The following is a 224,671-nucleotide window of genomic DNA, read 5'->3' on the forward strand; positions in this document are numbered from 1 at the left end:
CCAGCCATGGGCGGTGATCAGCGCCCGGTGCACCACCAGATCCGCATAGCGGCGGATGGGCGAGGTGAAATGCGCGTAAGCCTTCAGCGCCAGCCCGAAATGGCCAAAATTCTCGGGGTGATAATAAGCCTGCGTCATCGAGCGCAGGGTCGAGATGTTGATCAGCTCGTCGAAATTGCTGCCCTCGGCCTGCTCCAGCAGCCGGTTCAGGTGGCTGGTCTGCAACACCTGCCCCTTGGCCAGCGTGAAGCCCGAGGCCTGCGCCACCTCGCGCAGCGCCTCCATCTTCTCGAGGCTCGGCTCCTCGTGGACGCGGAACAGCAGCGGACGGCCGCGGCGGTTCAGCTCCTCGGCCGCGGCGACGTTGGCCAGGACCATGAACTCCTCGATCAGCTTGTGCGCGTCGAAGCGGTCGCGGAAGCTCACCGACCTCACCCGCCCGTCCGGCGTCAGCTCGATCCGCCGCTCGGGCAGGTCCAGGTCCAGCGGCTGGCGCCGCGCCCGCGCCTCCTTCAGAAGGCCGTAGGCATGCCAGAGCGGCTTGATCACGCTGTCCATCAGCGGCTCGGTCGCCGCGTCCGGCGTCCCGTCCGCCGCCGCCTGCGCCTGCTCGTAGGCCAGCGAGGCGCGGCTCTTCATGATCCCGCGATAGAACTTGTGGCCGGTCTTGTTGCCCTGCGCGTCCAGCCGCATCCGCACCGCGATGACCGGCCGGTCCACATGCTCGTGCAGCGAACACAGGTCCGCCGACAGCGCCTCGGGCAGCATCGGCACCACGCGGTCGGGGAAATAGGTCGAGTTGCCCCGCTTCCACGCCTCGCGGTCCAGCGCGCTGCCGGGGCGGACGTAATGGGCGACATCGGCAATGGCGACCCAGATCGAGGCGCCGCCATCCTCCTCGATCTCGGCGGCCACCGCGTCGTCGTGATCGCGCGCGTCCGAGGGATCGATCGTCACCAGCGGCAGGTCACGCAGGTCCTCGCGCCCCTTCAACGGCGCGGGCGCGGCGGCCTCGGCCTCGCGCAGCACCGCCTCGGGGAACTCGTCGGGAATGCCGTGCTGGTGGATCGCGATCAGGCTGACCGCACGCGGCGCCGAGGGATCGCCGAGCCGCTCGATGATCCGCGCCTGCGGCAGGCCGAGCCGGGCGCGCGGCCCGGTCTGCTCGGCCTGCACCAGCTCGCCATTCTCGGCGCCGAGCGTGTCGCCCGCGCGCACCTTCCATTCCTTGTCCTGCCCCTTGTCGATGGGCAGGATGCGGCCCCCCTCGCTCTCCTTGCGGAAGATGCCGGTGATGCGGTTGGGGCTGGCGGTAATGCGGCGGATCAGCCGCGCCTCGTGGCTGTGATCCTCGGCATGCACCGCGATCAGCTTGCCGAGGAAGCGGTCGCCCCGCCCGAGCGCCGGGTCCGTCTGCCGCGGCAGGTAGAGGATGCGCGGCATCGCCCCCTCGCCCCGCCATTCCAGTGGCCGCGCGAACAGATCGCCCGAGCCGTCCGGCGGCAGCAGTTCCAGCACGGTAACCGGCGGCAGCGCCTCGGCGTCGAGGTAATGGCGCCGGCGCCGTTCCAGCGCACCCTCGGCCTCCATCTCCTTCAGAAGGCGCTTCAGCTCGATCCGGGCGGCGCCCTTGATCCCGAAGGCCTTGGCAATGTCGCGCTTGGAATTGGCCTCGGGGTTGTCCGCCACCCATTCGAGGATCTGCGCCTTGCTGGGGATCTGGTCCATCGTCTCCGCCTTCCGTTGCCGCGGTCAGAGCGCGCGGCGCATGTCACGATGAGGGATGCCCGCATCGTCGTATATCGGCCCTTCCGCAACGAAGCCGAGCTTCTCGTAGAACGCGATCGCGTGGACCTGCGATCCAAGCGTCGCATGGCTGATCCCGGGCCGCGCCCGCAGCGCGTCCAGCGCCGCGCGCATGAGCGCCGCCCCCAGCCCCGTCCCGCGCTGGTCCTTGAGCACGCAGACCCGCCCGATCTTGCCCGTCTCGCCCTTCAGGATCAGCCGCGCGCTGCCCACCGGCCGCCCGTCCAGCCGCGCCAGAAGGTGGATGGCGCCGCCGTCCTGATCGTCCAGCTCCTCGGCCTCGGGAACGCCCTGCTCCTCGATGAACACCGTGCGGCGCAGCGCGTGGCACGCCGCCAGGTCCTGCGTCTCCTCGATCACCAGGCTCATGCGAAAAATCTTTCCAGGACGCGCTGGTAGATGTCCTTGAGCTGGCGCACCTGCGCCGCCGGCACCCGCTCGTTCACCTGGTGCATGTGGTGCCCGACAAGGCCGAACTCCACCACCGGGCAGTGATCCTTGACGAAGCGCGCATCCGAGGTCCCGCCCGAGGTGGACAGCACCGGCACCCGGTTCGTCTCGCGGCTGACCACGTCGCGCACCATGTCCACGAACGGCCCCGGCGCTGTGAGGAAGGCCTCGCCCGAAATTTCGGCCGTCACCGTCAGCGCCACCCCTGTCTCGCCCGCAATCCGCGCCGCATGCGCCTCAAGCCGCTCGGTCAGCGAGGCCCCCGTATGCAGGTCGTTGAAGCGGATGTTGACCACCGCCGTCGCCGCCTCGGGGATCACGTTGGACGCGGGATTGCCGCAGTCGATGCTGGTGATCTGCAGCCCCGAGGGATCGAAATGCTCCGTCCCCTGATCCAGAGGCTCGGCCGTCAGCTCGGCCAGCATCCGCGTCAGCGCGTGCAGCGGGTTCTTCGCCCGATGCGGATAGGCCGCATGCCCCTGCACCCCCTTGGCCCGGATGCGGAAGGTGGCGGACCCGCGCCGCCCGATCTTCATCATCTCGCCCATCACGTCCGGGTTCGAGGGCTCGCCGACGATGCAGACCTCCATCCGCTCGCCGTTCCGCTCCATCCAGTCGAGGATCGCGGTGGTCCCGTCCTTCGACGGCCCCTCCTCATCCCCGGTGATGGTCAGGATCACCGCCCCGTCCGGCGGCGTCTCGGTCACGAAATCCACCGCCGCCGCGACGAAGGCGGCAACCCCGGATTTCATGTCCGTCGCCCCCCGGCCCCAGATCACCCCGTCCTCGACATGGCCCGAAAATGGCCCGTGGGTCCAAGAGGCCGGATCGCCCGGAGGCACCACATCCGTATGCCCGTTGAACCCGAACGCCCGCGCCCCCTTCGCCCCCCACCGCGCGAACAGGTTCGACGTCCCGTTCCGGTCCACCCGATGCACCTCGAACCCCGCGCCCTCCAGCAGCTCGGCCAGCAGCACCAAGGCTCCGCCCTCCTCGGGCGTGACCGAGGGGCAACGGATCAGGCGGGCGGTCAACTCGGCGGCATCGGTCATGCAAGGCTCCAGAGTTCAAGCGAGCGGCGCGCCAGGTTCAGCCCGGTCAGCACCAGAAGGATCAGCGTCCAGCGGCGGAACTGCTGCACGTCCAGCCGGTCCTGCAGCGCAAAGCCCAGCTTCATGCCCAGAACCGCCGGGATACAGAGCAGCGCCGAGAACGGCACCGTCTGCGCGTTCAGCACGCCCGAGGTCAGATGCGCCCCGGTCAGCACCACCGCGCCGATCAGGAAGACGACGCCCTGCACCCGCACCTGCTCGCGCTTGTCGGTGCCGATGGACAGCAGATAGACGATCAGCGGCGGTCCCCAGATCCCCGAGATGCCGCCGTAAAGCCCCCCGATCACGCCCGAGATTCCCTCGGCCCGCCTCCGGTGCCTGAGGTTCAGCGCCAGCGGCCGCCCCGACAGCTGCCACAGCGCGAAGAGCGTGATCGGCACGCCCAAGAGCCCGTACATCACCCATTGCGGGATCGCCTTGGCAAAGCCCGCCGAGACGCAGATGAAGATCACCACCATCGCGATATGCAGCCGGAACTTGCGGACCGAAGCCATCACCGGCCCCCGCCCCTCGCGCGCGGCCTGCTGCACGTTGCTCAGAAGCGTCGGCAGGATCATCGCGCCCAGCGCGACCGTGGCCGGCATGACCGAGCCGAAGGCCGACATCATGATCATCGGCATGGCAAAGCCCAGCGCGCCCTTCACGAAGCCCGCGAAGGCGGTCACGCCGAGGGCCGCAAGGATCTGCCAGGTTTCCAGACCGAACATGGCGCGGACGCTATCGTGCCGCGGCGGCAGAGAAAAGGGCGCTTCGATTCGCGCGCCGGATCACGAACCGCCTCGCGCGGCAATGCCGGAAAGATGATGCCGCAGCCGCGCGCCGCGACCGGATGCGTGGGAAAAACGTCACGCTCGGCCGGCATGTCCGCCACCATCCGCGGCGGGCGCGCCGCCCGGAAGGCCAGCATTTGCCGGTGCCGCCTCGCCTGCCGGGCGAGCCGCGCCTGCCACGCGAGCAAGCGGCCGAGGACGGCCGCGACGCCCGACCCGCTGGATCAGGCTGCGGAATATGGTTATCTGGGCCAATTTTCGCCCATCCTCCCGAAGGAGACGCCACATGCTGTCCCGCAACCTTGCCATCGCCAGCCTCGCCGCCCTGACCCTCGCCGCCTGCAACAACGAGCCGGCGGGCGATCCGATGGGCGGGCTTCCCGCGAATGACTACGTCCTCGTAGGCATCGGCAACGGCACCGTGCCGCTGAGGAACATCACCCTGACGCTCCGCGCCGAGGGCGTCTCGGGCCGCGGCCCCTGCAACGGCTATGCGCTTCGCAACACCGTGCCCCTGCCCGCCGTCGCCTTCGAGCCGATCCAGACCACCGGCATCACCGGCTGCAAGGACGAAGCGGTCGAGCAGCGCTTCTTCAACGCCCTGCAGCAGGCGAACGAGATGGAGTATTTCGGCGGCGTCCTCCGCATCAAGGGCCCGACCTGGCTGATCTTCGAAAGCGGCCGCCCGGCCGATCTTGCCACCGACGCCCTCTCGGCCGCCCGCGGCAACCAGTAAAGGGGCGATCGGGTCCTGCTTTGGTCCTGAAATATCCCGGGGGGAGTCCCGTCAGGGACGGGGGGCAGCGCCCCCCTGCCCCGCCGCGGAAAGACGCCGCACCAGCCGCTCCCGCGCCGCGGGCAGCGGCTTGCCCACCAGCTCGGCCGCAAGGCGCTCGCGCAGGAAATGGCCGGTGATCGTCAGCCCTTCGGCAAGCCCGCGCCCGCGGTTGTCCCCCGCCCCGCCCATCAGCGCCGGCAACGGCAGCAGCCGCTCCGCCCACTCCCCCGCGCCCTCGCGACTGACCGCCCGGCCCGAGCGGGGACTGACATACGCCAGCCCCTCCCGCGCCCCGGTCACCGCGCAGGAGGTGAGGTCCAGCCCGAAGCCCATCTCGTCCAGCAGCCGCATCTCCCAGTCCAGGTAGTCGGCGCCCCAGTCCCCGCCCCGCTCCATCAGGTCCAGCAGCGCCTCGGTGGCAAAGGACAGCGCGGGGTGCGGATCGCGCTCGGGCAGGGCGAAGACCAGAAGCGCGCAGACCGCGTTCAGCCCCGCCAGCGCCAGGCTGTCCGCCATCAGCCCCGCGCGCAGCCGCACCGGCTCGGCCGTGAAGCTGCCCAGCTGCCCCTCCTGCCGCGCGCGCCAGCGTAGCGACAGAAGCGCCCCCGGCTGCAGCATCGCCGCCCGTTTCTGCGAGGCGCCGCCCGGCACCAGCCCCAGGTGACGCCCCTGAAGCGGCGTCAGCACCTCGATGATGACGGCGGTCTCGCCATGGGGGCGGCGGGCGATGACGGTGCCTTCCCCCTGCCACTCCACGCCCGCGCTACCGCCGCGCGGGGATCAGCTGCTGCGCCGCGCCGGCGAGCAGAAGCCAGACCGAGGTGAGGATCAGCCCCCAGTTCACCAGCTCGGGCGCCTCGAAGTCGAGCCAGGCGGCCCAGCCCGCGAAGACCACCCAGGCCGCCGCGATGGGCAGCGACAGGGCGCGCCAGCGCTCGGTCCGGACCGGGTGGATGAACTTGATGTTGAGGAACATGGCGATGGTCAGCACAGTCACGATGGCCAGGATCACCTCCCAGACCGGCTGCACGGCGAAGAGGACCAGGATCACCATGTTCCAGCAGCCGGGAAAGCCCGCGAAGCTGTTGTCCTTGGTTTTCATCCGGTTGTCGGCGAAATAGACGACGCTGCCGAAGACGATCACGATGATCGCAAACCAGCCCGTCCAGCCCGCCAGCAGCCCCGACTTGAACAGCGCGAAGGCCGGGATGAACACATAGGTCAGGTAGTCGATGATCAGGTCCATCAGCACGCCGTCATAGGCGGGCCAGTTCTTCTTGACTTCGTAGCGCCGCGCGAGCGGGCCGTCGATGCCGTCCACCACGAAGGCGACGACCAGCCAGACGAACATGATCGCCCACTCGGCCTCGACCGCGGCCAGCATCGCCAGCATCGCCAGAACGGCGCCCGAGGCGGTCAGAAGATGGACGGACAGGGCTTTGTGACGGATCTGCATCGGCACCTTGTCGCAGCTTCGTGATGACCGCGCAACCGCAGCCCCGCTTGGACCTGCGTCAGCGCAGGATCGGCGGCCCCTTCGGCTTTGGGGCCGGCGACGGAGGCGCGGGCAGGCTCATGTCGAAGCGCAGCGCCCCGGCCGGCGGCGGCGTGTCGGCGAAGCTGACATCGACGCCGCCCGGCTGCGGCGGCAGAAAGGCCAGCGCCTCGGCCAGCGCCTTGGCGATGGCGGGCTGGCGCGCCGGGTCGGTGCCCGCCAGCATCACCAGATGACCGCCGCCCGCCACGCCCACCAGCGCCGCGCCGGAAGCCAGCCCGCGCATGTCCGCCAGCCGCGCGGCCAAGGGCTCGGCCAGCGCCTCCAGCACCTCGGGCGCGGGGGCCACCAGGCGCAGCCGCGCCTCGGCCTCTTCCGGCGTGCCCGCCAGCGCGCCGGTCAGCCAGTCCAGCATCCCCGCATCCAGCAGCATCTCCGAGGGCGCGCCGGGATTGACCAGCAGCCCCGCCCCGGCCGCCTTCAGAAGCCCCGCCAGCACCCGGCCCGGCATCGCCGCATAGGGCGTCGGTGCGCCGAAGAAATCCGCCAGCCGGTCCTCGCTGTCGCAGGCCAGCGCCACCTCGCCGCCTTCCAGCGGGAACATCCGCAGCGCCACCTCGTCGCCTGCCGGCTCGCGCAGCAGCGCCACGGCCAGCTCGGTATCGGCCAGCCGCGACAGCATTCGCGCGCGCGAGGGCGCGTCCGCGTCATGGAACGGAGTGACTGCCAGATCGTCGAGCGCGCTCATGCCTGCCTCATGCAAATCTCCGCCCTCCCTACGGTCCGGAACCCGCCCAAACAAGCACCCACGCAAGCGTGATTCCGCCTATCCGGCCCCAGAGGCCATACAGGCGCCATGAACAGACGCCACATCCTGCTGACCGCCAGCCTCGCCCCGCTTCTGGCCGCCCCGCATCTTGCCCGCGCCAGTGTCTCGCCCCTTCTCGATCAGGCCCGCGGCCTCGATCCCCTGCGCGCCGTCGCCGTCTGGCAGAACGGGCAGGAGATCGCCGCCCGCGGCTATGGCCGTTTCAGCCCCGACAGCCCGACGAACATCAAGTCGGCCTCCAAGTCCGTGGTCTCGGCGCTGGCCGGCATCGCCATCGGCCGCGGCCTCCTGGAGGGGCCGAACCAGCCCATCGCGCCGATCCTGCGCAGCGACCTGCCGCAGAACCCGGACCCGCGCATCCACCGCATCACGCTTGGGAACCTCCTGTCCATGCAGGCAGGGCTCGAGCGGCAGTCGGGCGGGAATTACGGCCGGTGGGTCAGCACGCGCAACTGGGTCCGCTCGGCGCTGGCCGCGCCCTTCACGCAGGACCCCGGCACGCGGATGCAGTATTCCACCGCCTCGACCCACCTGGTCGCCGCCGTGCTGACCCGCGTCACCGGCCGGCCGCTTCTGGACGTGGCGCGGGACTGGCTGGGGCCCATCCCCGGCTTCCGCATCACCGGGTGGGACCGCGACCCGCAGGGCATCTATCTGGGCGGCAACCAGATGGCGATGAGCACCCGCTCGCTTCTGGCCTTCGGCGCGACCTACGCGAATGGCGGCCGCGCCGGCGGCCGGCAGGTAGTGCCCGAGGCCTGGGTGCAGCAGAGCTGGCAGCCGCGCACCTCGTCGATCTTCAGCGGCCAGGGCTACGGCTATGGCTGGTTCATCGGCCGGATTGGAGGGCGCGACGTGCGCTTCGGATGGGGCTATGGCGGGCAGATGATCTATGTCTTCCCCGAGGCGCGGCGCGCGCCCGCGACGGTCATCGCCATGACCTCGGACCCCGACCAGCCCTCGGCCCGCACCGGCTACCGGGCCGATCTGCACCGGCTCGCCGGGGCGCTGGTGCAGGCCGCGTAAGGACGGCCGGCGCCCCCCGGCGCCGTCAGTCGATGAAGTCGCCCGCCTGGAAGTTGCCGACGTTGCGCAGCAGCTGGCCGATGAACGAGATCTCGGTCACGCTGCCTTCCGTCACGCGGCGCGAGAGGGTGACGACGCGGCCCCGCTCCAGCCCGAAACGCTCGACATTGCTGACCGTGCCGTTCGGGGCGAAGGAGATGGCGACGACCTGGCGGTCCACCTCGCGCGGCGGGGCGGCGCCGAAGTCGCGCCAGCGCGAGCCGACATAGTACCAGCCCGATCCCGTCAGCAGCCCTTGCGCCGAAGGACGCCCGATCAGCCCCGGCAGGTCGTCGACCGTGGTTTGCCCGACCTGCACCTGCGTCAGCTCGAACTCGGGCGGCACGTAGCCGTGGTTGCGGTAGACGGGTGCGCAGGCGGCCACTCCCGCGGCAAGGATTGCGATTGTCAGCAGGCGCTTGATGGCCGACATTGATGCAGGCTCCTTACCTATGGGGCGCCCTCTTGCGGGGGCGGTTGACGCGGCTCGCCCTGCCTAGCAAACTCGGTCCCCGCGCTCAAGAATGACAAATCGCGGCGCGTCCCGCCCCGCGAATCGCATCCGAAGGATCAAGGCCGCCATGCCAGACACCCGCGCCCCGGACCCAGAGGCCCATCCGCAGCGCCTGCGCGTCGCTCATCTCAGCGCCCGCCAGCCGACCCCGTTCCACCTGCGCCCCTCGGCCGAGGTCCGCGCCGCGCTGGCCGAGGAGCTGGGCATCGAGGGCCTGCCGAAGCTGGACTTCACCGGCGAGGTCCGCGCCGACCGGGGCGAGGGCTGGCGGCTGGACGGGCGGCTGACCGCGCGGGTGACGCAGGCCTGCGTGGTGACGCTGAAGCCCGTCCGTACCGATCTGTCCGAGGAGGTGACGCTGCGCTTCTCGCCCCATGCCAGCGCGCCGGAGGGCGACGAGGTCGAGATGCCCGACGAGACGCTCGAGCCGCTCGGCACCTTCATCGACCTGACCGCCGCCATGGTCGAGGCGCTGGCTTTGGCCCTGCCGCCCTATCCGCGCGCCGAAGGGGCCGAACTGGCCCCCGCCACTGACGCGGCCGAGGCGGATCAGGACGACCGCAGGCGCCCCTTCGCCGATCTCGACAAGCTGCTGCGCGGGGGCGGCACGCCCGACTGACGCCGCCGGCTCGCCGTCCCTCGCGCCGAATCGCTTGCGCGGCGGCGCCGGGTCCCCTATCCCGCCCCTCGCGCGAACCTGACCCAAGAAAACCTGCGGCCCTCCGCTGCGAGGGCTTGCGGGCAGGACGCTCATCGCGTATCTGCGCGGTTCATTTACGAATTCCAATCCAGCGGTGACGGCGCGCGGCGCCCCACCCGAGAACAACCGAGGTGGTGACATGGCTGTCCCTCAGAATCGCGTAACCCGCTCGAAGCGCAACATGCGTCGCGCGCATGATGCGCTGGTCGCGGGCAACCCGAACGAATGCTCGAACTGCGGCGAACTGAAGCGTCCGCATCACGTGTGCCCGTCCTGCGGCCACTATGCCGACCGCGAAGTGATCGCGCAGGCCAACGAGATCGACCTGGACGACGACGCGGCCTGACCGGGTCCGGCGCCATCCGATGACTGCGTCCTCCGCGTCCCAGGACTTGCCGCGCGCCCCCAAGACCGGGGGCAGCGTGGTGATATCCGTTGACGCGATGGGCGGCGACCGCGGCCCGTCCGCCGTCGTGGCCGGCATGGCCGAGAGCGCCGAGAAGAACCCCGAGATCCGCTTCATCGTCCACGGCCCCGAGGCCGAGCTGACGCGCCTCATCGGCCGTCGCAAGACGCTCGCGGACCGCTGCGAGATCCGCCATGCCGAAGGCGTGGTGACGATGGAGGACAAGCCGAGCCAGGTCGTCCGCAAGGGCGCCGGCAGCTCGATGTGGTCCACCGTCGAATCCGTGCGCCTGGGCGAGGCGCAGGCCGCCGTCTCCTGCGGCAATACCGGCGCGCTGATGGCGCTGTCGATGCTGCGCCTCAGGAAGCTGCCGGGCGTGAACCGGCCGGCCATCGCCTGCCTCTGGCCCTCGCGCAACCCGCAGGGCTTCAACATCATGCTGGACGTGGGCGCCGACATCCGCGCCGACGCGCATGACCTGCTGCAATACGCGCAGATGGGCGCCTCCTATGCCCGCAACGGCCTCGACCTCGCGACGCCTCGCATTGGCCTGCTGAATGTTGGCACCGAGGAGCACAAGGGCCGGACCGAGCTGCGCCAGGCGGACGAGCTGATCCGGGCCGCGGCCGCCGACGGCAACTTCTCCTATGTGGGCTTCGTCGAGGGCGGGGACCTTCCCTCGGCGCGCGTCGATGTGATCGTGACCGACGGCTTCACCGGCAACATCGCCTTGAAGACCGGCGAGGGGACGGCCAAGCTGGTCGGCGACTTCCTCAAGGACGCCTTCTCGAACTCGATCATGTCCAAGTTCGCCGCCCTCCTCGCAATGACCTCGCTGAAGCGCCTGCAAAAGCGGATCGACCCGCGGCGGGTGAACGGCGGCATCTTCCTTGGCCTGAACGGCACCGTCATCAAGTCGCATGGCTCGGCCGACGCGACCGGCGTCTCGGCCGCGATCAAGCTGGCCTTCACCCTGTCGAAGTCCGGCTTCCAGGACCGCCTCGCGGCCCGCGTCGCCCAGATTGCCCCCGCGCCCACGGAAGACAGCGGGGCCGCCCGCTGATGCGCCGCTCGGTCATCATCGGCACCGGGCATTACCTGCCCGAGCGCGTGGTTCCGAACAGCTGGTTCGAGGACCGGCTGGACACGACCGACGAATGGATCCGCTCGCGCAGCGGGATCGAGCGTCGCCATTTCGCCGCCGAGGGCCAGACCACCAGCGATCTCGCCATCCGCGCCGGCCGCGCCGCGATGGAGAAGGCGGGCATCGGTCCCGAGGATCTGGACGGCGTGGTGCTGGCGACCTCGACCCCCGACTTCACCTTCCCGGCCGTCGCGACGATGGTGCAGGCCGGGCTGGGGATCAAGCGCGGCTTCGCCTATGACGTGCAGGCCGTCTGCGCCGGCTTCGTCTTCGCCCTCGCCAATGCCGACGCGATGATCCGCGCCGGGCTGGCGAGCCGCGTCCTCGTGATCGGATCCGAGACCTTCTCGCGCATCATGGACTGGACCGACCGCTCCACATGCGTTCTCTTCGGCGACGGCGCCGGCGCCGTGGTGCTGGAGGCGCAGGAGGCGGCCGGAACCTCGGACGACCGCGGCATCCTCGCCAGCGACCTGAACAGCGACGGCAGCCTGCGCGAGCTGCTCTACGTCGATGGCGGCGTCTCGACCACCGGCACGGCGGGGCATCTGCGGATGCAGGGCAACCTCGTCTTCCGCCACGCGGTCGAGAAGCTGGCCAAGACCGCCCATGTCGCGCTGCAGAAGGCGGGCCTGACCCCGTCCGAGGTGGACTGGATGGTCCCCCACCAGGCCAACATGCGGATCATCACCGCGACCGCCCAGAAGATGGGCCTTCCGATGGAGAAGGTCGTGCTGACCGTTGCCGACCACGGCAATACATCGGCCGCTTCGATCCCGCTGGCCCTGTCGGTCGCCGACAGCGAGAACCGCTTCCAGCCCGGCCAGCTGATCGTGACCGAGGGCATCGGCGGCGGCCTCAGCTGGGGCTCGGTCGTCCTGCGCTGGTAGCGTTAACTGCCCGTCCGCGCGACGTAATTTTTTCTGACTCGCCCGATAGGCACATCCGCCTCGGTCACCTGCCGTTACGTCACGGCCCAAATGACGCAACGCTGGCTCCGGCCGGTTGACACTCCCCCACCGCTTCTGAAGACTGCCGATCGTGCAGGTGCAGAAAATCGCCTGCCGACCTTGGGGAGGGTCCAGACATTGCCGATCATCCGTCTGATCGACGGCATCAATGAGGTCGTCGGCCGCATCGTCTCACTTGTGGCGCTGATCTTCGCGGCCATCATCATCTACGACGTCTTCATGCGCTACGTGCTGGGCCAGCCGACCCGGTGGGCCTTCGACGTGACGAAGCAGCTCTACGGGTTCTACTTCATCATGCTGGGCGGCTACGCGCTGAACCACCAGGCCCATGTCCGCGTCGACCTGCTGACCGCCACCATGCGCCCGGCCATGCGCCGGTGGGTCGAGGTCGCCGGCTACGTCATCTTCTTCTTCCCCTTTGCCTGGATCTTCGCGACCCGCAGCTGGACCTTCGCGATGACCTCGTGGAACCAGGGCGAGGTGACCTACGGCGCCGTGGCCCTGCCCGTCTATCCGCTGAAGATGGCGATGTTCGTCGCCGCCTGCCTGCTGCTGATCCAGGGCGTGTCCGAGGTGCTGAAGCTGATCCTCGACCGCGCCCCGCATATCTACGGCAACGATCCCGTCCAGCAGGAGCCGACGCATGTCCGGTGAAGCCATCGCCCTCATCATGTCGGGCCTTCTGCTGCTGGGGCTCTTCATGGGGCACCCGCTGGCGCTGGTCCTCGGCGGCACCGCCGTTCTGGGCGCCTTCATCGCGGACCGCCCGCAGGTGCTGGGCATCGTCATCAACCGCATCTTCGGCGACGTGCTGGACAACTACGTCCTGATCGCCATTCCGCTGTTCGTCCTCATGGCCCGCTTCCTGTCTGACAGCGGCGTCACCGACCGCATGTTCGAGGCGCTGCGCCACCTCATGTCCCGCGTGAAAGGCGGCCTCGGGCTTGCGGTCGTGTTCATCTCGATCCTGCTGGCCGCGACGACCGGGATCATCGGCGCCTCGATCACTGTGATGGGCGTCATGGCCCTGAAGCCCATGCTGCAATACGGCTATGACAAGCGGCTGGCGACCGGCCTCATCGGCGCCTCGGGCTGCCTCGGCATCCTCATCCCGCCCTCGATCATGCTGATCCTGATGGCCTCCTACGCGCCGGGCCTGTCGGTCGGCCAGCTCTTCGCGGGGGCCATGGTGCCGGGCCTGCTGCTGGGGGTGATGTATGCGATCTACGTCGTCGCCGTCGCCTGGATCAAGCCGGACTGGGCCCCCCGCATCGCCGAGGCCGACCAGATCAGCCGCGGCGCCATGTGGAAGCTGCTGCTGGTCGAGGCCGTGCCGCCGCTGATCCTGATCCTCGGCATCCTCGGCTCGTTGCTGGCCGGGATCGCCACCGCGACCGAGGCCAGCGCCATCGGCGCGCTGCTCGCCCTGCTGATCGTGATCTTCCGTGGCCGCTTCAAATGGTCGACCTTCTACTCGGCACTTCTGGAAACTGGCCGCACCTCGGCGATGATCCTCTTCATCGTCGTGGGCGCCACCGCCTTCACCGGCGTCTTCAACATCACCGGGGGCCTGCGCGCCAGCCAGGACCTGATCCGCGGGCTTGCCGACGATCCCTACACGCTGGTCGCGGTGATGCTGCTGGTCGTCTTCATCCTCGGCATGTTCCTCGACTGGACCGGCATCGTGCTGTTGTCCTTCCCCATCTTCCTGCCCCTGGTGGCCGAGATGGGCATCGACCCGCTGTGGTTCGTCGTCCTGATGGCCGTGGTGCTGCAGACCAGCTTCCTGTCGCCGCCCTTCGGCTACGCGCTCTTCTACATGCGCGCCATCGCCCCGCCCGACGTGCGCACCACCGACATCATCGTCGGCGTGCTGCCCTTCATCGCGCTCATCATCCTGATGTGCGGCGCGATGATCCTGTTCCCTGCCTTGGTGACGTGGCTTCCCGCCACGCTCTATGGCGGCTGACGTTTTCAACGAGGAGGCTCTGAAACATGAAAACCACGCTTTCCACCGCCGTGCTTGCGCTTGCCGTCGCGTCCCCGGCCTTGGCCGAGACCTGGACGATGACCTCCACCTGGCCCTCCAGCCTCGAGCTGATCGAGATCGACCGCAAATGGGTCGAGAATGTCGGCAAGATGGTCGATCCCGAGGTCCTGACGATCGAGTTCTACGACGGCGGCAGCCTGGTTCCGGCGGGCGAGGTCTTCGGCGCGGTGGAATCGGGCACGATCCAGGCCGGCGCCGACTGGCCGGGCTACTGGGCCGGCCGCAACCCGGCCTTCTCGCCGCTGGCGACGACCGCCAGCCTCTTTAACGCGGTGGACTACGTCAACTGGATCCAGGAATGGGGCGGCGCCGACCTCTATAACGAGATCTACGGCCAGTTCGGCATGGTCTACCTGCCCTATGGCGTGACCAACAACGAATCCGGGTTCCGCACCGTCAGCCAGCCGATCCGCACGGTCGACGACCTTCAGGGCCTGCGCCTGCGCCTCTCGGGCCTCGAGCAGGGCCGCCTTCTGGAAAAACTCGGTGGCAGCCAGGTCAGCATGGCCGGCGGCGAGATCTACCAGTCGCTCGAGCGCGGCGTGATCGACGGGGCCGAGTTCTCGACCCCCAACGTGGACTTCTCGGGCGGCTTCCAGCAGGTGACCAGCTACTGGTCGACGCCCGGCTGGCACCAGTCCTCGTCGGTCTTCGGCGTGATGATCAACAAGAACAGCTGGGACGCGCTGGACGAGGCCACGCAAGAGCGCCTGCGCCTCGCCGCCGACGCCACCATGCTCTGGTCGCTCTCCTTCACCGAGCGGCGCGCCAACGAGGCCTATCGCCAGTTCGAGGAGGCCGGGACCGAGATCAACCGCCTCGACGACGCCGCGCTGGAGCGTATCCAGGAGCTGGCCAACGAGACCATCGTCGAGGTCGCCTGCGAGAACCGCGATTCGGCACGCGTCTATGCCAGCATGATCGGCTATCTCGAGGACTACGCGACCTGGCGCACCGCCTCCGCGCCCTTCGACCTCGGCCGGACCCCGAACGGTCCCGACCTCGCCGAGATCGAGGCCTGCGCGCAGTAGGTCGCAACCGCAGCGTGTAAAGCGCGCGCCGCACCACCATGCAAGTCACGGGCGGGGAACGATTTCCCCGCCCGTCTCGTTGACAGCACGGCCGAAGGGCCTCATCCTTGCGTCAGCGAAAAGGAACGATCATGGGCGACAAGACTCTGACCCGCATGGACCTGGCCGAGGCGGTGTTCCGCGATGTCGGCCTTTCGCGCCACGAATCCGCCCAGTTGGTCGAAAGCGTGCTGGGCCATATCTCCGACGCGCTGGTGCGCGGCGAGCAGGTGAAGATCTCGTCCTTCGGCACCTTTTCGGTCCGCGACAAGAACGAGCGCATCGGCCGCAATCCCAAGACCGGCGAGGAAGTCCCCATCACGCCCCGGCGCGTGCTGTCCTTCCGCCCCTCGCACCTGATGAAGGATCGCGTGGCCGCCGGCAACAAGCGCAAGGGCTAGGGGCGGATCGGCAACGGCATGCAGAAGCGGGATGACGCCTTTCGCTCGATCGGGGAAGTTGCTGCCCTCATCGGCGTTCCCCCGCATGTCCTGCGCTACTGGGAGACGCAGTTTCCCCAGCTGAAGCCGATGAAGCGCCCCGACGGGCGCCGCTATTACCGCCCCGAGGATGTGCGCCTCGCCGCCGGCCTCTGCGAGCTGCTGCGTGATGACGGGCTGACCATCCGCGGCGCCCGCAAGCTGATCGCGCTGGACAGGGGCACCGCCGTCCGCGCGCGCGGCCAAGTCCGCCTCGGCGAGATGGCCACGGCCGACGCCGCGCCGGCGCTGCCGGACGCCGACCCGAACGTCACTCCTGACGCCGCCCCGCCCGCCCAGCTCGACACCCCGCCCCCGCCGCCCCCAGAGCCGCCCGTGGCGCCGCCCCTCGAGGCGCTTCCCGAGTGGCAGGACGACGCGTCGCCGCCGCAGCCCGAGACGGCTTTGCCGCCCGTGCCGGAGGACACCGAGGCGCCAGCCGAAACGCCGCCCGAGGACGCCCTGACGGACACGGACCCGCCGGAACCCCCGCATCAGCCGCATGTCCGCCTGCGCCACCGCGGCCGCCGCGAGGTGCCTGAGGGGCAGATGGCGCTCTTCGACGGCCCGCCGCCGCCTGCTTCGACCTGGCTGCCGCGCCTGACGCGCATGGCCGCGCTGCTGCGCGCGCAACAGCCCGGCGCCCCACGCTGGCAGCAAGCCGCAGCGGCCGGAATGCGCCTCGGCAACGCGATCTCGCGGCTCTACTGACCCCGTGTCGCATTGGCTGCAGATTTCCGTCCGCCGGCCCTTGTGCAGCCCGGCAAGATCGCACTATACGGACCCCGTGTCGGGCCGTGGCGCAGCCTGGTTAGCGCGTCCGTCTGGGGGGCGGAAGGCCGCGAGTTCGAATCTCGCCGGCCCGACCATCTGAGAAACGCCCACCCTTCGGGGTGGGTGTTTTCGTATCCGCGTATGAGGTGCTCATGAACGGCGTGCTTCCCGACGACCAGATCCGCGCGCTGATCGACGCCGGCGCCATCCGCAGCGACATCCCGGTCACGCCCGAGCAGATACAGCCGGCCTCGCTGGACCTGCGCCTTGGCGCCACCGCCTATCGCCTGCGCGCCAGCTTCCTGGCTGGCAAGGGCCGCCGCGTGGCGGAGCGTCTGGACGACATGCAGATGCACCAGATGGACCTCAGCGCCGGCGCCGTGCTGGAACGCGGTTGCGTCTACCTGATCCCCCTCCAGGAAAGCATCGCCTTGCCCGCCGGTCTTTCGGCCGTGGCGAACGCCAAGTCCTCGACCGGCCGGCTGGACCTGCTGACGCGCCTCGTCACCGACGACGGCACCGAGTTCGACCGCCTGCCCGAAGGTTACGACGGCCCCCTCTATGCCGAGATCTGCCCGCGCAGCTTCTCGGTCCTCGTCCGCCCCGGCATGCGCCTCAACCAGCTGCGCCTGCGGGCCGGCACGGCGCAGCTGTCGGATGCCGAGCTGACGGCGCTCCACGCCGAGACGCCGCTGGTCGGCGGCGCCCCCGCGCTGATCGACCAGGGCCTCGGCTTCTCGGTGGACCTGCGGCCGGAGCAGGGCGATCTGGTCGGCTACCGCGCCCGCCCGCATAGCGGCGTGATCGATCTGGACCGCATCGGCGCCTATCCTGCGGCCGAGTTCTGGGACGAGCTGCGCACGAGCGACGGCCGCCTGATCCTCGACCCCGGCGCCTTCTACATCCTCGTCAGCCGCGAATCGGTCGCCATTCCCGCCGACTACGCCGCCGAGATGGCCCCCTATCTGGCGATGGTCGGTGAATTCCGAGTCCATTATGCCGGCTTCTTCGATCCCGGCTTCGGCATCGGCCCCTCGGGCACGGGCGCCCGCGGCGTTCTCGAGGTCCGCTGCCACGAGGCGCCCTTCGTCCTCGAGCACGGCCAGGTCGTCGGCCGCCTCGTCTACGAGCGCATGGCCGCCCGGCCCGCCCGCCTCTACGGCCAGGACATCGCCTCGAACTATCAGGGCCAGGGCCTCAAGCTCGCCAAGCAGTTCCGCTGAACCCGCGCGACGGCGTTGCGCCCTAGGGCAACGCCCCGGTCTGCCACAGCCGCACCTTCAGCCCCCCATGCGCCACAATGGGCCCGGGCGCCTGCCACGGCAGCCCCGTCGCCTTCGCCAGGCCCGCCTCGCTGGTGACCATCCCGACGCGCCAACCCGAAAAGCGGCTGCGGAAGACCTCGCCCATCGCGCCATGCAGCCCGAAGAGCGGCCCCTTGTTCCCGATCCGCGCCCCATAGGGCGGGTTCACGATGACGATCCCGGGCGCGCCGTCCGGCCGCTGAAGATCAGCGATTGGGTGGGTTTCGAAGCTGGTGAAGGCCGCCACGCCCGCGCGCTCGGCATTGGCGCGGCTCATCCGGACCGCCCCGGCGTCCCGGTCGCTGCCAAGGAAGATCGGCGTGACCTCCCGCACTGGCGCCGGCGCCCGCAGGGCCTCCCACGCGTCCGGATCGAACGTCGCAAGCTGCTGGAACGCGAAGCTCCGGCTGCGCCCCGGCGCCAGGCCCGCCGCCATCTCGGCAGCCTCGATGACGAAGGTCCCCGAGCCGCACATCGGGTCCAGCACCGGCACCGGCTGCGCCGGATCGAACCCCATCTGCCGCAGGAACATGGCCGCCATCGTTTCGCGCATTGGCGCCTTGGCGACGGCCTCCTTGTGCCCGCGCTTGTGCAGGGATTCCCCTGTCGTGTCGACGCTGAAGGTCACCAGATCATCCTCGATCCGCGCCTTCACCACGACCGCGCCCTCGCCGCCAAGCGGCGCCCCGAGCGTCTCGGCGATGGCCCGCTCGATCCGCTGCGTGGCCGCGCCGGCATGGTAGATCTTCGAGGCGCGGCTGACCGTCTCGACCTTCACCGGCACGTCGGCGCGCAGAACCTCGGCCCAGGGAAACTTCCGCGCCCGCTTGTCCAGCTGCGCCAGGTGCATCGCCCTGAAGCCGCCGAACCGCGCCAGCACCCGCGTCGCCCCGCGCAGCCGCAGGTTCGCCGCCCACACGTCGGGCCAGCCGCCGCGGATCGTCACGCCGCCGGGCTGAAGGGCTGGCTCCCAGCCAAGCGCCCGCACCTCGGCGGCCAGAGGCTCTTCCAGCCCGGGCGTCGCCACCAGGAAGATGTCGAAAATGCTGTCCATCGCGCAGCCCTATCGCGAGCCGCGCCCGAAGACGAGGGGCTAGCGCCGCGTCATCCGGTTCATCGTCTTGACCTTCTGCGCCATCTGCCGCGCCTGCTTGCGGTTCTGCGCGTCCGAGGGCTGCTGCGCCTCGATCAGGTTGCCGTCATTGTCCACCTGCGGCGGAGGCGGCGCCGCCTTCGGTTTGCGCGCCTTCGAGATGGTGTCCATCCCCTGGTTGATCCCCCAGTTCATGATCCGGCGCATCACGAGGCGGGTGAACATCTTGGTGATCTGGTTCATGTTCATTGGCAGCTCCTGTCACTCATCCTCGAACAGATCCTCGGCCGGACCTGCCGTCCCCATGTCGTCATCATCCTCAGCGGGTGCAAGAGGCATAGCGATACCCTCTCTGGGCGAGCGCGACTCGAGCAGCCCCGCCGCCCGCAGCTCCGCCAGCCCCGGCAGGTCCCGCGCGCTTTCCAGGCCGAAATGATCGAGGAACGCCTCGGTCACGACGAAGGTCGCGGGGCGGCCCGGCGTCATGCGGCGGCGGCCGACCCGGACCCAGCCCATCTCAATCAGCTGGTCCAGCGTGCCGCGGCTGACGGCGACGCCGCGGATCTCCTCGATCTCGGTGCGGGTGACGGGCTGGTGATAGGCGATGATCGCCAGCGTCTCGATCCCCGCGCGCGACAGGCGGCGCGTCTCGATGCTGTCCTGCTGCATCAGGAAGGAAAGGTCCGGCGCGGTGCGGAAGGCGTAGCCGTCGCCGATCCGCTCCAGCACCACGCCCCGCCCTTGGTAGAGCCGCCGCAGGCCCGCCAGCGCCTCGGCCGCGTCGCAGCCGGCGGGCAGCCGGGCGGCGATGTCGCGCAGGCTCAGCGGCGCGGGAGCGGCGAAGAGCAGCGCCTCGACCATCCGCTCCTGCTGGTCCATCGGCGGGAAGGCGTCACTCGCCATGGCCGGTGGCGCGGTAGCTAATGGGCGCGAAGGTGTCGGGCTGGCGGATCTGCAGCCGCCCCTGCCGCGCCAGTTCCAGCGCGGCGGCGAAGGTCGCGGCGGTGGCGCTGCGGCGGCGGGCCGGATCGGCGGCCCAGCCCTCGGGCAGGAAGACCGCGAGATCGGTCCACTCGCCCGCGAAGCCGATCATCCGGCGCAGCCGCTCCAACGCCTGCTCCATCGTGAAGACGCCCTGCCGGTCGAAGGCGAACGGCCGGAACTCGTCGCGGGTCTTCAGTCGCGCATAGGCGCGCATCAGGTCGATCAGCCCCGCCTGCCACTCGGTGCGCCTTGTGCGGACCACCGCATCGGGCGCGCCGCGCGCGAAACGGCTGATCCCCAGCCTGTCCCGCGCCATCAACTGCGCCGCCGCCTGCCGCATGGCCGAGAGCCGCTCGAGCTGGAAGGCCAAATGCGCGGCCATGTCCTCGGCCGAAGGGCCCTCGTCCTCGGGATCGGGCGGCAGCAAGAGGCGCGACTTCAGATAGGCGAGCCAGGCCGCCATCACGAGGTAGTCCGCCGCCAGCTCGATCCTGAGGGCGCGCGCCTTCTCGACGAAGGCCAGGTATTGCTCGGAGAGGTGCAGCACGCTGATCTTCATCAGGTCCACCTTCTGCGTGCGCGCCATCGTCAGCAGCAGGTCCAGCGGCCCCTCGTAGCCGTCCACGTCCACGATCAGCGCCTCGTCCGCGCGGCGCTGCGCGACGGAATCCGCGCCTGGCGCGGCCTCGGGGACGGCGTGGAGATGGGTGATCCTGGCCAGCGTCATGTCCTTCGGTCAGAGGCGCGGGGTCCGCCCCGCGCGAGCATTCGTCAAGCGACGGCGGTGACGAGGGCCTGCCATTCGGCCAGCAGCGCCGCCGGATCGGCATCCTCGGGCGCCTGCCGGCGGGCAAGCGCGGCCGCCGCGCGGCCTGCGGCGGCGTCGGTCAGCCGGCCCGCGGCCTCGACCACGGGGCCCATGCTGGCGATGTCGCCGTTGCAGTGCAGCACCAGGTCGCAGCCGGCGGCGATGGCGGCGGCGGCGCGCTCGGCCTCGGTTCCGCTCAGGGCCTGCATGGTGATGTCGTCGGTCATCAGAAGCCCGTCGAAGCCGATCCGCTCGCGGATGAGCGCGATGATCCGGGCCGAGGCCGTGGCCGGCGCCTCGTCCAGCGCGGCGAAGCGGATATGGGCGGTCATCCCCATCGGCAGGTCACTCAGGGCGCGGAAGGGGGCGAAATCGATGGCGTCTAGCTCCGCAAGATCGGCCTCGACCAGCGGCAGGTCCAGATGGCTGTCGGCCTGCGCGCGGCCATGGCCGGGCATGTGCTTGACCACCGGCAGGACGCCCGCCGCCAGCATGCCGTCGGCGGCCGCTCGGCCAAGTTCCGCCACGCGTGCGGGGTCGGTCCCCAGGCAGCGGTTCCGAAGGAAGGGGTGGGTCTGGGGCTGCGCGACATCCAGCGTCGGGGCGCAGTTCGAATCGATGCCGACCGCGCGCAGTTCCCGGCCGATGAGGTGATAGCGCAGCCACATGGCGCGGGGGCCGGAGGTCGCCTGGTCCAGCGGGGCGGGCCAGTCGGCCCAGTGCGGGCCGCGCAGGCGCTGCACGCGCCCGCCCTCCTGATCGACCGTGATGACGCAGTCGCGCCCCACCGCCGCGCGCAGATCGCCCGTCAGGCGGGACAACTGCGCGGGGTTTTCGACGTTGCGGCCGAAGAGGATGAAGCCCCAGGGGTCCGCCTCGCGGAAGAAGGCGGCCTCGTCGGCGGTCAGGGCCGTCCCTTCGATGCCGCCGAGGATGGTGGCGCTGCCGGTCACTGCCCGAGCGCCAGGCAGTCCGTGCCGGCCGATTGCAGGGCCGAGCAGAACTGCCGCGCCTCGCTGACCGAGCCGAAGCCCGCCACGCGCAACCGCCAGAAGCTGCGGCCGTTCGACTGGTGCTGCTGGATCACCGGCGACTTGCCCGAGAAGAGCGAGGCGTGACGCCCCGCCAGCCGCGACCACTCGCCCGAGGCGATGTCGTTGCTGTCGAAGGCGCCGACCTGGACGACCGGACCGCTGGCGGTCGAGGCCGCGGCCGGCGCGGGCGCCGGGGCCGGGGCGGGTTCGGCGGCACGCTCTGGGGCACGCGCGGGCGCCGGGGCCGGCGCGGCGGCGGCGGCAGGCGCGGCGGCTGCCGGCGCCGCGGCCGCGACGCGGGTGACGCGCGGACGCGGCGCCGGGCGGGCCGACGCGACCAGCGCGCCGCTGTTCATCTGCGCCTGCGCCTCGGCCAGTGCCTCGGTGATCGCGGCGGCCTGGGCGGGGATGCCGTTCTCGTCCGTCACCACCTCGGTCACGGGGCCTTCGGCGGCGGGCGCGTCGATGATGGCGGCCTCGTTGACGGCCTGGTCAGCCAGCGCCCGCTCGGCAGCGGCGGCGGCTTCCGATTCGGCCAGCGCGCGGGCCTCGCTGTCCGACAGCGGCACGATCGGATCGCCGGTGAAGGTCAGCGGCGTCTCGGAGGCATTGGCCGGCTCGCGCGCGGTGGCGCCGAGCTGGCCCATCGCCACGTCGTCCGGCGCGAGGTCCACGGGCTGGGGCGCAATGGCCACCTGCTGCGTCGGGCTGGGCGCCTCGCCCCCGGCAACATTGTTGACGGCAAGGCCGGTATGAGGGGTCAGGCGGCCGCCCGGCTCTTCGGGGGCGGTGCGGGCCTCGCCCTCGATCGCGCTGATGATCGGCACGCCCGACACGTCGCGCGAGACGAGCTGCCAGCCCCAGGCCAGAAGCCCGACCATCAGCCCGACCGAGGCGACGGCGCCGACATAATGCGTCACCCGCGCCAGCCGCGCCTGGAGGCCGTCCCCCGCCGGATCGCGCGGGTCGGCCTCGGCCCTCGCGTCGGCGCCGCGGGACCAGCCTGCCTGATCATACGCGAATTCGCGCTTCACCTTGTGTCGCGAGAACACATACCCGCCTTCGCGGAAATCCATCACTGCCATGTCTGCCTGCCCGCCGGTTGTTCCGGATTAACTTTGACTGCTCTCAGACGTCCGGCGGCGGCGCATTGAATCAACGCATTTCTTCCGCCGGAGTGACGCCAAGAATAGCGAGACCGCTTGAAATAACAACGCCAACCGCCCGGACCAGCGCAATTTTTGCCTGGCTGGTTGCAGGCGCGCCCTCCTGCACGAAGCGCAGCGACAGATCGTCGTTGCCGCGATTCCAGAGCGAATGCAGGTCGGAAGCAATGTCATAGAGGAAGAAGGCGATGCGATGCGGCTCATGCGCCGTCGCGGCATGCTCGACCAGGCGCGGCCATTCGGCGACTTTCCGCGCCAGCTCCAGCTCGGCCGGGTGGGCCAGCTGCGACAGATCGGCCGCAGTCAGGGCAGAATCGCTCACGTCGATTCCCGCTTCCGCCGCGCGGCGCAGCACCGAATGGACCCGTGCGCTGGCATACTGGACATACCACACCGGGTTGTCCTTGGACTGCTCCAGCACCTTGGCGAAGTCGAAATCCAGCGCCGCGTCGTTCTTGCGCGTCAGCATGATGAAGCGCGTGACCTCGGCCCCCGCCTCCTCGACCACGTCGCGCAGGGTCACGAAGGTGCCGGCGCGCTTGGACATCTTGAACGGCTCGCCGTTCTTGTAGAGCTTCACCAGCTGGATCAGCTTGACGTCCAGCGGCACGCGCCCGTTCGACAGCGCCTTCACCGCCGCGTTCATCCGCTTGACGTAGCCGCCATGGTCGGCGCCGAAGACGTCGATCAGCTGGTCGAAGCCGCGCTCGATCTTGTCGAAGTGATAGGCGATGTCGGGCGCGAAATAGGTCCAGGCGCCGTCCGACTTCTGGATCGGCCGGTCCACGTCGTCGCCATGTGCGGACGAGCGAAACAGAAGCTGCTCGCGCGCCTCCCAATCCTCGGGCAGCTTGCCCTTGGGCGGCTCGAGCGTGCCGCGATAGATCAGGCCCATGCTCTCCAGCCGGGCGATGGCCGCCTCGATCTTGCCGGTGCCGTAGAGCGCCTTTTCGCTGGAATAGACGTCCATCTGCACGCCGAGCGCAGCCAGGTCGCCGCGGATCTGCTCCATCATCGCCTTGGTGGCGAAGTCCCGGATCTCGGCCAGCCAGTCCTCTTCGGGCCTGTCCAGCAGGCTCTCGCCATACTTGGCCTTCAGCGCCTCGCCCACGGGAATCAGGTAGTCGCCGGGATAGAGCCCCTCGCGGATCTCGGGCTCCAGCCCGTTCGCCTCGCGGTAGCGCTCATAGGCCGAGCGGGCCAGCACGTCGACCTGCGCGCCGCCGTCGTTGATGTAGTATTCGCGCGTCACGTCATGGCCCGAGAAGGCTAGCAGCCGCGCCAGCGCGTCGCCGAAGACCGCGCCGCGCACATGGCCCACATGCATCGGCCCGGTGGGGTTGGCGCTGACGAACTCGATGTTGACCTTGGTCCCCGCGCCCATCTGCGAGCGGCCGAATTCCGGCCCCGACTCGACGGCGGCCTTGACGACGCCCTGCCACACGGACGGCGAAAGACGCAGGTTCAGGAAGCCCGGCCCCGCCACCTCGGCCGAGGCGATGCGCGGGTCGGTCAGGCGCGCGGCCAGCCTGTCGGCGATCTCGCGCGGCTTCATCCCGGCGGGCTTGGCCAGCACCATTGCGGCGTTCGTGGCCATGTCGCCATGCGCCGCATCGCGCGGCGGCTCGACCGCGACATTGGCGAAATAGAGGCCCGCCGGCAGCTCGCCCGCCTCGGTCATCTGGTTCAGCGCCCCTACGACGACGCCGCGGAGATCGGTGAAAAGGTTCATCATCGGCTTCCTGCTTGACCCTCGCCGGTTACCGCCCGGCACGGGGTAAGGTCAACACATAGCCCCTTTTGCACCGCATCCCGTGGTTTTTCGGCGCAGATCTTGGCAAAAGATTGACGGCACACCACCTTTCGTCTAACCGAAGGCGTCCCGCATCCGGCGGGCACAAGGCGGGGCGTCCGAAACTGCGTCCCATCACTGCCGAAAAGCGCCAGATGCGCGCGCGGCATGGAACGCATCGCCCCAAGAATCGCGGGCGGACACGAGAGAAAGCCCCGAATGACCAAATTTTCCGATCTGAAACTGGATGCCAAGGTTCTGCAGGCCGTTGCCGAAGCAGGCTACGAGACGCCGACCCCCATCCAGCTGGGCGCCATCCCGCCCGCGCTGGAGGGTCGCGACGTGCTGGGCATCGCGCAGACCGGGACCGGCAAGACCGCCAGCTTCGTGCTGCCGATGATCACCATGCTGGGTCGCGGCCGCGCCCGCGCGCGGATGCCGCGCAGCCTGGTTCTGTGCCCCACGCGCGAGCTTGCCGCGCAGGTGGCCGAGAATTTCGAGACCTATGCCAAGCACACCCGCCTGACCAAGGCGCTGCTAATCGGCGGCGTGAGCTTTGGCGAGCAGGACAAGCTGATCGACCGCGGCGTCGACGTGCTGATCGCCACCCCCGGCCGGCTGCTGGACCATTTCGAGCGCGGCAAGCTGCTGCTGACCGGCGTGCAGATCATGGTCGTCGACGAGGCCGACCGCATGCTCGACATGGGCTTCATCCCCGACATCGAGCGGATCTTCCAGCTCACCCCCTTCACGCGCCAGACCCTCTTCTTCAGCGCCACCATGGCGCCCGAGATCGAGCGCATCACCAACACCTTCCTCCACTCCCCCGAGCGGATCGAGGTCGCGCGCCAGGCGACGGCCTCCGAGACGATCACGCAGCGCCTGGTCGAACTGACCCCCACCCGCCGCGACATGGCCGCCAAGCAGAAGCGCGACCTGCTGCGCGCGCTGATCGACGCCGAGGGCGAGGGGCTGACCAACGCCATCATCTTCTGCAACCGCAAGACCGATGTCGACATCGTCTCGAAGTCGCTGGCCAAGCACGGCTATGACGCCGCGCCCATCCACGGCGATCTGGACCAGAGCCAGCGCACCCGCACGCTGGAGAGCTTCCGCGACGGCAAGCTGCGGCTGCTGGTCGCCTCGGACGTCGCCGCGCGCGGGCTCGACATCCCGGCCGTGAGCCATGTCTTCAACTACGACCTGCCGAGCCATGCCGAGGACTATGTCCACCGCATCGGCCGCACGGGCCGCGCCGGCCGTCTCGGCACCGCGATCAGCATCGGCGTGCCGGCGGACGAAAAATACCTGACCGCGATCGAGCAGCTCGTCGCCAAGTCCCTGCCCCGCGCCCCCCAGCCCGAGGGCTTCACCACCTCCGACGGCCCGGCCCCGCGTGAGCGTGAGCGCGAGCGTGAGGACCGGGCCGGCGGCTCGCGCCGGCGCCGCGGCAGCCGCCGCGACGGGGAGCGCAGCGAGGAACGCACCGAGAAGCGCGAAGAGGCCCCCCGTCCGCAACCCGTGGAACGCGAGGAGCCGCGCGCCGAGAAGCGCGAGGAAAAACGTGAGGAGAAGCGCGAGGAGAAGCGTGACGAGCGCCGGGATGACCGCCGTGACGAGCGTCGCGACGACCGGCGCGAGCGCGACGGCCGCCGCAACGGCCGCGGCAATGGCGAGCGCGGCGGCGATCATCGCGGCGCGCCGATAATGGGCCTTGGCGATCACGTCCCGCAATTCATGCTGGTCGAGCTGCGGACCGCGCTGAGATCGGCCACCGAGGACCGCCGCCCGGCCCCCGCGGCCGAGGCGCCGGCCGCCGAGGCGCGCCCGGACGCCGCCGAGCAGCCCCGCAGCAAGCGCAGCCGCAACCGCCGCCGCAAGGACGATGCGGCCGAGGCGACCCCGGCCCTGCAGGCGCAGCCCGCGACCGAGGCACCCGCCGAGGCCGCGACGCAAGCCCCGGCCGAGCCGCTGATCGTCGAGGCCGGCGATGCCGCGCCCCATCCGGCCCCCGAGGAGGCCGCGCCGAAGCCCCGCCGCCGCCGCAAGGCCGCTGCCGAGGACTCTGCGCCGGCCGAAGCCGAGGCACCTGCGCCCAAGCGCACGCGCAAGCCCAAGGCCGAAGCCGCGCCGGCCGAGGCGGCGGCGGAAGACGCGCCGAAGCCGAAGACCACGCGCAGCCGCAAGAAGCCGGCGGCCGAGGCGCAGCCGGAAGCCGCGACCGAGCCTCAGCCCGAGGCTGCGGAGAAGCCCAAGCGCAGCCGCCGCAAGGCCGCGCCGAAGGACAGCGGTGACGCCGCGCCCGAAGCCGAGGCCGCCGCGCCGAAGCCCCGGGCGAGCCGCAGCCGCAAGAAGGCCGCCGATACCGAGGCTCAGCCCCAGGACTCGGCCCAATCCGAGGCCTGATGCGCCGCACCCGCACCCTCCACCCGCCCCGGCTTCACCGCCGGGGCCGGCCTCCCCTGCGCCAGGTGCTGCCGGACCTCGCGCTCGGCCTGATCGCGGCGCTTGGCCTCGCGCCCTTCGGGATCTGGGGCGCCACGCCCCTCGCCCTCGCCCTGCTGATCTGGCGCCTCGCCCGCGCCCGGTCCGCCGCGGTCTTCTGGCACGCCCTGGCCGCCGGCTTCGGCTGGTTCGGCCTCGGGCTCCACTGGATCACCCAGCCCTTCCTCGTCCAGCCCGAGATCTACGGCTGGATGGCGCCCTTCGCCCTAGTCCTGATGGCCCTCGGCGGCGCGCTCTTCTGGGCGCTCCCGGCCTGGGCGGCCGCGCGCCTCTCTCCCGGCTGGCGCCGGCAGGCCCTCGCCATCGGCGCGGCCCTCGTCCTCTCGGACTGGCTGCGCGGCTGGATCTTCACCGGCTTTCCTTGGGCACTGACGGGCCATGTCTGGATCGGCACCCCCGTCGCGCAAGCCGCCGCCTGGATCGGCGCCATCGGCCTCTCCACGCTGACCATGACCCTCGCCACGCTGCCGACGCTGCTCTGGCGCCCGCGCCGCCCCCGCGCGGCCGGCATCTGGCCCGGCGCGCTCATCGCCCTAATCCTCCTCGCCGGGACCTGGGCCGCCGGCCTCGCCCGGCTCGCCGCGCCCCTGCCCCCCGACACGGACACGCAGCTGCGGATCGTCCAGCCGAACGCCGCCCAGCACCTGAAATGGGACCCGGAATACGCGCTTCTCTTCTTCCAGCGCCTCCTCGACCTGTCGGCCGAACCGGGACCGCGCGACCTCGTGATCTGGCCCGAGACGGCGGTGAACTTCCTCCTCGACCAGGCGGACGAAGTCCTGCCGGTCATGTCGCAGGCGGCCGGCGCGCCCCTCGTCATGGGCATCCAGCGCCGCGAGGACATGCGCTACTTCAACAGCCTCGCCACCATCGCCCCCGGCGGCGAGGTGACGGCCATCTACGACAAGTTCCACCTCGTCCCGTTCGGCGAATACATCCCCTGGGGCGACGCGATGGCGCGCCTCGGCATCAACGCCTTCGCGGCCCAGGCAGGCAACGGCTACGTCCCCGGCCCCGGCCCGATGCTGATGACGGCCCCCGGCGCGCCCGACTTCCAGCCGCTGATCTGCTACGAGGCGATCTTCCCCCAGCACCTCCGCGCCTTGGGCCAGCGCCCCGGCTGGCTGCTGCAAGCCACGAACGACGCATGGTTCGGCACCTTCTCGGGCCCCTACCAGCATCTCGCGCAGGCGCAGCTGCGCAGCATCGAGACCGGCCTGCCCCTGATCCGCGCCGCCAATACCGGCGTCAGCGCGGTCATCGACGCCCGCGGCCAGATCCGCGCCGACCTGCCGCTGAACGAGGCGGGCAGGATCGACGCCCCCCTGCCCGGCGCGCTGCCCCCGACGCTGTGGATGCGGACCGGCAACCTGCCCATCCTCCTCCTGCTCGCGGTCGTCCTGGCCGCCGCCACCATCCGGCGCCGGCGCTAGCCCCATCTTCTGTGCAGAAATATCCGCGGGGGAGCCGCCGCAGGCGGCGGGGGCGGCAGCCCCCGTCCGGCCTCAGTCGCGGATGTAGCGGCTGTCCTTGATCTGGTCCCAGGCCCAGACCACCTCGGACAGCCGGTCCTCGTCCGAGCGGTCGCCGCCGTTCATGTCGGGATGCAGGTCCTTGACCAGCGACTTGTACTGCTTGCGGATTTCGGCGCGGGTCCAGCTGTCCTTCGCCTCCAGGATATCCAGCGCCCGCCGCTCAGTCGGGGGCAGCTTGCGCGCCGCGACCTGCGCCCGCGCCTCGGGCGAGGTGCCGTTCGCGCCCAGGATCTCCAGCGGGTCGCTGATCCCGTGCCGCGCCCATTTCTGCTCCTGCGCGGCGCGGCCGAAGGGCTTGGTCGGCCGCTCCCACACCGTGGCATTGTCGATGAACTGCTGGAACTCCTCCTCGGACTGGCCTTGGAAGTAGTTCCAGTTCGCGTTGTATTCCCGGACATGCTCCTTGCAGAACCAGAAATAGTCGTCGAGGTTGCGCGGGTTCTTCGGCGCCCGGTACTGGCCGGCCTCCTCGCAGCCCTCGCGCTCGCAGACGCGGGTCGAAGTCTCAAAGGCCCCCGACATCCCCCGCCGGCCCTTGGTCTTGCGCTTCTTGTCCTTGGCGGCGGATATGTCGAAACCGAACGGGTCGTTCTTGCTCATCAGGGGCACCTTTGCGACTCGGAGGCGGCAGTTTAGGCTATCTGCCGGGACATGAAAGACCTTGACGGAAGGATCGGCATGATTGCGGACGAGATGAGGGCGCGGCTGGCCGCGCTGGACCCGCTGCGCCTCGAGGTGATCGACGAGAGCGAGAGCCATCGCGGCCACTCGGGCTTCCGCGAGGGCGGAGAGAGCCATTTCCGCCTGAAGATCGCCAGCCCGGCCTTCGCCGGCCTGTCGCGGATCGAGCAGCACCGGCTGGTCCACCGCACGCTCGGCGACATCGTGCCCCGCGTCCACGCGCTGGCGCTGGAACTGTCGCAAAACTGAAGCACAGGCGCGCGCGGGCTTGCCGCCCCGCGGGTGCGCCCGTAGAAGCAGCCCGAACCTGCTGGAAGGAGGGCCGAGGGATGACGACGCCGAAGGATTTCAACGACCGCATGCTGTCCCTGGGCCTTGCCCGCGTCAGCGAGGCGGCCGCTCATGCCTCGGCCCGGCTGATCGGCCGCGGCGACGAGAAGGCCGCCGACCAGGCCGCCGTGAACGCGATGCGCGACCAGCTGAACATGCTGGACATCAAAGGCGTCGTCGTGATCGGCGAGGGCGAGCGCGACGAGGCGCCCATGCTCTACATTGGCGAAGAGGTCGGCACCGGCGACGGGCCCGAGGTGGACATCGCGCTCGACCCGCTGGAGGGCACCACGCTGACGGCGAAGGACATGCCGAACGCGCTGACCGTGATCGCCATGGCCCCGCGCGGCACGCTGCTGCACGCGCCCGACGTCTACATGGATAAGCTGGCCGTGGGACCCGGCTACCCGGTCGACGTGGTGAGCCTGGAGATGAGCCCGGCCGAGCGGGTGCGCGCCCTCGCGGCCGCGCGCGGCGTGAAGGACAGCGACATCACCGTCTGCATCCTCGAGCGGCCGCGCCACGAGGACATGATCGACGAGGTCCGCAGCACCGGCGCCGCGATCCGCCTGATCACCGATGGCGACGTCGCGGGCGTGATCCACTGCGCCGAGGCAGAGCTGACCGGCATCGACATGTACATGGGCTCGGGCGGGGCGCCCGAGGGGGTGCTGGCCGCCGCGGCGCTGAAATGCATGGGCGGGCAGATGTGGGGCCGACTTCTCTTCCGCAACGACGACGAGCGCGGCCGCGCGCGCAAGGCCGGCATCACCGACCTGGACCGAATCTATGCGCGGGACGAGCTGGTGACGGCCGACGTGATCTTCGCGGCGACGGGCGTGACCAACGGCTCGATCGTGGCGGGCGTGAAGCGCGAGCCGTCGCATCTGACGACCGAGACGATCCTGATGCGCTCGAAGACCGGCTCCGTCCGGCGCATGATCTACCGCAACCCCATCCGCTGAGGGTGGCAGGGGGGCGCTGCCCCCCGTCCCGTTCCGGGACTCCCCCCGGGATATTTGGGCACAGAAGATGAGGCAGGCGTGGGCTATCTTGGGGTTGACGGCTCGCTGACCGGGCGGCGCTGGATCGGCCCGGAGGCGGATCTGGAGCGGCGGGCCGAGGGGCTGGCACAGCAGGCGGGGCTGCCCTTGGCGGTGGCGCGGGTGCTGGCCGAGCGGGGGGTGGCGCCCGAGGGCTCGGCCGGTTTCCTGACGCCGAAGCTGCGCGACCTGCTGCCCGACCCCCTGAGCCTGCGCGACATGGGACTGGCCGCCGAGCGGCTGGTGGCGGCCGCGGTCGCCGGCGAGCGAATCGCCATCTTCGCGGATTACGATGTGGACGGGGGCGCCTCGGCGGCGCTGCTGATCGACTGGCTGCACCGGCAGGGGCGGCAGGCGACGCTGTATATCCCGGACCGGATCGACGAGGGCTACGGGCCGAACGTGCCGGCCATGGCGCAGCTTGCGGCGAGCCATGACCTGATCGTCTGCGTCGATTGCGGCACGCTGTCGCATGAGGCGCTGGCGGCGGCCGTGGGCTGCGACGTCGTGGTGCTGGACCATCACCTCGGCGGCGAGACGCTGCCGCCGGCGCTGGCGGTGGTGAACCCGAACCGGGCGGACGAGGATGGCAGTCTCGGCCTTCTCTGCGCAGCGGGCGTCGTGTTCCTGACCTTGGTGCAGGCGGGGCGGGTGCTGCGGGCGCGCGGGCTGCCCGAGCCGGACCTGATGTCGATGCTGGACCTGGTGGCGCTGGCGACGGTGGCGGATGTGGCGCCTCTGGTGGGCGTGAACCGGGCCTTCGTGCGGCAGGGCCTTGCCGTGATGGCGCGGCGGCAGCGGCCGGGGCTGGTCGCGCTGTCGGACATCGCGCGGCTGGACGGGCCGCCGGCGGCGTTTCACCTGGGCTTCCTGCTGGGGCCGCGGATCAATGCCGGCGGGCGGGTCGGGAAGGCGGATCTGGGGGCGCTCTGCCTCTCGTGCCGGTCGCCCGGCGATGCCGAAGCCTTCGCACGGCAGCTGGATGAGTTGAACCGCGACAGGCGGGCCATCGAGGCGGCCGTGCGGGACGAGGCGCTGGCGCAGGTCGAGGCGCGGGGCGAGGCGCGACTTTCCTGGGCGGCGGGGCCCGGCTGGCATCCGGGCGTGGTCGGCATCGTGGCGGCGCGGGTCAAGGAGGCGACGGACCTGCCCTCGGTCGTGATCGGGGTCGAGAACGGGATCGGCAAGGGCAGCGCGCGGTCCGTGCCGGGCGTGGATCTGGGCCGCGCGATCCAGCGGCTGGCCCGCGAAGGGCTGCTGCTGAAGGGGGGCGGGCACGAGATGGCCGCCGGACTGACCGTGGAGGAGGCAAGGATCGCCCCCGCCATGGAGCGGCTGGCCGAGCTGATCGCCCCCGCGCTGGCCGGGCGGAGCGGGGCGCGCGATCTGCGCATCTCGGGCCTGCTGGAGGGCAGCGGCGCCACGCCGCAGATGTACCGGATGCTGGAGGATGCCGGCCCCTACGGCCAGGCCGCCCCGGCCCCGCGCTTCGCCTTCGCCGACCAGCTGATCGACAGCGCCGCCACGATGGGCGAGCGGCACCTGCGCCTGTCCTTCCGCAGCCCCGGCGCCCCGGCGCTGGAGGCCGTGGCCTGGGGCGCGATGGACGGTCCGCTCGGCCCCTCGCTGATCGGGGCGCGGGGGCGGCGCTTCCACCTTGCCGGCAAGCTTGAACTCTCGACCTGGGGCGGGCGAGAGCGGCTGCGCCTGCGGCTGGACGACGCGGCGCCCGTTATCTGAGAGGGAGTGACCTGAGAGGGGTTCTGGTCAGCCCCGCCCGGCCTCGCTAACCTGCCGCGACAGCTGCAAAGGAGCATGCGATGCAACTGACCTGGCTCGGCCATGCCGGCTTCCGCCTCGAGATCGAGGTCGCCGTCATCCTGATCGACCCCTGGCTGACCGGCAACCCGGTCTTCCCCTCGGACCGGCGCGACGAGGCGATCCGCGGCGCCACCCACATCCTGCTGACCCACGGCCATGGCGATCATACCGGCGACGCGCTGGCCTTGGCGAAGGAGCTGAAGATCCCGCTGGTCGGCATCTTCGACCTGATCGGCCACTGGGAGAAGACCGAGAAGATCGAGGGGATCGGCTTCAACAAGGGCGGCACGGTCGATCTGGGCGGCGCGAAGGTCACGATGGTGAACGCGAGCCATTCCAGCTCGATCTCGGGGCCGGACGGGCCGGTCTATGCGGGCCACGAGTCGGGCTACATGATCGCCGGCGAGGGGCACGTGATCTATGTCTCGGGCGACACCGACATCATGGCCGACATGGAGTGGATGGGCGATCTGCACAAGCCGGACATCGGCATCCTCTGCGCGGGCGGGCATTTCACGATGGACATGGCGGGGGCGGGCTATGCCGCCAAGCGCTATTTCGACTTCAAGACCGTGATCCCCTGCCATTACCGCACCTTCCCCGCGCTCGAGCAGTCGGCGGAGGCGCTGGTCGCCGCCCTGCCCGGCGTCGATGTCATCGAGCCCCAGGTGATGGAGGCGATCCGGCTGTGAGCTTCCAACGCTTCGACGACCCGGCGGGCGGCGGCGATCACGCGGCGCGCCTTGCCGACCTGCGCGGGCAGATGAAGGCGCTCGGCCTCGATGCCTTCATCATCCCCCGCGCCGACGCGCATCAGGGCGAATATGTGGCCGAAGCCGATGCGCGGCTCGCCTGGCTCACCGCCTTCACCGGCAGCGCGGGCTTCGCCGTCGTGACCGAGACCCGGGCGGGCGTCTTCATCGACGGCCGCTACCGCGTGCAGGTGCGCGGGCAGGTGGACCTGACGCAGTTCACGCCGGTGAACTGGCCCGAAACGCGTCCCTCTGACTGGCTGCAGGAGGCGCTGCCGCAGGGCGGGCGCGTGGGGTTCGATCCGTGGCTGCACAGCCGCAAGGAGATCGAGACGATGGAGGCCGCGCTCGGCGGCAGCATCGCAATGATCGCGGTGGAGGCCAATCCCGTCGATGCCATCTGGCAGGACCGGCCCGCGCTGCCCGTGGGCGCAGCGCGCATCCATCCCGAGGATCTGGCGGGCGAAAGCGCCGGGCAGAAGCGCGCACGCCTCGCGGCCGAGCTGAAGGCAGCGGGGCAGGCTGCGGCGCTGCTGACCCTGCCCGACTCGATCTCGTGGCTGCTGAACATCCGGGGCAGCGACCTGCCGCGCAATCCGGTGGTGCAGTCCTTCGCGGTGCTGTCGGACAGCGGGCAGGTCTCGCTCTTCGCCGATCCCGCGAAGTTCAGCCCCGAGGTTCGGGCGCATCTGGGCAACGAGGTCGCGATCCTGCATGCCGAGGCCCTGCCCGCCGCGCTGACCGATCTGGAGGGGCCGGTGCGCCTGGACCCCGCCTCGGCGCCGGAAGCGGCCTTCCGCATCCTCGAGGCCGCCGGCACGGCGATTGCCCGCGGCCCCGATCCGGCCGTCCTGCCCAAGGCGCGCAAGAACGCGGCCGAGCTGGCGGGCATGCGCGCGGCCCATCTGCGCGACGGGGCCGCGATGGTACGGCTGCTCGCGTGGCTCGACGCGCAGGACCCGGCGGCGCTGACCGAGATCGACGTGGTCCGCCAGCTCGAGGCGTTCCGGCGCGAGGCCGGGATCATCGACATCAGCTTCGAGACGATCATGGGCAGCGGCCCCCACGGCGCCATCGTCCATTACCGCGTCAGCGAGGCCAGCAACCGCCGCCTCGCGCCGGGCGAGCTGCTGCTGATCGATTCGGGCGGGCAATATGCCGACGGGACGACCGACATCACCCGGACCGTCGCCCTGGGCGAGGCGCCGCAGGAGGCCGTCGCGCCCTACACGGCCGTGCTGCGGGGGATGATCGCCCTCAGCCGGGCGCGCTTTCCGAAGGGCGTCGCCGGGGCGCATCTGGACGCGCTGGCGCGGCAGTTCCTCTGGTCCGAGGGGCTCGATTTCGATCACGGCACCGGCCACGGCGTCGGGGCGGCGCTTTGCGTGCACGAGGGGCCGGTGCGGATCAGCCGCGCCAGCGACATGGCGCTGGAGGCCGGCATGATCCTATCGAACGAGCCGGGCTATTACCGCGAGGGCAGCTTCGGCATCCGCATCGAGAACCTAGTGGCCGTGACCCAGGCCGAGGCCGAGCCCGGCCGGACCATGCTGGGCTTCGAGACGCTGACCATCTGCCCCATCGACCGCCGGTTGATCGACCTGCGGGCCCTGTCGCGGGACGAGCGCATCTGGCTCGACGCCTACCACGCGCAGGTGCGCGAGGCGCTGTCGCCGCTGCTCGAGGGTGAGGCGCTGGCCTGGCTCGACGAGGCCACCGCGCCGCTTCAGGACTAGCGCGGCGCGGCGGGGGGTGCGGGGGGCGGCCAGCCCCCCGCGGGGCCGCGGGACGCAAGCAGCGCGTCAGACGAGGCCCAGGATCCGCGCCGCCTCGTCCGCGCAAGGCGTCAGCGCCGCGCGGTCCTCGCCCGGATGGAAGCGCGCGCGCACCGCCGTCGGCATGGGCGCGGGGCTGTCGATCAGGATGCGGGGGCCGGTGTTCACCGTCTCGGCCTGCCAGCTGCGGGCCAGCGCGATCTGCGCCGCCTTGCTGGCCCCGTAGGCGCCGAAGAACTTCTGTCCGCCCTGCGGGTCGTCAAAGAAGATCGCCGTGCCGGATTTCGCGCGCAGCAGGGGCTCCAGCAGCACGATCAGCCCGCGCGTCACCTCGACGTTCAGCAGCATCGACTTCGACCAGTCCTTGCCGCTGATATGCGGCGCCGGAGAAAGGGGCGCGGCATGGATCGCCGTATGGGCCCAGAGGTCGATGCCGCCCCACCGTTTCAGCACCGCGTCCGCCAGCTGCTGCATCGCCGCCGGCTCGGTCACGTCCATGGGCGCCAACGTCGCCTCGCCGCCCTTGGCGCGGATGCGGTCGTCCAACTCCTCCAGCCCGCCGACGGTCCGCGCCACCGCGAGGACGTGATAGCCGCGCGCCGCCAGCCCCTCGGCCAGCGCCGCCCCGAGGCCGCGCGAGGCCCCCGTCACCAGCGCCAGCTTCGGCGCGTCATTCGATACCTGTTCCATGATGCGTCCCTTGCCACCCGGCCGCGTCCCGCGCAAGACCCGCGCGCCGCGCATGAAAAAGGGGCCCGCGGCGGGGCCCCTTCACGATCCTCGCGCGGCTCAGCGCGCGGTCAGATCCACATAGTCCCGGCGCTCGGCGCCGACATAGAGCTGGCGCGGGCGGCCGATCTTGTTCTGCGGATCGCCGATCATCTCTTTCCACTGCGCGATCCAGCCGACCGTGCGCGAGAGCGCGAAGATCGGCGTGAACATCGAGGTCGGGAAGCCCATCGCCTCGAGGATGATGCCCGAGTAGAAGTCGACGTTCGGATAGAGCTTCTTCTCGATGAAGTACTCGTCCTCGAGCGCGATCTTCTCCAGCTCCTTGGCGACCTGCAGCGTCGGGTTGTCCTTGATCCCCAGCAGGTCCAGCACCTCGTCGGCCGATTCCTTCATGACCTTCGCGCGCGGATCAAAGTTCTTGTAGACCCGGTGCCCGAAGCCCATCAGCTTGAACGGGTCCGACTTGTCCTTGGCGCGGGCGATGAACTCGGGGATGCGGTCCACCGTCCCGATCTCGCGCAGCATCTCGAGGCAGGCCTGGTTGGCGCCGCCATGGGCCGGGCCCCAGAGGCAGGCGATTCCGGCCGCGATGCAGGCGAAGGGGTTCGCGCCCGACGAGCCGGCAAGACGCACGGTCGACGTCGAGGCGTTCTGCTCGTGATCGGCATGCAGCGTGAAGATGCGGTCCATCGCGCGCGACAGGGCCGGATCGACCGTGTATTTCTCGGCCGGGACCGAGAAGCACATGTTCAGGAAGTTCGCGGCATAATCCAGATCGTTCTGCGGATAGACGAAGGGCTGGCCGATCGAATACTTGTAGGCCATCGCCGCGATCGTCGGCAGCTTGGCGATCAGGCGGATCGCCGCGACCTCGCGCTGCCACTCGTCGTTCACGTCGGTCGAGTCGTGGTAGAAGGCCGACATGGCGCCCACGACGCCGACCATGGTCGCCATCGGATGCGCATCGCGACGGAAGCCGCGGAAGAAGTTGTGCATCTGCTCATGCACCATCGTGTGGCGCGTGACGCGGTTGCGGAAATCCTCCATCTGGGTCGGCGAGGGCAGCTCGCCGTAGAGCAGCAGGTAGCAGACTTCCACATAGCAGGACTTGGCGGCCAGCTGCTCGATCGGGTAGCCGCGATACCACAGCTCGCCCTTGTCGCCATCGATGAAGGTGATGGTCGACTCGCAGCTGGCGGTCGAGGTGAAGCCGGGGTCATAGGTGAAGACATCGGCCTGCCCGTAGAGCTTGCGGATGTCCAGAACGTCCGGCCCCTGGGTCGGGCTGAGGATCGGCAGCTCGTATTCGGCGTCGTTCAGCAGCAGCTTGGCACTCTTTTCGGCCATCATGCGTCCTTTCCGGCTAGGCCCGTCCCTGCGGCACGGAGCCGCGCGGCCGGGCATGATTGCGGCAGGCTCAGCCTGCCAGATCGGTCTGGTCCCGAAGCCGGGCCAGCGATTCCTCGCGGCCAAGCGCCGTCATCATGTCGAAGACACTGGGGGTGGTGCTGGTCCCGGCCAGAGCGGCGCGGAGGGGCCCCGCGATCTTGCCAAGACCCACGCCATTTTCTTCGGCAACCGCTTTGGCCGCCTGCTCCAGCGCGTCTCGCGTCCAGCTAACATTCTGCACTGCGGCAGTCAATGTTCTCAGCATACCACGGGATACCGGATCGAGAGACTTTGCCGCTTTTTCCTCGACGGCGATGGGCCGCTCGACCAGCGCGAAGCGCGCCTGATCCAGCAGCGCCGGCAGGGTCTTCGCCTTCTCCTTCAACGCCCCCATCGCGCCCAGGATGCGCTGCGACTGCGTCTCGGTCAGCGGCGCGTGGCCGGCCTCGGCCATCCAGGCCTCCAACGCCTCCAGCACGGCCGCGTCCTCCATCGTGCCGATGTGGTGGCCGCTCACATGCTCCAGCTTCTTGAAGTCGAGCCGCGCGGGCGCCCGGCCGATGCCGCCCAGGTCGAACCACTCCCGCGCCTGCGCGTCGCCGAAAAGCTCGTCGTCGCCGTGGCTCCAGCCGAGCCGCGCGAGGTAGTTGCGCATCGCCGCCGGAGGATAGCCGAGCGCGGCAAATTCATGCAGCCCCACCGCGCCGTGCCGCTTGGACAGCTTCTTGCCGTCCTCGCCGTGGATCAGCGGGATATGGGCGAAGACCGGCCGCGGCCAGCCCATCGCGTCGTAGATCTGGATCTGCCGCGCGGTGTTCGTCAGGTGGTCGTCGCCGCGGATGACATGCGTCACGCCCATGTCGTGATCGTCCACCACCACGGCCAGCATGTAGGTTGGCGTGCCGTCGCTGCGCAGCAGCACCATGTCGTCCAACTGGTCGTTCGCGACGCGAACCTCGCCCTGCACCTCGTCCGCGATCACCGTCTCGCCGCTGCGGGGCGCCTTGAGGCGAATGGCGTAGAGCGCGTCCGGCAGGTCGGTCGCGTCGCGCCACGGGCTCTGGAAGGGCTGGCGGGGGTTCGCCTCGCGGAAGGCGGCGATCTCCTCGGGGGTCGAGAAGCACTTGTAGGCCGTGCCGCCGGCCAGCATCTGCCGCGCCACCTCGGCATGGCGGTCCTTGCGGGCGAACTGGCTGATCGGCTCGCCGTCCCAATCAAGGCCGAGCCAGCTCAGCCCCTTCAGGATCGCCTCGGTCGCCTCGGGGGTCGAGCGGGCGCGATCCGTGTCCTCGATCCGCAGAAGGAACTTGCCGCCCCGGCCGCGCGCATAGAGCCAGTTGAACAGCGCCGTCCGCGCGCCCCCGATATGCAGATAGCCCGTCGGCGAGGGGGCGAAGCGGGTGACGACGGGTGCGGCGGCGGGTTCGGCGGCGGCGGTCTGGGTCATGGAGGCTTTCGGCTCTGGGCTGTTCTGAGGCGGAGCCAGCGCCGTTAACGCTTTGGTAAGGCCGGCCTGTCAATCTCGCGGCAAGTGATAGTCAAGGCGCCCGGAAAGGACAAGGATGTTGCCCCAAGACGGCACGCTCGCCGCGCCAGCCACGCCGATGCCGGCTGCCCGGCCGCGGGCCCTGCCGCGCGCGACGGCACGGCGCAGCGCGCGTCCGGCGGCCGCGCCGCGGGCGGGCCTGCTGGCCTGGGTGCCGGTCCTTCTGGCGGCGGGGATCGGGCTGTGGTTCCTCAGCCCGGCGCTGCCGACCACGCTGCACTGGACCATCCTCGGGCTTGCCGGCGCGGCGGGTGTCGCGCTGTCCCGCGGCGCGCTGCGCCTGGCCGAGGCGGGCCGCATCGCCTGGCAGCGCGCCGATGCGCTGCGGCTGCTTGGACTGGCCGCGGCGCTTGTTTGCGCGGGTTTCGCGCTGGCGGCGACGCGGGCCTCGCTGGTGGCGGCGCCGGTCCTCGACTGGCGCTATTACGGCCCGGTCGAGGGGCGCGTGGTCCAGATCGACCGGTCGGCCCGCGACCGCCTGCGGCTGACGCTGGATCAGGTCGTCCTGCGCGACCTCGACCCCGACGAGACGCCGCACCGCGTCCGCCTGTCCCTGACCGATCCGGCCGAGGAGGATCTGCCGCCCATCGGCCAGCGCGTGATGCTGACCGGGCATCTCGGCCCGCCGCCCGGCCCCGCCTCGCCCGGCAGCTTCGACTTCCGCCTGAACGCCTGGTTCCAGGGCCTCGGCGCGGTCGGCTACAGCCGCACGCCGATCCTGGCCGTCGCGCCGCCCGAGGGCGGGCAGTGGCGGCTTCACCGCGCGCGCATGGCGCTGAGCGAGGCGGTGCAGGACCGCATCCCCGGACAGGCCGGCGCACTTGCGGCGGCGCTGATGACGGGCGACCGCTCGGGCATCACCGAGGCCACGACCGAGCTGATGCGCGCCTCGAACCTGTCGCATGTGATCGCGATCTCGGGGCTGCACATGGGGCTGCTGACGGGCTTCGTCTACGCGGCGCTGCGGCTGGCGCTGGTGCTGGCGCAGGGTCTGGGCGCCCGGCTGCCGCTGCCAGCGCACAAGCTGGCGGCAATCGGCGCTCTGGCAGCGGCGGCGGGCTATCTGTGGCTGTCCGGAGCCAGCGTGGCCACGCAGCGCGCCTTCGTGACAGTCGCGGTGATGCTGCTCGCGATCCTTGCGGACCGGCGGGCAATCTCGCTGCGGACGGTGGCGCTGGCCGCGACCGCGATCCTGATCCTCAGCCCCGAGGCGCTGACCTCGCCCGGCTTCCAGATGAGCTTTGCCGCCACCATCGCCCTGATCCTGACCTTCGGCCCGTGGAGCCGCGTCGCGCCAGGCCTTCCGCGCTGGCTGCGGCCGGTGCTGATGCTGCTGGTCTCGTCGCTGGTGGCGGGCCTTGCGACCGCGCCAATCGGGGCCGCGCATTTCAGCCGGATGTCGCAATACGGGCTCTTGGCCAACATGCTGGCCGTGCCGGTGATGGGCACGCTGATCATGCCCTCGGGCGTGATCGCGCTGGTGCTGGCGCCCATCGGACTGGAGGCGCCGGCGCTGTGGGTCATGGGGCTGGGCGCAGGCTGGATGCTGCGCGTCGCGGGCTTCGTCGCGGGCCTCGAGGGGGCCGTGACGGCAATTCCCGTGCCGCCCGCCGCGGTGCTGCCGCTCTTGGGCTTCGGCGCGGTCGGGCTGGTCCTGACCTGGCGCCGGCGCAGCCAGCGCAGCCTGCCCGCGCTGGCGGGACAGGCCTGCGGCGCGGCGATGATCCTGGCCGGCGGCCTTCTCTGGGTAACGGCGAGCCGGCCGGCCGTGCTGATCGCGCCCGAGGGCGAGGCGGTGGGGATCATGACCCCGGCCGGCCGCGCCGTCTCGAAGCCCGCCGGCGGGTCCTTCGTCGTCTCGACCTGGCTTCTGGAGGATGGCGATGTCGCCGACCAGGAGGCGTCGGCGGCCCGGCCGCTCTGGCGCGGCGACAGCCGCGACCGCAGCGCGGACCTGCCGCAGGGCTGGCAGATCCTGCACGTCACCGGCAAGGGATCGGGCGCGCGCGGCGCCGCGCTCTGCGCCCCGCGCCGCATCATCGTCGCGACCGAGCCGACAGGCCTGCCACCAACGGCGCCCTGCCTCGTCTTCGACAGCGACCGGCTCCGCCGCACCGGCGCCGTGGCGCTGGAGATGGGCGAGGACGGCCCCGCCTGGCGCGGGGTCGCCGAGACGCATCCGGTGCTGCGGGTGGAGAGGCCGCGGCGCGGTCAGCGCCCGCAGCGCCAAGCGGCGCCGGGCTGAGGCGCCCTCAATCCGGCCGCGTCAGCCGCGCGACCAGCCGGCGCGCCAGCGGCGCCACGACCAGCACGGCCGGAAAGGCCACCGCCCAGCTCGAGAGCCAGTTTCCCAGCCACAGCCCGCCCACGCCGTGCGTCATGCCCACCGCCCGCAGCGTCGCGATGCCCGAGACGAGCGACGACATCAGGCCCGAGAGGAAGAACCCGAAGAGGATCGGCGCATAGCGGGCCGGGATCATGCCGCTCGCCTCACGCGACTTCGGCGAAGACGCGGGTCAAGGCCTGCTCGAGCTTGTCGAACATCTCGTCCATCTGCGCCTCGGTCAGGATGAAGGGCGGGCAGAGCACGATCGACTGGCCGAGCGGGCGGCAGATGAGCCCCAGGTCGGTGCAGGTGTTCGCGATCCGCTCGGAGACCGACAGATGCCCCTCGAACGGGGTCTTGCTGGCCTTGTCGCGCACCGCCTCCAGCGCCCACATGAAGCCGACGCCGCGATACTCGCCGATGTTCGGGTTCTGGGCGAGGCGCTTGAGACCGGCCTCGAAGCGGGGGGCGAGGTCGACGACGTTCTGCGCCAGCCCCTCGTTCATCACCACGTCGATGGCCTTCAGCGCGATGGCGCAGCCCACCGGGTGACCCGAGGCGGTGAAGCCGTGCGGGAACTCCTCGATCTTCTCGACCGCGGCCTGCACGCGGTCGGCCAGTTCCGGCCCCAGGATCACGGCGCCCATCGGGAAGAGCCCGGCGGTCAGGTTCTTCGAGCTGATGATCGCGTCCGGCACGAAGTCGTAGGTCTGGTTGCCCCAGGTGTGGCCGGTGCGGCCGAAGCCGGTGATGACCTCGTCCGCGATCATCGGGATGTCGTATTTCTTCAGGATCGGCAGCACCGCCTGGAAATAGCCGGCCGAGGGCGGGATGACCCCGCCCGCGCCCTGCACCGGCTCGGCGAAGAAGCCGGCGATGGTGTCGGCGCCCTCGCGCTGGATCACCTCTTCCAACTCGCGCGCGAGGCGGGCCGTGAACTGCTCTTCCGTCTCGCCGGCCTCGCCATAGCGCCAGAAATGCGGGCAGGTCAGGTGGATGAAGCCGGGCAGCGGCAGGCCGAAGACCTCGTTATAGGGCTTGCCGGTCATGCTGGCCGAGACGGCGGTGACGCCGTGATAGGCGTTCCAGCGCGTCAGGATCTTGCGGCGCTGCGGCTTGCCTTCGGAGGCGTGCAGGAACCACAGCATCTTGACCATGGTGTCGTTCGCCTCGGAGCCCGAATTGGTGTAGAAGACCTTGCCTCGCGCGAAGGGCGAGACCTCGACCAGCTTCTCGGACAGCATCACGGTCTGGTCGGACATGCGCCCAAAGAAGGCGTGATAGCCGGGAAAGCGGTCGTATTGCGCCTTGGCCGCCTCTGCCAGACCCTTGTGGTCGAAGCCGGCGACCATGTTCCAGAGGCCTGAATTGGCATCCAGGTAGCGGCGGCCGTTCACGTCGACGACATAGGGCCCCTCGCCATGAGTCAGGACGACGGCGCCACGCTTCTGCACGCTCGGCAGGTCCGTGAAGCCGTAAAGCGAATACTCGTCGGCCCGTGCTTCCCAACTTTGCGGCTGCGTCATCGTCATGCTCCCCTGCGGATGTGGCGGCAGGCTAGACGGGCGCCCCGCCGCGTTCAATGGGGGCTGGCGAAGCGCCGGCACGCGGAACGGCGGCGCGGCGTTCTGCCGGTGGCGGCCGTCACTTCGCCCGCACGGGGCGCGGGCGCGGCAGGCCGATCTGGTCCAGCGCCGCCTCGAACGCGGTCATGGCGCCGCCGCCGGTCTCGGCCAGAAGCGCATCGTATTGCGCCCGCAGCGCCCGCTTCTCCTCGCCCTTGCAGTCGTTCCACGGCCGGCCCTGCAGGGCCATGTGCAGCACGTAATAGGGGATGAAATGCGGACGCGCGCCCGCGGCCAGAAGCGCGCGATAGGCCTCGTGCGCGCCAAGCGCGCGCAGGCGGGCGGCGTCGGGGATGCCGGCCTCGGCCAGGGCGCGTGCGGTGGCGGGGCCGATATTGGGGATCGTCGTCAGGTCGCTGGCCATCCGCGCCTCGGTCCCTTCCCAAGCGGCGGCGATTCCTGTATCGCTGCGCGAATTCAAGGACAGCATGACATGACCCAGGACGCCAGCACTTCGGCCGCGAAGAAACTGTTCATCAAGACCTATGGCTGCCAGATGAACGTCTATGACAGCCAGCGCATGGCCGAGGCCATGGGCGCCGAGGGATACGTGCTGACCGAGGACCAGGCCGAGGCGGACATGGTCCTGCTGAACACCTGCCACATCCGCGAGAAGGCGGCCGAGAAGCTGTATTCCGACCTCGGCCGGCTGAAGCCGCTCAAGGCTGCGCGGCCGGACTTGAAGATCGGCGTCGCCGGCTGCGTCGCGCAGGCCGAGGGCGAGGAGATCGTGCGCCGCATGCCGCTGGTCGATCTGGTCGTCGGCCCGCAGACCTATCACCGCCTGCCCGCGATGCTGCGCGGCGAGGCGCCCGCGATCCTCACCGACTTCCCGGCCGAGGACAAGTTCGACCACCTGCCGGAACGCCGCGCCACCCGCCGCGCACCCGCCGCCTTCCTGACGGTGCAGGAGGGCTGCGACAAGTTCTGCGCCTTCTGCGTCGTTCCCTACACGCGCGGGGCCGAGGTCAGCCGCCCGGTGGACCGCATCCTGCGCGAGGCGCGGGATCTGGTGGCCCGCGGCGTGCGCGAGATCACGCTTCTGGGCCAGAACGTCAACGGCTGGCACGGGTCGGGCGAGGACGGGCGCGAATGGGGCTTCGGCCGGCTGATCCGGGCCATCGCCGAGACCCCTGGACTGGACCGCATCCGATACACCACGAGCCATCCGAACGACATGGCGGCTGACCTGATCGAGGCGCATCGCGACATCCCCGCGCTGATGCCCTACCTGCACCTGCCCGTGCAGTCGGGAAGCGACCGCATCCTGAAGGCGATGAACCGCAAGCACACGGCCGACCAGTATCTGCGCCTCATCGACCGCATCCGCGACGCGCGGCCCGACATCATGCTGACCAGCGACTTCATCGTGGGCTTTCCCGGCGAGACCGACGAGGATCACGCCGCCACCTTGCGGCTGGTCGAGACCGTCGGCTTCGGCACCGCCTTCAGCTTCAAGTACTCCCCCCGCCCCGGCACCCCGGCCTTCGAGCGGCCCGAGGTGGAGGGCGCCGTCGCGGACCGGCGCCTGCAAGAGCTTCAGGCGCTGCTAAATCGCCAGCAGAAGGCCGCGCAAGAGGGGATGGTCGGGCGGACGGTGGGCGTTCTCTTCGAGAAGGCGGGGCGGCTGCCAGGACAGATGGTCGGCAAGTCGGACTATCTGCACTCGGTCTTCGTGGATGCGCCTGAGGCCGTGCCGGGCGATCTGGCGCAGGTCCGCATTGTCGAAAGCGCAGCCAATTCGCTGCGCGGCGAGCTTCTCGTCTGACGTGCCGGCTAAGCCGGCCCCCGGCCCACTGACGGCCACAGGCAAACGCGAACCCGGCCGGGGGGCCGGCCCTCCCGCAACCCGCGCGTGGCGGGCTGCGGAACGGGGTGCAGCACGGGCCGAAAGCCCTGCTGCGGGTGGAATGCCGGCCCCTCCGAGGAACGCGCGAACAGGACGGAGGGGCCGGGCTACCGCGTCCGTGGGGGACGCGGGTCTGCGGAGCGGGGCGATTACTCGCCGCCGCCAAGTCCGTGGACATAGACGGTCAGGGCGCGGATCTCGGCCTCGGAGAGGCGCTCGGACCAGGCGGGCATGACGCCGAACGGACCTTGCGAGATGATGCGCGCAAGCGTCTCGGGCTCGTTGCCGTAGAGCGTGATCTGGTCGTTCAGCGCGGGGGCGCCCTGCCCCCGGTCGCCGCTGCCGTCGTCCATGTGGCAGGCCGAGCAGTTATCGGCATAGACCTCGGCCCCCGCCGCCGCGCGGGCGGCATCGAACGGCTGGCCCGACAGCGACAGGACGTGATGGACGACCTGGTCGATTTGCTGGCGGTCAAGAAGCCCATCCACCCCGAAGCGCGGCATCTCGGACCAGCGGGTGTCCGGGTCCTTGGGGTCGCGGATGCCGTGGGTCAGGGTCAGGTGAATGTCCTCGAGGCTGCCGCCCCAGAGCCAGCTGTCGTCCAGCAGGTTCGGATAGCCCCGTGCCCCGCCCGCGCCGGCTCCGTGGCACTGGGCGCACCAGGTCCGGTAGAGCGCGCCGCCCGCATTGGTCGCGTAGCTGGTCAGGTCCGGGTCGCGGGTGATCTCGCCCAGTTCCGCCTGCACCACCGCCGCCTGGATGGGCGCGTTGGCGGCGGCGAAGCGGTCGATCTCGGCCGCGACCTCCTTGCGGCTGTTGGTCGCCAGCAGCCCCTGCGTCGCCTGCGTCACCATCGGGATGGCGGGATAGGCGAACATGTAGCCGACCGCCCAGATGATCGTGGCGTAGAAGGTCCAGAGCCACCAGCGCGGCATCGGGTTGTCGTATTCGGTGATCCCGTCCCATTCGTGGCCGGTCGAGGGCGTCTCCTTCAGTCCGACGCCGTGGCGGCCCTTGCGGCGGTGGCTGGGCGCGACGGGCGTGTCCGGCTCGGGCCGCGGGGGAATGTCGCCCGCGATCTTGGCGGCGTGCTCGGCATCCGCGCTCTGCCGGCGCAGGTCGATCTGGTTGTCCGGGTTGGCGGGCGAGGCGTGGTCGTCCTGCGGGGTCTTCTTGTCGTCAGACATCAGCGGTCCTCCTCGTCCTTGCGGGTGGCGGCAGGACGGTTCTCGTTGCGAAAGATGCTCTCGGCGGCATCTCTCTGGACGCGGCGGGATCCGGGGCGGAACACGAAGAGAATCACGCCCACGAAGATCAGGGTCAGCAGCAGCAGCGCCCAGCTGTCGGCGAGGGTGCGCAGGAAGCTGTAGGTTTCCATGGCGCCCTCAGCGGTTCGGGTCGGGCTCGAAGGTCGAGAAATCGACCAGCGTGCCGAGCATCTGGAGGTAAGCGACCAAGGCGTCCATCTCGGTCACCTGCGGCTGGCGGTCGAAGTTCCGCATCTGCGCGCCGGGATAGCGCTCTAGCAGGGCGGGGTCGCCGAAGGGGTCGGTCTGGGCGCGGAAGTCGGCGGCGGCGTGCTGGATCATCTCGTCCGTGTAGGGCACGCCCACCGCGCGGTCGGTCCGCAGCCGCTGCTGGATCTGCGCGGGGGAGATCACGCGGTCCAGCAGGAAGCCGTATTTCGGCATGATCGATTCGGGCACGACCGATTGCGGATCGCGCAGGTGATCGACATGCCACTCGTCCGAGTAGCGCCCCCCGACCCGCGCCAAGTCCGGTCCGGTGCGCTTGGAGCCCCACTGGAACGGGTGGTCGTACATCGATTCGGCGGCGAGGCTGTAATGGCCGTAGCGCTCGACCTCGTCGCGCATCGGGCGGATCATCTGGCTGTGGCAGACATAGCAGCCCTCGCGGACGTAGATGTCGCGGCCGGCCAGCTCCAGCGGGCTGTAGGGGCGCACGCCCTCGACCTTCTCGATGGTGTTCTCGAGATAGAAGAGCGGCGTGATCTGGACGATGCCGCCGATGGTGACGACCAGGAAGGAAAAGATCAGCAAGAGCGTCGCGTTCTTTTCCAGGATCTTGTGCTTTTCAAGGATGGCCATGATCCATGCCCCTCATTCTGCCGGCACGGCGGCGGCCGTGCTTTGCGCTTGCGGTTGGCGGGCGACGGTCGCCCAGAGGTTCCAGGCCATGATGATCGCGCCGGCGAGGTAGAGGACCCCTCCGAGGCCGCGCACCACGTACATCGGGAACTTGGCGGCGACGGTGTCGGCGAAGGCGTTGACCAGGAAGCCGTGCTGGTCGACCTCGCGCCACATCAGGCCCTCCATGATGCCGGTGACCCACATCGCGCTGGCGTAGAGAACGATCCCGATCGTCGCGAGCCAGAAGTGCCAGCTGACGAGCCGCAGGCTGTAGAGGCTTGTCCGGCCCCAGAGGCGCGGCGTCAGGTAGTAGAGCGCGCCGAAGGTGATCATGCCGTTCCAGCCGAGCGCGCCGGAATGGACATGGCCGATGGTCCAGTCGGTGTAGTGCGACAGGCTGTTGACGGTCTTGATCGACATCATCGGCCCCTCGAAGGTCGCCATGCCGTAGAACCCCACCGCGACGACCATCATGCGGATGATCGGGTCGGTCCGCAGCTTGTCCCAGGCCCCCGACAGGGTCATAAGCCCGTTGATCATCCCGCCCCAGCTGGGCATCCACAGCATGATCGAGAAGACCATCCCAAGCGTCGCGGCCCATTCGGGCAGCGCGGTATAATGCAGGTGGTGCGGACCGGCCCAGATGTAGAGGAAGATGATCGCCCAGAAGTGGATGATCGACAGCTTGTAGCTGTAGACCGGGCGCTCGGCCTGCTTTGGGATGAAGTAGTACATCATCCCCAGGAAGCCCGCCGTCAGGAAGAAGCCGACCGCGTTGTGGCCGTACCACCACTGCACCATCGCGTCCTGCACGCCGGCGAAGACCTGCACCGACTTGCTGCCCCAGATGCTGACCGGGATCGCCAGGTTGTTGACCACATGCAGCATCGCGATGGTCACGATGAAGGCCAGGTAGAACCAGTTGGCGACGTAGATATGCGGCTCGCGGCGCTTGATGATCGTGCCGAGGAAGACGGCGAGGTAGGTGACCCACACGATGGTCAGCCACAGGTCGACATACCATTCCGGCTCGGCATATTCCTTGGACTGCGTCGCGCCGAGGATGTAGCCGGTCGCCGCCAGAACGATGAAGAGGTTGTAGCCCCAGAAGACGAACCAGGCCGCGTTCCCGCCCCAGAGCCGTGCCGCCGAGGTGCGCTGCACGACGTAGAAGCTGGTCGCGATCAGGGCGTTGCCGCCGAAGGCGAAGATGACCGCGCTGGTGTGCAGCGGGCGCAGCTTGCCGAAGTTCAGGTAGCCATGGGTCAGCTCGCTGAAGTTCAGCGAGGGCCAGGCCAGCTGGAAGGCGATGACGACGCCGACGAGGAAGCCGACGACGCCCCACAGGACCGTCGCGACGACCCCGGCCCGCACCGGCCCGTCCATGTAGGCGCGCGGGTCGTGGACCGGCACCGGCTCGTCCACCTGGCGCAGCGTCCACAGGAAGACGCCGCCGGCGACCAGCATCACGGTCAGCGCGTTCACCATGTAGGCGGCGTCATGCGCCATGTTCGCGCCGATCGCCGCGATCAGGGTGACCCCGCCGAGGAGAATCAATTTCAGAATGTTCCACATGGCCGCACCTGTCACCTCGTTCGTGCTGTCTGCCCGGCCGCGACTCGGCCCCGGACGGAGGAATTCGATGCTGCCGGAATAGGCGCGCCGCCCGGTGCGAACCTTGATCTGCGTCAAGTCGGCGGGTTGATACTGATCAAGGCAGGGGGCGGCGCGTCATGCGATCCCTGCCTCGAACAGCGCAGAAGGAGGCACGCGATGTCCTACAAGACCATCCTGACGATCCTGACCCATCCGTCGCAGATGCCGCAGCTCGACGCCGCCGCGGCGCTGGCCGTGCGCGAGGACGCCCATCTCGACATCCTCTGCCTCGGCCTCGACATGGGCCAGCCCGGCTATTTCTTCCCCGGCGGCACAGCCTATGTGCTGCAGGACGCCATCGACACCGCGATGGACGAGGCCGAAGCCCTGCAATCGCAGGTGCACGCGCATCTGGCCGCGGCGCGCGATCTTCGCTGGTCGGTGGACAGCGCGGTGGCGCAATCGGGCGGGATCCCCGGCCTCGTCGGGATGAAGGCGCGCTTCTCGGACCTGACCGTGCTGGCCAGCCCCTATGCCGCCGCGACGCCCGCCGACGCCGAGATCGTCACCGAGGCCGCCCTCTTCGAGGGGTGCTGCCCGGTGCTGATCGTGCCCCCCTCGGGCCTTCCGGCCGAGCCGCCGCGCCGGATCCTCGTGGCCTGGAACCAGTCGACCGAGGCGCTGGCCGCGATCCGCCGCGCGCTGCCGCTGCTGCGCGCCGCTCAGGCGGTCGAGATCACCTGCATCGATCCCCGCCGCAGCGGGATCGACCGCTCGGATCTCGGCGCCGCGCTGACGCAGATGCTGACACGCCACGGGGTGCGGGCCGAGATTGCTGTCCTCGCGCGCACCGCGCCCACGATCAGCGACGAGCTGAACCGCCGGGCCATCGAGACCGGCGCGGACATGATCGTGATGGGCGCCTACGGCCATTCCCGCTTCCGACAGGCAATCCTGGGCGGGGCGACGCGGAACATGCTCGAGAAATCGGCGGTGCCGGTCTTCATGGCGCGCTGAGCCCGCCGGTCCTGCGCGGCGCCCGGGGGGTGCGGGGGGACGGGTCCCCCCGCGCCGTCGCGGGACGCAACCGGTGCGGCGCCATCAGCCTTGCGGAACGCCGGGGCCTGAAAGCCGCGGCCGAGGCGTTAGTCCACCATGCCCCCGTCCGCATCGTCGCCCGATTCGTCGACGATGCGCGAGAAGTCCGGCAGGATGACGCCGCGCTTGCCCTTCAGCTCGATCACGCCGTCGCGCTTGAGGGCGCTGACCTGGCGGCTCACCGTCTCCAGCGTCAGCCCCAGGTAGTCCGCCATCGCCTCGCGCGTCAGCGGCAGCTCCAGCTCCATCCGCCCGGCCGGGCGGCGCTTCTGCAGCGCGGCCTCGCGGCGGGCGACGATGGCGATGAACGAGGCGATCTTCTCGCGCGCCGTCTTGCGCCCCAGAAGCAGCATCCACTCGCGCGCCGCGTCCAGCTCGTCCAGCGTCATCTCCAGCAGGCGGTGCGCGATATGCGGGGTCTCGCGCATCAGATCGTCGAAGGGCTTGCGCCTGAAGCAGCAGAGCACGACTTTCGTCGCCGCCGTCGCGTTATAGGCCGCGCGCTCGCGCCCGGGCCGGCCCAGGAAGTCGCTCGGCAGCAACAGGCCCACGACCTGCGTGCGCCCGTCCTCCAGCGTCTGCGTCAGCGAGGCGACGCCGGTCACGACCGAGCCGACGAAGTCCATCCGGTCGCCCTCCCAGATGATGGGCTGGCCCGGTTCGTAGCTGCGGTAGAACTTGATCTGCTCCAGGACCTTCAGCTCGTCCGTCTCGCATTGCGCGCAGACCGCGCGGTAGCGGATCGGGCATTCCCCACAGCGCGGCGCGCCCTGCGCGGTCGTCGCGGGCACCTGGCTGTTGATCTGGGTCAAGGACGTCTTGGGCATCGTCAGATTACGCTATATGAATGAGCACATATTCGCAACTTGCACGCGTCGGCCTCTTCGAGGCTCGCGCCCCTCGATATACAAGCTACCCGCCGGCGACGCAGTTCCGCAGCGCGGTCGACGGGCTGCGCGCCGCCGACTGGATCGCGGCCATCCCGGCCGGCTCGCGGATCTCGCTGTATCTGCACGTCCCCTTCTGCCGCCGCCTCTGCTGGTTCTGCGCCTGCCGCACCCAGGGCACGCAGTCCGAGGGGCCGCTGCACGCCTATGTGGCCACGCTGCTGACCGAGATCGCGGCGCTCAGGGCGCGGACCGCGCCGGGGATCACCCTCTCGCGGCTGCATTGGGGCGGGGGCACACCGACCCTGCTGCCGCCGGCGCTGATCACGCGGCTGGCGCGGGCCGTCACCGCGGCCTTCCCCCTCGCCCCGGACGCCGAGTTCTCGGTCGAGATCGACCCGTCCGAGATCGACGCCCCGCGGATGCAGGCGCTGGCGGAGGCAGGGATGAACCGCGCCTCGATCGGGGTGCAGGATTTCGACCCGCTGATCCAAGAGGCGATCGGCCGCCTGCAGAGCTTCGAGCTGACCGCCGAGGCCGTCCGCCTGATTCGCGGGCACGGCATCCGCAGCCTGAACGCCGACGTGCTTTACGGCCTGCCCCACCAGACGCCCGCGCGCATGTCCGAGACGGTGCAGAAGGTCCTCGCCCTCTCGCCCGACCGGGTGGCGCTTTACGGCTATGCTCATGTGCCGTGGATGTCGAAGCGGCAGGTGATGATCCCGGACGAGGTGCTGCCGGGCGGCGAGGCGCGGCTGGACCTCTTCGAGACGGCGCGCGCCCTGTTCGCCGCCGAGGGGCTGGAGGAGATCGGGATCGACCATTTCGCCCGGCCCGACGACGGGCTGGCGCGGGCCGCGGCGCAAGGCCGGCTGCGGCGGAACTTCCAGGGCTACACCGACGATCCCTCGGACGTGCTGCTGGGGCTGGGCGCCTCGTCGATCTCGCGCTTTCCGCAGGGCTACGCGCAGAACGCGCCGGCCACGGGGGCCTACACGGCGCTGGTGCGCGCCGGCCAGCTGCCGGTCACGCGCGGCCACGGCTTCACGTCCGAGGACCTCTGGCGCGGCCGGATGATCGAGATGCTGATGTGCGGCTTCGCCATCGACATGGCCGAGATCGAGGCCCGCTTCGGCATCACGGCCGAGCGTCAGGCCACCCTCTTCGCGCCGCTTCAGGCCCGTTTCGGCGAGGCCGTGCGGCTGGACGGGGACGGGCTCAGGATCACGCCGTTCGGGCGTCCGCTGACGCGGATGATCGCGCAGGCGCTGGACGGCTACGCGGTGGCGGCGGGAAGCCATTCCTCCGCCGTGTAGAGGGCGGCGGAGGCCGGGTCCCGAACCAGTGGCGCGGCATGCTTGATCACCGAGGGCGGGATCAGTGCGCCTCGGCCCAGTTGGCGCCTTGGCCCGCATCGACGACCAGCGGGACCGAGAGCTTCACGGCCGGCTCGGCGGCGGCCTCCATCACCTCGCGGGCGCGCGCGATGAGCGGCTCGACCGCGTTTTCCTCGACCTCGAAGACCAGCTCGTCATGGACCTGGAGGAGCATTCGGGCGGGCATCCCCTCGATCGCGGCGGGCATGCGGATCATCGCGCGGCGGATGATGTCGGCAGCCGCGCCTTGGATCGGGGCGTTGATCGCCGCGCGCCGGGCGCCCCCGGCGGCGGGGCCGGACTGGTTGATGCCGGGTGTGTTGATGCGCCGCCCGAAGAGGGTGCGGACCGAGCCGTCGGCTTTCGCGTCGGCCACGGTGCGGTCCATGTAGGCGCGGATCTCGGGGAAGCGCTCAAAATAGGTGTCGATGAAGCTCTGCGCCTCGGCCCGCGGGATGCGCAGGTTGCGCGAGAGGCCGAAGCCCGAGATGCCGTAGATGACGCCGAAGTTGATGGCCTTGGCGCGGCGGCGGATCATCGGGTCCATGCCCTCCACCGGCACGCCGAACATCTGGCTGGCGGTCATGGCGTGGATGTCGATGCCTTCGCGGAAGGCCTGCTTCAGCGCCGGGATGTCGGCCACATGGGCGAGGATGCGCAGCTCGATCTGGCTGTAGTCGAGGCTGACGAGGCGGTGCCCCTCGGGCGCGATGAAGGCCTGGCGGATGCGGCGCCCCTCGTCCGTGCGGATGGGGATGTTCTGCAGGTTCGGCTCGGTCGAGGCGAGACGGCCGGTCTGGGCGCCGGCAATCGAGTAGCAGGTGTGCACGCGGCCGGTGTCCGGGTTCACATAGGTCGGCAGCGCGTCGGTATAGGTGGATTTCAGCTTGCTGATCTGGCGCCAGTCGAGAACGCGGGCCGGCAGGTCGTGGCCCTCGGCGGCCAGGTCCTCCAGCACGTCCGCGCTGGTCGAAAAGGCCCCGGTCTTGCCCTGCTTGCCGCCCGCAAGGCCCATGCGGTCGAACAGGATCTCGCCCAACTGCTTGGGACTGCCGATGTTGAAGCTGCCGCCGGCGAGGCCGTAGATCTCGTCCTCGAGCTGCGCCATCTTCTGCGCGAAGGCCCCCGACATGCGCGACAGGACCTGCGTGTCCACCTTGACCCCCGTCATCTCCATCTGCCCGAGGACCGGGATCATCGGCGCCTCCAGCGTGTGATAGACGGTCACCACCCGCTCGGCCGGCAGCATCGGCGCGAAGTGGCGGTAAAGGCGCAGCGTGACCTCGGCATCCTCGGCGGCATAGGGCGCGGCCTTGTCGATGGCGACCTGCCCGAAATGGATCTGGCTCTTGCCCGAGCCGATCAGATCCTTGATCGGGATGCACTTGTGGCCGAGGTAGCGCTCGGCCAGCTCATCCATGCCGTGGTTGTGGGTGCCGGCATTCAGCGCGTAGGACATCAGCATCGTGTCCGCGACCGGTGCCATGCGGATGCCATTGCGGGCCAGCAGCTTCCAGTCGTACTTCACGTTCTGGCCGATCTTCAGGATCGAGGCGTCCTCCAGCACCGGCCTCAGCGCGGCGAGCACCTCGGCCATCGGCAGCTGGCCCGCGACCGGCTGCGCGCTGCCGAACAGATCGTCGCTTCCCGACACATGGCCGAAGGGGATGTAGCAGGCCCGGCCCGGCGCAAGCGCTAGCGAAATGCCCACCAGCACCGCCCGCATGTCGTCGAGGCTGGTGGTCTCGGTGTCGAAGGCCACCTCGCCCGCCTCTCGGATGGCATCCACCCAGGTCTGAAGCGCCGCCATGTCAGTAACCGTCTCGTAGCCGGTGATGTCGATGGCGGGCAGCTCGGGCGCGGCGGGAGCCTCGGACTGCGGGGCCGCCTTCACGGCCGGAGCCTCGGCGCCAAGCTTTTCGGCCACACGGTTGGTCAGGGTGCGGAACTCCATGTCCGTCAGGAAGGACAGAAGCCGCGCGGGGTCGGGGGCCTGCACGCCCAGCTCTTCCAACGGCACGTCCAGCGGCGTGTTGCAGTCCAGCTGCACGAGGCGCTTGCTGACGCGGATCTGCTCGGCGTGGTCGATCAGGGTCTGGCGGCGCTTGGGCTGCTTGATCTCGCCCGCCCGCTCCAAGAGCGCCTCCAGATCGCCGAATTCCTGGATCAGCAGGGCGGCGGTCTTGATGCCGATGCCGGGCGCGCCGGGCACGTTGTCGACCGCGTCCCCGGCCAGCGCCTGCACGTCCACCACGCGGTCGGGACCGACGCCGAACTTCTCGAAGACCTCGTCCGGGCCGATGGCCTTGTTCTTGATCGGGTCCAGCATCTCGACCCCGTCGCCGACCAGCTGCATCAGGTCCTTGTCGCTGCTGACGATGGTGACGCGGCCGCCCGCCTCGCGCGCGCGGCAGGCATAGGCGGCGATGATGTCGTCTGCCTCGAAGCCCTCGGTCTCGATGCAGGCGATGTTGAAGGCGCGGGTCGCGTCGCGGGTCAGCGGGAATTGCGGGCGCAGGTCCTCGGGCGGCTCGGGGCGGTTTGCCTTGTAGGCGTTGTAAATCTCGTTGCGGAAGGTCTTGGAGGAATGATCGAAGATCACGGCCGCATGGGTGGGCGCGTTGCTGCCCGCGTCCTCCTGCACGTATTTCCACAGCATGTTGCAGAAGCCGGCGACGGCGCCGACGGGCAGGCCGTCGGACTTGCGCGTCAGGGGGGGCAGCGCGTGATAGGCGCGGAAGATGAAGGCCGACCCGTCGATCAGATGCAGGTGGCAGCCCTTGCCGAATGCCTCGCCCATGCTCATGTCCCTCGCGCTGCTGACGGCCCGCTTGTGCCATGCGGGGCCGCGATCTTCCACCCGCCAGAGGTAGTGATGCCGAAGATGCGCCGAAAGGCCGACCTGCCGCAGAAGACCTGCGCCGCCTGCGGGCGGCCGTTCCGCTGGCGCAAGAAGTGGGAGAAGGTCTGGGACGAGGTGCGCTACTGCTCGGACCGCTGCCGCGGCGAGGCGCGAAAGGCTGGCAAGGCCAGCCCGCCGTGACGGCCCCCTCGATGGGGGCCGTCACGGCGTCCCCCTCGGGTCAGGCGGCCGGGACGGAAGATCAGTGGTCGTCGCCCGCCGCGTGCACCGGGTCCAGCACGAAGCGCTTGTCGCAGTAGCCGCAATCGACATACCCCGTCTCGGAGATCGCCAGCCACACGCGCGGATGGCCCATGCCCGCGCCGTCGTCGCCGTCGCAGCTGACGCGGCGGGTCGTCACCGTCACCGTCACCGGCGGCGGCAGGACCAGCGCCTCGGGGCCTGTCTCGGTGGACAGCGGGTTCTCGGGCGTCACGTGCTGCGTCATGGCGGGCCTTCTTGTGGCGACTGCGTTCCTCTGGTCTAACCCAATACCGCAGCCGCCGCGCCCTTCGCAAGCACCGCAAGGACCCATCATGAGCCATGCCATCGAGATCGAGGGCCTTCGCAAGACCTATGCCGCGCAGGGCAACGCGCCCGCCAAGGAGGCGCTGAAGGGGATCGACCTCGCCATCCCCGCCGGCAGCATCTTCGGGCTTCTGGGGCCGAACGGCGCCGGCAAGTCAACGATGATCAACATCCTTGCGGGGCTGGTGAACAAGACCTCCGGCCGCGTCTCGATCTGGGGCTTCGACCAGGACCGGAACCCCCGCCAGTCCCGCGCCGCCATCGGCGTCATGCCGCAAGAGCTGAACATGGACCCGTTCTTCTCGCCCCGCGCCAGCCTCGAGGTGCAGGCGGGCCTTTACGGCGTGCCCAAGGCCGAGCGCTGGACGGACGAGCTGCTGGCGCTGGTCGGGCTGACTGATCAGGCCAATGCCTATGCGCGCAACCTCTCGGGCGGGATGAAGCGGCGGCTGCTGCTGGCGAAGGCATTGGTCCACCGCCCGCAGATCCTGGTCCTCGACGAGCCGACGGCGGGCGTCGACATCACCCTGCGCGAGATGCTGTGGCAGAATGTCCGCCGCCTGAACGAGGCCGGGATGACCATCATCCTGACCACGCACTACCTTCAGGAGGCCGAGCAGATGTGCGACGAGATCGCCATCATCAACCATGGCGAGCTGGTGATCCGCCAGCCGACGCAGCAGCTTCTGGCCCGGACCGACCGTAAGACGCTGGTGCTCGACACTGGCGGCACCGCCGCGCTGCCGCCCCTGCCCGAGGGCGCCAAGGCCGAGCGCCGCGCCGACGGCCGCTTCGCGATCAGCTACCCGCCCTCGCGCCTGCGCGCCGACCAGCTGATCGACGCGCTGCGCGGGGCCTCGGTGCCGATCCTCGACGTGGCGACCGAGGAGGCGGACCTCGAGGATGTCTTCGTCGAGTTGACGCGCAACTGAGCCCTCAGCGCGAGACCATCGGCCCCATCACCTGCCCGCCAAGGATGTGCAGGTGGAAATGCGGCACCTCCTGCACCCCGTGGGTGCCCGCGTTGGTTATGGCGCGGAAGCCCTCGCCCCCGGCCTCCAGCCCGACGCCCTCGACCGCGCAGACCTTGGCGCAGAGGCGCATGAAGGCGACGATCTCGGCCTCGGCCGCGTTCGCGGCGAAGTCGTCGAAGCTGACATAGCGGCCCTTGGGGATCACCAGCACGTGGCTTGCCGCCTGCGGGCGGATGTCGCGGAAGGCCAGCGCGTGGTCGTTCTCGGCCACGGTCTGGTTCGGGATCTCGCCGCGCAGGATGCGGGCGAAGATGTTGTCGTCGTCATAGGTCAAAGCCATGGCATGTCCTCTGGATCAGTCGGCAAACAGATGCGGCGTCTCGGCGATCTGCCAAGCCACGTCCTGCGGCAGGTCGAGGAAAGCTGCAAGCGCCGCCGCATTCGCGGCCGTGTCGCGATGGGCGGCGATGGTGCCGAGGCGGTCGTATTCTCCCTCGCACAGGCGCTCGGCCTCGTGCTCGAGATCGCTGCGCACGACCGGCAGCAGCCGCTCGACCACGTCGCCGGGCGCGTCGGCGCTGATCAGCCCGATCCGGTGCATGTGGCCGCGCAGGTAGCCGTCATCGAAGCTGCAATCGACATGGAGGACGCGCAGCTCGGCCCGGTCCCGCGCGAGATCGGCCAGCAGCCCCTCGGCCGCCGGATCGACGCACATGACGAGGTTCCGGCTTTCGAACTGGTCGAAGAGCAGCTTGATCAGCGCCCGCCGGTGCCGCTCGCGCTTGGGCAGGGTCGAGGCGACGCCGCCCATGTCGGGCAGGTTCGCCTCCAGCTCGTTGAAGAGGTAGTCCACCGCCGGGATCGCGGTCAGCTCGCGGATGCGCGCGGTCAGCCGCTTGGCGACATGCCATTTCTTCGCCGCGATCACGTGCAGCACGCGGTTCGCGCCAAGCGAGCCGTCGGTCTCCCAGAAGCGCGGGGCGAAGCGGCGCCCGATCCGTCCCCGCCCGGTCAGGAAGGCGAAGAGCCGCCGCCCCTCGCCGGTGACCGCGAATTCCTGCCCCGTCGCCTGCCACAGCGAACCGAGCCGGGCGCGCAGCTCAAGCGCCTCGGGGCTGATCTTGCGCGCGAAAAGGTAGTCCTGGCGCAGCAGCAGGTCGTAGTGGTCGTTGTAAAAGGTGACGGGCATCCCGTAGTCGGTGAAGATCAGGAAGGTCAGCGTGCGCGAGCGGATCTCGCTGCGCGGCACCAGATGGGCCACCAGCGTCTGGAAGAACGTCTCGTCCGGGATCCAGGTCGTGCTGAAGAAGCGGCGGATCTCGGGGCGGCTGCGGATCAGCTCGAGGATGGCCTCGACGGTGTGGCGGCGCAGGCACCACCATTGCGAGCCGATCATCACCTGCAGGTCCGCCGGCACCTCGCGCCTCAGCCCGAGCCGCTTCTGCAATTCGAGGCTGGCATAGAACAGCTGCTTCTGCGTGCGCTCGTTGAACCAGTGCCGGTAGGTCAGCCGCTCTTCCTTGATGCCGGTCTTGATCCACTCGCTCTCGAAGAAGTCGAAGCTTTCGATGTAGTCGCAATCCGCCGCGTCCAGGAAGGCGCGGGCGTATTCGGCCGACTTCACCGGCATGCAGTCGCCCGAGAGCATGTAGAAATGCGTCGCCTGCGGGAAGGCCGCCTCGGCCGCGCGCAGCGCCTCGAGCGTGGCGGCGACCAGCGACCACTCGCCCCACCCGCAGCGCACGCGCCTGGCGGCGAAGGTGACGCCCGGATGATCGCCAAGCGCCTCGCTGATCTGCTGGAACATCGCGGCCGGCGCCGAGCGGTCGAAATGGATCGACACGTAGTCGCCCGTCGCCGTCAGGCGCCGCGCCTGGTCGATCACCCCCTGCGGGTCCTTGTGGGTCAGCAGGATAAAGGCGATGCGAGCCATGGCACGGGATCACTCTGAGACATGTTTTTGTTGCACGCGGGGGGAGAAGCCGTTGAAAATCTCGCCCGGTTCTGTTTTCACAGTGTGTAAACGAAAACAACGATGGGGCAAGCCGGTGGGCACCGTGTTTCGCGCCATGGTAGAACCCTGCGGCAGAGGCGACAGAATGGGATTTCCAGGCGTCTGGATGACGGAAAGCGAAAGCATGGTGTATCGGGTGGTGCCGAAATGCGCCTGTTCGACCATCGGCCAGATCATGTTCTACTCGGATCACGGACGCTTCTTCGACGGGGACATCCACGATTCCAAGAACGGGCTGCACAAGTGGTCGCAGGATCACAGCCACGACCCGATCGAGCAGGCCGTCCGCGCCGGCCGCGGCGTCAGCTTCACCTGCGTGCGCAACCCCTACGCCCGCATCCTGTCCTCGTTCTTTGACAAGATCGCCGGCATCCAGCGCAACGGCCGCCGCTACCGCGGCAACCTGGTGCCGCAGCTGATCCAGCGCTACGGCATCGATGTCGGCAGCCCCGAGAACGATTTCGACTTCGACCAGATCGCCAGCTTCCGCCGCTTCCTGCTCTTCGCACGCGACACCATCCGCTTCCGCAAGCCGATGGAGCCGGACATCCACTGGTCCGCGATGTCCGGCCACATCTCGACCTTCATCGTGAACGGCGGCCATTACGACCAGATCTTCTACACCGAGACCTTCAACGAGGGGATGGCGGCCGTGCTGGACGCGGCCGAGACGCCGGTGAAGGTCGACCTGGCCGAGGTGCCGCGCTTCAACGAATCCGAAGGGCACGGCCCCAAGCGCGCCCACAAAGTCAGCGAGTATTTCGACGATCTCTCGCGCCACCTGATCTGGGAAATCTACCGCGACGACTTCAAGCTGTTCCGCTACGACTTCGAGAACCCGGACAACAAGCTGCCGATCGGCGAGATCGACCTCGACGAGGTCCACGCCAAGCTGGGCCGCTGAGCCCCGTCAGGACGACATGAAAAAGGCGGCGCTTCCCCGCAGGAAGCGCCGCCTCTTGCCTGCCGCGGCAGGCGGGTGGCCTGATCAGACCGCGCCCTTGATGAAGGTCACCGCGTCGCCGACGGTCTGGATGGTCTCGGCGGCGTCGTCGGGGATCTCGATCCCGAACTCTTCCTCGAAAGCCATCACCAGCTCGACGGTGTCGAGGCTGTCGGCGCCCAGATCGTCGATGAACGAAGCGGATTCGACCACCTTGTCCTCGTCGACACCCAGGTGCTCGACCACGATCTTCTTCACGCGATCAGCGATATCGCTCATGTCATAACCTCATTGTCGCGGGCATCCGCCCAAGTTTCACGCAGGCCCCGAGGGGCCCGGTTCAGCACAGGGCGGTTCCCCTGCCGCTAAAGCGGGGGATATAGCACCCCTTGGACCTCTTGCAACCGCTTTCGCAGCGGCACGAGGCCGTCAGATCATCGCCATGCCGCCATTCACATGCAGCGTGGCGCCGGTCACGTAGCCCGCCTCGGGGCTGGCCAGATAGAGCACCGCGGCCGCGATCTCTTCAGGGCTGCCCATGCGGCCTGCGGGGATCTGCGTCAGGATCTTGCCCTTCTGCTCCTCGTTCAGCTTGTCAGTCATCGCGGTGGCGATGAAGCCGGGCGCCACGCAGTTCACCGTGATCCCGCGGCTGGCCACCTCATAGGCCAGCGACTTCGACATGCCGACCAGCCCCGCCTTGGCGGCGGCATAGTTCCCCTGCCCCGGATTTCCCGTCGCCCCCACGACCGAGGTGATGTTGACGATCCGCCCCCACCGCGCCTTCATCATGCCCCGCAAGGCCGCGCGCGACAGGCGGAAGACGCCGGTCAGGTTGACCTCCAGCACCTGCGCCCATTCCTCGTCGGACATGCGCATGAAGAGGTTGTCGCGCGTGATCCCGGCATTGTTCACCAGGATGTCCACGCTGCCCATCGCCCCGGCCGCGTCCTTCAGCAGCCTCGCCGGGGCCTCCGCCTCCGACAGGTTCGCCGGCACCACATGCGCCCGCTCGCCCAAGGCGTCCGCCAGCTCGCGCAGCGGCCCCTCGCGCGTCCCGGACAGAGCCACGGTCGCCCCCGTCCCATGCAGCGCCGTCGCGATCGCGCCGCCGATCCCGCCCGAGGCGCCCGTCACCAGCGCCGTCTTTCCCGTCAGGTCGAACATGCCCGGTCCTTTCATCTTCTGTGCAAAAATATCCTCGGGGGGGTCCGGGGGGCGAAGCGCCCCCGGCTTCCCGGCTCAGCCCTTCAGCGCCGCGATATCGGCAGGCGCGCCCAGGTTCCTCACGACCGCGTCCTTCGCGATCCGCTTGATCATGCCGGACAAAGCCTTGCCCGCCCCGATCTCCCAGAACTCGGTCACGCCCGTCTCGGCCATGTTCGCGATGCTCTCGCGCCAGCGCACGGTCCCCGTGACCTGCTCGACCAGCAGGCGGCGGATCGCGCCCGGCTCGGTCACCGGCTCGGCGCGGACATTGGCGAAGACCGGCACGGCCGGCACGTTGATCTCGACCGCGGCCAAGGCGTCGGCCATGGCCGCCGCCGCCGGCTGCATCAGGACCGAGTGGAACGGCGCCGAGACCGGCAGCATCAGCGCGCGTTTCGCGCCCGCCGCCTTCATCGCCTCGGCCGCCCGCTCGACCGCCGCCTTGTGGCCCGAGATGACGACCTGCGCCGGATCGTTGTCGTTGGCCGCCTCGACGACCTCGTCGCCGGCCACCTCGCGCGCGATCCGGTCCACGGTTTCGAAATCCAGCCCGAGGATCGCCGCCATCGCGCCCTGCCCCACCGGCACCGCCTCCTGCATGGCCTGCCCGCGCAGGCGCAGAAGCCGCGCCGTGTCCGTCAGGCTCAGCGCCCCCGCCGCGCACAGCGCCGAGTATTCGCCAAGCGAATGACCCGCCACGAAGTCGGCGTCCGTGATCGCGAAGCCCTCGGCCTCCAGCGCGCGAAAGGCCGCCATCGAGGTGGCCATCAGCGCGGGCTGGGCGTTCTGCGTCAGGGTCAGCGTCTCGGCATCGCCCTCCCAGATGAGCTGCGACAGGCTCTCGCCAAGCGCCTCGTCCACCTCGTCGAAGACCGCCTTGGCGGCCGGATAGGCGCCGGCCAGCTCGCGGCCCATGCCGATGGTCTGCGCGCCCTGCCCCGGAAAGACGAATGCCCGCATGAGGCTCTCCCTGAATTCATTGCGTTGCAGACGGGCATAACCGCTCGGCCCCGCTGCCGCAACTCGCAGCAGCGCAAGAAAAAGGGGCGCCGAAGCGCCCCGTTCCCCAATTCCGGATCTGGAAACCGATCAGCCGACCAGCTCGAGCCCCGAGAAGAAGAAGGCGATCTCTTCCTTGGCCGTTTCCGGCGCGTCCGAGCCGTGGACCGAGTTCTCGCCAACCGACAGCGCAAATTCCTTGCGGATGGTGCCCGCATCGGCCTGCGCCGGGTTGGTCGCGCCCATCACTTCGCGGTTCTTGGCTATGGCGTTCTCGCCTTCCAGCACCTGCACGACGACCGGCTCGGAAGCCATGAACTCGACCAGCTCGCCGTAGAAGGGGCGCTCCTTGTGGACCTCGTAGAACTTGCCCGCCTGCTCGGCCGACAGCTTGATGCGCTTCTGGGCGACGATGCGCAGGCCGGCATCCTCGAACATGGCGTTGATCTTGCCGGTCAGGTTGCGGCGGGTCGCGTCGGGCTTGATGATGGAGAGCGTGCGTTCGATGGCCATGTGTTCACCTTGTCTGATCGGCGGGCCGCGCCCGCGTGACGAAATCCGCGCCCGGTTAACAGGTCGGGCGCGGCCCGGCAAGCGCGCCACAGGACAGCGCCCGCGTGCCGCACCGGCGGGAACCTTCCCGCTCACGAGTGCTTGAGGCCGCAGAGGCCCCAACCGACAGGACCGAGATGCACCAGCCGCCGCCCGCGACGCCCGACCCCGCGCGCCCCCCGTCCGTCGCGCCGGAGCGGAGCCTGACGACGGGCACGCTGGTCTCCGCCGCGTTCCTGGTGATCCTGGCGGCGGCGGCGTTCTACTGGTCGAACATCCTCCTGCTGTTCTTCGCCTCCATCCTCATCGCCATCGCGCTGCGCGCCGGGGCGCAAGGCATCCGTCGCCTCGTGGGGCTGAACGTGAAGATTGGCGTGGTGGTTGTCCTGCTGCTGGTCGTCCTGGCGCTGGTGGGCGCGGGCTTTCTGGCCGGCCCTGCCATCTCGGACCAGTTCAACGAGTTGATCGACAGCCTGCCCGAGGCATGGGAGGGGCTGAACGACTGGCTTGCCGGCACGGTGCCGGGCGACGCGATCCAGTCCCAGCTGGAAAACGCGCCCGATCTCGAGGAAGGCGCCGGCCAGATGGCCGAGCGGCTGCCCGACATCTTCGGCACCATCGCCGGCATCGTGAACATGATCGTCGGCAGCCTCTTCTCGATCTTCCTGATGCTGATCGTCGCGCTCTACGTCGCGGTCGAGGCCGAGACCTATCGCGACGGCACCCTGGCGCTGGTCCCGCCGCGCCATCGCGGGCGGGCGGCCGAGGTCATGGACGAGGTGACGGTCAAGCTGGGCAAGTGGATGGGCGGGCAGGCGCTGGACATGCTGGCCGTGGCCGTCATGGCCGGCATCGGGCTCTGGGCGCTCGGCGTGCCGCTGGCCTTCCTGCTGGCGGTGATCGCGGGCCTGACGAACATCGTGCCCATCGTCGGTCCCTTCATCTCGGGCGCCATCGCCGTCCTCTTCGCCTTCTCGCAGGGCTTCGAGCTGGCCTGGCAGGTCGCGCTGCTCTTCGTGGTGATCCAGCTGATCGACGGCGAGATCATCCTGCCCCTGATCCAGCGCTATGCCGTGCGCCTGCCGCCGGCCCTCACGGTGCTGGCGATCATGGCCCTCAGCAGCCTCTTCGGCTTCATCGGCGTGCTGCTGGCGACACCCCTGCTGGTGGTGCTGATCGTGCTGATCCGGCGCATCTATGTCGAGGATGTGCTGGGCGACCGGGCAGATGCCGGGGACAATCCGTAACCTGCGGTTGAAGTTTTCGTGAATCCGACACATGTCCGTCCTAATGTCGGGGCGAATCCAGTCGGGTGGCAGCATGATGACGCCGATCTGCAAGGGCCGATACCGCGCGAGGCTCGCCGAGACGCCAGAGGACCTGCGCGCCGCGCAGCGCCTGCGCTGGCTGTGCTTCCACGGTCGCAACGGCGCCCCCGACGACGGGGCGCAGCTGGACGCCGACGCGCTGGACCCCGAATGCAGCCACATGCTGGTCGAGGAGCTTGAGACCGGCCGGCTGGTCTGCACCTTCCGCTTCCTGCCCCTGACCGACGGCAGCCAGATCGCGCGCAGCTACTCGGCGCAGTTCTACGACCTGGACGCGCTCAGCCGCTTCGACGGGCCGATGGTCGAGATGGGGCGCTTCTGCATGGACCCCGCGACGCATGACCCCGACATCGTCCGCATTGCCTGGGCCGCGATGACCCGCTTTGTCGAGGAAGGCGGGATCGAGATGCTCTTCGGCTGCTCGTCCTTCACCGGCTGCGAGCCGGGCGTGCATGCCGAGGCCTTTGCGATGCTCAAGGACCGGCACCTCGCCCCGCGCCGCTGGTGGCCGCGCGTCAAGGCCCCCCGCGTCTTCCGCTTCGCCCGCGCCCTGCGCCGGCACACCGCCGATCCCAAGCAGGCCATGGCGGCCATGCCGCCGCTGCTGCGCAGCTACCTTGCGATGGGCGGGTGGGTCAGCGATCACGCGGTGGTCGATCCGGTGCTGCGGACGATGCATGTCTTCACTGGCGTCGAGATCCGCGCCATCCCGCCCGCCCGCAAGCGGATGCTGGCGGCGCTGCTGGACGGAGCGCGCTAGCCGTTCCGCGCCTGCCTGCCGGATGGGCACGTCGCTGAAGCCGCAGGCAGAGCCGCGGCGCCTGCCCGAACCGCAAGCAGGCGAACGGCAGGCCGCCGTTGACCTTTGCCCGCACCGGCCGCCCTCTGCCCATATGTTGGACAGCACCGCCCCCCTCGAGACCATGCAGCGCAGCCGGGGCGAGGCGCATGTGGTTCTGGGGCCGCGGGGGCTGATCGATCTGGCGCAGGCGGGCTCGGCAAAGGCGATGCTGCCGCGGATGACGGCCGGCCTGCCCGAGATCGTGTTCCTGAACACCTCGGGCGGCCTCGCCTCGGGGGACCGCCTCGGCTTCGGGGTCGAGCTGCGTCCCGACGCCCGCGCCCTGGCGACGACGCAGACGGCCGAGCGCGCCTACCGCGCCACCGGCGCGCCCGCCACGGCCGAGGTCGACCTGACCGTCGGCGCCGGCGCCTGGCTCGACTGGCTGCCGCAGGAGACGATCCTCTATGACGGCGCGCGCCTGCACCGCGAGACGACGGTGGATCTGGCCGAGGATGCCGGCTGCCTGCTGCTGGAGATGCTGGTCCTCGGCCGCCTGGCGATGGGCGAACGGCCGGCGCGGCTGGACCTGCGCGACCGCCGCGTGGTGCGTCGCGGGGGCCGCGTGATCCACCACGACGCGCTTGCGCTGGACCACGACGCGCTGGCGCGGCTGCCCGGCGCGGCCATGACCGGCGGCGCCCCTGCGCTGGCGACGCTGGCGCTGATCGCGCCCCATGCGCCCGACCTTCTGCCCGCCGCCCGCGCCGTTCTGGACGAGCCGGGCGTCGAGGCCGCCGCCAGCGCTCCGCCCGGCCGGCTGGTGATCCGCCTTCTGGCGGCTGACGGCTGGCCGCTGCGCCGGCAGATCAACCGGCTGCTGCGCGTCCTGCGCCCCCACCCCCTTCCCCGCATCTGGCAGGTCTGACATGAACCTCACCCCCCGCGAACGCGAGAAGCTGCTGGTCTCGGTCGCCGCGATGGTCGCGCGCGGGCGCCTTGAGCGCGGCGTCAAGCTGAACCACCCCGAGGCCATCGCCCTCATCACCGATTTCGTCGTCGAGGGCGCCCGCGACGGCCGCAGCGTCGCCGACCTCATGCAGGCCGGCGCCCATGTAATCCGCGCCGAGCAGTGCATGCCCGGCATCCCCCAGATGATCGAGTCGGTGCAGGTCGAGGCGACCTTCCCCGACGGCACCAAGCTGGTCACCGTCCACCACCCCATCCGCGAGGCTTCCGAATGAAACGCCTGGTTCTTGCCGTCCTGCTGCTGCCTTCGGCGGCCCTGGCCCATCCCGGCCATCATGACGAGGGCCAGTTCCTCCACGGCCTCATGCACCCGGTGGGGGGCGCCGACCACCTGCTGGCGATGGTCGCGCTCGGCCTGCTGGCAGCGCAGCTGGGGGGCCGTGCAGTCTGGGCGCTCCCCTTGAGCTTCGTCGGCGCGATGCTGATTGGCGGCGCGCTTGGCGCGATGGGCGTCGCCCTGCCGGCGGTCGAGCCGATGATCCTCGCCTCGGTCGTCATTCTCGGCGTGCTGGTGGCGATGGCCGTGCGCCTGCCGCTTTCGGCGCTTCTGCCGATGGCGGCGCTGTTCGGCGCCGCGCATGGCTGGGCGCATGGGGCCGAGGGGCCGGGCAGCAGCCTCGCGCTCTACGCCGCGGGCTTCACCTTCGCCACGCTGGCGCTGCACCTGGCGGGCATCGGCTTCGGCCGGCTGCTGGCGAAGGGGCTGGAGCTGCGCGTTCTGGGCGGCGGCACCGCGCTGGCGGGCCTTGCCTTGGCGGTGGCGTGACATGATCCCCGGCGAGATCCTCCCCGCCTCCGGCGAGATCGTCCTGAACGAGGGGCGCGAGACCGTCACGCTGATGATCGCCAATACCGGCGACCGACCAATTCAGGTCGGCAGCCACTACCACTTCGCCGAGACCAACGCGGCGCTGGACTTCGACCGGGCGCAGGCCCGCGGCATGCGCCTCGCCATCCCCGCCGGCACCGCCGTCCGGTTCGAGCCGGGCCAGTCGCGCGAGGTGACGCTGGTGGGTTACGCCGGCGCCCGCACCGTCCACGGCTTTCGCGGCCAGATCGGAGGCGCGCTGTGACCACCCTCTCGCGCGCAGATTACGCCGCCCTCTACGGCCCCACCACCGGCGACCGCATCCGCCTGGCCGATACCGAGATCATCATCGAGGTCGAGCGCGACCTGACCCTTCCCGGCGAAGAGGTGAAGTTCGGCGGCGGCAAGGTCGTCCGCGACGGCATGGGGCAGTCTCAGGTCACCCGCGAGGGCGGCGCGATGGACACGGTCATCACCGGCGTCGTCGTCTTCGACCACCAAGGCATCGTGAAGGCGGATGTCGGCCTCAGGGACGGCCGCATCGCCGGGATTGGCAAGGCGGGCAATCCCGACACGCAGCCGGGCGTCACCCTGATCATCGGGCCGGGGACCGAGATCATCGCCGGCGAAGGGCGCATCCTGACGCCGGGCGGCTTCGACTGCCACATCCACTACATCTGCCCGCAGCAGGTGGACCACGCGCTGCATTCTGGCGTCACCACGCTGCTCGGCGGCGGCACCGGCCCCGCGCATGGCACGCTGGCCACGACCTGCACCCCCGGCCCGTGGCACATCGCCCGGATGCTGGAGGCCTGCGCCGAGCTGCCAGTCAACATCGGCATCGCTGGCAAGGGCAACGCCTCGCTGCCGGCGCCGCTGGAAGAGCAGATCCGCGCCGGCGCCTGCGCGCTGAAGCTGCACGAGGATTGGGGCACCACGCCCAAGGCCATCGACACCTGCCTGTCTGTCGCCGACGCGATGGACGTGCAGGTGATGATCCACACGGACACGCTGAACGAATCGGGCTTCGTCGAGGACACGATGGCCGCCATCGCCGGCCGCACCATCCACGCCTACCACACCGAGGGCGCGGGCGGCGGCCACGCCCCCGACATCATCCGCATGGTCGGGATGGCGAACGTGCTGCCCTCCTCGACCAACCCCACGCGCCCCTACACGGCGAACACGGTCGAAGAGCATCTGGACATGCTGATGGTCTGCCACCACCTCGACCGCCGCGTGCCCGAGGATGTCGCCTTCGCCGAATCCCGCATCCGCAAGGAGACCATCGCGGCCGAGGACATCCTGCACGATCTGGGCGCGTTCAGCGTCATCTCCTCGGACAGCCAGGCGATGGGCCGGATCGGCGAGGTCATCACGCGGACCTGGCAGACGGCGTCGAAGATGCGCCAGCAGCGGGGGCTGCTGCCCGAGGAGCAGGGCCAGAACGACAACCTCCGCGCCCGCCGCTACATCGCGAAGTACACGATCAACCCGGCCATCGCGCATGGGGTCAGCGGGCATATCGGCTCGATCACCCCCGGCAAGCGCGCCGATCTGGTCCTGTGGTCCCCCGCCTTCTTCGGCGCCAAGCCCGAAATGGTGCTGGTCGGCGGCATGATCAGCGTGGCGCAGATGGGCGATCCGAACGGCTCGATCCCTGTGCAGCCGATCTTCTCGCGCCCGATGTGGGGGCATACCGGACGCGCCTCGGCGCTGTTCCTGTCAAAAGCCGGGCTGGAGGCGGGGGCGGCAGGCAGCCTCGGAAAGACGCTGATCGCGGTCGAGAACACGCGCGGGATCGGCAAGGCCGACATGGCGATGAACAGCGCGATGCCGCGGATCGAGGTCGACCCCGAGAGCTACGAGGTCCGCGCCGACGGGCAGTTGCTGACCTGCGAGCCCGCGACGGAACTGCCGCTGGCCCAACGCTATTTCCTGTTCTGAGGGAGATTTTTCATGATCGCGACTGCACAATCCATTACCCGCAACGCCCCTGGCCCCTTCGACGCCGAGATTTCGCTGGACTACGAGGCACGCCTGCTGCGCCGCAAGCGCATGGCCTGCACGGGCGGCGACTTCCTCGTGGACCTGCCCGAGGTCACCAGCCTCGAGGATGGCGACGCCTTCGAACTGTCCGACGGCCGCCTCATCGCCGTCCGCGCCGCGCCCGAGCCGGTGCTGGTCATCCGCGGCCACCTGGCGCGGCTGGCCTGGCATATCGGCAACCGCCACACCCCCTGCCGGATCGAGGCCGACCGGCTGATCATCCGTCAGGACCACGTGCTGGAGGCGATGCTGCGCCGCCTCGGCGCCCAGATCGTCGCCATGGAGATGCCGTTCCGCCCCGAGGGCGGCGCCTACGGGCACGGCCGCACCTTCGGTCACGACCATGGCCATTCCCACGCGCCAGGCACCGGGCATCATCACCATGACGATCACCATGCACCAGCCCACCGCCACGACGCCGTCCTGCTGCACCAGCACGCCCCGGCCGCCAGTGCAGCCGGCCCCGGCGTCGCCTGAGGCCGCCCGGCTGCTGCTGCACCAGGTCCTGTCGCCCGCCTTCCCGGTGGGCGGCTTCGCTTGGTCGCAGGGGCTGGAATGGGCCATGGACCGCGGCCGCGTCTCGCGCACAAGCCTGCCGGCATGGCTGGCCGACTGGCTGGATCACGGCGCCGGCTGGACGGATGCCGTGCTGGCCGCGCTGGCCCTGCGGCCGGGCGCGGATCACGCGGCGCTGGACGATCTGGCCCGCGCCAGCTGCATGAGCGCCGAGCGCCTGACCGAGACCGTCCAGCAGGGCGCGGCCTTCGCCGCCAGCCTCACGGCCGTCACCGGGCAGGACCACCCGCCCGCCGCGCTGCCGGTCGCCTTCGGCCGCGCGTTCGCCCCGATGCCCCTGCCCGCGCCCGAGATCATCGCCGCCTTCCTGCAAGCCCAAGCCGCCGCGCTGATCAGTGCCGCCGTCCGCTTCCTGCCGCTTGGGCCCGTCGAGGGGCAGCGCATGCTCGCCTCGCTGCACCCCGCCATCCTCCGCCGCGCCGCGCTGGCCGCCGGGGCGACCAAGGCGGACCTCGCCTCCGCCAGCTGGGGCGCCGACATCGCCGCCATGCGGCACGAAACCATGACCACGAGGATCTTCCGCTCATGAGCAACCACGGCCCCCTCCGCGTCGGCATCGGCGGTCCCGTCGGCGCCGGCAAGACGACGCTGACCGAGCAGCTGGCCCGCGCCCTCGCCCCGCGCCTGTCGATGGCCGTGGTCACCAACGACATCTACACCCGCGAGGATGCCGAGGCGCTGATGCGCGCCCAGGTCCTGCCGCAGGACCGCATCCGCGGGGTCGAGACCGGTGGCTGCCCCCATACCGCGATCCGCGAGGATGCCAGCATCAACCTTGCCGCCATCGCCGAGCTGACCGAGGCGCTGCCGGATCTGGAGCTGGTGCTGATCGAATCGGGCGGCGACAACCTGGCCGCGACCTTCAGCCCCGAGTTGGCCGACCTGACCATCTACGTCATCGACACGGCCGCCGGGCAGGACATCCCCCGCAAGCGCGGGCCGGGTCTTGCTCGCTCGGACCTTCTGGTGGTGAACAAGACAGACCTTGCGCCGCATGTCGGCGTCGATCCCGTGCAGCTTGAAAAAGATGCACATGATGCGCGCGGAACGCGTCCCGTCGTCATGGCCCAGCTGCGCCACGGAAAAGGCGTCGCCGAGATCGTCGATTTCATCGTCGAGCAGGGCGGTCTGACCCCGCGCACGCACTAGGGTTGCCCTTGCGGCAGGCAGTTGCCTGCCGCGATGCCGAAGCTTGCGCCAGTCACGGTCTGCCCCGCCTCCAGCCTGCCCGAATCCTCGCCAACTGCCTGTTTTCGCCCTCTTGCTGCAGATGCGAGGGCGGCAAGCCCTCCCGAAAAAGAACAACAGGGATGTCCGGCAGATGCCGGCGGAGAAGGGATGATGACCAAGCTGACCAAGCTGCTGATGATGACCAGCGCGCTGACGCTGGCGGGCATGGCCCATGCGCAGGAGGGCGAGCCGATCAAGATCGGCGTCCTCCACTCGCTGTCGGGCACGATGGCGATTTCGGAAACGACGCTGAAGGACACCGTCCTGATGCTGGTCGAGCAGCAGAACGCCAAGGGCGGCGTGCTTGGCCGTCCGCTGGAAGCGGTGGTGGTGGACCCCGCCTCGGACTGGCCGCTCTTCGCCGAGAAGGCGCGCGAGCTGCTGACTGTGTCCGAGGTGGACGCGATCTTCGGCTGCTGGACCTCGGTCAGCCGCAAGTCGGTCCTGCCGGTGATCGAGGAGCTGAACGGGCTTCTGTTCTACCCGGTGCAGTACGAGGGCGAGGAATCCTCGAAGAACGTGATCTACACCGGCGCCGCGCCGAACCAGCAGGCGATCCCGGCAGTCGACTACATGATGGAGGAGCTGGGCGTCGAGAGCTGGGCGCTTCTGGGCACCGACTACGTCTATCCGCGCACGACGAACAACATCCTCGACGCCTACCTGAAGTCGAAGGGCGTCGCCGAGGAGGACATCTTCGTCAACTACACCCCATTCGGCCATTCGGACTGGTCGCGGATCGTGTCCGACGTGGTGGCGCTTGGCGCGGGCGGCAAGAAGGTCGGCGTCGTCTCGACCATCAACGGCGACGCGAACGTGGGCTTCTACAAGGAGCTGGCGGCGGCGGGCGTCTCGGCCGACGACATCCCCGTGATGGCCTTCTCGGTCGGCGAGGAAGAGCTGTCGGGCCTCGACACCACCAACCTCGTCGGGCACCTGGCCGCCTGGAACTACTTCCAGACCGCGGAATCCCCCGAGAACGAGGAGTTCATCACCGCCTGGCACGAATTCACCGGCGACACGAACCGCGTGACGAACGACCCGATGGAAGCGACGATGATCGGTTTCAACGCATGGGTCGCCGCCGTCGAGGCCGCAGGCACGACCGAGGTGGACGCGGTGCTGGACGCTATCGTGGGCGTCGAGGTGCCGAACCTGACCGGCAGCATGGCGACCGTCCTGCCGAACCACCACATCACCAAGCCCGTCCTGATCGGCGAGATTCGCGAGGACGGACAGTTCGACATCGTCAGCCAGACCGACCCGGTGCCGGGCGACGCCTGGACCGATCACCTGCCGGAATCGGCCGTGCTCGAGGCCGACTGGCCGGGCCAGTCCTGCGGGATGTTCAACACCGAGACGAACACCTGCGTGCAGGTCCAGTCGAACTACTGACCCTCGGCGGCGGGCGGTTTTTCCCGCCCGCCACTTCTGCTGAAGGAATGTCCGCATGATCCGCCTTCTCGCGCCGCTTTTCGCGCTGTTTCTTCCGCTTGCGGCGCTCGCAAATCCCGCGCTTGAGGCCGTGATCGCGGAGAACATCGACCAGATCGAGCAGCCCTCGCGCCGGACGGTCGAGCCGCTGGTGGCCCAGATCGCCGCCACCGGCCCCGAGGGGATCGCGCTCTTGCAGGCCTGGGCCGACCGCAGGCTTGGCCTTGTCGACGGCCGCGCGGTGATCCTGAACGCAGACAGCATGACCGATGCCGTGACCGGCGCCCCCGTGACGGGCGAGGCGCGGTCCCTTAGGCCCAATTCCGGCGTGCGCGGCGTGATCGAGGCGGCGCTGGCGGGCAGCGCCCTGTCCGATCCCGACCCCCGCCGCCGGGCGGCCGCGCTGGACAGCCTCTCGCGCGGGGCCGATGCCGAGGGGCTGGCGGCCCTTCGCGCCGCGCTGGACGATCCCGACCCGGTGCTCGCCGCGCGCAAGGCCCGGCTCGAGCGGCTGCTGACCATCCAGTTCGACACCGACAGCGCCGCCCGCGTCGCCGCCATCGAGGGGCTGGCGGGCGATGTCGGCCTCGATTTCCGCGCCGCGCTGAACCCGCTGCTGGCGACCCGCCGCCTCGCCGCCACCGAGGAGCCGCAGGCCAACATCGCCCGCGAGCTGAGCGTCGGCAGCGACGCACTACCGCGTGAGGCTGCCGTTGCTCTGCTGGCGCAGCAGGGCGTCCTGCAGCCCCCGCTGACCCGCGCCGAGCAGCGGAGCCGGCTGGCGGCGAACATCGTCGATGGTCGCGTCGCCGGCATCCCGGTGACGCAACTCGACGATCAGGCGATGCGCGACCGCGCCTATGACACGCTGGAGACGCAGGGCGCCGTCCCCCCCGCCGCCACCGAGGCCGAGGCCGAGGCGACGCTGGCGACCTACCGCTTCTTCGAGACCTACGCCGAGCCCGACCCCGCCGTCACCGACGCCGCCAAGGCCGCGCAGATCCGTGCGCAGGTGCGGCTTGGCGCGATGCAGGGGATCGACCTCGGGCTGGACGCGCTTTCCCTGGCCTCGATCTACTTCCTCGCGGCTATTGGCCTCGCCATCACCTTCGGCGTGATGCGCGTCATCAACATGGCGCATGGCGAGTTCATCATGATGGGCGCCTATACCGGCTACACGGTGCAGACCGTCATCGCCGACCGCACCTTGTCGCTGGTCATCGCGCTGCCGCTGGCCTTCGTGGTCACCTTCCTCGCCGGCGTGGTGCTGTATCGGCTGGTGATCCGCCACCTCGCGCACCGGCCGCTGGAAACGCTGCTGGCGACCTTCGGCGTGTCCATCGCGCTGCAGCAGCTGGCCAAGAACATCTTCGGCACGCAGGCTCGGCCGCTGACCGCGCCCGCCTGGCTGGAAGGGTCCATCACCATCAACGACGTGATCGGCATCAGCTCCATCCGGGTGGCGATCTTCGTGCTGGCGCTGCTGTTCCTGGCCCTGTTCCTCTTCATCATGAAGCGCACCCGGCTTGGATTGGAAGTCCGCGCCGTCACGCAGAACCCCGGCATGGCGGCCAGCATGGGGATAAATCCCGACCGGATCGCGATGATGACCTTCGGCCTCGGCTCGGGGATCGCCGGGATCGCCGGCATCGCCATCGGGCTTTTCGCGCAGGTGACCTCCGAGCTGGGGCAGAACTACATCGTGCAGAGCTTCATGACGGTCGTCGTGGGCGGGGTCGGCAACATCTGGGGCACGCTGGCAGGGGCCACGCTGATCGGCGGGCTGTCCAAGGTGATCGAGTCGCTCAATCCCAGCAACACGCTGGCCGCGCAGACCTTCATGATCCTGTTCATCATCACCTTCATCCAGTTCCGGCCGCGCGGGATCATCCCGCAGCGCGGCCGGGCAGCCGAGGCGTGACATGACCCGCAAGCCCTTCATCCTGCAGAACCCCTCGGTCCTGATCGTCCTTGCCGTGCTCGCCGTCTTCACCGCCGCCGTCACCGCCGGCAGTGCCGCCTATGGCAGCGGGGTCATCCCGACCTCGATGGTCAAGGTGCTGGGCAAGACGCTGTGCCTGGCCCTCGCCGCCGTCGCGATGGACCTGGTCTGGGGCTATCTGGGCATCCTGAGCCTTGGGCAGATGGCGTTCTTCGCGCTTGGCGGCTACATGATCGGGCAATGGCTGATGTATGCGCGGACGGAAACCATCGTCGCTGCCTCGCTGGCGCAGAACCCCATCCCGGCAACCCCGCAGGAGCTTCAGGACGCGGTGACGAACCAGATCTTCGGCGTCGTCGGCAGCGCCGACCTGCCGCTGGTCTGGAGCTTCGCCCATTCGCTGACGCTGCAGATGATCCTCATCCTGCTGGTCCCCGGCCTTCTGGCGCTGGTTTTCGGCTGGCTGGCCTTTCGCAGCCGCGTCAACGGCGTCTACCTGTCGATCCTGACGCAGGCGATGACGCTGGCCCTGGCGCTGTGGCTCTTCCAGAACGACAGCGGTTTCCGGGGCAACAACGGGCTTTCGGGGCTGCAGAACATCCCCGGCCTCGACCATGTCAGCCAGGCGACGCTGTCCGTGTGGTTCCTCTGGGCCTCGGCCGCCGCGCTGGCGCTGTTCTACGTGCTGGCCGCGTGGCTGGTCAGCGGCAAGTTCGGCAGCGTGGTCCGTGCGATCCGGGACGACGAGACGCGGGTGCGCTTTCTCGGCTACCCGGTCGAGGGGTTCAAGCTGGTCGTCTTCACCCTCGCCGCGATGATCACCGCCATCGCCGGCGCGCTCTACTACCCGCAGGCCGGCATCATCAACCCGGCCGAGCTGATGCCCATTGCCTCGATCTACCTCGCGGTCTGGGTCGCCATCGGCGGGCGCGGGCGGCTTTACGGTGCGGCCATCGGGGCGGTTGTCGTCTCGCTGCTGTCCAGCTGGTTTACCGGCGGGCGGGCGCCCTCGATCAACCTGCCGGGCTATGTCGTCAACTGGGTGGACTGGTGGCAGGTGGCGCTTGGCCTGACCTTCGTTCTGGTCACGCTGTTCGCGCCCAAGGGCATCGCCGGAATCTTCGACTGGCTGGGCGGTGTCCTGCCCCCGCGCCGGCAGGGGCGCGATCTGGGGCCGAATGACGGCGCCTTCCAGGAAGCGGAGGCCAAGGCATGAGCGCGCTTCTGGAAGTCAGCGGCATCACGAAAAGCTTCGACGGGTTCAAGGCGATCAACAACCTGTCCTTTTCCATCGACGCGGTCGAGCTGCGGGCGGTGATCGGCCCGAACGGCGCGGGCAAGACGACCTTCATGGACATCGTGACCGGCAAGACCCGCCCGGACGCGGGCGAGGTGCTGTGGGGCGAGGGCTCGCGCTCGCTGCTGAAGATGAACGAGGCGCAGATCGCCCGCGCCGGCATCGGCCGCAAGTTCCAGCGCCCCACGGTCTTCGAGGACCAGACGGTCGCCGAGAACCTGACCATGGCGCTCAGGGCCGACCGCAGCCCCTTCGCGGTGCTGCGCTGGCGGCCGTCACGCGGGTCGCAGGCGCGGGTCGAGGACCTGGCCTCCGAGGTGGGGCTGGCCGCGCAGCTGGCGCGTAAGGCGGGCGAGCTGAGCCACGGGCAGAAGCAATGGCTCGAGATCGGGATGCTGCTGGCGCAGGAGCCGCGGCTGCTGCTGGTCGACGAGCCGGCGGCAGGCATGACCCTGGCCGAGCGCGAGCAGACGACGACGCTGCTCTGCCGGCTGGCCGAGACACGGGCCGTGGTGGTGGTCGAGCACGACATGGACTTCGTGCGGCGGCTGAACTGCAAGGTGACGGTGCTGCACCAGGGCGCGGTCCTGGCCGAGGGATCGTTGGACCATGTGACGCGCAATCCCGACGTCATCGACGTCTATCTGGGGCGATAGGATGCTGGAAGCCACGAACCTGACCCTGCACTACGGCGGCAGCCAGATCCTGCACGGGATCGACATTGCCGCCCGGCCCGGCGCGGTGACCTGCGTGATGGGGAACAACGGGGTCGGGAAGACCTCGCTGATGAACCTGCTGGCGGGGCGGCATCCCCGCTCGGGCGGGGAGATGGCCTGGGACGGCCGGCCACTTGGCCGGATGACGGCGCAGGGCATGGCGCGGATGGGGGTCGGCTACGTGCCGCAGGGCCGGGCGATCTTCCCGATGCTAACCGTGCGCGAGAACCTCGAGACGGGCTTCGCCTGCCTGCCGCGGGCCGAGCGGCGGGTGCCCGAGGAGTTATTCGAGAGCTTCCCGGTCCTGACCGAGATGGCGCATCGGCGGGGCGGGGACCTGTCCGGCGGGCAGCAGCAGCAGCTGGCCATCGCCCGGGCGCTGATCACGAAGCCGAAGCTGCTGCTGCTGGACGAGCCGACCGAGGGCATCCAGCCGAACATCATCGCGCAGATCGGCCGGGTGATCGCGGGGCTGCGGGACCGGGGGGACATGGCCATCGTGCTGGTCGAGCAGTTCTTCGATTTCGCGTGGGATCTGGGGGACGCGTTCCTGGTGATGGAGCGCGGGCGGGCGGTGATGCAGGGGCCGAAGGCGCATCTGAGGCGCGAGGATCTGCATGCCCGGCTGGCGGGACACGCAGCGGCCTGACGGACGTTGCCGCGGGCGAAGGAAGGGGGGCCGACTGCCCCCCTCTTGGCCTGCGGCCAATTCACCCCCCGTGGATATTTCGGCACAGAAGATGGGCTAGCGCTTGCGCTCCCAACGGCCGCTGTCTTCGGACCAGTATTCGGCCTCGATGCCTTCTGCGGTGAGCTGGCGCCACTGCTCGCGCGCGGCCGAGAGGGATGCCGCGTCGCCGCCGTCGAAGAGGATGCAGCTGCTGTCAAGCTGTTGAAGTTGCTTCGGATCGAGCGGGGGCGTGTCCACGGTCATCAGGCAGGACGGTTGGTTCGTCGCGGGCTGGTCCGGCAGCGTCAGGAGGATCGGCTGGCGCGCGTCATGCGGGCCTCCGGCGCGGCCGTGGGGCAGGAAGCCGTCGCCGTTCCAGAGCGTGAGGTCGAGCCGCTCGAGGCGCTGCGGGCTGGCGGCGCGCAGCTCGACCCGCCAGCCGGCGGCGAGGGCCTTGGCGAGGAGGGTCGGCAGCAGCTGCTCGGCCGGCGAGCGGGTGAGGTGGTAGAAGAGCGCCTTGCCCATCAGGCATTCCCGTGTTGCGCGTGTGGGGCGCGCGTTGCGCGGTGCACCGGGACGGCGTAGAGGGCGGCGGGGGGCAGGAAATGCTGGCGTATCCGGGTCACCGGGCGTGCACCGCGCGCGCACCGGGCGTGCACAGCTTGTGCACCGCTTGCGGGCGTTGCGCGGCGAAGCGAGGGGGCGCGTTGCGGCATCGGGGGCTCCGTGGCTTTCCGGCAGAGCTAGGCGAAGGCGCCGGCGGCGTCCAGTCCGCGGGGCTAGAGCTGGCGGCCGGGGAGGCCGAGGGCCTGAGCGATCCAATGCGCCAGCTGCTCGGTGTCGAGCGCCTCGCCCTCGCGCAAGTCGAGATAGCGCGTGCCGAGGTCCTTGGAGGGCTTGGGCGGAAGCGGGTCGAGCGAGCTGCCGGTCAGGAAGCTGATCTGCAGGTAGCTTTTGTAGCAGTAGATGGCGAGGAACCAGCCGTCCTCCTTTCCCCAGAAGGGCGTGTTCCATCGGACCTGCTTGCGGACGGCCGGGTGGATGCTCGTGACGATGGCGTCGATCTGGCGGCCGAGCGGCTGCTTCCAGCCGGGCATGGCGGCGAGATAGGCCTCGACCGGGGCGGGGCCGTCTCCCTTGGGGATGTAAGGGTTGGTGCTGGCGGAGTGGGTGGGTTGGGGCATGGAGAGCAGGGTAGCACGGGCGGGTGCTGTGGTGGGGGTGGAGGTGCGTGCGCGCACGCCCTCTACGCGATGCCTTCCGCGATAGTCGCGACCATGGCGTCAAGCCCCGCGCCGGGGCGCGGGGCTTGACGCCATCACTTTTCCTCGAACCGGTCGCGGACGAGGCGGTCCAGGGTCATGACGCCCCAGCCGGTCGCGCCCTTCGGGGCAAGGTCGGTAGCCGAGGGCGGCAGCGCCACGCCGGCGATGTCGATATGCGCCCAGGGCTGGTCCTTCTTGATGAAGCGCTGGAGGAACTGGGCCGCGGTGATCGAGCCTGCCGCGCGGCCGCCGGTGTTCTTGATGTCGGCGAGGCGCGACTTGATCAGACTGTCATAGCCGGGGCCGAGGGGCAGGCGCCAAGCGCCCTCGCCCTCGGATTTCGCGGCGGCGAGGATCTGGTCGGCCAGCGCGTCGTCGTTCGAGAAGACGCCGGCATTGTCATGGCCCAGCGCGATGATGACGGCGCCGGTCAGCGTCGCGAGGTCGATCACCGCCTTCGGCTTGTAGGTCTCCTGCGCGTACCAGAGCACGTCGGCCAGCACGAGGCGGCCCTCGGCGTCGGTGTTGATCACCTCGATCGTGTCGCCCTTCATCGACTTCACGATGTCGCCGGGGCGCTGGGCCTTGCCGTCGGGCATGTTCTCGACCAGCCCCACGAGGCCGACCACGTTGGCCTTCGCACGGCGCAGGGCGAGGGCGCGCATCACGCCCGCGACGACGCCGGCGCCGCCCATGTCCATCGTCATCTCCTCCATCCCGGCGGCGGGCTTAATCGAGATGCCGCCGGTGTCGAAGACGACGCCCTTGCCGACAAGCGCCAGCGGCGCCTCGTCGCCGCCGCCCATCCAGCGCATCACGACGACCTTGGAGGGGGATTCGCTGCCCTGCCCCACGGCCAGAAGCGCGCGCATGCCGAGGCGGGCCAACTCGTCCTCGTCCAGCACCTCGACCTCGAGCCCGATCTCCTGCATGGCCAGCAGCCGGTCGGCGAAGTCCGAGGTGGTCAGGACGTTGGCAGGCTCGTTCACCAGGTCGCGGGTGAAGAAGACGCCCTCGGCCACGGCGGCGGCGTGGCTGGCATGGCGGGCCAGCGCCTCGGGGTCCTTGACCATCACGGTGACGCTCGCCTTGGCGCCGATCGGCGCGGAGGCGCTGTCGGGCAGGTCGTCGGCCTGCGCGTCCGCGGTGACGGCGGTCTGCGGGTCGGCATTCGCCTCGGGGATCGGGGCGCCGCCCTGGGCGGGCGCGTCGGCGGCTTCCTCGGGATGGGTCTTGTAGGCGTCGAAGTCGTAGGCGCGCAGCGCGAGGCCGAAGGCCAGCTCGCCCGCCTGCTTGTGGTTTCCGGCGTAAACCAGCGTGTGGGTCTTGCCGAGCTTGGCGCCGAGGGCGGCGCCGGCCTTGCGGGCCTCGGCCTGGCTGGCGCCCTGCGGCAGGTGGACGAGGACCAGCGCCTCGGCCTTCATGCCGGCGGGGAAGGCCAGTTCCATGACGGCGCCGGCCTTCAGCGCCTGCCCCGCCTTGGAGGCTAAAGCACGGGTGGCGGCATCGCGGGCGGTGCGCGGCAGGCCGGTGGGCAGGCGGCCCGGATCGGTCAGGACAAGGGCGACACGGCCCTCGTGCTCGGCCAGTCTGTCGGTTTGGATTTCGGTGAAGCTGATTTCGACGGGCTGCGTCATGGACCATTCCTCGCATCTTTCCCGGCGAGCCTAGCCCCGCCTTCCGGCCTTTTCCAGAGCCGCCCTTGGCGATAAGCAGGGCACGACGCAGCCCTCAAGGCCCTTCATGCCCCGGATCGACCGCTACATCCTGACCCAGCTGCTGACGCTGTTCGGCTTTTTCGCGCTGGTGCTGGTGTCGGTCTACTGGATCAACCGCGCCGTCAGCCTGTTCGACAACCTCTTGAACGACGGCCAGACGGCGCTGGTGGTGCTGGAGTTCACGGCGCTGACCCTGCCTATCGTCATCGCGACGGTCCTGCCGGTCGCGGCCTTCACGGCATCCGCCTACGGCACCAACCGGCTGTCGGGGGAATCCGAGCTGGTGGCGATGCAGGCGGCGGGGCTGTCGCCGTTTCGGCTGGCGCGGCCGGTCCTGGTCTTCGGGATCACGGTGGGGCTGATGGTCGCGGTGCTGGTCCACGGGCTTGTCCCGATGGCGCGGGCGCGGCTGGCCGACCGGCAGGCCGAGATCGCCGAGAACGTGACCGCGCAGTTCCTGCGGCCGGGCTCGTTCCAGTACCCGGCCTCGGGCGTCACGCTGTTCATCCGCGACATCGCGCAGGACGGGCGGCTCCTGGACCTGTTCATCGAGGATGCGCGAAATCCGCTGAGCCGCACGATCTATTCCGCGGAAGAGGCGCTGGTGGTGCGGGCGGACACGGGGCCGGTGCTGGTCCTGCTGGAGGGGGCGGCGCAGAACCTGCGGCTGGAGGGGACCGAGCCGCGCCTGTCGGTCACGCGCTTCGCCGAGTTCTCCTATGACATCGGGGCGATGATCGGCGGGCGGTCCGAGCGGGGGCGCGATTTGCGCGACTACGGCACGCTGGACCTGCTGGACCCGGACGAGGCGCTGCTGGCCGCCACCGGGGCCAGTCCGGGCGCCGCCCGGGCCGAGGCGCATGAGCGGATCGCGCAGCCGCTTCTGTCGCCCGTGGCCGCGATGATCGGCTTTGCCATGCTGATGCTGGGCGGCTTTTCCCGCTTCGGGGTCTGGCGGCAGGTGGGCTGGGCGATCCTGGGGCTGATCCTGGTGCAGTTCCTCAGCAACGCCGCGGCGAACCAGGTGGGGCGCAATCCGGGCCTCTGGCCGCTGCTCTACGTGCCGGCGCTGGCGGGGGCGGCGCTGTCTATTCTGGTCCTGTGGCTGGCGGGCCGGCCGCGCGGGCCGCGCCGCGCGCGGGAGGCGGCGCGATGATCCTGGCCCGCTACGTCGCCCGGCGCTTCCTTCGCAGCTTCCTGCTGATCGCGGGCGTCTTCCTGATGATCCTGTTCCTCATCGACATGATCGAGATGATCCGCCGCTTCGCCGCCCGCGACATCGGCCTTTCGGGCGCGGCGACGCTGGCCGGGCTGAACGTCGCCGGCAGCTTCTACGCCATCCTGCCGCTGATCACGGTCCTGTCGGGCATCGCGCTGTTTCTCGGGCTTGCCCGCAGCTCGGAGATGGTGGCGATCCGCGCCTCGGGCCGCTCGGCCATCAAGGTCATCGCGGCGCCGGCCGTGACGGCGGCGCTGGTCGGCGTGCTGGCCGTCGCGCTGCTCAACCCCTTGGTGGCCGCGACCGGGCAGATCTTCGACGACCGCGTCTCCGAGATCGACCGCGCCGGGCGGCAGACCGTCAGCGTCGGCGACAGCGTCGTCTGGCTGCGCCAGGCGGTGCTGGAGGACGGGCGTGAATCCGGGCAGATTGTCATCCGCGCCCGCCGCACCTCGCCCGATGCCACCACGCTCTACGACGCCAGCTTCCTGATCTTCGAGGGCGCCGGCCCGGTCCGCCGCATCGAGGCCCGCGAGGCGCGGCTGGAGCCGGGGCGCTGGCAGCTGAGCGAGGTGCGCGACTACCCGCTGGACGCGCCGAACCCGCAGGCCGAGATGATGCGGCACGAGACGCTGCGCCTCGCCTCGGACCTGACGGCGCAGCGCATCCGCGAGGGCTTCGGCCGCCCCGAGGCGGTGCCGGTCTGGCAGCTGCCCGAGTTCATCGCCGGGCTGGAGCGGGCGGGCTTCTCGGCCGCGCGCCACCGGGTCTGGCTGCAGACCGAACTGGCGCGGCCCTTCCTGATGGCGGCGATGATCGTCATCGCGGCGGCCTTCACCATGCAGCACGTGCGCGGCCGCAACACCGGCGGCGCGGTGCTTCTGGCCTTCGGCGCGGGGATCGCGCTGTTCTTCCTGCGCAACCTGGCGCAGGTTCTGGGGGACAACGGTCAGATCACGCCCCTGATGGCCGGCTGGACGCCGCCCCTGGTGGGGGCGCTTCTGGCCTTCGCGCTGATCCTGAAACGGGAGGACGGATGAGCATGGCCCCAAGACCCGCAGCGCCGCCGAGGCGGGCGAAGGCGGCGGCGAGGGAGGCGGCGGCGGTCTCGGCGCTGCTGGCCGCGCTCAGCGCGACCGGCCCCGCGGCCGCGCAGGACCTGTTCGGCACCGGCAGCGCGCGGCCCGTCACCGACCTGACCGGCGCCCCCCTCAGCGGCGCGCCGCTGCCCGGCACTTCGGTGACGCAGGGCAGCGGCGCGGCCCTCGCGCCGACGGCGCCGCAGCTCGGCTCGGCCCCGCTCGGGGACGGCACGCCGGCCCAAGCCGATCCCGCCACGGCCGCGCCGGATGCGCGCGTGACCCTGCCCACCGCCGGCACGCCGGATCGGGGCGGGGCGGCCACGGTGCTGGCCGACAACGTCTCGCTGCAAGAAGACCGCACCCTGATCGCCGCCGGCGGCGTCGTCGTCTGGTACCAGGGCACGCGGCTTGTCGCCTCGCGCATCCTGGTGGACGGCGCGAGCGGCGCGCTGACCATCGAGGGGCCGATCCACCTGTCGCGCCCAGGCGCGGCGGCGGGTGCCGGGGCTGGCGCAGATGCCGGCGCCGGCCCGGACCCCGAGGCGATCCTGATCGCCGAGGCGGCGCAGCTCGACCGCGAGCTTCAGGACGGCATCATCCGCGGCGCCCGCATGGTCATCGCGCGCGAGTTGCAGCTGGCCGCGACCGAGGCCACGCGCAGCGGCGGCGGGCGCATCACGCAGCTGCGCAACGTCGTCGCCTCGTCCTGCCAGATCTGCGCCAGCGATCCCTCGCCCCTGTGGGAGATCCGCGCCCGCTCGATCACCCATGACGCCGAGACGCGGCTGATCGCCTTCGAACGCCCGCAATTGCGCGCCTTCGGCATCCCCGTCGCCGCCGCACCCTTCACGATCACCGCGCCGGACCCGACCGTCTCGCGCGCCAGCGGCTTCCTGCGGCCCAGTATCCGCACGACCTCGGGCCTCGGCTTCGGGATCAAGGTGCCGTATTTCCAGACGCTCGGCGATCATGCCGACCTGACCATCACGCCCTACCTGTCGCTGGACCGGACCCGCACGCTGGAGCTGCGCTACCGCCACGCCTTCACGAACGGCGCGACCGAGTGGCACGGCGCGATCAGCCGCGACGACCTGCGCCCCGGCGAGACGCGCGGCTACGTCTTCGGCACCGCGCGCGTCGATCTGCCGCGCGACTACCGGCTCGGGGTGCAGGTGCAGGCGGCCTCGGACCGGGCCTATCTGCTGGATTACGGCATCAGCGACGCCGACCGCCTGTGGAGCGGCGTGACGCTGGAGCGCGTGCGGCCCGACAAGCTGTTCTGGGGCCGGGCGGGCAACTACCATTCGCTGCGCGAGGACGAGGACAACGCGACCTCGCCCGCACAGGTGGCCGACGTCCTCTGGCAGCGGCGGATGCGCCCGGCGCTGATCGGCGGCGAGGCGCTGCTGGAATGGTCGGTCCATGCCCATCGCCGCCCCTCGAACCTGCGGGCCGGCGCGGACGTGCTGATCGGGCCGCTGGACGACTATCCGGCCGGGCGCGACGTCGCGCGCGCCTCGGTCGGCCTCGACTGGCGGCGCAGCGAGATCCTGCCGGGCGGCGTGGTCGCCGCGGGGCTGGCCGGGCTCGACGCCGACATCTATCGCATCCTGCAGGACGACCGCTTCGACAGCGTGGTCGGCCGCCTCGACCCGATGATCGGCGCCGAACTGCGCTGGCCGCTGGCCACGGTACAGGCCGGCGCGACGCACATGGTCGAGCCGGTGCTGCAGGTCCTCTACTCGCCGCCGGGCCGGGACGACGAGATCCCGAACGAGGACAGCCGCCTGATCGAGTTCGACGAAGGGAACCTCTTTTCCGACAACCGCTTTCCGGGCTGGGACGCGCGCGAGACGGGGCTCAGGGCCAATCTGGGCGTGACCTGGACGCGGCTCGACCCGACCGGCTGGTCGCTTGGGCTGACCGGTGGGCGGGTGCTGCGGGCCCGCGACCCCGACGGGTTCTCGGCCGCGGCGCCGCTGGCGGGAAGTGCCTCGGACTGGCTGCTCGCGGCGCATTACGACAGCGGCACCGGGCTCGCCGTCGCCAACCGCGCGCTGTTCGGCGACGACCTTGCCGTCTCGCGCAACGAGCTGCGGCTCGGCTGGCTCAGGCCGGACCTGCAGATCTCGGCCGGGCATCTGTGGATCGACAGCGACGAGTTCGAGGGCCGCGAGGCCGACACGAGCGAGCTGGCCGCCACCGTCGGCTGGCAGATCGCGGACGGCTGGTGGGGCACGGCCGAGACGCGCTACGACTTCACCGCGGACCGCGCGCAGCGGGCGCGGCTGCAGGTGGCCTATCGCAACGAATGCGTGACCCTCGAGACGGGCATCTCGCGCCGCTTCACCAGTTCCGATACGGTGCGGCCGGAAACCAGCCTCGACCTGTCGGTCCGCCTCGGCGGCTTCGGCCGGCAGGAGGCGGGACCGGGCACGGTGGCGCGGCGAAGCTGCATGCGCTAGGGTCTGGGCAACAAGGTCAAGAGGGCAGCAGATGCGGCACATCCTATCGGGTCTGGTTCTGGCGACGGCGCTCGGGCTCTCGGTCCCCGCCCCGGCCGCGGCGCAGAACCTGTTCGCGCCGGTGGTCTACGTCAACGACAGCGTGGTCACCCGCTACGAGGTCGACCAGCGGATGCGCTTCATGCAGCTGATCGGCGCACCCGGGACCGACGCCCGCGCCGCCGAGGACGCGCTGATCGACGATCGCCTGCGCGTGCAGGCCGCCCGCCAGATCGGCGTCGAGATCACCCCCGAGGGGCTGCAGGCCGGGATGGAGGAATTCGCCGGCCGCGCGGGCCTCGACGCCGCCAGCTTCATCGCCCGGCTCGAGGCGCAGGGGATCGAGCGCGGCGTCTTCCGCGACTTCATCGAGGCCGGCACCGTCTGGCGCGAGGTGGTGCGCGCGCGCGTGCTGCCGCAGGTGAACGTCCCCGATGCCGAGGTCGAGCAGGAGCTGCGCCGCGTCATCGAGACCCCGATCATCGACCGCGTCGCCCTGTCCGAGATCATCATCCCCGCCCCTCCGGGCCAGGAGGCGCAGGCCCTGGCCCTGGCCGAGCAGATCGTGGCCGGCGCCACCTCCGAGGCGGCCTTCGCCGCTGCCGCGCGGCAGTATTCGGCCGTCCCCTCGGCGCAGGCGGGCGGGCGGCTGGAAACGGTCGCGCTGGACAACCTGCCGCCCTCGCTGCGCCCGATCATCACCGCGCTGCAGCCGGGCCAGGCGACGCAGCCCCTGACGGTCGAGGGGGCGGTGGTGATCTTCTTCCTGCGCGACGCCCAAGGCACGCTGCGCCCCGGCGCGCGCGAGCAGCAACTCGAATGGCTGAGCCTGCGCCTCGCCTCGGCCGCCGAGGCCGCCCGGCTCGTCCAGGTGGTGCGCAACTGCGACGACCTCTACGTGCAGGCCGGCGAGGCCGCCCCGCAGGTCCGCCGCCAAAGCGCGACCCAGGGCGTCATCCCGACGCTGGTGGGCGCGCGCCTCGCCTCGCTCGACCCGGACGAGGCCGGGGTGATCCCCGCGCCGGACGGCACGGCCGAGCTGGTGATGCTCTGCTCGCGCCAGCCGGCGCTGGCGGCGCAGCCGTCCGAGGATGCGCTGGTGCTGGACGAGGGCGAGCTGGAAGGCACGGCCGAGGAGGCGCCGGTCGCCGGCGATCTGCCGGGCCGCGGGCAGGTCCGCGACCAGCTCTTCAACCGCAAGATCAACACGGCGGCGGACAACCTGCTGGCCGACCTGCGCGCCAATGCCGTCATCCGCCGGCCCTGATCCGGTGGCGCGCATCCTCCTGACCTGCGGCGAGCCCGCCGGCATCGGCCCGGAACTCGCCCCCCTCGCGCTGGCCGCGGGTGTGGACTTCGCCTTCCTCGGCGATCCCCGCCACCTGCCCGGCAGCTGCGCCGTCACCGAGATCGCCGTCCCTGGCGATCCCGTCCCGCCCGGCCACCTGCCGGTGATCCGCCACGACTTCCCCGCCCCGCGCGTGCCGGGCCGTCCCGACCCGGCCAACGCGCAGGCCGTGATCGACGTGATCGCCCGCGCCGTCCGGCTGGTCATGGCCGGCGAGGCGGCGGCGCTGACCACCCTGCCGATCAGCAAGCAGGCCCTGCAGGAGGGCGCGGGCTTTCCCTTTCCCGGCCATACCGAATACCTCGCCCATCTCGCCGGCGACGTGCCCGTGGCGATGATGCTCGCCTCGACCACGGTGACGCCCCCCTGCCGCACCGTGCCCGCGACGATCCACATCCCGCTTCAGGACGTCCCCGCCGCCCTGACCGAGGGCGCGCTGGAACAGGCCATTCGCCTTACCCATGCCGCCCTCATCCGCGACTTCGGCATCCCCGCCCCCCGCATCGCGGTCGCCGGCCTCAACCCCCATGCCGGCGAAGGCGGCCGCATGGGCGATCAGGAAACCGCGATGATCGCCCCCCTCCTAGACCGCCTGCGCGCCGAGGGCCTCCACGTCGCCGGTCCCCTTCCCGCCGACACCATGTTCCACGCCCCCGCCCGCGCCGGCTACGACGCCGCCGTCTGCGCCTATCACGACCAGGCGCTGATCCCGATCAAGACGCTGGACTTCGCGGGCGGGGTGAACGTCACGCTCGGCCTGCCGTTCATCCGCACGTCGCCCGACCACGGCACCGCCTTCGACATCGCCGGCAAGAACCTCGCCGACCCCTCCTCGACCATCGCCGCCCTCAAGATGGCCGCCGAGATGGCGCGCCACCGCCCCCTTCTTCGTTGCGAACATATCCCGGGGGGGCGGCCGCTGGTGCGCCACTGGTCCGAGGACCAGCGGACGCCGGGGGGCAGCGCCCCCCGGCCATCGCGGGACGCAACATGAGCATCGACGGCCTTCCCCCCCTGCGCGAGGTCATCGCGAACCATGACCTGCGCGCCAAAAAGCAGCTGGGCCAGAACTTCCTGCTGGACCTGAACCTGACGGCGAAGATCGCGCGGCAGGCCGGCGACCTCACCGGCTGCGACGTGCTGGAGATCGGGCCCGGCCCCGGCGGCCTTACCCGCGGGCTTCTGGCCGAGGGCGCGCGCCATGTGCTGGCGATCGAAAAAGACGCCCGCGCCCTGCCCGCCCTGGCCGAGATCGCCGCGCGCTACCCTGGTCGGCTGACGGTCATCAATGGCGACGCCCTTCAGATCGACCCGCTGGCGCACTTGACCCCGCCGATCCGCATCGCGGCGAACCTGCCCTACAATGTCGGCACCGAGCTGCTGATCCGCTGGCTGACGCCCGCAGCCTGGCCGCCCTTCTGGCAGTCGCTGACGCTGATGTTCCAGAAGGAGGTGGCCGAGCGGATCGTGGCGAAGCCCGGCTCCAAGGCCTATGGCCGTCTGGCGCTGCTGGCGCAGTGGCGGGCCGAGGCGCGGATCGTCATGTCCCTGCCGCCCGAGGCCTTCGTGCCCGCGCCCAAGGTCCACAGCGCCGTGGTCCACCTGACCGCCCTGCCCGAGCCGCGCTATCCGGCCGATCCGGCCGTCCTGTCGCAGGTCACAGGCGCGGCTTTCAACCAGCGCCGCAAGATGCTGCGGGCGGCGCTGAAGGGCCTGCATCCGCAGATCGAGGCGCTGCTCGAGGCCGCCGCCATCCCCCCCACCGCCCGCGCGGAAGAGATCGACCTCGAACGCTTCTGCGCCCTCGCCCGCAAACTTGCCACGGCGCGGACCGGCTGAGGCGCCCACTTGCCAAGAAAAAGGCCGCGGGGATGCCGCGGCCTTTTCGATTCATCTGGTCGAAGACGTCAGCCCTCGTTGCCGTTCTCGGCGGGCGCCTTGGCCTCGCCGCCCTCGGCATCGCCGGCGGCATCCGCGGCTGGCTTGCGGCGGTTGCGCGTGGCCGGGGCGCGGGGCGTCGCCGGAGCGCTGCGCGGGCGGCGGGTGCGCGGCGCCTTGGCCGGAGCCTCGGCCTCGGGCTGCGCCGTCTCGGCGCTTTCCGGCGTCATGACCGGGCCCTCGGCCTCGGACGCGTGCTCGACGGCCGGGGGCAGAGCCTCGATGGGCGCGCCCAGATCCATCTCGGGCTGGGCCGGAGCCTCGTGACGCGTCTCCTCGTGGCGAGACTCGCCGTGGCGGGACTCGTCGTGGCGGGGCGCCCGGCGCGGGGCGCGCGGCTCGGCGGATTGGTCAGGCTGCGGCTCGGAATGCTCGCGCTGCGGGCGCTGCTCGCGGAACTCGTGGCGCTGGCCACCCTCGCGCTGGCCGCCCTCGCGCTGGCCCTGCTCGCCTTGGCGCTGGTTGTCGCGGTGACCGCCCTGGCCGGCGTCACGCTGGTTGTCGCGCTGGTTGTCGCGCTGGCCATCACGCTGGCCATCGCGTTGGCCGTCCCGGCCTTGGTCGCGGCCATACGGCTCGCGTTGGCCGTTTTCGCGGTGGCCGCCATGGCCGTTGCCATTCCCGTTGCCGCCTTGGAAGCCGCCCTCATCCTCGCGCTGGCCGCCCTGATGGCCCTGGCGCTCGGCCATCTCGCGCGTCGCCTCGCCCAGCATGCGGGTGTAGTGCTCGGCATGCTGGAAGAAGCTCTGCTCGGCCACGCGGTCGCCCGAGAGCTGCGCGTCGCGGGCCAGAGTGAGGTATTTCTCGATGATCTGCTGCGGCGTGCCGCGGACCTTGCCCTCGGGGCCGGAGCTGTCGAAGACGCGGTTGACGACGTTGCCGAGCGAGCGCTGGCGGTTCGACTTGTTGCGCGAACGGGATTTGGATGATCTCATGTCTGTCTGTCGGGTTGCAGGTCGTCTGGAGGTCCAGCTGATCTGGTCGCGTTGTCGGACGGCCGGGGCGGCGATCGGTGCCTGCCCGCTCAGCCCCGCCTTGCCGATCCACGAGGCGCGATGCGCTCGGTTGGCTTTGACGTTGTCAGGCTGACCCATGCCGGGGATCATCCCCTCTGCACGCCGTCGAATAAACATGCCCTTGGGGACGTGACAAGCGAAATCGTCGCAGATCCGGGGAAATCCGCCCGAAACCGGGCGCTAGAGCGGAAATTCGGCCAGCACGACCCGGTCGCGGCCGTCCAGGTCGGGCAGCAGGCTGACCCGCGCCCCCGCCCCAGCGAAGATCGCCGCGACATCCGCGCCCTGCGTTGCGCCGATCTCGGCCAGCACCGCCCCGCCCGGCGTCAGGTGCCGCGTCGCCCCCGCCGCGATGGCGCGATAAGCCGACAGCCCGTCGCCGCCATCGGTCAGCGCCCCCTTCGGCTCCCAGTCCCGGACATCGGGCGACAGGCCCGCCATCTCGGAGGCCGCGATATAGGGCGGGTTCGAGACGATCAGGTCGAACTCGCCCGAGACGCCGTCGAACCAGTCGGCGCGGCGGAAGCGCGCATCCACCCCGATCTGGCGGGCGTTGTAGCGCGCCACCTCCAGCGCCGCCTCCGAGATGTCGGTGCCCGTCCCCTTGCTGCCCTTCCGCGCCGCCAGCAGCGAGATCAGGATCGCGCCGGTCCCGGTGCCGAGGTCCAGCGCCGTGCGCCAGGACCGTTCCAGCGCGGCCTCGACCAGCGCCTCGGTCTCGGGGCGGGGGTCCAGCGTGTCGCGGGTGACGCGGAAGCGGTGCGCCCAGAAGTCGCGATAGCCGACGATCTGCGCGACCGGCTGGTGCAGCGCACGCGCGGCGAGGCCGCGGTGGAAGCGCGCCGCCTCGTCCGCGGTCAGGTCGCGGTCGTCGGTGATCCGCAGCTGCCCCGGCTCGATCCCCAGGACCCAGGCCAGGATGCGGTCGGCGTCGCGCGCCGCGCCGGGCGTGCCGGCGGCGCGCAAGAGGGCCGCACCCTCTGCCTGGGCTTCCGTCAGGTTCATTCGGCCTCCGCCAGCCGGGCCGCCTGGTCATGGGCGGTCAGCGCATCGATGATCTCGGCGAGATCGCCCGCCATGATCCGGTCCAACGCGTAAAGCGTCAGGTTGATCCGGTGATCCGTCATTCGGCCCTGAGGAAAGTTGTAGGTGCGGATGCGCTCGCTGCGATCCCCGCTGCCCACCTGGCTCTTGCGGTCGGCGGCGCGCTCGGCATCGGCCTTGGCGCGCTCCATGTCATAGAGCCGCGCGCGCAGCACCGCCATCGCGTTGGCCCGGTTCTGGTGCTGCGACTTCTCGGAGCTGGTGACCACGATCCCGGTCGGCAGGTGGGTGATCCTGACCGCCGAATCGGTGGTGTTGACGTGCTGGCCGCCGGCGCCGCTGGCGCGCATCGTGTCGATGCGGATGTCGCCGGCGGGAATGTCGATGTCCACCTCCTCGGCCTCGGGCAGGACCGCCACGGTCGCGGCCGAGGTGTGGATGCGCCCGCCCGATTCCGTCTCGGGGACGCGCTGGACGCGGTGGACGCCGGATTCGTATTTGAGCCGGGCAAAGACGCCCTCGCCCTCGATGCGCGCCATGGCTTCCTTGACGCCGCCCAGCTCGGTCTCGGTCAGCTCCAGCATCTGGAAGCTCCAGCCCTGCGCTTCGGCATGGCGGCGATACATCGACAGCAGATCGCCGGCGAACAGCGCCGCCTCCTCGCCGCCCGTGCCGGGACGGATTTCCAGGATCGCCGGCCGCGCATCGGCGGCGTCCTTCGGCAGCAGCGCGACGCGCAGTTCCTGCTCCAGGGCGGGCAGTTCATCATTGAGCCGCGCCAGCTCGTCCTCGGCCAGGGCGCGCATCTCGGGGTCCGAGAGCATGGCGCGGGCCTCGTCCATGCCGGCACGGCCGGCGCGCCATGCCGCGATCTTCTCGGTCACGGGCTTCAGCTCGGCATATTCGCGGCTGATGCGGGCGATCTGGTCAGGAGCGGCGCCCGCGTTCAGCTGCGCCTCGAGAAACTCGAAACGCTGGACGATCTGGGACAGGCGGTCTTCGGGAAGCATGTCCAGCATCTACCGCCCGCGATAGGCGCCCACAAGCGGGCTCAGCGCCCCTCTGTGCGGCGCGTCCAGCCCCAGAGGGCGATCAGCTCCACCGCCACATGCGCCCCGGCGATCGCGGTGGCGCCGGTCGTGTCATAGGGCGGCGAGACCTCGACCACGTCGCCGCCGATCATGTCGATGCCCCTCAGCCCCCGCAGCAGCGCGGCGGCTTGCCAGCTGGCCAGCCCGCCCCAGACCGGTGTGCCCGTGCCCGGCGCGAAGGCCGGGTCCAGCGCGTCGATGTCGAAGGTGACATAGCAGGGGCGGCCGCCCACCACGTTCCGCACCCGCGCCAGCGTCGCCTCGATCCCATCCTGATGCACCGAGGGCGCGTCGAGGATCGTCACCCCGAGCATGTCCGGGTTGTCGGTCCGGATGCCGATGGACACGGAGGCTGCCGGGTCCACCAGCCCCTCGCGGATCGCCTTGTAGAGGAAGGTCCCGTGATCGATCCGCGCCGGATCGTCATCGGCCCAGGTGTCGGAATGGGCGTCGAACTGGATCAGCGCCACCGGCCCGTGCCGCGCGGCCACCGCCCGCAGGATCGGCAGCGTGATGAAGTGATCCCCGCCAAGCGTGATCGGCGCCGCCCCCGCATCGAGGATCGCCCCCAGATGCGCCTCGATCCGTCCCGGCACCTCGGCCACGGCGGCATAGTCGAAAGCCATGTCGCCGTAGTCCAGGATGCTGAACCGGCTGAACGGGTCATAGCCCCAACCATAAGGCGCATCGAAGGCCTGCAAGGTCGAGGCTTCGCGGATCGCCCGCGGCCCGAAGCGCGCCCCCGGACGGTGCGTCACCGCCTGATCGAACGGCACTCCCGTCACCGCGACATCCACCCCGCTCAGGTCCTTGCCGTAGCGCCGCCTGAGGAAGCTGACCGCCCCGCCGAAGGCGTTCTCGAAGCTCAGCCCCCGCATCTCGGCGCGGGTGAAGGCCTGGTCCACCTGCGTCTTCGCATCCTCCAGCGCCATCGCCGCCCGCTCCCTGTTGACCCGGCCCAACCTGCCGCCCCGCCCCGCCGCCGGCAAGCCCATCTTCTGTGCCCAAATATCCCGGGGGGAGTCGCGCCAGCGACGGAGGGCAGCGCCCCCCGGCCCCCGGCCCCGACCGCGCACGGCGAATCGCCTTGCATCCGCGGCCTTCGCCGCTATAACGCCTCATCCTTCCGCCGAGACCTCGCAACCGGTGCAGCCTCTCGTGACGGGTGCGGAAGGGATGGCCCGTCGATGAAATGCGCCACATGATGAAAGGATCGCCATGCCTCTTTACGAGCATGTGCTGATCGCCCGCCAGGACCTGTCGAACACGCAGGCCGAAGGGCTGATCGAACATTTCTCCACCGTGATGGCCGACAACGGCGGCAAGGTCGTGGAGCACGAGTACTGGGGTGTGCGCACCCTGGCCTACAAGATCAACAAGAACCGCAAGGGCCACTACGCCTTCCTGCGCTCGGACGCCCCCTCGGCGGCCGTGCAGGAGATGGAGCGCCTGGCCCGTCTGCACGAGGATGTCATGCGCGTCATGACCATTCGCGTCGACGAGCACCAGGAAGGCCCCTCGGTCCAGATGCAGAAGCGCGAAGAGCGCGGCGAGCGTGGCGACCGGGGCGACCGCCCGCGGGGCGACCGTGATCGCGGCGACCGTGGTGATCGCGGCGACCGCGGCGATCGTGGCGGTGACCGCGCTGATCGTGGCGGCGAACGCCGCGAGCGGAACTGAGGAGGCTGAGACATGGCGAACAAACCCTTCTTCCGCCGCCGCAAGGTCTGCCCGTTCTCGGGCGACAACGCGCCCGCGATCGACTACAAGGACACGCGCCTGCTGCAGCGCTACATCAGCGAGCGCGGCAAGATCGTGCCCTCGCGCATCACCGCCGTCTCGGCCAAGAAGCAGCGTGAGCTGGCCCGCGCCATCAAGCGCGCCCGCTTCCTCGCCCTGCTGCCCTATGTCGTGAAGTAAGGAGAGCGAAGCTATGCAAGTCATCCTGCTCGAACGCGTGGCCAAGCTTGGCCAGATGGGCGAAGTCGTGAAGGTCAAGGAGGGCTTTGCCCGCAACTACCTTCTGCCCCAAGGCAAGGCCCTGCGCGCCTCGGATGCCAACATCAAGGCGTTCGAAGGCCAGAAGGCCCAGCTCGAGACCCGCAACGCGGAATCGAAGGCCGAGGCCCAGAAGATCGCCGACAAGCTGAACGGCGAGACCTTCGTGGTCATCCGCTCGGCCTCGGATTCGGGCGCGCTCTACGGCTCGGTCACCACCCGCGACGCGGCCGATGCCGCGACCGAGGCCGGCTTCACGGTCGACCGCAAGCAGGTCGTCCTGCGCGCGCCGATCAAGGACCTGGGGATGCACGACGTCAGCGTCGTGCTGCATCCGGAAGTCGAGGCGGTCATCACGCTGAACGTCGCCCGTTCGGCCGAGGAAGCCGAGCTTCAGGCCCAGGGCAAGTCGATCCGCGACCTTCAGGCCGAGGCCGATGCCGAAGCCGAGTTCGAGATTTCGGAGCTGTTCGACGACATCGGCGGCGCCGATGACGGCGAAGGCGACCGCGACCGGTAACACCGCCGCGACATCGTGACCAAATCAGCCGCGCCGGGAAACCGGCGCGGTTTTTCGTTCGTTCATGATCAAAATTGTATTGCAGGCGCAGCACGGCTTATCATGGACCTGATGATTGGAACGCCGAGGACGGATCTAACCGTCCCGCAGGTGAAGGATGTGGCGATGACGGACGCCCTGAGTGAGCTGCTCGCCACCCGCCCCTGGGTGCTGGCGGATGGCGCGACCGGCACGTCGCTGATGAACATGGGCCTCGCCCCCGGCACCCCGGCCGAGCTGTGGAACGTCACGCAGCCGGACCGCATCCGCGCGCTGCACCAGGGCGCGGTCGAGGCCGGCTCGGACCTCTTTCTGACCAACAGCTTTGGCGCCAATGCCAGCCGCCTGCGCCTGCACGGCCTGACCGCGCGCGTGGGTGAGCTGAACCGCGCCGCCGCCGAGATCGGCCGCGAGGTCGCGGACGCGTCGGGCCGGCGCGTGATCGTCGCCGGCAGCATGGGTCCGATCGGCGAGATCATGGCCCCGATGGGCAGCCTGACCCATGCCCGCGCCGTGGAGATGTTCCTCGAGCAGGCCGAGGCGTTGCGCGACGGCGGCGCCGACATCCTGTGGGTCGAAACCCTCAGCTCGCTGGAAGAGCTGAAGGCCGCCGCCGAGGCCGCGCAGCGCGCGGGCATGCCCTGGTGCGGCTCGCTCAGCTTCGACACGATGGGGCGCACGATGATGGGCGTGACCCCGGCGCAACTGGCCTCGGCCGTCGAGCGCCTGCCGAACCCGCCCGTCGCCTATGGCGCCAATTGCGGCGTCGGCGCCTCGGACCTCTTGCGGACGATGGCGGCGCTGGTCGCCTCGGGCAACGAGCGGCCGCTGATCGCCAAGGGCAATGCGGGCGTGCCGCGGCTGGAGGACGGGCACATCCATTACGACGGCACGCCCGAACTGATGGCCGACTATGCCTGCCTCGCCCGCGACATGGGCGTGCGCGTGATCGGCGGCTGCTGCGGCACGATGCCGGCCCATCTTCGCGCCATGCGCGACGCGCTCGAGAGCCGCCCCGCCGGCCCCCGCCCGACGCTGGAGAAGATCACCCAGCTTCTGGGCGCCTTCTCCAGCACCGGCGAGGACAGCCTGACCATCGGCCGCCGCCGCCACTAGAAGAGCGACAGCTGGTCCCCGGCCGTGGGCGGGGCCCCGAAGCGCGTGCAGTCGAGCGCGGGGCTGCCTTCGGCATAGCCCAGCCGCCTGCGGACCAGCCGGAAGCGCTGAAGGGCCAGCTGCGCCTCGACGCCCTCGCCCTTGAAGCGGTGCCCGAAGCGCGGGTCGTTGTCCCGCCCGCCGCGCATGGCCTGGACCCGGTTCATGATGTGCGCCGCCATGCCCGGCCGGTGCCGCTCCAGCCAGTCGCGGAAGAAGGGGGCGACCTCGAAGGGCAGGCGCAGGGGGATCATGCTCGCGGTCGTCGCGCCCGCGTCCCGCGCGGCCGTCATGATCGCCTCGATCTCGGGCTCGGTCAGGACCGGGATGATGGGCGCCACCATGACCCGCACGGGCACGCCCGCCCGCGCCAACTCGCGGATCATCTTCAGCCGCGTCGCGGGCGCCGGTGCCCGCGGCTCCATCGCCCGCGACAGGTCCGCGTCCAGCGTCGTCACGCTGATGCCGACCATGGCCTGGTCCTTGGCCGCCATCTCGGCCCAGAGGTCCAGGTCGCGCAGCACCGTCTGCCCCCGCGTCACCAGCGTCACCGGATGGTTCCAGTCGCGCAGGACGCGCAGGATGCCGGGCATGATCGCCAGCTTCGCCTCGATCGGCTGGTAGGGGTCGGTGTTGGTGCCGAGCGCGATGGGCGCGGGCTTGTAGGACGGCCGGGCCAGTTCCCGCGCCAGCAGCTCGGGCGCATCGGGCTTGGCGGTGATCTTCGTCTCGAAGTCGAGGCCGGGCGACAGGCCCAGATAGGAATGGCTCGGCCGGGCATAGCAATAGACGCAGCCATGCTCGCAGCCGCGATATGGGTTGATCGAGCGGTCGAAGCTGATGTCGGGCGAGGTGTTGCGGGTGATGATGCTGCGCGGCCGCTCGGTCACGACCTCGGTCCGCAACAGCGTGCTCTCCTCGGGGATGTCCCAGCCATCATGGACGCGCTCGCGCCGCTGCGCCTCGAACCGCCCCTCGGGGCGGCTGTCGGTTCCGCGCGCCTTCAGGCGCTGGTCAGGGTCACGGGGCGGCAGCATGGGGCCATTCTAGAACATTACAGGAACATCTGCCAAGCTTGATGTTCGCCCGCGCCGCCATATCTTGCAGAGCAGGCAATCAGAGGAAGACGCGATGAGCGACTACGTCCCGCCCAAGGTCTGGACCCCGAACAAGGAAAACGGCGGCCAGTTCGCCAGCATCAACCGCCCCACCGCCGGCGCCCGCTTCGAGCGCGAGCTGCCGGTCGGCACGCATCCGCTGCAGCTCTATTCGCTGGCGACGCCCAACGGGCAGAAGGTCACGATCCTGCTGGAAGAGCTGCTGGCGGCCGGTCACGACGCCGAATACGACGCTTGGCTGGTCAAGATCGGCGACGGCGACCAGTTCGGCAGCGGCTTCGTGGCGGCGAACCCCAATAGCAAGATCCCGGCGCTGATGGACCACTCGGCCTCGCCCCCGCGCCGCGTCTTCGAATCGGGCGCGATCCTGCTGTATCTGGCCGAGAAGTTCGGGGCCTTCCTGCCGACCGATCCCGCGGGCCGGACCGAGACGCTGAACTGGCTCTTCTGGCAGATGGGCTCGGGCCCCTTCATCGGCGGCGGCTTCGGCCATTTCTACGCCTATGCGCCGGAAAAGATCGAATACGCCATCGACCGCTTCGCGATGGAGGCCAAGCGCCAGCTGGACGTGCTGGACAAGCGCCTTGCCGAGACGCGCTACATCGCGGGGGACGAGTACACCATCGCCGACATGGCGATCTGGCCGTGGTACGGGCGGCTGATCCTCGGCCAAGGCTACAAGGATGCCGAGGTTTTCCTCGACGGCGCCAGCTACACGAACCTGATGCGCTGGACGCAGGAGCTCGCCGCACGGCCGGCCGTCAGGCGCGGCATCATGGTCAACAAAATGAACGGCGAGCCCTCCGAGCAGCTGCACGAGCGGCACGATGCGTCGGACTTCGAGCTGCGGACGCAGGACAAGCTGGAAAGCTGAAAAAGAAGGGGGGCGCTGCCCCCCGTCCTTCGGACTCCCCCCCGGGGATATTTGACGACCGAAGCTGGCCTGCTTTGGTCTTCAAGTATCCCACGGGGGTCCGGGGGTGTGAAACCCCCGGTCCGGCGCCTCAGTTGCGCGCGCGGTCGACCATCTTGCCCTTGGAGATCCACGGCATCATCTCGCGCAGCTTTGCGCCCACCTGCTCGATCTGGTGCTCGTCGTTGATGCGGCGCGTCGCCTTGAACGAGGGCTGGCCCACAGAATTCTCCTGCATGAAGTCGCGGACGAACTTGCCGGTCTGGATGTCGCGCAGCACAGCCTTCATGCGGGCCTTCGTCTCGTCATAGGGCAGGATGCGCGGGCCGCTGACATACTCGCCATACTCGGCAGTGTTCGAGATCGAGTAGTTCATGTTCGCGATGCCGCCCTCGTAGATCAGGTCGACGATCAGCTTCACCTCGTGCAGGCACTCGAAATAGGCCATCTCGGGCTCGTAGCCGGCCTCGACCAGCGTCTCGAAGCCCATGCGGATCAGTTCGACCAACCCGCCGCAGAGGACCGCCTGCTCGCCGAAGAGGTCGGTCTCGCATTCCTCGCGGAAGTTCGTCTCGATGATGCCCGAGCGGCCGCCGCCGATGGCCGAGCAGTAGCTGAGGCCGATGTCCATGGCCTTGCCCGAGGCGTCCTGATGGACCGCGACGAGGCAGGGCACGCCGCCGCCCTTGACGTATTCGCCGCGGACGGTGTGGCCGGGGCCTTTGGGCGCCATCATGATGACGTCGACGCCGGGCTTCGGCTCGATCAGGCCGAAATGGACGTTGAGGCCGTGGGCGAAGGCGATCGCCGCGCCCTCGCGCAGGTTGTCATGGACGTATTTCTTGTAGGTCTCGGCCTGCAGCTCGTCCGGCATGGTGAACATGATCACGTCGCACCAGGCGGCGGCTTCGGCGATGCCCATGACCTTGAGGCCCTCGCCCTCGGCCTTCTTGGCCGAGGCGCTGCCCTCGCGCAGGGCGACGACGACGTTCTTGGCGCCTGAATCGCGCAGGTTCAGGGCATGGGCGTGGCCTTGGCTGCCATAGCCGAGGATCGCGACCTTCTTGTCCTTGATCAGGTTCACGTCGCAGTCGCGGTCGTAGTAAACGCGCATGGGTATCTCCTTCTTGATGGAGATGTTGTAGCGCGGCGCGGCGTTGAGGATCGTGCAAGTTCCGCGTGATCTGGCCCCTTGGCGAAAGGATCATGCCGTGGTAGCCGCTTTTCGATGAGTTTCATGCCCGACGCCACCGATCGCCGCATTCTGCGCCAGTTTCTGGCCGATCCCGAGGCGCCGAATGCCGCCTTGGCCGAGCGGGCCGGCGTGACGGCCGCCAGCCTCTGGCGGCGGCTCGAGCGGATGCGCGAGGCCGGGGTGCTGAAGGGCGTGCAGGCGCGGGTCGACTGGCGGGCGATGGGCTGGGCGGTCGAGGTGAGCTTGCGCTTCACGCTGGACAAGACGAACCCGCGCGCCTTCGACGAATTCCTCGCCGCCCTGCGCGAGGTGCCCGAGGTGATCGAGATCCAGTCCTTCCTCGGCAGCGTGGACTGGCGCGCCTCGGTCATCGCGCGGGACATGGCGCATTGGCAGCAGGTCTATCGCGACCGCATCCTGACCCTGCCCCATATTTCCGAGCTGGACGCGCTGATGCTGGTCGCCACCATCAAGGACAGCGGGGAGCTGGCGCTGTGACCGATCTGGACGCGACCGATCTGGCGATCCTGCGGCTGCTGGCCGGGGACGCGACGCGCAGCGCGGCGGATGTGGGCCGGGCGGTGGGGATCGGGCAGCCGGCGGCCTGGCGGCGGATCAGGCGGCTCACCGATGCCGGTGTGCTGGCGGGGCGGCGGGTGGTGCTGGACCCGGCCGCGCTCGGCTTCGGGGTGACGGTGTTCCTGGGGATCAAGCTGGCGGCGAAGGGCCGCACCGGGCTCGAGGATTTCGAGCGGGCGGTGACCGCCATTCCCGAGGTGCAGCTGGTCCAGCATGTGCTGGGCCAGTTCGACTATCGCCTGCGGATCACCGCCCGCGACATCAGCGATTTTGAACGGATCCTGCGGCGACGGATCATGACCCTGCCCGGCGTGGGGCAGGTCGAGGCGAACGTGATGCTGTCCGAGGAACGGCGGCCGGGGCCGCTTGGGGCCTGAGATCAGAAGATCAGCGAGAGGATCCCGATCACGACGAGAAGTCCGATGATGAAGATGATGCCGACCGCACCGCCGAGAAATCTGAGCATATGTCGCCTCCTGCGTTTCACCAAAGGCAACGGGCCGGGCGCCGGCAGGTTCCCCCGCCGGCGCCCTTGGCGTCACTCGGGGATGACGCGGACCGCGCCGCGCGCGGCGCTGGTGGTCATCGCCGCATAGGCGCGCAGCGCGGTCGAGACCTTGCGCTGGCGGGGCTTCGCGGGCTTCCACCCTTCGGCGTCGCGCTGCGCGCGGCGGGCGGCGAGGGTCGCCTCGTCCACCACCAGCTCGATTCGGCGGTTGGGGATGTCGATGCGGATCGGGTCGCCCTGCTCCACCAGGCCGATCGTGCCGCCCTCGGCCGCCTCGGGCGAGACATGGCCGATCGAGAGGCCCGACGAGCCGCCCGAGAAGCGCCCGTCCGTCACCAGCGCGCAGGCCTTCCCGAGGCCCTTCGACTTGAGGTAGCTGGTCGGATAGAGCATCTCCTGCATGCCCGGGCCGCCGCGCGGGCCTTCGTAGCGGATCAGCACGACTTCACCCGGCTTGACCTTGCCGGTCAGGATGGCGCTGACGCTGTCATCCTGGCTTTCGAAGACATGGGCCGGCCCCTCGAATTTCAGAATCGACTCGTCCACACCCGCCGTCTTCACGATGCAGCCGTCCTCGGCGAGGTTGCCGTAGAGGACCGCGAGGCCACCGTCCTTGCTGAACGGGTGCTCGGGGCTGCGGATGACGCCCTTCTCGCGGTCGAGGTCCAGATCGTCGTAGCGGTTCGACTGTGAAAAGGCCGTCTGCGTCGGCACGCCGCCCGGCGCGGCGCGGAAGAAGTCGTGGACGCTGGCGGCGTCGGTGCGCGAGACGTCCCACCGCTCCAGCGCCTGCGCCAGCGTGCCGGAATGGACGCTGCCGACCGAGGTGTCCAGCAGCCCGGCCCGGTCCAGCTGGCCGAGGATCGCCATGATCCCGCCGGCGCGGTGGACGTCCTCCATGTGCACGTCGTCCTTGGCGGGCGCGACCTTGCAGAGCACCGGCACCTTGCGCGACAGGCGGTCGATGTCGGACATGGTGAAGTCGATCCCGGCCTCGTGCGCGGCCGCCAGCAGGTGCAGGACGGTGTTGGTCGAGCCGCCCATCGCGATGTCCAGCGTCATCGCGTTCTCGAAGGCCGCGAAGCTGGCGACGTTGCGCGGCAGCACGCTGGCGTCCTCGCCCTCGTAGTACCGGCGGGCGAGGTCCACGACCAGATGCCCGGCCTCGACGAAGAGGCGCTTGCGGTCGGCATGGGTGGCCAGCGTCGAGCCGTTGCCGGGCAGCGACAGGCCGAGCGCCTCGGTCAGGCAGTTCATCGAATTGGCGGTGAACATCCCCGAGCACGATCCGCAGGTCGGGCAAGCCGCCTGCTCGATCGATTGCAGGTCGGCCTCGGAGACCGAATCATCGGCCGCCGCGACCATCGCGTCGACAAGGTCCAGCGCCTTCACGCGGCCGTCCTGCAGGACGACCTTGCCGGCCTCCATCGGCCCACCCGAGACGAAGACCGAGGGGATGTTCAGCCGCAGGGACGCCATCAGCATTCCCGGCGTGATCTTGTCGCAGTTGCTGATGCAGACCATCGCGTCGGCGCAGTGGGCGTTGACCATGTATTCGACGCTGTCCGCGATCACCTCCCGCGAGGGCAGCGAATAGAGCATGCCGTCATGGCCCATCGCGATGCCGTCATCGACCGCGATGGTGTTGAACTCCTTGGCGATGCCGCCCGCCGCCTCGACCTCGCGCGCGACGAGCTGGCCGAGGTCCTTGAGGTGGACATGGCCGGGCACGAACTGGGTGAAGCTGTTGACGATGGCGATGATTGGCTTGCCGAAATCGCTGTCCTTCACCCCGGTCGCGCGCCACAGGCCACGCGCGCCGGCCATGTTGCGGCCATGGGTGGTGGTGCGGGAACGATAGGCGGGCATGGCGTCACTCCTTTGCTGGCGCTTGCGTTTAGCATCACTTGGCGTGGAAGGAAATTGCCTGCGCGCGGCCTGCGACGATGTTTTCGGTCGCGCTTGCCGCCGGCGCGGCGCCGGGGGGTCCGGGGGGCAGAGCCCCCGGCCTGCCGCGGGACGCAACCGGTCCGGCAGCGCCGTTACGAGGCGAGCTTCATGGTCACGATGCCGGCGACGATCAGGCTGGCGGCCAGCAGGCGCATCGCCGTGGCGGGCTCCGCCAGGAACAGGATGCCGACGACGAAGCTGCCGAGAGCGCCGATCCCGGTCCAGACCATGTAGGCCGTCCCCAGAGGCAGCGTTCGCATCGCCGTCGCCAGCAGCCAGAAGGAGGCGCCCATCGCCGCGACCATCAGCAGGGTCGGCGCGGGCCGGGTGAAGCCGTCCGAGTATTTCATCGCCGTCGCCCAAACGATCTCGAAGAGGCCGGCGAAAAGAAGGATGATCCAGGGCATGAGGAGATCTTTCCTGCTTACGCCGGGTCGTCCCGGCAGCATCGCCCGTGATGGGGAGGTCGTCCTCAGGCCCCTAGCTAGGCAGCGCCCGGCCGCGGGTCAAGCCTCGCGCAGGCCCAGCCCGGCGCGCATCATCATCCGCCGCAGCGGCGGCGCGGCGTAGAGCGTGCCGAGCGCCAGCGCCCGAAGGTCGCGCAGCGGCCGCAGCTTCGCCTGGCTCGCGCGGTTCAGCGCATCGATGCCCAGAAGCCGCGCCATCGCCTCGGGGCGGCGGCGGCGGTCGTAGCTTGCCAGCGCGGCCGCATTGCCGGGATCGTGTCGGCTCAGTTCCAGCAGCTCGGACAGGTCGGCAAGGCTCATGTTCAGCCCCTGCGCGCCGATGGGCGGCAGGACATGCGCGGCTTCGGCGATCAGCGCCGTGCGCGGCCCGGTGAAGCGGTCGGCGATCTGGCTGACGATCGGCCATTCGGTCAATCGGCTCGCCTGTGCCAGATGGCCCAGCACCCCGGCCGAGCGGGCGTTCAGCGCCGCCTCGAAATCCTCGGGCGGCAGGGCGCGCAGCCGCGCCGTCTCGCGCCCGTTCTCCATCCACACGAGGGCCGAGCAGGGCTTGCCGTCCCGGTCGGGCAGCGGCACCAGCGTGAATGGCCCACCCGAGCGGTGCACCTCGGTCGAGATATTGTGATGCGCCAGCTCATGCGTCACCGCGAAGGCCAGCGCCTTCTGCCCGTAGCGGAACCGCCGGACGCCGATGCCAAGCGCCTGCCGCACGGGCGAGTCGCGTCCGTCCGCGCCGATCAGCAGCCGCGCGCGCAGGCGGCGGCCGTCGGACAGGGTGACAAGCGCCCCTTCCTCGCGCGCCAGCACCTCGCGCGTGCCGATGCCCGGCTCGAAGCGCACCGCCTGAAGCTGGCCGAGCCGCGCCGCGATCTCGCGCCTGAGCAGCCAGTTCGGAAGGTTGTAGCCGAAGGGCTGGTCCCCGATCTCCGAGGCGTCGAAATCGCGGATCAGCCGCGCCTTCGGCTCGGCCCCGCCCGCGTCCACGATCCGCATGACCTGAAGGGCTGCGGCATGGGGCGCCAGCCGCTCCCACAGCCCGATCCGCTTGAGCAGCTCGACTGAGGGCGTCAGCAGCGCGGTGGTCCGCAGGTCGGCATTCTCGTCCGCCTCGTCCGTCACCGGCGCGGCGGGATCGACCACGAGAGTGGAAAATCCTTCCGCGCCGAAGGCGGCCGCCGCGATCAGCCCCGCGATGCCGCCGCCCGAGATCAGGATGTCGATGTCTTCGAAATCGGTCGGCATGGGCGATCCTTGAGGCTGAAGGGCCGGGGGCGAACCCGGCCGGCGCCGGCTCAGTTCCCGGCCATGATGGTCAGCATCCCGGCGAAGGCCAGCCCCGACAGGACGAGGCCGAGAACGCCGAGGCCCGGCAGTCCGAGGGTCGCGACAAGCGCCACGCCAAGCGCGGTGACGGTCAGCAGAATCAGCGCCACGACGCGGAAGATGGTCAGGCGGGGGGCAGAGAGGGTCTGGATGCTCATGAGCATGTCCTTTGGTGGGTGGGCGCGCGTTCCCGCCGCCACTATCGCGCGGCCGCGGCCCTCGGCGCAATGCGACGCAGGAACGCGGTCAGATCGTCCGTCTGGTGATGCACATGCGGGCCGTGGTCCCGTCCGTCCGGCGCCAGCAAATCCGGCCCGTGGCGCCCCTGCCCGACCAGCACAGTCCGCATCCCAAGACGATGCGGCACCTCTAGATTACGCGGGTCGTCCTCGAAGAAGGCCGCGATGCGGGGATCGACCTCGGCGGCCGCCAGGATGCGGGCGAAGGACTCGGCCGCGGGCTTGGGGTGAAAGCCCGCCTCCTCGATGCCATAGACGGCGTCGAACAGCGTCTCCTCCAGCCCCCGTGCCGCCAGCACGCGGCGGGCATAGGCCGCATCGCCGTTGGTGTGGATGATCCGGCGCCCCGGCAGGGCGGCGATGGCCTCGGCCAAGGCCGGGTCCGGCTCCAGCACCGAGAAGTCGATGTTGTGGACATCCGTCAGGTATGGGCGCGGGTCCAGCGCGTGCTCGGCCATCAATCCTGCCAGCGTGGTGCCGTGCAGGCGCCAGTACTCGGCGCGCTGCCGGTTGGCGTCCTCCTGCGAGATGCCCAGGTGGCGCATCATGTAGGCGGTCATCCGCGTCTCGATCTGCGCGAAGAGCTGCGCCTCGGGCGGGTAGAGGGTGTTGTCCAGATCGAAAATCCAGACGCGAACATGCGAAAAATCCATGTGGCAGCGATAGCTTGGCCTGCGCCGGCTTGCAATTCATCCCGGCGCGGCCAATCGTGCGGGCATGAAGGACGCCTATTCCCTGATCCTGGCCGCCATCGAGGCCGGCACCTACCGCCCCGGCGACCGCCTGGTCGAATCCGAGCTGGCCGAGCGCTTCGGCGTCAGTCGGACCCCCGTGCGCGAGGCGCTGCAACGGCTGGAAACGCAGGCGATGCTGGTGCGGGACGGGCGCAGCCTGATCGTCGCTTCGCTGGACCACAACCAGCTGGCCGAGCTTTACGTCGTGCGCGCCGAGCTGGAGGCGCTGGCCGCCCGCCTCGCCGCCCGCCATGCCTCGCCCGAGGAGGTGCGCGTCCTTGGCCAGATGCTGGAGGAGGACAGCGCCAGCCGCAGCGATCCGCAGGCGCTGGCCCGCAGCAACCGGCGCTTTCACCGCCAGATCCACCTTGCGTCGCACAACCGCTATCTGGTGCAGCAGCTCGACCTCGTGCATCGCAGCATGGCGCTGATGGCGCAGACCTCGCTGGCCGCCGAGGGCCGCAGCGAGGCCGCGCTGGCCGAGCATGAGAAGATCGTCGCCGCCATTGCCTCGGGCGACGGGGATGCGGCGGACAAGGCGCTGCGGCGGCATATTTCCATGGCTTGGGAGACGCGGCTGAAGCTGGAAGCCCACGCGCATGGCTGACGCCTTCCGCCTGATCGAGACCGAGGCGGACCTCGACGAGGGCCTCGCCCATCTGGCCGCCGCCTGCCCGGTCTGGGCGCGGGCCATCCCCGAGATCGCCCCCCTGCCTCTGCGCCGGCGCGCGGACGGGTTCGAGGCGATCGTGGATGCGATCATCGGCCAGCAGATTTCCGTCGCCGCCGCCGCGTCCATCCGCGCGAAGCTGGAAGCGGCGGGGATGGTGTCCGAGCTGGCGCTGCGGACGGCCTCGGAGGACGACCTGCGCGCGCTTGGCCTGTCGCGCCCCAAGGCGCGCTACCTGCGCGGCATCGCCGAGGCGGGGCTGGACTGGCAGGGGCTGCGGGCGCTGCCGGACGACGAGGTGATCGCGCAACTGGTCGCCCTGCCCGGAATCGGGGTCTGGACGGCCGAGATCTATCTCAAGTTCGCGCTCGGCCGGGCGGATGTCTTCGCGGCGGGCGATCTGGCTTTGCAGGAGGGGGCGCGGCTCCTTTACGGGCTGGAGGCGCGGCCCGGCCCCAAGGCGCTGCGCGAGATGGCCGAGCCGTGGCGTCCCTGGCGTGCGGTTGCGGCGCGGGGGCTCTGGGCCTATTACCGCATCGCGAAAGGCCGCGAGGGAGTGACATGACCGAACGACTGGAATCCGAGCGCCGGGGGCCCGAGCAGGCCGACAGCGCCGTCATCTTCCTGCATGGCTATGGCGCCGACGGAGCGGACCTGCTGGGCCTTGCCGAGCCGCTGGCCCCGCATCTGCCCGGCACCGCCTTCTTCGCGCCGAACGCGCCCGAGCCCTGCCGCAACAATCCGATGGGCTACCAGTGGTTTCCGATCCCCTGGCTTGACGGATCGAGCGAGGGGGACGCGCACTCGTCGATGATGCGCTCGGTCCGGATGCTGGACGAGTTCATCGACCGGGTGCTGGCGGATGAGGGCCTGGCGCCCGAACGGCTGGTGCTGGTCGGCTTCTCGCAGGGCACGATGATGGCGCTGCATGTGGCCCCGCGCCGGGACAAGGCGGTGGCGGGGATCGTCGGCTTCTCGGGCCGGCTTCTGGTGCCCGAGACGCTGGCGGCCGAGGCGCAGGTGAAGCCGCCTGTGCTGCTGATCCACGGCGATCAGGACCAGATGGTGCCGTTCGAGGACATGGGCCTTGCCGGTCAGGCGCTGCAGGCGGCGGGCTTCACGGTCTACGGGCATGTGATGGAGGGGACCGGGCACGGGATCTCGCCCGACGGTTTGTCGATGGCGCTGGCCTTCGTGCGCGAGCGCTTGGCGGACTGACACGTCGCGGCGGCTTGGAAGATCAGGCCCAGATGCTCGGCTCGGCGATCTCGATCGAGTTGCCGGCCGGGTCGCGCAGGTAGATCGAGCGGGCGCCGGTGGGCCAGCGGAAATCGGCCTCGATGGCGATTCCATGCGCCTCGAGATGGCGGCGCCAGGCGTCGAGGTCGGTGGAGGCGAGGCAGAAATGGCCGGGGCCGGTGGCGCCGTGCGGCGGGACCGGCAGGCGGGCGTCCGGCGCGGGCGGGGTCTGCGTGGCCTCGGGGTTGAAGACCAGCAGGACCTGCGGGTGCGGGGCCATCGTCACGCGGAAGAAGACGTGGCGGCCGGGCACGGACTGGAACGCCTCCAGCCCCATCACCCCCTCCCAGAAGGCGCGGGCGGCCGGAAGGTCGGCGGCATAGAGCGCGCTTTCCAGCGTGCCGAGAAGGGGCGGCGTGTCGGCTCTGCTCATGCCTTCATCATGCCGGGCGGGGCCGTGGCCGGCAAGCTGTCACGACCCTGTCACGGGCGCGGGTTATCCCGGCAAGCGTGATGAATAGATGCAGAGGGTTGCCAGACGGCCCGCGCCATATATAGTCGGACCCAAGGATCTGACGGGCGCCCCGGCCACCCTCTGGGGCAGGCAGGAAGGCACTATGCTGGACGAGCACCACCAGACGGAATTCCGAACCCAGTTCGTGCGCGAGCCGGCCGCCCTGCGCCATCACCCGGCGCTGGTCCTGAACGCCGATTACCGCCCGCTGAGCTACTACCCGCTGAGCCTTTGGCCCTGGCAGGAGGCGATCAAGGCGGTCTTCTTGGACCGGGTCACGATCATCGCCGAATATGACGAGGTCGTGCGAAGTCAGAGGCAGGTCTTCCGCATCCCCTCGGTCGTCGTCCTGAAGGATTACGTCAAACCCCAGAAGCGCGTGGCCTTCACGCGCTTCAATCTTTTTCTGCGGGACGAATTCTGCTGCCAGTATTGCGGCGCCAAGGGGGACCTGACCTTCGACCATGTCGTGCCGCGCTCGCGCGGGGGCGTCACCAGCTGGGAGAACGTCGTCGCCGCCTGCTCGCCCTGCAACCTGAGGAAGGCGAATCGCAGCCTGCGCCATTCGGGCATGAGCCTGCGCCGCAAGCCTCGCCAGCCCTCGCCCGAAGAGATGCACGCGGTCGGGCGGCGTTTTCCGCCGAACCACCTGCATGACAGCTGGATGGACTATCTCTACTGGGATGCCGAGCTGGACAGCTGAGCGTGAGGCTTGGAAGCGTCAGGCGCGGGGGTTCTTGCGCCCGTCATGGGCCAGGTGCAGCGCCACAGCCGCGCCGAGGGCCGAAAGCAGGATCACCATTTCCGCGAGGCCGACCGCGAACGCGGCCGACAGCGTGACGGCTGCGGCGATGATGACGGCGGCGATCAGGGTCAGGAAATGCGGCAGCGGCATCGGGCGTCCTCTCCTCTTGACCTCAATATGGGCGAGGCGAGGACGCTTGAAAAGAGCAGCGGCAGGATGCCGCGCATTCGACGCAGATTCCGGCCTAGATCAGCCCGGCATGGGCCAGCGCGGCGTCGATCTGGCGGCGCACGGGCTCGGTCAGGGGGGTCAGCGGCAGGCGCACCCGCTCGTCGCAGAGGCCAAGGCGGGACATCGCGTATTTCGCCCCCACCAGCCCCGGCTCGACGAAGATCGCGACATGCAGGGGCATCAGCCGGTCCTGGTATTCCAGCGCCTTGGCATAATCCCCGCGCAGCGTCGCCTCCTGGAACTCGGCGCACAGCTTCGGCGCGACATTGGCCGTCACGCTGATGCAGCCGACCCCGCCATGCGCGTTGAAGCCGAGCGCGGTGGCGTCCTCGCCCGACAGCTGCACGAAGTCCGGCCCGCAGGTCATGCGCTGCATGCTCACCCGCTCCAGCTTGCCGGTCGCGTCCTTCACCCCGATGATCGAAGGGATCTTCGACAGGATGCCCATCGTTTCGGGCGTCATGTCGATGACCGAGCGGCCGGGGATGTTGTAGATGATGATCGGCAGATCGCAGGCCTCGGTCAGCGCGGTGTAATGCGCGATCAGCCCGGCCTGGGTCGGCTTGTTGTAGTAGGGCGTCACGACCAGCGCGGCATCCGCGCCCACCTCGGCCGCGTGCTGGAGAAGCCCGATCCCCTCGCGGGTCGAGTTCGAGCCGGCGCCGGCCACGACCGGGATGCGGCCATCCGCCGCGCGCACGACCTCTTCAATGACCAGCCGGTGCTCGTCATGGGTCAGGGTCGGGCTCTCGCCGGTGGTGCCGACAGGGACAATCCCGTGGCTGCCCTGCTCGACATGCCACTCCACCAGCTTCTTGAGCGTCGCCAGATCCAGCTCGCCGTCCGGGGTGAACGGCGTGACGAGGGCTGGCATCGACCCTTTGAACATGACACGCTCCTGGCTTGATGGGAATCCGCCGCCCTCCCTAGCGCCGGGCGCGGGACTTGCCAAGGTTGTGTATTGCCTGCGAGGGCCGGGGCCGCGACACAGGGTGGTGATGCGACTTCTGCGTGACATGATGCTGGCCGGGCTGCTGGCCGTGATGCCGCTGGCGGCCAAGTCCGAGGCGCCGGGCGCGATGGCGCTGGCGCTGTCGGCGGCCGATGCCCAGGACTGGACCACCGCCCGCGCCGCCGCCGCCGCTGCCGGCCCCCTGGGCGAGGCGCTGATCGGCTGGCAGGCGCTGCGGGCCGGGCATGGCGATTTCGGCGATTACCTGGACTTCGTGCAGCGTCATTCCGACTGGCCCGCGATAGAGGCCATTCGCAGCCGCGGCGACGGCAAGCTGCGCGCCCTGACGCCCGAGGAGGCGGCGGTCTGGTTCGATGGCCGCCTGCCGGTGAGCTACCGCGCCCATCGCGCCTATGCCGCTGCCCTGCCCCCGGCCGAGGCCGCTGCCGAGCGGGCGCGCTTCTTCCGCACCGCGCTTTTGGAGCCGGCCGAGGAAGAGGCGCTGCTGACCGAGTTCGCGGCCGAACTGACGCCGCTGATTCCCGCCCGCATCTTTGCCCTGCTGGACCGGCAGGAATGGCGGCAGGCCGAGCGGCTGGTCCCGCGCCTGCCCGTTCAGGACCGCGCGCTGCCGAATGCGCGCATCGCGCTTCAGGCCGGGCGGACGGGCGTGGACGACCTGATCCTCGGCTTGGCCGAGGACCAGCGCAATGATCCGGGCCTGACGCTGGACCGCTTCCTGTGGCGGGTCGGCGCGAAGATGCATGACGGCGCGCAGGCGCTGATGCTGGAGGCCTCGACCAGCGCCGACAGCTTGCGCGATCCGGCGCAATGGGCCTCGATGCGGGTCGACTACGCGCGGCTGGCGATGCGAAACGGCGATTTCGCCCGCGCCCTGCAACTCGCCGCGCCCCATCACCTGCCGCCCGAGAACCGCTTTTACGCCGATCTGGAATGGCTGGCGGGCTATGCCGCGCTGAAGACGGACGATCCGGCCCGCGCGCTGGCCCATTTCGAGCATCTGGAGACGGTGGTCAGCGCCGCCATCAGCACCGCCCGCGCCTTCTACTGGCAGGGCCGCGCCCATGAGGCGCTTGGCGACAAGACCGCCGCCGAGGCCGCCTGGCAGAAGGCCGCCGCCTTCCCCGGCGTCTATTACGGCCAGCTTGCGGCCGAGAGGCTGGGCGTGCCTTTGCCCGCCGACTATGCCGTGGCCGAGCGCGGGCTCGACCGGCTGCCCGACTGGCGCGGCGCCTCGATCGCCGAGAACGCGGTCTACCGGGCCGGGCTGTGGCTTCTGGGCACGGGCCGGGTGGACGAGGCGCAGCGCTTCTTCCTGCACCTCGCGCAGACGGCGGTGCCCGAGGACATCGCCCGCATGTCGCGCCTGATGTACGAGGCGGGCTATCCCTGGCACGGGCTGCGGCTGGCGAAGCAATCGGCGAACCAGGGCATCATCTGGCCCGTGGCGCATTTCCCGCTGACCGGCCTTGAGCGCGAGGAGCTCGGCCCGCCGCCGGAGCTGGTCATGGCCATTGCCCGGCAGGAATCCGAGTTCAACCACACCGCCCGCAGCCATGTCGGCGCGCAGGGGCTGATGCAGGTCATGCCCGGCACGGCCGAGGACGTTGCCCGCAGCCTTCGCATTCCCTACGAGCCGGCGCGGCTGCACGAGGCGGCCTACAATGCCCGGCTCGGGGCCGCCTATCTGCAGGGGCTGGCGGACCGCTTCGGGCCCTCGGTCGCGCTGATCGCGGCGGGCTACAATGCCGGTCCAGGGCGGCCGGCGCGCTGGCTGGGCGATTTCGGCGACATCCGCAAGGGTGTCGATCCGGTCGAGTGGGTCGAGCTGATCCCCTTCGACGAGACGCGCAACTACGTCATGCGCGTGACCGAGGCGCTGCCCGTCTACCGCGCCCGCATCCACGGCAAGCCGGCGCCCATCCTGCCCCGGTGGGATCTCTCGGGCGGCGGGATGGTCCCGCCTCCTCCGGCGCGGCTGACGCTGGCCCTGTCGGCGCGCCCGCAGCCGAAGCCCTTCATCGGTCCCGTGCTGCCGGCGGGTTGGCAGCCGAGCCTTCCCGCGCCGCTTTCCACCGCTGACGCAGCAGAGTGAAGATCCCCGCCGCGACGACGATCGCGGCGCCGATGACCACGTTCGGGCGCAGCACCTCGGCGAAGACCACCACGCCGATGATGCTGACCCAGACCAGCTGGGTATAGGCGAAGGGCTGCAGGACCGAGGCCTCGGCCATCTCGTAGCTGCGGATCATCAGGTAATGCGAGGTCATCCCGCAGATGCAGAGGCCGGCCATCCAGAACCAGTCTCGCGGCGCCAGCCACTGCCATTCCCAGATGCCGATCAGCGTGATCGCGGCCGCGCCGGCGATGCCCGTCCAGAAGAAGCTGACGATGGCCGGATCGTCGCGCGAGACATGCCGCGTCAGCAGCCCGTAGAGCGCGAACATCAGCGCCGCGACCAGCGGCAGGATCGCATCGACCGTCAGGACGCCCCCGCCCGGGTTGAGGATCACGAGGATGCCGCAGAAGCCGACGCCGATCGCGGTCCAGCGCCGCCAGCCGACATGCTCGCCCAGCACCGGCCCGCTGAGGGCGGCGACGAACAAAGGCGCGACGGCGAAGACGGCATGCGTCTCGATCAGGCCGAGGCGCACGAAGGCCTCGACCATGACCACGACCTCCAGCGCCAGGATCACCCCGCGGGCGATCTGGGTCAGCGGGCGCTTGGTGCGGATGGCGCGTCTGAGCCCGCCCGGCTGGCGCGCGACCAGCGCGGTCACGAAGAGCGCGAAGACCCAGTAGCGAATCATCACCACCAGCACCGGCGGATAGGCCTCGCCGAGGATGCGCGAGAAGAGGTCCTGCATCCCGAAGATGAAGCTGACGAGGCACATCAGCCCGATCGCCAGCCCGGTGCGGTCGCGGACGGGGCGGGGCATGGCCGGCGGCACCACGATCGGCGGCGCAGAGGCCGCCGCGGCCGAGGCGACGTAGGGCGGGCGCGGATCGTCGGGCATGGGGCGCTTTCGGGCAGGCGCGATGGGACGTCCCCTGTTGCGCCCGCCCTGCCCCAAGGTCAAGCCCGGGTATGCAGATCGTGCAAGATCAGTCGCGGGCGCGGATGATCTTGGCGAAGGGGTCCATCAGCGTTGGGTTGGCGGCGATCAGGCGGCCCGATTCCAGCGGATCGTCCCCCTCGCGGATGCCGTGCACGAAGCCGCCGGCCTCGCGCACCATCAGGATGCCGGCCGCCACGTCCCAGGATTTCACACCCCGTTCCCAGTAGCCGTCCACGCGGCCTGCCGCGACATAGGCCAGGTCCAGCGAGGCCGCGCCGAAGCGGCGCACGCCCGCCGTCACCGGCATCAGCTGCGCCAGGTCCTGCAGCGCCGCCGGCAGGGGCCCGTGGCCCGAGAAGGGGATGCCGGTCGCGAACAGCGATTCCTGCAAACGCGTGCGCCCCGAAACGCGCAGCCGCTGGTCGTTCATGAACGCCCCGCCGCCCTTTTCCGCGATGAACATCTCGTCCTTGGCCGCGTCGAAGATGACCGCCGCGACGATCTCCTTCTTGTGCTCAAGCGCGATCGAGATCGCCCAGTGCGGCAGGCCGTGCAGGAAGTTCGTGGTGCCGTCCAGCGGATCGACGATCCAGCGCCGGGTCGGGTCCTCGCCCGGCGTCTCGCCGGTTTCCTCGCCCAGCCAGCCATAGGAGGGGCGCGCGCCCATCAGCTCTTCCTTGATCACCCGCTCGGCCTCGCGATCGGCGCGCGTGACGAAGTCGCCCGCGCCCTTGACGCTGACCTGAAGGTTCTCGACCTCGCGGAAGTCCTTGACGAGGCCGCGCGCCGCCTTGCGGGCGGCCTTGATCATGATGTTGAGATTGGCGCTGGCCATCGGATGCTCCGGGAAACTGGGGTTGGCGCCTCATAGGGGCTGGGGCGCGGAATGTGAAGCGCGGGGATGTCTCAGGTTGCCGGCCCGCGCAGCATCCGCAGCGGCTCGGTTCGCGACAGGCGCAGGACATGGGCCATGTAGGGCAGCGACAGGTCGCTCTCCCGCACGGCAGCATAGAGGCGGCGGCGCAGCCCTTGCGGGCCGAGCGGCAGCAGCGCGATCTCGGGATTGGCCGCCTCGCGGCGCAGCACCCAGTCCGGCATCACCGCCACCCCGCGCCCCGAGGCGACAAGCATCACCGCCACCGCCGTCAGCTCGACCGTGCGCTGGCGGGCGGGCTCGATCCCCGCCGGGGTCAGGAACTGGCTGAAGACATCCAGCCGCGCGCGATCCATCGGATAGGTGATCAGCGTCTCGGCGGCCAGATCGGCCGGATCGGCATGGCCCTTGGCGACCAGCGGATGCCCCGCCGGCACCGCCAGTGTCGGCGCATAGTCGAAGAGCGGCTGGAAGATGATGCCCGGCAGATCCTCGGGGTCCGAAGAGATGACCAGATCCACCTCCTCGCGCACCAGCGCCGGCAGGGCGCCGAAGGCGAGGCGCTGGCGGATGTCCACGTCCACGTCCGGCCAGGCGCGGCGGAAGATGTCGAGCACCGGCAGCAGCCAGTCGAAGCAGGCGTGACATTCCATCGCGATGTGCAACCGGCCGATGCGGCCGGCCTCGACGCCCTTGAACTCGGCCTCGGTGGCGGCGACCATCGGCAGCACCTGCTCGGCCAGCCGCAGCAGGCGCATCCCGGCGGCCGAGAGGCGCATGGGTTTGGCGCGGCGGACGAACAGCTCGACCCCGGCCTGCTCCTCCAGCGCCTTCACCTGATGGGACAGCGCGGATTGCGTGATGTTCAGCACCTCGGCGGCACGGGCGAGGCCGCCCTGCTCGTGGATGGCGTGGACGGTGCGCAGGTGCCGCAGTTCCAGATGCATGATGAATGAAACTCAGATTGATCTTGAGGATTATGAATTTGTCTCACGCATCCCTACATGGCACAAGCGCCGCCAGAGAAGGAAGGAAACGCCATGTCCCGCCCCGCCCCGCAGATCAGCTTCGAGTTCTTCCCGCCGAAGACGCTGGATGCCTCGTTCCGCCTGTGGGAGACCGCGCGGGCGCTGGCCCCCTTCGCGCCCGATTTCGTGTCGGTCACCTATGGCGCCGGCGGCACGACCCGCAAGCTGACCCATGAGGCGGTGACGACGATCAACCGCCAGTTCGGCCTGAACGTCGCCGCGCACCTGACCTGCGTCGAGGCGACGCGCGCCGAGACGATGGAGATCGTGGACGCCTATGCCGAGGCCGGCATCCGCGAGATCGTCGCCCTGCGCGGCGACGCGCCCAAGGGCGCCGAGCGCTTCACGCCGCATGAAGACGGCTTTGCCAGCTCGGTCGAGCTGATCGAGGCGATCGCGGCGCGCGGCGACATGACGATCCGCGTCGGCGCCTATCCCGAGCCGCATCCCGACAGCACCGGGGACGATGCCGACATCGACTGGCTGAAGCGCAAGATCGACGCGGGCGCGGACAGCGCGATCACGCAGTTCTTCTTCGAGGCGGACACGTTCTTCCGCTTCCGCGACCGCTGCGCGGCGGCCGGCATCGACGCGCCGATCATCCCCGGCATCCTGCCGGTGCAAAGCTGGTCCGGCACCAAGCGCTTCGCCGCGACCTGCAACACCAGCGTGCCGGACTGGGCGCACGAGGCATTCGATCTGGCCGCGACGGACGGTCCCGAGGCCGAGCGGGCGCTGGCCGCGCGGCTGTGCACCGATCTCTGCGAGGCGCTGATCGACGGGGGCGTGGACCGGCTGCATTTCTACACGCTGAACCGGCCCGAGCTGGTGCAGGAGGTTTGCCTCGCGCTCGGCGTGCGGCCGACGGCCGGGATCGCGGCCTGACGCTGGCACTCGCGGCACGGCCGCTTGGGTATTTGGGCAACGAAGAAGCGGCCGGCCTCGGGCTCACTCAGCAGGCGCCTTCGCGGGCAGCTTGCGGGGCCGGCGCGTCCGGCGCGGGGCGGCATGGGGTGCAAGCGCCCCGGTGAGCAGCGCCGGGCCGGGATAGGGGCGCGGGACGGTCGGGTGCAGCGCCTCGGTGCCGAAGGCGCCGGCGAGGCGCGGGGCGCGGGCGAGGAACAGCTTGCCCCATCGCCGCCAGGTGCCGAGCGACGGTGCGGCCTCGTTCTGCGGAAAGAGCGCGCGCCAGCCAGGGGGCAGCGGTAGGCCGAGCGCCTCGGCATGGGTCAGCATCCAGACCAGCGGGATGTTCGCCAGCGGCCGCGCGGGCTCGAAACCGCCTAGCTGGCCGCCGATGTCGGGATGGGTGCCGCGGAACCACATCTGCCGGATGCGGCCGGCGGCATGGGCGTCGTCCCACAGGAGCGGGGTCAGCACGGCGCGCGTCTCGTCCAAGGCCAGCGCCTGAAAGCCATGCTCGATCCCGCGGCCCAGATGGGCGTCGTGGAAGCGGAAGCGCGGCTCGGTCAGCATCCAGAGCAGCGGCAGCCGCAACCCGAGCGCCATCACCGTGTCGAAGCAGCCCAGCATGCGGATCGGGGCATCGGGGTGGCAGCGGCGGCGGAAGGCGGCGGCCGAGGCGCTGCTGCCGCCCTGCCGGTAGAGGCGCCAGGCGAGGCGGACGTGACGCTCGGCCGCGGCCTCGGCGCGCAGAAGGCCCACGCGGTCGATCATGCCCGCGAGGCTGCGGACGGCGAAGGCGCCGCGGGAATAGCCGAACATGAAGATCAGATCGCCCGGCCGGTAGCCAGACGCGAGCCAGCCATAGGCGTCGATGATCCGCAGCTCGAGCGCGCGGCCCGAGGCGAGTTCCGGCAGCGTCTTCCAGCGATTCCATTGCTGGCCCATGCCGTAATGCAGCCGCAGACGGGCGGCGGGCGGCGGCAGGCCAAGCTGGCCGGCAAGCAGGCGGTGGATGCGGCCGATCGAGCTGCGCCGGCCGTCGGCCAGCGAGGCGAAGGTGCCGTCCATCAGCACCACATGGATCGTCGGGGGCCGTGCCTCGCTCATGCCCGCAGCCTAGCACAGGGGCATGAGCGAATGGTTACGCCCGCCGTCAGGACAGGCTCATCACCGTCGCCTGCGTCATCGCGCCGAAGCCGTTGAAGCGGGTGTTGGTGACGGTGGAATAGGCGCCGGCGCCGTGGAAGATGACGAAGTCGCCCTCGGCGATGTCCTCGGGCAGGGCCATCTCGCCGGGCAGGCGGTCGACCGAATCGCAGGTCGGCCCGAAGAGGACGCGGCCGGCGCGCTCGCCCCCGCGTGGATTGCCCTGCGGGTCCAGCACCTCGATCCGATCGATATTGCCGATGATCGGCAGCTCGGCCAGCCCACCATAGACCCCGTCGTTCAGGAACACATGCGCCCCGTCGCGCACGCCCTTCACACGGGTGATCAGCGCATAGGCGTCGGCGCAGAGACCGCGACCTGGCTCGCAGACCAGCGCCGGGCCGTCCTCGCCGAACATCTCGGTCGCCGTGTCCGCGATCTCCTGGAAGATCGTCGCGAGGTCAGGCTCGACCCCGACCACGCGGTGCGAGGGGAAGCCGCCGCCCACGTTCAGCCGCTGCGCCTTGACGCCGGCCATGTCGCAGATGTCCTTGGCCACGCGGATATAGCTCTCCCACGCGATCGGGTCGGTGCACTGCGTGCCCGGATGGAAGGTCAGCGAGGCGATGTAGCCGCGCTGCGCCACCTCGGCCAGCAGCTCGGCCGCCAGTTCGGGCGTGGCGCCGAACTTCGAGCCGAAATCATAGGCCGCGCCCAGCACGGGCAGCTTGAAGCGGGGCGAGATCTCTACCCCCTTGCCGTCCACCTCGGTCGGGACCTGCGCGAACAGCTTCTCCAGCTCGGACCGGCTGTCAACGGACCAGGCGCGGATGCCGGCCTTCACCGCATGCGCGATCTCGGACTTGGAGCGGACCGGGTTGTGGTAGTGCCGCGCGGCATTCGGCGCGAGGCGGCCGATCAGGTCGATCTCGAAGGGTGAGGCGACGTCGAAGCCGCGCACGCCGGCGGCGACGAGGTTCTGGATCACCGCCTCCTCGGGGTTCGACTTCACGGCATAGGTGACAAGCCCCGGAAATCCCTCGAGGAACTGTCGCGCACGGTCCTGAAGGACCGTCGGTGCGAAGACCATGACGGGATGTTCGGGCGCAAGGTGGCGGATGATGTCGGCCGGATTGTCCCAAACGGTCTTGTGCTGTCCCATTGCGGTCCTTTCGCGCGAATAGGTGAGGGATCGGGTGGAAACCTAGAATGGCGCTTTTGGGTTTCGATTTCACCGATGAAAAGGGATGATTTGCAGCCTCACGCGGTTATTATGCCAAGTATGATGTCATTTTGACGAAAGCCTTGCCCGTGGACGATCTGGACCGCAACATTCTGGCGCAGCTGAGCGGGGATGCCCGCATGTCCGTCGCTGTGCTTGCGCGCAAGCTGAAGGTCGCGCGGTCCACAGTGCAGGCCCGGCTGGAGCGGCTGGAGGGCAGCGGCGCCATCGCCGGCTACACGCTGCGGCTTGGCGAGGGGGCGCAGCGCGGGCGCATCCGGGCCAGCGTCATGCTGGGGATCGAGCCGCGCAGCCTGCCCGCGATCCTCGCCCGGCTGAAGGTCCTGCCGCAGGTCGAGCGCATCCACACGACCAGCGGCCGCGTGGACCTGCTGCTGCAGATCGCCGCCGGCTCGACGGCCGAACTGGACGAGACGCTGGACCGCATCGGCGCCATCGACGGCGTGCGCTCGTCCGAGAGCCTGATCCACCTGTCGACCAAGCTGGACCGGGCGGTCTGATTACGGATTAACATTCGCCATGTTGCCTTTTGTTGGTCCGGGGCGCCACCATGGGCCATCATGCCAAGGGGAGGTTGCCATGACCTATTACACCGGATTCGTTCTGGCCGTGCCGGCCGAGAACAAGCAGTCCTATGCCGACCACGCCACCGCCACCTGGCCGCTGTTCAAGCGGCTCGGCGCGCTTCGGATGGTCGAATGCTGGGGCGAGGACGTGCCGCACGGCCAGAACACCGACTTCTACCGCGCCACGCAGGCGACCGAGGACGAGGTGCCGATGTTCTCGTGGATCGAGTGGCCTGACCGGCAGACCGCCGACGCGGCCTGGGCCAAGATGATGGAGGACCCGGACATGCAGGGCATGGGCGAGATGCCCTTCGACGGCAAGCGGATGTTCTGGGGGGGCTTCTCGCCGCTGGTGGACGAGAGCTGACTGCGCTTGGCCTTGCCCGCGGCTTTCGCTAATCCATCCCCCGAGCGATGGGGATGACAGCGATGACGATGGACAAGAGCTTTGACGCGACGGCCGCCGAGGCCCGGATCAGCGCCGAGTGGGAACGCACCGGCGCCTTCCGCGCTGGCGCCAACGCCTCGCGCGCCGAGACCTTCACGGTGATGATCCCGCCGCCGAACGTCACCGGCAGCCTTCACATCGGCCACGCCTTCAACAACACGCTGCAGGACATCCTGGTCCGCTGGCACCGGATGCGCGGCTTCGACACTTTGTGGCAGCCTGGGCAAGACCATGCGGGCATCGCGACGCAGATGGTGGTCGAGCGGCGCATGGCCGAACGGGGCGAGCCGAACCGCCGCGAGATCGGGCGTGAGGCCTTCACCCAGAAGATCTGGGACTGGAAGCGCGAGTCGGGCGACACGATCATCGGGCAACTCAAGCGGCTCGGCGCCTCCTGCGATTGGGACCGCAACGCCTTCACCATGTCCGGCGCCCCTGGCGCGCCCTCGGGCGAGGAGGGCAACTTCCACGACGCGGTGATCCGGGTCTTCGTGGATCTCTACAACAAGGGCATTATCTATCGCGGCAAGCGGCTGGTGAACTGGGACCCGCATTTCGAGACCGCAATCAGCGATCTGGAGGTCGAGAACCGCGAGGTGCCCGGCCATATGTGGCACTTCAAGTATCCCCTCGCCGGCGGCGAGACCTATGAATATGTCGAGCGCGACGCGGACGGCAACGTCACCCTGCGCGAGACCCGCGACTACATCGCCATCGCCACCACGCGGCCAGAAACGATGCTGGGCGACGGCGCGGTGGCCGTGCATCCCGCGGACGCGCGCTACGCGCCCATCGTCGGCAAGCTCTGCGAGATCCCGGTCGGGCCGAAGGAGCATCGCCGCCTCATCCCGATCATCACGGACGAGTATCCCGATCCGAACTTCGGCTCGGGCGCGGTGAAGATCACCGGGGCGCATGACTTCAACGACTACGGCGTCGCGACCCGCAACGCCATTCCGCTCTACGCGCTGATGGACGGCAAGGCGCGGATGCGCGAGGACGGGCTCTCCTATGCCGAAAGCACCGAGGTTGCCGGCCGTGCCGCGAGGGGCGAGGATGTGGGCGATGTGTCGGGCGTGAACCTTGTCCCCGAGGAGCTGCGCGGCCTCGACCGGCTGGAGGCGCGCCGCCGCGTGGTCGATCAGATCACCGCCGAGGGCCTTGCCGTCACCTATCTCCACAAGGAGATCGAGCCCGAGACCGGCGCCGAGCACCTCGAGCGCCGCCCGCTGGTCGAGCAAAAGCCGATCATGCAGCCCTTTGGCGACCGCTCGGGCGTGGTGATCGAGCCAATGCTGACTGCCCAGTGGTTCGTCGACACGGCCCGCATCGTCGGCCCCGCGCTGGATGCGGTCCGGACGGGGCGCACCCAGATCCTGCCCGAGCAGCACCGCAAGGTCTATTTCAACTGGCTCGAGAACATCGAGCCCTGGACCATCAGCCGCCAGCTCTGGTGGGGCCACCAGATCCCGGTCTGGTACGGCCTCGATCTGCGCGCCGAGGCCTTCCGCGATGACGAAGGCGACGGAGCCCTCGACGAGGTCGAGCTGTTCCGCCTGCTGGAGGGCGGTCTTGTCCATGCCGGCGAGATCCAGCATTGCGCCGCCGGCTATGCCGAGGTGGAGGCGCATTTCCAGGACACCATCGCCGGCCTGCCGCAGCCCCTGGAGGTCAGCCGCGTGGTCGAGGCTTCCGACCGCGAGGCGGCCGTCGAGATGTTGGCCCGCGCGCTGGCCGACTACAACCTGACGCAGGACCCGACGCATCTGGTCTATCCGGTCTGGCGCGATCCGGACGTGCTGGACACGTGGTTCTCGTCGGGCCTCTGGCCCATCGGCACGCTCGGCTGGCCGGAACCCACGCCCGAGTTGCAGCGCTACTTCCCGACCGACGTGCTGGTCACCGGCTTCGACATCATCTTCTTCTGGGTCGCCCGGATGATGATGATGCAGCTCGAGGTCGTGGGCGATGTCCCCTTCCGCACCGTCTATGTCCACGGCCTCGTGCGGGACGAGAAGGGCGCAAAGATGTCGAAGTCCAAGGGCAACGTCATCGACCCGCTGACGCTGGTAGACGAATACGGCGCCGATGCGCTGCGCTTCACCTTGACCTCGATGGCGGCGATGGGCCGCGATCCGAAGCTGGGCCCGAAGCATGTCGAGGTGAACCGCAACTTCGTCACCAAGATCTGGAACGCCACCCGCTTCGCCGAGATGAACGGTGTGCGCGGCGGCGGCGCCCTGCCCGCCCCCAGCCACACCGTGAACCGCTGGATCATCGGCGAGGTCGCGCGCATCCGCCAAGCGACGGACGAGGCGCTGGACAGCTACCGCTTCAACGACGCGGCGGGGGGTCTCTATGCCTTTGTCTGGGGCAAAGTCTGCGACTGGTATGTGGAATTCGCCAAGCCGCTCTTCGATGGCGCGCACGCCGACGAGACGCGGGCGACGATGGGCTGGGTTCTGGACCAGTGCTACCTCATGCTGCACCCGATCATGCCCTTCGTTACCGAAGAGCTGTGGGCGCTGACCGGCGCGCGGTCCAAGATGCTGGTCCACGGCGACTGGCCGACCTATGGGTCCGAGCTGATCGACGCGGATGCCGACCGGCAGATGAACTGGGTGATCGCGCTGATCGAGGCGGTGCGTTCCGCCCGTGCGCAGATGGGCGTGCCGGCAGGCGCGAAGCTGGACCTCATCGTCACCGAGGCGGACCCGGCGGCGCGCGCGGCGCTCGCGGCGAACGGTCCCCTGATCGAGCGGCTGGCGCGGGTGAACCCTGCGCTGGACGGCGTTGCGGGTCGCGGCATGATCGCGGTCTCGGCGCCCGGCGCATCCTTCGCGCTGCCAATCGGGGACGTGATCAACGTCAAGGCCGAGACGGCGCGGCTGCAAAAGCAGCTGGGCAAGGGCGAAAAGGACGCTGAGGGGCTGGCAAAGCGCCTTGGGAACCCCAAATTCGTCGAGAATGCCGAGCCGGAGGTGATCGAGGAGACGCAGGCCAAGCTTGCGGCGCTTCAGGACGATCTGGCGCGGCTGCGGGCGGCGCTGGCGCAGCTGGCGGCGATGTGAGCTGGACCTGCCCACGGCGCTTCTGGCGCGGGTGTCGTGGGTATTTGGGCAACGAAGAAGATGCGGTGGGTTGAACGGATTGCCGAGCGGATGATGCTGAAGGCCCGTGCCGAGGGGAAGCTTTCGGGGCTGGAGGGCGAGGGCAAGCCCCTGCCCGACCGGCCGGTGGAGCGGGACGCGACGGCGGCCGGTTTTCGCATCATGGCACAGGCGGGGGTGCTGCCCGAGGAGATCGTGCTGAAGAAGCAGGTCATCGCCACGCAGGAGCGGCTGGCCGGCCTGCCCGAGGGGCCGGAGCGAACGGCGCTGCTGGCCGAGATCGCGCGGCTTCAGATGCGCCAGTCCATCGCCGAGGAGGCCAGGCGGCGCTTCATGCGCGACTGATGCGGGGTCTCAGAGCCGCGCGAGGGCGCGGGGCAGCGCCTCGGCCAGGATGTCCAGCTCGGGGCCGGGGCCGCAACTGATGCGGATGCAGCGGTCGAGCGGGGCCGCGCCGGGCATGCGGACGAAGACGCCCTCGGCCTCGAGCGCGGCGACGAGGGCGCGGGACCGGGCGCCGTCGCCCCCGGCATCGAGCGCCACGAAGTTCGTCGCCGAGGGCAGAGGCGTCAGCCCGTTCGCGGCGCCGATCTTGGCGATCCTGTCGCGGGCGGCGGCGACCTCGGCCACGACATGCGCGAGCCAGCCCTGGTCCTGAAGCGCCGCAAGCGCCCCGGCCTGCGCGATCCGGTTGACGCCGAAATGGTTGCGGAGCCGGTCGAAGGCCGCGATCAGGTCGGGCGCGCCGATGGCATAGCCGATCCGCGCCCCGGCGAGGCCGTAGGCCTTGGAGAAGGTCCGCATCCGGATGACGCGGGGATCCTCGGGCGCAATGCGCGGCAGCGCGCTTGCCGGGGCAAACTCGGCATAGGCCTCGTCCAGGACCAGAAGGCACTCCGGCGGCAGGCGGTCCAGCATGGCCTCGATCACCGCGCCCGGGTGCCAACTGCCCATCGGGTTGTCGGGATTGGCGAGATAGACGAGACGGGCGCTGACGGCGCGGGTGCGGTCCAGCAGGGCGTCCGGGTCCTCGGCGTCGTTCCGGTAGGGCACCTTGTGCAGGAGGCCGCCGCTGCCGGCGACGTGGAAGTTGAAGGTCGGGTAGGCGCCCTCGGAAGTGACCACCGCATCCCCCGGCGCCACCGTCAGCCGCACCAGCGTGCCGAGGAGCCCGTCGATCCCCTCGCCCACCATGATGTTCTCGGGCGCGGCGCCGTGATGATCGGCCAGCGCCTGCGTCAGCTCGAAGCTGGTCGGGTCGGCATATTGCCAGACCTGCCCCACCGCCTCGCGCATCGCACGGGCCGCGAGGGGGCTGGGACCGAAACCGCTCTCGTTCGCCCCGAGCCGTGCGGCGAAGGCCGCGCCGCTCCGGCGCTCGATCGTCTCGGGCCCGACGAAGGGGACGGTGGCGGGAAGGGCGGCGGGGATGGGGGCGAGGCGCGTCATGGGCAGAACTTGCACCGGAGGCGGCGCGCCCGCAAGCGGGTGGCGCTTGGTGGTCAGGTCAGGGGCGCGCAGCGCGCGAGGCTCTCGAGCCCGAGGAGATCGTTGCGAAACTGCGGCAAGTGGGTGCGTCTTCGCAAGACCGATCGGGCCCGAGGCGGTGCGCTCGATCGGCGTCGCTATGCGCGGTGGCGGGATGCCTGCACCAACTCCGCCTCTGGAACGGAGGGCTGACTGCGACCGACCGAACTCCGCCGGTTCTGAAGGCAGCGCTCGACCATGCGGCGGGCCGCAGTCGGCGACACGCCCATCTCTTCGCAATTGTGCAGGATCAGCCGCGTGACTTCTTCGTCTGTTCGCGCGAGATCTCGTTCCACGGGTCATCCTTTCGATGTCAGGGTGCAGCAACCAGGCCAAGGGCGCTGGCTGCTGAAGGCTTGGTTCTAGGTCCCGACCGCGACGACCACCCGGGGCATGGGGGCCTGGCTCTCCGGCAGGAGGCCGGCGGTCCGTGCGGCGAGGGCGAAGGCCTGCCGCGCCGCTCCGACGGATGTCATGCATTCCATCGCAGCTTCGACATGGTTCAGGGCGCGGTCGCGGCTGCGATCTGCCACCGGCCACCTCTTGCGCAACCAGTGGCGCGCCTGCTCGGCCGTCGTGATTTTCTGCGTCGCGCCATCCGGCGAGACGACCAGGACCAGGGGTTTTCCCCAGTTGATTTCCATCAAGTGAATTCTCTTTCGTAGTGAGGCATGCCGATGCAGTGGCTGCGGATCGGCTGTCATCGGATGAGCCTGCCGCAGGGCGGACTCTTCCTCAGGGTTGCAGGTGTTCGGTTCGAGTAGCGCGGTGCGCCGGCGATTGCTGTGCGCGCGCTCCGGCGGGACGGTCAGGCCGCCGTGCAGCTTGCCGGCGCCATGCTGAGGTCTTGGGTCGCGCCGAACCGGGTCATGATAAGGGTGGCCATCTGAAATGTTCCTTGTTCAATGCCGCTCACAGGATGCAACGGCGCGGCAAAGCTGAAGATCGAGCGCTGAGCCGGAAGGAACAGGTTCAAGACAGATATATTGCACAGGTCATATAGGGCCTCATGCGGCAGATTGTAAGGGCGGCAGACGCAGGTGCTGCATTCCGCCCTGCCGAGCGACCTCACGCGGCGCTGTCGCGCCGACGGGCGTCCGCGAACGAGACCAGGCGGTTCAGCTTGTCGTCCCACAGATGCAGGTTCACCGAGCGCAGGCTTTCCCAAAGCGTCAGCCGTTGCACGACAGCCAGATCCGCGTGATCGCGCAGGATCTCGGGCAGCCGGTAGAACGGGATGCGGCTGTATAGATGATGGACGTGGTGGACGCCGATATTGGCGGACAGCCAGCGCAACGGCGCGGGCAGGACGTAATAGGACGAGCCGGCCAGCGCCGCGTGGTGCAGCTGCCACGTTTCCGCCTCGGACCAGTGCGTCTCCTCGAACTGGTGCTGCACGTAGAACAGCCACATGCCAAGCGTGGCCGCGACGATGACCGTGGGCAGGTAGATGAGCAGCACGGGTTGCAGCCCGTCGAGCCAGATCATGACGGCCAGGAGAAGGGCGATCATCGCGTTGGTCCCCATCGCCGAGATCCAGTAGCGCCTGCCCGACCGCATCAATCCAAGGGGAAGACGGTTCTGCAGCAGGAACAGATAGCTCGGCGCCAGTCCGAAGAGCACGAGAGGGTGGCGGTAGAGGCGATACATCAGCCGGCCGGTCCGGCTCCGGCCACGGTACTCATCGACCGTCAGCGTCATCACGTCCCCGATGCCGCGCTCGTCGAGGTTGCCATGCTGCGCGTGATGGATGGAATGCGTGCGGCGCCAGACGTCGTAGGGCGTCACGGTGAGAACCCCGAGACACCTTCCCACCCAGTCCTGCGCCTTGCGGCTGTGAAAGAACGACGCGTGGCCGCAGTCGTGCTGGATGCAGAATATCCGCACAAGGAAGAAGCCGTTCAGGATCGAGATCCCAAGCGTCAGCCAAGGGCTGATGGACAAGGCCGCCCATGCCAGTCCCCAGAGCAGCGCGAAGGGCACGAGCGTCACGAGCAGCTCGAAGATGCTGCGCCGCGTCGAGGGCTCGCGATACTTCGCGAGGATCCGGACCCAGTCCTTGGCTGAACGGACCTGCGCCGCGGATGTATCGGAAGATGTCATGATCACTGCCTCGGAGCTGGAGCCACGTACGCCCCTCGGCCCCCACGGCGTTAACTTGTGTTTCCTCATTTAGTGCAGCCGCGTTTGCCGAACAAGGCAGGGCAAGCGACGAAGGGCGAAAGTGCCGCGCCCCACGCGCATCGGCAGGCTCGCCCTCGCCATTGACGTGACTGCTGCGTCCTCAGTCTTCCTTTCATTGCCCCCGCGTCCGGGCGGACCGGCAGTCCCCGTCAGCTTGAAGAACCCGGTCCCTGCAACCCCGGCGGCGGGATGGCATCATCCGCGTCAGGGTCACGGCCTTGCAGGCGGTCGAGCGCGCGCATGACGGGCGTCACGCTCAGCCCATGCATCAGGATCGACAGAAGAACCACCAGCCCCACGATGGCCCAGAGCCGCTCGGCCTCGGCTTCGGCGTCCATGTGGTTCAGCGCATAGGCGAGGTAGTAGAACGAGCCGATGCCCCGGATCCCGAAGAAGGCGATGGTCAGCCGCTCGTTCCAGGACGTTCGCGTGCCGGCCAGGCCGACGAGGCCCGACAGCGGGCGGATGACCAGAAGGATCACGAGCGCCGCTACGATGTCCTCGACCCGCAGGGGATCGAGAAGCCCCTTCACCAGCGCGCCCCCGAACAGCAGCAAGAGGATCATCATGGCGAGCCGCTCGATCTGCTCGGTCAGGGCATGCATGTCCTCGTGGAACTCGTGGGACCGGTGCGCGTGCCGGAAGGTCAGGGCCGTGACGAAGACCGACAGGAAGCCGTAGGAATGAAGGCATTCTGTCAACCCGTAGGAAAAGAACGTGGCCGACAGGGCGATCAGCCCGTCGCCCGTCTTGACCAGTTTGGTCTCCGCGGGAACGTGGAAGGTGATCCAGCCGAAGAGCCGGCCGACCAGGTAACCGCCGAGGATGCCGACGCCGATCTCCCACAGGATGTTGTAGCTGATCCATTCCCACAGCCACGGCTCCCCGGTGGCCGATGCGAGGCTCAGGGCGATGGCGAGGTGCACGAAGGGAAACGCGGCGCCGTCGTTGATGCCCGCTTCCGAGGTAAGGCCGAAGCGCACCTCGTCCTCCTCGCCGGTGGCGGGTGGTCCGACCTGCACATCGGACGCGAGCACCGGGTCGGTGGGCACGAGGACCGCGGCAAGCAGCAGCGCGAGGACCCAGGAAAGCCCCAGCCATGCGCCGCCCAGCAGCGTGATCAGCACAAGCCCCAGTGGAAGTGTGACAAAGATGAGCCGCCAGGTGATGATCCAGCGGCGCCAGCCGAAGATGCGGTCGATCTTGAGCCCCGCCCCCATGAGCGCGATGATCACGACGAACTCGGTCGCGCGCTCGGTGACATGGGGATAATCCATCGGCAGCGGCGATGAGGTGATCCAGGGCAGCGAGAAGAAGACCATCCCCAGCCCGATGCAGATGATCGGCAGCGACAGCGGAAGCCGGCGCAGGGCGAGGGGCAGCCACGCGACCAGTGCAATGAGAAGGCCGAGGCATGTCAGGACCAGGATGTAGGGATCCGGTGCCTGCGTCAGGATTTCGATCATACGGCTGTCTTCGCAGGTCCCGCTGACGCCAAAGCCGCCCGGTCGACGCTCATTGGCGGTCGAACGGGTTGCACCGGGTCCATGGACGAGCTTTTCCTTATGGTGATGCACGGCCAAAGGGCTGGCGACGGCTGCAACATCTGAACCTCGGCTATGTTCCCGACCGGACCTCGGCGGAAGCGCTTTCCGTGCAATTGCGCGCATGTTCGCCTTGATTGCGCGAGCACCGTGACGATGCGTCCGCTCGCGGGTCAACGAATGGTCGAGTGCGACAAAAGCGGCATTGCAAGTGGCACCAGCGGGAACTGCCACCCGCGCCTGTGGCTTCATGTACCAGCCAACATCCGGCTAGATGACAGGGGGCCGCATGTCGTTCACTTCAGGGGCCCATGGCAGGCTCACCCGTCTCGATGGATTCGGAACCGATCCCGGCTCTCTCAGCGCGGACATCTACATTCCCGAGAACTTCCCGCCGAACGGCCCTCTCGTGGTCGTTCTTCATGGCAGCACCCAGTCCGCAGAAAGCTATGATCTCGGGTCAGGCTGGTCCACGCTTGCCGACGAATGCGGGATCGCGCTTCTCTTTCCGGGGCAGCGCAAGTCGAACAACGCGCTCGGCAGCTTCAACTGGTTCAAGTCCGGCGACATCCATCGTGGCCGCGGTGAGCCGCTTTCCGTCCGCCAGATGATCGCCAAGGTGGTCGATGATCATGCCATCGACCCCTCGCGCATCTTCGTCACCGGCATGTCCTCGGGGGGTGCCATGACCTCGGTGATGCTGGCGACCTATCCGGAGGTCTTCGCCGGAGGCGCGATCATCGCGGGCCTGCCCTACCGCAGCGCCGGCAACCTGGTGGAGGCGCTGGTTCGCATGAAGGGCTATGGCGGGCCGTCGGATCGCACCCTGGACGCGCTTGTGCGGGATGCGTCGGAGTTCACCGGCCGCTGGCCCACCATCTCGGTCTGGCATGGCGACAATGACAAGACCGTCGACAGCTCCAACGCGGACTCGATCGTGCGCCAGTGGCAGAGGCTGCACGATGTCGAGGGCCCGCCGACACGGGTCGAGGAGGTGGACGGCTTCCCTCATCGCGTCTGGTGCGACGATGCGGGGCAGCCGGTGATCGAGGAATACGTCATCACCGACATGGGCCACGGCACGCCGATCAGTGCGGAAGGCGCCGAGGGCTTGGGGGAGGCCGGCAAGTACATGCTGGAGGTCGGCATCTCCTCGACGCGGCACATCGCGCGGTTCTGGGGCCTGACGAAGTAAAGGAGCGACGGCCGACAAGGGAGATGTCGGCCCCGGAGAAGGTGTGATGCGAGAGTCGGCCGTTTGGCGCTGGAAAGGCGGCGTCCTGCGGGACCACCGGCCCGCTGCCGCTGTGCCGTTGATCCTTCTCCACGCTCATAATCGCGACCAGCCCGACCACGCGGCCGATCTTTCTTGCATGGACCCGCTCTCCTGAGCCTAATGCACGCATGCGGCCACCTAACATTGACGCCCGGGTGCCGTGAGTGGACCTCCGGCAGGTTCCGCGAGGAGGCTCCTCGATGAATATGGAAGAGATGCAGATCCGGCAGAAGGTGCTCGCGGAGTTCGGCGAGTTCGTGCTCCGCAGCGACAGCCTCGACGAGGTGCTGCACGAGGGGTGCCGCCTGGTCGCGGAGGCGCTTGGCGCCGACCTCGCCAAGGTGCTGGAGGTCGAAGAGGGCGGCAGGTCAGCGCTGGTCAAGGCCGGCGTCGGCTGGAAGCCTGGGATCGTCGGAACGCAGCGCCTGCACTTCGCGGAACGATCGTCCGAGACCTACGCATTGGAACGCCAGGAACCCGTCGTCTCCCGCAACATCCGGGACGAGAACCGGTTCGAGTTCGCCGACTTCCTGATCGACCACGGGGTGGTGTCGTTGGTGAACGTGCCGATCTTCCTTCCGGGGGACAAGCCATACGGCTTGCTGCAAGTGGACAGCCGGAAGCTGCGCAAGTTCGGCGACCGGGACATCCAGTTCCTGCGAACCTACGCGACGGTCCTCGGGCCAGTCATCGACCGGCTGCACAAGGTGCAGAGCCTCCAGCGGGCCTTGAGCACTAACGAGCGGCTGATGCAGGAGCTGCAGCACCGCGTCAAGAACCACATCAGCATCGTGGTCGGCCTTGTCCGGGCGCGGGCACGGCAGACGGGCTCTGATGAAGCGAGGGCCGAGCTGAACACCGTCGCCGAGCGCATCGACACCCTGCGCCGGGTCCACGAGCAGCTCTACAGGAACGGCGTGCCGGACCAGCTGCCGCTGCGTCCGTTCCTGTCCGAGCTCGTCAACGGCCTCTGCCACCTCCACGAGCATGAGGGCGGCCGGATCGCGCTTAAGTTCGACATCGCCGATGTCGACATCGCCGCGGATGTCGCCGTTCCCCTCGGGCTGATCGCCAACGAGTTCGTCACCAACAGTCTCAAATACGCGTTCGGCGATAATGGCGGCACGATCTCGGTCACGGTGCAGGCCACCGACGACCGCCTGCACCTGTGCCTGCACGACAACGGAAGAGGCCTTCACCCCGCGCCCCACGCCGCTCGGGCAGGCTCCGGCACCGGATTGAAGCTCATCGAGGGCTTGGCAGAGCAGCTGGGCGGCCAACTCGCCTGGCCGGAACCGGAGGCCGGAACGACGCTCTGTCTCGATCTGTCGAGGGGCGAAGCATGAGGCGCAGGTTCACGGCCTCTGCCGCGGGCAACCTGGACATCGACCACAACCCTCATGTCGAGCAGGGCGTCAGACCCAGCTCCTCCATCATCGTCATCATAACGATTTGGTGACCCCGACAGGACTTGAACCTGTAACCTGCCCCTTAGGAGGGGGCTGCTCTATCCAGTTGAGCCACGGGGCCGCCGTTTCTGCGTTTAGCCGTTGCCGGCAGCTCGGGCAAGCGTGCAGCGCCATTGCCCGCTTGCAAGGCCACGGCTAACATCGCCCGAACCCTTGCGGAACGGCATGAACATGAACACCCCTCGTCCCCGGCGCCCCCTGACGCTTCGCGATGTGTCCGAGGCGTCGGGCGTCTCCGAGATGACCGTCAGCCGCGTGCTGCGGAACCGCGGGGATGTCTCGGCCGCGACGCGCGAGAAGGTGCTGACCGCCGCCAAGACCCTCGGCTACGTGCCCAACAAGATCGCCGGCGGGCTGGCCAGCCAGCGCGTGAACCTGGTCGCGGTGGTCATCCCGTCGCTGTCGAACCTGGTCTTTCCCGACGTTCTGGGCGGCATCTCGGCCGAGCTGGACGACACCGGGCTGCAGCCCGTCATCGGCGTCACCAACTACTCGCCCGCGCGCGAGGAGATGGTGCTTTACGACATGCTGTCCTGGCGCCCCTCGGGCGTGATCCTCGCCGGGCTCGAGCACAGCAGCGCCTCGCGCGCGATGCTCGAGAATTCGGGCATCCCGGTGGTCGAGATCATGGACGTGGACGGCACCGGCATCGACACGCTGGTCGGCATCTCGCACCTGCGCGCCGGGCGCGAGATGGCCGAGCGCATCCTGGCCGCCGGCTACCGGCGCATCGGCTTCGTCGGCACCCACATGCCCGAGGACCACCGCGCCCGCAAACGCCTCTCGGGCTTCGAGCAGGCGCTGGCTGCGGCGGGCGTGCCGCTGGAGGCGCGGGAATATTATCAGGGCGGCTCGTCCCTGCTGAAGGGACGCGAGCTGACCGAGCGCATCCTGACGCGGGCGCCGGATCTGGACTTCCTCTACTACTCCAACGACATGATCGGGGCGGGCGGGCTGCTCTACTGCCTCGACAAGGGCTATGACATCCCCAACCGCATTGGGCTGGCCGGCTTCAACGGCGTCGATCTGCTGGACGGGCTGCCGGTGCGGCTGGCGACGACCGATGCGCGGCGCGTGGATGTGGGGCGGCGCGCGGCGCGGCTGGTGGCGGGCAAGGACGCGCGACCCGAGGACCGGATCATCGCGCTGACGCCGACCTTCCTGCCGGGCGACACCATCCGCGGCACCCTGTCCTGAGCGGATCCATCTTGTCGGCACGCCAGGCTGCGCCTAAGTCTCGGGCCATGCGCATCCCCTTCCTCTCCCGCTTCTTTCCGCCGCGCCCCCGGGTCGCGGTCGTCCGGCTGACCGGCGCCATCGGCGGTGCCGGGCGCGCCGGCGGCCTCAGCGACGCGGCGCTCGCCCCCGTGATCGAGCGGGCCTTCCGCCGCGGCACGCCGGTGGCGGTCGCGCTGGCGATCAACTCGCCCGGCGGCTCGCCCGTGCAATCCTCGCTGATCGCGGCCCGCATCCGGCGCCTCGCGGACGAGACCGGCGTGCCCGTCCATGCCTTCGTCGAGGACGTCGCGGCCTCGGGCGGCTACTGGCTGGCCTGCGCGGCCGACGAGATCTGGGCCGACGACAGCTCGATCCTCGGCTCGATCGGGGTCATCTCGGCGGGCTTCGGCTTTCACCAGCTGATCGAGCGTTGGGGCATCGAGCGGCGCGTCCACACCGCCGGCCGCTCGAAATCGACACTGGACCCGTTCCGCCCGCAAAAGCCCGAGGATGTCGAGCGCCTGCACCGCGTGCTGGACCCGATCCACGAGGCGTTCAAGCGCCATGTGACCGCCCGCAGGGGCACGCGCCTGGCCAGCGGGCGCGATCTTTTCACCGGCGAGTTCTGGGCCGGGCGGCAGGCGGTCGAGCTGGGCCTTGCCGACGGGATCGGTCACCTGGTGCCGAAGATGAAGCAGCTTCACGGCGACAAGGTCCGGTTCGAGGTCTACGGGATGCGCCGGCCCCTGCTGCGCCGTCTCGGGCTGTCGGCCGAGGCGCTGTTCGACGCGGCCGAGGATCGTGCGGCCTTCCAGCGCTTCGGAACCGGCGGATGAGCATCCGCGTCGTCGTGCTGTTCCTTCTGGTCATGGTGGTCATGGCCTTGCTGCGCGGCCCGGCATTCCGAAGGGCGCTGCTGAAATACCTGGGGATCAAGCGTGGTTCTTGACGTTTTGCTGGTTCTGGGCGGCCTCGCCCTGCTGGTCGTGGGTGGCGATCTGCTGGTTAAAGGGGCGGTGAACCTGTCCCTGCGCCTCGGGATCACGCCGCTGGTCGTGGGTCTGACGGTGGTGGCCTTCGGCACCTCGGCGCCCGAGCTTCTGGTCTCGCTGTCGGCGGCTTGGCGCGGATCGACCGACATCGCGCTCGGCAACGTCGTCGGCTCGAACATCGCCAACATCCTGATCATCCTGGGGGCGACGGCGCTGGTCGCGCCCATCGTGACGCGCGGACATGACCTGCGCGAAAGCTGGGGGATGATGATGGCGGCGTCCCTGCTGCTGATCGCGCTGGCTTTCATGGGTGCGCTCGGCCGGTGGGACGGGGTGATCCTGCTGGCGGCGCTGGCCGTGATCCTCTGGCGGCAGCTGACGACCGCGAAGCCGGACGAGGTGGGCGAGATCGAGGGCGCGGCCTTGGGCGCCCGGTGGGGCAAGATCATCCTGTGGCTGGCGGGAGGGCTCGTGCTGCTGCCCGCCGGCGCGGACCTGCTGGTGCGCGGCGCGACCGACATCGCCCGTGCCTTCGGCGTGACCGAGATGGTGATCGGCCTCACCCTCGTCGCCATCGGCACCTCGCTGCCCGAGATGGCGGCCTCGGTCGCCTCGGCGCTCAGGGGGCGCTCGGACATGGCGCTCGGGAACGTCGTGGGATCGAACATCTTCAACATTCTGTCGATCCTCGGGATCACCGCCCTCTTCGCGCCGCTGCCCATCCCGCCCGAGATGCTGCGCCTCGACCTGTGGGTGATGCTGGCCAGTTCGGCCCTGCTGGCGCCGTTCCTCTTCCGCGGCATCACCATGGGACGCGCCGTGGGCGCCGCCCTGCTGGCGGCATACGGCGCCTATGTCTGGGTGCTGCTATGAGCGTGGCGCTGGTCACGGGGGCGGCCAAGCGGCTCGGCCGGGCGATGGCGCTGCACCTCGCCGCGCAGGGCCATGACCTTGCCATCCACTATGCCGGCTCGGCCGAGGCGGCCGAGGCGACGGCCAGCGACGCCCGCGCCCTCGGGGTGAAGGCCAGGACCTTCCAGGCAGACCTTCTGGACGCCGGGCGTGCGGCGGAACTGATCCCCGAGATCGCCGCGGCGATGGGGCAGCTGCACGTGCTGGTCAACAACGCCTCGATCTTCGAATACGACAACATCCGCAGCGCGACGATGGAGGGCTGGGACCGCCACATCGGCTCGAACCTGCGCGCGCCGTTCCAGCTGATCCAGGCCTTCGCGGCCCAGGCTCCCGCGCCACTCCGTGACGAGGCCGGAGAGCCGGTGGCGCAGGCGCTGGTCGTCAACATCGTCGATCAGCGCGTCCTGAAGCCGACGCCCGAGTTCATGACCTACTCGGTCGCCAAGGCGGCGCTCTGGTCGCTGACGCGGACCGCCGCGCAGGCGCTGGCCCCCGCCATCCGCGTCAACGCCATCGGCCCCGGCCCGACCCTTATCGGCAGCCGCCAGAGCGAGAGCCACTTCGCCGCGCAGCGCGCTAACACCATCCTCGGCCGCGGCTCGGACCCCGAGGGGATCGTGCGCGCGCTTGCCTTCTTTCTCGAATCGCCGGCCGTGACCGGGCAGCTGATCTGCGTCGACGGCGGCCAGCACCTGGCCTGGCGGACGCCCGACGTGTTGGGCCGGGAATAGCCCGCAGGCCTATGGGCGGCCATTTGTCCACCCTGCCCCTCGGAGCCGCCGGATGCGTCGGATTCTTCACGACTTTTCCGTCCCTTCGGGCAGCCAAAGAAAAATGTGTCGTCTTAACAGCTGGTTAGATACCTGCCTAAAAATGGGGCACATTTACGAAACTGTAACGATTGCTGGATGAGGCCCGCCTCCCTCACAGCCCGCCCACAGAGTTATCCACAGAACGCGTGGACAGCTTCTCGCTTGATCTCCTGCCCCGGAACTTGCAGCACCCGCAAGAATCACCAACCTGACGACGATGACACAGAAAACCGGCCACGCGCTGATCCAGGACTATCTCCGCACGCTCGATTCCAGCCCCGGCGTCTACCGGATGCTGGATGCTGCCCAGGCCGTGCTCTATGTCGGCAAGGCCCGCGACCTGAAGGCGCGGGTGTCGAACTATGCGCGCCCCTCGGGCCATTCGGCGCGGATCGCGCGGATGATCCGCGAGACGGCCAGCATGATGTTCCTGACCACGCGGACCGAGACCGAGGCGCTGCTGCTCGAGCAGAACCTCATCAAGCAGCTCAAGCCGCGCTACAACGTGCTTCTGCGCGACGACAAGAGCTTCCCGAACATCCTGGTGGCCAAGTCCCACCCCTTCGCGCAGATCAAGAAGCATCGCGGCGCGAAGTCGGAGAAGGGCGACTACTACGGCCCCTTCGCCAGCGCCGGCGCGGTGAACCGCACGCTGACCCAGCTGCAGCGCGTCTTCCTGCTGCGCAACTGCACCGACAGCACCTTCGAAAGCCGCAGCCGGCCGTGCCTGCTCTACCAGATCAAGCGCTGCAGCGCCCCCTGCACCGGCCGCATCAGCCAGACCGATTACGCCGGCCTCGTCGCCGATGCCGAGCGCTTCCTGCAAGGCAAGACAACGACCATCCAGGCCAATCTCGCGACCGAGATGGCGGCGGCGGCCGAGAACATGGAATACGAGCGCGCGGCGGCCCTGCGCGACCGGATCAAGGCGCTGACGGCCGTCCAGTCGGTGCAGGCGATCAACCCCAAGGGCGTGTCCGAGGCGGACATCGTCGCGCTGCACATGGAAAGCGGACAGGCCTGCGTGCAGGTCTTCTTCATTCGCGGCAACCAGAGCTGGGGCAACCGCGACTTCTATCCGCGCCTCGGCGGGGCCGAGAGCGCGGACGAGGTGATGCAGGCCTTCCTCGTGCAGTTCTACGACGACAAGCCGCCCCCGCGGCAGCTGCTGCTGTCGCACCCGCCCGAGGACCCCGAGCTGACCGCCGCCCTCCTCTCCGAGCGCGCGCGGCGCAAGGTCGAGATGCTTGTCCCTCAGCGCGGCGAGAAGCAGGAGCTGGTCACCAACGCCCTGCGCAACGCCCGCGAAAGCCTCGCCCGGCGCATGTCGGAAAGCGCGACGCAGCTGCGCCTGCTGGAAGGGCTGGCCGAGGCGTTCGAGCTGCCCGCCCCGCCGCGGCGGATCGAGGTCTATGACAACAGCCACATCATGGGCACGAACGCGGTCGGCGGCATGATCGTCGCGGGGCCGGAAGGCTGGATGAAGAACCAGTATCGCAAGTTCAACATCAAGGGCACCGAGATCACGCCGGGCGACGACTTCGGCATGATGAAGGAGGTCCTGACCCGCCGCTTCTCGCGCCTTCTGAAGGAGGACCCCGACCGGCAGACCGAGGCGTGGCCGGATCTTCTGCTGATCGACGGCGGCGCCGGGCAGGTCTCGGCCGTGTCCATGATCCTGGCCGAGCAGGGGGTCGAGGACATCCCGGTCATCGGCGTCGCCAAGGGCATCGACCGCGACCAGGGCAAGGAAGAGTTTCACCGCCCCGGCCAGCGCCCCTTCGCGCTCAGGATGAACGACCCGGTGCTCTACTTCATCCAGCGCCTGCGGGACGAGGCGCACCGATGGGCGATCGGCACGCACCGCGCCCGGCGGGCGAAGTCGGTCATGGCGAACCCTCTGGACGAGATCGCGGGCATCGGCGCCGCCCGCAAGCGCGCGCTGCTCACGCATTTCGGCAGCGCCAAAGCGGTCAGCCGGGCGGGGCTGACGGACCTGCAGGCGGCGCCCGGCATCTCGGCCACCATCGCGCAGAAGGTCTACGACCACTTCCACGCGAAGGGGTGATTCGCTGCGGGGCCGCCCCTCGCGCCTCGAAAGCCGCTTCGGGACGTCGTGCAATTGCTGGGGTGCGGCCGCAAGGCGCCACTCGTCCGCGACATCCGGCGCCTATCCGCCTGTGCTGCGCGGGTTTTCTCCACTGCGACAACCGCGCCGGAGCGGTGGTATTATCCTGCCGCGCAAGAGGAGAAAAAACGCGCTAAGGTTGTTGTGTCCACCCCGCAACACAGGAGACCACCATGACCCTCGACCGCATGTCCGGCCAGTCCATGTTCGCCTCCGCGGGCCTCGCGGCAAGCCCGCTCCCGCTCGGCGACATCTGGGCCGAGTTCAAGCCGTCGCAGACGCGCCTCGACGGCATTGTCATCGATGCCAGCCTTGATTCCGCCGATCCCACGCTGAACGTCCGCGGCCCCGACGGGCGGAACTGGACAGTCGAGCTGGCCGACCGGCGGCGCAACCAGAGCCTCGGGCTGACGCGCGCCGCGCTTCTGCCGGGCGATAGCGTCCATGTCGTCGGCCGGCGCACGCAGCGCTTCGGCGAGCAGCGCATCAAGGCGCTGCGCCTGACCGTCGAGGGCCGCAGCTTCGAGCTGTTTCCCGAGCTGGAGCCTGCCTGACGCCCGCACCGGGGCAGGGCTGCGCCGCCTTGCCCCTTTCCAACCGCCGCGCCAGCGCATAGCGTGCGGCCATGCGCTGGAACCTTCCCAACATCCTGACCCTGATGCGGCTTCTGGCAGCGCCCGGCGTGCCGCTGATGTTCCTCTATTTCCACCGGCCCTGGGCGGATTGGGCGGCCCTGACCCTGTTCCTGCTGGCCGCGATCACCGACTGGTTCGACGGCTATCTCGCCCGCGCCTGGAAGCAGGAGAGCCGCTTCGGCGCGGCGATGGACCCGATCGCGGACAAGGCGATGGTGGTGATCGCGCTCGTCGTCATCACCGGCTATTCCGGCATGAACCCCTGGCTGATCCTGCCCGTCACCGTCATCCTCTTCCGCGAGGTCTTCGTTTCGGGCCTGCGCGAGTTCCTCGGCGACCGCTCGCGGACGCTGAAGGTGACCAGCCTCGCCAAGTGGAAGACGACCTTCCAGATGGTCGCCATCGCGGTCCTCTTCCTCGGCACCGGCCTGCAGCTTGTCGAGCATGGCCGCCCGCCCCGCGCGGGCGAGGGTGCGCTGATCTGGTCGGGCAGCTGGGCCGCGCTCGCCACGCATGCCGGGCTCGTGCTGATCTGGCTGGCGGCGGTGCTGACGGCGATCACGGGCTGGGACTACTTCACCAAGGCCCTGCCCCATCTGAAGGAGCCGCGCGGTGAGGCGTGACATCCTCTACTTCGCATCCCTGCGCGAACGCGTCGGCGCTGCGCGCGAGACGGTCGAGACCGAGGCCGCGACCGTGCGCGAGCTGGTCGCCGAACGCGCGGCCGCCTCGCCCGCCCATGCCGCCGCCTTCGCCGACCTCAAGGCCCTGCGCTGCGCGCTGGACCAGCAATTCGCCGATCTGGATGCGCCCCTGGGCGAGGCGCGCGAGATCGCCTTCTTCCCGCCCATGACCGGCGGCTGAGCCATGAGCGCGCGCGTGCAGACCGCCCCCTTCGTCCTCGCCGATGAGCTGGCGGGGCTGGAGGCCGGCGCCGGCGCACTGGTCAGCTTCACCGGCATCGTGCGCGACGACAGCGGCCGGCTCGAGGCGCTCGAGATCGAGCATTATCCCGGCATGACCGAGCGCGCGCTGGCCGATTACGGCGCCGAGGCCGCGCGCCGCTTCCAGCTGACCGGCTGGCGCATCGTCCACCGCTTCGGCCGCCTGCCCGTGGGGGCCGAGATCATGATGGTCGCCGCCGCCGCCCGCCACCGCCACGCCGCCTTCGACGGCGCCGCCTACCTGATGGACTGGCTGAAATCCCGCGCCCCCTTCTGGAAGCGCGAGATCGATGTGGGCGGCGCCGCCCGTTGGGTCGAGGCGAAGGACAGCGACGAGGCGGCGCTGACGCGGTGGTAGCGATCTTTCCTGCCCGCGCGCACCGCCCGGCTGCGCCGCGATGATCCGCCCCGAGCTGCGCCGCGCCTTCCGCGTCCATGCCGAGCTGCTGGCCCATCTGGCCGTCACGCTGGCGGGTCTGTGGCTGGCGACGCGCGGCGGCTGGATCTTGGCGGTGGTGGGCGGGGTCGTGATGCTGGCGGGCGCGCTTCTGGCCCATGGCGCCTGGCGGCGCCTGCCCTTCCGCCGCGCCATCGCGGCCGAGGGCCTTGTCGAGCTGATCGAGGGCGCGGTGCGCTACTACCGCGCGCCCCTGCCGGGCGCCGAGATGGCGCTGCGCGAGCTGGTCGAGATCCGCCTCGTCCGGCAGGACGGCCGCGCCGTCTGGCGATTGCGGAACGAGGCGGGCGACATGCTGGCGATCCCGGCCGACGCGGCGGGGGCCGGCGCCCTGGCCGACGGCTTCGCCGCCCTGCCCGGCTTCCGCCTCGGAGAGGCCGCGCAGGCGCTTCAGGCCGTCGCGGCGGGCCGCGCCACGATGCACGCCGTTTGGCGGAGGCCCGGCTGAGGCAGCTTGACTTGGCCAACCTCGCTTGCCACCTGTGGCCGGCAACAGAAGATAGAGGCCACCACCCATGTCCATTCCCCAGGAGGGCGGCGGCCCCATCGAGCATCGCGATCAGCTGGCCGCCTACATCGCCAGTGGCGAGAAGCCGAAGGCCGACTGGCGCATCGGGACCGAGCACGAGAAGTTCGGCTATGACCTCGCCCGCAAGATGCCCCTGCCCTACGATGGCCCGGCCTCGATCAAGGCGATGCTCGAGGGGCTGCAGCAGCGCTTCGGCTGGCAGCCCGTGCTGGAGGCCGGCAACCTCATCGGCCTGACGCGCGACGGCGCGAATGTCAGCCTCGAGCCGGGGGGGCAGCTGGAGCTGTCGGGCGCGCCGCTGGAAACGATCCACCAGACCTGCGACGAGGTGAACAGCCACCTGGCCGAGGTCGAGGCGGTGGCCCGCGACATCGGCGCGGGCTTCATCGGCCTCGGTGCCGCACCCATTTGGGGTCAGGACGACATGCCGATGATGCCCAAGGGGCGTTACCGGCTGATGACCGACTACATGGGCCGCGTCGGCACGCTCGGCACGCAGATGATGTACCGGACCTGCACGGTGCAGGTGAACCTGGACTTCGCCTCCGAGGCCGACATGGTCCAGAAGATGCGCGTGGCGCTGGCGCTGCAGCCGGTGGCGACGGCCCTTTTCGCGAACTCGCCCTTCCTCGACGGCAAGCCCAACGGGATGAAGTCCTGGCGGGCGCATATCTGGCAGAACCTCGACGCGGCGCGCACGGGCATGCTGCCCTTCGTCTTCGAGGACGGCTTCGGCTACGAGGCCTGGGTGGATTACGTCCTGAACGTGCCGATGTATTTCGTCTATCGCGACGGCAAGTATATCGACGCCCTCGGGCAGAGCTTCCGCGATTTCCTCGACGGCCGCCTGCCCGCCCTGCCGGGCGAGGTGCCGACCCTGTCGGATTGGGCCGACCACATGACCACCGTCTTCCCCGAGGCGCGGGTGAAGAAATACATCGAGATGCGGGGCGCGGATGGCGGTCCGTGGCGTCGGCTCTGCGCGCTGCCCGCGCTGTGGGTCGGGCTTACCTATGACCAGGGCGCGCTGGACGCGGCCTGGGATCTGGTCAAGGGCTGGGACGCCGAGACGCGCGAGGCCCTGCGCGTGGCCGCGGGTCGGGACGCGCTGGCCGCCGAGGTGAACGGCATCCGCATGCACGACCTGGCGCGCGAGGTTCTGTCCATCGCCGAGGCCGGGCTGAAGGCGCGGGCGATGCCCGGCAGCGGCGGCCTGGTGCCGGACGAGACGCATTTCCTGAACGCGCTGAAGGAAAGCGTCGACAGCGGCAAGGTGCCCGCCGACGAGCTGCTCGAGAAGTATCGCGGCCCCTGGGCGGGCGATCTGAGCCGGATCTATGGCGAGTATTCCTACTAGGCGGATGGGCTGATGCGCTCTGCCCCCCGGCTGCCGCCGGACGCACGATAAGGTGAGAACGGGGCGCTTGATCGCCCCTCTCGACGGTGTCACCCGTGAGCAAAACGAGCGGGGCAGTTCGATGCGTGACGATGTGATGGTCTGGATGGGACGGCTTGTCGCCGGCCTGTTCGTGCTGGGTGTGATGGCCGTGGTGGCGACGGTCGCGGTGATGGTCGCCCGGGCCGAAGGGATACCGCCGATGCCGATCCTCGTCGGGATCGTGGCGCTGGTGATCCTTGTCCTCTTGGCGGGTGCCTGCCTCGCGATGATCTCGCTCGCCGCCTCGGCGCGGCGCGGCGTTCAGGCGCTGGAACGGATGGCAGGACAAGCACCGGTGATGCTGGAGGAAGAGGCCGAGGAGGCCGATGCGCCTGTCCCGGCCGCGGAAGCCGCGGCTCCCGTGCAGGGCCCCTTCCGCGCACCCGGCCTACGCGAGGCGGCGATGGCCGCGCCCGCGCGTCCCGCCCGCCCGGCGGGCCGGGTGCTGGTGGCCGAGCGCTAGGCGCTACTTGCGACCGATCCGCGGCTCGGTGCCCTGCATCAGCCGCGTGATGTTGGCATGGTGGCGGATGAAGATCAGCACGCCCATGAAGGCGGCGGCCAGGGCGACATCGCCGCGGCCGAGCGCGAAGGCGAATAGCGGCGCCAGCACCGCGGCCATCAGCGCGCTGAGGCTCGAGATGCGGCTGATCGCCGCCGTCAGCGCCCAGGTGGCGCAGGCGACCAGTCCGACGGGCCAGCTGAGCGCGATCAGCGTGCCGAGAAAGGTCGCGACCCCCTTGCCACCCTTGAAGCCCAGCCAGATGGGGAAACAGTGCCCGAGAAAGGCCGCGGCACCGGCCAGAAGCGCGGCCTCCTCCCCGGCGAAGTGGCGCGCCAGCAGGACCGCGATCGCGCCCTTGCCCGAGTCGAGCAGCAGCGTCGCGAGGGCCGCGGGCTTGTTGCCCGTCCGCAGCACGTTCGTGGCGCCGATATTGCCCGAGCCGATCTTGCGCAGATCGCCAAGCCCGAGCGCGCGGGCGATGACCAGCCCAAAGGGCACCGCGCCAAGCAGATAGCCCGCCAGCGTCCAGAGGATGAGGCTCACGCGTGTTCTCCCAACGTCGTGCCGGCGAAGACCGAGCGGCCGCCGACCCATGTGCCCAGCACGCGGCCCTGCATCCGCGCGCCGTCGAAGGGCGTGTTCTTCGACTTCGACAGAAGCGCGAAGCGGTCGAGGACGAAGGGCGCGTCCGGGTCGAAGAGGACCAGGTCGGCCGGGGCGCCGGGGGTGAGGCGCCCGGCCTCCAGCCCGAGGCGGCGGGCCGGGTTCAGCGACAACGCGCGGAACAGCTGCGGCAGGCTGAGGCCACCCTGGTGATAGAGGCGCATCGCCGCGGGGAGCAGCGTCTGCAGGCCGACAGCGCCGGGGGCGGCCGCCTCGAAGGGCAGGCGCTTGGATTCCTCGTCCTGTGGGGTGTGGAAGCTGGCGATCACGTCGATGAGGCCGTCCGCGACGGCCTGGACCATCGCCTGCCGGTCCTCCTCGGACCGCAGAGGAGGGGTGAAGCGGAAGAAGGTGCGGTAATCGCCGACGTCGAACTCGTTCAGCGTCAGGTGGTGGATCGAGATTCCGGCGGTCACGTCCAGCCCCGCCTCGCGGGCGCGGATCAGCGCAGGCAGCGCGCCCGCCGTCGTGATCTGGTCGGCGTGGTAGCGCCCGCGCGTCATCGCGGTCAGCGCAAGGTCGCGGTCGAGGCCCATCACCTCGGCCATCGGCGAGACGGCCGGGATGCCGTAAAGCGAGGCGAACTTGCCCGAGGTCGCCGCCGCCCCGGCGGAGAGGCTCGGGTCCTGCGGATGGCCGACGATCAGCGCATCGAGGCCGCGCGCATAGGTCATGCAGCGGCCCATCAGCTTGCTGTCGCGAAGCGTGCGCACGCCATCGGTGAAGGCGACGGCGCCAAGGTCGGTGAGGAAGCCGATCTCGACCATCTCGCGCCCCTCGCGGCCCTTGGTCAGGGCGGCCATGTGGCGGATGTTCACGGGCGCGTCCGCAGCGCGGCGGGCGACGAATTCCAGCGCCTCGGGATTGTCGATGGGGGGCGAAGTGTCAGGGCGGGCGATGAGGGTGGTGACGCCTCCGGCTGCGGCGGCACGGCCCGCGCTGCGAAAGCTTTCCTTGTGGCGCTCGCCCGGCTCGCCGATCTTGACGCCCCAGTCTATCAGGCCCGGCGCCAGGGCGCGGCCGCGGCAGTCGATGACGGCTGCGCTTTCGGGGGCGAGTTCCTCGGGGGCGCCGTGGCCGGCGATGCGGCCGTCGCGGACGAAAAGGCTGCCAGGAGCGTCGGTCTGCGCCTCGGGGTCGATCAGGCGGGCGTTCTGGAAAAGGATGTCCATCAGGCCTCTCCTGCCGCCGCGCGGCCGCGGGTGGCGCGCAGGTTGCGGGCCAGAAGGTCCAGCGCGGCCATGCGGACGGCGACGCCCATCTCGACCTGGTCCTGGATCACGCTGCGGTTGATGTCGTCGGCGATGGTGCCGTCGATCTCGACCCCGCGGTTCATCGGGCCGGGATGCATGACGATGGCGTCCTCCGCCGCCAGCGCCAGCTTTTCGGCATCGAGGCCGAAGCGGTGGAAATACTCGCGCTCGGACGGGATGAAGCCGCCATCCATCCGCTCTTTCTGAAGGCGCAGCATCATCACCACGTCGGCACCCTTCAGCCCCTCGCGCATGTCCTCGTAAAGCTCGACGCCCATCTCGGCGACCCCCGCCGGCATCAGGGTGGCAGGACCGATCAGGCGGATGCGGTTCTCCATCTTGCCCAGCAGGATCAGGTTCGAGCGGGCGACGCGGCTATGGGCGATGTCGCCGCAGATGGCGATGGTCAGGCGGTGCAGCCGCCCCTTGGCGCGGCGGATGGTCAGCGCGTCCAGCAGCGCCTGCGTCGGATGCTCGTGCCGGCCGTCGCCTGCGTTGATGACGGCGCAGTTCACCTTTTCCGCCAGCAGGTTCACGGCGCCGGAATGGGGGTGCCGCACCACCAAGAGGTCGGGCTGCATCGCGTTCAGCGTCAGCGCCGTGTCGATCAGCGTCTCGCCCTTCTTCACAGACGACTGCGCCACCGCCATGTTCATCACGTCGGCCCCGAGCCGCTTGCCCGCCAGCTCGAAGCTGGCCTGGGTGCGGGTCGAGTTCTCGAAGAACATGTTGATCTGGGTCATCCCCGCCAGCGCGTCCGAATGCTTGACGGTGCGGCGGTTGAGGGCAACGTAATCCTCGGCCAGGTCCAGCAGCGTCAGGATCTCGTCCGGCTTCAGATGGTCGATGCCCAGCAGGTGGCGGGCGCGAAAGATCATGTGCGGCCTCATCGTCGGACTTGGCCGCTTCTATCGCAGACGGGCGGGAAGCCGGCAAGCCGGGACGGCTCTTGCAGGCTGTGCAACTGCCTCTTGTCCATGCAAAGGCGGCGGGCTATGGCGGAGCCATGTTGCCGCATCGTTATCGCCCCCATGTCATTGCGACGCTGTCGCTTGGCCTGCCGCTGATCGGCAGCCACCTGGCGCGCATGGCCATCGGCGTGGGCGACACGGTGATGATCGGCTGGTACGGGGTCGAACCGCTGGCCGCGCTGGTCATCGCGACCTCGTTCTTCCACATCCTGTTCTTTCTGGGAATGGGCTTCGGCACGGGCGTTCTGGGCCTGATCGCCAGCCATGTCGCGGCGGGTCAGGGCACCGAGGTCCGGCGCGGCGCGCGCATGGCGCTGTGGCTCTCGGCGGGTTTCGGGCTGCTGGTCATGCCGCTGATGTGGTTTTCCGAGCCGATCTTGCTGGCGCTCGGGCAGACGCCCGTCGTCTCGGCGCTGTCGCAGGAATATCTGCGGATCGCGGGCTGGGGTCTGGGCGTCGTGCTGTGGCAGCTGACGCTCTCCTCCTACCTAGCCGCGCTCGAGCGGACGCAGGTCGTCATGTGGGTGACGCTGGCCGGGCTGCCGCTGAACCTGTTTCTCAACTGGGTGCTGATCTTCGGCAATCTCGGCGCGCCCGAACTGGGCGTGCGCGGCGCGGCCATCGCCAGCGTGACGGTGCAGGTCGTCCAGCTGGCGCTGCTGCTCGCCTATGCCCAATGGCTGCCGATGGCGCGGAAATACAACCTGATGCAGCGCTTCTGGCGGCCGGACTGGCAGGCGATGGCGCAGATCGCGCGGATCGGCTGGCCCATCGGGCTGACCATGGTGGCCGAGGGCGGGCTGTTCGTCGCCTCGAACCTGATGATGGGCTGGATCGGCACGGCCGAGCTGGCGGCGCACGGGATCGCGCTGCAGATCACCTCGATCACCTTCATGGCGCATCTGGGGCTGTCCAACGCCGCGACGGTGCGGGTCGGGCAGGCCAAGGGACGCGGCGACGCGGCCTGGATGCGCGACGCGGCGGTGACGGTGATCTGGCTGTCGCTGGCCTTCGCGCTGGTCGCCATCGCCATCTACCTGCTGTTCGCCGAGCAGCTGGTGCGCCTGTATCTCGACCCGGCGGACCCGCAGGCGGGGCGGATCGTGGCGCTTGGCGCGATGCTGCTGCTGTTCGCGGCGCTGTTCCAGCTGACCGACGCCTTCCAGGTCATCGCGCTCGGCTTCCTGCGAGGCGTGCACGACACGCGCGTGCCGATGTGGATCGCGGGCTTCAGCTACTGGGTCGTCGGGATGCCGGTGGCCTGGGCGCTGGCCTTCCCGGTCGGACTGGGACCGGCCGGGCTGTGGCTGGGCCTCTGCGTCGGGCTGACGGTCGCGGCGATCCTGCTGATGCGGCGCTTCTGGCGGGGCCATGCCCGCGGGGACTGGACCCGCGCGGCGGCGGCGGTCTAACCTGCCGGCCAAAGCAGGAGGGCCACATGCGCGCAGTCTTCGTCCAGTTCCGCTGCGAGCCCGGCAAGACCTACCAGGTCGCCGAGGCCATCTATGACCGCGAAGTGGTCAGCGAGCTGTTCTCGACCTCGGGCGACTTCGACCTGATCGCGAAGGTCTACATCCCCGAAGAGGAGGACGTCGGCCGCTACCTGTCCGAGCGGCTTTTCGACATCCCCCATATCAGCCGCACGCTGACCACGATGACGTTCCGGGCGTTCTGAGCGCGCTTCCGACTGGTGCGCGGCTCAGGCCAGCCGGCCGCGCTCGATCCGGGCGAATTCGCGCACCTGCCGCGCCCCGCCCGCCTGCGCCTTGGGGCGGCTGATCAGGGCGCGCACCGCGGGATGCAGCTGCGCCTCGCGCTCTTGCCGCAAATATTCGCGCAGGCGTCCCTGGCCATTGTGCCGGGTCTTGTCGCCGATATGTCTGGTCATGTCGGGCCTCCTCTCTTGGAGAGGCCAACATAGGGCCGGTTCGGCCCCAATAGAAGCCCTCAGGCGGCCTTGATGCCCTGCGCGGCCGAAAGGACCGCGTGCAGCGCCACCGGATCGTCGTTGGCGCGCAGCTTCGCGCGCAGGTCCGAATCGCGCAGCGTCCGCGAGACCAGCGCCAGCGCCTTCAGGTGATCGACGCCGCCGGTCTCGGGCGCGAGGATCGCGAAGATCAGATCGACCGGCTGGCGGTCCACCGCGTCGAAGTCCAGCGGCTTGTCCAGCCGCAGGAACAGGCCGGCCACCTGCTCGAGTCCGTGCAGCCGGGCATGGGGCAGCGCCACGCCCTGACCGACGCCGGTGGGGCCGAGGCTCTCGCGCTCCTGCAGCGCGTCCAGGACCTCCGAGGCGCCAAGCCCGTATTCGGCATGGGCTAGCTCGGCCAGTTCCTGGAACAGCCGCTTCTTCGAGGTGACCTGCGCCAGCGAGCGCACCGCGCCGGGCTTGAGGATTTCGCCAAGTTGCATGCGTTCGCGTCTTTCCAAGCATCTCGCCCCCGCGCACGCGTGCCGGGGGCGATCAGGGTTCTGCGGCGTGCGGCGGCCGGCTCAGCCGTTGCCGCGGGGGTCGATCCAGCCCACGTTGCCGTCGTCGCGGCGGTGGACGACGTTCACGCCGCCATGTTTCTCGTTCCGGAACACCAACAGCGGCGCCCCGGCCAGTTCCATCTGCATCACCGCATCCCCGACCGACAGCGTCGGCACGCGGCTTTCCATCTCGGCGATGATGATCGGCTCGCGGCTGTCCGCCTGCTGATCCGAATCCTCATCCTCGGCGGCCAGCACATAGCTGCCGGCCTCGCCGAACACAACGGGCTCGACGCGGTCCTTGTGGTGGTCCTTGAGCCGGCGCTTGTAGCGGCGCAGCTGCTTGTCCATCCGCTCGCGGCAGGCCTCGAAGGCGGCATAGACCTCGTTGGCGGCCGCGCGGGACTGCACGGTCAGCCCCGTGGACAGGTGCACCACGGCGTCGCAGGTGAATTGATGTGCGTCCCGGGAAAAGGTCACCGTCGCATCGGTGGGACGCTGAGAGTATTTCTCGATCGTCTCGCCCAGTTCGGATTGGACATGCGTCGTCAGGGCATCGCCCACGTCGATGTGTTTTCCGCTGATGGTATAGCGCATCATGCCTCCTCTTCTGTTGCCCGGCGCCCGGCCCGCCATCGCAGCGCCGCTCACCGAGGGGTGCGCGTGCCGCGTGATCGCGAGCCCACCTTTGTCAATTTGGTGACACCCCCGCGCGAGTGTCAACGGGCAGCCCGCGCCTCGCGACGGAATCGCGCGCCCGCCCGCGGCGGGGGTCAGGCCATGCGGAAGCCTTCGCCCAGATAGACCTCGCGGACGCGGGCGTCGGCGACGATCTCCTCGGTCGTGCCCGACATCAGCACATGGCCGTCATGCAGGATGTAGGCCCGGTCCACGATGCCGAGGGTCTCGCGCACGTTGTGATCGGTGATCAGCACGCCGATGCCGCGCGATTTCAGGTCGTGGACAAGGCCGCGGATCTCGCCGACGGCGATCGGGTCCACGCCCGCGAAGGGCTCGTCCAGCAGAAGGTATCTCGGCTCCGAGCCGAGGCAGCGCGCGATCTCGGCCCGCCGCCGCTCGCCCCCCGACAGCGCTAGCGCCGAGGCGCTGCGCAGGTGAGTGATCGAGAAGTCGGCCAGCAGCTCCTCCAGCCGGTCGCGGCGGTGGCGCGGATCGTCCAGCGCGACCTCGAGCACGGCCATGATGTTCTGCTCGACCGTCAGTCCGCGGAAGATCGACATCTCCTGCGGCAGATAGCCGATGCCAAGCCGGGCGCGGCGGAACATCGGCAGGCGCGTGGCGTCCCGCCCGTCGATCATCACCTGCCCGGCATCGGCCGTCACGAGACCCGCGATGCAGTAGAAACAGGTGGTCTTGCCCGAGCCGTTCGGCCCCAGCAGCGCGACCACCTCGCCCTGCGCCAGGTCGACCGAGACGTCGCGGATCACCGGCCGGTTCTTGTAGGATTTCCTAAGGTTGCGGACCCTCAGCCCCTCCCCCTCCCCCTCGCCCTGCCTGCGCGCCTGCGGCATCAGTTGCCGCCCGGCTGCAGGATCGAGCGGACGCGGCCCTGCACCTGCGCCGCGCCGGTCGCCAGGTCGACCACCAGCCGGTCGCCGCTGAGAACGTTCGCGCCCTGGCTCAGAACGACGTCGCCGATCAGCGTCACCTCGCCCGCCTCGACGTCATAGACCGCCTCCTGCGCCTCGGCCGCATCCGGCCCCGAGACCAGCGTCACATCCCCGCTTGCCCGCAGCGCGCGGATGCGGTTCTGCCCGCCTTCGGCATAATCGACATGGACCTCGGCCGCCGAGAGGCGCATCTCGCCCTGCCCGATCACGACATTGCCGGTGAAGACGGCCGTCCCGTCCGTCTGATTGACCGACAGGTTGTCCGCCGCCACCTCGACCGGGGCGGAAGTGTCGGCGCGCATCCCGCCGAAGGTCATGTTCTGCGCCGCCGCCGGCATCGCCAGCACAGCAAGCATCAGGGCAATCGGCATCACACGGGGCATCGCTCGCATCCTTTCACCGGGTCAGGGCTGGTATATCAGACGCACGCCGCCGCTGAAATCAAGGACCGCGGGGCCCTCGGCCTCCGCGCCCTGCGCCGGCGCCAGCCGCATCCGGCCCGCGCTCAGCGCGCCGAAGGGGGCGGCCGCCTCCACGCCCTCGGCGGCCTCAATGCGGGACTGGTCCGTCGCCGCCTCGATCCGGGGCGAGACGATCTCCCAGCCCGAGTTGGTCTGCATCCGCACGCCGCCAGACAGGCGCACCTGCCCGTCCGCCAGCCCGCCCTCCGGCGCGGTCAGTTCGGCCATCAGCCCGTCGGGGCGCTGCCAGTCCAGCCGCAGGTCCTGCGCGTCGCCACTGGCCCCCGCGCCCGGCACCGAGGCCGAGCTGGCGCGCAGCGTCAGCCGCACGCCGTCCTCGGTCACGCCGGCATAGTCGGGCGCCACCAGCCGCGGATCGCGGGCCATCGTCTCGGCATCGACATCGGCATAGGGAATGCGCGAGACCGCCTCGGGCTCGCGCGAAAAGAGGAACAGCGTCGACAGCATCGCCAGCGCCGCGAGCGGCAGCAGCACGCGCAGCCAGCGGACGACGCGGGTCCGGTTCATCGCTCAGACCAGCCCGGCGCGCAGGCAGTCATGGATGTGCAGGATGCCGCGCGGACGCCCCGCCTCGACCGCGAAGAGACAGGTGATCTTGCGGTCCTGCATCTCCGCAAGGGCGGCGGCGGCCAGCGCCTCGGGCGCGATCACCCGGGGGGCGCGGGTCATCACCTCGGCCGCCCGGCGCTCCAGAAGCCCGTCCATGTGCCGCCTGAGGTCGCCATCGGTGATGATCCCGGCCAGCCCGCCCGCGCCGTCCACGACGCCGGTGACGCCGTAGCCCTTGCGGCTGATCTCCAGCAGCGCCTCGGACATGGGCGCGTCCTCGGCCACCAGCGGCAGGTCGCGCCCCATCAGATCGCCCACCGTCGCCAGCAGCGCGCCCAGCTTGCCGCCGGGATGGAAGGTGCGGAAATGCTCGGGCGTGAAGCGCCGATGCTCCATCAGCGCGACGGCGAGGGCGTCGCCGAGCGCCAGGGTCATCGTGGTCGAGGTCGTGGGCACGATCCCGTTCCCGCAGGCCTCCTCGGCCGCCGGCAGGACCAGCGCCAGATCCGCCTGCCGCAGCAGGGTCGATCCGGGGCGCGAGGCGACCCCGATCAGCGGGATGCGGAAGCGCCGGGCATGGGCGATCAGGTCCGCCAGCTCCGGCGTCTCGCCGCTGTTGGACAAGACCAGCGCCAGGTCGGATTCGGTCACCATGCCCAGGTCGCCATGGCTCGCCTCGGCCGGATGGACGAACTGCGCGGGCGTCCCGGTCGAGGCGAAGGTCGCCGCGATCTTGCGCCCCACATGGCCGGACTTGCCCATGCCCGAGACGATGACCCGCCCCTTCACCGCCAGCATCATCTCGACCGCGCGCGAGAACTCTTCGCCCAAGCCCGCGGACAGCGCCGCCAGCCCTGCCCGCTCGGTCTCGATCACCCGCCGCGCCGTCTCGATGTAATCTGCCAAGGGCCGCCTCGTCTTCTGTGCAAAAATATCCTCGGGGGGTCCGGGGGGCGAAGCGCCCCCGGCCTCCGCCCCCGGCAGGGTCCCCCGTCCGGTGCAGGGCGCTCAGTGGCGGAAGATGTCGCCCTCGTCGCCCCAACCCAAGAGGTCCAGATGGGCACGCGCCGGCAGAAAGTCAAAGCACGCCTGCGCCAGCCCAAGCCGGTTCTCGCGCTTCAGCCGCTCTTCCAGCGCCTCCTTCAGCTTGTGCAGGTGCAGAACGTCCGAGGCCGCATATTCCAGCTGCGCGTCCGTCAGGTCCGCCGCGCCCCAATCGCTGGTCTGCTGCTGCTTGCTGACATCGACGCCGACCAGCTCGCTCAGCAGGTATTTCAGCCCGTGCCGATCCGTATAGGTCCGCACCAGCTTCGAGGCGATCTTCGTGCACCAGACCGGCGCCGTCACCACGCCGAAGGCGTTCTCCAAAGCGGCCACGTCGAAGCGGCCGAAATGGAACAGCTTCAGCACCTTGGGATCGGTCAGCATCTTCGTGAGGTTCGGCGCTTCGGTCTGGCCGCGGTCGATCTGCACCAGATGCGCCTCGCCGTCGCCCGATGACATCTGCACCAGGCACAGCCGGTCGCGGCGCGGGTCCAGACCCATCGTCTCGGTGTCGATGGCGACGACCGGGCCGAGGTCCAGCCCGTCGGGAAGATCGTTGGGGTAAAGATGGATGCTCATCGTCTGCACTGCCTTCGGCCTGCCATGTCGCCTGCCGCCTTCCTTGACCAGAATTGCCGCGTCCGTTCCAGCGAAAATCGCGGCCGGAGGAAAAGCAAAACCCCCCGGAAACTCGCGTTCCCGAGGGGTTTTGTATCATGGTGCCCAGGAGAGGACTCGAACCTCCACGCCTTGCGGCACACGGACCTGAACCGTGCGCGTCTACCAATTCCGCCACCTGGGCAGGTGGTGTGAGCGGGGTGATTAAAGCGAGGCGCGAGGGGCGTCAATGGCCCTTTTCAACTTTCCTGCCGAATTTCCGTGCGGCCCTGCCGCCGCCCGGAGCCGCCTTCTTGCCCGGCTGGCCGGCCTTCGGTAAGGAGCAAGCACGCAGAGGGTGAAGGAGTCGGGCGCCATGGCGAAACTGGTCACGATCTTCGGAGGGTCGGGCTTTGTCGGACGGCAGGTCGCCCGGCTGATGGCCCAGGCCGGCTGGCGCGTCCGCATCGCGGTGCGTCGCCCCGACGAGGCGATCTTCACCCGCACCTATGGCGTCGTCGGCCAGGTCCACCCGGTCTTCTGCAACATCCGCGACGAGGCCTCGGTCCGCGCGGCCCTGTCGGGCGCCGATGCGGCGGTGAACTGCGTCAACATCCTCTCGCCCGAGGGCAAGAGCACCTTCGACGCCGTCTTCGAGACCGGTGCCGAGCTGATCGCCCGCCTTTCCGCCGAAATGGGCGTGGCGCGCCTTGTCCACATCTCGGGTCTCGGGATCGACCCGCAGTCGAAAAGCCGCTACGTCGCCGCCAAGTCGCGCGGCGAGGCCGCCGTCCTTGCCGCCCGGCCGGACGCGGTGATCCTGCGCCCCTCGGTCATCTTCGGCCCCGACGACAACTTCTACAACCGCTTCGCCGGGCTGACGAACAAGGGCCCCTTCATGCCGGTTCTCGGGGGCAAGACCCGGATGCAGCCGGTCTATGTCGAGGACGTCGCCCGCGCCGCCGTCATGGGCGCCACCGGCGAGGCCGCGCCCGGCATCTACGAGCTGGGCGGCCCCGACGTGCTGACCATGCGCGAGATCGCGCAGCAGGTCGTCCGCTCGACCGCGCGCCGCAAGATCCTGCTGCCGATGCCGGGCTTCCTCGCGCGGATCGGCGCCACGCTGCTGGACGGGGTGCAGTTCATCACCGGCGGGCTCTTCCGCAACTCGCTGCTCAGCCGGGACCAGCTGGCGCTTCTGTCGCAGGACAACGTGACGACGCCCGGCACGCGCGGCTTCAAGGAGCTGGGCATCCAGCCCGTCTCGCCCGGCGCCGTGATCGACGACTATCTCTGGCGCTTCCGGCCCTCGGGCCAGTTCAACGCCATGAACCGCTCGGCCAAGAACCTGCGCCGGCCCTGATGGAGCCGAACACGATCGTCGCCGCCGTCCTCGGGATTCTCGAGGGCCTGACCGAGTTCATTCCCGTCAGCTCCACCGGCCATGTCCTGCTGGCCGGCCACTTCCTAGGCTTCGATTCGCCCGGCCGCGCCTTCGAGGTGATGATCCAGCTCGGCGCCATCGCCGCCATCCTCGGCGTCTACGCCCGCAAGATCGCCTCGACCTTCGCCGCCGCGCCGCATGATCCGGCCGCACGGCGCTTCATCGCCGCCGTCCTGATCGCCTTCCTGCCCGCCGCCGTCATCGGCGCGCTGGCGCATGGCTTCATCAAGGCCGTGCTTTTCGAGACGCCCATGCTGATCGCGCTGATGCTGATCCTCGGGGGGTCCGTCCTCCTGTGGGTGGACAGGCGCAGCTTGCGGCCGGTCTATACCCGCGCCGAGGATTTCCCCATCGGCATGGCCTTCCGCATCGGCATCATCCAGTGCCTCGCGATGATTCCCGGCGTCTCGCGCTCGGGCGCGACCATCGTGGGGGCGCTGCTGATGGGCGCGGACAAGCGCTCCGCGGCCGAGTTCTCGTTCTTCCTGGCCATGCCGACGATGGTCGGGGCCTTCGCCTATGACCTCTACAAGAACCAGGACATCCTGCATGGTGAGGCGCTGACGAACATCCTCGTCGGCTTCGTCTTCGCCTTCATCTCGGCGGTCGTGGTGGTGCGCTGGCTGCTCGGCTACGTCTCGCGCCACGGCTACGCGCTGTTCGCGTGGTGGCGGATCGTGGTGGGCGTTTTGGTTTTGCTTGCGATTCTTACGGGTAGGTAACGCAAGCTGACCTAGTTGATCCTCCAGTCCCTCATTTATTCCGCCTGCCCGAGGAAAATCTGACTTAAAGGTCAGCATGGCTGACTTTTCATTCAATCTCCCTTCGTTTATGGCTCGCGCACAGGTTTCTTAACGAAGGTTGCGCAGCCATGGCCACGCAGAAGATGCTCAAGTTCGTCTCGACCCCGCGTGAGATGCCCGAGAAACGCTCGGCTGCGGAACGGGCCGAGGACTTCCACGAGATCTACCGCGAGTTCGCCGCCCAGAAGGCGGCCGAGCAGGCCGGGCGCTGCAGCCAGTGCGGCGTGCCCTACTGCCAGAGCCATTGCCCCCTGCACAACAACATCCCCGACTGGCTGCGCCTGACTGCCGAGGGCCGCCTGCACGAGGCCTACAAGGTCAGCCAGCTGACCAACACCTTCCCCGAGATCTGCGGCCGCATCTGCCCGCAGGACCGCCTGTGCGAGGGCAACTGCGTCATCGAGCAGTCGGGCCACGGCACCGTCACCATCGGCGCCATCGAGAAATACATCACCGACACCGCGTGGGAGAACGGCTGGATCGAGACCGCCCGCCCCGAGGTGGAGCGCGCCGAATCTGTCGGCATCATCGGCGCGGGTCCGGGGGGCCTTGCCGCGGCCGACGCGCTGCGGCGGCGCGGCTTCCAGGTGACGATCTACGACCGCTACGACCGCGCCGGCGGGCTGATGACCTACGGGATTCCCGGCTTCAAGCTGGAGAAGGACGTGGTCATGCGCCGCAACAAGCTGCTCGAGGATGCGGGCGTCGAGTTCGTGCTGAACTGCAACGTGGGCGAGGACATCAGCTTCGACGCGATCCGCGGTAAGCATGACGCGGTGCTGATCGCGACGGGCGTCTACAAGACTCGCGATCTGGATCTGGACAATGCCGATCATGGCGGCGTGGTGCGGGCGATCGACTACCTGACCGCCTCGAACAAGGTGGATTTCGGCGACGAGGTGCCGGACTACGAGGACAGCGAGCTGAACGCCAAGGGCAAGCGCGTCATCGTCATCGGCGGCGGCGACACGGCGATGGACTGCGTCCGCACCGCCATCCGGCAAGGCGCGCAGTCGGTGAAATGCCTCTATCGCCGCGACCGTGCCAACATGCCCGGCTCGCAGCGCGAAGTGCAGAACGCCGAGGAAGAGGGCGTTGAGTTCGTCTGGCTTTCCGGTCCCGGCAGCTTCGTCGGCCATGTCACCGGCGACTTCGCGGCCGCGCAGGAAGCCGATGTCGATGGGCCGGTGCGGACGGTCTCGCAGATCGCCAACGTCCGCATCCAGAAGATGCGGCTCGGCCAGCCCGATGTCACCGGCCGGCAGTCGCCCGAGCTGATCGAGGGCGCGGATTACGACGAGCCGGCGGACCTGGTCATCAAGGCGCTCGGCTTCGAGCCCGAGGACCTGCCGCAGCTTTGGGGCGTCGAGGGTCTGGAGGTCACGCGGTGGGGGACCATCAAGGCGAACTTCCAGACGCACCAGACCTCGATCCCCGGCGTCTTTGCCGTGGGGGACATCGTGCGCGGCGCGAGCTTGGTGGTCTGGGCGATCCGCGACGGGCGCGAGGCGGCCGAGTCCATCGACGGCTACCTGACGGGCGAGGCCCGGATGGCCGCCGAATGAGGGGCTCACCGATGATGCAGCCGGCATGCACCGAACGTGCACCGAACATGCACCGACAACGCGCGGTGGCTGTTGCGGCCCTCGCCGGCGCGTTCGCCGTTGCGTCCGCCCTGCTGTCCCTGCCGGCGGCGGCGGCGACCTTCACGCCCCCCGGCGGATGCCAGCTTCAGGTCACCGTCCAGAACCGCGGCTGCACGGTCAGTCAATACTACGTCTGCTCGGCCGACCCCGAGGGCTATCAGCGCAGCGCGATCTTCGGGAGGGACGGGCTCTACCACCTGTCCACGATCGACGCCGAGACGCGCTGGATCGAGAGCCAGAGCCCGCAGACCGGGCTGATGGACCGGCTGGTGGAAGAGGCCGAGAGCCATGCCAGCTTCTCGCGCCTGCTGGAGACGGGCCGGGACGACTTCGACTTCTGGACCGAGTCGAACAGCGGCGAGCGGCTGCGTCACCAGGGCCATGACGTCCTGACCGGCGAGAGCGTCGAGATCGGCGGCCAGACGCTGGAACGCACCGAGTTCGAGCTGACCACCACCGCCGAATCGGGCGAGGTGCTGATCGAGCGGCGCGGCAACCAGTTCATCAGCCGCGAGATGGGCCGCTTCTATGGCGGCGTCGAGAGGACGACCGACTGGACCGGCGCGCGGCGCGAGACGAATGACAGCCCGGTGACCTTCGCGTTTCCGGGCGAGGCCGGCTTCGGCCTGACCACCCCTCAATATGACTGTGATCAGCTGATGACGCAGATCCCGCTGGAAAGGGCCGCATCATGACGATGGATTGGAAAGCCTCCGAGGAAGCGCGCCGCGACTGGATGGCGCAGAACAGCCTCTACCGCGAAGAGGACGAGCATTCGTCCTGCGGCGTCGGCTTCGTGGTGGATCTGGCCGGCAAGCCCTCGCGCAAGGTCGTGCAGCACGGGATCGACGCGCTGAAGGCGATCTGGCACCGCGGCGCGGTGGATGCGGACGGCAAGACCGGCGACGGCGCGGGCATCCATGTGCAGATCCCGGTGCCGTTCTTCTACGATCAGATCCGCCGCACGGGTCACGAGCCCGACCAGTCCAAGCTGATCGCGGTCGGCCAGGTCTTCCTGCCGCGCACGAACTTTGCCGCGCAGGAATCCTGCCGGACCATCGTGGAATCCGAGGTTCTGCGGATGGGCCACTACATCTATGGCTGGCGGCACGTCCCGGTGAACACCGGCGTTCTGGGCGAGAAGGCTAACGCCACCCGCCCCGAGATCGAGCAGATCCTGATCCGCTGCGAGAAGGACATCGACCACGTCCAGTTCGAGCGCGAGCTGTACATCATCCGCCGCCGGATCGAGCGGGCGGCCGTCGCCGCGCAGGTGCGCGACCTCTACTTCTGCTCGCTGTCCTGCCGGTCGATCATCTACAAGGGCATGATGCTGGCCGAGCAGGTGGCCGAGTTCTACCCGGACCTCAAGGACGAGCGGTTTGAATCCGCATTCGCCATCTACCACCAGCGCTATTCCACCAACACCTTCCCGCAATGGTGGCTGGCCCAGCCCTTCCGCATGCTGGCCCATAACGGCGAGATCAACACGCTGAAGGGCAACCTCAACTGGTTGAAGAGCCACGAGATCCGCATGGCCTCCAGCGCCTTCGGCGAGATGGCCGAGGACATCAAGCCGATCGTGCCGGCAGGCTCGTCCGACTCGGCGGCGCTGGATGCGGTGTTCGAGGTCCTGGTGCGCTCGGGCCGCTCGGCGCCGATGACGAAGACCATGCTGGTGCCGGAAAGCTGGTCGAAATCGACGACCGACATGCCCAAGGCATGGGCGGACATGTATGCCTATTGCAACGCCGTGATGGAGCCGTGGGACGGCCCCGCCGCGCTGGCGATGACCGACGGGCGTTGGGTCTGCGGAGGTCTCGACCGCAACGGGCTGCGGCCGATGCGCTTCGTCGTGACGGGCGACAACCTGGTGATCGCGGGCTCCGAGGTCGGCATGGTGCCGGTCGATGAAGCGAACGTCCGCGAGAAGGGCGCGCTTGGGCCGGGGCAGATGATCGCGGTCGATATGTGGGACGGCAAGCTCTACCACGACACCGAGATCAAGGACCGCCTGGCGGGCAGCCAGCCCTTCGGCGAGTGGATCGAGAAGGTCGTCGAGCTGAACGCCATGATGCGCGATCTGCCCGAGCCGGTGCGCTTCACCGGCGACGCGCTGCGCCAGCGCCAGGCCGCCGCCGGCTTCACGATGGAAGAGCTGGAGCATGTGCTCGCGCCCATGGCCGAGGACGGCAAGGAGGCCATTGCCTCGATGGGCGACGACACGCCGCCGGCGGTTCTGTCCAAGCAGTACCGGCCGATGCACCACTTCTTCCGCCAGAACTTCAGCCAGGTGACGAACCCGCCCATCGACAGCCTGCGCGAGACGCGGGTGATGAGCCTCAAGACCCGGTTCGGCAACCTGAAGAACGTGCTGGACGAAAGCAGCAGCCAGACCGAGATCCTGGTGCTGGAGAGCCCCTTCGTCGCCAACGGCGAATTCGCCGAGATGACCAAGATGTTCGGCGAGACGGTGACGGTGATCGACTGCACCTTCCCCGACGATGCCGGGCCGGACGCGCTTGGCGAGGGCCTTGCGCGCATCCGCGCCGAGGCCGAGGATGCCGTGCGCTCGGGCGCGGGCCATCTGGTGCTGACGGACGAGGCGCAGGGGCCGGCCCGCGTGGCGATGCCGATGATCCTGGCGACCAGCGCGGTGCACAGCTGGCTGACGCGCAAGGGGCTGCGGACCTTCTGCTCGCTCAACGTCCGGGCGGCCGAGGTGATCGACCCGCATTACTTCGCGGTGCTGATCGGCTGCGGCGCGACCACGGTGAACCCTTACCTCTCGCAGGACAGCATCGCCGACCGGATCGAGCGGGGCCTCTTGGAAGGGAGCCTTATCGACAACATGCGCCGCTACCGCGACGCGGTGGATGCGGGCCTTCTGAAGATCATGGCGAAGATGGGGATCTCGGTCCTGTCGTCCTATCGCGGCGGTCTGAACTTCGAGGCGGTGGGCCTGTCGCGCGCCATGGTGGCCGAGTATTTCCCCGGCATGAACTCCCGCATCTCGGGGATCGGGCTGCACGGGCTTCAGGGCAAGCTGGAGGGGCTGCACCAGTCGGCCTATCACGGCAACGCCGCCGACCTGCTGCCGGTGGGGGGCTTCTACAAGCTGCGCCGCTCGGGCGAGAAGCATGCCTGGGAAGCCAACACGATGAAGCTGCTGCAGGTCGCCTGCGAGAAGGCGTCCTATGATGTCTGGAAGCAGTTCAGCGCGACCATGCGGGCGAACCCGCCGATCCACATCCGCGACCTGCTGGACATCAAGCCCTTGGGCAAGCCGGTCCCGATCGAGGAGGTGGAGAGCATCACCTCGATCCGCAAGCGCTTCGTCACGCCGGGGATGAGCCTCGGGGCCTTATCGCCCGAGGCGCATATGACGCTGAACATCGCGATGAACCGCATCGGCGCAAAGTCCGACAGCGGCGAGGGCGGCGAGGACCCGGCGCACAGCCACCCGCTGCCGAACGGCGACAATCCCTGCGCGAAGATCAAGCAGGTCGCCTCGGGCCGCTTCGGCGTTACCGCCGAATACCTCAACGCCTGCGAGGAGCTGGAGATCAAGGTCGCGCAGGGTGCGAAACCCGGCGAGGGCGGCCAGCTGCCCGGCATGAAGGTCACCAAGCTGATCGCGCGGCTGCGGCACTCGACGCCGGGCGTGACGCTGATCTCGCCGCCGCCGCATCACGATATCTACTCGATCGAGGATCTGGCGCAGCTGATCTATGACCTGAAGCAGATCAACCCGCGCGCCAAGATCACCGTGAAGCTGGTGGCGTCCTCGGGCGTCGGCACCATCGCGGCGGGCGTGGCGAAAGCCAAGGCCGACGTGATCCTGATTTCGGGCCACAACGGCGGCACGGGGGCCTCGCCGGCGACCTCGATCAAGTTCGCGGGTCTGCCGTGGGAGATGGGGCTGACCGAGGCGCATCAGGTTCTGGCCATGAACCGCCTGCGCGAGCGGGTGACGCTGCGAACCGATGGCGGGCTGAGGACGGGGCGCGACATCGTCATGGCGGCGATGATGGGGGCCGAGGAATACGGCATCGGCACCGCCGCCCTGATCGCGATGGGCTGCATCATGGTGCGCCAGTGCCAGTCGAACACCTGCCCGGTGGGCGTCTGCACCCAGGATGAAAAACTGCGGGCGATGTTCACGGGCTCGGCGGACAAGGTGGTGAACCTGATCACCTTCTACGCGCAGGAGGTGCGCGAGATTCTGGCTTCCATCGGCGCGCGGTCCATCGACGAGATCATCGGGCGCGCCGATCTGCTGACGCAGGTCAGCCGGGGTGCGGCGCATCTGGACGATCTGGACCTCAACCCGCTGCTCATCACCGTCGATGGGGCCGAGAAGATCGTCTATGACCGCTCGAAGCCTCGCAACGCGGTGATGGACACGCTGGACGCCGAGATCATCCGCGACGCCGAGCGGTTCTTCAGCGATGGCGAGAAGATGCAGCTGTCCTATGCTGTGCGGAACACGCTGCGGACCATCGGCACGCGGACCTCGAGCATGATCGTCCAGAAATTCGGGATGCGGAACAAGCTGCAGCCCGACCATCTGACGGTGCGCCTGACGGGCTCGGCGGGCCAGTCGCTCGGCGCCTTTGCCGCGCCGGGGCTGAAGCTGGAAGTGTCCGGGGATGCCAACGACTATGTCGGCAAGGGTCTGTCGGGGGGCACCATCGTGGTGCGCCCGCCGATGGCCAGCCCGCTGGTCGCGTCCGAGAACACGATCATCGGCAACACGGTGCTCTACGGCGCGACGGACGGCTATCTCTTCGCCGCCGGCCGCGCGGGCGAGCGCTTCGCGGTCCGCAACTCAGGCGCGAAGGTGGTGATCGAGGGCTGCGGCTCGAACGGGTGCGAATACATGACCGGCGGGGTCGCGGTGATCCTCGGGCGGATCGGGACCAACTTCGGTGCCGGGATGACCGGGGGCATGGCCTATCTCTATGATCCGGAGGGCGTGGCGCGGTCCTACATCAACGCGGAGACGCTGGTTCTCTGCGCCGTGACGCAGGACCACTGGGAGGCCGAGCTGAAGGACCTGATCGAGCGGCACTCCAAGGAGACCGGCTCGCGCAAGGCGGACGAGATCCTGGCGAACTGGGAGCGCGAGAAGGCGCATTTCCTGCAGGTCTGCCCGAAGGAGATGCTGATCCACCTGCCGCACCCCATCGCTGCCGTCGAGGCGCCGAGCGCGGTGCCGGCGGAATAACCCCTCCTGACGCGCTTCGGGCGGCCCCTTCGGGGGCCGTTCGTCGTTCCGGGCGCCGCATGCGTGGCGGCGCCGGATTGGGTATTTGAGCAACGGAGAAGGGCTACTCGGCGGCGATCCTGGGCTGGTGCTGCGCCAGGAGGGCGGCGAGTTCGGGGCGGCAGGAGCCGCAATTCGTGCCGGCGCCGAGGGCGGTGCCGATGGCGGCGACGCTGGTGGCCTCGCCCGTGGCGATGGCGGCGCGGATCTGGTTCAGGCCGACGTTCAGGCAGGCGCAGACGGTGGGGCCGGGATCGGGGCGGTCCGCGCCGGGCTGGCCGGCGAGGATGGCGGGGTCGGGCTGGGTCAGGGCGGCGCGGAGGTGGCTGCGGGAAAGCGGGATCGGTTGCGGCGCGATGAAGAGCGCGCCGGTAAGGCGGGCACCTAGGGTGAAGGCGAAGCGAGCGATGCCGCGGGAGGGATCGCGCAGCTCGCTCGTGGGGGCGGCGCCGAAGAGGGTTTCGGCGAGGGCGCGGGGGTCTTCTGCTGCGGTGCCGGCGAGTTCGTATTGCTGGCCGCCTTCAATGCTGGCTTTGGCCCAGTAGGCGCAGGTCAGGTGGAGGGGGGCGGCGCTGATGGCGTAGCCGAACCAGTCGGCGCGGAAGGGGCGGATGGCGACAGCGGCGGACTTGCTGGCGGGCTGGCCCGAGACGGGGTCGGTGAGGCCGGGGATGAGCGCGTCGATGCGGCCTGAGGGGGCGGTCTCACCGGTCCAGTGGATCGGGGCGAAGGGGTGGCCAGGCTGGACCTTCGGGGTGATGAGGGTGCGGAGGATGGCGGTGCCGTTCTCGCTGGTGACCTCGGCGAGGGAGGCGGGGGCGAGGCCGAGGCGCAGAGCGTCCTCGGGGTGGATCTCAAGGAAGGGTTCGGCGAGGTGCTGGTTCAGGCGCGGAGCGAGGCCGGTGCGGGTCATCGTGTGCCACTGGTCGCGGATGCGGCCGGTGTTGAGGCGGAAGGGCGCGGAGTCCGCCACGCGTGCGCTGACCGGGATCATCCGCGCGCGGCCACTAGGCGTGTGGAATCTGCCCGTGGCAAAGAACCGGCCGCCTTTCTGGCGGTGGTTTTGCGGCCAGAGGGTGGGGGTCAGGGTCTCGTAGTCGGCGGTGGCGAGATCCGAGATGTCGAAATCGCTGCCGAGGGCGCCGGCAACGCCTGACAGGGCGGCGTGTTCGGCGAAGATCTGGGTCGGGGTGGTCCAGTCGAAGCCCGTGAACCCCATGCGGCGGGCGACTTGCGCGAGTTGCCACCAGTCGGGGCGGGCCTCGCCGGGCGGCGGCAGCGCGGCGCGCTGGCGGCTGATGAGGCGCTCGGAATTGGTGACGGTGCCGTCCTTTTCGCCCCAGGCGGTCGAAGGGAGGAGGACCTTGGCAAGGCGGGCGGTGTCGGTGTCGGGCCAAGTCTCGGAGACGACGGTGAAGTCGCAATTGGCGATGGCGCGGGCGACGCGGTCAGCCTCGGGCATGGTGACGGCGGGGTTGGTGTGAATGATCCAGAGGGCCTTGATGCGGCCATCCTCCACCGCGCGGAACATGTCGACGGCCTTGAGGCCGGGGCTGGTCGCCATGCGGGGGGCGTTCCAGAACGCGCCGACGGCGGCGCGGTGGGCGGGGTTCTCCAGCTCCAGGTGGCAGGCGAGCATGTTGGCGAGGCCGCCGACCTCGCGCCCGCCCATGGCATTGGGCTGGCCGGTGACGGAGAACGGCCCCGTGCCGGGGCGGCCGATGCGGCCGGTGGCGAGGTGGCAGTTGAGGATGGCGTTGACCTTGTCGGTGCCGCTGTCCGATTGGTTGATGCCTTGGGAATAGACGGTGACGGTCTTGTCGGTCGCGGCCCAGAGGTCGAGGAACTGCTGGAGTAGATCGGGGGCCAGCCCGGTATCTTCGGGGCGGCTGGCGCGGGCGGCGGTCAGCGCGGCATCAAGGCCGGTGACATGGGGCAGGAAGGTGGCGCTGGTGCGGGCGGTGTCGTGCAGGTGGCAGAGGAGGAGGTTGAAGAGGTGGCCGTCGGCGCCGGGGGCGAGGGGCAGGTGCAGGTCCGCATCCTCGCAGGTGGCGGTGCGGCGAGGGTCGATGACGACGATCTTCATCTGCGGCCGGGCGGCGCGGGCGGCCAGCAGGCGCTGGTGCAGGACCGGGTGGCACCAGGCGAGGTTTGAGCCTGTCAGGACGACCAGATCGGCCAGTTCCAGATCCTCGTAGAGGCCGGGGACGGTGTCGGTGCCGAAAGCGCGGCGGTGGCCGGCGACCGATGAGGCCATGCAGAGGCGGGAGTTCGTGTCGATATTGGCGCTGCCGATGAAGCCCTTCATCAGCTTGTTGGCGACGTAGTAGTCCTCGGTCAGGAGTTGGCCGGAGACATACAGGGCCACGCTGTCAGCCCCGTGCTGGGCGATAGCGTCGGTGAAGCGGTCGGCGATGAGGTCGAGGGCCTGGGTCCAGGGCGCGTCGGTGCCGTGGATGCGGGGGGTGAGGAGGCGGCCTTGGGTGCTGACGGTCTCGCCAAGGGCGGCGCCCTTGACGCAGAGGCGGCCCCGGTTCGCCGGGTGGACGGGGTCGCCCTTGATGGTCAGGCCCCCCTGCCCGTCCGGGGTCGCCAGCACGCCGCAGCCGACGCCGCAATAGGGGCATGTGGTGCGGACCGGGTTCATGCCGCCCTGCGGGAGAGGAAGGCAGCGTCGAGGAGGATGCGGCCGTTCTGGACCCGCACCGCGTAGGTGGCGACGCGGCCGTCGTCGGCGCCTTGGGCCTCGCCCGTCGCCATGTCGAAGACCCAGTTGTGCAGGGGGCAGGTGACGGAGGTGCCGTGGACGATGCCTTCGGAGAGGGGGCCGCCCTTGTGAGGGCAGCGGTCGTCGAGGGCGAAGACCTGATCGGTGGCGGTGCGGAAAATGGCGACGCAGCCTTGGGGGGTGCGGACGACGCGGGCACCTTCGCGCGGGATGTCGCTGAGGGCGGCGATGTCGATGAGGTTCATGGCGTTTCCAATCACTCTGCGGCCCTGAGGGTCAGGTCGGCGACGGGGGACCATTCCGCCGGGCGGGCGGCGTGGTCTGCCCAGGGATCGGCCTGGTAGACCGACTGGCTCAGCATGAAGCGGTCGTAGAGGGCCGCGCGGGTCGCCGGATCGGCCACCTGTTCTCGGCACCAGTCGAGGCCGACCTTGTCCACCCACTTGTAGATGCGGTGCAGGTAGCGGGCGTTCTCGCGGTAGAGCTGAACGAAGGCGGCGGTGACCTCGCAGACCTCGTCCTCGGTCGCGACGGTCAGCAGGGGGACCGTCTCGCGCACGTCCATGCCGGCGGCGCCGGCGACGCTGATCTGGAAGCCGCTGTCCACGCAGACGATGCCGATGTCCTTGCAGGTCGCCTCGGCGCAGTTGCGGGGGCAGCCCGAGACGCCCAGCTTGACCTTGGCCGGGGTCCATGAGCCCCAGAGCAGCTGTTCCAGCCGGATGCCGAGGCCGGTCGAATCCTGCGTGCCGAAGCGGCAGAACTGCTGGCCGACGCAGGTTTTCACCGTGCGGAGACCCTTGGCATAGGCGTGGCCCGAGACCATGCCGGCGTCGTTCAGGTCGGACCAGATCGCGGGCAGGTCCTCTTTGCGCACGCCCAGCAGGTCGATGCGCTGGCCGCCGGTGACCTTGACCATCGGCACGTTGTAACGGTCGGCGGCGTCCGCGATGGCGCGCAGTTCGGCGGGGGTGGTGACGCCGCCCCACATGCGCGGCACGACGGAATAGGTGCCGTCCTTCTGGATGTTGGCGTGGTTGCGTTCATTGACGAAGCGGCTCTGGCGGTCGTCGCGGTAATCCAGCGGCCAGTCGGACAGCAGGTAGTAGTTCAGCGCCGGGCGGCAGGAGGCGCAGCCGCCGACGGTGGTCCAGCCCAGCTCCTGCATCACCGCCGGAATCGACTTGAGGCCCATCGACTTGATCAGGCGGCGCACGTCCTCGTGCGTGTGATCGGTGCACTTGCACATGGGCGGGTTGGCGTTGGCCGCGAAGCCGTCGCCGAGGGTGAGGGCCATGACCTGCTCCACCAGCCCGGTGCAGGTGCCGCAGGAGGCGCTCGCCTTGGTCAGGCCGCGCACCGCGTCGAGGGTGTTGGCGCCGCCCTGAATGGCGGCGGTGATGGTTCCTTTGCAGACGCCGTTGCAGCCGCAGATCTCCGCCTCAGGCGGCAAGGCTGCAACGGCCGCCAGAGGGTCCGCTTGGGCACCTCCGGCGAAAGCGGGTCCGAAGATGAGGGTGTCGCGGCCTTCGGTCACGTCGGCGCCGCTGCGGATCTTGTCGAAGAACCACGCGCCATCGGCGGTATCGCCGTACATGACGGCGCCGATCAGGCGCTCGCCTTCCAGGATCAGGCGCTTGTAGATGCCGCGGCCGGGGTCGCGGAAGACGATGTCCTCGCGGCCGGGGGCGTCGGCGAAATCGCCGGCGCTGAAGAGGTCGCAGCCAGTGACCTTCAGCTTCGTGGCGGTCTGGACGGGCTTGAAGGCGGCGCCCTGCCGCGCCAGCGTCGCGGCCAGCACCTTGGCCTGGTCGTAGAGCGGGGCGACGAGGCCGAAGAGCTGGCCGTCATGTTCGGTGCATTCGCCAAGCGCGTAGATGGCAGGGTCTGAGGTCTGAAGCTGATCGTTCACGGTGATGCCGCGCGCAACTTCGAGGCCGGCATCGTTCGCCAGCCGCGTTTCGGGGCGGATGCCGACGGCCATGCAGACGAGGTCGGCGGGGTAGACGGTGCCGTCTTCCAGCAGCACGGCCTCGACGCGGTCCTCGCCAAGGATGGCCTTGGTGGCGCCCTTGCAGTGGATGCGGATGCCGCGCTTCTCGAGGTCCTTTTGCAGCAGGTAGCCGGCGGCGGGGTCCAATTGACGCTCCATCAGGTGGCCCATCAGGTGGATCACCGTCACCTCGGCCCCGCGCGCGGCCATCCCGGCGGCGGCTTCGAGGCCCAGAAGGCCGCCGCCGATCACCACGGCCTTCGCGCCGGGGCGGGAGGCGGTGATCATGGCGTTCGTGTCTTCGAGGTCGCGGTAGGAGACGACGCCGGGCAGCTTGTGGCCGGGGACCGGGATGATGAAGGGGGCCGAGCCGGTGGCGATGACCAGCGCGTCATAAGGGACAGCGCCGTTCTTGCCGTGGACGACTTGCGCCTCTCGGTCGATCAGCGTGACGGCTTCGCCGAAGCGGGTGGCGACGCCTTGGGCCTGGTACCACGCTTCGTCATGGGTGACGATCTGCTCGTAGGTCTTCTCGCCGGACAGGACCGGGGAGAGCATCAGGCGGTTGTAGTTGCCGCGCGGCTCGGCGTTGAAGAGGGTGACGGTGTAGGCGCCGGGGGCGGTCTCGAACAGATGCTCCAGCATCCGGCCCGAGGCCATGCCCGCGCCGATGACGACGAGGTTCTTTGTCATGGGCTTACTCCGCCGCTTCCACGAAGCGGTGACGTTCATAGAGGAAGCGCAGCACGGCCTCGCGCGCGCGGACGTAATCGGGATGGCTGGCCAGCCGGATGCGGTCCCGGGGACGGGCCAGCGGCACCTCCAGCACCTCGCCCACGGTGGCGGCGGGGCCGTTGGTCAGCATCACGATGCGGTCGGCCAGAAGCACGGCCTCGTCCACGTCATGGGTGATCATGATCATGGTGTTGCCGAGGCGGGCGTGGATCTCCATCACCGCGTCCTGAAGATGGGCGCGGGTGAGGGCGTCGAGGGCGCCGAACGGCTCGTCCAGCAGCAGCAGCTTCGGCTCCATCGCCAGGGCGCGAGCGATGCCGACGCGCTGCTTCATGCCGCCCGACAGCTCGCCCGGCCGCTTGTGGGCGGCATGGCCCATCTGCACCAGATCGAGGTTCTGCATGATCCAGTCGTGACGCTCGGCCTTGGTCTTGGTGCGGCCGAAGACCTTCTGCACCCCCATCTTCACGTTGTCATAGACGCTGAGCCAAGGCAGCAGGCTGTGGTTCTGAAAGACCACGGCGCGGTCGGGACCAGGGGCGTTCACCTCGCGCCCCTCCAGGATGATCCCGCCCGAGGTGGTCTCGGTCAGCCCGGCGATCATGTTCAGAAGCGTGGACTTGCCGCAGCCGGAATGGCCGATGACGGACACGAACTCGCCCTTGGCGATGTCGAGCCGCACGTCCTGCAGCACGACATTCTCGCGGCCCCCCGAGGCGGGGAAGGTCTTTCCGGCGTGGTCGATCTTGAGATAGCTCATGGTGTCCTCCTCAGACCGTGGTGCCGCGGCTGACCTTGGCGCCGATGAAGGCGACCAGGCGGTCGAGCGCGAAGCCGGTGGCGCCGATGTAGAGCAGCGCGACGAAGATGTCGGTCAGCATGGAGCTGTTCCACGCGTCCCAGATGAAGAAGCCGATGCCCACGCCGCCGGTCAGCATCTCGGCCGCGACGATGGCGAGCCAGGCCAGCCCGACGCCGATGCGAAGGCCCGAGAAGATGTAGGGGGCGGCGGCCGGGACCATGATCTTCCAGAAGAATTCCAGCGGGCTGAGGCGCAGGACGGCGGCGACGTTGCGGTAGTCCTGCGGGATGGCGCGGACGCCGGCGGCGGTGTTGATGATGACGGGCCAGATCGCGGTGATGAAGATCACGAAGATGGCCGAGGGGCGGCTGTCCATGAAGGCGGCGAGGCTGATGGGCAGCCAGGCGAGCGGCGGGACCGTCCGCAGCACCTGGAACAGGGGATCGACGCCCCGCATCAGCCAGACGGACTGGCCGATCACCGCGCCGATGGCGATGCCGACGAAGGCGGCCAGGCCGAAGCCGATGCCGACCCGCTCGAGCGAGGTCAGGACGCGCCAGCCGAGGCCCATGTCCTGCGTGCCCGCGACGTAGAAGGGTTGCAGGATCAGGTCGCCCGATTGCTGCCAGATCTCGACCGGCGAGGGCAAGGCCGCGCCGCCTTGAGCCAGTAGCAGCTGCCACAGGCCCAGCAGCGCCGCGACCACGAGGACCGGCGGCAGGACATGGGTCAGCGCGGCCTGTCCGACGCGCTTCAGGCGGGCCCCGCCGCTGCGCGGGCGGGGGATGGTGTGGACGGTGGCGGCGGGCCGGGGGGCCGGCGCGGCGGCGGCGGGGCGCTTGAGGGCGGTGACGGTCATCGCGGCCCCTCTCACGCCATCGCCTTGATGGTCTGGGCGGCGAGATAACCCTCCGCGTCAGCCGGATCGAAGGTCGTGCCGTCGAAGAAGGTCTCGGGTCCGCGGCTGTCGCCCTTGTCGCCGGTCTCGAGGCCGAGCGCGGCGGCCGCCTCGATCCAGAGGTCCGAGCGGTTGGTCTGATCGACCAGCGCGGCGGTGTCCAGATCGCCCGGCAGGTAGCCCCACCGCTTGTTCTCGGTGATGAACCACGTGTCCAGCGACTTCCACGGGAAGGAGGCGCTGCCGTTCTCGCCCCAGAAGCGCATCGCGAGGTCGGGGCGGCTCTCTTCCCGGCCGTTGCCGTAGTTGATCTCGCCCTTGATGCGGGCGGCGATGTCGGCGACGGGGACGTTGTACCATTGCCGCTTCGAGAGGATCTGCGCCATCTCGTCCTTGTTGGCAGCCTCCTCGCACCACATCTGCGCCTCCATCACGGCCATCAGGATGGCGCGGGTGGCGTTGGGATTCGCGTCCACCCAATCGGCGCGCATGCCGAGGATCTTCTCGGGGTGGTTCGACCAGATCTCGCCGGTGGTGCAGGCGGTGAAGCCGATGCCCTGGTTCACCAGCTGCTCGTTCCAAGGCTCACCAACGCAGAAGGCCTCCATGTTGCCGACCTTCATGTTGGCGACCATCTGCGGGGGCGGGACGACGATCAGGTCGCATTCGGTCGTCGGATCGATCCCGCCGGCGGCCAGCCAGTAGCGCATCCACAGATCGTGCGTGCCGCCGGGGAAGGTCATCGCCACGGGGATCTCCTGCCCGGCGGCGCGGCGGGCGGCCCAGATCTCCTTGAGGGTGGCGCTGTCCAGGCCGACGCCGCTGTCGGCATAGGCCTGCGTGACCGAGATGCCTTGGCATTGCTCGTTCAGGGACAGGAGGTTGTACATCGGCAGCGGCTGGTTGTTCTGCGTGACCGTGCCGGTGGAATAGAGGTGCACCTTCGGCCGCAGGATGTGCCCGCCGTCGATCCCGCCGCCCGAGGAGCCGAGCGCCATGTTGTCGCGCGTGGCGCCCCAGCTGGCCTGCTTCTCGATCCGCATGTCGGTCATGCCGTGGGCGGCGAAGAAGCCTTTCTCCTGCGCGATGATCAGCGGCGCGCTGTCGGTCAGGGCGATGTAGCCAAGCGTGGCGCCGGTCGTCTCCAGCGCAGGGGTGGCGGCCCAGGCCCCGCCCGGCAGGGCCAGCCGGGCGGCGGCGGCGGTGGCCGCGACCGAGGCGGCGGATTTCAGGAAGCTGCGGCGGGTCGGCGTGATCAGGCTCATCTGGCGATCCTTGGCGAGGCCCGGAGGGGGCCGGGGAATGGCGGGACGGCAACGGGCAAAAGCCACCTGCGCTTGCCCCTGAAGCGGGACATGCGTGGTGGCGTCGTTGCCGGGGATAGGAGGTCCGCAGCCTTGCGGAAGGTCGGTGGCCGAAGGCGCCGTTGCCCTGTGGCCTTGCACTAACCTTGAGGCACAGGAGGCGAATCGGTCAAGGACGGGGCAAGGGTTTTGCGGCGCCGTTCTTCGACTGCCGCGCAGGGCGGCGCGGCTGCCTGCAAAATCAGCGCGCGTAGATCGGCGGGTCGAAGGTTTCGCCGTCGAAGAAGGCATCGGGCCCGAGGATCATCTGCCCCTTCTCGCTGGCGACGGGCGTAGGGTGGGTCATCGCCCCCTCGATCCGCGCCGAGGCGCCGGGCATGTCCGCCCCCGCCGCCCGCAGGTGCCGGCGATACAGGTCGGTGCGGAAGCAGGCGCCCGCCGCCTCCATCGCCGCCTTCGGGTCGAGGTTGTGCGCCTCGGCGATGTCGCGCGCCAGCAGCGCCGCCGTGCTGCGCCAAGGGAAGTTGGCCCCGCCCGCATGGAAGCGGATGAAGTCGGGGAAATGCCGCACCTCGCCCTGCGGGCTGACATGGAGACGGCCCAGCAGCCCCCGTTCGCTGAGTTCGGGGGAGAGGTTCAGGTAATCGGGGCGCGAGAGGATCTCGACCGCCGTACCGCGATTCTCGGGGATGTCGATCCAGCGGCAGGCGCGCCAGATCGCCCGCATCAGCGCGCCGGTCAGCTCGGGCTGGCTTTCGGTGAAGGCGCGGGTCAGGACCAGCCCCTTCTCGGGCGGCGCGTTCCAGATCGCCCTGCCCGCCAGCAGCAGCGCCCCCGCCGCCGTCTCGACGGCATAGGAGGCCCAAGGCTCGCCGACGCAGAAGGCGTCCACCTCGCCCGAGGCGAGGGCGGCGGCCATCATCGGCGGGGGGACCGTGTGGATCGAGAGGCCGGGCTCGAGCGGCGAGCCTTTCAGCCAGTGCCGCACCAGATGGGCCTGGGTCGAGAAGGGGAAGGGAACGCCGACCTTCAGCGGGCCGGTCCAGACGGACACCAGCGCGTCCCGCGCCGCGCGGGCGTCGCCGAAGCCGAAGCCGTGGCCGATGGCGCGCAGCCGCTCGGCCAGCGCGGCGTTCACCGCGATGGCCTGCCCACCCTGGCTGATGAACATCGCCAGATCGAAGGCCGGATAGTCCGGCCCGAGGCCGAGCGCCTGCGCGATGGGCAGCGGCACCAGCATATGCGCGGCGTCGATCCCGCCGGTGCCCAGCATGTCGCGGCTCTGCGCCCAGGAGCGCAGGCGGATGAGATCGAACTCCAGCCCCTCCTCGGCGGCGAATCCGATCTCGGCCGCGACGATCAGGGGCGCGGCGTCGATCAGCGGGACGTAACCGAGGCGCAGAGAGGTCAGGCTCATGTCAGCAGCCCCGCCGCCATGACCAGCTGCTGGGCGATGTCGGCCACGCGGCGGCCCTGGTCCATCGCCGTCTTGCGCAGAAGGGCATAGGCGGCTTCCTCGTCGATGCCGCGCGCCTTCATCAGGATGGCTTTCGCACGGTCGATGATCTTGCGTTCCTCCAGCGCGGCGCGGGTCGCCGCCAGTTCGGTCCGCATCTTGTGGAACATGTGAAAGCGCGCGATGGCGGCGTCGAGGATCGGGCGGATGCGCTCGGGCTGCAGGCCGTCCACGACATAGGCCGAGACGCCCGCCTCGATGGCCGCCCGCGTCAGCCCCTCGTCCGAGCGATCGACGAACATCGCCACCGGCCGCTCCAGCGGGCCGGAGGCCAGCGCCAGTTCCTCCAGCACATCGCGCGAGGGGTCGGCCACGTCGATCAGCACGATGTCGGGCTTCTGCTCGGCGATGCGGCGGGCAAGGCCGGTTTCCTCGGCAATGACGGTGACCGTGTGATCGCCCGAGGCGCGCAAGCCGTCCACGATCCGCAGCGCGCGGTCGCGATCGCGTTCGACGATGATGATCGACAAGCCCGGCATCAGGTCCCCCTGCTGCCGTCAAAGCCGCTGCCTGCCGCGACAGCAATCCCGCGCAAGGCCAAAGCCAGTGGCGCGGTGCAATCCCACGGCACGTGCATGGCCAGCGGGCAGCACTGCCCACCCCTGCGGCAGAGTAGGTCTACGCGGAAGCAGACAGGACCGGAACGGGATGCGGGCTTGGCGCCGGCAGGGGCTGCTTCTCGCTGCAGGCGCGGAAGAGCTGCGCGAGGCGCGCGGCTGAATCGCAGATGTCGTGCCGGGCGAGCGCCCGCTCGCGCGCGGCGGCGCCCACCTCGGCCAACCGCTCGGGCAGGCTGAGCGCGGCCTCGTCCAGCGCCGCGGCCAGCGCGTCGGCGCTTCCCGCAGGCACGAGCCAGCCGGTCCGGCGGTCGAGCACCAGCTCGGGGATGCCCGCGACATAGGTGGTGATGCAGGGACGGGCGGCGGCCATCGCCTCCATCAGCGCGACGGGCAGGCCCTCGGCGAAGCTGGGCATGACCATGACATGCGCCTGCGACAGCGCCTCGGCCACCTGCCCCTCGTCCATCCAGCCCGGCAGGCTGACGCGATCCGAAATGCCGAGCCGCGCGATGGTCTGGCGAATCGCCGGCGCAAGGGGGCCGTCGCCGACCAGCCGCAGATGCATGGGCTGGCGCACGCGGGCCATCGCCTCGAGCAGCATCATCTGGCCCTTCTGCTCGACGAAGCGGCCGATCGAGACAAGTTGCAGCGGATGACCCGGCCCAGGTCCCGGCGGAAGCGGCCGCGGCTGCGCGAAGACCTGACGGTCGATCCCGCAATGGACGACCTGAAGTTTCGGCCAGTCGGCTGCCGGGGTCCAGCGGGCCAGCTGGCTGCGGCCGAAGTCGCTGACCGCCACGACGAAGCAGGCATCGGCGATCTTCGCCTCGAGGTTCAGGGCGCCGATGGCGTCGAACTCCTCGGGGCCGTGGACGGTCATGCTGTAGCCCGGCCCGCCCATCAGGCGCGAATAACGGGCGACATCTGTGGAATTCGTGCCGAAATGGGCATGGAGATGGGCGATGCCCGTCTCGCGGCACCGGCGGGCGAGCCATGCGCCCTCGGCCAGGTAGATGAATTGGCGCAGCAGCCCGCGGCCCTTGCCGCCCCGCCAGCCCGCCGAGATCGCCGCACCCGCCGCGCGCGGGTGGCGCAGGACGCCGCGCAGAAGCGCAAGGCCTAAAGCAAGCGCGCCGCGGTCCAGCACATATTCCGTCGCCGCAAACTCGGCCTTGTCGACCGGCGTCACCAGCGGCTGAGGATCGGGCCGCATGGCGAAGCGGGTGATGGAGAGCCCGGCCGCCTCGAGCGCCTGGATCTCGCGGCGGATGAAGGTTTGCGAGGGACGGGGGTAGGTGTTAACCACGTAGCCGATGCGAATCGGGGTCCGGCAAGCTGAATCGGATGTAACGTGCATCGTAAGATCTGGTTCCGCTGCCTTGTCGATAAATCTGGCTTATTCTTGCCGACGAGGCACGACCATGTCGATCTTATTTCCACCTTCCGAAAAAAAGTGGCATTCTGGTCTTCCTCAGCAGAACGAAAGCGAGCTGTCGTGTTAGTTGGTATGATCTTGCTCTCGACCATCGCGGGCGCTGCGTCAACAGGTCTTCTTCTTCTCCTGGGTCATGGCCTGGGGTCTGCGCTGCTGTTCGGCTATGTCTGCGGCGGCGTTCTGACGATGATCCTGCTGAGCGTGCGGATGGTGATCTGCGAATGGCTAAACGGCCGCGCGGGATCGCACGGCCGTTTTCATGAACAGGCGTTTCAGCAGCCGGTGCCGCGCGCGACCACGCGGAACGTCTGGACGATGGTCGCCAGATCGAGCCGCAGGCTCACCTCGCGGGAATAGCGCTCGTCGTAAAGGGCGCGGGCGGGGAAGGCCGAGCCGTTGCGGATCGACACCTGCCAGAGGCCGGTCAGGCCAGGGCGATGCGCCGCGTAGTACTGGCCCGGATAGAGCACGCGCTGCTCGGGCATCATCGGTCGCGGGCCAACCAGGCTCATCTGACCCAACAGCACGTTCACCAGCTGCGGCAGCTCGTCCAGCGAGCTCTTCCGCAGGAAGCGGCCCACCGTGGTGATGCGCGGATCGTTCCGCAGCTTCTGGTCCCGGTCCCATTCGGCGCGCGCCGCGGGATTGGCATCCAGATGCGCCTTCAGCAGCGCGTCGGCATCGGGGCGCATCGTCCGGAACTTGAAGAGGCGGAAGGTCTTCCAGCCCTCGCCCAGACGGTCCTGCGTGTAGATGGGCGACCGGCCGTCGACCATGATCGCCACCGCGATCAGCGCCATCAGGGGAAGAAGAAACGGGAGGGCGATCAGGATGAGCGCCGTGTCGAGGACACGTTTACCGCCATTCCGATAGAGCCCACCCGGATAAAGTTCGATCTGCGGAGAAGACACCGAGTTGATGTCCGGCCGGCTATTGTAAAACGCCATACTGAAGGCTCCGTCCTGCACACAGCCACACTGGTAAAAAAGGTCTGCCTCCAAGCGCGACCGGCAAAACTATCCTTCCGCCGACTTGGAATATGCATAGGTATATGTGCCGGGTAAGGTCTTAGCAACCTATTTAAAAAGAGAGTCATATTTTTGAGTTTCACCCTTATCGCGAATAAAGAGGATTCGCACAATTCAGGGTTGTTATTTCAACTATAGGGAGGTGCGATTATCTCAGCGCTCGCCGGATCAGCGACCGCGGTCCCATTTGCCCGAAGGTCGACGCGCCCGAACCGCCAATGCCACGCTGGAATATGTCGCGAAACCAATGGGATCTCGCAGGGCGGCCTTGAGCAGCCAGCTGCCCGACGGACTGTCGCCTGCCGAGCGGGCAGCAAGCTCGGGGTATCTCGCCGACAGCTCGGCATTACCGGCATTCTGCCTGCGACGCACGCGGACAAGACGCAGGAAACCCTCGGTCACCGGCCAGAGATAAGGCACTTCGACGCGCGTTCTTTCGCTGCGGTTGAAATGAAGACGCACAAACGCGTCATCCGCGATAATGTCTGGGAACCGGTTCCAACGCGCTCGTCCCTCGGCATTGACGGCGAATAAACCCGCACCAGTCACATTTTCGGCAACGAAAGGCAGCGCCTGCCAGAAGCGCGAATAAGCGGCAGACACGCGGCTTCTGGGCGCCGGGATCGTCAGCCGCGCGCCGATATAGCGCGCGCCCGGCCCCGAAAGCGCCGTGTAGAGCGCCAGCATCATCCCCTCGCCGATCACGACGTCCGCATCGAGGAACAGCCGGCTTGGCCCCGCGGCCTGCGCCTCGGCAAGGTTCAGCGCCGCAATCTTGCCGCCGCCGGGCGTCTCGAGCACCGCCATGTGCCAGCCCGCAGCCTCGAAGCGGCCGGTCCAGGCGCGCGCGATCTCCGCCGTGCGGTCGGTGCAGCCGTTGGGTACGACCAGCAGCTCGGGCCGCGCCCCCGGCGGCAGCGCCTGCGCGAAGAGGGCCCCGAGGCAGGCGTCGATCCGCGCCTCTTCCTGATGGGCGGGAATGATGACGGTGAGATCGGCGCCGCTCATTTGTATTCGATCAGCCGCACCTGGCGGCGGCGCAGGCGGTTCACCAGATAGCTCAGGGCCCCGAGCGCCTCAGGGAACTTGCCGAGGACGTTGAAGAACGCCCTCTCCCAGCCCATGCGGCGCGACAGGCGCAGGACCTGCGCCGGATAGGCGAGCAGCAGCAGCAGGGCGGCGGGATGGACCAGCGCGCCCAGTATCGCCGCCGCCGGCAGCAGCGCGCCCCAGACCAGCGCGCGCCGCGTCTCGGTGCGCCAGTGCCGCTCGGGCGGGGCGCCGTGGAGGGCGGCACCCTCCGCATAGGCGTGGCCGGTCCGGCGGCTCCGGCGCCACCACTGGGCGAATCGGGTCATGTCGGCATCGTGCCAAGTCATCTCGACGTCGAGGCGGCGGACGGTCCAGCCGGCGGCCCGCAGGCGCACGCACATCTCGGGCTCCTCTCCGGCGATGAGGCTGTCGCGGAAGCCGCCGACGCCCGTGACCGCCACGTGGCGAATCAGCATGTCCCCCCCGACGGCGAGGGCCGGGCCGACCGGCGTGTCCCATTCCGCGTCGCAAAGACGGTTGTAGACCGAGCGTTCGGGGAAGCGCTCGCGCCGGCGGCCCGCAACGACTCCGAGCCGCGGGTCGGCCTCCATCGCGGCGATGGCCGCCGGCAGCCATTCCTCGCGCAGCGCGCAGTCGCCGTCGATGAACTGCACATAGTCCGGCGCACCGCCATCGGGCGCGGCGGCCAGCGTTGCAAGGCCGGCGTTGCGGGCGCGGGCGGCGGTGAAGGGCCGGTCCATGTCCAGCGCCACCACCTCGGCCCCCGCAGCCGCGGCCGCATCGGGGCTGCCGTCAGTGGAGCCCGAATCAACGTAGATCACCCGCTGCGCCTTCCCGGACAGCGAAGCAAGGCAGGCCCGCAGCCGCGCGCCCTCGTTGCGTCCAATGGCAATTACGGCTACGCGGGCCGCAGGGGCCTTGACATGCGGCTCGTCCATGGGCGGCGGGAAAATCTGTGTCATTTTTCGATACTCCGCGATAGTCAAGCGCCCTTTACGTGTTATGGCAGTAACTAGCTCGCCCAGGGATGCAGGAAAAGGCTTGGTGATGGACGGCGGAACCACGGGCTATCAGCCCAACACGCAAAGGTACTGGGACGCAATGCCCAGGCTGGACCTGAGCCAGGCGCAGAAGAAGCAGCCAGAGATCGCGCGCCAGGGCGATCCGGCCGCAGACGGCTACGACCTGCTGCGCACGCGAATCCTCGGCGAGGTGGCCGAGCGCGAGTGGGCGCGGGTCGGGGTGACCCAGGCCGCGACCGGCCGGGCGGCGCCCCTGACGGCGCTGAACCTCGCCTTGTCCGAGGCGCGGCGGCCGAAGCGGTCGATCCTGCTGCTGGATCTCGACATCGCGCGCCAGCCGGTGCTGCGCTATCTGGGGGCCGATCTCGAGACCGGGCGCGCGGATGGCAGCTTCCGCCTGTGGCGCGCCAACGACCAGCTGGGGGTGATGGCGATCAAGGCCTCGCCGGCCGAGGCGGCGACCCGCCTGCTAGACCCGGCCTTCAGGGCCGAGATGGACGAGGTGCTGGCCAAGGCTGCGCCCGACATCGTGATCCTGCACGTGCCGCCGCTGCTGGCCGGCGACGCAGGTCTTGCGGGCCTGCCGCTGGCGCAGGGCCTGATCCTCGTCGTGGACGCGCAGGCCGACACCGCGGCCCGGCTGCGGGAATGCCAGGCGCGCATGCGCGACATCTGCCCGCTTCTTGGGCTGTTTCATTTCGACGCCGAGGTTTGAATGGGTCCGATCGTTGGAGTCAAAGAGTTCATCGACATGCTGCGCCGTCGCGGCCCGGTCATCGCGCTGATCCTGATGGCCGGCCTCTACCTGACGATCACGCATGCCCTGTCGCTGGCCCGCAGCTACGAAGCGGTGACCGTCATCCAGATCGAGCCGAACATCCTCGGCGGCGGCCTGGCGGGCGAATCGTCCGGCGACACGGCCGCGCGCCTGCGCCTGATCGAGCAGCGGCTGATGGCGCGCAGCAACGTCCTCGACATGATCGACCGGTTCGACCTGTTCGACGACGCGCCGGAACTGAATGAGGACACGCGCGTCACCGCGTTCCGCCAGGGCACGCGGATCGAATTCGTGCCGGCGGCCGGTGGCGGGCCGGGCTCGGATCGCGAGTTGTCGGCGATGCTGATCACCGTGCGGGCAGGCGATGGGGCGACCGCGGCGAATCTGGCGAACGACATGGCCGACCAGATCATGCGCAGCGACCAGGAGACGCGGAACCGGCGCCTCGACGATCTGATCGAGACGCTGCAGCGCGAGGACGACCGCATCACCACCGCCATCCGGCAGGTGCAGGTGCAGGCCGAGGCCTTCCGCAGGCAGAACGCCGATTCGCTGCCCGAGAACACGGAATACCTCGTGGGCGAGCTGACGCGGCTGGAATCGCAGCGGGTCGAGCTGACGCGGGCGCAGCAGGCCCTGGAGCGCGAGCTGCTGGCGGTCGAGGTCGGCACGGCCGCAACGGCCGGCGGGCGCAGCCTCTCGGTTGTCCAGCAGCTCCGTACGCTCGAGGTGGACCTGGCGCAGGCGCGCCTGACGCTGCCTGAGGACCATCCCGAAGTACAGCGCCTCGCCGCCGCCATCGAGGACGTGCGCGAGGGGCAGGTGCGGCAGATGACCCCGGGCGCCGCCCGGCAGGTCGAACTGATCCGCAGCCAGTCGCAGGATCTCGACGCCGAGCGCGCGGCCATCGACCAGCGGGTGCCGCAGATCGAGGCGCAGCTCGCCGCGATTCCGACCACCTCGGTCAGGCTCGACAACTACGCGACCCAGATCGCCACGCTCGAGGTCAGCCGCGCCACCATCGCCGAGCGCCTGTCCCGCGCGGAGCTGGACAAGCGCCTCGCCAGCAGCGAGCACGGCGACCGGATGGTGGTGCTGGAACGCGCCAGCCGCCCCGAATATCCCGTCAGCGCTGGCCGCAAGCGCGTCGCCGTCCTCGGCCTCGCGGCCAGCCTGGCGGCCGCACTGGCCGCGGCCTTCCTGCTGGAGATGCGGCGCCCGCTTCTGCGCACCCCGGCGCAGCTTCAGAAGGCGCTTGGCGTGGCGCCGATCGCGGTCTCGGCCCTGCGGCCGTCGCGCGCGCAGCGACGGCGGGCGCGCCTGCGCGACCTGACCAGCGCCACGATCGTGACCCTGGGCGTGATTGCCATCGGGATGCTCATGCTGTCGTCGGGCAGCGCCTGACGGCGCTGCCGTTCAACCTGACGCAAAAGTCAGGTTGACGATGCGCGTGCGAAAGCGCCCGCTTCATCCATGGGAGTATCGGCCCGATGTGTTCGCTCGGGATCCGTGCATGTAACGATTTAGCTGGACAAACCGGGAGGAAGTGACATCGACTCGCACTCAGGTTGAGCGGCGTGTTGATGTTTCGCGTTTCGCGGTGGCCGTTTGCGGTTGGGGAGCGCGATGAAGGCACAAACGATCACGCCCTTTCCCGGCACGACGGTTTCCGGCCCTGCGACGGACAGTCAGATCGCATTTCTCATGGCCGGTGCCGACAGAAGCCGGCCCCGTGCCCATCTCGAGCAGATCGTGGCCGAGGCGCCGGCCGAGACGCTGGACCCTGTCCGGCTTCGCAGCGCTTGGCTGCACCTCGCGCGCGAAAACGATTCGCTGCGCATGGTGCTGGAGGATGACGAGGACGGCCGGCTGATCCTGCGCGTGCTGGCGGAGCCGCAGCTGGACCTGCGGCTGCTCGACTGGTCCTTTGCCGGCGCCGAGGAGCAGCAGCGCCTGATGGCAGAGTTCCTCGAGGCCGACCGCGCCGAGGGTTTGGACCCGCGGCAGCAGCCGGGCTGGCGCGTCACGCGGATCAACCTCGGGGCCGGCCGCGCGGCGATGCTGTGGACCATCCAGCACGCGATGACCGACGGCACCAGCATGGAGATCCTGCTGACGCGCCTGTGGGAAGACCTGGTCGATCGGCGACGGCGCGCGCCGCCGGCCACCAGTTTTGCCGAGGTGCTGCAGCGCAAGCCGGCGCTCGGACGCGAGGGCGCAAAAGCCTTCTTTGCCCGGATGCTGGAGGGGCATGACCGCGTCGCCCCGCTGCGGCCCCATCAGGCGGGCGGCACGCCGCGGATGCGGCGGCTGCGCGCGGTGGTGCCGGCCGAGGCGATCGCGGCGCTGGACCGGCAGCTCGCCGCGATGGGCGCCACGCAGCTGAACGCGGTGCAGGCTGCCTGGGCCATCGTGCTCGGCCGCTGGACCGGCCAGCCGGCCGCCTGCATGGGCCTTGTGGATGCCGGACGCTCGGTCGACGCAAGCTGGGCCGAGACCGCGGGCTGCCTTATCTCCACCCTGCCGTTCCAGGTCGACCTGGCGGCGCGCCCCAGCTTGCGCGCGCTGCTGACCGACCTGCGCGCGCTGACGCTGGAGATGCGCCGCCATGCCCATGTCGAGCTGACCGAGGTGCGGCGCTGGTCCGGCCGGCATGGAGCGGCGCCGCTGTTCGACACGGTGGTGATGTATGCCCGCCGCACCCTCGCCGAGGCGCTGGAGGCCCGCGGCTGCGGCTGGACGAACCTGCAGCTGGTGGAAGAGGGCGATGCGCTGGTGACGCTGTCCGTCCATGGCGGCGCGCAGATGCGGATCGAGCTGGAGCACGACGCCGTGCGCCTGACGGAGGACGAGGCGGCGCGGATGCTCGGCCATGTGACGCGGCTTCTGACGGCGATGGGCGCGGCCGACCCCGACGCCCCCTGGGCCGGGCTGGACATGCTGTCGCCCGACGAGACGGAGGCGCTGCTGGCGCTTGGCCGTCCGCGGGACATGGGGGACGACACCCTGCCCTGCCCCGCCACGCGCTTCGAGCAGGTGGCCGCCGCGGCTCCGACGCAGCCGGCCATCATCGATGCCGCGACCGGCGCGGTCATGGACTTCCGGACGCTGGACCAGCGCGCAAACGCGCAGGCGCAGGCGCTGGCAGATGCGGGTCTCGGTCCCGAGGACGTCGTCGGCATAGCCCTGCCGCGGGGCGCCGACCAGATCATCGCCATGCTGGCCGTCCTGAAGGCCGGCGCGGCCTTCCTGCCGCTCGAGCCCGACCAGGCGGCCGACTACCTGGCAAAGCTGCTGGACGCGGCCGGGGCGCGGGCGCTGATCGCGGCGCCGGGCGCCGCCCTGGCCGAGGGCGCGCGCCTGCACCTTGCCCCGTCCGAAGCCCAGCTTCCGGCGCCGCCGCCGCGGCCGGCGCCCGATGCCGGGCGGCTCGCCTATGTCATCTTCACCTCGGGCTCGACCGGGGCGCCGAAGGCGGTGATGGGCCTTGCCGGGGCGCTTGCCGCCCATGCCGACGCCGCCATCGCGCGCTTCAGGCTGACGCCGGCGGACCGGGTGCTGCAATTCTCGGCGCTCGGCTTCGACGTGATGCTGGAGGAGATCTTCCCGACGCTTCTCGCCGGCGCCGCCGTGGTGCCGCGGGACGCGCGGCCGCTCGCCTCGGTCGCCGGTCTCCTCGACCTTCTGGCCGAGCATGAGGTGACCGTCGCGAACCTGCCCGCCAGTTATTGGCACCAGCTCGTCGCCGACCTTTCGGACGCGCCGCGACCCCTGCCGCCGTCGCTGCGTCTGGTCGTCACCGGCAGCGAGCGCGTGCTGCCCGGCCCCTACCTCCGCTGGCGGCAGCTGGCACCAGGCGTCGCCTTCATGAGCGGCTACGGCCCGACCGAGACGACGATCACCTGCACGATCTGGGAGGCGCCTGCCGAGGGTCACGGGCTGGAGCATTCCGGCGCCGACATCCCCATCGGCCGCCCCCTCGGTCATGCCCACGCCGTTCTGCGGGCGCCGGACGGCAGCCTCACCCCGCGGGGCGGCCAGGGCGCGCTGTGGATCGGCGGCGCTGCCGTCACCCGCGGCTACATGAACGATCCCGGGCAAACGGCGGCGGCCTTCGTGCAGGACCCTTGGAGCCCCGGCGGCCGGCTCTATGACAGCGGCGACCGCGCGCGCTGGAACCGGCAGGGCGAGCTGATGTTCCTCGGCCGCGGCGACCGGCAGCTGAAGCTGCGCGGCTTCCGCATCGATCCGGCGCAGATCGAGGCTGTCTTAGGCGAGGAGCCCGCGATCTCGCGCGTGCATGTCGATGTCGCGGGCGGGCCTCCGCCGCGGCTGGTGGCCTGGGTCGTCGCCCGGCAGCCGCTGGACGCGGCGCGGCTGTCGCAGGAGATGCTGACCCGGCTGCCCCATTACATGCAGCCGCAGATCGTGCAGGTCGAGCAGCTGCCGCTGACACCGAACGGCAAGATCGACCGCGCGGCGCTGCCGCTTCCGCCCTCCCGCACAAAAGCCTTGCGCGAGGCCGGCGCGCCGCAGGACGAGCGGGCGCGCCTGATCGCGGCCTGCATGGCCGAGGTGCTGGAGGTTGACGAGGTGCCGACCGACGCCGATTTCGACGAGCTTGGCGGCGACAGCCTGCTGGCGCTGCGGCTGGTCAGCCTGATTCAACGCCGCACCGGCCTGACGCTGCGCGCGACGGACCTCGCCCGCCATCCCTCGCCCGAGGCGCTGGCGGCGATGCTGGCAGCAGGAAAGCCGCAGCCCCGCTTCCTCGTCCCGATCCAGGCCGAAGGCACGGGCGTTCCCGTCATCGCGGTCCATGTCCTCGGCCGCAACCAGGAGCTGTACCGCCCCCTCGCCGCGGTGCTGGCGCCCGATCATCCGGTCTATGGGCTGACCGTCGGCTACCCGCGCAATCTCGACGAGATCGACATCCCGCGCATCGCCCGCGGCTATTTCGACGAGCTGCAGCGCCACCTGCCGGACCGTCCGGTCTGCCTGGTGGCGGTGTCGATGGCCGCGTATTTCGCCTTTGAACTGGCGCAGCAGCTGCGGCAGGCCGGTCGCGAGGTGGCGCTGCTGGGGGTCATGGACGCCACCGGACCGGGCGGACGACCGCCGCTGCGGGGCCTGCCGCTGCTGCTGGCGCATCTGCGCGAGCTGGGCCGGGACGGGCCGCGCCACCTGGCCCAGCTGTGGCAGCGGCGGCGCGAGGCGCGCGCGGCCGATCAGCGCCCCGAACCCTCGCCCGAGCCGGGCCTGCCCTCGATGGAACAGGTGGTCGAGGCGAACGTGGCGGCCGTCGAGGCCTACCGGCCCAAGCCCTATGACAGCCCCCTGACCGTCTATCGCGCCGACCGCAGCTTCTGGGATTCGCCCGCCGCGAAGGCCAGCGCCCTCGGGTGGAACGTCGTGGCTCAGGGAGAGCTCACGCTCAGGGACCTGCCGGGCACGCATCTTTCCATCCTCGAGCCGGGAAATGTCGACGCGCTCGCCATTGACCTCCGGCGTCGTCTGGCCGATCTGGGCCCGAAGGCGCCCCGTCCTGCGGCCGGCCTGCCGCCCGACGCGGGGCGCGGCTGACGGGACATCCCCGCGCCTCCGGAACACGTGCCAAGGAACAGCCCATGCGCTTCGAGATCGGCCCCGCCTCCGTCGAGGTGAACATCCCCGACAAGGCGCGCCTGCTGGACGAGGTGGCGGCGCGGCTTGCCCATGGCCGCGGCTTCGCGCTGGCGACGCTGAACGTCGATCACCTGGAGAAGCTGCGCCATGACGCGGCCTTCCGCCGCGCCTATGCCGCCCATGATCTCGTCGTCGCCGACGGCAACCCGGTGGTCTGGCTGGCGCGCCTCGGCGGCAAGGACCTGTCGCTCGTCCCCGGCTCGGAGCTGGTGGTGCCGCTCTGCCGGCTTGCGGCCGAGGCCGGCCGACCCGTTGCGATCATCGCCGGCACCGAGGAGGCGGGTCGCAAGGCCGCCGCAGCTCTCGGCGCGCAGGTTCCGGGGCTGAGCGTCGCCCTGATCGCCGCGCCGGGCTTTCCGTTCGACCCGGACGGCGCCGAGGCGGATGCGCTTCTGGACCGCGTGGCCGCGATGGGGCCCGGCCTCTGCCTGCTCGCCGTCGGCGCGCCGCGGCAGGAGCGGCTGGCGGCGCGCGGCCGCGACCGCTGCCCGGCAACGGGCTTCGCCTCGGTCGGCGCGGGCATCGACTTCCTGGCGGGCCACCAGCGGCGCGCCCCTGCCCTCATGCGCAAGGCGCGGATGGAATGGCTCTGGCGCGCCGCGCTCAGCCCGCGCCGGCTTGGGCCGCGCTATCTGCGGGGCGCGATGATCCTGCCCGGCCTCGCCAGGCGAGCGATGGCGGGGCGCAAGGCCGGCTGAGGCCGGCCGCGCTCAGCCCAGCAAAAGCCAGGCGAGGATGAGGCCGAGGATGGCGAAGGTCAGGTCGTGCCAGCCATCCCAGACCCCGCTGCGCCGCGCCAGCCGGACCAGCATCGGATAGGCCAGGATCGCCGCGACCGCCTGCCCCAGAAGCGCGCCGGGAATGCCTCCGTAATGCGCGCCGGTGACGAAGCAGGCCATGAACAGGACCGCCCGAACGAAGGTCAGCCAGAAGAACCCGCGCGAATCGCCCACGGCCAGGGCACCCTGGTCGTAGGTCATGACGATGACCGGCGGGATGCTGGTCAGGGCGACAAGGGTCACAAGCCCTCCGGCGTCGCGATAGCGGTCGTCGTAGAGAAACTCGACCAGCGGGACCGCCCAGGTGGCGACGGCCGCCAGCATCAGCATCACCATCGCCGTCATCCCGGCGCGCATCACCCGCATCCGCCGCTTGCGGTGCGGCGAGGGGTCCTCGTTGAGGTCGCGATAGACCGGGATCATCAGCCGGCTGATGATGGCCGTTGCCAGCATCTGCGGGAAGCTCGCCAGGAAGAACGCGATGTTGTAGATGCCCAGCTCGGTCAGGGTGAGATAGCGCCCGAGGACGGCCTTGTCGCCCTGCGACAGCGCGAAGCCGACGACGGTCGAGGGCACGATCCACTTGCCGAACGAGATCAGCTCCTGCGCGGCGCTGCGGTCCCAGGTGAAGCGGTTGCGCGGCCCCGGCAGCAGCCGCAGCACCAGGATCACCTTGATGATCGCGCCCAGCAGCAGCCCGATCACCAGCGCCCAGGCCGAGCCCATCAGCGCGGCGAGGATGATGGTGACGCTTGTCCCGATGAACACCGACAGAAGCTCGACCAGCGTCAGCCGGCCCATCTTCAGATGCCGGTTCGCGCTCTCCACCGTGGTCGGCAACAGGCCGTAGATGATCGTCGTCAGCCCGGCCACGGGCAGGTACCAGACCAGCTCGGGCACCTCGTAGAAGCGGGCGGCCGGCACGGCCATGATGCAGCAGCAGATCCACAGGACGACGCCGCGCACCGCCTGCATCGTGTAGGCCGTGTCGAGAAATTTCTGGTCGTCGCCGCGCTTGCTCTGAAGGATCGCCGGACCGATCCCGACATCCGAGAAGGTGGTCAGGCCGATGATCACGACCATGATGATCGCCATAAGCCCGAAGACCTCGGGGAAGAGCAGCCGGGTCAGGATCAGGTTCGAGGCGAGGCGGATGCCCTGCTGCCCGCCGAAGCTGACAAGTGTCAGGATCGAGCTGCGGAAGGCCCGCGGCAGCAGGCTGTCGCCGCTCATGAGCATGCCGATCCGGGCGCGGATCATCGCGAGCCGGTCCTGCAAGCGCGCGCGCATGCGAGGCAACAGGGTCTTGCGCAGGTCGCGGATCTCATCTTGTCCCTCTCGCGGCAGTCATGGCGCATTTGATGCACTTCCCCGTGCCAGGCAATGCCCGAACTGGCGGGCCGGCCGCCCGACTTGCGCCCTGTGCCAAACTCGTCTCAGCCGATGATGGGCCTGAAGGTCGCCATGGGCGCGGGCCGGCCGGCCGGCTGTGGCGCAGCGGCGTCGACGGTGACGCCGCGCGCCGCCAAGCCCGCCAGCGCGCCCGCCGCCAGCCATGTCACTGGCGTGAGCGTCGCGTTAGGGATCAGGTCGACCAGGTTCGCCGCGACGATCAGCGTCATCCCCACCGTCCAGCGATCGAAGTGGCCGGTGACCACCGTATGGCGCCAGACGCGGATGACCGAGCCGCAGAGCAGCCCGAACATCGCGATATAGGTCAAGAAGCCGCCCGTGCTGACATAGATGATCCACTGGCCGTCGGTGATCGTGCGAATCCTGCCGTCGAACGGGTCGACGACATGATGGCGGTTCCAGCTTCCCCAGCCCGCCAGGAATTTCTGCGAGGCGCGTTCGAGCAGGACCAGCTCGTTCTCGAACCGGAAGAGAAGCGACTGGCCCCGCTCCGCGTCGAGGCCGATGATGTAGTCGCTGATGGCGGTCACCGGCACCAGGCCGGCCCACATCGCGAAGGGGTAGAGCAGCACCAGCGTGGTCACGATCCCCGCGAGCCGCATCTGCCAGCGCACGCCCATCATCAGGATCACCGGCACCAGCATCACGCCGTACATCAGCGAGGCCGCGCTCTTGCACATCACCAGGACGACCAGAAGATAGAGCAGCACCCACATGGCCCGCAGCCGCCTTGGGCCGTCGGCTTCCTTGTAGGCGACGGCCGCGGAAAGAACGCCCGTGACGGTGAACAGCGCCACCCACAGCCCGTGCTCGAGGAAGACCATCGGGCGGAAGCCGCCGTAGCGCATCGACTGGCTGAAATCATGGGCGAAGAAGCCGTAGATCCAGACGTTCAGCTGCGGGCTCAGCCGCACCTCGAGCAGCATGGGCAGCGAATAGGCCAGCGTCGCCAGGACCAGCGTCCGCATGTAGAGGCGGACCGAGTCCGTCGAGGACAGGATCATGTAGCCGATCAGGAACGGCACGAGGTCCAGCAGCGTGTAGAACAGCGCGTAGAGCGCGTCGATCATCGAGAGGCCGGGCCGGAAGGACACGCCCTCAACGATCGGAGCGCCGTTGGTTGCGACGGTGATGAAGGGCGTGATGACCGCGATCGCGAGGAGCAGCTTGATCCAGCCCTCCATCCGAAGCCAAGGCATCGGCGCGGTCGCCCGCATCACCACCACACCGACCAGGGCCGCCATGACGTTGATGTGATCCTTGCCCAAGCCTGGCAGGATCGGCGCCTTCACCGTCACCACGGGCGGCAGCAGCAGGTAGCCCGCGACAAGGGACCAGATCGCCGCGCGGCGGTAGTCGAGGCGCGAGAACAGCAGGGCGACGACCACGGGCCAGACGAGAAGCGCGAGCGTCGAGAGCGTGTTGCCCAATTCCGGTCCTTTTTAATCACGTCTGGTGTTCTTGTCGTTCCGGATGCAGCACTACTATCGCTAAGGCTGAGTAGTAGTCTAGAACGGCATCTGGGTGTAAACGATCAATATGAATTTTTTGTACGAGTAAAGGTGTCGCCGCCCCGCCACCCGTGCGAGAGCGGCAGCAGCAGGAGGTTTCACAGTGTCCGGCACCACAGACAGTTCGCATGACATCGCCGTTGTCGGCATCGGGCTGGACCTGCCCGGCGCCTCGGATGCCCGGCAGTTCTGGGACAACCTGCGCGACGGGGTCGAATCGATTCGCGACCTGACTCCGGACGAGCTGGCAGCCGCGGGCGAAAGCGCCGCGCGCAGCGGTCATCCCGACTATGTCGCACGCGCCGCCGTCCTCGATGGCTACGACCAGTTCGACGCCGAGTTCTTCGGTCTCAGCCCCAAGGACGCGGCGGTGATGGACCCCCAGCACCGCAAGTTCCTGGAAGCCTGCTGGCACGCGATCGAGGATGCGGGCCACCGGCCGGACAATCTCGGCGCGGTCGGGGTCTGGGCAGGTTGCGGCATGGGCAGCTACTTCTCGGTCAACATCTGCTCGAACCGCGACCTCGTCGAGGAGACGGGGATGTTCCTGCTGCGCCACACCGGCAACGACAAGGACTTCCTCTCCACCCGTGCCAGCCACATCTTCGACCTGCGCGGCCCCAGCGTCTCGGTGCAGACCGCCTGCTCGACCTCGCTGGTCGCGGTGCATGCGGCCTGCCAGGCGCTGAACGCGGGCGATTGCGACGCGGCGCTGGCCGGGGGCGTCACCATCGAGCTGCCGCAGGGCCGCGGCTATCTCTACAAGGCGAACGAAATTCTCTCTCCGGACGGGCATTGCCGCGCCTTCGACCATCGCAGCGAGGGCACGGTCTTCGGCAGCGGCGCGGCGGTGGTGCTGCTGCGGCGCCTGTCGGACGCCATCGCGGACGGCGATCACATCTGGGCGGTGATCAAGGGCAGCGCGATCAACAACGACGGCTCGGGCAAGGCCGGCTACCTCGCCCCCTCGGTCGAGGGGCAGGCCGCCGCCATCGCCGAGGCGCATCTGGTCGCCGGCGTGGACGCCGCCACCATCGACTATGTCGAATGCCACGGCACCGGCACCCGGCTCGGCGACCCGATCGAGGTCGCCGCCCTGACCGAGGCCTTCGCGCTCGGCAGCGGCGGCGGGCGCACCGGCATCGGCTCGGTCAAGACGAACATCGGACACACCGACACGGCGGCGGGCACGGCGGGCCTCATCAAGGTCGCCCTGTCGCTGCATCACGGCGAGGTGCCGCCAAGCCTGAACTTCGAGGCGCCGAACCCGGTCATCGACTTCGAGGGCACGCCCTTCCATGTGATCGCCGCCCGCACCCCCCTGCCCCGGCACGCGGACCGCCCGGCGCGCGCGGCAGTGAACTCTCTCGGCGTCGGCGGCACGAACGCCCATGCCGTGCTGGAGGCCGCGCCGGTGCAGCCTGCCTCGGAGCCGTCGGACTGGCCGGTGCAGCCGCTCGTCGTCTCGGGGCGCAGCCGCGCCGCGCTTGACGCCAACGCCGCCGCGCTGGCCGCTTGGCTGCGGCAGAACCCGGACGCCAATCTCGCCGATGTCGGCTTCACCCTGCAACAGGGCCGCAAGGTCTTCGACAAGCGCCGCGTGCTGGTCGCCGCCGACGCCGCGGACGCGGCCGACCAGCTGGAGCGTGCCGATCCGCGCCGGGTCTTCAACCATGACGCCAGTCCCGCCGCGCCCAAGCTGGCCTTCCTGTTTCCGGGCGGCGGCGCGCAGTCCATCCACATGGCGCGCGGGCTCTACGAAACCGAGCCGGTCTTCCGCGACTGGATGGACCGCGGCCTCGCCGTCCTCGAGGGGCTGACGGGGCGCGATCCGCGCGCGCTGTGGCTGCCCGAGCCGGGCGAGGAGGCCGCCGCGACCGAGGCGCTGACCCGCCCCTCGGTCCAGCTGCCGCTGCTGATGATCGTCGAATACGCGCTGGCGCAGCTATGGATCAGCTGGGGCGCCGAGCCCGAGGCGCTGGCCGGACACTCGATGGGCGAGAACACCGCCGCCTGCCTTGCCGGCGTGATGGGCTTCGAAGACTGCATCCGGCTGGTCGAGCTGCGCGGGCGCCTGTTCGACCGCGTGGCGCCGGGGGGGATGCTCAGCGTCCAGCTTCCCGCCGAGGGGCTGGAGCAGGAGATCCGCGAGGCCGGGCTGGACCAGCTGGATCTCGGCGTGCGCAACGCGCCCAGCCTGTCGGTCGCGTCGGGGCCGCGCGCCCAGATCGAGGCGCTGCACCAGCGCCTGGCCGAGCGGGGCATCGAGTGCCAGCGCATCGCCATCGACATCGCCGCCCATTCGCGCATGCTCGACCCGATCCTGCCCGAGTTCGAGGCGTTCCTGCGTCAGATCCGCCTCAGCCCGCCGCAGATCCCGCTGCTGTCGAACCGGTCGGGCACCTGGATGACCGATGCCGAGGCGACGGACCCGGCCTACTGGACCGCGCATCTGCGCCACCAGGTCGATTTCGCCGGCTGCATGGCCACGCTGCTGGCCGAGCCGGGGCGGCTCTGCCTCGAGGTCGGGCCGGGCCGCGCGATGTCGGCGCTGGCGCAGGCCAACGGCGCCGTGCCGGACCGCGTCGTCAGCGCCCTGCGCCATCCCGAGCAGAAGATCGAGGATGACGCCTTCTTCCTTCTCGCCTTCGCGCGGCTCTGGGCGGCGGGCCTGCCGCTGGACTGGTCGCCCATCTGGGGCGAGGGGCGGCGGCGCGTGCCGCTGCCGGGCTATGCCTTCCAGCGCAAGCGCTACTTCATCGAGCCGGCCAGCGCCGGCAGCGTCTCGGCCTCGCCGGACGATCCGCCGCTGCGCCTGCCCGACCCCGAGGGCTGGGGTTGGCGTCCCGCGTGGCGCCTGTCGGCCCCGGATGTCGAACTGGACGCCGGGGGGCGCCCCGTCAGCGCCGCGCCCGAGCGCTGGCTGGTCCTGGCCGATGCCGGCGGGCTTGCGGATGCGACGGCCCGCCAGCTGCGGGCGGCCGGTCACGAGGTGATCGAGCTGCGGCCGGGCGACTGCTTCGCGCAGACGGGCGAGGATGCCTTCATCGTCGCGCCCGAGAACGGCGCCGGCGATTTCGAGCTGCTGATCGCCGCGCTCGTCGCGCAGAACCGGATGCCCTCGCGCATCGTCAGCTTCTGGCTGGTCCCGGACGCCAGCGTCGAGGGCGCGCGCGCGGGGTTCAGCCCGTTCCATCGCCATGTCGAGCAGGGCTTCAACACCGCGCTGCACCTGATCCGCGCGCTGGCGAACGAGGGCGGCGAGCGCCCGGTCGAGCTGGTTGCGGTGACCTCGGGCGCGGCATCGGTGGCGGGCGAGCCTCTGGAGGCGCCCGAGAAGGCGATGATCCTCGGCCCGCTGGCCGTCGGCCCACGCGAGTTTCCGTGGCTGAAGGCCCGCAGCATCGACATCCCGCGCCCCCGCGGCAGCGCCGAGACCGAGGCCAGCGCCGCGCGGCTGATCGAGGACCTGATGGACCCCGCGCCGCCCGCCCGCGCCGCCTGGCGCAAGGGCCGCCGCCATGCGCGCCACATCGCCCCGGTCGAACTGCCCGCCGCCGATGCCGCCATGCCGGCCTTCGGCCCGGGCGACGTCGTCCTGATCACGGGCGGGCTTGGCGGCATCGCGCTGAGCCTGGCGCGCTGGATCGCGGTGACGCGCGGCGCCGCCGTGGCGCTGCTGACCCGCCGCCCCCTGCCCGAGGAATCGGAATGGGACGCCCGCATTGCCGCCGATCCGGGCCACCGCCTGTCGCGCCAGCTGGCCGCGCTGCGCGAGCTGCGCGCCGCGGGCGCCCGGATCGAGCTGGTCGTGGCCGACGTGACCGATGCCGCCGCCCTCGGCCGCGCCGTGCGCGAGGTGCGGGGCAGGCTTGGCACCGTCACCGACCTGATCCACGCGGCGGGGATCGTCGCGGACGCCCCGATCCTGGCCAAGTCCAGCGCCCAGATCGAGGACGTGCTGGCGCCCAAGGTCCACGGGCTGCGCAACCTGGAGCTGGCCTTCAAGGACGCGCCGCTGCGGCGGACGGTGCTCTTCTCCTCGACCTCGACCGAGATCGGGGCGGCGGGGCAGGTCGATTACGTCGCCGCGAACGAATACCTGAACGCGGTCGCGGCGGCGGGCATCGCGGCCTTCGGGCGCGTGACCTCGGTCAACTGGGGGGTCTGGGCCGAGATCGGCATGGCCGCCGACGCGCTCTCGGGCCGGCGCGACGCGCCCGCGCCCGTTCCGGTGCCGCAACCCCTGCTGACCGCGCGGGTCGAGGAGGACGGCCGGTCGCGCTTCGTCGGCACGCTGGCCGCGAGCGACTGGATCATCGCCGAGCACCGCACCCGCGACGGCGTGGCGCTGCTGCCCGGCACCGGCACGATCGAGCTGGCCGCCGAGGCGCTGGAGGCTGCGGGCCGCAGCCTGCCCTTCACGCTGCGCGACCTGACCTTCCTCGATCCGCTGATCGTCGAGCCGGGGAGCAGCCGCGACTTCCGCGTCACCCTCAGCCCCGGCGAGGATGCCACCGCCTTCACGCTGGAGGCCGACTTCGGCGAGGGCCCCGTGCCCGTTGCCGAGGGCCGCGTCACCTCGGCCGACCGTGCCGCGGCCCCGCTGGACATCGCCGTCCTGCGCGCCGGGATGCAGGTGGACCGCGCGCCGACGGGGCATGGCCTCGAATCGGCGCAGGAGGCGCAGATGGCCTTCGGGCCGCGCTGGCGCGTGCTGCGCGCGACCTGGCTGGACCGGCAGGGCACTGTCCCCTCGGGCCTGGCTGAGCTGGCCCTGCCCGAGAACGTCCGGGGCGACCTGGACGCCGGCTTCATCCTGCACCCGGCGCTGATGGACATCGCGACCGGGTGGGCGATGGCGCTGATCCGCGACTATGACCGCAGCCAGCTGTGGGTGCCGCTGTCTTACCGCGCGCTGACGGTCCATGCGCCGCTGCCGGCGCGGATCGTCAGCCATGTGCGGCTGGTGGGCGATCAGGGCGGCTATGCCAGCTTCGACGTGACGCTGGCCGCGCCCGACGGCACCATCCTGGCCGAGGTCGAGGGGCTGACCATCCGCCGCCTGACCACTGCCCCCTCGGCGCAGCTTGCGCCGCGCGGTCCGGGCAAGGCCGCGGCGCGCCGCGATGGCGAAAGCCGGCTGGCGCAGACCGTCGCGCAGGGCATCCCGCCCGACCTGGGGCCCGAGCTTCTGGAACGCGCGCTTCAGTCCGGGCGGCCGCAGCTGGTCGTCTCCAGCCTCGATCTGCCCGACCTGATCGCGCGCGAGACCCGCGCCAGCCGCGCCAAGGAGCCGGGGGCGGGCCAGCGCTTCGAGCGCCCCGATCTCGAGAGCGACTTCGTCGAGCCGGCCAACGACCTCGAGCGCAGCCTCGCCGGCTTCTTCCGCGACCTTCTGGGCGTCGAGCAGGTGGGCACGGCGGACGGGTTCTTCGATCTGGGGGGTCATTCGCTGATCGCCGTCCGGCTGTTCGCGATGATCCGCAAGGCCTATGGGCTGGAGCTGCCGCTGGCGACCCTGTTCGAGGCGCCGAACGTCGCTGCCCTCGCCGCGCTGATCGAAGCGCGGATCGGGCCGCAGGCCGGTGCGACGGCGGCGGCGCCTGCCAGCAGCGGCAAGGCGGCGGTCCCGGCGGCGCAGGGCGCGGGCTTCACGCATCTGGTGCCGATGAGCCAGGGCGCGGCCGGGGGCGGGCGTCCGCTCTTCATCGTGGCCGGCATGTTCGGCAACGTGCTGAACCTGCGGTCGCTGGCGCAGCGGCTGTCGGACGACCGGCCGGTCTGGGGGCTTCAGGCGCGCGGCCTCTTTGGAGACGCGCCCCCGCACGAGACCTTGGCCGAGGCGGCCGCCAGCTGCATCGCCGAGATGCGGCAGGTCCAGCCCGAGGGGCCGTATCTCGTCGCGGGTTTCTCGGGCGGCGGGCTGACCGCGCTGGAGATCGCGCGCCAGCTCGAGGAGGCGGGCGCCGCTGTCGCGCAGCTGGTGATGCTGGACACGCCCGTGCCGATGCGGCCGGTGCTGACGCGCAAGGATCGCCTCATGATCCGCGCCGCAGAGATCCGGGCCGAAGGGCCGGGCTTCTTCCCGCGCTGGCTGCGCGACAAGATCGCCTATCGGCGCCTGCGCCGCGGCGGCGCGGCCGAGGCGGGGGCTGGCAGCTTCCACAACGCCGCGATACATGCCGCCTTCGTCGGCGCGCTGCCGCGCTACCAGATGAAGGTCTGGGACGGGCCGGTGACGCTGTACCGCCCGCGGCTCGACCGGCGCTTCAAGGTGTCGGGCGGGCAGTATGTCAGCGGCGCGCGCGAGTATGTTTACGAGGACAACCTGTGGTCGCCCTGGCTGCCGCAGCTTCAAGTGGCCGAAGTGCCGGGAGATCACGATTCGATGGTGCTGGAACCTTGTGTCCGCGTGCTCGCGGCCAGAATGCGCGAAACCCTGTCTGCGGCGGACGGGCATCACGCCGCCGCCGCCGCCCTGCCGAGGGCGGCCGAATGACGGGCGGCGCGGTCCATGTCGTCATCCTGAACTGGCGCAGCGCCGAGATGACGCTGAAGTCGGCCGAGGCGGCGCTGGCGGCGCTGCAGGGCCTGCTCGGCACCGTCTCGCTGATCGACAACGACAGCGGCGACGGCAGCTATGAGACGATGCAGGCCCATGCCGAAAGCCATGGCTGGCTGGAGGGCGGGCGCCTCAAGGTGCTGCAATCGGGCTGGAACGGCGGCTTCGGCGCCGGCAACAACGCCGCCATCGCCGCACGCCTGGCCGAGCCGGTGGACTACGTGCTGGTCCTGAACTCGGACGCCTTCGCCGCCCGCGACATGATCCGCAAGATGCGCGACTACATGGACGCGAATCCGCATGTCGGCCTTCTGGGCTGCAGCGTGACGGGCGAGGACGGCCACCACCACAACACCCATTTCCGCTTCCCCACCATCGCGGGCGAGCTGGAGGATACTGCACGGACCGGCCCGATCACCAAGCTCCTGTCGGGCAGCGTCATCACCATGCCCAAGCCCGAGCGGGCGCAGGCGGTGGACTGGGTGGTCGGCGCCTCGCTGATGATCCGCTTCGACGTGCTCAAGGCGATCGGCGGCTTCGACGAGTCCTATTTCCTCTACTACGAGGAAACCGACCTCTGCCTGCGGGCGGCGCGGGCGGGATGGCCGACGCATTACCTGCCCGACGCGCGGATCGTGCATATCGGCTCGGTCAGCACGGGCATGAAGGAATGGTCGCTGCCGCCGGATTACTGGTTCGCCTCGCGCGAGCATTACTACCGCACGAATCACGGCCGGCTCTATGCGCTCGGCGCGGCGGCGGCGCATATCGCCGGGCTCGGCATCCGGCGGCTGCGCTCGCTTTTCGGCCGGCCCGATCCCGAGTTTCCCCGCGGTCAGGCGCGCGCGGTGCTGCGCCACGCCCTGACCCCCGCACGGCCCAGAAAGATCTTCCGACCGGAGACGCATCGTGAACAGGCTTGAATTCGCGCTGATCGGCAACGCCTCGCTGGCGCTGGAAGCGGCCCGCATCATCGTCGGGCGCGGCCACAGCCTGACCTCCTTCACGGTCCGCGACCCCGCCCTGGCCGCGGCCGCGCGGGCGCAGGGCCTGCCCGTGGGCGAGCCGGCGGCCTGCGACTACCTGCTGTCGGTGGCGAACCTGCATCTGGTGCCGGACGCGGTGCTGGCGCTTGCCTGGCGCGGCGCGGTGAACTTCCACGACGGCCCCCTGCCCGAGCGGGCGGGCCTCAACGCGCCGGTCTGGGCGCTGCTGGACGGCGCGGCCGAGCACGCGATCACCTGGCACCGCATCGCGGGCGGGGTGGACGAGGGTCCGGTCCTGCTGCGCGTGCCGGTGCCGGTGGCGGCGGACGACACCGCGCTGACGCTGAACGCCCGCTGCTGGGAGGCCGCGCAGCGCAGCCTGCCCGACCTGATCGAGATGCTTGAGCAGGGCCGCGACGCCGGCCAGCCGCAGCCTCACGCCCCGCTGCGCCAGCACATGCGCGCCGACCGCCCCGCCGCCGCCGGCATGCTGGACCTGACCCGCGACGCCGAAAGCCAGGCGCGGCTGGTGCGCGCGCTGGATCACGGCCCCTACTGGAACCCCATGCTGCGCCCGCGCCTGCTGACCCCTGCCGGCAAGGTGCTGCTGGTGGGCATGGCCGAGCCCGCGGCCCGTCCCGCCGGGGCGGAAGGCGCCGCGCCCGGCACCGTGCTGGAGGCCGGCGAGGACCGGCTGCTGATCGCCTGCGCCGGCGGCGCTCTGGAACTGGGCGGCTTGACCGGCCAAGACGGCCAGCCCTGCCCGCATGGCCTGACCGCCGGCGACGTGATCCCGGCGCCGCCGCGCGAGCCTGCGCTGGACGAGACCATCCGCCGCGCCGGCAAGGACGAGACGCACTGGCGCGCCCGCCTCGCCCGGCTGGCGCCGCTGGTGATCCCCGAGGCCGCGGCGCCCAAGGCCGCGTCCGACTGGACGCGCGCCCGGATCGTCCTGCCGCGCCCGCAGGCGCCGGGGCAGATCCTGGCCGCGGTGACCGGCGCCCTTGCCCGGATGACCGGGTCCGGCGCCTTCGACATCGCCCTTTCCCCGCCGCTGCCTGCCGTCGCCCGCCCGCACCTGCTGGGCTTCCAGCCCCTCTCGGTCGAGACCGAGGGCGAGACGCTGGCCGCCTTGGCCGAGACGCTGGCGCGCGATCTGGCCGCCGCCGCCGCGCGGGGGCCGATCATGGCCGACCTCGTGGCGCGCGCGCCCGAACTGTCGCGGCCGGGCGTGCCCGGCCTCGCGCTGGCCGCCGATCCGGCCGACGCCCCCGCAGGCGCCGCGCTCTGCCTGTCGCTGCCCGAGACGCCCGAGGCCGAGGTGGCGCTGTGGTGGGACCGCGCGCGCCTTCCGGAAGGCGCCGTCACCGCGCTGACCCGCATCGCCGAGGCGCTCGCCGCCGCCGATCCCGCCCTGCCGCTGGCCGAGGCGCCGACGCTTGCGGACGGCCAGAACCCGCGCGTCGCCCGGAACGACGAGGGGCCCGGCGAGGGCGCCCCCGCGACCATCCACGAGGCCTTCGCCGCCGCAGCCGCCGCCCGCCCCGATGCGACGGCCCTGGTCTTCCGCGACGAGAGCCTCAGCTACGCCCAGCTCGACGCGCGGGCGGGACGGCTGGCGCGGCAGCTTGCCGCGATGGGCGTCGGCCCCGGCGATTCGGTCGGCCTCTTTGCCCGGCGCGGGCTGGGGCTGGTCATCGGCGCGCTGGCGATCCTCAAGGCCGGGGGCGCCTATGTGCCGCTGGACCCGGACTACCCGGCTGAGCGGCTGGCCCATTACGTCAGCGACAGCGGCGCGCAGGTGGTGCTGGCCGATCCGGCCATCGCCGCCCGCCTGCCCGCGCATGGCGCGCGGCTGCTGATGCTGGACGCCGCCGGACCCGAGGCCGAGCCGCGTGCCGCCTCCGGCAGCGACCTGGCCTATCTCATCTACACCTCCGGCTCGACGGGCACGCCCAAGGGCGTCATGGTCGAGCATCGCAACGTCATCAACTTCTTCGCCGGCATGGACCGCTCGCTCGCCAGCCCCGAGCCGCAGACCTGGCTGGCGGTCACCAGCCTCTCCTTCGACATCTCGGTGCTGGAGATCTTCTGGACGCTCACGCGCGGCTGGAAGGTCGTCATCGCCGGCGATCTTCTCGCCAGCGACGAGGCCGAAGCCGCCGCAGGCCCGGCCCGTCGGCAGGGCACGCAGATGTCGCTCTACTACTGGGGCAATGACGACGGCGCCGGGCCGCGGAAATACGAGATGCTGCTGGAGGGCGCGAAACTTGCCGCGCGCCACGGCTTCGCCGCAGTCTGGACGCCCGAGCGGCACTTCCACGCCTTCGGCGGCCCCTATCCCAACCCCTCGGTCACCGGCGCCGCCGTGGCGGCCGTCGCGCCCGGCATCGGGGTGCGCGCGGGCTCCTGCGTCGCGCCGCTGCACCACCCGGCCCGCATCGCCGAGGAATGGGCGGTGATCGACAACCTCACCAATGGCCGGGCCGGCATCGCCTTCGCCTCGGGCTGGCAGCCCGACGACTTCGTGCTGCGCCCGGGGAACACGCCGCCCGCCAACAAGCCGGCGATGCTGGACGCGATCGACCAGGTGCGCCGGCTCTGGAAGGGCGAGGCGGTGGGCTTTCCGCGCGGCGACGGCTCGATCCACAAGGTCGTCACGCAGCCGCGCCCGGTCTCGGCCGAGCTGCCGGTCTGGGTCACGACCGCCGGCAACCCGCAGACCTGGCGCGAGGCCGGCAAGCTGGGCGCGAACGTGCTGACCCACCTGCTGGGCCAGAGCATCGACGACATCAAGGCGCGCATCCCCGACTATCACGCCGCGCTGCGCGAGGCGGGCCATGACCCGGCCCACTTCACCGTCACGCTGATGCTGCACAGCTACCTGGCCGACACGCGCGAGGCGGCGATGGAGGCCGCGCGCGAGCCGATGAAGGACTACCTGCGGGCCGCGGCCGGGCTGGTCAAGCAATATGCCTGGGCGTTCCCGGCCTTCAAGAAGCCCGCGGGCGTTACCGACCCGATGGCCATCGACCTGTCCACCCTCTCCGAGGACGAGCTGGAGGGAATCCTCGAATTCGCCTTCCTGCGCTACTTCAACGACAGCGGCCTCTTCGGCACGGTGGACGAGGCCGAGGAACGGATCCGCGCGCTGCGCGCCATCGGCGTGGGCGAGATCGCCTGCCTCATCGACTACGGCATCCCCTCGGACATGGTGCTGGAGGGGCTGGAGCGGCTGGCCGCGCTGCATGACCGGGTGAACCCCCTCGTGCAGGAGACGGGCGATTACGGCATCGCCGCGCAGATCCGGCGCCACGGCGTGACGCACCTGCAGGCGACGCCGTCGATGGCGCGGCTGCTGCTGGAGGACGCGCCCTCGCGCGCGGCGCTGGCACAGTTGAAGCTCGTCGCCCTCGGCGGCGAGGCGCTGAGCCCGGGCCTGCTGGCGGACCTGCGGGCGGCAAGCGGGGCGCGGGTGCTGAACATGTACGGCCCGACCGAGACGACGATCTGGTCGGCGGTGGCCGATCTTGGCACCAGCGGCGAGGATGTCTGGCTGGGCGATCCCATCGCCGGCACCAGCCTCGAGCTGCGCGACGCGGCAGGCCAGCCCGTCGCGGACGGCATCGCCGGAGAGCTGTGGATCGGCGGCGCGGGTGTCACCCGCGGCTACTGGCAGCGCGAAGCCCAGACCGCCACGGCCTTCCCCGAGCGGCCGGAGGGGCGGCGCTACCGCACGGGCGATCTCTGCCGGTGGGACAGCACGGGGCGGCTGCGCTTCCTCGGCCGGGTGGACCAGCAGGTGAAGCTGCGCGGCTACCGGATCGAGCTGGGCGAGATCGAGGCCCGCCTCGCCCGCCTCCCCGGCGTCCGCGAAGTCGCCGTGGTCGCGCAGGCGCAGGGCGCAGGCGAGCGGCAGCTGGCCGGCTTCGTGACCGGCGAGAACCTGGACGGTACGGCGCTGCGCACGGCGCTGTCGCGGGATCTGCCGGATTTCATGGTGCCGCTGCGGATCACGGTCCTCCAGGCGATGCCGCTGACGCCCAACCGCAAGATCGACCGCAAGGCGCTGGCCGCGGGCGATCCGGCGGTGGTGCCGCGGACCGCGCCGGCCAAGCCCGCAGCTGCGCCTGCTCCGAAGGCCGCCGCACCTGCGCCGGCCGCCCCTGCACCGGCGGCGCCGGCCGCGGCAGGCGATCTGCAGGACCGCATCGGTCAGGTCATGGCGCGCATCCTCGGGCTGCCGGCGGTGCAGCCGGGCGACAACTTCTTCGAGCTGGGCGGCCATTCGCTGCTGGCCGTGCAGCTGCACCGCACGATCCGCGACGAATTGGGCGTCACCCGCAGCTCGATCACGGACATCTTCCGCTTCCCGGTGATGCGCGATCTGGCCGCCCATCTGGGCCGCGACCGCCAGCCTGCGGCACCCGCACCCGCACCGGCACCGGCCGTCGCCTCGCCGGAAGCGCCTGCCCCCACGGCCGAGCCGGCCTCGGCCGGACCCGCCCGCGACCTGATGGCCGAGCGGCGGGCACTGCGCGCCAGGCTGAGGCCGCAAGGCACGACGCAGTGATTGGCGGCGCCCTGAGGGCGCTGCTACCGGCGGGGGTGGGTCTGGGGTTGCAGCCGCTGGACGTCCCCGCCCCGCCGCTCTGGCCGGGCGAGGCCGAGGCGGTGCGGCGCGCCGTGCCGGCCCGGCAGCGCGAGTTCGCCGCCGGCCGCGCCGCCGCCCGAGTCGCCCTTCGGGACGCGGGTCTGCCCGCGGCGTCCCTGCCCGTCGGACCGGATCGGGCGCCGCTCTGGCCGGCCGGCATCTGCGGCAGCATCAGCCATGGCGGCACCCTTGCCGCGGCGCTGGCGGCGCGCAAAAGCGACTGGCCGTCGCTTGGCCTCGACCTCGAGCCGGCGCTGCCGCTGGAGGAGGAGCTTGCCGGGCTGGTGCGCGCGCCGGGTGACGACGATGGCGGCGTGCTGCCGCCTGCGCTGGCGGCCAAGCTGATCTTCAGCGCCAAGGAGGCCGCCTTCAAGGCGCAATTCCCGCTGACCGGCCTCTGGCTGGACTACACCGAGGTCGCGCTGCGCCTTGCGCCGCAGGGTTTCACGCTGACGCTTGGCAGGGCGACCCTCCACGGCCGCTGGACGCTGGCAGAGGGGCTTTTTGCGACGGTGCTGGTGATCGGCGCGGCCGAGGCCCGAGCCTTGCCGGCGCGGACGGCTCAGCTGCCGCCGGTATAGCCGGCATCGGGATAGTCCAGCAGCACCTCGTGCACCAGCTCCTTCATCCAGTCAGCCGTCGCCGCGTCGAGCGGTCCCATGCCCCCGATGCGCGCGGGCACCATGCGCGGGTCGCGGTTGTAGATCACGCCGAAATGGGCCAGCGCGATGAGGTAGGCCCCGGTCTCGTTGATGTGGATGTTGTCGCTGAAGAGATCCTCGATCCGCGTCAGCCCCGGCGCCTCCCCCGCCGCGATGGCATCATAGACGGCGGCCATGATCAGCGGGCCCGGAATGACGAGCATGGGCGACGAGCCCTCGGGACGGTTCGCGTTCACATGGTCGGCGATCTGCTGCCAGCGCGCCATCTCCAGCGGCAGGCGCTCGCGGAAGGGGACATGCGCCTCGGGATCGTTGAACAGGTTCTCGGCATCGGGGCCGCTGGCGACGTCGATCCACGAGGCGTAGAGGATCGTCTCGGCACCTTCGCCGCCGCGCCCCCGGCTCCAGCTGTTCTCGAAGTAGCGCAGGGCATAGCCTTCGGAATCGTGCCACGGCAGCGTGTTTGCCAATGACACCCGCTCGGTCACGACCAGCACGTCGTAATCGGCAATGTCGCGCCGCGCGTCCGCATCCGCCGGATCCAGCCCGTCCTCCCACCGGATCTGCATCGGGCTGCCGGGAATGGTCGACTTGGTGATGGGCAGCGGGCGCGAGGCCGGCATCCCGAGGCCGGTCAGGAAGGCGTTCAGCATCGGCACGATCGGATCGGTCAGGGAATGGCCCGACTGGATGACGCGCAGGGCGAAGATGTCGTCGGTCCCGTCGGCCGCCTCGGCCCGAAGGCCCGGCGCCAGAAGCGCGGCCGCAGCGGCGGCGCCGAGGAAGGCGCGGCGCCCGAGCCGCCAGCGCGTTTGGTCGATCCTGGTTCTGCTCATGCCTGTCCCCTTTTTTGCGTGGCGCGGAGTCTTGTCCGGTCGGGCCGGACGATCAAGGGGATTCGCAGCTGTCGTTTCGGACGGGGTGAACCGCCTTTTGATTCTTGCTACATGTCTGCACGAACTGCGGAAGGGTGCGGGACATGAATCGACGACTGGCCATCGGGGGACTTCTTCTTGCCGCGGGCGGCGCGGCCGCAGCGGCCTTCGGCTGGCGCCGCCAGCGCGGCAACCGGATGCCGGACAGCCTGGTTTTGGCGCCGCGCCCGGTGCTGGCGCCCCCGGCCGACGTCCGCGCGGTCTTCCACCTCGGCCACAGCCTTGTCGGACCGAACATGCCGGCGATGCTGGCGCAGCTGGGCGGTCACGCCTATGCCAGCCAGCTGGGCTGGGGCACGCCCCTCAAGGCGCATTGGGAGGAGGGCGAGGCGCTTGCCGGCTACGAGCTGCACGCCAGCCCCGGTCTCAGCCCCGCCCCGGCCCGCGAGGCCTTGGCGTCGGGCGGCTTCGACACGCTGGTGCTGACCGAGATGGTCGAGATCCGCGACGCGATCCGCTACTTCGACAGCTCCGACTACCTGGCCCGATGGGTCGCGCTGGCCCGCGAGGGCAATCCGCAGCTGCGGGTCTATCTTTACGAGACATGGCACCGGCTGGACGATGCGGATGGCTGGCTCGAGCGGATCGAGGCCGACCTGGACGAGAACTGGCTGGGCCGTCTCATCGCCCCCGCCGAGGCCGCCGGCGCGACGGGCACGATCTACCTGATCCCGGGGGGCCAGGCGATAGCGGCGGTCGCCCGTGCGGCCGAGGCCGGCGAGCTGCCGGGCCTCACCTCGCGCGAGGACCTCTTTGCCCGCGACGATGCGGGCGGCGTGGACATGATCCACATCAACGACCTCGGGGCTTATGTCGTCGCGCTGGCGCATGACGCGGTGATCTACCAGCGCAGCCCCGTCGGCCTGCCGCATCAGCTGACGCGCGCCGACGGCAGCCCGGCCGATGCCCTGGAGCCGGAAGCCGCCCGCCGCGTCCAGGAGATCGTCCGCGACATCGTCCAGCGCCTGCCGCAGACGGGGGTCGCGCCCGATCGGCTGGCATGATCCCGCCGCTTCGCAGGCAGGGCAGGATTCCCGCCGGCGACTGAACCGGCTCGGCTTGCAGGTCCGGCCGGCTTATGCGCAAGAAAGGCCCGTGTCGCCATTTTTCCGAGTAACAACAACATGACAGCAACGCGTCCCCGAGTCCTCGCAATCGCCGAAGCGGCCAACCCGGAATGGGTCTCGGTCCCGCTGGTCGGCTGGTCCATGGCCTCGGCCCTGCGCGCGCATGCCGATGTCCATATCGTCACCCAGACCCGCAACCGCGACGCCTTCCTGCGCGCGGGCCTGATCGAGGGGCAGGACTTCACCGCCATCGACAGCGAGGCGGTTGCCGCGCCCCTCTACCGCCTCGCCAGCCTCCTGCGCATGGGCGAGGGGAAGGGCTGGACCATGGTCACCGCCATCTCGGCGCTGGCCTATCCCTATTTCGAGCGCCAGGTCTGGCGCCAGTTCGGCGCCCGCATCAAGGCCGGCGAGTTCGACATCGTCCATCGCATCACGCCGCTTTCGCCGACCATCGCCTCGTCGCTGGCGCCCAAGGTCGCGGCGGCGGGCGTTCCCTTCGTCCTCGGCCCGCTCAACGGCGGCGTTCCCTGGCCCAAGGGCTTCGACAGCGAGCGGCGGCGCGAGCGTGAATGGCTGTCCTACATCCGCGACGCCTACCGGCTGAACCCGGCACATCGCCGGATGCTGCGCGCCGCCAGCCTGATCCTTGCCGGCTCGCGCCACACGGCCAGCGAGATCCCGGCCCGTCACCAGCACAAGGTCCGGCTGCTGCCCGAGAACGGCATCGACCCGTCCCGCTTCAACCTGACGGCGGCGCAATCCCCGGACGGTCCGCTGCGCGGCTGCTTCCTCGGCCGGCTCGTGCCCTACAAGGGGCCGGACATGCTGCTGACGGCGGCGGCGCCCCTTCTGCGCGACGGCCGGCTTGTGCTGGACATCGTCGGCGAGGGCCCCATGCGCGGCGCGCTGGAGGCGCTGGCGGCCGAGCTTGGCGTCACCGAGGCGGTCCGCTTCCACGGCAAGCTGCCCCATCACGAGGTGCAGCAGGTGCTCGTGCAGGCGCATCTGCTGACCTTCCCCTCGATCCGCGAATTCGGCGGCGGCGTGGTGCTGGAGGCGATGGCGCTTGGCGTCGTCCCGCTGGTGGTCGATTATGCCGGCCCCGCCGATCTGGTGACGCCGGAGACGGGCCGCATGATCCCCCTCGGCACCCGCCCCGAGATCATCGCTGCCTTGGCCCGGCAGCTCGAGGCACTGGCACAAGACCGCACACCGCTGGTCCCCATGGCTGCCGCAGCCCGGCGGCGGGTCACGGAAAGCTTCACCTGGGACAACAAGGCCGCGCAGTTGGTCGAGATGTACCGTGCGCTGATGGTGCCGACGTGAGCCTCGCGCGTTCTCGATCAGGAACAGCCTGCCACTCCGGCGCCGGCGGATCGTGCCGTCTGGATCGACGCGGACTTCAAGCAGCCGCTGAGTGAAACACGTGACTGGCAGTGGTTCCAGCCACGCTTGAGGTCACGGCTTTGGCAGGTAGGGAATGGCACCTGCAATGTCGCTGTCGTCGATCACCCGGAAATGGCTCACCGAGCCGTCCTTCCGCGCCTGTCCGAAAGGGGCGTATTCCGGATCCTTGGCGAAGGCATGAGCCGAGGCGCGATCGGGAAACTGGATCAGCGCGATCAGTGTTTCGTCCGTCGCACTGCCCTCCAGCGTCTCGATATTGCCGCTCCGGGACAGGTAGCGCCCGCCATGCTTTGCAGCGATCTCATGAACCTTTGCAGCATAATCCGGCACCCACGCGTCGTCCGTGACCTTCACCTCGGCAATCAGGAATGCAGTCATGTCTCGCCCTCCCACAGACAATCTGCCGGCAGCATAGCGGCATCATCTATTCCCGGGCAATCCATCACCCTGCCGAACGGCATAGCCCTGCCCGACTGTCCGCCTCTCGTGATGGTGGCCGCGCTCGCGCCCTGCGTTCCGCCGGCGATCAGCGCGCTTGCCTCTCAGCGTCGGGCAACCGGCATCATCCGATCTCCAAACCGGAGATGCGGTCACCCTCCAGCCCGAAGGTGAAGCTCAGCACGGCGGGGCTGCCGGGAAAGTCGCCGGTCACGATTGCCCGAACGACCGTCTTGTCGCCGGTCTGCGCGATGTTGATCGGCTCGGCGTGGTGGCGGTATTTGGCCTTGGCGGCCAGCCACCACGCGCGGATCGCCTGAGAACCGCGATGGACCTGGCCTTCGTCATGGACAACGGCAGTCGGGCCGAAGACGGCGGCAAGGGCGTTGCCGTCCTGCGGCGCGCGGGCGGTGAAATAGGTTTGGATGGGGCGGGGCAGCTGCATGTCTAGGTCCTTTCGCTACGGATAGGATCAACATAGCGCTGGACCGGCATGCGGATAATCAGGATAAAGCAGCATCTTTCGGTGACAGGATCGGGATGACGGATCAGGGGCTGACGCGGTTGGAGGCGGTGCTGGCCATCGCCCGGCGCGGATCGTTCCGGGCGGCGGCGCTGGATCTGGGCATGTCGACCACCGCGCTGTCGCATAGCATCGCGCGGCTGGAGGCCAGCCTCGGCGTGCGCTTGTTCAACCGCACCACCCGCAGCGTGTCGCTGAGCGATGCCGGCCGCGCCTTCGTCGCGCGCATCTCCCCCGCCGTCGCCGAGATCCGCGGGGCGATGGAGATGGTGCAGTCGCAACGGCTGACGCCCTCGGGCCTGCTGCGGATCAACGCCTCGGTGCAGGCGGGACGCGAGATCGCGCCGCTGGTCCTGGCCTTCCTTCGCCGTTTTCCGCAGATGCAGGTGGACCTGGTGACCGAGGGGCGGCTGGTCGACATCGTGGCCGAGGGGTTCGACCTGGGCCTCCGCCCTGCCGAGCTGGTGCCTCGCGACATGATCGCGCTCCCCCTGGGAAAGCCGCAGCGCCATGCCGTGGTCGCATCGCCCGCCTGGCTGGCAGCTCATGGCACACCCCTGACCCCGGCCGATCTGCCGTTGCACCAGTGCATCCGCGTGCGCCTGCCGAACGGCGCGCTGTTCCGCTGGTCATTCGACCGCGCCGGCGAGACGGTCCAGGTCGAGGCGCAAGGCCGCCTGACCATCGACGAGGCCGCCATCGCCCGCGCCGCCGTGCTGGACGGCGCCGGCATCGGGTTCTTCATCGAGCAGGACGTGGCAGATGACATCGCCGCCGGTCGGCTGGTCCGCCTGCTGGAGGACTGGACTCCGCCCAGGCCGGGCTTCAGCCTGTACTACCCCGGCAGACGCAACCCGTCGGCGGGGTTCAAGGCGTTTCTCGCAATGGTGCGAGAAGGGGCTGGCCAGGGTGTGGAGGACAACAACTGAGCGCGGGGACGGCCACTGTCATGGATGTGGCGACAGCGTCAGAGGCGCGGAACACGGGTCCAGTCCTCGACCCCCTGAACGTCCGTTCTAGCGGAAAGGCTGACGCCCGGACGTCCTGCTGCGGCCCCTAGGATCGAGCCTCGGCACCTGCTGCCAAGGGGGTGACGCGCCTCGAGACGACGCCCCATATTAGCTTCATCAGCATCTTGTATCGCTCGGCCCCCCGCTCCATCTTCCAGTCGCGGGCCGGGCCCCTCTGGCAACATGGTGTTGCGATGTCGGACCGCATCGAGCGTGCTCGATGCTGGCCCCCTGCGACCAGTGACGGCATGCGCCAGCTGGATCGGATATCTCATGCGACCTGAACTGACCTTCCTTCGCCGCCCGCGCCCGGCCACAGTCTTCGCCGGGTGCTGACATGGAATGGATACTCCTGACCATCGGCCTCGCCGGCCTCTTCCTCGGTGGAGAGGCGCTGGTGCGAGGCTCTGTCGGCATCGCGCGGCGGCTGGCGATCCCGCCGTTGATCATCGGGCTGACGGTTGTCGGCTTCGGCACCTCGACGCCGGAGCTTCTGGTCTCGGTCGACGCGGCCCTGCGTGGCTCGCCCGACATCGCCATCGGCAATGTCGTCGGCTCGAACATCGGCAACATCCTGTTGATCGTGGGGCTGTCCGCGCTGGTGTGGCCCATTGCCGTGTCGGGCGGCACCCTGAAGCGCGACACCGCCGTGATGGTGGCTGCGGCCGTGGCGCTGGTGCCCTTGTTCTGGCTGGGCACGGTCGGACCTAGCGCCGGCGCGCTGCTCGTCACGTGTCTTGTCGGCTACCTGATCTGGGCCTACCGCCAGCCGGGCGCCGAGGCACCCGACGAGTTGCAGGCGCCACTCCCGCCGCTGTGGCGATCCTTGATCTGGGTTGCAGTTGGGCTTGTCGCCCTGATGCTGGGTGCGCGTTTCCTGGTCGACAGCGCGGTGACCATCGCGCGGGGCCATGGCATCTCCGAGGCCTTCATCGGCCTGACCATCGTCGCGATCGGCACCTCCCTTCCGGAACTGGCCACCTCGCTCGTCGCCGCCTTCCGCCGCCAGTCCGAGATCGCCATCGGCAACATTGTCGGCTCGAACATCTTCAACGTGCTTGGCATCCTTGGCGCGACTGCGCTGATCGCGCCCGTTCCAGTGGCCGGACGGTTCCTGGCCCTCGACCTGCCGGTGATGATTGCCGCCTCGGCGCTGCTGACGGGAATGCTGCTTCTGCGGCCGCGCATCGGCCGAGGCTCGGGCGTCATGCTGCTGCTGGGCTACGCAGCCTATCTGTGGGTCGCTCAGGGCTGACGCAGCCTGTGCCGGCTGGTCGGGGGTAGCTCATCGGAGGGCCGTCCGGTCCTCCGCCGCCGCCCGTCTTGCGCGGAGCGGCGGCCATTCGCTTGACGCCCGACAGGGCGCTGGCCGGTCACGGCCGCAGCTTGCGCCTGTTCTCGATGCTGCGCTCAGCGAAACCTGTCGCTTGAACGAGGGTCATCCCCAGCTCCACGCAGGTTGCGGCAATCGCCTCGGAGTCCCGCGCATCTTCGGCGAGATGCGCATCATGTGAGGCATGCGCCTGGAAGGGGTGGCTCACTTCTGCGCCCGCGCGACCGCATTGGACACGACGTCTTTGGTGCTGGGTGCGGAGGCGTTGGTCTTCGGCTTTTCCTTCTTGGGCTTCTTCTCGTCGCGTTTACGTTTGTTCATGCCCTTGGCCATGGTCTGGCTCCTGTAAAGCCGTCGAAGGTTCGACGGACTCGGCAGCTTAGACCTTTCGCAGGGTATAGATAGGGAAATCGGCGGATGCCGGCATGGCGGGGGACGGGAGGTCAGCGGACCCCGCCCCGGATCTTCCCGGATCAGGGGCCAGCATCCGCCGCATGAGCCTGCTCAGGACGTGCCGGCCATGGCAAGGGTAAGTGCCGGTGCGTCCGGCAGCCGCGCGAGCCGGGTCAGCACCGCCGCCTCGTCCGCCTCATCTGGAAGCTCGTCCGTCCAGACCCTGAACGTTTCCAGCGTGTAGCGGCCGAACGAGGTGATCATGGCGCCATCCGCCGCGTCCCGGCCGCGCACCATCAGGACGCGCCCGATCCTCGGCGTGTTGTACCGGGCGTCGAAGGTGTACCAGCGATCCTCGAGATAAGCCTCGAACCAGGCGCAGAAGTCGCCGGGGCCGGATGGCGGAACGCCGACATCTCCTAGATAGCCGCTGGCATAGCGGGCCGGGATGTTCATCGCGCGGCAGAGCGTGATCGCTAGATGCGCGAAGTCCCTGCACACGCCCGTCGCCTCGGACATAGCGTGAGATGCCGTCTTGGTGGGGCGGCCGAACTTGTAGCCGAAGGTCAAGTGGTTGTGGACGTAATTGCTGATGGCCTGCACCCGCGCCCAGCCAGGCTGCGTCGATCCGAAGAGATCCCAGGCCTGCTGCGTCAGAAGATCGGAATCGCAGTAGCGGCTGGCCGTGAGGAAAGGGAGCGTCTCGGGCGGCAGATGGGCGATCTCGTGCTGGCGGGCGTTCCAGTTGAAGACATCGGGCTGCCCGTCAAGCTCTATCACGTCATCCGACCACAGCCGCGAGCGTCCAGGCACCAGGACCAGCCGTGCCCGGCGGTTGCCGAACGGGTCGATGAACTCTTCGACGGGCATCGCTGGTTCGGTCAGGATCTTGTTCGCGCCGAGGATGCGGCCGGGGACCGAGGAGTGCGGTGACAGCGCAAGGATCAGCGGGACCGGGGTCGGGGCGTTGATGCCGATTTCAAAGCCGAAGCGGATGAGCATTGCGTGCCTCCTTACAAGGGGCGATGATGGGGTTCGGGTAGCGCTCGGGTGCGGCCTCTGAGAGAACTGGAACAATCCATGCAGATCGACCAGACCAGGTGACGACGTTCAGCGTCCGGCACCGGACTCGATACTTCTATGACCGGCCGGTAAGCTTCGGTGTGCACCGCCTGATGATGCGTCCGCGGGACGGACACGACATGCGGCTTCTGACGTCGAGCTTGGCAGTGTCGCCCGCTCCCACCGTGCGATGGGAGTTCGACACCTTTGGAAACTCGGTAGCGCTGCTGACGTTCCCAAGACCCGCCGATGAACTTGTGATCGCCAGCGAGCTGACGGTGCGCCGCTATGGCTATGATGAGCCGGCCACGCGCCTGGCCTTGCATGCGGGGCCCTATCCGTTCCGCTACGGCCGGGATGAGCGGGTAGATCTTGCGCCGATGCTGCTGCGCGGCCCCCGGTCTGCTCGCGCGAGTCTGCAGAGCTGGCTGGCCGCTGCCCTGCCCGTTCACCCGGCCGAGACGATGGCGCTTCTGGACAACCTGGTGCAGGCCATCCACGAGGGTTTCACCTATGGCCGTCGAGATGAACAGGGCGTGCAGTCCCCGGCAGAGACGATCCGACTCGGCAGCGGCACATGCCGCGACCTGGCGGTTCTCTTTATCGAGGCCGCGCGCACCCTGGGCTTTGCCGCGCGTTTCGTCACCGGCTATCTCTATGATCCGGCAACCGACCTTGGCCGCGTGACGCCCACCGCCACATCTGAAGCCGTCTCAGGCGGCGGAGCGACCCATGCATGGGCGGACGTCTTCGTGCCGGGCGTGGGTTGGGTCGAGTTCGATCCGACGAACCGGATCATCGCGGGAAGGAACCTCATCCGCATCGCCGCTACACGCACGGCCGCGCAGGCCTTGCCCCTGGTCGGGACCTACGCGGCCACAGGCGCTCGTCCCCTCGGAATGGACGTTCAGGTCGCCGTGTCCAGGGAAGACTGAAATGTTCTCTGTCACTCCCTTCCACGCCGGTGGTTCAAGGTCTGGACTGATGATGGTTTGTGGAGCAAGATCTAGCCTCGGCTCTTCGGCCGCGGGCCGTGCGGTGCTTCGGGCGAAAGACTGGCCGACATGGTGTTAATGGCGGGCCTGCGACCCCATGTATAAGCTGCCGGCCAGGCTGTCTTGCGGGCCCATTGGAGGTCCCCGCGCTGCAGTGGATTGCGGACGAAGCCAAAGGTTGGACCGCAGGACTGCGGCGCCTGTGCAATTCGACTCGCCCGCGTGAGGCAATGGCGATACCGCCGCTTCTCCATCTCGCGACGGCCGTCTTCATGCGCCATCGGCTTGATCGCCGGGTGCCTATGAGGGCCGTGAGCATGATGTCGTCCTGCCTTGGTCCGAGCAGCGCAAGCCGACTGGATCGACACTAAATCCTCGTGAACTTATACGGAAAACACCACAATGAGCGAGAGCAACAGCCGCCAGCGTCAACAGGCAGAGGACGCCTTCGGCAAGACGCAGTCTCCCCGCACCGCTCGTGACCGAGCGTTCGACGAGATCGATGCGACGAAGGCAGCAGCAGAAGAAAAGACCTCCAAGCTTCGCGCGGCGCGTCTGGCAAGGGACGCGCAGAGCAAGGCCGAAAGTGCAAGCAAGCCGGCAGCGAAGCGCGCAAAGAAGCCAAAGTAGATGCGGACTTCCCGGGGCTGGACGAGCGCATGCGCAGCCAGTCAGGAGCATCGTTGCCAAGGCTATGTCGAAATAGGCATCAACATCTTCCGAGACTGGCGGTTCTCACTTTCAAATAACGAAGATTGATGCCATTAGCTGGATTGCGGATTCCAGCAACTCCGTCACTTCCTATTCTACCTCGACGGCAGAGGCGCCGGGGTAAGGGTGAGGACCACCGCTTCTTGCAATGTAAATGCAGGGTCTTCCAGCCGCCCGATGCTCACCAAGCCCCGCAACTCGCCCAGCAGGCATCACAGGATCAGGATCCGGGCCGTTATCGATCGGACCAATGCGTAGCGGGCGATGTCCATGGTTCGTCATCCGTCTGTCAGAGGACGGACAGGCCGGTCTTCGCGCAGCGCATTATAGCCTGCGGTGATAACGATGTCTCCGGCGTCAATGCCTTCCATCATGCAAACGCCTCCGTCTGCGACCTCGCCGAAGGCGACCGGCGTCGGCACTGCCTTGCTCTTCTCGACGCGCCAGACCCGCAAGGTGTCGTCAGGCTTGGTCACCAATGTCGTTTCCTGAACGAGTACGCCCCGGAGGGCCTGATCTGCGGCCACTTGCACTTTGATCGGGACTAACATGCCTAGGAGAAGATTGCTTTCCACAGAAAGCGCCGCTGCAAAAGTTACCAGATAGTTTCTGGTGACGGAGTCTGGTTCAGTCTCGTGTTCACGGTAGACCATAGCGACATAACCGGCGGTCGCCGGGTCGATAAGAGCCTCGATACGGACATTGTCCGTCTCGAAACTACCGCGCATCAGCGTTTCGGGAACTGCCACCTCCACGCGCCACTCGCTGACATCGTGAAGTTTGACAACGGCCATTCCCGGCTGGATGAAAGCGTTCTCCTCGGCGAGACATTGGGCAACCATGGCGTCAAAGGGCGCGCGTAGGACCGTCAATCCCAAGTCGCGTTCTGCATTGCGCTTGGCGATGCGCTGCTGATCGAAAGCTGTCGGCGCCTCTTCGAGGGCCGTATCGGCATTGATCTCTCTGGTGTTCAGATGCGTCGCGCGTTGCAGGGTGGCGGCCGACTGCGCCGTTTGCACCCGTTCCCGGTCCAGCGCCAATGTTTAAGGGGCAGGATCCAGCTGCGCGATGGGCGATCCCTCTGCCAAGATCTCTCCAACTACTTCGTAGACATTGAAAAGACGCACGTGAACTTCGCAGGCAATGTCGACCGTACTGCGCGCACCGATGGTTCCGACAAGATACGGTCCTAAGAGATTGGGATCGACCGGGCTTCAGCCGCGAGGACCGGCAGAGGAGTTTCATCGGCCATCGTACGCGAGACACCGCGCGCGAGTGAAAGGCCAACAGCGACCAAGACAAGGGTAGCTGCCTGAGCAATATTGCGGGGCTTGAAGGGCCCCGCCCGAGCTGTCCCCAAAGCCGACCCGAAGGCCGATCAGCAGCAAAAGCGGAGTAAAGTAGATCAGACAGTAGAAGACGACCCACAGATAATCCACCTCGATGCCCAAACCTTCGCGGTTGAAGTCGTCCAGCACGTTCAAGAGCCGGAACTGCCGTCAGTCGGCCAAGCGATCTGCCATGAGGTCCATGGACCAGACCAGGTTAGGTGCCTTCGGCACAGTCAGTTCCTGAGGCTTCTCCCGCTCCAGCCGTCGCCGCGGCTTGATCCGCAGGTTCAGCTCCAGCTCGCAATAGATCCTGTGGACCCGCTTGTGGTTCCAGACGTGCCCCTTCACGTTGCGCAGGTGCAGGAAACATAGGCCGAAGCCCCAAGTCTTGCATACATCGGTCAGCCCGACCAGCAGGTCGGCAATCAGCTCGTTCTCTTCATCACGCTTCGGACTGTAGCGGAAGCAGGTCTCGCTAACGCCAAATGCGCCGCAGGCCAGTGCGATGCCGATCCCCTTCGTCGCCACCGCCTTCTCGGCCAGCTCCCGGCGTTGAGCTGACCGCGTCACTTTTTTCCAGGAGCCTCTCGGAGCAGATCGGCCTGCATGCTAAGGTCCGCGAACATGCGCTTCAGCCGCCGGTTCTCATCCTCCAGTGCTTTCATCTGGCTCATCATGGACGCGTCCATTCCGCCATACTTCGCTCGCCATTTGTAGAACGTCGCGCTGCTGATCCCATGCTCGCGGCACAGCTCAGACACCGCCAAACTGCCCTCAGCCTGACGCAGCATGCCCATGATCTGGGCTTCGGTAAAACGGCTCTTCTTCCACATCCCCTTGACCATGGAGAGGATTACGGGACCAGCCGAGAAGCTTGGCCAGCGCGCCGGGCCGGACGCTGCCGCCGCGGTGAAAGGCCGCGAGCGCGGCGCCCGCCACTGTGTCGGGTGTCGCAGTCCGGCCCAGGCGCATGCCCGAGCGCGCGGCAAAGCCGGTGCCCACCGGGCCGGGTGCGACGGACAGCACCGACACGCCCGCCGGCCGCAGCTCGATCGAAAGAGCTTCGGCGAATTTCTGGACGAGCCCTTGGTCGCGCCGTAGGCCGGCGAAAACGGCGCGCCGCTGAAGCCGACCACCGAGCTGAGAAGGACGATGCCGCCGCGCCCCTTTACCGCAAGCCGCTGCCCGAAACCATGGGCCAGCGCCACCGTCGCCCGGCAGTTCAGTTCGATCATGTTCAGCTCATTCTCCACGTCCTGCGCCAAAACGGGACCGACGGCGCCGAAGCCGGCAACGGCGATCAGCAGGCCGACCGGCTCGGCGGCAGTCAGGCGCAGCAGCTCGGCTGTGCGCGCGGGCTCCGAAAGGTCAAGCGCCAGCGCCTGCATCCGGACGTCGAAGCCGGATCAGAGATCACCAGCCAATTCTTCTAGGACGGCCAGCGCCTGGCGACGATGATCAGGTCGAACCCCTGCTCTCCCAACGGTTCAGGCTCCAGCTCCGCCGCGGCAGGCGCCAGTCGATCCCTTCCAGCAGCATCGCCAACTGCACCGGCGTCAGCGCAACCTTGCCCTCCTTTGCCGACGGCTACACGAACCGGCCCCTCGCCAGGCGCTTGCTGAACAGGCAATCAACCTGGCCGTACCACCAGATGATCTTGATCAAGTCACCGCGCCGACCTCGGAAGACGAAGATTTGTCCAGCAAACGGGTCCTGCTTCAGCACTGTCTCTGCCTGTGCCGCAAGTGTCGTGAACCCGCGCCGCATGTCGGTCACGCCTGCCGCCAGCCACACGCGGGTGTTTTGCCGGGACTGGGATCATCCGGACAGGCCGCGGATCAGCCGGGCTAGCGCCTCGGGATCAAAGGCTCCGCTGATCCGCAGTCGGTGGCCACCTGCTGTATCAATTTCGATAATGCCTGCTGCAGGCACTGGACCGGCGGCGGCACGGTTATCGTCGTGCATGGGCCGATCGACGATCTCGACGGGGAGGAAACGCGCCGTATCCGGCTCCGCCGGGGGCTCCGGCGCATACCGTGGGTCACGGCCACATGAAGATCAGGTTGGCGGTCATTGCGTAGCGCTCCGCCACCTGCGCAACCGACACGCCGGGTGCCGTCGTCTGCAACAGATCGACTGCTTCTCCTCATTCGTCCAAATCCGCTTCGTCCGGTTTGCCATCACGCATCCAAAGTGTCCACTATCTCGTGGTGGACCCTATCGATCACCCTCTACACGAGGCAGTGCAGCGGCGCCGGACGCTTACAACGCCTTCCACGATCTCGACCTGCAGGGCGATCTGGCAGCGATGTTGTCTGCTGCGGACAACAAAGAAGCCGCCTCATATGAGGCGGCTGGATCTTCGCTACAACTGGTTGCGGGGACACGGTTCAAAAACTGTTTCGCTATTTCGGAAGCAATACTCGGCCCATCTCGAAGTAGCCATCAGATGACGTGAATGCTCCAGCTCCCTGACCTGCCGCCGACCATATCTGATGGTCCAACCCGGAAGCCACAATGATCATGAGAAAAAAACGGATGAAACTACGCGTTGCGATTTATGCGCACACATCGAAAAAGCGCGACAATATTCACGAGCAGATATATAACTGCCGGATCTTTGCCATAGAGCAAGGCTGGCAGACGTTCGACATCTTTCTAGATGAAAATTTGCTCGATATACGAACTGACCGTCCTGACTTGTCCTTGCTCAAGTTGGAAGCCGCCGCAGGATATTTCGATATTGTTCTGTGCGACCATAGTGATCGGATCACTCCCAATATCTGGGAGATCCGCGATTTTCTTGTAAACCTTCACAATTGTGGAGTACGCTCGTGGTCCGTTAAAGAAGGGTCGCTTCATGGTATGAGAGTATGGCTTCAAGAAACGCTGCCAGACTTGGACAACCCCGCCGATGGCTGACGCAGCCCAGCGAGGATGATAAGACATCGCCGACATTACAAGAATCCCCTACTGGAGTGCTAAAGGGTTTCGCTCTCGATCCGATTTGAGGGACGACTATTCGTACTTGAAACAGTCTTGGCGCGGATTTTGTCAGAGACACCCTTCACCGCCTTGTGGGTCAGGCCCATTTGACGACGGCTCGTTGCGTGATTCAGCCTCCGCAAGGCGACCGACCGATTATGAGCCTGTCGACGAGACGGATACGGCCTCGGCCCGCCCCGACATCCTCGCACTCGTTGATCCGGTGATCAGTATGGAGGAAGGCAGTATCCATCCGCAGTCGCGCGAGGAGTTGATCGGCACCACACCTGATGATGCTACGCTAGATGCCCACTCGATCTACAAGCTCGTGACAGCCGAGATGCCGCCGACTTTCATCTTCGAGGCCAATGACGATGACGCGGTCATTCCCGAGAGTACTTTCCGCTTCGTGGCCGCCTTGAAGGAGGTGGGCGTCCCGGTCGAGCTGCACCAGTTCGAACAAGGTGGACACGGCTTCTCGTTACGGATGGTGCGCGACATGCCGACGGAAGCATGGCCCGAACTTCTTGTGGAGTGGCTAGGATCAAAGGGTATGCTCGACTGAACCTGGCGCAGGCAGGATGGGGAGTGCCGTATCCGCACGTCAGCTCGATCTGCCATTTGTGGCAAGCGAAGACTGCATCCATCGAGGATCGAAATCATGAGGGAGGAGAGGACCATGGTGGAAACGCAACGGCTGACGCGCCGGGCGATGGCATTCGTGCTGGCGGGGGGCCGGGGCAGTCGCCTGAAGGAGCTGACAGACCGGCGGGTCAAGCCCGCCGTCTATTTTGGCGGCAAGACCCGCATCATCGACTTTGCCCTGTCGAACGCGATGAATTCCGGCATCCGCAAGATTGCCATTGCAACGCAGTACAAGGCCCACAGCCTGATCCGGCATTGCCAGCGCGGCTGGAACTTCTTTCGGGCCGAACGCAACGAGTTCCTGGACATCCTGCCGGCCAGCCAGCGCACATCCGAGGATCACTGGTACCGCGGCACCGCAGATGCGGTCACCCAGAACATCGACATCGTGGACGACTACGATGTCGACTACATCGTCATCCTGGCGGGCGACCACATCTACAAGATGGACTACGAGATCATGCTGCGCGAGCATGTCGAAAGCGGCGCGGATGTCACCGTCGGCTGCCTGACCGTGCCGCGGATGGAGGCTACGGCCTTCGGCGTGATGGACGTGGACGCCACGGGCCGCATCGTGTCCTTCCTGGAGAAACCCGCCGATCCGCCCGCAATGCCGGGCGAACCGGACAAAGCTCTGGCGTCGATGGGCATCTATGTCTTCAACTGGGCCTTCGTGCGCGACCTGTTGCTGCGCGATGCGCAGGACCCCACTTCTAGCCACGACTTCGGCACCGACCTGATCCCTGACATCGTCAAGAACGGCAAGGCGATGGCGCACCGGTTCGACACGTCCTGCATCCGCGAGGCGCATGCGCCGGCCTATTGGAAGGACGTGGGCACGGTCGATGCCTTCTGGCAGGCCAACATCGCGCTAACCGATTTCACGCCCGAGCTTGACCTGTGGGACACGGATTGGCCGATCTGGACCTATTCCGAAAGCACCCCTCCTGCCAAGTTCATCCATGACGAGGCCGACCGGCGGGGCGTGGCCATATCGTCGATGGTGTCGGGGGGGTGCATCATCTCGGGGACCGAGATCCGCAACTCGCTGCTGTTCACCGAGGTGCATACCAACAGCTACGCGGTGCTGGATCACGCGGTGGTGCTGCCGTATGTCACCGTGAACCGCCATGCCCGGCTGCGCAACGTCGTGATCGACAGCCGCGTGGTCATCCCCGAGGGCCTGATCGTCGGAGAGGACCCCGAAGCCGATGCCCGCTGGTTCCGCGTCAGTGAGGGCGGCGTGACCTTGATAACCCAGGACATGCTGGACCGGCGGGCGGCATCCCTGTGATGCGGGTGCTGTCGGTCGCCTCCGAGATCGCCCCCCTGGTCAAGACCGGAGGGCTTGCCGATGTCACGGGCGCGCTGCCCGCCGCGTTGGCGGGCATGGACGTCCACATGCGCAGCCTGGTCCCGGGCTATCCAGCGGTGATGGCCGCGCTGCAGGAGGCCGAGACCGTCCATGCCTTCGACGATCTCTTCGGCGGCCCGGCGGTCCTGCTGCAGGGGCGGGGCGCTGGGCTGGATCTGCTGGTGATCGACGCACCCCATCTGTATGACCGCCCCGGCAATCCCTATCTGGGCCCCGACGGCCGCGACTGGCCGGACAACCCCGAACGCTTTGCCGCGCTGTCCTGGGTCGGGGCGCATGTCGCGGCCCATAGCGCGGGCGCCTGGCGTCCACAGGTGCTGCACGGGCACGATTGGCAAGCGGGCTTCATGACCGAATACCTGCCGCGCATGGGCGGGACCGACGTGCGGTCGGTGCTGACGATCCACAACATCGCCTTTACCGGGACGGCCGATCCGGGGCGGCTGCATTCCCTGCGTCTCGACCCCGCGCGATTCAACAGCGAGGGGTATGAGTTCTGGGGCGGCATCTCGGCGCTGAAGGCGGGGCTGATGAGTGCGGACGCGCTGACGACCGTGTCGCCCAGCTATGCGGACGAGCTGATGACGCCGGAATTCGGCATGGGCCTGGACGGGGTCATGCGCCACCGGCAGGCGGCGCTGACCGGTATCCTGAACGGCATCGACGAACAGGTCTGGGACCCGGCGACCGACCCGGCCATCGTCCCCTTCACCGACCCGGCGAGCAAGGCCGCCGCCAAGGCCGCGTTGCGGGTGGAACTGGGTCTGCCGCAGGCGGAGGGGCCGCTTTGTGTGATCGTGTCGCGAATGACCCATCAAAAGGGGCTAGACCTTGTGCTGGAGGCGCTGCCGGCGCTGACAGCGGCAGGCGGACAGCTGGCCCTCCTCGGGTCGGGAGATCCGGTCCTGGAACAGGCGTTCCTGCAGGCGGCGGCGGACCCGAACATCGCTGTGCGCATCGGCTATGACGAGGCGCTTTCGCACCGGCTGATCGCCGGGGGGGACGCGATCCTGGTGCCATCGCGGTTCGAACCCTGCGGACTGACGCAGCTGTACGGGCTGCGCTATGGCACCATCCCGGTCGTCGCGCTGACCGGCGGCCTGGCCGACACGGTCATCAACGCGTCGCCCGCGGGGCTGGCGCGCGGCGTGGCCACGGGCATCCAATTCGCGCCCGTCACTGCGGTGGCGCTGCGCGGGGCGCTGATGCGGCTGGCGACCCTTTATGCGGACCGCGACACCTGGTCCCGGATGCAGGCGAACGCCATGGCCCATCCCGTCGGATGGGGACAATCGGCTCGTGCCTATGCCGACCTCTATGCAAGGCTGACCCGTACGTCATCACCCAAAACATCGCGATGACTGCAGGGCGTCCCACGCTCCTGGGTGCGAGCGTCTCTTTCATGACATCCTGCTTTCCTTGTGCTTCAACAGCAAAATAGGCGAGCTCCCGGCAGACGCGCCCGCGGCAATAGAACGCGCGAGTTCGCCCCGCAGTGATGTCACCGCCTGAGCTACGAGATCCAATTTCACATTACCTGACGAACACTCATCCGTGTCCTGATCATGCAACACGTAGCCACGCCCCCACACTGTCTCGATCAGGTTCTTTCCACTGGGACCACCGATCATCCACTGTATCGGGGCAACATGCCGAGTCAGACATAAATTCGTCCATTGCTGATTTTCCTGTGGAATGGGACGCGCTATCCTGAAATGCGACTTTCTGTGCTCAACAATGGGTTGAGCCGCGAAAGGATCATCGTATGAAGGTTCGGTTCTCCCACCTCTCCCTTCCTGAGCGCCGCAAGATCTAGCGCTGGCGGCATATGAAACTGAGTCTTCACGAGATGGCGCGAAGGCTTGGCCGGCACCGCTCGACGGTACCTGCAGGCGCAGGTGGGCACCCGAACCTGGTTCTGCGAGGCGCAGTCACTCTGGCAGAAAGGGGCCGTCGAGAACGCCAACAAGCGGCTCAGACGCTGGCTCTGCCGCGACACTGATACAAACAAACTCTCTCAGGAGGAACTCCGTCAGCCCTGCGCGGGCCTCAATGCCACGCCGCGCAAGTGCCTCGGCTTCCGCACCCCTGCTGAGGTGTTCAAGGCCAACCTACTCGGACGCGGCTACAGAAAAAATAAGCTCCCCCGGCAACCGTTGTCGCATTTGGGCTAGCGCGTCCACCTGGCGTACAACCGTCGCCATATGGCAAAAGTTGGTCTGACGCCGGGCCCCAGACGAAATTTCGTCGACGATGCTGCACATCGGCAGGATCAGAGCGTTCGAGGACGGCTATGCCTGCCCGGGCTTGGCGGCCCAGCCAGACATAGCCGCGTAAAGGCCTCAATGCGCCACGATGACCGCATCCAGCGCGGGGACGGTGCCGGTGGCCAAATCGCCCCAGAGGCAGGTCGCGGCGGCGTCAAGCGGAACGCCTCCGACCGTCACGGACACGGGCTGCGGCTGATCGGTGGGGTTGACCAGCCAGGTGAACCGCCGGTCGCCGTCCCTGTGCAGGCGGCCCTTGACCATGTTGTTGCCGGTCCCGACCACCGGACGGATGCCCGCCCAGTCCAGGCACTTGCGGAACCACGCCGCCGCGTCGGGCTGCCCCGCCTCGAGCGCGCGGAAATGGCCGGCCGAGACATGGCTGCCGACCAGCAGCGTCCTGCCGTCCCCATGGTCCGAGGCCGTCAGAGCGATCCGTCCGTCGTCGAACCGCCCAAGGACATTCGCCCCCGCCGCATGATAGGACTGGATGAAGCCGCCGCAGGTCAGCCGCTGCTCGTCCAGGACAAGCGCCGTGTGATGGGCAATGTCGGGCATGAATTCGACCTCGTCCTCGGTAACGCCGAACACAGCGTCCAGCCCGGCGCGGGGCTGCCGGGCACCCGCGCGGCCCATGTCACCGAAATAGCCCGGACACGCCTCGGAGATCAGCCTGCCGCCGCGCGCGACCCAATTGGCAAGCCGCCCGGCCAAGGCGTCCGGGATCAGGATTGGGTAGGGCGCGTAAATTACATCATAGCCGTCGATGTCGTCTGAATGCACCCAGTCCGGCTGGATGCCCAAGTCGAAGAAGCCGCGATAGGCGCCCCACATCGCATCCTGATAAGTCGTGAAGCTGCCTTCGGACGACAGCAGGCGGTCGAAGCGCTGCGCCTCGGGGATCATCAGGATGCCGACCTCGCCGCGCACTGGTCTGGCAGCCATCAGGTCCGCCTGTCCGGGTTCATTAGCCCACCGCCCGATCGCGGCCTGCATGTCCGACCGGGGGGTGCGGCTGCCGTCCATGCCATAGGCGCCGAACGCGCCGAACAGCGGCCCGTCCAGCAGCGGGCGATAGCGCAGGTTCATCATTCCCCGCGCCCCCGCCGCGAACGAGGCCATCGACCACAGTCGGATATCTTCCGGCGTCGCAACACGGGCGTCGTCCTTGGCGCGGCCCAGAACCTGCGGCTGCATCCACAGCGGGCCGCCCTGCCGTTCGGCGTGCCAGAAGGGCTTGCCCCGGGACGCGCCGCGGATCAGATCGCCGGCGTAGAAATTGCGCCAGGGCTGGTTTCCTTTGCGCGCGGCGATCCAGGTATAGCCGTAGATGTCCACCTGCCCGGCCGCCCGCCAGTCGTTGCAGCCATGCCCGGCCAGCGCGGTGACGGCCCCCGCGATTCCGTGCGAGACGATGGCCGCATCCGGATCGGCGGCCCGGATCGTGCGGATCTTGTCCTCGACATGGGTGTAGAAGTTATCCTCGCGGAAGGTCATCCAGTCGAGGCACTCGGCGTAGGGCTGGATCTGCCGGGGCGGCATGATGTCGTCCCATTCGGCATAGGAATAGCGGTGCCAGACCTCGGCCAGGGCATCGAGGCTGCCGTACTTGTCCTGAAGCCAGCGCCGGAATGCGGCCGCCGTCGGGTCCGAAAAATCGAACTGGGGCTGATAGTTGACCTCGTTGTTGACGTCATAGCCCATCAGGCCGGGATGGCCGCGGTAACGTTCGGCAAGGCGCGTCAGAAAGCCCATGACCGCGTCATGCACCGCCGGATCGTTCAGCGTCAGCGGGCCGGCCCCGCCCAGACCCTCGCCAAAGCCACCGACGGCGGTCGACGGGCTGAGCTGCGAGGCCATGGGCCGGCCGTCCGCCGTCCGCATCCGCGCATGGTCCATCCGCCGAGTCAGCCAGTCGGGCGCGGCCATGGTGAATTCCGCGATGACGGTCGAGAGCCCGTGCGCTGCCGCAAGGTCCAGCTGGCGGTCGCAATCGTCCCAATCGAAACGGCCGGGGGCGCGTTCGATCGCGGACCACATGAACCAGTGGCGGAAGGTGTTCAGCCCGTCCTCGGCGGCGACGGCATAGTCGCGGTCCCAATCCTCGCGCGGGGGGTTCGACTTTCGGAAATAGACGGCGCCATAGGGGACGCGGGGGTGATCCTTGGCCATGACGGCTCCTTCTTAAGTCTTCAGCGGGCAGCGGGGGCCGACAGCGCGCGCAAGGTGCGGACAAGGGCCGAATGGTCCAGATCGCCATCGCCGCGCCCGACGGCCGCCGACATCATCTGATGGGCCAGCGCGGTTCCAGGCAGCGCGCGGTCCAGGCTGCGGGCCGCATCGACGGCAAGGCCAAGATCCTTGCGGTGCAGCGCGATGCGGAAGCCGGGATCGAAAGCCTGATCGATCATCCGCTGGCCGTGGACCTTCAGGATGGTGCTGTCGGCAAAGCCGCCCAACAGTGCCTCGCGGACCTTGGCGGGATCGGCCCCGGACCATTCAGCCAGCGACAGAGCCTCGGCCACGGCCGAGATGGTCAGCCCGACGATGACCTGGTTGCAGACCTTGGCCGTCTGCCCGTCCCCTGCCCCGCCGATATGGGTGATCCGCTTGCCCATCAGCTCGAGGATCGGCAGCGCGCGCTGGAACGCGGCCTCGGATCCGCCGGCCATGATCGTCAGCGCGGCGTTCCGCGCACCAGCTTCTCCGCCCGAAACGGGGGCATCCAGCCATTCGCCACCTGCCGCCACTATGCGCGCCGCATAATCCCGCGTCGCCACCGGCGAGATCGAGCTCATGTCGATGACCAGCGTGCCGGGTTGCAGGGCCGCCGCAATGCCGTCCTCGCCGAACAGTACCTGTTCGACGTCCGGCGTGTCGGGCAGCATCAGGATCACGATCTCGGCCCCTGCCGCCACCTCGGCGGCACTGGCCATCGCGCGGCCTCCCGCATCGACAAGCGGCTGAGAGACCGGTTTGACCCGGTGCAATAGCAGCTCGTGCCCCGCCGCGATCAGGTGCTCTGCCATCGGGCGCCCCATCACGCCCAGTCCGATAAAGCCGATCTTCATGGTGCCACTCCGTGCTGTGTCATCCAATCAAGCCCTTGGGATGTCCGGCCAAGTGGCTTGTATTCGCAGCCGACCCAGCCATCGTAGCCAAGCCGGTCCAGTTCCGCGAAAAGGAAGCGGTGGTTGATCTCTCCGGTGCCGGGTTCGTGCCGGCCGGGATGGTCCGCGATCTGGATATGGGCGATGCGGCCCTGATGGCGTTGGAAGGTCGGGACCAGATCGCCCTGCATGATCTGCGCGTGATAGAAATCGTATTGCAGCCACAGGTTCGCGTGTCCGGCCATGTCCATCACCCGCAGTGCATGATCCACCCGCGCGCAGTGAAAGCCGGGGATGTCGCGGGTGTTGATCGGCTCGACCAGCAGGCGGATGCCGGCATCGGCAAGGCGCGGCGCAGCGTAGGCAAGGTTTTCGGCCATCACCTGATCCAGCGAGACGGGGTCCATCCCGGCCGGCGCGATGCCGGCAAGGGCGTTCACCTGCCGGCAGCCAAGCGCGGCGGCATAGCGCAGCGCGGTCTCGACCCCCTCTCGGAACTCGGCCCGGCGGTCCGGCAGGCAAAGAATGCCCCGCTCGCCCGCCGCCCAATCGCCCGAGGGCAGGTTGAACAGGATCTGCTGCAGACCCGTCTGCCGCAGGATCGCGGCGACATCCTCGGGCGGGTGATCATAGGGGCCGAGGTATTCGACCGCGCGGAAGCCGTCGGCAGCCGCGGCGGCGAAGCGGTCGATGAACGCGTGCTCGGGGTAAAGCATCGACAGGTTGGCGCTGAATTTGGGCATTGGATCCTTGAAGGTCAGGCGCGAAAGCGGGTGCGGTGCAGCATCCGGCGGTTGCGTGGGTCGGGATTGGGCACGGCCGAGATCAGGCTTTGGGTGTAAGGCTCGCGCGGGCGGGTGCAGATGTCGTCGGCGCTGCCGGTTTCAACGACGCGGCCGCGATGCATCACCGCAACCCGGTCGCAGAAATAGCGCACGACCGAGATGTCATGCGCAATGAAGATGAAGCTGAGATCCAGCCGCCGCTGCAGGTCCAGCAGCAGGTCCAGCACCTGCGCCCGGATCGACACGTCGAGGGCCGATGTCGCCTCGTCCGCGATGATTATGCGCGGGTTAAGCGCCAGCGCGCGGGCAATGCCGATGCGCTGGCGCTGGCCGCCGGAAAAGGCGTGCGGATAACGCTCCATGGCGCTTCGGTCGAGGCCGACCAGTTCAAGCAGTTCTGCGATCCGCGCGTCCAGCGCCGCGCCCTTAAGTCCGCCCGCTACGACCAGCGGATCGGCGATCACCTGCTTCACGGTCATGCGCGGGTTCAGCGAGGCGTAGGGGTCCTGAAACACCAGCCGCACGGCCGAGCGATAGCGCGCAAGGTCGGGGCGGTTCATTATCGTGACCTCGGCCGGGGCGGCGTCGCCCTGCCACCGGATGCTGCCGGTCGACGGCTCGATGATGCGCAGCAGCATCCGCCCAAGCGTCGTCTTGCCCGAACCGCTTTCGCCGACGATGCCTAGGTTCTCGCCCGGCCACAAATCAAGGTTCACCTGATCGACCGCCTTGATCGCAAAGGTCTGGCGGCCCCGCCAGTTCACCGCGCCGAACCCCTTGCCAAGTCCGCGCACCGACAAGAGCGGCGTGCCGTCCATCCGGGGCGCTTCGCGCTTGGCACTACTGTCCAGCTTGAGCGTCGCCTCAAGAAGGCGGCGGGTATAGGGATGGTGCGGGGCGTGAAAGATCTGGTCCACCGGACCCTGTTCGACAATGCGGCCCCATCGCATGACGGCGACGGCGTCCGCTACCTCCGCTACAAGGCCCAGATCGTGCGTGATCATCAGCATGGCCATCCCGCGTTCCCTTTGCAGGCGCGCGATCAGGTCCATGATCTCGGCTTGGGTGGTCACGTCCAGCGCGGTCGTCGGCTCGTCCGCGATCAGGATGTCCGGATCGCATGCCAGCGCCATCGCGATCATCGCGCGCTGGCGCATCCCGCCGGAAAACTCGAACGTATAGCGGTCGGCCATGCGTTCGGGATTGGCGATCTCGACCTGACGCAACAGGTTCACCGTCTCGGCCTTGGCCTCGGGCTTGGTCATCCTGCGGTGCAGCAGCAGCGCCTCGGCGATCTGGGTGCCGATGGTGCGCACGGGCGACAACGAGGACATCGGCTCCTGGAAGATCAGGCCGATGCGGCCGCCACGGACGGCCCGGATCTCGCGGCTGTTGGGCGCCATCCCGTCCAGCCGCAGCTCCGCTCCGGTTTCGTCCCGCAGCGTGATCGTGCCGCCCGCGACCCGTGCCTGCGGGTCGATCAGCCGCAGCAACGCCCGCGCCGTGACCGACTTGCCCGAACCGCTTTCCCCGACAAGACACAGGGTCCGGCCGGAGTGCAGATCAAAGCTGACATCCCGGACGGCGTGCAGGATGTGGCTGCGAAGGTGGAAGTCGATGCTAAGATCGCGCACCGACAGGATGGGGGTCGTCACCGGCTGGCCGGCGGCGGGGGGTGTGTGCTGGGTCATCGCATCATGTCTCATAGGGGTCGGCCGCATCGCGCATGCCGTCGCCCAGGAAGTTGAAGGCCAGCACCGCCAGCACCACCGCCCCAGAAGGCCAGATCAGCAGCCAGGGCGCCGTCGACACGGCGCGGATGTTCTGCGCGTCCTGCAGCAGGACGCCCCAGCTGACGACCGGCGCCTTGAGGCCGACGCCCAGAAAGGACAGCGCGGTTTCCGCGACGATCATCGTCGGAATGGCCAGCGTTACGACCGCAAGGATGTGCGAGGTCAGCGACGGCAGGATGTGGCGGAAGATCACCCGCGCCCGGCTTGATCCGTCAAGGATCGCGGCGGTCACGAAATCCTCGTGCCTCAGGGCAAGGAACCGGCCCCGCACCTCGCGCGCAAGGCCCGTCCAGGCCAGCAGCGACACGATCAGCGTCACCATGAAATAGACGGTCACGGGCGACCAGGCCACCGGCACCGCAGCGGCAAGGCCCAGCCATAACGGGATCGTCGGCATGGCGCTGATGACCTCGATGATGCGCTGGATGACAAGGTCGGTCCAGCCGCCGAAGTACCCCGACAGCGCCCCCAGCACGACCCCGATGACAAGGCTGGACAGCACCCCGATCAGCCCGATCGACATCGAGATGCGGGTGCCGTAGATCAGCCGGCTGAGCAGGTCGCGGCCAAGCGCGTCGGTGCCCAGCAGGTTCATCGGTTGCGACGCATCAAGCGGCCCCATGAGGCGCATGTTCGCGTCTAGCAGCCCCCACATGCGATAGGCCGGTCCCTCGACAAAGAAGCCGATCGGGATGATCGCGGTGTCGTCAATGGTGAAGGTGCGACGCAACGAGGCGGGATCGACGCTCATTGTGTAGCCCTTGACATGGGGCTGCCAGCTGCGGCCGCCATCCGGGTCTGGCACGAAGAAGCCGATGCTCTGCGGCGGGGCATAGGTGAACTGCGGCCGGGCCAGCGAGGGCGAGGTGGGGGCCAGGAACTCGGCCAACATGGCAATCAGGTAGAAGGCCAGCACCACGATCCCCGCAAAGACGGCAACGCGGTTCGACAGGAACTTGCGCCAGATCAGCGTCCATTGCGAGGCAACGGCGATCTTGCCCGGATCATCGCCGGGCCGCAGCGGGCTGATGGCGGGCCCGGTGTCTTCCGGAGCCATAGGCCGGTCCGGGGGCAGCTCGGTCGGGGTATGAACGAGATGGGTCATGTGAAGCGTATCCGGGGATCAAGGACGGCCAGAAGCAGGTCCGAAATCAGCATGCCGATCAGCGTCAGTACGCCCATCAGCAGGATGAAGCTGCCGGCCAGGTACATGTCCTGGCTGACAAGCGCCCTCAGCAGCAGTGGCCCCGCGGTGGGCAGGTTCAGCACGATGGCGGTGATGGTGACGCCCGATATCAGGTTCGGCAGGACCCATCCGATCGCCGACACGAACGGGTTAAGCGCGATGCGCACGGGATATCGCATGATGACGTTGAATTCGGACAGGCCCTTGGCGCGGGCGGTGGTGACATAGGGCTTGGACAGCTCGTCCGTCAGGTTCGCGCGAAGGATGCGGATCAGCGCCGCCGTCCCCGAGGTCCCGATGACGATGATCGGAATCCACAGGTGCTTCATCAGGTCCCACACCCGCCCCCAGCTCCAGTCCGCGCCGACATATTCGGGCGAGAATAGGCCCCCAACGCTTTGCCCGAAGTAGCGGTAGCTGACATACATCAGCGTCAGCGCCAGGATGAAGTTGGGGATCGCAAGGCCCAGAAAGCCAAAGAACGTGGCGACGTGATCGCCCACGGAATGGCGGTGGACGGCCGAATAGATCCCGATGGGCAGCGACACCGCCCAGACAAAGACCAGCGCCGCGATCGAGATGGCAAGGGTCGAGCCCATGCGCTCCCAGATCAGCTCGCTGACAGGGCGGCCCCATTCGAAGGAATAACCGAAATCGCCGCGAAAGACGATGCCCGAGATCCATTTGAAGTATTGCACGATCATCGGGTCATCCAGACCATAGGTCGCGCGCAGCCGCGCGATCTCGACCGGGTCCAGCGTCTGTCCGCTGTCGGCCATCGAGGCCAGCAGCGATGTCAGGTAATCACCGGGCGGCAGCTGGATGATGAAGAACGAGATCAGCGAGATGCCGAACATCGTGGGGATCATCAGCAAGATCCGCTTGAGCGTGTAGAGCCACATCAGCCCGGCTCCTGCCAGGTCAGGTGGACGGCTTCCAGGATGTCGACCTGCGGCACGGTGACGATGGCCCGGCCGTCACGCAGTGTCACTGGCACGCCCTTGCCCGACACGGCCAGCCGCGCGCTTGGGCTTCGCGCACCGACGTCCAGCGCGATTGACAGCTCGATCGGGCCAGCGGGATAGATCTCGCGGATCGGGGCCTTCCACGCCATTGGGTTCGTCAGGTTGACCAGCGTCACCAGCCGCGCGCCGGGTGCGGACCGGACGGCGATGTCGAAAAGACCGGGGCCACGGATCTCGACCATAGAGGGGGCGCCAAGCGCCCACCGCACCGCGTTTTCGATCAGGCGCTGGTGGTCCTGTGCCAGCACATCCCAGAACGTTGCACCGATATTCCAAGGGATGTGGACGCTGCGGCCCTTGCCGCCCTCGCGTGTGACGACGGCGGGCTTGGTGGCGCTGTCGCGGGGATAGACCTCTTCCATCGGCAGATCGGGGAAGTCGGGGACATAAAGAAACGGAGTTTCGGTGTCCGGACCCGCCGTGATCGCGGTCAGGCGCAGTCCGCCGATGATGCGCCTTGCGCCGTCATAGCCGGCGTTCAGCGGATGGTTGCCCAACAGCTCGACATAGGTGTTCTTCAGCGGCCCGCGCGTCGTCCCGGCCAGTTGCGTGCCAAGGACGGCGGCCAGTCCGCATTCCTTGCGCGGAGTGCCGTCCTCATGCGCCATTGCGCTTTCGCCTGCGACCACCAGATTGCCGCCGCGTTCCGACCATTCCGCGATCATCGCGCACTGGGCGTCAGACAAGCAGCGCGCGTTCGGCAGGATCAGGACCTTGAAACGATCCAGAAGCGCCGCCGTCATCGCGTGATCGGAAATGAACTCGAAGGCCAGCCCGGCCTCGACCAGCGCGTGGCAGAACCCCTTTTCATCGGCCTCGGCCGCATCGCGCTGGCGCAGGTCGTGAAGGCGCAGCGTCGTGGTGGCGTCAAGAATCGCGATCTCGCAGGCGGGTTGGGTCGCGGCCAGCGCCGGCTCGATCTGGGCGTGAAAGCCGAAGCCCTTGGCGACCGGGTCGATCCAACGGGGATCGGGGATGACCCCGTTGAACTTGGTGAACCAGGGCAGCATCCCGTGGGCCGCGCCGTCCGCAATCCAGGTCGCCATCTCGGGTCCGGTGGTGACGCTATCCTTCCAGCGGTGTACGGGCTCCTCGGGGCCGACCGAGGTGATCAGCACCACGGGCCGGTCGCGGAAGGTGGCGCGGATGCGCTTGGCATTGCGTCCCGCCATCCAGACCGGCTCCAGCCCATGTCGGCCTTGGTGATCGACGACGAGGAACGGGCAATGGGCCTCGATCGTGGCGAGGTCGAACTCCATCAGAGAGGCGCCGCCCATGTTCGGGATGAAGCTGGCATTGGGCCGGATCGCCTGCACCTCGCGGTCCCACTGGACCACCATCGCCGTCAGCCGCTCGCGCCGCCAGGCGACCCAGGCCCGCCACGCGGCATCCGCGGGGTCCGTCACGCGCGGCAGATCGAAGCCGGAGGCAGCCTTGAAGCGCGTCTGGCACGCGTCGCAATAGCAGATGCCATGACCTTGCCAACGGTTGGCGAAGACGGCGTCGATGTCATACTCCCGCACGATCTCCCGCACGATATTCGGCATGTAGTCGTTGTTGTAATCGCCATAGGCGCAGGTGACCCAGACATCGGGATAGGCCCAGTGGCGGCGCGGGTTGCCCTCGGCATCCACGGCGACCCATTCGGGATGGGCTTGGGCCGCGTCGTTATGGATTGCGTGGGGATCGACGCGCGCCATAACGTGCATGTTCAGGCTGCGGGCACCGTCGACCAGCGCGCCGAAGGGGTCGGTGTCTCCAAGCCATTTGCTGCGATAATGGAACGGCACCTTTGTCGGGTAATAGGCGACATACCCCCCCGCGCTGAGACAGGCCGCGTTCGATCCGGTACGCCGGAACACGTCGATCCATTCGTCCACGCTGAACTTGACCGGGTCATCTTCCGCCAGGGTCAGCTGCGTCCATCGCGTCGCGCCGCGATACCAGTTGGGGCTGCGCAGAAGGCGTGCGGGATCAAGCGAGGTATCGGGCATGTCATGGCTTTCGTGATGCAGGGACCATTCGGGGCCGGATGGCCGGCCCCGGATCAGATGCTGGTGCGTCAGGGCGCGTCAGGCCTTGAAGAACTGCTCGGGGCGCGAGGGGCCGGGCGTCGGCCAGCCGAAGCTGTTCGGCATGGTGTCCATCGTGTTCACCATGTCGTTCTTGACGATCCCGTAACCGTCGGCGGGCAGCGAGATGCCAAAGACTAGGAACTGGTCCGCCGCCACCTCCAGGATCTCGGCCATCTTGGCCTGCTGCTGGTCAGGATCTCCCGTAGCCAAAAGGTCGCGGTACCGTTCCTGCTGCTGCTTGATTTCCTCGGGCGGCTCGACGGCACTAGGGTTGTCCGGCGACGTGAAATACAGCGACCACCCTGGCGCATAGACCGAGTTGCTGCTGAAGGGCACGAAATAGCGCGGGTCCAGCATGGCAGCGATGCCGGAATTGGCACCGAACTGATGCGCGGTTGCATCGAACTCGCGGCCGTTGCGCACGCGCGTTTCCCAAAGCGAACGGTCCATCGTCCGCATCTGCCCGTCGATCCCGACCGCCTGGAACATCGGCAGCAGCAGCTGGAACATGTCTACAAAGGTCGTGCGGGTTTGGTCGATCTCGAAGATAATGGACAGGCGGCGCCCCGAGGAGTCCAGACGATAGCCAGAGCTGTCGCGCTCGGGCACGATCTCGTCCAGCATCTGGTTCGCGCGGTCCGGATCGTACTCGGTAAATTGCGTGGCAAGCCGTTCATTGTAGAGCGGATCGCCTTCGATGATCGAGGGTTGCGCCGGGGCGCCTTGCCCCACAAAGACCGCGTCGATCAGATTCTGGCGGTTGATCGCGAGGGACAAGGCCTGCCGGAACTCGCGGGTGTTATACAACGCGTTCTTCACCTCGTCTGTGTGGTTGAGGTTCAGGTTGAAGACCATGACGTTAGCGGCCGTCTCGCGCAGCGTGTAGAAGCGGTAGTTGCCGCTTTCCTGCCCGTCGTAAAGCACGGGCCGGTTTGTCGGCGTCGCGATGTACTGGTCCATCATGTCGATCTCGCCCTGCAGCGTTTTCAGCAGCAGGACCTGTGGGTCCCCTACCATCTGGTAGACGATGCGGTCGAAGTAGGGCAGCTGCGTGCCCTCGGTGTCGACCTTGAAGTAGTAGGGGTTGCGAACGGCGATGGCGCGTTCCGTGTTCTCGCCGGGCGCGCTGGTGAACATCCATGCATTCAGGGTCGGCCGAGCCGAGTTCTGGAAATGGACGTTATCCTCGGCCAGCCCATGCTCGCGCGCGAAAAGGGCGGTCCAACCCTGATACCCGCGCGTCTGCGCTAGCTCGTTCGCCTCCGGGTTGTACTTGATGTGGAACTGCTTGAGATAATGCGCCGGCGCCCGCGTCAATTGATCCTGGTTGGCCCAAGCCAGCCCTTGCGCAAAAAACCCGTTGGGCGAAGGAAAGATGACCCGGAAAGTCGTCTCGTCTACAATTTC

Annotated in this window: 205 protein-coding genes, 3 tRNA genes and 5 pseudogenes (2 of these 213 running past the window's edge); 105 read left to right on the top strand and 108 right to left on the bottom strand. The window is 69.3% G+C overall.

The window, feature by feature from the left end:
• The 4 genes in view from rnr to BLP73_RS08405 are tightly spaced (at most 24 nt apart) and all read right to left on the bottom strand, a layout consistent with a single transcriptional unit that may run on beyond the window.
• Positions 1 to 1,728 carry the 5' portion of a ribonuclease R gene (gene rnr, locus BLP73_RS08390; protein ID WP_090742478.1) on the bottom strand. It extends 519 nt beyond the left edge of the window, so 1,728 of the gene's 2,247 nt are visible here — the first part of the coding sequence; it begins with the start codon at positions 1,726 to 1,728; the stop codon falls past the left edge of the window.
• 24 nt (positions 1,729 to 1,752) lie between these two features.
• Positions 1,753 to 2,175, bottom strand: a complete 423-nt coding sequence (locus tag BLP73_RS08395; RefSeq protein WP_090742481.1) for a GNAT family N-acetyltransferase — start codon at positions 2,173 to 2,175, stop codon at positions 1,753 to 1,755.
• A complete protein-coding gene (gene dapE, locus BLP73_RS08400) occupies positions 2,172 to 3,308 on the bottom strand; it encodes a succinyl-diaminopimelate desuccinylase (RefSeq protein ID WP_090742484.1) in 1,137 nt (378 codons plus the stop codon). The genes BLP73_RS08395 and dapE overlap by 4 nt, the downstream gene beginning before the upstream one ends.
• Positions 3,305 to 4,075, bottom strand: a complete 771-nt coding sequence (locus BLP73_RS08405) for a sulfite exporter TauE/SafE family protein (protein WP_090742487.1) — start codon at positions 4,073 to 4,075, stop codon at positions 3,305 to 3,307. The genes dapE and BLP73_RS08405 overlap by 4 nt, the downstream gene beginning before the upstream one ends.
• Positions 4,076 to 4,424: 349 nt before the next feature.
• Between BLP73_RS08405 and BLP73_RS08410 the strand changes: the two genes are divergently transcribed.
• The gene (locus BLP73_RS08410; protein ID WP_175453283.1) at positions 4,425 to 4,874 is read left to right on the top strand and encodes an META domain-containing protein; all 450 of its coding nucleotides are present in this window, start codon (positions 4,425 to 4,427) and stop codon (positions 4,872 to 4,874) included.
• Positions 4,875 to 4,925: 51 nt separating this feature from the next.
• Here the strand turns inward: BLP73_RS08410 and recO are convergent, their stop codons facing one another.
• Genes recO through BLP73_RS08425 form a run of 3 tightly spaced genes read right to left on the bottom strand, consistent with a single transcriptional unit; the run spans position 4,926 to position 7,159 of the window.
• Positions 4,926 to 5,672 carry a DNA repair protein RecO gene (recO, locus tag BLP73_RS08415; RefSeq protein WP_090742493.1) on the bottom strand — a complete coding sequence of 249 codons (747 nt, stop codon included), beginning with the start codon at positions 5,670 to 5,672 and terminating at the stop codon, positions 4,926 to 4,928.
• A 7-nt stretch (positions 5,673 to 5,679) separates the two neighbouring features.
• Complete coding sequence (locus BLP73_RS08420) at positions 5,680 to 6,372, bottom strand: CDP-alcohol phosphatidyltransferase family protein (protein WP_090742495.1); 693 nt, start codon at positions 6,370 to 6,372, stop codon at positions 5,680 to 5,682.
• A gap of 58 nt (positions 6,373 to 6,430) precedes the next feature.
• Positions 6,431 to 7,159, bottom strand: coding sequence for an SseB family protein (locus BLP73_RS08425; RefSeq protein WP_090742499.1), 729 nt, complete (start codon positions 7,157 to 7,159; stop codon positions 6,431 to 6,433).
• Positions 7,160 to 7,267: 108 nt separating this feature from the next.
• Between BLP73_RS08425 and BLP73_RS08430 the strand changes: the two genes are divergently transcribed.
• A complete protein-coding gene (locus BLP73_RS08430; RefSeq protein ID WP_090742502.1) occupies positions 7,268 to 8,266 on the top strand; it encodes a serine hydrolase domain-containing protein in 999 nt (332 codons plus the stop codon).
• 25 nt (positions 8,267 to 8,291) lie between these two features.
• On the opposite strand, the gene BLP73_RS08435 is transcribed toward BLP73_RS08430, so the two are convergent.
• Complete coding sequence (locus BLP73_RS08435) at positions 8,292 to 8,738, bottom strand: outer membrane protein assembly factor BamE (protein WP_090742505.1); 447 nt, start codon at positions 8,736 to 8,738, stop codon at positions 8,292 to 8,294.
• 148 nt (positions 8,739 to 8,886) lie between these two features.
• On the opposite strand from BLP73_RS08435, the gene BLP73_RS08440 reads away from it, so the two are divergent.
• The 11 genes from BLP73_RS08440 to BLP73_RS08490 all read left to right on the top strand — a co-directional run bounded on the left by BLP73_RS08440 (position 8,887) and on the right by BLP73_RS08490 (position 17,636).
• Positions 8,887 to 9,438: a YceD family protein gene (locus BLP73_RS08440; RefSeq protein WP_090742508.1), complete on the top strand. Its 552-nt coding sequence runs from the start codon at positions 8,887 to 8,889 to the stop codon at positions 9,436 to 9,438.
• A gap of 220 nt (positions 9,439 to 9,658) precedes the next feature.
• Positions 9,659 to 9,865: a 50S ribosomal protein L32 gene (gene rpmF / locus BLP73_RS08445; RefSeq protein ID WP_090742511.1), complete on the top strand. Its 207-nt coding sequence runs from the start codon at positions 9,659 to 9,661 to the stop codon at positions 9,863 to 9,865.
• Between the two features lie 19 nt (positions 9,866 to 9,884).
• Positions 9,885 to 10,988, top strand: a complete 1,104-nt coding sequence (gene plsX, locus BLP73_RS08450) for a phosphate acyltransferase PlsX (RefSeq protein ID WP_090742514.1) — start codon at positions 9,885 to 9,887, stop codon at positions 10,986 to 10,988.
• Positions 10,988 to 11,959, top strand: coding sequence for a beta-ketoacyl-ACP synthase III (locus BLP73_RS08455; protein ID WP_090742516.1), 972 nt, complete (start codon positions 10,988 to 10,990; stop codon positions 11,957 to 11,959). The genes plsX and BLP73_RS08455 overlap by 1 nt, the downstream gene beginning before the upstream one ends.
• Before the next feature lie 198 nt (positions 11,960 to 12,157).
• Complete coding sequence (locus BLP73_RS08460) at positions 12,158 to 12,694, top strand: TRAP transporter small permease subunit (protein ID WP_245686606.1); 537 nt, start codon at positions 12,158 to 12,160, stop codon at positions 12,692 to 12,694.
• On the top strand, positions 12,684 to 14,009 hold the full coding sequence (locus tag BLP73_RS08465; protein WP_175453284.1) for a TRAP transporter large permease: 1,326 nt from the start codon (positions 12,684 to 12,686) through the stop codon (positions 14,007 to 14,009). The genes BLP73_RS08460 and BLP73_RS08465 overlap by 11 nt, the downstream gene beginning before the upstream one ends.
• Positions 14,010 to 14,035: 26 nt before the next feature.
• Positions 14,036 to 15,121, top strand: a complete 1,086-nt coding sequence (gene dctP, locus BLP73_RS08470; protein WP_090742520.1) for a TRAP transporter substrate-binding protein DctP — start codon at positions 14,036 to 14,038, stop codon at positions 15,119 to 15,121.
• Positions 15,122 to 15,252: 131 nt separating this feature from the next.
• A complete protein-coding gene (gene ihfA, locus BLP73_RS08475; RefSeq protein WP_090742523.1) occupies positions 15,253 to 15,561 on the top strand; it encodes an integration host factor subunit alpha in 309 nt (102 codons plus the stop codon).
• 18 nt (positions 15,562 to 15,579) lie between these two features.
• Positions 15,580 to 16,350: a MerR family transcriptional regulator gene (locus BLP73_RS08480; protein ID WP_090742526.1), complete on the top strand. Its 771-nt coding sequence runs from the start codon at positions 15,580 to 15,582 to the stop codon at positions 16,348 to 16,350.
• Between the two features lie 80 nt (positions 16,351 to 16,430).
• Positions 16,431 to 16,508 (top strand) — tRNA-Pro (locus BLP73_RS08485).
• Positions 16,509 to 16,565: 57 nt separating this feature from the next.
• On the top strand, positions 16,566 to 17,636 hold the full coding sequence (locus BLP73_RS08490) for a 2'-deoxycytidine 5'-triphosphate deaminase (protein WP_090742529.1): 1,071 nt from the start codon (positions 16,566 to 16,568) through the stop codon (positions 17,634 to 17,636).
• A 22-nt stretch (positions 17,637 to 17,658) separates the two neighbouring features.
• Here the strand turns inward: BLP73_RS08490 and BLP73_RS08495 are convergent, their stop codons facing one another.
• The 7 genes from BLP73_RS08495 to argS form a co-directional block, all read right to left on the bottom strand.
• Complete coding sequence (locus BLP73_RS08495; protein WP_090742532.1) at positions 17,659 to 18,771, bottom strand: THUMP domain-containing class I SAM-dependent RNA methyltransferase; 1,113 nt, start codon at positions 18,769 to 18,771, stop codon at positions 17,659 to 17,661.
• A 39-nt stretch (positions 18,772 to 18,810) separates the two neighbouring features.
• Complete coding sequence (locus tag BLP73_RS08500) at positions 18,811 to 19,059, bottom strand: hypothetical protein (protein WP_090742535.1); 249 nt, start codon at positions 19,057 to 19,059, stop codon at positions 18,811 to 18,813.
• Positions 19,060 to 19,071: 12 nt separating this feature from the next.
• Positions 19,072 to 19,713, bottom strand: a complete 642-nt coding sequence (scpB, locus tag BLP73_RS08505) for an SMC-Scp complex subunit ScpB (RefSeq protein WP_245686607.1) — start codon at positions 19,711 to 19,713, stop codon at positions 19,072 to 19,074.
• Entirely contained in the window at positions 19,703 to 20,521 is an 819-nt protein-coding gene (locus BLP73_RS08510; RefSeq protein ID WP_090742541.1) for a segregation and condensation protein A, read from the bottom strand. Before BLP73_RS08510 ends, scpB begins: the two co-directional genes overlap by 11 nt.
• Before the next feature lie 44 nt (positions 20,522 to 20,565).
• Positions 20,566 to 21,555, bottom strand: a complete 990-nt coding sequence (nagZ, locus tag BLP73_RS08515; RefSeq protein ID WP_090742543.1) for a beta-N-acetylhexosaminidase — start codon at positions 21,553 to 21,555, stop codon at positions 20,566 to 20,568.
• On the bottom strand, positions 21,552 to 22,712 hold the full coding sequence (locus BLP73_RS08520; protein ID WP_245686608.1) for an SPOR domain-containing protein: 1,161 nt from the start codon (positions 22,710 to 22,712) through the stop codon (positions 21,552 to 21,554). Before BLP73_RS08520 ends, nagZ begins: the two co-directional genes overlap by 4 nt.
• A gap of 79 nt (positions 22,713 to 22,791) precedes the next feature.
• Positions 22,792 to 24,534, bottom strand: a complete 1,743-nt coding sequence (argS, locus tag BLP73_RS08525) for an arginine--tRNA ligase (RefSeq protein ID WP_090743081.1) — start codon at positions 24,532 to 24,534, stop codon at positions 22,792 to 22,794.
• Positions 24,535 to 24,813: 279 nt separating this feature from the next.
• On the opposite strand from argS, the pseudogene BLP73_RS08530 reads away from it, so the two are divergent.
• Positions 24,814 to 26,430: pseudogene (locus BLP73_RS08530) on the top strand (DEAD/DEAH box helicase); the annotation flags it as partial.
• A gap of 569 nt (positions 26,431 to 26,999) precedes the next feature.
• Positions 27,000 to 28,532, top strand: coding sequence for an apolipoprotein N-acyltransferase (lnt, locus tag BLP73_RS08535; RefSeq protein ID WP_090742552.1), 1,533 nt, complete (start codon positions 27,000 to 27,002; stop codon positions 28,530 to 28,532).
• Between the two features lie 72 nt (positions 28,533 to 28,604).
• Here lnt and BLP73_RS08540 read toward each other — a convergent pair whose 3' ends face one another.
• On the bottom strand, positions 28,605 to 29,234 hold the full coding sequence (locus BLP73_RS08540) for a J domain-containing protein (protein WP_090742555.1): 630 nt from the start codon (positions 29,232 to 29,234) through the stop codon (positions 28,605 to 28,607).
• 78 nt (positions 29,235 to 29,312) lie between these two features.
• Between BLP73_RS08540 and BLP73_RS08545 the strand changes: the two genes are divergently transcribed.
• The 5 genes from BLP73_RS08545 (at position 29,313) to BLP73_RS08565 (ending at position 34,997) form a co-directional block, all read left to right on the top strand.
• Positions 29,313 to 29,564, top strand: a complete 252-nt coding sequence (locus tag BLP73_RS08545; RefSeq protein WP_090742558.1) for a BolA family protein — start codon at positions 29,313 to 29,315, stop codon at positions 29,562 to 29,564.
• A gap of 80 nt (positions 29,565 to 29,644) precedes the next feature.
• Positions 29,645 to 30,610, top strand: a complete 966-nt coding sequence (glpX, locus tag BLP73_RS08550; RefSeq protein ID WP_090742561.1) for a class II fructose-bisphosphatase — start codon at positions 29,645 to 29,647, stop codon at positions 30,608 to 30,610.
• 78 nt (positions 30,611 to 30,688) lie between these two features.
• On the top strand, positions 30,689 to 32,428 hold the full coding sequence (gene recJ, locus BLP73_RS08555) for a single-stranded-DNA-specific exonuclease RecJ (RefSeq protein WP_090742563.1): 1,740 nt from the start codon (positions 30,689 to 30,691) through the stop codon (positions 32,426 to 32,428).
• A gap of 80 nt (positions 32,429 to 32,508) precedes the next feature.
• Positions 32,509 to 33,201, top strand: coding sequence for a metal-dependent hydrolase (locus BLP73_RS08560; RefSeq protein WP_090742567.1), 693 nt, complete (start codon positions 32,509 to 32,511; stop codon positions 33,199 to 33,201).
• On the top strand, positions 33,198 to 34,997 hold the full coding sequence (locus BLP73_RS08565; RefSeq protein WP_245686609.1) for an aminopeptidase P family protein: 1,800 nt from the start codon (positions 33,198 to 33,200) through the stop codon (positions 34,995 to 34,997). Before BLP73_RS08560 ends, BLP73_RS08565 begins: the two co-directional genes overlap by 4 nt.
• Positions 34,998 to 35,063: 66 nt before the next feature.
• On the opposite strand, the gene BLP73_RS08570 is transcribed toward BLP73_RS08565, so the two are convergent.
• From BLP73_RS08570 to gltX, 3 genes are all read right to left on the bottom strand, one after another.
• Positions 35,064 to 35,726: an SDR family NAD(P)-dependent oxidoreductase gene (locus tag BLP73_RS08570; protein ID WP_090743087.1), complete on the bottom strand. Its 663-nt coding sequence runs from the start codon at positions 35,724 to 35,726 to the stop codon at positions 35,064 to 35,066.
• Positions 35,727 to 35,825: 99 nt separating this feature from the next.
• The gene (locus BLP73_RS08575) at positions 35,826 to 37,118 is read right to left on the bottom strand and encodes a citrate synthase (RefSeq protein ID WP_090742569.1); all 1,293 of its coding nucleotides are present in this window, start codon (positions 37,116 to 37,118) and stop codon (positions 35,826 to 35,828) included.
• Positions 37,119 to 37,185: 67 nt separating this feature from the next.
• The gene (gene gltX / locus BLP73_RS08580) at positions 37,186 to 38,604 is read right to left on the bottom strand and encodes a glutamate--tRNA ligase (RefSeq protein ID WP_090742572.1); all 1,419 of its coding nucleotides are present in this window, start codon (positions 38,602 to 38,604) and stop codon (positions 37,186 to 37,188) included.
• Positions 38,605 to 38,719: 115 nt separating this feature from the next.
• Here gltX and BLP73_RS08585 point away from each other — a divergent pair, with 115 nt between their 5' ends.
• Positions 38,720 to 40,948: a ComEC/Rec2 family competence protein gene (locus tag BLP73_RS08585; RefSeq protein WP_245686610.1), complete on the top strand. Its 2,229-nt coding sequence runs from the start codon at positions 38,720 to 38,722 to the stop codon at positions 40,946 to 40,948.
• 7 nt (positions 40,949 to 40,955) lie between these two features.
• On the opposite strand, the gene BLP73_RS08590 is transcribed toward BLP73_RS08585, so the two are convergent.
• From BLP73_RS08590 to BLP73_RS08600, 3 genes are all read right to left on the bottom strand, one after another.
• Positions 40,956 to 41,183, bottom strand: coding sequence for a DUF2798 domain-containing protein (locus BLP73_RS08590; protein ID WP_090742575.1), 228 nt, complete (start codon positions 41,181 to 41,183; stop codon positions 40,956 to 40,958).
• 10 nt (positions 41,184 to 41,193) lie between these two features.
• On the bottom strand, positions 41,194 to 42,555 hold the full coding sequence (locus BLP73_RS08595; RefSeq protein ID WP_090743094.1) for an aminotransferase: 1,362 nt from the start codon (positions 42,553 to 42,555) through the stop codon (positions 41,194 to 41,196).
• A gap of 118 nt (positions 42,556 to 42,673) precedes the next feature.
• Entirely contained in the window at positions 42,674 to 43,018 is a 345-nt protein-coding gene (locus BLP73_RS08600; RefSeq protein ID WP_090742578.1) for a TfoX/Sxy family protein, read from the bottom strand.
• A 69-nt stretch (positions 43,019 to 43,087) separates the two neighbouring features.
• Between BLP73_RS08600 and miaB the strand changes: the two genes are divergently transcribed.
• Positions 43,088 to 44,422, top strand: coding sequence for a tRNA (N6-isopentenyl adenosine(37)-C2)-methylthiotransferase MiaB (gene miaB / locus BLP73_RS08605; protein WP_090742581.1), 1,335 nt, complete (start codon positions 43,088 to 43,090; stop codon positions 44,420 to 44,422).
• A 230-nt stretch (positions 44,423 to 44,652) separates the two neighbouring features.
• On the opposite strand, the gene ccoP is transcribed toward miaB, so the two are convergent.
• From ccoP to ccoN, 4 genes are read right to left on the bottom strand one after another with little or no spacing between them, the layout of a single operon-like run.
• Positions 44,653 to 45,690 carry a cytochrome-c oxidase, cbb3-type subunit III gene (gene ccoP / locus BLP73_RS08610; RefSeq protein WP_090742586.1) on the bottom strand — a complete coding sequence of 346 codons (1,038 nt, stop codon included), beginning with the start codon at positions 45,688 to 45,690 and terminating at the stop codon, positions 44,653 to 44,655.
• The gene (locus BLP73_RS08615; RefSeq protein ID WP_090742589.1) at positions 45,690 to 45,881 is read right to left on the bottom strand and encodes a cbb3-type cytochrome c oxidase subunit 3; all 192 of its coding nucleotides are present in this window, start codon (positions 45,879 to 45,881) and stop codon (positions 45,690 to 45,692) included. Before BLP73_RS08615 ends, ccoP begins: the two co-directional genes overlap by 1 nt.
• 7 nt (positions 45,882 to 45,888) lie before the next feature.
• Positions 45,889 to 46,611 carry a cytochrome-c oxidase, cbb3-type subunit II gene (gene ccoO / locus BLP73_RS08620; protein WP_090742592.1) on the bottom strand — a complete coding sequence of 241 codons (723 nt, stop codon included), beginning with the start codon at positions 46,609 to 46,611 and terminating at the stop codon, positions 45,889 to 45,891.
• A 12-nt stretch (positions 46,612 to 46,623) separates the two neighbouring features.
• Entirely contained in the window at positions 46,624 to 48,228 is a 1,605-nt protein-coding gene (gene ccoN, locus BLP73_RS08625; RefSeq protein ID WP_090742595.1) for a cytochrome-c oxidase, cbb3-type subunit I, read from the bottom strand.
• A 198-nt stretch (positions 48,229 to 48,426) separates the two neighbouring features.
• Between ccoN and BLP73_RS08630 the strand changes: the two genes are divergently transcribed.
• Entirely contained in the window at positions 48,427 to 49,266 is an 840-nt protein-coding gene (locus tag BLP73_RS08630) for a universal stress protein (protein ID WP_090742598.1), read from the top strand.
• A 128-nt stretch (positions 49,267 to 49,394) separates the two neighbouring features.
• On the opposite strand, the gene fnrL is transcribed toward BLP73_RS08630, so the two are convergent.
• Positions 49,395 to 50,138, bottom strand: a complete 744-nt coding sequence (gene fnrL, locus BLP73_RS08635; protein WP_245686616.1) for a transcriptional regulator FnrL — start codon at positions 50,136 to 50,138, stop codon at positions 49,395 to 49,397.
• 56 nt (positions 50,139 to 50,194) lie between these two features.
• Between fnrL and hemN the strand changes: the two genes are divergently transcribed.
• The gene (gene hemN / locus BLP73_RS08640; RefSeq protein ID WP_090742604.1) at positions 50,195 to 51,550 is read left to right on the top strand and encodes an oxygen-independent coproporphyrinogen III oxidase; all 1,356 of its coding nucleotides are present in this window, start codon (positions 50,195 to 50,197) and stop codon (positions 51,548 to 51,550) included.
• A 61-nt stretch (positions 51,551 to 51,611) separates the two neighbouring features.
• Here hemN and polA read toward each other — a convergent pair whose 3' ends face one another.
• Positions 51,612 to 54,410, bottom strand: a complete 2,799-nt coding sequence (gene polA / locus BLP73_RS08645) for a DNA polymerase I (RefSeq protein ID WP_090742607.1) — start codon at positions 54,408 to 54,410, stop codon at positions 51,612 to 51,614.
• Between the two features lie 75 nt (positions 54,411 to 54,485).
• Between polA and BLP73_RS08650 the strand changes: the two genes are divergently transcribed.
• Positions 54,486 to 54,653: a DUF2256 domain-containing protein gene (locus BLP73_RS08650; RefSeq protein ID WP_090742610.1), complete on the top strand. Its 168-nt coding sequence runs from the start codon at positions 54,486 to 54,488 to the stop codon at positions 54,651 to 54,653.
• Positions 54,654 to 54,714: 61 nt separating this feature from the next.
• Here the strand turns inward: BLP73_RS08650 and BLP73_RS08655 are convergent, their stop codons facing one another.
• Positions 54,715 to 54,903, bottom strand: coding sequence for a zinc-finger domain-containing protein (locus BLP73_RS08655; RefSeq protein WP_245686617.1), 189 nt, complete (start codon positions 54,901 to 54,903; stop codon positions 54,715 to 54,717).
• 145 nt (positions 54,904 to 55,048) lie between these two features.
• On the opposite strand from BLP73_RS08655, the gene BLP73_RS08660 reads away from it, so the two are divergent.
• Complete coding sequence (locus BLP73_RS08660; protein WP_090742616.1) at positions 55,049 to 55,972, top strand: ABC transporter ATP-binding protein; 924 nt, start codon at positions 55,049 to 55,051, stop codon at positions 55,970 to 55,972.
• A gap of 4 nt (positions 55,973 to 55,976) precedes the next feature.
• Here BLP73_RS08660 and BLP73_RS08665 read toward each other — a convergent pair whose 3' ends face one another.
• Together BLP73_RS08665 and BLP73_RS08670 are read right to left on the bottom strand one after the other, a co-directional pair.
• On the bottom strand, positions 55,977 to 56,354 hold the full coding sequence (locus tag BLP73_RS08665; RefSeq protein WP_090742619.1) for an HIT domain-containing protein: 378 nt from the start codon (positions 56,352 to 56,354) through the stop codon (positions 55,977 to 55,979).
• A gap of 15 nt (positions 56,355 to 56,369) precedes the next feature.
• On the bottom strand, positions 56,370 to 57,947 hold the full coding sequence (locus BLP73_RS08670) for a DUF5928 domain-containing protein (protein ID WP_090742622.1): 1,578 nt from the start codon (positions 57,945 to 57,947) through the stop codon (positions 56,370 to 56,372).
• Positions 57,948 to 58,113: 166 nt separating this feature from the next.
• On the opposite strand from BLP73_RS08670, the gene BLP73_RS08675 reads away from it, so the two are divergent.
• On the top strand, positions 58,114 to 58,932 hold the full coding sequence (locus BLP73_RS08675) for a sulfotransferase family protein (protein WP_090742625.1): 819 nt from the start codon (positions 58,114 to 58,116) through the stop codon (positions 58,930 to 58,932).
• An 84-nt stretch (positions 58,933 to 59,016) separates the two neighbouring features.
• Here the strand turns inward: BLP73_RS08675 and BLP73_RS08680 are convergent, their stop codons facing one another.
• The 4 genes from BLP73_RS08680 to ndk form a co-directional block, all read right to left on the bottom strand.
• Positions 59,017 to 59,250, bottom strand: a complete 234-nt coding sequence (locus BLP73_RS08680; protein WP_042251881.1) for an acyl carrier protein — start codon at positions 59,248 to 59,250, stop codon at positions 59,017 to 59,019.
• Positions 59,251 to 59,400: 150 nt separating this feature from the next.
• Positions 59,401 to 60,138 carry a 3-oxoacyl-ACP reductase FabG gene (gene fabG, locus BLP73_RS08685; RefSeq protein ID WP_090742628.1) on the bottom strand — a complete coding sequence of 246 codons (738 nt, stop codon included), beginning with the start codon at positions 60,136 to 60,138 and terminating at the stop codon, positions 59,401 to 59,403.
• Positions 60,139 to 60,213: 75 nt separating this feature from the next.
• Entirely contained in the window at positions 60,214 to 61,140 is a 927-nt protein-coding gene (gene fabD / locus BLP73_RS08690; RefSeq protein WP_090742631.1) for an ACP S-malonyltransferase, read from the bottom strand.
• Between the two features lie 129 nt (positions 61,141 to 61,269).
• Positions 61,270 to 61,692 (bottom strand): nucleoside-diphosphate kinase, encoded by a 423-nt coding sequence (gene ndk / locus BLP73_RS08695; protein ID WP_090742634.1) that lies wholly within the window; start codon positions 61,690 to 61,692, stop codon positions 61,270 to 61,272.
• 176 nt (positions 61,693 to 61,868) lie between these two features.
• Here ndk and BLP73_RS08700 point away from each other — a divergent pair, with 176 nt between their 5' ends.
• The 15 genes from BLP73_RS08700 (at position 61,869) to urtE (ending at position 75,570) form a co-directional block, all read left to right on the top strand.
• Complete coding sequence (locus BLP73_RS08700) at positions 61,869 to 62,978, top strand: AI-2E family transporter (RefSeq protein ID WP_090742637.1); 1,110 nt, start codon at positions 61,869 to 61,871, stop codon at positions 62,976 to 62,978.
• Positions 62,979 to 63,054: 76 nt separating this feature from the next.
• A complete protein-coding gene (locus BLP73_RS08705) occupies positions 63,055 to 63,819 on the top strand; it encodes a GNAT family N-acetyltransferase (RefSeq protein WP_090743097.1) in 765 nt (254 codons plus the stop codon).
• A gap of 136 nt (positions 63,820 to 63,955) precedes the next feature.
• On the top strand, positions 63,956 to 64,768 hold the full coding sequence (locus BLP73_RS08710; protein WP_175453295.1) for an urease accessory protein UreD: 813 nt from the start codon (positions 63,956 to 63,958) through the stop codon (positions 64,766 to 64,768).
• A 1-nt stretch (position 64,769) separates the two neighbouring features.
• A complete protein-coding gene (locus BLP73_RS08715) occupies positions 64,770 to 65,084 on the top strand; it encodes an urease subunit gamma (protein WP_090742640.1) in 315 nt (104 codons plus the stop codon).
• Entirely contained in the window at positions 65,081 to 65,635 is a 555-nt protein-coding gene (locus tag BLP73_RS08720; protein WP_090742643.1) for a HupE/UreJ family protein, read from the top strand. The genes BLP73_RS08715 and BLP73_RS08720 overlap by 4 nt, the downstream gene beginning before the upstream one ends.
• Before the next feature lies 1 nt (position 65,636).
• On the top strand, positions 65,637 to 65,942 hold the full coding sequence (locus BLP73_RS08725) for an urease subunit beta (RefSeq protein ID WP_090742647.1): 306 nt from the start codon (positions 65,637 to 65,639) through the stop codon (positions 65,940 to 65,942).
• Positions 65,939 to 67,624 carry an urease subunit alpha gene (ureC, locus tag BLP73_RS08730; RefSeq protein ID WP_090742650.1) on the top strand — a complete coding sequence of 562 codons (1,686 nt, stop codon included), beginning with the start codon at positions 65,939 to 65,941 and terminating at the stop codon, positions 67,622 to 67,624. The genes BLP73_RS08725 and ureC overlap by 4 nt, the downstream gene beginning before the upstream one ends.
• Positions 67,625 to 67,636: 12 nt before the next feature.
• Complete coding sequence (locus tag BLP73_RS08735) at positions 67,637 to 68,203, top strand: urease accessory protein UreE (protein WP_090742654.1); 567 nt, start codon at positions 67,637 to 67,639, stop codon at positions 68,201 to 68,203.
• Entirely contained in the window at positions 68,121 to 68,831 is a 711-nt protein-coding gene (locus BLP73_RS08740; RefSeq protein WP_090742657.1) for an urease accessory protein UreF, read from the top strand. The genes BLP73_RS08735 and BLP73_RS08740 overlap by 83 nt, the downstream gene beginning before the upstream one ends.
• Positions 68,828 to 69,451, top strand: a complete 624-nt coding sequence (gene ureG / locus BLP73_RS08745) for an urease accessory protein UreG (RefSeq protein ID WP_090742660.1) — start codon at positions 68,828 to 68,830, stop codon at positions 69,449 to 69,451. The genes BLP73_RS08740 and ureG overlap by 4 nt, the downstream gene beginning before the upstream one ends.
• A gap of 192 nt (positions 69,452 to 69,643) precedes the next feature.
• Positions 69,644 to 70,927 (top strand): urea ABC transporter substrate-binding protein, encoded by a 1,284-nt coding sequence (gene urtA / locus BLP73_RS08750; RefSeq protein ID WP_090743103.1) that lies wholly within the window; start codon positions 69,644 to 69,646, stop codon positions 70,925 to 70,927.
• 55 nt (positions 70,928 to 70,982) lie between these two features.
• Positions 70,983 to 72,887, top strand: a complete 1,905-nt coding sequence (urtB, locus tag BLP73_RS08755) for an urea ABC transporter permease subunit UrtB (protein ID WP_090742663.1) — start codon at positions 70,983 to 70,985, stop codon at positions 72,885 to 72,887.
• 1 nt (position 72,888) lies between these two features.
• Positions 72,889 to 74,124, top strand: coding sequence for an urea ABC transporter permease subunit UrtC (urtC, locus tag BLP73_RS08760; protein ID WP_090742666.1), 1,236 nt, complete (start codon positions 72,889 to 72,891; stop codon positions 74,122 to 74,124).
• Positions 74,121 to 74,861 carry an urea ABC transporter ATP-binding protein UrtD gene (gene urtD / locus BLP73_RS08765; RefSeq protein WP_090742669.1) on the top strand — a complete coding sequence of 247 codons (741 nt, stop codon included), beginning with the start codon at positions 74,121 to 74,123 and terminating at the stop codon, positions 74,859 to 74,861. The genes urtC and urtD overlap by 4 nt, the downstream gene beginning before the upstream one ends.
• A 1-nt stretch (position 74,862) precedes the next feature.
• Entirely contained in the window at positions 74,863 to 75,570 is a 708-nt protein-coding gene (gene urtE / locus BLP73_RS08770; protein ID WP_090742672.1) for an urea ABC transporter ATP-binding subunit UrtE, read from the top strand.
• A gap of 96 nt (positions 75,571 to 75,666) precedes the next feature.
• Here the strand turns inward: urtE and BLP73_RS08775 are convergent, their stop codons facing one another.
• From BLP73_RS08775 to BLP73_RS08785, 3 genes are all read right to left on the bottom strand, one after another.
• Positions 75,667 to 76,116 (bottom strand): DNA polymerase III subunit chi, encoded by a 450-nt coding sequence (locus BLP73_RS08775; protein WP_090742676.1) that lies wholly within the window; start codon positions 76,114 to 76,116, stop codon positions 75,667 to 75,669.
• A 254-nt stretch (positions 76,117 to 76,370) separates the two neighbouring features.
• The gene (locus tag BLP73_RS08780; protein ID WP_245686611.1) at positions 76,371 to 76,775 is read right to left on the bottom strand and encodes a DUF1801 domain-containing protein; all 405 of its coding nucleotides are present in this window, start codon (positions 76,773 to 76,775) and stop codon (positions 76,371 to 76,373) included.
• 134 nt (positions 76,776 to 76,909) lie between these two features.
• Positions 76,910 to 78,493, bottom strand: a complete 1,584-nt coding sequence (locus BLP73_RS08785; protein WP_090742679.1) for a leucyl aminopeptidase — start codon at positions 78,491 to 78,493, stop codon at positions 76,910 to 76,912.
• Positions 78,494 to 78,599: 106 nt separating this feature from the next.
• Here BLP73_RS08785 and lptF point away from each other — a divergent pair, with 106 nt between their 5' ends.
• Genes lptF through rsmA form a run of 6 tightly spaced genes read left to right on the top strand, consistent with a single transcriptional unit; the run spans position 78,600 to position 86,566 of the window.
• Positions 78,600 to 79,730 carry an LPS export ABC transporter permease LptF gene (lptF, locus tag BLP73_RS08790; RefSeq protein ID WP_090742682.1) on the top strand — a complete coding sequence of 377 codons (1,131 nt, stop codon included), beginning with the start codon at positions 78,600 to 78,602 and terminating at the stop codon, positions 79,728 to 79,730.
• Positions 79,727 to 80,833, top strand: coding sequence for an LPS export ABC transporter permease LptG (gene lptG / locus BLP73_RS08795; RefSeq protein WP_090743109.1), 1,107 nt, complete (start codon positions 79,727 to 79,729; stop codon positions 80,831 to 80,833). Before lptF ends, lptG begins: the two co-directional genes overlap by 4 nt.
• Positions 80,834 to 80,835: 2 nt before the next feature.
• Entirely contained in the window at positions 80,836 to 83,340 is a 2,505-nt protein-coding gene (locus BLP73_RS08800; RefSeq protein WP_090742687.1) for an LPS-assembly protein LptD, read from the top strand.
• A gap of 31 nt (positions 83,341 to 83,371) precedes the next feature.
• The gene (locus BLP73_RS08805; protein WP_090742690.1) at positions 83,372 to 84,646 is read left to right on the top strand and encodes a peptidylprolyl isomerase; all 1,275 of its coding nucleotides are present in this window, start codon (positions 83,372 to 83,374) and stop codon (positions 84,644 to 84,646) included.
• Positions 84,624 to 85,721, top strand: a complete 1,098-nt coding sequence (pdxA, locus tag BLP73_RS08810; protein WP_090742693.1) for a 4-hydroxythreonine-4-phosphate dehydrogenase PdxA — start codon at positions 84,624 to 84,626, stop codon at positions 85,719 to 85,721. The genes BLP73_RS08805 and pdxA overlap by 23 nt, the downstream gene beginning before the upstream one ends.
• The gene (gene rsmA, locus BLP73_RS08815) at positions 85,718 to 86,566 is read left to right on the top strand and encodes a 16S rRNA (adenine(1518)-N(6)/adenine(1519)-N(6))-dimethyltransferase RsmA (RefSeq protein ID WP_090742696.1); all 849 of its coding nucleotides are present in this window, start codon (positions 85,718 to 85,720) and stop codon (positions 86,564 to 86,566) included. The genes pdxA and rsmA overlap by 4 nt, the downstream gene beginning before the upstream one ends.
• 68 nt (positions 86,567 to 86,634) lie before the next feature.
• Here rsmA and BLP73_RS08820 read toward each other — a convergent pair whose 3' ends face one another.
• The 4 genes from BLP73_RS08820 to speB form a co-directional block, all read right to left on the bottom strand.
• On the bottom strand, positions 86,635 to 87,600 hold the full coding sequence (locus BLP73_RS08820) for a DUF4167 domain-containing protein (RefSeq protein WP_090742699.1): 966 nt from the start codon (positions 87,598 to 87,600) through the stop codon (positions 86,635 to 86,637).
• 261 nt (positions 87,601 to 87,861) lie between these two features.
• Positions 87,862 to 88,686 (bottom strand): peptide chain release factor N(5)-glutamine methyltransferase, encoded by an 825-nt coding sequence (gene prmC, locus BLP73_RS08825; RefSeq protein WP_090742702.1) that lies wholly within the window; start codon positions 88,684 to 88,686, stop codon positions 87,862 to 87,864.
• Positions 88,683 to 89,735: a peptide chain release factor 1 gene (prfA, locus tag BLP73_RS08830; RefSeq protein WP_090743112.1), complete on the bottom strand. Its 1,053-nt coding sequence runs from the start codon at positions 89,733 to 89,735 to the stop codon at positions 88,683 to 88,685. The genes prmC and prfA overlap by 4 nt, the downstream gene beginning before the upstream one ends.
• Positions 89,736 to 89,776: 41 nt before the next feature.
• Positions 89,777 to 90,748 carry an agmatinase gene (gene speB, locus BLP73_RS08835; RefSeq protein ID WP_090742704.1) on the bottom strand — a complete coding sequence of 324 codons (972 nt, stop codon included), beginning with the start codon at positions 90,746 to 90,748 and terminating at the stop codon, positions 89,777 to 89,779.
• Positions 90,749 to 91,034: 286 nt separating this feature from the next.
• Between speB and rpsF the strand changes: the two genes are divergently transcribed.
• From rpsF to bmt, 4 genes are all read left to right on the top strand, one after another.
• On the top strand, positions 91,035 to 91,496 hold the full coding sequence (gene rpsF / locus BLP73_RS08840) for a 30S ribosomal protein S6 (protein ID WP_090742707.1): 462 nt from the start codon (positions 91,035 to 91,037) through the stop codon (positions 91,494 to 91,496).
• Positions 91,497 to 91,508: 12 nt separating this feature from the next.
• Positions 91,509 to 91,736 carry a 30S ribosomal protein S18 gene (gene rpsR, locus BLP73_RS08845; RefSeq protein ID WP_042247758.1) on the top strand — a complete coding sequence of 76 codons (228 nt, stop codon included), beginning with the start codon at positions 91,509 to 91,511 and terminating at the stop codon, positions 91,734 to 91,736.
• A 13-nt stretch (positions 91,737 to 91,749) separates the two neighbouring features.
• Positions 91,750 to 92,334, top strand: a complete 585-nt coding sequence (rplI, locus tag BLP73_RS08850; protein WP_090742710.1) for a 50S ribosomal protein L9 — start codon at positions 91,750 to 91,752, stop codon at positions 92,332 to 92,334.
• Between the two features lie 165 nt (positions 92,335 to 92,499).
• Positions 92,500 to 93,489, top strand: a complete 990-nt coding sequence (gene bmt / locus BLP73_RS08855; protein ID WP_090742713.1) for a betaine--homocysteine S-methyltransferase — start codon at positions 92,500 to 92,502, stop codon at positions 93,487 to 93,489.
• Here bmt and BLP73_RS08860 read toward each other — a convergent pair.
• On the bottom strand, positions 93,486 to 94,565 hold the full coding sequence (locus BLP73_RS08860; RefSeq protein WP_090742715.1) for a PA0069 family radical SAM protein: 1,080 nt from the start codon (positions 94,563 to 94,565) through the stop codon (positions 93,486 to 93,488). The genes bmt and BLP73_RS08860 overlap by 4 nt on opposite strands.
• Positions 94,566 to 94,659: 94 nt before the next feature.
• Between BLP73_RS08860 and yghU the strand changes: the two genes are divergently transcribed.
• Positions 94,660 to 95,520, top strand: a complete 861-nt coding sequence (gene yghU, locus BLP73_RS08865) for a glutathione-dependent disulfide-bond oxidoreductase (RefSeq protein ID WP_090742718.1) — start codon at positions 94,660 to 94,662, stop codon at positions 95,518 to 95,520.
• A gap of 130 nt (positions 95,521 to 95,650) precedes the next feature.
• On the opposite strand, the gene ilvC is transcribed toward yghU, so the two are convergent.
• The gene (ilvC, locus tag BLP73_RS08870) at positions 95,651 to 96,673 is read right to left on the bottom strand and encodes a ketol-acid reductoisomerase (protein WP_090742721.1); all 1,023 of its coding nucleotides are present in this window, start codon (positions 96,671 to 96,673) and stop codon (positions 95,651 to 95,653) included.
• Between the two features lie 123 nt (positions 96,674 to 96,796).
• Between ilvC and BLP73_RS08875 the strand changes: the two genes are divergently transcribed.
• Both BLP73_RS08875 and BLP73_RS08880 read left to right on the top strand, forming a co-directional pair.
• A complete protein-coding gene (locus BLP73_RS08875) occupies positions 96,797 to 97,252 on the top strand; it encodes an Lrp/AsnC family transcriptional regulator (protein WP_090743115.1) in 456 nt (151 codons plus the stop codon).
• Positions 97,249 to 97,710 carry an Lrp/AsnC family transcriptional regulator gene (locus BLP73_RS08880; protein ID WP_090742724.1) on the top strand — a complete coding sequence of 154 codons (462 nt, stop codon included), beginning with the start codon at positions 97,249 to 97,251 and terminating at the stop codon, positions 97,708 to 97,710. The genes BLP73_RS08875 and BLP73_RS08880 overlap by 4 nt, the downstream gene beginning before the upstream one ends.
• Before the next feature lie 2 nt (positions 97,711 to 97,712).
• Here the strand turns inward: BLP73_RS08880 and BLP73_RS20035 are convergent, their stop codons facing one another.
• The 6 genes from BLP73_RS20035 to BLP73_RS08905 all read right to left on the bottom strand — a co-directional run bounded on the left by BLP73_RS20035 (position 97,713) and on the right by BLP73_RS08905 (position 102,473).
• A complete protein-coding gene (locus tag BLP73_RS20035) occupies positions 97,713 to 97,799 on the bottom strand; it encodes a small membrane protein YohP (RefSeq protein ID WP_139165924.1) in 87 nt (28 codons plus the stop codon).
• Between the two features lie 72 nt (positions 97,800 to 97,871).
• Positions 97,872 to 99,710 carry a dihydroxy-acid dehydratase gene (ilvD, locus tag BLP73_RS08885; protein ID WP_090742726.1) on the bottom strand — a complete coding sequence of 613 codons (1,839 nt, stop codon included), beginning with the start codon at positions 99,708 to 99,710 and terminating at the stop codon, positions 97,872 to 97,874.
• Between the two features lie 173 nt (positions 99,711 to 99,883).
• Entirely contained in the window at positions 99,884 to 100,198 is a 315-nt protein-coding gene (locus BLP73_RS08890; RefSeq protein ID WP_090742729.1) for a DMT family transporter, read from the bottom strand.
• A gap of 99 nt (positions 100,199 to 100,297) precedes the next feature.
• Positions 100,298 to 101,500 (bottom strand): UbiH/UbiF family hydroxylase, encoded by a 1,203-nt coding sequence (locus BLP73_RS08895; RefSeq protein WP_090742732.1) that lies wholly within the window; start codon positions 101,498 to 101,500, stop codon positions 100,298 to 100,300.
• Positions 101,501 to 101,550: 50 nt separating this feature from the next.
• Positions 101,551 to 101,739: a hypothetical protein gene (locus BLP73_RS08900; protein ID WP_090742735.1), complete on the bottom strand. Its 189-nt coding sequence runs from the start codon at positions 101,737 to 101,739 to the stop codon at positions 101,551 to 101,553.
• Between the two features lie 41 nt (positions 101,740 to 101,780).
• Complete coding sequence (locus tag BLP73_RS08905; RefSeq protein ID WP_090742738.1) at positions 101,781 to 102,473, bottom strand: pyrimidine 5'-nucleotidase; 693 nt, start codon at positions 102,471 to 102,473, stop codon at positions 101,781 to 101,783.
• Between the two features lie 64 nt (positions 102,474 to 102,537).
• Here BLP73_RS08905 and BLP73_RS08910 point away from each other — a divergent pair, with 64 nt between their 5' ends.
• Genes BLP73_RS08910 through BLP73_RS08920 form a run of 3 tightly spaced genes read left to right on the top strand, consistent with a single transcriptional unit; the run spans position 102,538 to position 104,442 of the window.
• Complete coding sequence (locus BLP73_RS08910; RefSeq protein ID WP_090742741.1) at positions 102,538 to 103,161, top strand: GntR family transcriptional regulator; 624 nt, start codon at positions 102,538 to 102,540, stop codon at positions 103,159 to 103,161.
• Positions 103,154 to 103,789, top strand: a complete 636-nt coding sequence (locus BLP73_RS08915) for a DNA-3-methyladenine glycosylase family protein (RefSeq protein WP_090742744.1) — start codon at positions 103,154 to 103,156, stop codon at positions 103,787 to 103,789. The genes BLP73_RS08910 and BLP73_RS08915 overlap by 8 nt, the downstream gene beginning before the upstream one ends.
• The gene (locus tag BLP73_RS08920; protein WP_090742746.1) at positions 103,786 to 104,442 is read left to right on the top strand and encodes an alpha/beta hydrolase; all 657 of its coding nucleotides are present in this window, start codon (positions 103,786 to 103,788) and stop codon (positions 104,440 to 104,442) included. The genes BLP73_RS08915 and BLP73_RS08920 overlap by 4 nt, the downstream gene beginning before the upstream one ends.
• A 22-nt stretch (positions 104,443 to 104,464) precedes the next feature.
• Here BLP73_RS08920 and BLP73_RS08925 read toward each other — a convergent pair whose 3' ends face one another.
• Positions 104,465 to 104,896: a VOC family protein gene (locus BLP73_RS08925; RefSeq protein ID WP_090742749.1), complete on the bottom strand. Its 432-nt coding sequence runs from the start codon at positions 104,894 to 104,896 to the stop codon at positions 104,465 to 104,467.
• A 184-nt stretch (positions 104,897 to 105,080) separates the two neighbouring features.
• On the opposite strand from BLP73_RS08925, the gene BLP73_RS08930 reads away from it, so the two are divergent.
• Positions 105,081 to 105,680: an HNH endonuclease gene (locus BLP73_RS08930; protein ID WP_090742752.1), complete on the top strand. Its 600-nt coding sequence runs from the start codon at positions 105,081 to 105,083 to the stop codon at positions 105,678 to 105,680.
• An 18-nt stretch (positions 105,681 to 105,698) separates the two neighbouring features.
• Here the strand turns inward: BLP73_RS08930 and BLP73_RS19360 are convergent, their stop codons facing one another.
• On the bottom strand, positions 105,699 to 105,872 hold the full coding sequence (locus tag BLP73_RS19360) for a hypothetical protein (RefSeq protein ID WP_175453285.1): 174 nt from the start codon (positions 105,870 to 105,872) through the stop codon (positions 105,699 to 105,701).
• Between the two features lie 94 nt (positions 105,873 to 105,966).
• Positions 105,967 to 106,842: a 4-hydroxy-tetrahydrodipicolinate synthase gene (gene dapA, locus BLP73_RS08935; protein WP_090742755.1), complete on the bottom strand. Its 876-nt coding sequence runs from the start codon at positions 106,840 to 106,842 to the stop codon at positions 105,967 to 105,969.
• A gap of 109 nt (positions 106,843 to 106,951) precedes the next feature.
• Here dapA and BLP73_RS08940 point away from each other — a divergent pair, with 109 nt between their 5' ends.
• Positions 106,952 to 109,021 (top strand): lytic transglycosylase domain-containing protein, encoded by a 2,070-nt coding sequence (locus BLP73_RS08940; protein ID WP_175453286.1) that lies wholly within the window; start codon positions 106,952 to 106,954, stop codon positions 109,019 to 109,021.
• On the opposite strand, the gene BLP73_RS08945 is transcribed toward BLP73_RS08940, so the two are convergent.
• The 3 genes from BLP73_RS08945 to BLP73_RS08955 all read right to left on the bottom strand — a co-directional run bounded on the left by BLP73_RS08945 (position 108,945) and on the right by BLP73_RS08955 (position 111,806).
• Positions 108,945 to 109,943, bottom strand: a complete 999-nt coding sequence (locus tag BLP73_RS08945) for a DMT family transporter (protein WP_090742762.1) — start codon at positions 109,941 to 109,943, stop codon at positions 108,945 to 108,947. The two genes, BLP73_RS08940 and BLP73_RS08945, sit on opposite strands and share 77 nt — an antisense overlap.
• Before the next feature lie 88 nt (positions 109,944 to 110,031).
• Complete coding sequence (locus BLP73_RS08950) at positions 110,032 to 110,820, bottom strand: inositol monophosphatase family protein (protein ID WP_090742764.1); 789 nt, start codon at positions 110,818 to 110,820, stop codon at positions 110,032 to 110,034.
• 71 nt (positions 110,821 to 110,891) lie between these two features.
• On the bottom strand, positions 110,892 to 111,806 hold the full coding sequence (locus tag BLP73_RS08955) for a LysR family transcriptional regulator (RefSeq protein ID WP_090742768.1): 915 nt from the start codon (positions 111,804 to 111,806) through the stop codon (positions 110,892 to 110,894).
• 93 nt (positions 111,807 to 111,899) lie between these two features.
• On the opposite strand from BLP73_RS08955, the gene metF reads away from it, so the two are divergent.
• Positions 111,900 to 112,772: a methylenetetrahydrofolate reductase [NAD(P)H] gene (gene metF / locus BLP73_RS08960; RefSeq protein WP_090742771.1), complete on the top strand. Its 873-nt coding sequence runs from the start codon at positions 111,900 to 111,902 to the stop codon at positions 112,770 to 112,772.
• A 63-nt stretch (positions 112,773 to 112,835) separates the two neighbouring features.
• Here the strand turns inward: metF and BLP73_RS08965 are convergent, their stop codons facing one another.
• Entirely contained in the window at positions 112,836 to 113,900 is a 1,065-nt protein-coding gene (locus tag BLP73_RS08965; protein ID WP_090742774.1) for a DUF2235 domain-containing protein, read from the bottom strand.
• Positions 113,901 to 113,946: 46 nt separating this feature from the next.
• A complete protein-coding gene (locus tag BLP73_RS08970) occupies positions 113,947 to 115,101 on the bottom strand; it encodes a type III PLP-dependent enzyme (protein ID WP_090742777.1) in 1,155 nt (384 codons plus the stop codon).
• 149 nt (positions 115,102 to 115,250) lie between these two features.
• On the opposite strand from BLP73_RS08970, the gene BLP73_RS08975 reads away from it, so the two are divergent.
• From BLP73_RS08975 to BLP73_RS08990, 4 genes are all read left to right on the top strand, one after another.
• Positions 115,251 to 115,682, top strand: a complete 432-nt coding sequence (locus BLP73_RS08975; protein ID WP_090742780.1) for an Lrp/AsnC family transcriptional regulator — start codon at positions 115,251 to 115,253, stop codon at positions 115,680 to 115,682.
• Positions 115,683 to 115,761: 79 nt separating this feature from the next.
• Positions 115,762 to 116,115, top strand: coding sequence for a DUF1428 domain-containing protein (locus tag BLP73_RS08980; RefSeq protein ID WP_090742783.1), 354 nt, complete (start codon positions 115,762 to 115,764; stop codon positions 116,113 to 116,115).
• A 62-nt stretch (positions 116,116 to 116,177) separates the two neighbouring features.
• A complete protein-coding gene (locus BLP73_RS08985; RefSeq protein ID WP_090742785.1) occupies positions 116,178 to 119,267 on the top strand; it encodes a valine--tRNA ligase in 3,090 nt (1,029 codons plus the stop codon).
• Between the two features lie 60 nt (positions 119,268 to 119,327).
• Positions 119,328 to 119,651 (top strand): DnaJ family domain-containing protein, encoded by a 324-nt coding sequence (locus BLP73_RS08990; RefSeq protein ID WP_090742789.1) that lies wholly within the window; start codon positions 119,328 to 119,330, stop codon positions 119,649 to 119,651.
• Between the two features lie 9 nt (positions 119,652 to 119,660).
• Here BLP73_RS08990 and BLP73_RS08995 read toward each other — a convergent pair whose 3' ends face one another.
• The 6 genes from BLP73_RS08995 to BLP73_RS09010 all read right to left on the bottom strand — a co-directional run bounded on the left by BLP73_RS08995 (position 119,661) and on the right by BLP73_RS09010 (position 124,483).
• Positions 119,661 to 120,755 carry a pyridoxal phosphate-dependent aminotransferase gene (locus BLP73_RS08995; RefSeq protein ID WP_090742792.1) on the bottom strand — a complete coding sequence of 365 codons (1,095 nt, stop codon included), beginning with the start codon at positions 120,753 to 120,755 and terminating at the stop codon, positions 119,661 to 119,663.
• A gap of 176 nt (positions 120,756 to 120,931) precedes the next feature.
• The gene (locus tag BLP73_RS19005) at positions 120,932 to 121,129 is read right to left on the bottom strand and encodes a hypothetical protein (RefSeq protein ID WP_139165919.1); all 198 of its coding nucleotides are present in this window, start codon (positions 121,127 to 121,129) and stop codon (positions 120,932 to 120,934) included.
• 66 nt (positions 121,130 to 121,195) lie between these two features.
• Entirely contained in the window at positions 121,196 to 121,537 is a 342-nt protein-coding gene (locus tag BLP73_RS09000; RefSeq protein ID WP_090742795.1) for a DUF982 domain-containing protein, read from the bottom strand.
• Between the two features lie 104 nt (positions 121,538 to 121,641).
• Positions 121,642 to 121,809: a hypothetical protein gene (locus tag BLP73_RS19365; RefSeq protein WP_175453287.1), complete on the bottom strand. Its 168-nt coding sequence runs from the start codon at positions 121,807 to 121,809 to the stop codon at positions 121,642 to 121,644.
• Positions 121,810 to 121,901: 92 nt separating this feature from the next.
• Positions 121,902 to 122,936, bottom strand: a complete 1,035-nt coding sequence (locus BLP73_RS09005) for a fatty acid desaturase (RefSeq protein ID WP_090742798.1) — start codon at positions 122,934 to 122,936, stop codon at positions 121,902 to 121,904.
• Between the two features lie 230 nt (positions 122,937 to 123,166).
• A complete protein-coding gene (locus tag BLP73_RS09010; RefSeq protein ID WP_175453288.1) occupies positions 123,167 to 124,483 on the bottom strand; it encodes a cation:proton antiporter in 1,317 nt (438 codons plus the stop codon).
• A 367-nt stretch (positions 124,484 to 124,850) separates the two neighbouring features.
• Between BLP73_RS09010 and BLP73_RS09015 the strand changes: the two genes are divergently transcribed.
• Positions 124,851 to 125,756 carry an extracellular catalytic domain type 1 short-chain-length polyhydroxyalkanoate depolymerase gene (locus tag BLP73_RS09015; protein ID WP_090742801.1) on the top strand — a complete coding sequence of 302 codons (906 nt, stop codon included), beginning with the start codon at positions 124,851 to 124,853 and terminating at the stop codon, positions 125,754 to 125,756.
• Between the two features lie 281 nt (positions 125,757 to 126,037).
• Positions 126,038 to 127,183 (top strand): sensor histidine kinase, encoded by a 1,146-nt coding sequence (locus tag BLP73_RS09020; RefSeq protein WP_090742804.1) that lies wholly within the window; start codon positions 126,038 to 126,040, stop codon positions 127,181 to 127,183.
• Between the two features lie 107 nt (positions 127,184 to 127,290).
• On the opposite strand, the gene BLP73_RS09025 is transcribed toward BLP73_RS09020, so the two are convergent.
• Positions 127,291 to 127,367 (bottom strand) — tRNA-Arg (locus BLP73_RS09025).
• A gap of 110 nt (positions 127,368 to 127,477) precedes the next feature.
• Here BLP73_RS09025 and BLP73_RS09030 point away from each other — a divergent pair.
• From BLP73_RS09030 to BLP73_RS09085, 12 genes are all read left to right on the top strand, one after another.
• Positions 127,478 to 128,503 carry a LacI family DNA-binding transcriptional regulator gene (locus BLP73_RS09030; RefSeq protein WP_090743121.1) on the top strand — a complete coding sequence of 342 codons (1,026 nt, stop codon included), beginning with the start codon at positions 127,478 to 127,480 and terminating at the stop codon, positions 128,501 to 128,503.
• Positions 128,504 to 128,550: 47 nt separating this feature from the next.
• The gene (locus tag BLP73_RS09035) at positions 128,551 to 129,360 is read left to right on the top strand and encodes a S49 family peptidase (protein ID WP_090742807.1); all 810 of its coding nucleotides are present in this window, start codon (positions 128,551 to 128,553) and stop codon (positions 129,358 to 129,360) included.
• Between the two features lie 102 nt (positions 129,361 to 129,462).
• Positions 129,463 to 130,389, top strand: coding sequence for a calcium/sodium antiporter (locus BLP73_RS09040; RefSeq protein WP_090742810.1), 927 nt, complete (start codon positions 129,463 to 129,465; stop codon positions 130,387 to 130,389).
• Complete coding sequence (locus BLP73_RS09045; RefSeq protein ID WP_090742813.1) at positions 130,386 to 131,162, top strand: SDR family oxidoreductase; 777 nt, start codon at positions 130,386 to 130,388, stop codon at positions 131,160 to 131,162. Before BLP73_RS09040 ends, BLP73_RS09045 begins: the two co-directional genes overlap by 4 nt.
• Before the next feature lie 298 nt (positions 131,163 to 131,460).
• Complete coding sequence (gene uvrC, locus BLP73_RS09050) at positions 131,461 to 133,311, top strand: excinuclease ABC subunit UvrC (protein WP_090742816.1); 1,851 nt, start codon at positions 131,461 to 131,463, stop codon at positions 133,309 to 133,311.
• Positions 133,312 to 133,544: 233 nt separating this feature from the next.
• Positions 133,545 to 133,925 (top strand): hypothetical protein, encoded by a 381-nt coding sequence (locus BLP73_RS09055; RefSeq protein ID WP_090742819.1) that lies wholly within the window; start codon positions 133,545 to 133,547, stop codon positions 133,923 to 133,925.
• A gap of 71 nt (positions 133,926 to 133,996) precedes the next feature.
• Positions 133,997 to 134,629: a CDP-diacylglycerol--glycerol-3-phosphate 3-phosphatidyltransferase gene (gene pgsA, locus BLP73_RS09060; RefSeq protein WP_090742822.1), complete on the top strand. Its 633-nt coding sequence runs from the start codon at positions 133,997 to 133,999 to the stop codon at positions 134,627 to 134,629.
• Positions 134,619 to 134,870 carry a molybdopterin converting factor subunit 1 gene (moaD, locus tag BLP73_RS09065; protein WP_090742825.1) on the top strand — a complete coding sequence of 84 codons (252 nt, stop codon included), beginning with the start codon at positions 134,619 to 134,621 and terminating at the stop codon, positions 134,868 to 134,870. The genes pgsA and moaD overlap by 11 nt, the downstream gene beginning before the upstream one ends.
• 3 nt (positions 134,871 to 134,873) lie before the next feature.
• Positions 134,874 to 135,308 carry a molybdenum cofactor biosynthesis protein MoaE gene (locus tag BLP73_RS09070; protein ID WP_090742828.1) on the top strand — a complete coding sequence of 145 codons (435 nt, stop codon included), beginning with the start codon at positions 134,874 to 134,876 and terminating at the stop codon, positions 135,306 to 135,308.
• Positions 135,309 to 135,348: 40 nt separating this feature from the next.
• Entirely contained in the window at positions 135,349 to 135,855 is a 507-nt protein-coding gene (locus BLP73_RS09075) for a hypothetical protein (protein ID WP_090742831.1), read from the top strand.
• A 67-nt stretch (positions 135,856 to 135,922) separates the two neighbouring features.
• Entirely contained in the window at positions 135,923 to 137,293 is a 1,371-nt protein-coding gene (locus BLP73_RS09080) for a glutamate--cysteine ligase (protein ID WP_090742834.1), read from the top strand.
• Between the two features lie 121 nt (positions 137,294 to 137,414).
• A complete protein-coding gene (locus tag BLP73_RS09085; protein WP_090742839.1) occupies positions 137,415 to 137,837 on the top strand; it encodes a hypothetical protein in 423 nt (140 codons plus the stop codon).
• Positions 137,838 to 137,840: 3 nt separating this feature from the next.
• Here the strand turns inward: BLP73_RS09085 and plsY are convergent, their stop codons facing one another.
• From plsY to BLP73_RS09100, 3 genes are read right to left on the bottom strand one after another with little or no spacing between them, the layout of a single operon-like run.
• Entirely contained in the window at positions 137,841 to 138,473 is a 633-nt protein-coding gene (gene plsY / locus BLP73_RS09090) for a glycerol-3-phosphate 1-O-acyltransferase PlsY (protein ID WP_090742842.1), read from the bottom strand.
• Positions 138,419 to 139,714: a dihydroorotase gene (pyrC, locus tag BLP73_RS09095; RefSeq protein ID WP_090742845.1), complete on the bottom strand. Its 1,296-nt coding sequence runs from the start codon at positions 139,712 to 139,714 to the stop codon at positions 138,419 to 138,421. Before pyrC ends, plsY begins: the two co-directional genes overlap by 55 nt.
• Positions 139,714 to 140,673, bottom strand: a complete 960-nt coding sequence (locus BLP73_RS09100; RefSeq protein WP_090742847.1) for an aspartate carbamoyltransferase catalytic subunit — start codon at positions 140,671 to 140,673, stop codon at positions 139,714 to 139,716. The genes pyrC and BLP73_RS09100 overlap by 1 nt, the downstream gene beginning before the upstream one ends.
• A 128-nt stretch (positions 140,674 to 140,801) precedes the next feature.
• Between BLP73_RS09100 and BLP73_RS09105 the strand changes: the two genes are divergently transcribed.
• Complete coding sequence (locus tag BLP73_RS09105; protein ID WP_090742850.1) at positions 140,802 to 142,178, top strand: MATE family efflux transporter; 1,377 nt, start codon at positions 140,802 to 140,804, stop codon at positions 142,176 to 142,178.
• A gap of 26 nt (positions 142,179 to 142,204) precedes the next feature.
• Complete coding sequence (locus BLP73_RS09110; RefSeq protein WP_090742853.1) at positions 142,205 to 142,441, top strand: Lrp/AsnC family transcriptional regulator; 237 nt, start codon at positions 142,205 to 142,207, stop codon at positions 142,439 to 142,441.
• A 24-nt stretch (positions 142,442 to 142,465) separates the two neighbouring features.
• Here BLP73_RS09110 and BLP73_RS09115 read toward each other — a convergent pair whose 3' ends face one another.
• From BLP73_RS09115 to BLP73_RS09155, 9 genes are all read right to left on the bottom strand, one after another.
• Positions 142,466 to 142,654 carry a hypothetical protein gene (locus tag BLP73_RS09115; RefSeq protein WP_090742856.1) on the bottom strand — a complete coding sequence of 63 codons (189 nt, stop codon included), beginning with the start codon at positions 142,652 to 142,654 and terminating at the stop codon, positions 142,466 to 142,468.
• Between the two features lie 59 nt (positions 142,655 to 142,713).
• A complete protein-coding gene (locus BLP73_RS09120) occupies positions 142,714 to 143,178 on the bottom strand; it encodes a PTS sugar transporter subunit IIA (protein ID WP_090742859.1) in 465 nt (154 codons plus the stop codon).
• 81 nt (positions 143,179 to 143,259) lie between these two features.
• The gene (hpf, locus tag BLP73_RS09125) at positions 143,260 to 143,835 is read right to left on the bottom strand and encodes a ribosome hibernation-promoting factor, HPF/YfiA family (protein ID WP_090743124.1); all 576 of its coding nucleotides are present in this window, start codon (positions 143,833 to 143,835) and stop codon (positions 143,260 to 143,262) included.
• A 176-nt stretch (positions 143,836 to 144,011) separates the two neighbouring features.
• Positions 144,012 to 144,770 (bottom strand): LPS export ABC transporter ATP-binding protein, encoded by a 759-nt coding sequence (gene lptB / locus BLP73_RS09130; protein ID WP_090742862.1) that lies wholly within the window; start codon positions 144,768 to 144,770, stop codon positions 144,012 to 144,014.
• Positions 144,770 to 145,252 carry a lipopolysaccharide transport periplasmic protein LptA gene (gene lptA, locus BLP73_RS09135; RefSeq protein WP_090742866.1) on the bottom strand — a complete coding sequence of 161 codons (483 nt, stop codon included), beginning with the start codon at positions 145,250 to 145,252 and terminating at the stop codon, positions 144,770 to 144,772. Before lptA ends, lptB begins: the two co-directional genes overlap by 1 nt.
• 21 nt (positions 145,253 to 145,273) lie before the next feature.
• Positions 145,274 to 145,858 carry a hypothetical protein gene (locus BLP73_RS09140; protein WP_090742869.1) on the bottom strand — a complete coding sequence of 195 codons (585 nt, stop codon included), beginning with the start codon at positions 145,856 to 145,858 and terminating at the stop codon, positions 145,274 to 145,276.
• Positions 145,859 to 145,861: 3 nt separating this feature from the next.
• A complete protein-coding gene (locus tag BLP73_RS09145; RefSeq protein ID WP_090742872.1) occupies positions 145,862 to 146,806 on the bottom strand; it encodes a KpsF/GutQ family sugar-phosphate isomerase in 945 nt (314 codons plus the stop codon).
• A gap of 102 nt (positions 146,807 to 146,908) precedes the next feature.
• Complete coding sequence (locus BLP73_RS09150; protein WP_090742875.1) at positions 146,909 to 147,523, bottom strand: ribonuclease D; 615 nt, start codon at positions 147,521 to 147,523, stop codon at positions 146,909 to 146,911.
• A 138-nt stretch (positions 147,524 to 147,661) separates the two neighbouring features.
• Positions 147,662 to 147,746: transfer RNA gene (locus BLP73_RS09155), tRNA-Leu, on the bottom strand.
• Positions 147,747 to 147,917: 171 nt separating this feature from the next.
• Here BLP73_RS09155 and BLP73_RS09160 point away from each other — a divergent pair.
• From BLP73_RS09160 to gltB, 5 genes are all read left to right on the top strand, one after another.
• Positions 147,918 to 148,904, top strand: coding sequence for a complex I NDUFA9 subunit family protein (locus BLP73_RS09160; protein ID WP_090742877.1), 987 nt, complete (start codon positions 147,918 to 147,920; stop codon positions 148,902 to 148,904).
• Positions 148,901 to 149,707, top strand: a complete 807-nt coding sequence (locus BLP73_RS09165; RefSeq protein ID WP_175453297.1) for an undecaprenyl-diphosphate phosphatase — start codon at positions 148,901 to 148,903, stop codon at positions 149,705 to 149,707. Before BLP73_RS09160 ends, BLP73_RS09165 begins: the two co-directional genes overlap by 4 nt.
• Before the next feature lie 149 nt (positions 149,708 to 149,856).
• A complete protein-coding gene (locus BLP73_RS09170; protein ID WP_090742884.1) occupies positions 149,857 to 151,353 on the top strand; it encodes an NAD(P)-dependent oxidoreductase in 1,497 nt (498 codons plus the stop codon).
• 47 nt (positions 151,354 to 151,400) lie between these two features.
• A complete protein-coding gene (locus BLP73_RS09175) occupies positions 151,401 to 152,129 on the top strand; it encodes a hypothetical protein (protein WP_139165920.1) in 729 nt (242 codons plus the stop codon).
• On the top strand, positions 152,126 to 156,664 hold the full coding sequence (gltB, locus tag BLP73_RS09180; protein WP_090742891.1) for a glutamate synthase large subunit: 4,539 nt from the start codon (positions 152,126 to 152,128) through the stop codon (positions 156,662 to 156,664). Before BLP73_RS09175 ends, gltB begins: the two co-directional genes overlap by 4 nt.
• 103 nt (positions 156,665 to 156,767) lie before the next feature.
• Here gltB and BLP73_RS09185 read toward each other — a convergent pair whose 3' ends face one another.
• The 12 genes from BLP73_RS09185 to BLP73_RS09240 form a co-directional block, all read right to left on the bottom strand.
• The gene (locus tag BLP73_RS09185; RefSeq protein ID WP_090742892.1) at positions 156,768 to 159,350 is read right to left on the bottom strand and encodes a nitrate reductase; all 2,583 of its coding nucleotides are present in this window, start codon (positions 159,348 to 159,350) and stop codon (positions 156,768 to 156,770) included.
• The gene (nirD, locus tag BLP73_RS09190) at positions 159,347 to 159,676 is read right to left on the bottom strand and encodes a nitrite reductase small subunit NirD (protein ID WP_090742895.1); all 330 of its coding nucleotides are present in this window, start codon (positions 159,674 to 159,676) and stop codon (positions 159,347 to 159,349) included. Before nirD ends, BLP73_RS09185 begins: the two co-directional genes overlap by 4 nt.
• An 11-nt stretch (positions 159,677 to 159,687) precedes the next feature.
• The gene (nirB, locus tag BLP73_RS09195; protein WP_090742898.1) at positions 159,688 to 162,117 is read right to left on the bottom strand and encodes a nitrite reductase large subunit NirB; all 2,430 of its coding nucleotides are present in this window, start codon (positions 162,115 to 162,117) and stop codon (positions 159,688 to 159,690) included.
• Positions 162,118 to 162,121: 4 nt separating this feature from the next.
• Positions 162,122 to 162,919: an ABC transporter ATP-binding protein gene (locus BLP73_RS09200; protein WP_090742901.1), complete on the bottom strand. Its 798-nt coding sequence runs from the start codon at positions 162,917 to 162,919 to the stop codon at positions 162,122 to 162,124.
• A 10-nt stretch (positions 162,920 to 162,929) separates the two neighbouring features.
• Positions 162,930 to 163,820, bottom strand: a complete 891-nt coding sequence (gene ntrB / locus BLP73_RS09205) for a nitrate ABC transporter permease (protein WP_090742904.1) — start codon at positions 163,818 to 163,820, stop codon at positions 162,930 to 162,932.
• 11 nt (positions 163,821 to 163,831) lie between these two features.
• Entirely contained in the window at positions 163,832 to 165,124 is a 1,293-nt protein-coding gene (locus BLP73_RS09210; RefSeq protein ID WP_090742907.1) for a CmpA/NrtA family ABC transporter substrate-binding protein, read from the bottom strand.
• A gap of 280 nt (positions 165,125 to 165,404) precedes the next feature.
• Positions 165,405 to 166,580, bottom strand: coding sequence for an ABC transporter substrate-binding protein (locus BLP73_RS09215; protein WP_090742910.1), 1,176 nt, complete (start codon positions 166,578 to 166,580; stop codon positions 165,405 to 165,407).
• Positions 166,577 to 167,161 carry an ANTAR domain-containing response regulator gene (locus tag BLP73_RS09220; protein WP_090742918.1) on the bottom strand — a complete coding sequence of 195 codons (585 nt, stop codon included), beginning with the start codon at positions 167,159 to 167,161 and terminating at the stop codon, positions 166,577 to 166,579. The genes BLP73_RS09215 and BLP73_RS09220 overlap by 4 nt, the downstream gene beginning before the upstream one ends.
• Before the next feature lie 136 nt (positions 167,162 to 167,297).
• Complete coding sequence (locus BLP73_RS09225) at positions 167,298 to 168,560, bottom strand: glycosyltransferase (RefSeq protein ID WP_090743127.1); 1,263 nt, start codon at positions 168,558 to 168,560, stop codon at positions 167,298 to 167,300.
• A 386-nt stretch (positions 168,561 to 168,946) separates the two neighbouring features.
• On the bottom strand, positions 168,947 to 169,621 hold the full coding sequence (locus BLP73_RS09230; protein ID WP_090742921.1) for a sugar transferase: 675 nt from the start codon (positions 169,619 to 169,621) through the stop codon (positions 168,947 to 168,949).
• A gap of 249 nt (positions 169,622 to 169,870) precedes the next feature.
• Entirely contained in the window at positions 169,871 to 170,710 is an 840-nt protein-coding gene (locus BLP73_RS09235) for a glycosyltransferase (RefSeq protein ID WP_090742924.1), read from the bottom strand.
• Positions 170,707 to 171,717 carry a glycosyltransferase family 2 protein gene (locus tag BLP73_RS09240; RefSeq protein WP_090742927.1) on the bottom strand — a complete coding sequence of 337 codons (1,011 nt, stop codon included), beginning with the start codon at positions 171,715 to 171,717 and terminating at the stop codon, positions 170,707 to 170,709. The genes BLP73_RS09235 and BLP73_RS09240 overlap by 4 nt, the downstream gene beginning before the upstream one ends.
• Positions 171,718 to 171,856: 139 nt before the next feature.
• On the opposite strand from BLP73_RS09240, the gene BLP73_RS09245 reads away from it, so the two are divergent.
• The 4 genes from BLP73_RS09245 (at position 171,857) to BLP73_RS09260 (ending at position 178,938) form a co-directional block, all read left to right on the top strand.
• Positions 171,857 to 172,492: a P-loop NTPase family protein gene (locus tag BLP73_RS09245; protein ID WP_139165921.1), complete on the top strand. Its 636-nt coding sequence runs from the start codon at positions 171,857 to 171,859 to the stop codon at positions 172,490 to 172,492.
• Positions 172,493 to 173,959, top strand: coding sequence for a GumC domain-containing protein (locus BLP73_RS09250; protein ID WP_175453289.1), 1,467 nt, complete (start codon positions 172,493 to 172,495; stop codon positions 173,957 to 173,959).
• Positions 173,960 to 174,181: 222 nt separating this feature from the next.
• Positions 174,182 to 178,138, top strand: coding sequence for a non-ribosomal peptide synthetase (locus tag BLP73_RS09255; protein WP_090742936.1), 3,957 nt, complete (start codon positions 174,182 to 174,184; stop codon positions 178,136 to 178,138).
• 44 nt (positions 178,139 to 178,182) lie between these two features.
• On the top strand, positions 178,183 to 178,938 hold the full coding sequence (locus BLP73_RS09260) for a WecB/TagA/CpsF family glycosyltransferase (protein WP_090742938.1): 756 nt from the start codon (positions 178,183 to 178,185) through the stop codon (positions 178,936 to 178,938).
• A 12-nt stretch (positions 178,939 to 178,950) separates the two neighbouring features.
• On the opposite strand, the gene BLP73_RS09265 is transcribed toward BLP73_RS09260, so the two are convergent.
• Together BLP73_RS09265 and BLP73_RS09270 are read right to left on the bottom strand one after the other, a co-directional pair.
• The gene (locus BLP73_RS09265; RefSeq protein WP_245686612.1) at positions 178,951 to 180,309 is read right to left on the bottom strand and encodes an oligosaccharide flippase family protein; all 1,359 of its coding nucleotides are present in this window, start codon (positions 180,307 to 180,309) and stop codon (positions 178,951 to 178,953) included.
• A 146-nt stretch (positions 180,310 to 180,455) separates the two neighbouring features.
• Positions 180,456 to 181,862 (bottom strand): hypothetical protein, encoded by a 1,407-nt coding sequence (locus BLP73_RS09270; protein ID WP_090742941.1) that lies wholly within the window; start codon positions 181,860 to 181,862, stop codon positions 180,456 to 180,458.
• A 184-nt stretch (positions 181,863 to 182,046) separates the two neighbouring features.
• On the opposite strand from BLP73_RS09270, the gene BLP73_RS09275 reads away from it, so the two are divergent.
• From BLP73_RS09275 to BLP73_RS09290, 4 genes are read left to right on the top strand one after another with little or no spacing between them, the layout of a single operon-like run.
• A complete protein-coding gene (locus BLP73_RS09275) occupies positions 182,047 to 188,445 on the top strand; it encodes a type I polyketide synthase (protein ID WP_090742944.1) in 6,399 nt (2,132 codons plus the stop codon).
• Positions 188,442 to 189,431, top strand: a complete 990-nt coding sequence (locus tag BLP73_RS09280; protein WP_090742947.1) for a glycosyltransferase — start codon at positions 188,442 to 188,444, stop codon at positions 189,429 to 189,431. Before BLP73_RS09275 ends, BLP73_RS09280 begins: the two co-directional genes overlap by 4 nt.
• The gene (locus BLP73_RS09285; protein WP_090742951.1) at positions 189,418 to 194,067 is read left to right on the top strand and encodes a MupA/Atu3671 family FMN-dependent luciferase-like monooxygenase; all 4,650 of its coding nucleotides are present in this window, start codon (positions 189,418 to 189,420) and stop codon (positions 194,065 to 194,067) included. Before BLP73_RS09280 ends, BLP73_RS09285 begins: the two co-directional genes overlap by 14 nt.
• Positions 194,064 to 194,729, top strand: a complete 666-nt coding sequence (locus BLP73_RS09290; RefSeq protein ID WP_139165922.1) for a 4'-phosphopantetheinyl transferase family protein — start codon at positions 194,064 to 194,066, stop codon at positions 194,727 to 194,729. Before BLP73_RS09285 ends, BLP73_RS09290 begins: the two co-directional genes overlap by 4 nt.
• Here BLP73_RS09290 and BLP73_RS09295 read toward each other — a convergent pair.
• The gene (locus BLP73_RS09295; protein WP_090742957.1) at positions 194,711 to 195,646 is read right to left on the bottom strand and encodes a hypothetical protein; all 936 of its coding nucleotides are present in this window, start codon (positions 195,644 to 195,646) and stop codon (positions 194,711 to 194,713) included. The two genes, BLP73_RS09290 and BLP73_RS09295, sit on opposite strands and share 19 nt — an antisense overlap.
• A gap of 143 nt (positions 195,647 to 195,789) precedes the next feature.
• On the opposite strand from BLP73_RS09295, the gene BLP73_RS09300 reads away from it, so the two are divergent.
• Both BLP73_RS09300 and BLP73_RS09305 read left to right on the top strand, forming a co-directional pair.
• A complete protein-coding gene (locus BLP73_RS09300; protein WP_090742960.1) occupies positions 195,790 to 196,749 on the top strand; it encodes a hypothetical protein in 960 nt (319 codons plus the stop codon).
• 120 nt (positions 196,750 to 196,869) lie between these two features.
• Positions 196,870 to 198,141, top strand: coding sequence for a glycosyltransferase family 4 protein (locus BLP73_RS09305; RefSeq protein WP_090742962.1), 1,272 nt, complete (start codon positions 196,870 to 196,872; stop codon positions 198,139 to 198,141).
• Between the two features lie 132 nt (positions 198,142 to 198,273).
• On the opposite strand, the gene BLP73_RS09310 is transcribed toward BLP73_RS09305, so the two are convergent.
• Both BLP73_RS09310 and BLP73_RS09315 read right to left on the bottom strand, forming a co-directional pair.
• Complete coding sequence (locus tag BLP73_RS09310; protein WP_090742966.1) at positions 198,274 to 198,600, bottom strand: DUF1330 domain-containing protein; 327 nt, start codon at positions 198,598 to 198,600, stop codon at positions 198,274 to 198,276.
• A 184-nt stretch (positions 198,601 to 198,784) separates the two neighbouring features.
• Complete coding sequence (locus tag BLP73_RS09315; protein ID WP_090742969.1) at positions 198,785 to 199,105, bottom strand: nuclear transport factor 2 family protein; 321 nt, start codon at positions 199,103 to 199,105, stop codon at positions 198,785 to 198,787.
• A gap of 95 nt (positions 199,106 to 199,200) precedes the next feature.
• Between BLP73_RS09315 and BLP73_RS09320 the strand changes: the two genes are divergently transcribed.
• Both BLP73_RS09320 and BLP73_RS09325 read left to right on the top strand, forming a co-directional pair.
• Positions 199,201 to 200,112 (top strand): LysR family transcriptional regulator, encoded by a 912-nt coding sequence (locus BLP73_RS09320; protein ID WP_090742972.1) that lies wholly within the window; start codon positions 199,201 to 199,203, stop codon positions 200,110 to 200,112.
• 418 nt (positions 200,113 to 200,530) lie between these two features.
• Complete coding sequence (locus BLP73_RS09325) at positions 200,531 to 201,448, top strand: calcium/sodium antiporter (RefSeq protein ID WP_090742975.1); 918 nt, start codon at positions 200,531 to 200,533, stop codon at positions 201,446 to 201,448.
• A gap of 282 nt (positions 201,449 to 201,730) precedes the next feature.
• On the opposite strand, the gene BLP73_RS19925 is transcribed toward BLP73_RS09325, so the two are convergent.
• Positions 201,731 to 201,859 (bottom strand): hypothetical protein, encoded by a 129-nt coding sequence (locus BLP73_RS19925; RefSeq protein ID WP_281179925.1) that lies wholly within the window; start codon positions 201,857 to 201,859, stop codon positions 201,731 to 201,733.
• A 171-nt stretch (positions 201,860 to 202,030) separates the two neighbouring features.
• Positions 202,031 to 202,921, bottom strand: a complete 891-nt coding sequence (locus BLP73_RS09330) for a transglutaminase-like domain-containing protein (RefSeq protein ID WP_090742978.1) — start codon at positions 202,919 to 202,921, stop codon at positions 202,031 to 202,033.
• A gap of 98 nt (positions 202,922 to 203,019) precedes the next feature.
• On the opposite strand from BLP73_RS09330, the gene BLP73_RS09335 reads away from it, so the two are divergent.
• Entirely contained in the window at positions 203,020 to 203,916 is an 897-nt protein-coding gene (locus tag BLP73_RS09335) for a transglutaminase family protein (protein ID WP_090742981.1), read from the top strand.
• Between the two features lie 462 nt (positions 203,917 to 204,378).
• Positions 204,379 to 204,606, top strand: coding sequence for a hypothetical protein (locus tag BLP73_RS09340; RefSeq protein ID WP_090742984.1), 228 nt, complete (start codon positions 204,379 to 204,381; stop codon positions 204,604 to 204,606).
• 359 nt (positions 204,607 to 204,965) lie between these two features.
• On the opposite strand, the gene BLP73_RS09345 is transcribed toward BLP73_RS09340, so the two are convergent.
• The 4 genes and pseudogenes from BLP73_RS09345 to tnpB all read right to left on the bottom strand — a co-directional run bounded on the left by BLP73_RS09345 (position 204,966) and on the right by tnpB (position 207,840).
• Positions 204,966 to 205,727, bottom strand: a complete 762-nt coding sequence (locus tag BLP73_RS09345) for an efflux RND transporter periplasmic adaptor subunit (protein ID WP_090742986.1) — start codon at positions 205,725 to 205,727, stop codon at positions 204,966 to 204,968.
• Positions 205,728 to 206,117: 390 nt separating this feature from the next.
• Positions 206,118 to 206,851: pseudogene (locus tag BLP73_RS09350) on the bottom strand (transposase); the annotation flags it as partial.
• A 252-nt stretch (positions 206,852 to 207,103) separates the two neighbouring features.
• Positions 207,104 to 207,406 (bottom strand): annotated as a pseudogene (locus tag BLP73_RS09355) (SDR family NAD(P)-dependent oxidoreductase); the annotation flags it as partial.
• Positions 207,407 to 207,476: 70 nt separating this feature from the next.
• Positions 207,477 to 207,840: pseudogene (gene tnpB, locus BLP73_RS09360) on the bottom strand (IS66 family insertion sequence element accessory protein TnpB).
• 695 nt (positions 207,841 to 208,535) lie between these two features.
• On the opposite strand from tnpB, the gene BLP73_RS09370 reads away from it, so the two are divergent.
• The 5 genes and pseudogenes from BLP73_RS09370 to BLP73_RS19995 all read left to right on the top strand — a co-directional run.
• On the top strand, positions 208,536 to 208,940 hold the full coding sequence (locus BLP73_RS09370; protein ID WP_090742989.1) for a recombinase family protein: 405 nt from the start codon (positions 208,536 to 208,538) through the stop codon (positions 208,938 to 208,940).
• Positions 208,941 to 209,124: 184 nt separating this feature from the next.
• Positions 209,125 to 209,568 (top strand): alpha/beta hydrolase, encoded by a 444-nt coding sequence (locus BLP73_RS09375; RefSeq protein WP_090742992.1) that lies wholly within the window; start codon positions 209,125 to 209,127, stop codon positions 209,566 to 209,568.
• Positions 209,569 to 209,682: 114 nt separating this feature from the next.
• Positions 209,683 to 210,942 (top strand): glucose-1-phosphate adenylyltransferase, encoded by a 1,260-nt coding sequence (gene glgC / locus BLP73_RS09380; RefSeq protein WP_090742995.1) that lies wholly within the window; start codon positions 209,683 to 209,685, stop codon positions 210,940 to 210,942.
• Positions 210,939 to 212,384 carry a glycogen synthase GlgA gene (gene glgA, locus BLP73_RS09385; protein ID WP_175453291.1) on the top strand — a complete coding sequence of 482 codons (1,446 nt, stop codon included), beginning with the start codon at positions 210,939 to 210,941 and terminating at the stop codon, positions 212,382 to 212,384. Before glgC ends, glgA begins: the two co-directional genes overlap by 4 nt.
• 522 nt (positions 212,385 to 212,906) lie before the next feature.
• A pseudogene (locus BLP73_RS19995) lies at positions 212,907 to 213,197 on the top strand (transposase); the annotation flags it as partial.
• A 168-nt stretch (positions 213,198 to 213,365) separates the two neighbouring features.
• Here the strand turns inward: BLP73_RS19995 and BLP73_RS09390 are convergent.
• From BLP73_RS09390 to BLP73_RS09425, 8 genes are all read right to left on the bottom strand, one after another.
• Positions 213,366 to 215,462, bottom strand: a complete 2,097-nt coding sequence (locus tag BLP73_RS09390; protein WP_090743001.1) for a beta-galactosidase — start codon at positions 215,460 to 215,462, stop codon at positions 213,366 to 213,368.
• Between the two features lie 20 nt (positions 215,463 to 215,482).
• Positions 215,483 to 216,361: a 2-hydroxy-3-oxopropionate reductase gene (locus BLP73_RS09395; RefSeq protein WP_090743004.1), complete on the bottom strand. Its 879-nt coding sequence runs from the start codon at positions 216,359 to 216,361 to the stop codon at positions 215,483 to 215,485.
• Complete coding sequence (gene otnI / locus BLP73_RS09400) at positions 216,358 to 217,143, bottom strand: 2-oxo-tetronate isomerase (RefSeq protein ID WP_090743008.1); 786 nt, start codon at positions 217,141 to 217,143, stop codon at positions 216,358 to 216,360. Before otnI ends, BLP73_RS09395 begins: the two co-directional genes overlap by 4 nt.
• A gap of 14 nt (positions 217,144 to 217,157) precedes the next feature.
• Complete coding sequence (locus BLP73_RS09405) at positions 217,158 to 218,876, bottom strand: dipeptide ABC transporter ATP-binding protein (protein WP_090743012.1); 1,719 nt, start codon at positions 218,874 to 218,876, stop codon at positions 217,158 to 217,160.
• Between the two features lie 4 nt (positions 218,877 to 218,880).
• Positions 218,881 to 220,083 (bottom strand): ABC transporter permease, encoded by a 1,203-nt coding sequence (locus BLP73_RS09410; protein WP_245686613.1) that lies wholly within the window; start codon positions 220,081 to 220,083, stop codon positions 218,881 to 218,883.
• Positions 220,080 to 221,066: an ABC transporter permease gene (locus tag BLP73_RS09415; protein ID WP_090743018.1), complete on the bottom strand. Its 987-nt coding sequence runs from the start codon at positions 221,064 to 221,066 to the stop codon at positions 220,080 to 220,082. The genes BLP73_RS09410 and BLP73_RS09415 overlap by 4 nt, the downstream gene beginning before the upstream one ends.
• Positions 221,066 to 223,183, bottom strand: coding sequence for a family 10 glycosylhydrolase (locus BLP73_RS09420; protein WP_090743022.1), 2,118 nt, complete (start codon positions 223,181 to 223,183; stop codon positions 221,066 to 221,068). Before BLP73_RS09420 ends, BLP73_RS09415 begins: the two co-directional genes overlap by 1 nt.
• A 78-nt stretch (positions 223,184 to 223,261) precedes the next feature.
• A protein-coding gene (locus BLP73_RS09425; RefSeq protein WP_090743026.1) for an ABC transporter substrate-binding protein crosses the window boundary here: on the bottom strand, positions 223,262 to 224,671 show its 3' portion. 483 nt of this gene lie beyond the right edge of the window; 1,410 of the gene's 1,893 nt are visible here — the last part of the coding sequence; its start codon lies beyond the right edge, outside the window — the gene reads right to left on this strand; its stop codon occupies positions 223,262 to 223,264.

The organism is Paracoccus tibetensis (genome assembly GCF_900102505.1).
Classification (GTDB): Bacteria; Pseudomonadota; Alphaproteobacteria; order Rhodobacterales; family Rhodobacteraceae; genus Paracoccus; species Paracoccus tibetensis.

Coding starts and splice junctions, on each gene's coding strand:
- BLP73_RS08395 (WP_090742481.1), bottom strand. CDS start 2,175: ATGAGCCTGGTGATCGAGGAGACGCAGGACCTGGCGGCGTGCCACGCG.
- dapE (WP_090742484.1), bottom strand. CDS start 3,308: ATGACCGATGCCGCCGAGTTGACCGCCCGCCTGATCCGTTGCCCCTCG.
- BLP73_RS08405 (WP_090742487.1), bottom strand. CDS start 4,075: ATGTTCGGTCTGGAAACCTGGCAGATCCTTGCGGCCCTCGGCGTGACC.
- BLP73_RS08410 (WP_175453283.1), top strand. CDS start 4,425: ATGCTGTCCCGCAACCTTGCCATCGCCAGCCTCGCCGCCCTGACCCTC.
- BLP73_RS08420 (WP_090742495.1), bottom strand. CDS start 6,372: ATGCAGATCCGTCACAAAGCCCTGTCCGTCCATCTTCTGACCGCCTCG.
- BLP73_RS08425 (WP_090742499.1), bottom strand. CDS start 7,159: ATGAGCGCGCTCGACGATCTGGCAGTCACTCCGTTCCATGACGCGGAC.
- BLP73_RS08430 (WP_090742502.1), top strand. CDS start 7,268: ATGAACAGACGCCACATCCTGCTGACCGCCAGCCTCGCCCCGCTTCTG.
- BLP73_RS08435 (WP_090742505.1), bottom strand. CDS start 8,738: ATGTCGGCCATCAAGCGCCTGCTGACAATCGCAATCCTTGCCGCGGGA.
- BLP73_RS08440 (WP_090742508.1), top strand. CDS start 8,887: ATGCCAGACACCCGCGCCCCGGACCCAGAGGCCCATCCGCAGCGCCTG.
- rpmF (WP_090742511.1), top strand. CDS start 9,659: ATGGCTGTCCCTCAGAATCGCGTAACCCGCTCGAAGCGCAACATGCGT.
- plsX (WP_090742514.1), top strand. CDS start 9,885: ATGACTGCGTCCTCCGCGTCCCAGGACTTGCCGCGCGCCCCCAAGACC.
- BLP73_RS08455 (WP_090742516.1), top strand. CDS start 10,988: ATGCGCCGCTCGGTCATCATCGGCACCGGGCATTACCTGCCCGAGCGC.
- BLP73_RS08465 (WP_175453284.1), top strand. CDS start 12,684: ATGTCCGGTGAAGCCATCGCCCTCATCATGTCGGGCCTTCTGCTGCTG.
- dctP (WP_090742520.1), top strand. CDS start 14,036: ATGAAAACCACGCTTTCCACCGCCGTGCTTGCGCTTGCCGTCGCGTCC.
- ihfA (WP_090742523.1), top strand. CDS start 15,253: ATGGGCGACAAGACTCTGACCCGCATGGACCTGGCCGAGGCGGTGTTC.
- BLP73_RS08480 (WP_090742526.1), top strand. CDS start 15,580: ATGCAGAAGCGGGATGACGCCTTTCGCTCGATCGGGGAAGTTGCTGCC.
- BLP73_RS08490 (WP_090742529.1), top strand. CDS start 16,566: ATGAACGGCGTGCTTCCCGACGACCAGATCCGCGCGCTGATCGACGCC.
- BLP73_RS08495 (WP_090742532.1), bottom strand. CDS start 18,771: ATGGACAGCATTTTCGACATCTTCCTGGTGGCGACGCCCGGGCTGGAA.
- BLP73_RS08500 (WP_090742535.1), bottom strand. CDS start 19,059: ATGAACATGAACCAGATCACCAAGATGTTCACCCGCCTCGTGATGCGC.
- scpB (WP_245686607.1), bottom strand. CDS start 19,713: ATGGCGAGTGACGCCTTCCCGCCGATGGACCAGCAGGAGCGGATGGTC.
- BLP73_RS08510 (WP_090742541.1), bottom strand. CDS start 20,521: ATGACGCTGGCCAGGATCACCCATCTCCACGCCGTCCCCGAGGCCGCG.
- BLP73_RS08520 (WP_245686608.1), bottom strand. CDS start 22,712: ATGGATTTCCGCGAAGGCGGGTATGTGTTCTCGCGACACAAGGTGAAG.
- argS (WP_090743081.1), bottom strand. CDS start 24,534: ATGAACCTTTTCACCGATCTCCGCGGCGTCGTCGTAGGGGCGCTGAAC.
- lnt (WP_090742552.1), top strand. CDS start 27,000: ATGCGCCGCACCCGCACCCTCCACCCGCCCCGGCTTCACCGCCGGGGC.
- BLP73_RS08540 (WP_090742555.1), bottom strand. CDS start 29,234: ATGAGCAAGAACGACCCGTTCGGTTTCGACATATCCGCCGCCAAGGAC.
- BLP73_RS08545 (WP_090742558.1), top strand. CDS start 29,313: ATGATTGCGGACGAGATGAGGGCGCGGCTGGCCGCGCTGGACCCGCTG.
- glpX (WP_090742561.1), top strand. CDS start 29,645: ATGACGACGCCGAAGGATTTCAACGACCGCATGCTGTCCCTGGGCCTT.
- BLP73_RS08560 (WP_090742567.1), top strand. CDS start 32,509: ATGCAACTGACCTGGCTCGGCCATGCCGGCTTCCGCCTCGAGATCGAG.
- BLP73_RS08570 (WP_090743087.1), bottom strand. CDS start 35,726: ATGGAACAGGTATCGAATGACGCGCCGAAGCTGGCGCTGGTGACGGGG.
- BLP73_RS08575 (WP_090742569.1), bottom strand. CDS start 37,118: ATGATGGCCGAAAAGAGTGCCAAGCTGCTGCTGAACGACGCCGAATAC.
- gltX (WP_090742572.1), bottom strand. CDS start 38,604: ATGACCCAGACCGCCGCCGCCGAACCCGCCGCCGCACCCGTCGTCACC.
- BLP73_RS08585 (WP_245686610.1), top strand. CDS start 38,720: ATGTTGCCCCAAGACGGCACGCTCGCCGCGCCAGCCACGCCGATGCCG.
- BLP73_RS08590 (WP_090742575.1), bottom strand. CDS start 41,183: ATGATCCCGGCCCGCTATGCGCCGATCCTCTTCGGGTTCTTCCTCTCG.
- BLP73_RS08595 (WP_090743094.1), bottom strand. CDS start 42,555: ATGACGCAGCCGCAAAGTTGGGAAGCACGGGCCGACGAGTATTCGCTT.
- BLP73_RS08600 (WP_090742578.1), bottom strand. CDS start 43,018: ATGGCCAGCGACCTGACGACGATCCCCAATATCGGCCCCGCCACCGCA.
- miaB (WP_090742581.1), top strand. CDS start 43,088: ATGACCCAGGACGCCAGCACTTCGGCCGCGAAGAAACTGTTCATCAAG.
- ccoP (WP_090742586.1), bottom strand. CDS start 45,690: ATGTCTGACGACAAGAAGACCCCGCAGGACGACCACGCCTCGCCCGCC.
- BLP73_RS08615 (WP_090742589.1), bottom strand. CDS start 45,881: ATGGAAACCTACAGCTTCCTGCGCACCCTCGCCGACAGCTGGGCGCTG.
- ccoO (WP_090742592.1), bottom strand. CDS start 46,611: ATGGCCATCCTTGAAAAGCACAAGATCCTGGAAAAGAACGCGACGCTC.
- ccoN (WP_090742595.1), bottom strand. CDS start 48,228: ATGTGGAACATTCTGAAATTGATTCTCCTCGGCGGGGTCACCCTGATC.
- BLP73_RS08630 (WP_090742598.1), top strand. CDS start 48,427: ATGTCCTACAAGACCATCCTGACGATCCTGACCCATCCGTCGCAGATG.
- hemN (WP_090742604.1), top strand. CDS start 50,195: ATGAGCACATATTCGCAACTTGCACGCGTCGGCCTCTTCGAGGCTCGC.
- polA (WP_090742607.1), bottom strand. CDS start 54,410: ATGGGCGAGGCATTCGGCAAGGGCTGCCACCTGCATCTGATCGACGGG.
- BLP73_RS08650 (WP_090742610.1), top strand. CDS start 54,486: ATGCCGAAGATGCGCCGAAAGGCCGACCTGCCGCAGAAGACCTGCGCC.
- BLP73_RS08660 (WP_090742616.1), top strand. CDS start 55,049: ATGAGCCATGCCATCGAGATCGAGGGCCTTCGCAAGACCTATGCCGCG.
- BLP73_RS08665 (WP_090742619.1), bottom strand. CDS start 56,354: ATGGCTTTGACCTATGACGACGACAACATCTTCGCCCGCATCCTGCGC.
- BLP73_RS08670 (WP_090742622.1), bottom strand. CDS start 57,947: ATGGCTCGCATCGCCTTTATCCTGCTGACCCACAAGGACCCGCAGGGG.
- BLP73_RS08675 (WP_090742625.1), top strand. CDS start 58,114: ATGGGATTTCCAGGCGTCTGGATGACGGAAAGCGAAAGCATGGTGTAT.
- BLP73_RS08680 (WP_042251881.1), bottom strand. CDS start 59,250: ATGAGCGATATCGCTGATCGCGTGAAGAAGATCGTGGTCGAGCACCTG.
- fabG (WP_090742628.1), bottom strand. CDS start 60,138: ATGTTCGACCTGACGGGAAAGACGGCGCTGGTGACGGGCGCCTCGGGC.
- fabD (WP_090742631.1), bottom strand. CDS start 61,140: ATGCGGGCATTCGTCTTTCCGGGGCAGGGCGCGCAGACCATCGGCATG.
- ndk (WP_090742634.1), bottom strand. CDS start 61,692: ATGGCCATCGAACGCACGCTCTCCATCATCAAGCCCGACGCGACCCGC.
- BLP73_RS08700 (WP_090742637.1), top strand. CDS start 61,869: ATGCACCAGCCGCCGCCCGCGACGCCCGACCCCGCGCGCCCCCCGTCC.
- BLP73_RS08705 (WP_090743097.1), top strand. CDS start 63,055: ATGACGCCGATCTGCAAGGGCCGATACCGCGCGAGGCTCGCCGAGACG.
- BLP73_RS08715 (WP_090742640.1), top strand. CDS start 64,770: ATGAACCTCACCCCCCGCGAACGCGAGAAGCTGCTGGTCTCGGTCGCC.
- BLP73_RS08720 (WP_090742643.1), top strand. CDS start 65,081: ATGAAACGCCTGGTTCTTGCCGTCCTGCTGCTGCCTTCGGCGGCCCTG.
- BLP73_RS08725 (WP_090742647.1), top strand. CDS start 65,637: ATGATCCCCGGCGAGATCCTCCCCGCCTCCGGCGAGATCGTCCTGAAC.
- BLP73_RS08735 (WP_090742654.1), top strand. CDS start 67,637: ATGATCGCGACTGCACAATCCATTACCCGCAACGCCCCTGGCCCCTTC.
- BLP73_RS08740 (WP_090742657.1), top strand. CDS start 68,121: ATGCACCAGCCCACCGCCACGACGCCGTCCTGCTGCACCAGCACGCCC.
- ureG (WP_090742660.1), top strand. CDS start 68,828: ATGAGCAACCACGGCCCCCTCCGCGTCGGCATCGGCGGTCCCGTCGGC.
- urtA (WP_090743103.1), top strand. CDS start 69,644: ATGACCAAGCTGACCAAGCTGCTGATGATGACCAGCGCGCTGACGCTG.
- urtB (WP_090742663.1), top strand. CDS start 70,983: ATGATCCGCCTTCTCGCGCCGCTTTTCGCGCTGTTTCTTCCGCTTGCG.
- urtC (WP_090742666.1), top strand. CDS start 72,889: ATGACCCGCAAGCCCTTCATCCTGCAGAACCCCTCGGTCCTGATCGTC.
- urtD (WP_090742669.1), top strand. CDS start 74,121: ATGAGCGCGCTTCTGGAAGTCAGCGGCATCACGAAAAGCTTCGACGGG.
- urtE (WP_090742672.1), top strand. CDS start 74,863: ATGCTGGAAGCCACGAACCTGACCCTGCACTACGGCGGCAGCCAGATC.
- BLP73_RS08775 (WP_090742676.1), bottom strand. CDS start 76,116: ATGGGCAAGGCGCTCTTCTACCACCTCACCCGCTCGCCGGCCGAGCAG.
- BLP73_RS08780 (WP_245686611.1), bottom strand. CDS start 76,775: ATGCCCCAACCCACCCACTCCGCCAGCACCAACCCTTACATCCCCAAG.
- BLP73_RS08785 (WP_090742679.1), bottom strand. CDS start 78,493: ATGACGCAGCCCGTCGAAATCAGCTTCACCGAAATCCAAACCGACAGA.
- lptF (WP_090742682.1), top strand. CDS start 78,600: ATGCCCCGGATCGACCGCTACATCCTGACCCAGCTGCTGACGCTGTTC.
- lptG (WP_090743109.1), top strand. CDS start 79,727: ATGATCCTGGCCCGCTACGTCGCCCGGCGCTTCCTTCGCAGCTTCCTG.
- BLP73_RS08800 (WP_090742687.1), top strand. CDS start 80,836: ATGGCCCCAAGACCCGCAGCGCCGCCGAGGCGGGCGAAGGCGGCGGCG.
- BLP73_RS08805 (WP_090742690.1), top strand. CDS start 83,372: ATGCGGCACATCCTATCGGGTCTGGTTCTGGCGACGGCGCTCGGGCTC.
- pdxA (WP_090742693.1), top strand. CDS start 84,624: ATGCCGTCATCCGCCGGCCCTGATCCGGTGGCGCGCATCCTCCTGACC.
- rsmA (WP_090742696.1), top strand. CDS start 85,718: ATGAGCATCGACGGCCTTCCCCCCCTGCGCGAGGTCATCGCGAACCAT.
- BLP73_RS08820 (WP_090742699.1), bottom strand. CDS start 87,600: ATGAGATCATCCAAATCCCGTTCGCGCAACAAGTCGAACCGCCAGCGC.
- prmC (WP_090742702.1), bottom strand. CDS start 88,686: ATGAACCTGACGGAAGCCCAGGCAGAGGGTGCGGCCCTCTTGCGCGCC.
- prfA (WP_090743112.1), bottom strand. CDS start 89,735: ATGCTTCCCGAAGACCGCCTGTCCCAGATCGTCCAGCGTTTCGAGTTT.
- speB (WP_090742704.1), bottom strand. CDS start 90,748: ATGGCGCTGGAGGATGCGAAGACGCAGGTGGACCAGGCCTTCACCCGC.
- rpsF (WP_090742707.1), top strand. CDS start 91,035: ATGCCTCTTTACGAGCATGTGCTGATCGCCCGCCAGGACCTGTCGAAC.
- rpsR (WP_042247758.1), top strand. CDS start 91,509: ATGGCGAACAAACCCTTCTTCCGCCGCCGCAAGGTCTGCCCGTTCTCG.
- rplI (WP_090742710.1), top strand. CDS start 91,750: ATGCAAGTCATCCTGCTCGAACGCGTGGCCAAGCTTGGCCAGATGGGC.
- bmt (WP_090742713.1), top strand. CDS start 92,500: ATGACGGACGCCCTGAGTGAGCTGCTCGCCACCCGCCCCTGGGTGCTG.
- BLP73_RS08860 (WP_090742715.1), bottom strand. CDS start 94,565: ATGCTGCCGCCCCGTGACCCTGACCAGCGCCTGAAGGCGCGCGGAACC.
- yghU (WP_090742718.1), top strand. CDS start 94,660: ATGAGCGACTACGTCCCGCCCAAGGTCTGGACCCCGAACAAGGAAAAC.
- ilvC (WP_090742721.1), bottom strand. CDS start 96,673: ATGCGCGTTTACTACGACCGCGACTGCGACGTGAACCTGATCAAGGAC.
- BLP73_RS08875 (WP_090743115.1), top strand. CDS start 96,797: ATGCCCGACGCCACCGATCGCCGCATTCTGCGCCAGTTTCTGGCCGAT.
- BLP73_RS20035 (WP_139165924.1), bottom strand. CDS start 97,799: ATGCTCAGATTTCTCGGCGGTGCGGTCGGCATCATCTTCATCATCGGA.
- ilvD (WP_090742726.1), bottom strand. CDS start 99,710: ATGCCCGCCTATCGTTCCCGCACCACCACCCATGGCCGCAACATGGCC.
- BLP73_RS08890 (WP_090742729.1), bottom strand. CDS start 100,198: ATGCCCTGGATCATCCTTCTTTTCGCCGGCCTCTTCGAGATCGTTTGG.
- BLP73_RS08895 (WP_090742732.1), bottom strand. CDS start 101,500: ATGCCGACCGATTTCGAAGACATCGACATCCTGATCTCGGGCGGCGGC.
- BLP73_RS08900 (WP_090742735.1), bottom strand. CDS start 101,739: ATGAGCATCCAGACCCTCTCTGCCCCCCGCCTGACCATCTTCCGCGTC.
- BLP73_RS08905 (WP_090742738.1), bottom strand. CDS start 102,473: ATGGATTTTTCGCATGTTCGCGTCTGGATTTTCGATCTGGACAACACC.
- BLP73_RS08910 (WP_090742741.1), top strand. CDS start 102,538: ATGAAGGACGCCTATTCCCTGATCCTGGCCGCCATCGAGGCCGGCACC.
- BLP73_RS08915 (WP_090742744.1), top strand. CDS start 103,154: ATGGCTGACGCCTTCCGCCTGATCGAGACCGAGGCGGACCTCGACGAG.
- BLP73_RS08920 (WP_090742746.1), top strand. CDS start 103,786: ATGACCGAACGACTGGAATCCGAGCGCCGGGGGCCCGAGCAGGCCGAC.
- BLP73_RS08925 (WP_090742749.1), bottom strand. CDS start 104,896: ATGAGCAGAGCCGACACGCCGCCCCTTCTCGGCACGCTGGAAAGCGCG.
- BLP73_RS08930 (WP_090742752.1), top strand. CDS start 105,081: ATGCTGGACGAGCACCACCAGACGGAATTCCGAACCCAGTTCGTGCGC.
- BLP73_RS19360 (WP_175453285.1), bottom strand. CDS start 105,872: ATGCCGCTGCCGCATTTCCTGACCCTGATCGCCGCCGTCATCATCGCC.
- dapA (WP_090742755.1), bottom strand. CDS start 106,842: ATGTTCAAAGGGTCGATGCCAGCCCTCGTCACGCCGTTCACCCCGGAC.
- BLP73_RS08940 (WP_175453286.1), top strand. CDS start 106,952: ATGCGACTTCTGCGTGACATGATGCTGGCCGGGCTGCTGGCCGTGATG.
- BLP73_RS08945 (WP_090742762.1), bottom strand. CDS start 109,943: ATGCCCGACGATCCGCGCCCGCCCTACGTCGCCTCGGCCGCGGCGGCC.
- BLP73_RS08950 (WP_090742764.1), bottom strand. CDS start 110,820: ATGGCCAGCGCCAATCTCAACATCATGATCAAGGCCGCCCGCAAGGCG.
- BLP73_RS08955 (WP_090742768.1), bottom strand. CDS start 111,806: ATGCATCTGGAACTGCGGCACCTGCGCACCGTCCACGCCATCCACGAG.
- metF (WP_090742771.1), top strand. CDS start 111,900: ATGTCCCGCCCCGCCCCGCAGATCAGCTTCGAGTTCTTCCCGCCGAAG.
- BLP73_RS08965 (WP_090742774.1), bottom strand. CDS start 113,900: ATGAGCGAGGCACGGCCCCCGACGATCCATGTGGTGCTGATGGACGGC.
- BLP73_RS08970 (WP_090742777.1), bottom strand. CDS start 115,101: ATGGGACAGCACAAGACCGTTTGGGACAATCCGGCCGACATCATCCGC.
- BLP73_RS08980 (WP_090742783.1), top strand. CDS start 115,762: ATGACCTATTACACCGGATTCGTTCTGGCCGTGCCGGCCGAGAACAAG.
- BLP73_RS08985 (WP_090742785.1), top strand. CDS start 116,178: ATGACGATGGACAAGAGCTTTGACGCGACGGCCGCCGAGGCCCGGATC.
- BLP73_RS08990 (WP_090742789.1), top strand. CDS start 119,328: ATGCGGTGGGTTGAACGGATTGCCGAGCGGATGATGCTGAAGGCCCGT.
- BLP73_RS08995 (WP_090742792.1), bottom strand. CDS start 120,755: ATGACGCGCCTCGCCCCCATCCCCGCCGCCCTTCCCGCCACCGTCCCC.
- BLP73_RS09000 (WP_090742795.1), bottom strand. CDS start 121,537: ATGACAGCCGATCCGCAGCCACTGCATCGGCATGCCTCACTACGAAAG.
- BLP73_RS09005 (WP_090742798.1), bottom strand. CDS start 122,936: ATGACATCTTCCGATACATCCGCGGCGCAGGTCCGTTCAGCCAAGGAC.
- BLP73_RS09010 (WP_175453288.1), bottom strand. CDS start 124,483: ATGATCGAAATCCTGACGCAGGCACCGGATCCCTACATCCTGGTCCTG.
- BLP73_RS09015 (WP_090742801.1), top strand. CDS start 124,851: ATGTCGTTCACTTCAGGGGCCCATGGCAGGCTCACCCGTCTCGATGGA.
- BLP73_RS09020 (WP_090742804.1), top strand. CDS start 126,038: ATGAATATGGAAGAGATGCAGATCCGGCAGAAGGTGCTCGCGGAGTTC.
- BLP73_RS09030 (WP_090743121.1), top strand. CDS start 127,478: ATGAACACCCCTCGTCCCCGGCGCCCCCTGACGCTTCGCGATGTGTCC.
- BLP73_RS09035 (WP_090742807.1), top strand. CDS start 128,551: ATGCGCATCCCCTTCCTCTCCCGCTTCTTTCCGCCGCGCCCCCGGGTC.
- BLP73_RS09045 (WP_090742813.1), top strand. CDS start 130,386: ATGAGCGTGGCGCTGGTCACGGGGGCGGCCAAGCGGCTCGGCCGGGCG.
- uvrC (WP_090742816.1), top strand. CDS start 131,461: ATGACACAGAAAACCGGCCACGCGCTGATCCAGGACTATCTCCGCACG.
- BLP73_RS09055 (WP_090742819.1), top strand. CDS start 133,545: ATGACCCTCGACCGCATGTCCGGCCAGTCCATGTTCGCCTCCGCGGGC.
- pgsA (WP_090742822.1), top strand. CDS start 133,997: ATGCGCTGGAACCTTCCCAACATCCTGACCCTGATGCGGCTTCTGGCA.
- BLP73_RS09070 (WP_090742828.1), top strand. CDS start 134,874: ATGAGCGCGCGCGTGCAGACCGCCCCCTTCGTCCTCGCCGATGAGCTG.
- BLP73_RS09075 (WP_090742831.1), top strand. CDS start 135,349: ATGATCCGCCCCGAGCTGCGCCGCGCCTTCCGCGTCCATGCCGAGCTG.
- BLP73_RS09080 (WP_090742834.1), top strand. CDS start 135,923: ATGTCCATTCCCCAGGAGGGCGGCGGCCCCATCGAGCATCGCGATCAG.
- BLP73_RS09085 (WP_090742839.1), top strand. CDS start 137,415: ATGCGTGACGATGTGATGGTCTGGATGGGACGGCTTGTCGCCGGCCTG.
- plsY (WP_090742842.1), bottom strand. CDS start 138,473: ATGGGTCGGCGGCCGCTCGGTCTTCGCCGGCACGACGTTGGGAGAACA.
- pyrC (WP_090742845.1), bottom strand. CDS start 139,714: ATGGACATCCTTTTCCAGAACGCCCGCCTGATCGACCCCGAGGCGCAG.
- BLP73_RS09100 (WP_090742847.1), bottom strand. CDS start 140,673: ATGATCTTTCGCGCCCGCCACCTGCTGGGCATCGACCATCTGAAGCCG.
- BLP73_RS09105 (WP_090742850.1), top strand. CDS start 140,802: ATGTTGCCGCATCGTTATCGCCCCCATGTCATTGCGACGCTGTCGCTT.
- BLP73_RS09110 (WP_090742853.1), top strand. CDS start 142,205: ATGCGCGCAGTCTTCGTCCAGTTCCGCTGCGAGCCCGGCAAGACCTAC.
- BLP73_RS09115 (WP_090742856.1), bottom strand. CDS start 142,654: ATGACCAGACATATCGGCGACAAGACCCGGCACAATGGCCAGGGACGC.
- BLP73_RS09120 (WP_090742859.1), bottom strand. CDS start 143,178: ATGCAACTTGGCGAAATCCTCAAGCCCGGCGCGGTGCGCTCGCTGGCG.
- hpf (WP_090743124.1), bottom strand. CDS start 143,835: ATGCGCTATACCATCAGCGGAAAACACATCGACGTGGGCGATGCCCTG.
- lptB (WP_090742862.1), bottom strand. CDS start 144,770: ATGCCGCAGGCGCGCAGGCAGGGCGAGGGGGAGGGGGAGGGGCTGAGG.
- lptA (WP_090742866.1), bottom strand. CDS start 145,252: ATGCCCCGTGTGATGCCGATTGCCCTGATGCTTGCTGTGCTGGCGATG.
- BLP73_RS09140 (WP_090742869.1), bottom strand. CDS start 145,858: ATGAACCGGACCCGCGTCGTCCGCTGGCTGCGCGTGCTGCTGCCGCTC.
- BLP73_RS09150 (WP_090742875.1), bottom strand. CDS start 147,523: ATGAGCATCCATCTTTACCCCAACGATCTTCCCGACGGGCTGGACCTC.
- BLP73_RS09160 (WP_090742877.1), top strand. CDS start 147,918: ATGGCGAAACTGGTCACGATCTTCGGAGGGTCGGGCTTTGTCGGACGG.
- BLP73_RS09170 (WP_090742884.1), top strand. CDS start 149,857: ATGGCCACGCAGAAGATGCTCAAGTTCGTCTCGACCCCGCGTGAGATG.
- BLP73_RS09175 (WP_139165920.1), top strand. CDS start 151,401: ATGCACCGACAACGCGCGGTGGCTGTTGCGGCCCTCGCCGGCGCGTTC.
- gltB (WP_090742891.1), top strand. CDS start 152,126: ATGACGATGGATTGGAAAGCCTCCGAGGAAGCGCGCCGCGACTGGATG.
- BLP73_RS09185 (WP_090742892.1), bottom strand. CDS start 159,350: ATGAACCCGGTCCGCACCACATGCCCCTATTGCGGCGTCGGCTGCGGC.
- nirD (WP_090742895.1), bottom strand. CDS start 159,676: ATGAACCTCATCGACATCGCCGCCCTCAGCGACATCCCGCGCGAAGGT.
- nirB (WP_090742898.1), bottom strand. CDS start 162,117: ATGACAAAGAACCTCGTCGTCATCGGCGCGGGCATGGCCTCGGGCCGG.
- BLP73_RS09200 (WP_090742901.1), bottom strand. CDS start 162,919: ATGAGCTATCTCAAGATCGACCACGCCGGAAAGACCTTCCCCGCCTCG.
- ntrB (WP_090742904.1), bottom strand. CDS start 163,820: ATGACCGTCACCGCCCTCAAGCGCCCCGCCGCCGCCGCGCCGGCCCCC.
- BLP73_RS09210 (WP_090742907.1), bottom strand. CDS start 165,124: ATGAGCCTGATCACGCCGACCCGCCGCAGCTTCCTGAAATCCGCCGCC.
- BLP73_RS09215 (WP_090742910.1), bottom strand. CDS start 166,580: ATGAGCCTGACCTCTCTGCGCCTCGGTTACGTCCCGCTGATCGACGCC.
- BLP73_RS09230 (WP_090742921.1), bottom strand. CDS start 169,621: ATGGCGTTTTACAATAGCCGGCCGGACATCAACTCGGTGTCTTCTCCG.
- BLP73_RS09235 (WP_090742924.1), bottom strand. CDS start 170,710: ATGAGCGGCGCCGATCTCACCGTCATCATTCCCGCCCATCAGGAAGAG.
- BLP73_RS09240 (WP_090742927.1), bottom strand. CDS start 171,717: ATGACACAGATTTTCCCGCCGCCCATGGACGAGCCGCATGTCAAGGCC.
- BLP73_RS09245 (WP_139165921.1), top strand. CDS start 171,857: ATGCCCAGGCTGGACCTGAGCCAGGCGCAGAAGAAGCAGCCAGAGATC.
- BLP73_RS09250 (WP_175453289.1), top strand. CDS start 172,493: ATGGGTCCGATCGTTGGAGTCAAAGAGTTCATCGACATGCTGCGCCGT.
- BLP73_RS09255 (WP_090742936.1), top strand. CDS start 174,182: ATGAAGGCACAAACGATCACGCCCTTTCCCGGCACGACGGTTTCCGGC.
- BLP73_RS09260 (WP_090742938.1), top strand. CDS start 178,183: ATGCGCTTCGAGATCGGCCCCGCCTCCGTCGAGGTGAACATCCCCGAC.
- BLP73_RS09265 (WP_245686612.1), bottom strand. CDS start 180,309: ATGCGCGCGCGCTTGCAGGACCGGCTCGCGATGATCCGCGCCCGGATC.
- BLP73_RS09280 (WP_090742947.1), top strand. CDS start 188,442: ATGACGGGCGGCGCGGTCCATGTCGTCATCCTGAACTGGCGCAGCGCC.
- BLP73_RS09295 (WP_090742957.1), bottom strand. CDS start 195,646: ATGAGCAGAACCAGGATCGACCAAACGCGCTGGCGGCTCGGGCGCCGC.
- BLP73_RS09300 (WP_090742960.1), top strand. CDS start 195,790: ATGAATCGACGACTGGCCATCGGGGGACTTCTTCTTGCCGCGGGCGGC.
- BLP73_RS09305 (WP_090742962.1), top strand. CDS start 196,870: ATGACAGCAACGCGTCCCCGAGTCCTCGCAATCGCCGAAGCGGCCAAC.
- BLP73_RS09310 (WP_090742966.1), bottom strand. CDS start 198,600: ATGACTGCATTCCTGATTGCCGAGGTGAAGGTCACGGACGACGCGTGG.
- BLP73_RS09315 (WP_090742969.1), bottom strand. CDS start 199,105: ATGCAGCTGCCCCGCCCCATCCAAACCTATTTCACCGCCCGCGCGCCG.
- BLP73_RS09320 (WP_090742972.1), top strand. CDS start 199,201: ATGACGGATCAGGGGCTGACGCGGTTGGAGGCGGTGCTGGCCATCGCC.
- BLP73_RS09325 (WP_090742975.1), top strand. CDS start 200,531: ATGGAATGGATACTCCTGACCATCGGCCTCGCCGGCCTCTTCCTCGGT.
- BLP73_RS19925 (WP_281179925.1), bottom strand. CDS start 201,859: ATGGCCAAGGGCATGAACAAACGTAAACGCGACGAGAAGAAGCCCAAG.
- BLP73_RS09330 (WP_090742978.1), bottom strand. CDS start 202,921: ATGCTCATCCGCTTCGGCTTTGAAATCGGCATCAACGCCCCGACCCCG.
- BLP73_RS09340 (WP_090742984.1), top strand. CDS start 204,379: ATGAGCGAGAGCAACAGCCGCCAGCGTCAACAGGCAGAGGACGCCTTC.
- BLP73_RS09370 (WP_090742989.1), top strand. CDS start 208,536: ATGATCATGAGAAAAAAACGGATGAAACTACGCGTTGCGATTTATGCG.
- glgC (WP_090742995.1), top strand. CDS start 209,683: ATGGTGGAAACGCAACGGCTGACGCGCCGGGCGATGGCATTCGTGCTG.
- BLP73_RS09390 (WP_090743001.1), bottom strand. CDS start 215,462: ATGGCCAAGGATCACCCCCGCGTCCCCTATGGCGCCGTCTATTTCCGA.
- BLP73_RS09395 (WP_090743004.1), bottom strand. CDS start 216,361: ATGAAGATCGGCTTTATCGGACTGGGCGTGATGGGGCGCCCGATGGCA.
- otnI (WP_090743008.1), bottom strand. CDS start 217,143: ATGCCCAAATTCAGCGCCAACCTGTCGATGCTTTACCCCGAGCACGCG.
- BLP73_RS09405 (WP_090743012.1), bottom strand. CDS start 218,876: ATGACCCAGCACACACCCCCCGCCGCCGGCCAGCCGGTGACGACCCCC.
- BLP73_RS09410 (WP_245686613.1), bottom strand. CDS start 220,083: ATGACCCATCTCGTTCATACCCCGACCGAGCTGCCCCCGGACCGGCCT.
- BLP73_RS09415 (WP_090743018.1), bottom strand. CDS start 221,066: ATGTGGCTCTACACGCTCAAGCGGATCTTGCTGATGATCCCCACGATG.
- BLP73_RS09420 (WP_090743022.1), bottom strand. CDS start 223,183: ATGCCCGATACCTCGCTTGATCCCGCACGCCTTCTGCGCAGCCCCAAC.